We start from the raw sequence: 230,686 nt of genomic DNA, 5'->3' as shown, positions 1-230,686 counted from the left end.
GGCCGGAAAACATATTTTGATAGTAGAAGACGAGCCCGTTTTCCGATCGCTACTGGATTCGTGGTTATCCTCACTGGGTGCAACCACGTCCCTTGCCGAAGATGGCGTCGAGGCACTGGAAAAAATGGCCAGCATGGCGCCTGATCTGATGATCTGCGATCTCGAGATGCCGCGCATGGACGGATTAATGCTGGTGGAAAACCTGCGTAACGAAGGTTATCAGACACCGATACTGGTGATCTCGGCAACCGAAAATATGGCGGATATTGCTAAGGCGTTGCGTTTGGGTGTGCAGGATATCCTGCTCAAACCGGTTAAAGATTTAAACCGACTGCGTGAAACGGTGTTGGCCTGCCTGTATCCCAATATGTTTAATTCCCGGGTGGAAGAAGAAGAACGTCTTTTCCAGGACTGGGATGCTTTAGTCAGTAATCCGCTCGCGGCCGCGAAGCTGCTTCAGGAACTTCAGCCGCCGGTGCAGCAAAATATCTCTCATTGCAGAGTAAATTATCGCCAGCTGGTAGCGGCTGACCAGCCTGGACTGGTGCTGGATATTGCGCCGCTATCAGATTCCGACCTCGCTTTTTATTGCCTGGATGTTACCCGAGCGGGAGATAACGGCGTTCTGGCGGCCTTATTACTCCGTGCGCTGTTTAATGGATTGCTACAGGAACAATTATCCCATCAGGGGCAACGACTTCCTGAGTTAGGCAGTTTACTAAAACAGGTCAACCAACTTTTTCGCCAGGCCAATTTGCCGGGGCAGTTCCCGCTTCTGGTTGGCTATTATCACAGCGGGTTGAATAACCTTATTCTGGTCTCTGCTGGATTAAATGCCACGCTGAATACCGGCGAACACCATATACAGGTGAGTAACGGTGTGCCGTTGGGAACGTTGGGTAATACTTACCTTAATCAAATTAGCCATCGCTGCACCTCCTGGCAGTGCCAAATTTGGGGTGCCGGTGGGCGGTTACGCTTAATGTTGTCCACGGAGTAAGCAGTCAGATTTTATTTTTCAGATTGCTTTACCTGTGTTTTTGCTGGCAGTGCTACTATCGCTGCAAGTTTCATGCGTATTTGTCTTAATTGATCGGCAACGCGTTCTTTTCAGACCCGTATTAGTGGCTGAGACTGTATACTCAACGCGTTATTCAATGCATAAAAGTTCAAAACTTGAACAGTTCAGGAGAATTTCAATGGCTGCCCTAAATTCGAAAGTCAGAAAGGCCGTTATCCCGGTGGCGGGATTGGGTACCAGGATGTTGCCAGCGACGAAGGCAATCCCAAAAGAGATGCTGCCTCTGGTTGATAAGCCATTAATCCAGTATGTCGTGAATGAGTGTATTGCGGCAGGTATCACCGAAATTGTGCTGGTGACGCATTCATCTAAAAACTCTATCGAAAACCATTTCGATACCAGTTTCGAACTCGAAGCAATGCTGGAAAAACGCGTAAAGCGCCAGCTGCTGGAGGAAGTGCAGTCTATTTGCCCTCCACACGTTACCATTATGCAGGTTCGTCAGGGCCTGGCGAAGGGCCTGGGACACGCAGTATTGTGTGCACATCCGGTAGTGGGTGATGAGCCGGTCGCGGTTATTCTGCCCGACGTGATCCTTGATGAGTATGAGTCCGATCTTTCCCAGGAAAACCTGGCGGAAATGATTAAACGCTTCGACGAAACCGGCAGCAGCCAGATTATGGTTGAGCCAGTCGACGATGTGACTGCTTACGGTGTGGTTGACTGCAAAGGTGTTGCCCTGCAACCTGGTGAAAGCGTACCAATGGTTGGCGTTGTTGAAAAACCTAAAGCGGACGTCGCGCCGTCTAACCTTGCTGTCGTTGGCCGTTACGTACTGAGTGCTGAAATCTGGGCGCTGCTGGCCAAAACGCCTCCGGGTGCGGGCGATGAAATCCAGCTGACGGATGCTATCGATATGCTGATCGAGAAAGAGACCGTGGAAGCCTACCATATGAAAGGTAAGAGCCATGACTGCGGTAATAAGCTCGGTTATATGCAGGCATTCGTCGAATATGGCATTCGCCATAACAGCCTGGGTGAAGAATTTAAAGCCTGGCTCAAAGGTAGCGTGGGTATTAAGTAATAAACTCACGGACCAGTGAACAAGACCGGTGTGGCGATGCCCACCGGTTTTTTTATGCCTGTCGATCCGTAATTGGCTGGAGATTGTCAAGGACGTTAAATAGTGAGCCAGGCAATATGACAGAATGTAAGGAGATGTTTGGGGAATATTATGGGCATAAAAAATCCCGCATTAAACGGGATTTTTCAGAATCTTTCCAGATTAATCCTTGATCAGGAAGTCATCCAGTTGTTTACCTTGTTCGTCCATAGCTTTCTTGATTACAGCAGGAGTACGACCCTGGCCGGTCCAGGTTTTCTCTTCGCCGTTCTCGTCGATGTAGCTATATTTAGCAGGACGTGCTGCGCGTTTTGCTTTGGTACCGGTTTTAGCCGCAGCCATGCTGTTCAGCAATTCGTTTGGATCGATACCATCGGCAATCAGCATTTCGCGATACTGTTGCAGTTTACGTGTACGTTCTTCGATTTCAGCCGCTGCTGCGCTTTCTTCTTCACGACGTTCGTTAACGACAACTTCTAATTTTTCGAGCATCTCTTCAAGCGTTTCAAGGGTACATTCTCTTGCCTGCGCACGAAGAGTACGGATGTTGTTCAGAATTTTAAGTGCTTCGCTCATTGTAGTAATCTCAAACTTATAATGGGGGTGGGTTTGTTGTCCTAATAATAGAGCGTTAATTTCACTTGTGCAATAGGTTGGAATGTAAGGAATTCAAAAAATACAAAATTAATGACGCTATTATTAATTACGCTAACTTAAATTTCATTGTTTGCTGGGGCGATGAGATATCGTTTCAAACGGCAAAAGCGCGTCATTTGCATGTTTGTTTTGTGACTTTTACCTCAGGAATTATAGTTGCGGTTGATAAATATCAGCCTTTCGTATTACTCCGGCTAAGCGCAGCGAACAGAAGAATAGTTAATAAATAGTGAATTTTAAAGATTGCAGAAGCCACTATAAAAAGAAGTGTTATCTCCGGTGTCGAGCTCGCCTTATTGTCCGTGCTAAAAGCCTTTACTGTCTGTTTTAACGCATTATTTTGCGCTATCAACGAAGAGTTTATTGGTGCAGAACAGCCTGGAGCACGCAGCCCGCCGCTGATGACAATACAAAATATGGTACAATGATCCATCGGGAATATTACACATTGATTAGGGTTCTTCGGCCAATGGCACAACTTTATTTCTACTATTCGGCAATGAATGCAGGGAAATCGACGGCGTTACTGCAATCCTCATACAATTATCAGGAGCGGGGGATGCGTACCGTTGTTTATACCGCCGAAATCGACGATCGCTTTGGGGCAGGGAAGGTAAGCTCAAGAATAGGGCTCTCGTCGCCTGCAAGGCTGTTTAACCCTGAAACGGACCTGCTTGAGGACATTCGTGCCCAGCATGCCTCTAAGCCTGTCCATTGCGTGCTGGTAGATGAAAGCCAGTTCCTGACCCGCGAGCAGGTCCATGCGCTTTCAGAGGTCGTTGATGAGCTGGATATTCCCGTTCTTTGCTATGGATTACGCACTGACTTTCGCGGTGAGTTATTTGCCGGTAGCCAGTATCTGCTCGCCTGGTCGGATAAGCTGGTTGAGCTGAAAACTATCTGCTTTTGTGGCCGCAAGGCAAGTATGGTTCTTCGCCTGGACCAGTCGGGCAAGCCTTATGCTGATGGCGAGCAGGTGGTGATAGGGGGCAATGAACGTTATGTCTCGGTCTGCCGCAAGCATTATAAAGAGGCGCTGGCTGTAGGCTCGCTGACGGCGTTACAGGGCGACAATCGCAAATAAAAAAAATGTCTTACGGATCCTCAGATATAAAAAAACCCGCCAGCGGCGGGTTTTTTTTCACACTGTCAATCAAGCATTTTTCTTCGCTTTCTTGTCAGCCTTTACAACTGCGGGGATGTCAACTTTTACGGCAGCGACATCGCTTTCAGTGAAGTTACGACCGTAATAGGTATCCAGCAGGATCTGTTTCAGTTCGGAAATCAGTGGGTAGCGCGGGTTAGCACCAGTACACTGGTCATCGAATGCATCTTCAGACAGCTTATCTACGTGAGCGAGGAAGTCAGCTTCCTGAACGCCTGCTTCGCGGATAGATTTAGGAATACCCAGTTCAGCCTTCAGGCTTTCCAGCCATGCCAGCAGTTTCTCGATCTTCGCTGCAGTACGGTCGCCCGGTGCGCTCAGACCCAGGTGGTCTGCGATTTCAGCGTAGCGACGACGAGCTTGCGGACGGTCGTACTGGCTGAATGCAGTCTGCTTGGTTGGGTTGTCGTTGGCGTTATAGCGGATAACGTTGCTGATCAACAGGGCGTTCGCCAGACCGTGAGGAATGTGGAACTGTGAACCCAGCTTGTGCGCCATGGAGTGACAGACACCCAGGAAGGCGTTAGCAAATGCAATGCCCGCGATGGTTGCCGCACTGTGTACACGTTCACGAGCTACAGGGTTTTTCGAACCTTCGTTGTAAGAAGCTGGCAGGTTTTCTTTCAGCAGTTTCAGTGCCTGTAAAGCCTGACCGTCAGAGAACTCAGAAGCCAGTACGGAAACGTAAGCTTCCAGGGCGTGAGTTACCGCATCCAGACCACCGAACGCACACAGTGATTTCGGCATTTCCATGACCAGGTTGGCGTCAACGATAGCCATATCTGGAGTCAGTGCGTAGTCAGCCAGCGGATATTTCTGACCCGTTGCGTCATCAGTCACAACAGCAAATGGCGTCACTTCTGAACCGGTACCGGAAGTGGTGGTGACGGCGATCATTTTCGCTTTCACGCCCATTTTCGGGAACTTGTAGATACGTTTACGGATATCCATAAAGCGCAGCGCCAGTTCTTCGAAGTGGGTTTCCGGATGCTCGTACATGACCCACATAATTTTCGCGGCGTCCATTGGGGAACCGCCACCCAGTGCGATGATCACATCAGGTTTGAAGGAGTTAGCCAGTTCAGCGCCTTTACGTACAACGCTCAGGGTTGGGTCAGCTTCAACTTCAAAGAAGACTTCAGTTTCGACGCCAGAAGCTTTCAGAACAGAGGTGATCTGGTCTGCATAGCCATTGTTGAACAGGAAACGGTCAGTCACGATGAGCGCACGTTTGTGGCCATCAGTAATCACTTCGTCCAGCGCGATTGGCAGAGAGCCGCGGCGGAAGTAGATAGATTTCGGAAGTTTGTGCCACAACATGTTTTCAGCTCGCTTAGCAACGGTTTTCTTGTTGATCAGGTGTTTTGGACCAACGTTTTCAGAGATGGAGTTACCACCCCAGGAACCACAACCCAGAGTCAGGGAAGGTGCGAGTTTGAAGTTATACAGGTCACCGATACCACCCTGAGAAGCAGGGGTGTTGATCAGAATACGTGCCGTCTTCATCTTCTGACCGAAGTAAGCAACACGCTCTGGCTGGTTATCCTGGTCGGTGTACAGGCAAGAGGTGTGGCCGATACCGCCCATCGCCACCAGCTTCTCTGCTTTTTCTACCGCGTCATCGAAATCTTTCGCACGGTACATTGCCAGTGTCGGGGATAGTTTCTCGTGAGCAAACGGCTCACTTTCATCAACGACTTTCACTTCACCAATCAGAATCTTGGTGGTAGCAGGGACGCTAAAGCCGGCGAGTTCAGCGATTTTATACGCTGGCTGACCTACGATAGCTGCGTTCAGTGCACCATTTTTCAGAATCACGTCCTGAACGGCTTTCAGTTCTTTACCTTGCAACAGGTAGCCGCCGTGGCTGGCGAAACGTTCACGAACGGCGTCGTATACCGAATCAACCACGACAACAGACTGTTCAGATGCACAGATAACGCCGTTATCGAAGGTTTTTGACATCAGCACAGAGGCAACTGCACGCTTGATATCTGCCGTTTCGTCGATCACAACAGGAGTATTACCTGCGCCTACGCCGATGGCTGGTTTACCGGAGCTGTATGCTGCTTTAACCATACCAGGACCGCCGGTCGCCAGGATTAGGTTAATGTCCGGGTGATGCATCAGGGCATTGGACAGTTCAACAGAAGGTTGGTCGATCCAACCGATCAGATCTTTTGGCGCACCCGCAGCAATGGCAGCCTGAAGCACGATATCCGCTGCTTTGTTGGTGGCGTCTTTCGCACGTGGATGCGGGGAGAAAATGATTGCGTTACGTGTTTTCAGACTGATAAGAGATTTGAAGATGGCGGTAGAGGTTGGGTTAGTGGTTGGAACGATACCGCAAATAATGCCGATGGGTTCAGCGATAGTGATGGTGCCAAAAGTGTCGTCTTCTGACAGCACACCGCAGGTTTTCTCATCTTTATAGGCGTTGTAGATATACTCTGAAGCAAAGTGGTTTTTGATCACTTTATCTTCAACGATACCCATACCGGATTCGGCAACGGCCATTTTAGCGAGAGGGATTCGAGCATCTGCAGCAGCCAGAGCGGCCGCGCGGAAGATTTTATCAACCTGTTCTTGGGTGAAATTGGCATATTCACGCTGGGCTTTTTTCACGCGCTCGACGAGGGCGTTCAGTTCAGCGATATTGGTAACAGCCATAATGCTCTCCTGATAATGTTTAAACTCTTTTAGTAAACCAGCGCTCGATACGTCTGACAGTATAGTCAGAGCCGATCCCACTTGCGTAACACACAGTAAAACAAAGGATTACTCACTGCTTCCGCTCACTAATTTACTAAAAGAGCCTTACCTTAGCATCATACCTTTTTGATAGGTGATCTCACTGGCGGCGTAATCAAGATTACTCACTTCTGAGTACGAAAATTATGATCAAGATCAATTTTGTCCTAAGCTGATACCTTTCAGCAGGGTTATTTTGTGCTAATTATTCCAGTGTTAAATAATTAAGTAACTATTGGAAGTGGCGCTATCATTGAGTATACAAATGTTTAACATCATGAATTGATAACGTTTTAGAACAGATTTCTGGTGAAGTGTGCGGCTAAAAAGCGTATCTTCAGCGCGGATTTATCATTACACGCTGTCTCTCCCTGACCATGCTCAATTGCGGAGCTTAATGTGATTCAAACGCTCTTTGATTTCCCTACATATTTCAAGTTTTTTATTGGCTTGTTTGCCCTGGTCAACCCGGTAGGGATTATCCCTGTCTTCATCAGTATGACCAGTTATCAGACAGCCGCCGCGCGAAATAAAACCAACCTGACGGCAAACCTGTCGGTGGCGATTATCTTGCTTACGTCTCTTTATCTGGGGGACGCCATTCTTCAGGTCTTCGGCATCTCGATTGATTCGTTCCGAATAGCAGGCGGGATCCTGGTGGTGACGATTGCCATGTCGATGATCAGCGGCAAGCTGGGGGAGGATAAACAGAATAAGCAGGAAAAATCAGAGACAGCTATCCGCGAGAGCATCGGCGTGGTGCCACTGGCACTGCCGCTGATGGCGGGCCCGGGGGCAATCAGCTCTACCATTGTATGGGGAACACGCTATCACAGCCTGATGCACCTGATTGGCTTCTCTGTCGCCATTGCCCTGTTCGCACTTTGCTGCTGGGGCGTATTTCGTATGGCACCATGGCTGGTTCGCTTGCTGGGACAAACGGGCATCAACGTGATTACCCGTATCATGGGTCTGTTGTTAATGGCGTTAGGCATCGAATTTATCGTTACCGGTATAAAAAGTATATTCCCCGGATTAGTACACTGACTTTCGTTTGAAAGAGCGGAGCCAGCGGCTCCGTTTTTTTACGTGAATATCAGCAAATCATATCAATAAAGTTGAAATACGCACCAGCCATAATAAGTTCTACTAATAACCCTCTTTTGTTGATTTTCAAGAGGTTGTTTATTTTCAGTTTGCTTCTCTGCCCATAAATCCTTCAAACGCTCTGTTATTTTACTCACATGATACTCTGGGGCTTGCTGACAGATAACCGAAATGATATTAGTAATTTCGACGCTGACCCAGACGAATGTGCTAAATAATAACCAGATGTTAAATTTTCGTGAAAAATCGTTCGAATTTGTCATGTCATCGCACCAGTCACGAGAGAACTCTACAACTGAATGTATTGTAAGGGTTTTACTTGTTTTTGGCGTGAAAGGTGGTCGGCGGCATAGCTACGCCTGACTCCGTAAAAGAGAAATGCTTAACAAATTTGCAAAATGTATTGGCGAGAGTTGGCACCATTTGGTACTTTCCGGCCTTATATTTTGCGGCATTAAACAAGTTGATGAGAACTATTTTCATATAGACCTCACTTAAGCTTTCCAGCACACCTCACTGACAGGGGAGAGGTGTAAAGAATCGACGCAAGATCGCCGTACGAGCGGTCAGTAATAATGAAGTCGATGATAGCAAGAAGTAAAAAAAGAACCTGACAGCAGCAAAAAAAACTCCTGCGCTGTACAGGCCCCAACAGGGGATTACACAACTGGCGAAGGCCAGTCATAATAATGAGTGGAGTATCAACACAATGTCCATCATCACAAAAAAAAGTCTGGTAGCGGCGGGGATTTTAACTGCGCTAATCGCGGGCAACGCTGCAATGGCTGCGGACGTTCCTGCTGGTGTTCAGCTGGCTGAGAAGCAAACGCTGGTACGTAATAACGGTGCGGAAGTGCAGTCTCTTGATCCGCACAAAATTGAAGGTGTTCCAGAGTCTAACGTTAACCGCGATCTGTTTGAAGGTCTGCTGGTGACTGACGTAGACGGCCACCCGGCTCCGGGCGTGGCGGAAAAATGGGACAACAAAGATTTTAAAGTCTGGACCTTCCATCTGCGTAAAGATGCCAAATGGTCTGACGGTACGCCGGTTACCGCCGAAGATTTCGTCTATAGCTGGCAGCGTCTGGCGGATCCGAATACCGCCTCCCCGTACGCGAGTTACCTCCAGTATGGCCATATCGCCAATATTGATGACATCATCACGGGTAAAAAGCCAGTAACCGACCTGGGCGTAAAAGCCATCGATGCCAACACTTTTGAAGTGACGTTGAGCGAACCTGTTCCGTACTTCTATAAGTTGCTGGTTCACCCGTCCGTTTCTCCGGTACCAAAATCCGCGGTAGAAAAATTTGGTGAAAAATGGACGCAGCCTGCGAATATCGTGACCAACGGTGCATATAAGCTGAAGGACTGGGTCGTTAACGAGCGTATGGTGCTGGAGCGCAACCCGCAGTATTGGGATAATGCCAAGACGGTTATCAATCAGGTCACCTACCTGCCAATCTCTTCTGAGGTAACGGACGTAAACCGCTACCGCAGCGGCGAAATCGACATGACCTATAACAACATGCCGATTGAACTGTTCCAGAAGCTGAAAAAAGAGATCCCGAAAGAAGTTCACGTCGATCCGTATCTGTGCACCTACTATTATGAAATTAACAACCAGAAAGCACCGTTCACCGACGTACGTGTTCGTACCGCACTGAAGCTGGCTCTGGATCGCGACATTATCGTGAATAAAGTGAAGAATCAGGGCGACCTGCCGGCTTACAGCTACACCCCGCCTTACACCGACGGTATGAAGCTTGTTGAACCTGAATGGTTCAAATGGTCCCAGGAAAAACGTAACGAAGAAGCGAAAAAGCTGCTGGCTGAAGCGGGCTATACCGCCGACAAGCCGCTGACGTTTAGTCTGCTGTACAACACCTCCGATCTGCATAAAAAACTGGCTATTGCCGTCGCGTCAATCTGGAAGAAAAATCTCGGCGTGAACGTGAAGCTGGAAAATCAGGAATGGAAAACCTTCCTCGATACGCGCCATCAGGGAACCTTTGACGTGGCACGTGCAGGATGGTGTGCGGACTATAACGAACCGACCTCATTCCTGAACACCATGCTCAGCGACAGTTCGAACAATACCGCACACTATAAGAGCCCGGCGTTTGATAAGCTGATTGGCGATACCCTGAAAGTGGCAGATGACGCCCAGCGCGCCGATCTGTACGCGAAATCAGAACAACAGCTCGATAAAGACTCTGCGATCGTTCCGGTTTACTACTACGTTAACGCCCGCCTGGTGAAACCATGGGTAGGGGGTTATACCGGTAAAGACCCGTTGGATAATATTTCCGTTAAGAATCTTTATATTATCAAGCATTAATGGCAATACGTGGGGCGAGCGAGCTTGCCCCACTGTGTCTATTTTGTAACATTCATCAGGCACACGCCAGAAGGTACGGGCAATGTTGAAATTTATCCTGCGTCGCTGTCTTGAAGCGATTCCAACGTTATTTATTCTAATTACAATTTCCTTCTTTATGATGCGTCTTGCGCCGGGCAGTCCTTTTACCGGTGAACGCACGCTTCCGCCAGAAGTTATGGCCAACATCGAAGCGAAATATCATTTAAACGATCCTATCACCACGCAGTACTTCAACTATCTGAAGCAACTTGCACACGGTGATTTTGGTCCGTCATTCAAATATAAAGACTATTCCGTTAACGACCTGGTGGCGTCCAGCTTCCCGGTATCGGCTAAATTAGGGGCTGCTGCATTTATCCTGGCCGTTGTTCTCGGTGTCACTGCGGGCGTTATCGCCGCACTAAAACAAAATACCCGATGGGATTACGCCGTAATGGGGGTCGCAATGACCGGGGTGGTTATCCCCAGCTTCGTTGTCGCGCCGTTGCTGGTCATGATATTCGCGATAACCCTTAAATGGCTGCCCGGGGGCGGCTGGAATGGCGGGGCGCTGAAGTTCATGATATTGCCGATGGTGGCATTATCTCTGGCCTACATTGCCAGTATCGCCCGTATTACGCGTGGTTCAATGATTGAAGTCCTGCATTCGAACTTTATCCGTACCGCCCGAGCGAAAGGGTTGCCGATGCGCCGGATTATTTTCCGTCACGCTCTCAAGCCTGCACTGTTACCGGTGCTCTCCTATATGGGTCCTGCATTCGTCGGCATTATTACGGGTTCAATGGTGATTGAAACCATTTATGGCCTGCCGGGCATCGGGCAGTTGTTTGTTAACGGGGCGCTTAACCGAGACTATTCGCTGGTGCTGAGCCTGACGATCCTCGTGGGCGCGCTGACCATTCTCTTTAATGCCGTTGTCGATGTGCTGTATGCCGTTATCGATCCGAAAATCCGTTACTAACTGGAGCACGCCATGATGTTGAGTAAGAAAAACAGCGAGGCGCTGGAAAACTTCAGTGAAAAGCTGGAGGTCGAAGGTCGTAGCCTTTGGCAAGACGCCCGCCGTCGTTTTATGCATAACCGTGCCGCCGTTGCCAGCCTGGTCGTGCTGGTGCTTATCGCGCTGTTCGTAACCCTGGCACCAATGCTCTCTCAGTTCACCTATTTCGATACGGACTGGGGCATGATGTCCAGCGCGCCGGATATGGAATCCGGGCACTATTTCGGTACCGACTCCTCCGGGCGTGATTTGCTGGTGCGTGTGGCGATTGGCGGCCGTATCTCCCTGATGGTTGGCATCGCAGCGGCGCTGGTGGCGGTAATTGTCGGCACGCTTTACGGTTCGCTTTCCGGTTACCTCGGCGGGAAAGTGGACTCCGTGATGATGCGTATGCTTGAAATCCTGAACTCCTTCCCGTTCATGTTCTTCGTCATTCTGCTGGTGACCTTCTTTGGTCAAAATATCCTGCTGATCTTCGTGGCGATCGGGATGGTGTCCTGGCTGGATATGGCGCGTATTGTGCGCGGCCAGACGCTGAGCCTTAAACGTAAGGAGTTTATCGAAGCCGCACAGGTTGGTGGCGTTTCTACCGCCAATATTGTGGTGCGTCATATCGTTCCTAACGTGCTGGGCGTGGTGGTGGTATACGCCTCCCTGCTGGTGCCAAGTATGATCTTGTTTGAATCTTTCCTGAGCTTCCTGGGATTAGGTACGCAAGAGCCGTTGAGTAGCTGGGGCGCTCTGTTAAGTGACGGCGCAAACTCCATGGAAGTGTCACCGTGGTTACTGCTGTATCCGGCGGGCTTCCTGGTCGTCACCCTGTTCTGTTTCAACTTTATCGGCGATGGCCTGCGTGATGCCCTCGACCCGAAAGACCGTTAAGGAGCGCCGTCATGACCATTATTGAAACGGCAACCGCGCCACAGGCGCAACAGCGGACCAGCGCACTGCTGGACGTTAAAGACCTCCGCGTGAAGTTTAAAACCCCCGACGGTGATGTGACTGCCGTTAACGATCTCAACTTCGACTTGCGTGCCGGTGAAACGCTGGGCATTGTGGGCGAATCCGGTTCCGGTAAATCCCAGACCGCATTCGCGCTGATGGGCCTGCTGGCGTCAAACGGCGTGATAGGGGGTTCGGCGACGTTTAACGGGAAAGAGATCCTGAATTTGCCGGAACATGAGCTGAACAAACTGCGCGCCGAGCAGATTTCAATGATTTTCCAGGATCCGATGACCTCCCTGAACCCCTATATGCGGGTGGGTGAACAGCTGATGGAAGTGCTGATGCTCCACAAGGGGCTGGGCAAAGCCGAAGCGTTTGAAGAGTCCGTCAAAATGCTGGATGCGGTGAAAATGCCTGAAGCACGCAAGCGCATGCGCATGTATCCGCACGAGTTCTCCGGCGGTATGCGTCAGCGCGTCATGATCGCGATGGCATTGCTTTGCCGGCCAAAACTGCTGATCGCTGATGAACCAACCACCGCTCTCGACGTGACCGTCCAGGCGCAGATCATGACGTTGCTGAACGAGCTGAAGCGTGAGTTCAACACCGCCATCATCATGATCACCCACGATTTAGGCGTCGTTGCCGGGATCTGCGACAAAGTGTTAGTCATGTATGCAGGCCGCACGATGGAATACGGTAATGCCCGCGATGTGTTCTACCAGCCAGCCCACCCGTACTCTATCGGGCTGCTGAATGCCGTACCGCGCCTCGATGCGGAAGGGGAGTCGCTGCTGACTATCCCGGGCAACCCGCCAAACCTGCTGCGTTTGCCAAAAGGCTGCCCGTTCCAGCCACGCTGTCCGCATGCGATGGAAATCTGTAACAGCGCACCGCCGCTGGAAGCGTTTGCCCCAGGCCGTCTACGCGCCTGCTTTAAGCCGCTGGAGGAGCTGGTATGAACGCAATCGACGAAAAAAGAAATGTGCTGCTCGAAATCGCTGACCTGAAGGTCCATTTCGATATCAAAGACGGTAAACAGTGGTTCTGGCAGCCAGCCAAAACCCTGAAAGCGGTGGATGGCGTCACGCTACGCCTGTACGAAGGGGAGACCCTGGGCGTGGTGGGCGAATCCGGCTGCGGCAAGTCGACGTTTGCGCGTGCGATCATCGGCCTGGTGAAAGCCACCGACGGGAAAGTGGCCTGGCTTGGCAAAGATCTGCTGGGGATGAAGCCGGATGAATGGCGCAATGTGCGCAGTGATATCCAGATGATTTTCCAGGATCCTCTGGCGTCCCTGAACCCGCGTATGACCATTGGCGAAATCATTGCCGAGCCGCTGCGCACCTATCATCCGAAGATGCCGCGCCAGGAAGTTCGCGATCGGGTGAAAGCGATGATGCTGAAGGTGGGTCTGTTGCCTAACCTCATCAACCGCTACCCTCACGAGTTTTCCGGCGGTCAGTGCCAGCGTATCGGTATCGCACGCGCGTTGATCCTTGAACCGAAACTGATTATCTGTGATGAGCCGGTTTCGGCGCTGGACGTTTCCATCCAGGCCCAGGTGGTTAACCTGCTACAGAAACTGCAACGGGAAATGGGGCTGTCGCTGATCTTCATCGCCCACGATCTGGCGGTGGTAAAACACATTTCAGACCGTGTGCTGGTCATGTATCTGGGCCACGCCGTGGAACTGGGCACGTATGATGAGGTGTACCATAATCCGCTGCACCCTTATACCAAAGCGCTGATGTCTGCGGTTCCCGTTCCGGATCCCGATCTGGAAAAAAATAAAACCATTCAGCTTCTGGAAGGTGAACTGCCTTCGCCAATCAACCCGCCTTCAGGCTGCGTATTCCGTACGCGATGCCCAATAGCCGGGCCGGAATGTGCAAAAACACGGCCGGTTCTGGAGGGCAGTTTCCGACATGCGGTTTCCTGCCTGAAAGTAGACCCGTTATAATCGCAAGGGCTGACATGATGTCAGCCCTTATTTTTTAGAGGTTAATGTGTCGCGATTATTCACGTCGGCCCGTCAGCGGCTTTATCACCTTTTATTTGATCCAGAAACGGTTTCCGGTCGCCGTTTCGAGGGTCTGTGTGGCTTATTTGCGCTGATTAGCGTCATTATTATCTTTATCGAATCCGGTGCCGGAACGCAGTACCACATGACGTATGAGGAGTGGCACGTTTTTGTCTGGCTGGAATTGATCGTCACGCTGGTGTTTACCGCAGAGTATGTGCTGAGGGTCATTAGCTGGCCAAATCCGGCGAAATACGTTTTCAGCTTCTGGGGATTTATTGATTTAGCCACTATCCTGCCGCTGTATGTCATGTGGCTGTGGCCTGAGATCAGCCTGAATTATGTGTTTGCCTGGCGCGCAATGCGGGCGATTCGTGTGTTACGAATTCTGAAGCTGCTGCGCTTTATGCCGTCGCTGAGGGTTTTTTGGGTCGCCATTGTCAGCGCCCGCCACCAGCTTATTCTCTTCTATTCGTTTATTGCTATCGTGATGATCGTTTTTGGCTCCCTGATGTATTTAATCGAAGGGCCAAAATACGGGTTTACCACGCTTAATGCGTCGGTTTACTGGGCTATCGTCACGGTGACCACCGTGGGCTATGGCGATATTACACCGCATACGCCGCTCGGACGTATTGTGGCATCGGTTCTTATCCTGATCGGTTATTCGGTGATAGCGATACCGACGGGGCTAATTACCACCCATATGAGCAGCGCCTTCCAGAACAGCAAGCAGCAACGCAAATGTCCGAATTGTCAGCAGGGAAATCATGAACCCGGGGCGCGGTTTTGTCACCGCTGTGGAAATGCCTTGCCGGATTAAATAAAAAAGGCTGCGCGGGCAGCCTTTTTTATTATTCGCGCCAGAGAATATGGCACAGCTTATGGTCTTTCTCGCGGCACAGCAGGACGCGGGCAAAGATGTCGTTAATTTCTCCGCCGTCTTCATCTGCCAGGCCAATTACCACCTCAGCGAAGAAGTCCGGGTTGAGATCAAAATCGACGTGTTCGGCCCAGTCTTCAGACGGATCGAACAGCTCAGCACCGCCACGCTCTTCAAATTGCAGGTTGAAAAGAATGACGTCAGCAGGGTCGAGATTATCGACCGCCAGCTCGAGAAAAATATCGTAGGCCTGTTCGAGCGTTTCGTCTTCGGTCAGGCGATTGTTCAGATCCATTTCCATGATGACTACCTGTTAAACATCGTTGGGCACGTTTTACAGCAACGGACTAAAGAAGTAAAACAGTCGTTCGGCAATTCGCTGCCACAGCGGACGTTTCGCCCACAGTCTGGCGTCCAGCAGGCGTGAGCGGGAGATATAATCATCCTGAACCGCCGCCAGATCGCCGCCGAAACCGGCGTCATCAATGACCAGCGTAATTTCAAAATTTAGCCACAGACTGCGCATATCGAGGTTGACGGTACCCACCAGGCTCAGCTCTCCGTCTACCAGCACGCTCTTGGTGTGTAACAGACCGCCTTCGAACTGATAGATTTTAACGCCCGCGGCCAGCAGCTCACTAAAGAACGCGCGACTTGCCCACCCGACCAGCAGCGAATCGTTCTTGCGCGGCATAATAATGCTCACATCCACTCCGCGCTGTGCCGCTGTACAGATGGCGTGCAGAAGGTCGTCGCTGGGGACGAAATAGGGCGTGGTCATGATCAGATATTCCCGCGCGGAGTACGCGGCGGTAAGCAGTGCCTGATGGATCAGATCTTCCGGGAAGCCAGGACCGGAGGCGATAGTGTGGATAGTGTGCCCGCTGGCTTCCTCAAACGGCATGATATTGCCATCCGGCGGGGGGGGAAGAATGCGTTTACCGGTTTCAATTTCCCAGTCGCACGAATAGACGATGCCCATAGAGGTTGCCACCGGGCCTTCCATGCGAGCCATCAAATCGATCCATTGCCCCACGCCGGAATCCTGTTTAAAGAAGCGGGGGTCGACCATGTTCATGCTGCCGGTGTAAGCGATATAGTTATCGATCAGAACCATTTTCCGGTGCTGACGAAGATCCATGCGGCGCAGAAAGACGCGCATAAGATTCACTTTCAGCGCCTCGACCACCTCGATACCGGCGTTGCGCATCATGCCTGCCCACGGGCTACGGAAAAAGGCCACGCTGCCGGCAGAGTCCAGCATCAGGCGGCAGTGGATACCGCGACGTGCAGCGGCCATCAGCGATTCGGCGACCTGGTCCGCCATGCCGCCCGGCTGCCAGATATAAAACACCATCTCGATATTATGCCGGGCGAGCTGGATATCACGGATCAGCGCCTGCATCACGTCATCGGAAGAGGTCATCAGTTGCAGCTGATTGCCTTTTACCCCAGCAATGCCCTGGCGGCGTTCGCACAGCTTGAACAAAGATGCGGCCACGCTGCTGTTCTCTTCGGCGAATATATGCTTGCAGGCTTTAAGGTCGGCAAGCCATTTTGCCGTGGAGGGCCACATGGCACGGGCGCGTTCGGCCCGGCGTTTACCCAGATGAAGTTCACCGAAAGAGAGATAGGCGATGATGCCCACCAGCGGCAGAATGTAGATAATCAGAAGCCAGGCCATGGCGGAAGGTACCGCTCTGCGTTTCATCAGAATGCGCAACGTCACCCCGGCAATTAACAGCCAGTATCCTAAAATGACCAGCCAACTCACCACGGTGTAGAAGGTTGTCATAAATAAAAAATCCTTTTGAAAGCGTATTGTTATGAGTTTACGCATCAGGATTCATCTGGCAAATAAAAACGGCAGATAAAAGCGCTGGTTTGCCGCCTGCTTAGGCATATAATGGCATCTCTGTTAGAGAAAGAGTTGTAGACATGAAGCGCAGTAGAACTGAAGTAGGGCGCTGGCGCATGTTGCGACAGGTGAGTCGTCGTAAGGCTCGTTGGCTGGAAGCACAATCCCGCCGCAATATGCGTATCCACGCCATCAGAAAATGTGGCCTGAACAGACACCGTAACGCGCTGCTGTTCGCGGTCCAGGATATCTGAAAAGCATGAGGGGCACCGTAAAGGTGCCCATTAAACATCCAGACTATCAATCTTTGCAGTCTCCTCCCGTCTGCTTTCCACGATATACTACGTCCCCATAACGTCATGATATTAAAAGATGAATCCTTATCTCTGGATTTTCATTGCACTTTTGGCGCTGGATGCGCTCAGGGAAGGTTTAGGACTTTCGTCATTTTCCTCATTGGCAGATTATGTTTTTGCGTGGGGAATACATTGGCTTTATTAAAGGAAAAAAGGATGAACGTAAAAGTGATGGCAGCACTCTTCGGGATTGCAGTATTAAGCGGTTGTGCCAGTAGCAAAACCTCACCCGAACGGCACGCGTTTTATTTCGTGTCGCATCAGTCCAGCTTTACTGGCGGCAATTACACCTCCAGCGTGCAGAAAAATTATCACCTGAACGTAGCGCAGTTCCGCGAGCTTTATGCCCGGGGCAAAGCTGACCGTGCGGAAGGGTGGACTCAGGCTGAAGCCAGTGAATACGCGCAAAGCATTCGCGATCAGCTGAAAGAAAATGCGAAGTCGCAGGAATTGTACGCAGGCAACGCGAAGGATAAATGGTCTTCGGACATGGACAGTAAAGACGCCATATTATTTGGTAACGAACTGGCCGCGACTTATCTTGATGGCTATAACGGCGTACAATAGCGCAACTGATTCAGGGGATACCGTTATTACCGGTATCCCCGCTGTTTTTGAGCAAAAGGAGTGAGACGTGTTTGCGGAGTTTGGTGTACTGAATTTCTGGACCTATGTTGTCGGCGCATTTTTTATCGTGCTGGTTCCAGGACCGAACACCTTGTTTGTGCTGAAAACAGGGATTGGCCACGGCGTTAAGAAAGGCTATCTGGCAGCCACCGGTGTGTTTATTGGTGATGCCGTGCTGATGTTTCTGGCCTGGGCGGGCGTCGCCGCGTTGATCCAGACCACTCCGGTGTTATTTAATATTGTCCGCTATCTTGGGGCGTTTTATCTGCTGTGGCTCGGCGGAAAAATGCTCTGGTCCGTTATGACACGTCAAAAAAATGCGCACGAAAGTAGCGCCGAACCGGCAAGCGCGATCCTTAAGCGTTCGCTGGTGCTGAGCCTGACGAACCCGAAAGCGATTCTCTTTTACGTATCGTTCTTCGTGCAGTTCATTGATGTCAATGCGAAGAATACCGGCACGTCGTTCCTGATCCTCGCCACAACGCTTGAGCTGATCAGCTTCATGTACATGAGCTTCCTGATTTTCTCAGGCGCGTTTGTCACGCGTTATCTGAAAACCAAAAAGAAACTGGCGAAGCTGGGGAATGGGTTGATAGGCCTGCTGTTTGTTGGATTTGCGGCGAGGCTGGCGTCGCTGCACTGAATGAAGAAAAGGCTCCCGAGGGAGCCTTTTTAATATCTGGCGTAACTTGAAAGACGCGCCAGACAAGGCTTCACGTTTTACTACTAGCAGTCAAAAGCCATAAAAAGCGGCTCTGACGCGCCCGGAGTCCTGTCAATAACTGTGGAAAGCTCACAGGCGGTGGCGATCCAGTTATGACCCCCACACCGTCCGAGCAAGCCGCAGCGGTGTTAAATCTGATTGAGCGCGGGGTTATCGGTTGGAATGAGCCAGACGTTGTGTAGGTGCTTAACGAGGCGTTAAAAGCTCGCGCACCACGCAAACATCGGCATCAAAGAAGCAATGCGCCGCTCAAAACCAGCGAGCAAGCGCCATCAGCCCGGATGACAAAGTCCGAAAGGGATCGCGTCGCAAAAATTCGTTTCGATTTAGCTCAGGACGGCATTACCCCGGAACGGTGTGAGCTCGACGCGCTGGCGCGTGGGGCACGGTGATTTATGGCAAGAAAAGTTTCAAATATCCGGCTACTGACGAGTGGCCTGGAAATTCAACTGAAATGGAGTGGACTTTATGAAAGATTATTTATTCAGATGGCTAATTATCGCAAGAGAAAATAACCGCAAATATAGCGAGATCAGCGATACGAAAATTGAGGGGTTTACACCGGTGATAGGTTCGATAATTTCGCCGCCACGTCGACGATAGCAACGCCGCCGGTGCTGAAACTCGCTTTCAGTGTCGGTGGTGTTGAACAACGAGCCCTGAGAGGCGTTAACTTCTAAGCCGATAAAATCAGAATCAGGAAAAGTAGATTGAAGTAAAAACGTCCTTTATGATGACTCAAAGGTTAGCCCAAAAGGAAATCATGACAATGAGCGTTGGATTAATTACAGACGAGCCAGGACGTTTCTACACCTTCCAGTCTACATTGCCAGCCGGTGAATATTTCGAATTTCGCCCACGCAATCCTCCACTGAACTCAAAACCCATCGTTGATGACGAAAGCGGGATGTGTATTGGTTATTCCGTCGCTCAGGCTCCCGGTTTATGGCAGATTTATGATGCAGACGGCATGTTTGTTAGGCTGGAAGAAGCGCCATTAGAAGCCCCCCTGATTGACCCAACAGACCTCGCTCTAATTGCTTTTGGTGCATTTCGTCTTTTACGGGCAGGTCAGGCGTTACTGAAAAGTGGTGTCAAAGCCGGTGTAACTGTGAGGCTCAGTGAGGCTACCATCAGTCTCTTGCGTGGCCGCCTTAAAATGGGCTTATCCGCTCGCGCGCTCAGGATGAGCGAATCATTGGCAAAACACATGCTGACCCCAGGTCGTTATGTGCCTTTGCAGATTCAGGAAAAGGCCATTCGTTATGGCATAAGAACGCCGGATCCTCTCAAAAAGCCAGGGCTTTTCCGTTACGAGGCTCGTATGTATAAGCTGGTGGAAGACAGGCAAAATAAAGGCACTTATATTTATAAGTCTTACCGTCTTGAGGTTTTGGTCAGGGAAGCTGACTGGACTATCATGCATTTTCAGTACATGCCGTAAGGGGGGATCATGATAGATATCACAAGCGGTGACAGACACCTTAAATTAACACCTTATGAAAGGCTGGCTGAGCCCGAAGAGCCTGCCTATAGCCGTATTATGGTTTGGGTTGAATTCTCAATCCCAGCCTTAAAAACAGAATTTGCTGCAGAGTTTTTTGTCGGTCAGTTGGAGCAGTTCAGGAATGATACACATGATTTCCATCTGGCCTTAAAGACAGGGGCGAAATTTAAGGATATTAATTTAACCTCGGCATTCGAGCAGGTTGTGCTTAAGTTTCATCAGGCACATTTTGCCGGGGCTGTTGGCGTTAGCATGGTACTTAAGCCTGAAAACCATGCTGACAGTATTACCCTTGATGATTCCTTCGATATTGATGAAAGTTACTTTCCCGACCTGCTCTCTGGACTGGACGACATCATTTCATGGCAAAACTGATGCTTGCATCAAGCCACAAGACCGGCACTCAGAATGCCGGTCTTGTTATGCCATTTACTCGCGATTTTCTCGTATTTAAGCTCGACATGCATCAGGTGCATGAGTTTGCATCCGTTTTTTACTCCAGCATTTGCCAGTCAGCGCCAGCGCTGGCACAGCTTTCCGCAACCGCGTTGTCGTGGCAGTTACAGCGACGACTCATGCTGCCTTCCAGACCGTGTGATTTCAGGAACGACTGCCACTCATGGCTCGTGTACTGACTGCCCTGATCAGAGTGAACCGTACCTGCTTTTGAGGATTACGCCTCCACACCGCCATAAGTAATGCGTTCAGGACAATCTCTTTTGTCATGCGGGGTTGCATTGACCAGCCGATAACTTTGCGTGAGAACAGGTCAACCACCACGGCCAGATACAGCCAGCCTTCGTGGATTTCGGCCTGAGCATCTGACTGTTCATTTTGAGTGGAAGAATCCGGACCGTACTTCTTTATCCAGGCGTAAAGACTGTGAGTGGTGATATCGAGACGTGTTGCAACACTGGAAACAGAATGACCACGATCAACAACCTGTTTGACTGCTTCAATTTTAAACTCTTCAGGATAACGCTTACCGCTCATGGGCACCTCTCTTTAAGTCATCTTAAATGACTCTGAGGTGTCTGTTAAACCCGTGGCGATTCAGAGCTAACAGTGGCATGTTCCTCTCAAGTCAAAATCTGAAATTTAAGTATGGGAACGTAATGCGTGAGCTTGTTAAGTAATCTTGCCGAGAAATCTTTTAAATAGAAAATGATTTAAATGAAACTTCCCGCATGGGCGGGAAGTAATGTGTCAATGTGGTCAATATGTGGACTCGGCCTGTAATAAATCCTTTTATTTCATTGTGTTAAGGTGTTTAAAATGGCTCCCGAGGGAGCCTTTCGTTTCAGAACACTTTTTTATACGGGCGAACCGTGACTTTCTCGTACACGCCGGCTGCGACGTACGGGTCTGCTTCTGCCCAGGCCTGCGCGGCTTCCAGAGATTCAAACTCGGCAATCACCGTGGAGCCGGTAAAACCCGCTGCTCCCGGATCGTTGCTGTCAACGGCAGGCATCGGGCCTGCGGTCAGCAACCGACCTTCATCCTGTAGCAGCTGTAAACGCGCCAGATGGGCAGGGCGAACGGAAAGACGTTTTTCCAGAGAATCAGGTACATCTTCAGCGTAAATCACATAAAGCACGGCAAAGCTCCTTAACCGGTAAAAGTGACATTTACGTTATGTGAAAGCACAAATGACTGCAATGTAAAGATAATAACAATGTTAAAACCCTGATCTGGATGCCCCTTTTTTGCCCTCTTATACGCTTAAATTGCGTCAGGACAAAGTGTCTTATTGAATATGATTGCTATTTGCATTTAAAATCGAGGTTCGGTTTTTTAACGTTGATGATTATGACTTCGATGACCCTTGATTTACCTCGCCGCTTTCCATGGCCGACGCTGCTTTCCGTCGTTATTCACGGTGCTGTCGTGGCGGGTCTGCTCTATACCTCGGTTCATCAGGTTATTGAAATGCCAGCGCCAGCGCAGCCAATTTCTGTGACCATGGTATCGCCCGCGGATCTTGAACCGCCGCAGGTTGCGCCGCCGCCGCCACAGCCCGTTGTTGAACCCGAGCCGGAACCCGAGCCGATTCCTGAACCGCCAAAAGAAGCGCCGGTGGTGATCCATAAGCCAGAGCCGAAACCTAAGCCGAAGCCAAAACCCAAGCCGGTCAAAAAGGTGAAAGAGCGTCCGAAACGCGAAGTGCGTCCGGTTGAGCCACGCACCACGCAGCCGGTTGAAAATGCCGCCCCGTCACGTCCGCTGATGAGTAACACCACGACCGCGACAAAACCGACGGTAACGGCGCCAGCGGGCCCGCGCGCGCTGAGCCGTAACCAGCCGCAGTATCCGGCACGTGCTCAGGCGTTACGTATTGAAGGGCGTGTACGGGTGAAATTTGACGTTACGGCTGATGGACGTGTGGATAACGTGGAAATCCTGTCCGCACAGCCGGCGAATATGTTTGAACGCGAAGTTAAATCGGCCATGCGCAGGTGGCGTTATGAAGCCGGTAAACCCGGCAATGGGTTGATTGTAAATATTGTCTTCCGCCTGAACGGCGGGGCACAGATGGAATAAAAGAAGCCTCCGCAAGGAGGCTTTTTTTTACCTGAGGATCAGCTCCGTGGGAGCTGGCGGGGCTTACCGTCGCTATCCACTGCCACGTAGATGAACAGGGCCTCCGTCGCCTTATAGCGCTGACCAATCGGTTCAGAAGAGACTTTTTTCACCCATACTTCAATGTTAATGGAGATAGACGTATTGCCGCGTTTTACGCAGCGTGCGTAACAGCACACCACGTCCCCCACCGCGACAGGGCGCAGGAAGGTCATGCCATCGACCCGGACGGTTACCACGCGCCCGTGTGCAATCTCTTTTGCCAGGATTGCACCGCCCATATCCATCTGCGACATTAACCAGCCGCCAAAAATATCGCCATTGGCATTCGTATCCGCAGGCATTGCCAGTGTGCGTAAAACCAGTTCGCCCTGTGGGGCGTCATTTGTTGTCATTGTTTTTAAACTCGTAACTGAAGACTTCAGGCGGGATGCTACTATGATTTCTGGCTGGAGAGAATAGGGTTAGCGCCCGCAGCGCGGGCGCCTGAAGGTCAGAAGGACATGGTTACGCCAGCGTAATAGGCGCGGCCCGGTTCGTTATAGGTAGATGCACCGTCATTTTCACGGTAAATCTGCTTGTCAAAGAGGTTGCTGATGCCGGCATTCAGGCGCAGGTTTTTGGTCAGCTGATAGTTACTGCCGATACCCACGATGGAATACGCGCCGATCTCTCTGTTGGACATCGCATTTTCCTCTTTGCGGATTTCAGCGTTTTCTCTGGGCTTCTGGCGGCCGTACATCGTCCAGCTTACGTTGGCTGAAAGCTTGCTGTTAACCTCCCAGTCCAGCATGGTGTTGACGGTATATTTGGGGATAATCGACAGCGGATTACCGGTGTCTTTACTTTCAGACTGAATCATATACGTCGCATTAGTACGCCAGGTTAGCGTGTCGCGAATAACAGGGACGGTGAGGTTGCCTTCCAGCCCTTCAACAACGGCCTTACCGCCGTTCTCCCATTGCAGGATATTTGCGTCGCTGCTTGTCTGCCCCAGCACGTCCGTTCCTGAAACGATCTTGTTTTTGTAATCATTGCGGAACCAGGTAATTCCAGCCTCGTAGCCTTCCAGGGCAAAGGCCAGGCCGATCTCTTTGTTCACGCTGATTTCCGGATCCAGATCCGGGTTACCTAACAGATAACAGCTTCCTTCGGAAACGTTATTCGGGCAGCCATTGCCGCGGGTGGAAAGCAGATAGCCTTCGCTGGATTGATACAAGTTTGGCGCTTTAAATACCCGAGCGATACCCGCTTTAACCTTGAACATGTCACCCAAATCCTGAGAGAGGTTCAGGCTCGGACTCCAGTTGCTGCCAAATTGATTGTGATAATCAAAGCGGAGCCCTGGGATCAGGTTGGTGCCCTGACGCGCTTCAATATTGTCCTCAAGATAGATGCCGGTGAGGTCAGCGCTGTTTTTGCTGTTGCGCTCAGAAGCCGTGCCGGGAACGCCGTTAATCACTTCTCCCGACACATTTGTCGACTGCATTGAGGCCGGATCGTTCAGTTCATCACGGTTCCATTCTGCACCCACGGTTAGCGTCTGTTCGACCAGCCAGAAGAAAGGAATGTTCAGTTCACCCGTTGAACGGTATGACTCCAGCCGGCTGGTATCGTATTTATCGCTATTGATCATCCCTTCAACTTTGCCCGTAGAGCCTTCTTCCAGTCGGGTGTTGTTGGTCTTTTCATAATAAACCCCGAACTTTGACTGACCCCAGTCCCAGATGCCGTTGTGCGTAATGCCATAAGACTGGCGGTACATTCGGTTGGTTTCGTGTCCATACAGGGACGACACCAGACCGTCAGGGCTGACGTTGCTGTTGCTGTATTGAGTATCACCCGCGTAGATATTGCCCTGGCGGCTGTAGCTGTAGTCGAAATCGATAATCTGCTGTGGCGTGAGTTTCCAGGAGAGCAGGGCATTAATGTCCTTGTTACGTACGCCCTCTCGCCCGGCGGCGTAAGAGCCGTTTTGCGCGGTGTTGATGTCCTGAGCATCTGCGTCGGTTTTGTTGATGTTCCCGTACAGGCGCATCGTTAACGCATCGCCCGCGAGGGGGCCGCTCAGATCAAAATTAGCGCGTTTCGTCGCCCCCTCTTTATCATTTTCAGGCTGGTTAGTGTACAGGGAGAGGGAGCCGTGCCAGTCGTTGGACGGGCGTTTGGTAATGATGTTGACGACGCCGCCGGCAGCCCCCGAACCATAGCGGGCGGCAGCTGGTCCCCGGAGCACTTCAATACGCTCAACCATCTCTGGCGGAACCCAGTTGGTGTCCCCGCGGGTGTCGCGCTCCCCGCGCCAGCTGTAGCGCACCGAGTTACGTGACGTCACCGGCACACCGTCAATCAGAATCAGCGTGTTCTCTGGCCCCATACCGCGGATGTCGATCTGACGGTTGTTACCACGACTGCCTGTCGCGCTGTTTCCGGTGAGGTTAACCCCGGGCATTTTGCGAATAATTTCCGAAAGATCGTTAACCGGTGGATCCTTTTCTATGTCCTTTGCCGTGATGATGGAAACCCCCGGCTGTTGCTTTAGGGCCTCTTCAGCGGTTGCCTGAACGACCATTGTTTCACCATCGGCGAGAGGATCTTCCGCTGCATGCGCGCTCTGGTATAGCGTTGAAAGAATGGCGAGCGTAAGTGTAGCCGGGGCAAATCTTATTATGTTATTCATCAACTCATTTCCATTTGTTAAAAATGCGATGAAGAATATTAATGATAGTGATTCTCATTACAATAAAGCGACAGCAATCTCCATAAAATCTTCATGATTCAGACATTTTCGCAAGAAGATTGTGGAGAAAAGAGAAGGCGGGAAAAGAGGCCAGACCGCGTGACGATCTGGCCAGAAGGATCAGTGCTTGTCATCCTGCGGCATATGGCGATAAATATAAACGCCGCTGAGCAGGGTGAAGATAAGGGTCAGCGCCGTCAGGCCAAACACCTTGAAGTTGACCCAGATATTCTGCGGCAGCCAGAATGCGATATAGATATTCGCCAGACCACACAGAATAAAAAATAGCGCCCAGGCGATATTCAGACGCCCCCACACAGCCTGCGGCAGCGTCAGTTCTTTCCCCAGCATGCGCTGGATCAGCGGCTTCTTCATCACCCACTGGCTGATGAGCAGCGCGCCCGCAAACAGGCCGTAAATCACTGTGACCTTCCATTTGATAAATTCATCATTGTGGAAGAACAACGTCAGACCACCAAACACCGCCACCATCAGGAAAGTGATGAGCGCCATCTTTTCAACTTTGCGATAGCGAACCCAGCTGTAAATCAGCACCACAGCCGTTGCCACAATCAGCGCCAGCGTGCCGGCATAGATGTCGTACAGCTTATAAAAAGCGAAAAATACGATCAGCGGTAAAAAATCAAGAAACTGCTTCATTCTGCGATCCCGGTTACTGACGAATTAACATGTACAGGCGGAACAAATAGACCAGCAGTACAGCTGAAATCAGATTGCTCAGCGTATTGGCGACAACCGCGCCGACGTTTGGCGTTAATACCGCAAAATTCGGCGCAAACAGCAACAGTAGAGTCTTGGCCAGCAACCAGCTGATAACGGCCGGGGCGACCAGACGCATATTCGCCCACGCGAGCCTTATGCTGCTGCGCATGGCGGTGAAAATACCCATTTTGTCCTGCACAACCATTACTGGCGCAAATGAAAGCACGATAGCCAGCAGCACGCCCGGAACGACAACCAACATTATCCCCATCTGGACCAGCAGCGTGGTCAGGAAGATGAGGATAAACAGTTTCGGCAGCACCGGAGCACTGGCCCCGATGGCACGTAACGCGCTGACGCGTTGGCCGGCAGACACCAGCTGGATCATCAGCAACACGCCACCCGCCAGAATGGCGTTGCCGATCAGCCCCGAGAAGGTAGATGCCGCAGATGCACGCAGCAAGATTTGCTGTTGCTCTGGCGTCATATTCTGCACAAGGTCAAATAACCCTGCGCTGCCTGCAAGATGATCCCCCTGGCTCAGCGAGGCAATCTGTTCATCACTGGGTGAGAACGCATGACCCAGCACCACCGTAATAAAGGCGCACAACAACGCGATCAGTAAAAAAGTAACGAACTGATTGCGGAAAAAATTTCCCGTGTCACGGTAGACAGACTTCGCCGTGATAGACATGCACTCTCCTTGAGTATTGCAGGTGTTAATTAGCCGGCAATTGTACACCGGATAACACGCTGGTGGCAGCATCAAGGCTTGTATGGAAAAGCATATCTTTGTAAAGCGGCGGTAATCCATAGCGGGCGCGGGCGCGATTGCATGCCTCATTGACCTGCCCATCCTCTCCCGACATCGCGAAAGTGCGGCACGGGCTGGGGCGATCCGCGTAAATGGAACAGCGGGTGGATACCCCAGGTTCACCTTGCAGTGCCACACAGCGGCTCTGTTTTTGGTTGGTGCCGCGCATGCAACGCAGGAAAGGGGTCAAGGGTTCAGTGAGATCAACCGGAACGGTGCCGCCGCCATCGCTGGCTTCAGCCCAGTAGAAAGAGACTCGAAAATACGCACAACAGGCTCCGCACGTCATGCACGGGTTATGATCACTCATGGCACACCTGCAAAAGTAGAACGCATCAAATCAGATTGTGAGAGCGATAAATTATCCAGCCGCTACAGGAAGCGCAAGAGAGGAAAAACAGAAAATTTTTTAACTATGAAATGCCAAAAATTGACGCGGAAACAACTTATTGCTTTATGAGGCGTCACCAAAAATTAACCTAGATCAATGAATGTTAACTTACTGGTTTTAATGTGATCTGTGTTAGATCACTTATTACTCATTTGTGAGTATATTCTCCTCCGCAATTAAAACCACAACGATGGAGCGGATATGAAAAAATTAGCGGTGGCAGCCCTTATCTTAAGCAGTCTCTCTGGCGGCGCGTACGCGCATGAAGCAGGTGAATTCTTTATTCGTGCCGGTTCGGCAACGGTGCGTCCAACGGAAGGTTCCGACAATGTACTGGGTATGGGCGGGTTTAACGTTAGCAATAACACCCAGTTAGGCCTGACATTCACGTATATGGCTACGGATAACATTGGCGTTGAGCTTCTGGCCGCCACGCCATTCCGTCACCGCGTCGGTTTAGGGCCGACCGGGGACATTGCTACGGTGCACCATTTACCACCAACCCTGATGGCGCAGTGGTACTTCGGCGATTCCATCAGCAAGTTACGCCCTTATATTGGTGCAGGCGTTAACTACACCACCTTCTTTGATGAGAAATTTAACGATACCGGTAAAGAGGCTGGGCTATCCGATCTCAGCCTGAAAGACTCGTGGGGCATGGCGGGGCAGGTTGGTCTGGATTATCTGATTAACCGTGACTGGCTGATCAACGCCTCGGTCTGGTATATGGACATTGATACAGACGTGCGCTTTAAAGCTAGCGGTGAGCAGCAGAGTATCAGTACCCGTCTGGATCCGTGGGTATTTATGTTCTCAGCAGGTTATCGTTTCTGACAGAAGATATATCCCCGGTCAGCCGGGGATTGCTGTATGGTGGTTGTTCCACATACCTGGCTGGAGGGGATATCCCCAACATCAAATTTGAGTGTCCCGTTTGTGCAGGTAAACAGTTTCAGTTCACGACGTTCAGCCCAGCACATAGCCTACCTCACGGTGCTATCTGTTCCGTTTGCGGAACACGTCTCACCACTCATTCATGCCTGCCGAAACTCAGACGACGACGGTGGCCAAAGCCAGTAAACTAGATAAGGCCTCTGAGAGGCCTTTTTCGATCGTGAAATCACTTCTGAATTAAATAACGAATCGTTGGTCCGTCCTGCTGGATATCCAGCACGGTATAGCCGTGATTTTTGGCATCAAGCGGAATGTTATTGATCGACTGGGGGCAATCGCTCACCACTTCCAGAATTTCACCTTTCTTAAGCTGCGGTAACGCCTCAAGCGTGGCGACGGCCGGGTAAGGGCAGGGTTCACCCACCATATCGAGACGATAATCAGGCACGATCTCTTTCATGCGGCATTCTCCTGAGTTTCAGTTTTGACGGTGGCACGCCGGAAGAAGCGCTTTTCTTGCGCAATAACCAGTAAGAAGGCGATAAGCAGCAGGGCGTAGGTCACCATGAGCCCCCCGAGTGGACCAAAGGTATTCAGCAAATTGACCTTGTCCCAGTTGGTTGCCAGTACTGGAGAGACGTCATCCCAGTAGTACGCCAGGAGGGTTGAGCCAATCACGTTACCCAGACCAACCCACCAGTAATGCATCTGGCCTTCCACGGCGCGATACATCCAGCCAGTTTCGCACCCGCCCGCCAGCACGATGCCAAAACCAAACAGCAGCCCGCCAATGACCGCATTAGGACCGGCCCACATGATTTTCGGCTCAACGCCGAGCTGAACATAGCTAAAGATCCCGATCGCGCTCACGGCCATCCCGGCAATAATGGCTTTCGCCATCATGGTACGTCCGGTTATCCACATATCGCGAAACGCGGAGGTAAAGCAGATCTGCGCGCGTTCAATCAGCAGACCAAAGCCGACGCCGAACAGCATGGCCAGACCGAGTTTGGGCTGATTCATCGCCGTGCAAATCGCCCAGGCAACCATAGCAAAAAAGACCAGCATACCGAGGCGGAAGCGACGACGCGCCTGATCGGGTTTTTGCGTTAACGGAGATGCAGCGCTAACTTTCGTCATTTTCACCGGAATGCGGAACAGTGGCAGCAGGGTGAACTTTGCACCGAAATATGAGCCTATGGCGGTGGCGACGGCAAAGAACCAGGCATGCAGCGAGAACTGCGGAATACCGGTAAAGAACGCGGCCAGATTACAGCCCATCGCCAGGCGGGCGCCAAACCCGGCAATGATACCGCCGACCACGGCCTGCATAATGCGGATGCGGCTTTTCGGCATGCGCAACTTAACGTTGTTGGCCCACAGCGCGGCCGCAAAACATCCGCCAAACATGCCAATGATCATCATTCCGTCGATGCGGGTCAGCGGTGAGCCCTCAAGATGGATCAGTTTGAAGTAACCCCACTCTTCGGCATGAACGCCTGCCAGCTGTAATAGCTGCCCACCCCAGCGGGTAAACTCGCCCGTAACAGCCCAGAAGGTGCCGGTAATACCGAAATAATAGGTAGAGAGAATGCCTGCCGCGATAACGGCCGGAACAGGTGACCAGAACTTAACCAGGTAAGTCTGTTTGAAGGAATGCCAGGACATGAATAACCTCTGAACTCAGAAGGGTAACGCTAAAAAGAGCCCAGATCATACGCTTACGCGAAAGTTTGAAAAGTCATTCACACCGAAAATATCGACAGGATCAATTTTGACCTGCTTCTTTCAGGAAGAGAGAAGGGAAAACCGCCTGACGCCGGGGCCAGACGGTGTTAACGGTTACGCCTTGTGTGTGGCCGCTTTCATGGATGTGACGAATGCGTGTAACTCAGCCAGCATCTGCTCTGGCTTATCCACATTCTTCTCGATGATTTTCACGATAGCCGAACCGGAAATGGCCCCGGCGGCTTTCGCGTCAATCGCCGCAGTAACCTGATCCGGAGAGGAAATCCCAAAGCCCTGAAGCGGCGGCGCAGCATGGTATTCTGCCAGCTTCTCCACCAGATGATGCAACGGAAGCGCGGCTTTGTTTTCCGCACCGGTGACGCCCGCACGGGAGAGCAGGTAGGTGTAACCCCGTCCGTAAGAGGAAATCTGGCGCAACAGATCGTCATCGGCATTCGGTGGACAGATGAAAATCGGCGCGACGTTGTGGCGCATCGCCGCCTGACGGAACGGCGCAGACTCTTCAACGGGCACGTCAGCCACCAGCACGGAGTCAACGCCCACGCGGGCGCACTCTGCGTAAAACGCATCAATACCGCGGCTGAACACCAGGTTGGCGTACATCAGCAGGCCGATCGGAATGGTCGGGTGCTTCTGGCGAATCGCCGCCAGCATTTCGAAGCACTGGCCCGGCGTCACGCCCGCAGCAAACGCGCGAAGCGTCGCGTTCTGGATGGTCGGGCCATCCGCCAGCGGATCGGAGAACGGAATCCCCAACTCCAGCGCGTCGGCACCAGCGTCAATCAGGGTATCGATAATCTTCAGCGACAGCTCCGGACCGGGGTCGCCCAGCGTCACGAAGGGAACGAAAGCGCCTTCCTGGCGGGCTTTCAGTTGTGCAAATGCGTTGTCGTAGCGTTCCATCAGATTTCCCCTCGTGCTTTCAGAATATCGTGAACGGTGAAAATATCTTTGTCACCGCGACCGGAAAGGTTTACCACCAGCAGCTGCTCTTTTTCCGGGTTTTCCTTCATCATTTTCAGCGCGTGTGCCAGCGCGTGGGAAGACTCCAGCGCCGGGATGATCCCTTCATTGCGGCACAGCGTTTTGAAGGCCTCCAGCGCTTCGTCATCAGTGATGGAGACATAATCCGCGCGGCCGGTGCTGTTGAGGAACGCGTGCTGCGGCCCTACGGACGGGAAATCCAGCCCGGCTGAAATTGAGTAAGACTCCTCAATCTGCCCTTCATCGGTCTGCATCATCGGGGCCTTCATGCCGAAATAGATCCCCACGCGGCCATGCTTCAGCGGCGCACCGTGCTCGCCCGTTTCAATGCCGTGGCCGGCAGGCTCAACGCCAATCAGCCCAACGCTGGTTTCGTCAATAAAATCGGCAAACATGCCGATGGCGTTAGATCCGCCGCCAACGCAGGCGATCACCGCATCCGGCAGGCGACCCTCTTTTTCGAGGATCTGCGCTTTAGTCTCTTCACCGATCATGCGCTGGAATTCACGCACGATGGTCGGGAACGGGTGCGGGCCTGCCGCGGTACCGAGCATATAGTGGGCGGTTTCGTAGCTGCCAGACCAGTCGCGCAGCGCTTCATTACAGGCATCTTTCAGCGTGGCAGAACCGCTGTGCACAGGGATCACTTCCGCCCCCATCAGACGCATACGGAACACGTTCGGCGACTGGCGTTCCACGTCTTTCGCCCCCATATAGATGCGGCACTTCAGGCCGAGCAGGGCGCTGGCGAGGGCAGAGGCCACGCCGTGCTGGCCCGCGCCGGTTTCGGCGATAATTTCGGTTTTACCCATACGTTTGGCGAGCAGAGCCTGGCCAAGCACCTGATTAGTTTTATGCGCGCCGCCGTGCAGCAGATCTTCACGTTTAAGGTATAGCGTGGTTCTGGTGCCTTCGGTCAGGTTGCGGCATTTGGTCAGTGCCGTCGGACGACCGGCGTAGTTTTTCAGCAGGTCAGTAAACTCCGCCTGAAACGCCGGATCTTTCTGCGCACTCACGAACGCTTCTTCCAGCTGGCGCAGCGCGGGCATCAGGATTTGTGGGACGTACATCCCACCAAACTCACCAAAATACGGGTTAAGTAATGTCGTCATCTTCTCTTCCTTAATATGCACGCAGAGTTTTAAATACCGATGCCAGCTTGCTGGCGTCTTTTATGCCCGGTTGGGACTCTACGCCTGAATTGAAATCGAGGCCGGCGCAGCCGGTTTTGGCTGCTTCCACACAGTTATCGGGGCTTAATCCCCCCGCCAGCAGGACATTGTCCAGCACTTCGCCACGCAGCAGTGACCAGTCGAAACGCTGCCCCGTGCCGCCCTGGCCGTTGTCGAGCACGTATTTATCAACATGCGTAAGGTTACGCGCGGGCAGGATGGCGCCAACGCTTTGCGCTTTCCAGATCTGAACCTGAGGTGCCAGAACATGTCGCAGAGCATTGATGTATGTCTGATCTTCATCGCCATGTAGCTGAACCGCGCTCAGGGATAACGCGTCCGCTTTCGCCGCAACGTCGTTAATATCCGCATTGCGGAACACGCCCACGTAGCTCAGTGGCGCAGCCGCAATCACCTTGCGCGCCTGTTCTTCATTAACGGCGCGAGGAGAGGACTCAACAAAGATCAGACCACCATAGATCGCGCCCGCCTCATACGCGGCCTGCGCATCCTGCTCACGGGTCAGGCCGCAAACTTTGTTCTCACCCAGCAGCACGCGGCGCACGGCCGCATTAAGATCGTCGTGTTCCATCATCGCGGAACCGATCAGGAAACCGTTGGCAAAGTGGCTGAGTTCGCGCACCTGAGCGTAGCTGTTGATTCCGGATTCGCTGATCACCGTGACGCCCGCACCCAGACGCGGCGCAAGCTGGCGCGTACGGTTGAGGTCAATCGACAGGTCGCGCAGGTCGCGGTTGTTAATGCCGACCACTTTGGCTTCCAGCGCGATGGCGCGCTCCAGCTCCTCTTCGTTGCTCACTTCGGTAAGCACGCCCATATTCAGGCTGTGCGCGACGGCGGAGAGCTGGCGATACTGTTCGTCATCCAGCACGGAGAGCATCAGCAGGCAGGCATCGGCCTGGTAAAAGCGCGCCAGCCAGATCTGATACGGGTCGATAATAAAGTCTTTGCACAGAATCGGCTGCGGCGCGATGCCGCTGACTACGGGCAGAAAATCGAAGCTGCCCTGGAAATATTTCTCATCCGTCAGCACAGAAATGGCAGACGCATGATGCTTGTAGATACCGGCAATACGCGCCGGGTCGAAATCGTCACGGATCACGCCTTTGGACGGAGACGCTTTTTTACACTCCAGAATAAACGCGGTACGCGCGCCCTGGAGGGCATCATAGAAACGACGGCTGCTCGGAACGACGTCATTCTGAAAACTGGCGAGCGGCTGCTGTTGCTTACGGGCTTCCACCCAGATGGCCTTATCGGCGACGATTTTCGCTAAAACGGTCTGCATTATTTACCCTCTTGCCGCAAGTGCGGTAACGCGGTCGTAAGCTGCACCGGAGCGCAGTACGTCCAGAACTTTTTGGGCGTTGGCTTTCAGATCTTCCTCGCCATGTAAACGCATCAGCATGGCTACGTTGGCCGCCACGGCGGCCTCATGGGCGGCCTCACCTTTACCTTGTAATAAGCGCGTGAGAATGTCACGGTTTTCTTCCGGCGTGCCGCCCGCCAGGGCGTCCTGATGGTACGGGGTCAACCCGAAATCAGCGGCCTCAAGCTGATAGTTCAGCACTTCGCCGTTATTCAGTTCGGCCACCAGCGTGGGCGCATGCAGGGAAACTTCATCCATCCCGCCGCTGTGTACCACGGCGGCGCGTTGGTAACCGAGGACGCGCAGCGTCTCCGCAATCGGCAGGACCAGCTCCGGACTGTAAACGCCAATCAGCGCCAGCGGCGGGTGCGCCGGGTTAATGAGTGGACCGAGCACATTAAACAGCGTCCGGGTTTTAAGCTGCTGGCGAACGGGCATCGCGTGGCGGAAACCGGTGTGATACTTCGGCGCAAACAGGAAACAGACGCCCAGGTCATCCAGCGCTTCACGGGAACGCTCGGCGTTCATGTCCAGGTTGATACCGAAAGCCGCCAGCAGGTCGGACGATCCGGAACGGCTGGACACGCTGCGGTTGCCGTGCTTCGCCACTTTCAGTCCGCATGCCGCCGCCACAAAGGCGCTGGCGGTCGAAATATTGATGCTGTTGCTGCCGTCGCCACCGGTCCCAACGATATCGGCAAACGGATAGTCCGGGCGCGGGAACGGGGCGGCATTTTCCAGCAGCGCGGTTGCCGCACCGGCGATCTCCTGCGGGCTTTCGCCGCGCACTTTCATGCTCACCAGCGCAGCGGCCAGCTGCTCAGGCTTCAGCTCGCCGCGCACGACGGCGGAGAAAAGCTGGTGGCTCTCCTGCTGGCTCAGGGTCTGGGCCTGATACAGTTTTTCCAGAATCGGTTGCAGGGTGTTGGTCTGCTCCAGCTTTTGCAACGCCCAGTTGAGCGTTTGCTCCAGCAGGCGCGCGCCGTTAGACGTCAGGATAGATTCCGGGTGGAACTGCATCCCGCAGACGCGATCCGCATCGTGACGCACCGCCATCACCATCCCTTCAAACGAGGCGTTAATCGTCAGCCCGGCCGGAATATTGCTGCCGACCAGTGAGTGGTAACGCGCCACCGGAAGCGGGTTCGGCAGACCGGCAAACATCGCCTGACCGTCATGTTCAATGCTTGACGCTTTACCATGCAGGATCTCCCCCGCCTGACCCACGTAACCACCGTAGGCTTCGACAATCGCCTGGTGGCCGAGGCAGATGCCGATAATCGGCAGCTTGCCGCGCATACGGGTCAACAGCTCAGGCATACAGCCCGCTTCGCTCGGTGCGCCTGGCCCCGGGGAGAGCATCAGCACCGGGTTTTGCATGGTCGCCAGACGGTCAATCAGCGTCTGGGCCGGAACGTGGTTGCGATAGATAACGACGTTGTGTCCATTCGCACGCAGCTGATCTGCCAGGTTGTAGGTAAAGGAGTCGATATTATCGAGCAGCAGAATGTCAGCCATCAGAAAATCTCCTGTGCATGGTGTGCGGTAGCAATGGCGCGCAGTACCGCGCGCGCTTTACTGCGGGTTTCGTCGGCTTCCGACTGCGGAACAGAATCCAGCACAATCCCGGCCCCGGCCTGGACGGTAGCAATGCCGTCCTCAACGTAGGCGGAGCGAATCACGATGCAGGTATCGAGGTCACCGTGAGCGGTGAAATAGCCCACCGCGCCACCGTAGCTGCCGCGACGGCGGCCTTCAGCTTCGGCAATCAGCTGCATGGCGCGGACTTTCGGCGCGCCGCTCAACGTGCCCATGTTCATGCAGGCGCGGTAGGCGTGCAGGACGTCGAGGTCATGGCGCAGCTCACCCACCACGCGGGATACCAGATGCATGACGAAGGAGTAGCGGTCGACTTTGGTCAGGTCTGCCACATAGCGGCTGCCCGGCGTACAAATACGCGCCAGGTCGTTACGTGCCAGGTCAACCAGCATCAGGTGTTCGGAGAGCTCTTTGTGGTCGGTACGCATTTCCAGTTCGATGCGGCTGTCGAGATCGCGGTCCAGGGAGCCATCGGCACGACGGCCGCGTGGACGGGTTCCCGCTATCGGGTAGATCTCAATCTGGCGGCTGGTGGCGTCGTACTTGAGGGAGCTTTCCGGTGACGCGCCGAACAGAGTGAAATCATTGTCCTGCATAAAGAACATGTACGGGCTTGGGTTGCTCTTTTTCAGCACATCGTAAGCCGCCAGCGGCGACGGGCAGGGCAGTGAAAAGCGACGGGACGGCACTACCTGGAAAATCTCCCCGGCACGAATCGCTTTTTGCATCTGACGCACCACCGCGCCGTACTGATCGTCGGTCTGACTCACCTCGCAGGTCATCTTTTCAACACGCTGCACCGGGAGCGCGGGCGGTGCTTCTGACATCTGCTGTTGCAGTTGGGCGATGCGCTGCGCGAGGCGATTTTTCTCAGACACAGATGGCGTGAACAGGCTTGCCTGAATGCGGGTGTATTTTTTCTGATGGTCGATCACCAGCAGGGTTTCGGCCAGGTAGAAGCAGTAGTCCGGGCAGCGGTTACCCTGCTCGGTTTCCGGTAAATCTTCAAAGCCAGCAACCAGGTCGTAAGCAAACAGCCCGCCAAAGAACATTGCTTCGCGCTCATCTTCCGGCACAATGACCAGATTTTGCAGCAGGCGGAAGGCGTCGAAAACGGAGAGTGAGCAGAGGCGGGCATCTTCATCCAGCAACTGGCTTACCGGCGGGAAATACAGAATTCGCAGGTCCGGATGACGCTCATTTTCAATGCCTGAAGGCAGAGCCGCATCCAGCAGCGGCAGCAGCGACGCGCCATTCTCGGATAACGCCTTAATAGTGACAGTGTCACCCGATGCGGTAATGCGCAGCGCGCTGTCAACCAGCAGCAGGCTTTTGAGATCGTCCTTACTGTCGATATCAGCAGATTCCAGCAGCAGCGTCGCAGGACGTGCACCGCACACCTGATGAAAGAGCGCGGTAGGGTTATGGCGATAGGCCGCCTCGCAGGTCAGCAGTTCGAGGTGGGGTTTGGCTGTTTGCATGTTGTTATTCTCATATTCTGTTCAAAAAAAAGCCCGCTTGGGAGCGGGCCGGGTATCTGTTTGCTTTTCGCAGACGCGTGACACTGCCCGAAGATCAGGAAGTACGCCACCAACCGTGCAGAGCGAAATGTGCTGTCATTTTCAGATACCTTTCTCGTGTGAACTTGCGTACTAGTTAACTAGTTCGATGGCGTGTTGTCAACCCCTGATTTCAGTATTTCGCGGTAAGTCGGTATCATAGGTGCTTCGGATGTCTCCAGACTGTTATGGGAAGTGCTTTGAGCGATACCACCTACGCCGTAATTTATGATTTACACAGCCATACGCAGGCTTCAGATGGCCTGCTGACGCCCGAAGCCCTGGTCCATCGCGCCGTTGAAATGCGTGTCGGCACGCTGGCAATAACCGATCACGACACAACAGACGCCATCCCCGCCGCGCGCGCCGAGATTGCCCGAAGCGGGCTGGCGCTAAATCTGGTGCCCGGGGTCGAGATCTCCACGCTCTGGGAAAACCACGAAATTCATATCGTTGGCCTGAATATTGATACAGAACATCCGGCAATGTGCGCATTTTTGCAAGAACAAAAAGCACGACGCAATCAACGCGCGGAGTTGATAGGCGAACGTCTTGAGAAGGCGCATATCCCCGGTGCGCTGGAAGGCGCGCGCAAGCTGGCGAACGGTGGGGCGGTCACGCGCGGCCATTTCGCCCGTTTTCTGGTTGACGCCGGTAAAGCGACGACCATGGCGAATGTGTTTAAAAAGTATCTGGCGCGCGGGAAAACCGGATACGTTCCTCCCCAGTGGTGTACAATAAAACAAGCTATTGATGTGATTCATCATTCTGGTGGTAAGGCCGTATTGGCCCATCCGGGGCGGTATAATCTTTCTGCTAAATGGCTGAAAAGGTTGCTGGCCCACTTTGCCGAATCCGGCGGTGAGGCGATGGAAGTTGCCCAGTGTCAGCAGGCACCCAATGAGCGTTCGCAGCTCGCGACCTACGCCCGTCAGTTTGGCCTGCTTGGGTCACAGGGTTCAGATTTCCATCAACCCTGCGCGTGGATTGAACTGGGGCGCAAGCTCTGGTTACCCGCTGGCGTTGAGCCCGTCTGGCAGCTCTGGGAACAGCCACAGCAAATTGAAGAGAGGGAAGTATGAGTCAGTTTTTCTATATCCATCCGGATAACCCACAGCCACGTCTGATTAATCAGGCTGTGGAAATCGTCCGTAAAGGCGGCGTTATTGTCTACCCAACCGATTCTGGCTACGCGCTGGGCTGTAAAATCGAGGATAAAGGGGCGATGGAGCGCATCTGTCGCATCCGCCAGCTGCCGGACGGCCACAACTTCACCCTAATGTGTCGCGATCTATCTGAGCTGTCGACCTATGCGTATGTCGACAACGTGGCCTTTCGCCTGATCAAAAACAACACGCCGGGAAACTACACCTTCATTCTGAAAGGGACAAAAGAGGTGCCGCGTCGTCTGTTGCAGGAAAAACGTAAAACCATCGGCATGCGCGTGCCGTCGAACCCGATTGCCCAGGCGCTGCTGGAAACCCTCGGCGAGCCGATGCTGTCTACCTCGCTGATGCTGCCGGGCAGTGAGTTTACCGAGTCCGACCCGGAAGAGATCAAAGATCGTCTGGAGAAAGTGGTGGAGCTGATTATTCATGGCGGCTATCTAGGCCAGCAACCGACCACCGTGGTGGATCTCACCGAAGACGCGCCAGAAGTGATTCGTGAAGGCGTGGGCGATGTTAAGCCTTTCTTGTAAGGGTGTAAGCAGATATACTACGCGGCCATCAAAGCAGGGCGTTGCCCTGTTTTTGACCTGATTCGACGCCTGTGAAGGCGACACCTGAGGAAGCTCAATGAGCGAGAAGTTACAGAAAGTGCTGGCGCGTGCCGGCCACGGTTCGCGCCGTGAAATCGAAGCCATTATTGAAGCAGGTCGCGTGAGTGTGGACGGTAAAATCGCCACACTCGGTGACCGCGTTGAAATCGTACCGGGGCTGAAGATCCGCATTGACGGCCATCTTATCTCCGTGAAAGAGTCCGCTGAACAGATCTGCCGCGTGCTGGCTTACTACAAGCCGGAAGGCGAACTGTGTACCCGCAACGACCCGGAAGGCCGCCCGACGGTGTTCGACCGTCTGCCAAAACTGCGTGGCGCCCGCTGGATTGCCGTAGGGCGTCTGGACGTGAATACCTGTGGCCTGCTGCTGTTCACCACCGATGGTGAACTGGCAAACCGCCTGATGCACCCGAGTCGTGAAGTGGAGCGTGAATACGCCGTGCGCGTCTTCGGTCAGGTTGATGAGAACAAATTGCGCGATCTGTCGCGTGGCGTTCAGCTAGAAGACGGCCCAGCGGCGTTCAAAACCATCAAGTTTACCGGTGGTGAAGGCATTAACCAGTGGTACAACGTTACCCTGACAGAGGGACGTAACCGCGAGGTGCGTCGTCTGTGGGAAGCGGTCGGTGTCCAGGTAAGCCGTTTGATTCGTGTCCGCTATGGCGACATCCTGCTGCCGAAAGGCCTGCCACGTGGCGGCTATACCGAGCTGGATCTGACGCAAACCAACTACCTGCGCGATCTGGTTGGCCTGACGCCAGAAACCACATCGAAAGTGGCGGTAGAGAAAGATCGTCGTCGTATGAAGGCGAATCAGATCCGCCGTGCGGTTAAACGTCACAGCCAGGTTAGCAGCAATCGCCGCTCTGGCAGCCGTAATAACAACGGTTAATCTAAAAGCCCGGTGAATATACCGGGCTTTTTTCTTCAGTAATCAATCCCTATTTGCGCTTTGATACCCGCATCGAACGCATGCTTAACCGGACGCAGTTCGCTGACGGTATCGGCCAGCTCCAGAATGTCCCGATGACACCCGCGCCCCGTGACGATCGCCGTCTGGTGTGCAGGGCGGTTCCTGAGGGCCTCCAGCACGGCTTCCAGCGGCAGGTAGTCATAGGCCACCATATAGGTGATCTCATCCAGCAACACCATGTTCAGCGACGGGTCAGAGAGCATTCTTTTGGCATGCTCCCAGACGGCGAGGCAGGCTGCGGTATCTGTTTCCCGGTTCTGGGTATCCCAGGTAAAACCGGTCGCCATCACCTGAAACTCAACACCTTGCGGTTCGAGCAGATTACGCTCGCCGTTGGGCCATTCACCCTTGATAAACTGGATCACGCCCACTTTCTGACCGTGCCCGACTGCGCGGGTGGCGGTACCGAATGCGGCGGTGGTTTTGCCTTTGCCGTTGCCGGTGAACACGATGAGGATCCCGCGCTCGTCCTGAGCGGCCGCCACGCGTGCATCAACCTGTTCTTTCAGACGCTGCTGGCGCTGTTGATGACGGTCTTCACTCATTGCGATATCCCCGGTTTGCGGCCTGGCTGAGCATCGAATGTTATTCCGGTTTTACGACGGCTGTCGTCACCCATTAGCCACAGGTAAAGAGGCATAATATCGGCCGGGGTTTTAAGCTTTTGCGGATCTTCTGTCGGGAACGCGCTGGCACGCATTTTAGTGCGCGTACCGCCAGGGTTAATACAGTTAACCCGCAGATGGCGGTTTTGATACTCTTCGGCCAGCACCTGCATCATTCCTTCCGTGGCAAATTTTGAGGCGGCGTAAGCCCCCCAGTTCGCACGACCCTGACGCCCCACGCTGGAGGAGGTAAACACCAGCGAACCGGAATCTGAGTTAAGTAATAAAGGAAGCAAGGCCTGGGTCAGGAAAAACGTCCCATTGACGTTAACCTGCATCACCTGCTGCCAAATCTCCGGATCCTGTTCATCCATCGGGCGCACTTCGCCCAGTAACCCCGCGTTGTGTAGTACGCCGTCCAGACGCGAATAATGCGTACTAATGCGCTGGGCAAGGGCCTGACATGACGCTGACGTACAGGTCAGCAGATCGAGCGTATACCAGGGCGTGGGGGTACCGCCGGCGTTTTCGATTTCACGGGCAACGGCTTTGAGCTTTTCTTCATTACGTCCCAGCAGAATAAGGCTCGCACCGTATTCAGAATAAGTCAGCGCCGCTTCGCGACCAATCCCGTCGCTGGCACCGGTAACCAGAATGATGCGGTTCTGTAGAAGGTTTTTTTGTGGCTGATAATGCACGGTGGCTCCTCAGGCGCATTGGGCGTGACTTGCACCTTTATTTATGACTTTTCGGCTTTATGCCCGAAACCGCGTCAGAATTCAATCAGTCTACAGGACAGAACGCTGGGAAATTAACAATTTGCAAAGATTTAAACCAGAAACGGGGGATTCCTGAAGCCGCCTCGCAGAGCTAATGTCCAGAGCGAGACGCCTGCGCAGGGCTGTTGTACACTGGCGTGTAAGATTCGTGGTTAAATCAAGGTGGAACGCGTGGAATTACTTTCTCAGTATGGGTTGTTTTTGGCCAAAATCGCTACGGTGGTTATTGCTGTCGCGGTGATTGCCGTCCTGATTGTCAACCTGACGCAGCGTAAGCGTCAGCGTGGTGAGTTACGCATTACCCGCCTGAGCGAGCAGTATAAAGAGATGCGGGAAGAGATGTCTCTGGCGCTGCTTGACGATCATCAACAGAAGCTGTGGCTAAAAGCCCAGAAGAAAAAACATAAGCAGGACGCCAAAGCCGCGAAGGCGAAAGCTAAGCTCGCCACGCCACAGGCTGACGCAAAACCGCGCGTCTATGTGCTCGATTTTAAAGGTAGCATGGATGCGCATGAAGTCTCCTCTCTGCGTGAGGAAGTGACCGCGGTGCTGGCCGTGGCGACAGCCCAGGATCAGGTGGTGGTACGCCTTGAAAGCCCGGGCGGCGTAGTGCATGGGTATGGACTGGCGGCTTCGCAGTTACAACGTCTGCGGGATAAACAGATCCCGCTCACCGTGGCGGTAGATAAGGTCGCGGCGAGTGGCGGCTATATGATGGCGTGCGTGGCGGATAAAATCGTCGCAGCACCGTTCTCCATTATCGGCTCGATTGGGGTGGTTGCGCAGATCCCTAACTTCAATCGTTTCCTGAAAAATAAAGAGATCGACATCGAATTGCATACGGCGGGTCAGTACAAACGTACGCTGACGCTGCTCGGCGAAAATACCGAAGAGGGACGGCAGAAGTTCCGGGAAGATCTGAACGAAACTCACCATCTGTTCAAGGATTTCGTGCACCGCATGCGCCCAACGCTGGACATTGAGCAGGTGGCTACGGGCGAACACTGGTACGGCACGCAGGCGCAGGAGAAAGGGCTGGTGGATGAAGTGGGTACCAGCGACGACCTCCTGCTCAACCTGATGGAAGGTCGTGAGCTGGTGGGGGTGCGCTTCACCCGACGTAAGCGCCTGCTCGACCGTTTAACCAATAGTGCGGCAGAAAGCGCGGATCGCCTGCTGATACGCTGGTTGCAGCGCGGACAAAAGCCGCTGCTGTAAAGAAAAACGCGAGGCAGATGCCTCGCGTTTTCGTTTTAATCGACCAGGTGGTACTTCTCTGAGAGGGTATGCGCCAGGTATTTAAACATGTTAAACACGGCGGTGCTTTTCGGGGTTGGTAACCCTTGTTCATCAAGGAAGTATTCACCGCTGAACACCAGCACGCCATTACGTTGTTCCACGCCAGTCGCTTCAATACCCGCCAGGGTGTCTTCATGGTCGCGAATGAGTTTGTTTGCTTCGATAAGCAGTGAAGCTCGGTCAATGGGTTGGGTCGTATTCTGCATATTCCACTCCTTAAACAGTGACAATAGTCTACGCCTGGGTCGCTTCGGGGGCAAATTTTCCCTGCTATTCGCGGGTATAAGGAACAGGGGCTGGCTGGCGGGATTTGCTTTTGCATGCTAATAAAGTTGCGTAACGAATTTTATCAGGTACAGTGTGCGCTTTCGTCATTCTGGCAACAGAATTGCTTGACATTCGACCGGGAATTCGTCACGAATGAACTTTGATGTGAGAAAAATACCCGAAAACTCAATGACCTGGATGTCGCCATACTGACGTTCGGTAAGACAAAGGGGTTGATATCCCCTGACGACGTCGCAATATCAATGGCTCGTCGTCAGCGGAAGGGAAATCAACGTGCGGCGTATTCCTGGAAGAATTAAATTAGGTAAAGGTGAATATGGGTAAAGCTCTCGTCATCGTTGAGTCCCCGGCAAAAGCCAAAACGATCAATAAATATCTGGGCAATGACTACGTGGTTAAGTCCAGCGTTGGTCACATTCGCGATTTGCCGACAAGTGGCTCAGCCAGCAAAAAGAGCGCAGACTCTACCTCCACCAAAGGGGCTAAAAAGCCTAAAAAGGATGAACGTAGCGCGCTTGTCAACCGCATGGGTGTTAACCCATGGCACAACTGGGATGCACAGTACGAAGTGCTGCCAGGCAAAGAAAAAGTCGTTAACGAGCTGAAACAGCTTGCTGAAAAAGCAGACCACATTTATCTCGCAACCGACCTTGACCGCGAAGGGGAGGCCATCGCATGGCACCTGCGGGAAGTGATTGGGGGTGATGACAAACGCTACAGCCGTGTAGTGTTTAACGAAATTACAAAGAATGCGATTCGTCAGGCGTTTGAAAAGCCGGGTGAACTGAATATCGACCGTGTTAACGCTCAGCAGGCGCGTCGCTTTATGGACCGCGTTGTAGGCTACATGGTTTCGCCGTTGCTATGGAAAAAAGTCGCTCGCGGCCTGTCTGCGGGGCGTGTGCAGTCTGTGGCTGTTCGTCTTGTTGTCGAACGTGAACGCGAGATCAAAGCGTTTGTCCCGGAAGAGTTCTGGGAAGTGGATGCGAATGTCACCACGCCGGGCGGCGATGCGCTGCCGTTGCAGGTGAGCCACCACAACGACAAACCGTTCCGTCCTGAAAATCGCGATCAGACCATGGCCGCCGTAGCGCTGCTGGAAAAAGCGCGTTATCAGGTGCTGGATCGTGAAGACAAACCGACCAGCAGCAAGCCTGGCGCACCGTTTATCACGTCAACGCTTCAGCAGGCGGCAAGTACGCGTCTGGGTTACGGCGTGAAGAAAACCATGATGATGGCCCAGCGTTTGTATGAAGCGGGTTACATCACCTACATGCGTACTGACTCCACCAACCTGAGCCAGGACGCTGTCAGCATGGTGCGTGGCTATATCGAGGACAACTTCGGTAAGAAATACCTGCCGGACAGCCCTAATCAGTACGCCAGCAAAGAGAATTCTCAGGAAGCGCACGAAGCGATCCGTCCTTCTGACGTTTCCGTTCTGGCGGAATCTCTTAAAGATATGGAAGCGGACGCCCAGAAGCTGTATCAGCTGATCTGGCGCCAGTTCGTGGCCTGCCAGATGACGCCAGCGAAATACGACTCCACTACGCTGACCGTTGGCGCGGGTGATTTCCGCCTGAAAGCGCGCGGCCGCATTCTGCGTTTCGACGGCTGGACAAAAGTGATGCCTGCGCTGCGTAAAGGTGATGAAGACAGAACTCTGCCTTCCGTCAACAAAGGCGACGAGCTGTCGCTGGTTGATCTGGTACCGGCCCAGCACTTCACCAAGCCGCCTGCGCGTTTCAGCGAAGCGTCGCTGGTAAAAGAGCTGGAAAAACGCGGCATCGGTCGCCCGTCTACCTATGCGTCGATCATTTCGACCATTCAGGATCGTGGATACGTTCGCGTTGAGAACCGTCGTTTCTATGCTGAAAAAATGGGTGAGATTGTTACCGACCGTCTGGAAGCTAACTTCCGTGAGTTGATGAACTATGACTTCACCGCGCAGATGGAGGACAGTCTCGATGAGGTTGCCAGCCATAAGGCCGAGTGGAAGAAAGTTCTCGACAGCTTCTTCAGCGATTTTACCAACCAGCTTGAGAAAGCTGAGAAAGATCCTGAAGAAGGCGGCATGCTGCCTAACCAGATGGTACTGACCAGCATCGACTGCCCAACCTGTGGCCGTAAAATGGGGATCCGTACCGCAACCACGGGCGTGTTCCTCGGCTGTTCTGGTTATGCGCTTTCGCCGAAAGAGCGTTGCAAAACCACTATCAACCTCGTGCCGGAGAACGAAGTTCTCAACGTGCTGGAAGGTGACGATGCGGAGACCAACGCACTGCGCGCCAAGCGCCGCTGTAAGAAATGCGGCACGGCGATGGACAGCTACCTGATCGATCCAAAACGTAAACTGCACGTTTGCGGTAATAACCCAACCTGCGACGGTTATGAGATCGAAGAAGGTGAGTTCCGCATTAAGGGCTATGACGGTCCGATCGTTGAGTGTGAGAAATGTGGTTCCGAAATGCACCTGAAAATGGGACGCTTCGGTAAGTACATGGCATGTACCAACGACGACTGTAAAAACACGCGTAAGATCCTGCGTAACGGTGAAGTTGCGCCGCCGAAGGAAGATCCGGTTCCGCTTCCTGAGCTGCCGTGCGAGAAGTCAGATGCGTATTTCGTGCTGCGTGACGGCGCTGCCGGGGTATTCCTGGCGGCCAACACCTTCCCGAAATCGCGCGAAACCCGTGCGCCGCTGGTAGAAGAGCTGTACCGCTTCCGCGACCGTCTGCCGGAGAAACTGCGTTACCTGGCCGATGCGCCACAGCAGGATCCGGAAGGCAACAAAACCGTGGTGCGCTTTAGCCGTAAAACGAAGCAGCAGTACGTGGCGGCAGAGAAAGAGGGTAAAGCGACCGGTTGGTCAGCCTTCTTTGTCGACGGGAAATGGGTTGAAGGTAAAAAATAATCTTCACTTACCGTAACTTACCTTTGAAAGGGCCGGACTTCCGGCCCTTTTTTATTACGTTGTTATTATTTTTTGTTCCGTACTATACAGCCTGGCTATAAATGATATAGTGGTTATAGTTAACCCGTTTCTTATTATCAAATCGTATTAAGCGATTGACGCATGCGCTAAATCGGATGGTCTGGCATGAAATTACAGCAGCTTCGCTATATCGTTGAGGTCGTCAATCATAACCTCAATGTCTCTTCCACCGCAGAAGGTCTTTATACCTCGCAGCCTGGCATCAGTAAGCAGGTGCGTATGCTGGAGGATGAATTAGGTATTCAGATATTTGCCCGCAGCGGTAAGCACCTGACTCAGGTCACGCCGGCAGGGCAGGAAATCATTCGCATCGCACGAGAAGTGCTTTCCAAAGTCGACGCCATTAAATCCGTCGCCGGGGAACATACCTGGCCGGATAAAGGCTCCCTTTATATTGCCACCACGCACACACAGGCGCGTTATGCGCTTCCCGGGGTGATCAAAGGTTTCATCGAACGCTATCCCCGCGTTTCCCTGCATATGCATCAGGGCTCACCGACGCAAATCGCAGAGGCCGTGTCTAAAGGCAATGCCGATTTTGCCATCGCGACGGAAGCTCTTCATCTGTACGATGATCTGGTCATGCTCCCGTGCTACCACTGGAACCGCTCTATTGTCGTGACCCCCGATCATCCGCTGGCGGGGAAGGGCGAAGTGACAATCGAAGAGCTGGCGCAATACCCGCTGGTTACCTATACGTTCGGATTTACGGGCCGTTCTGAGCTAGACACCGCCTTTAACCGCGCCGGCTTAACGCCACGGATCGTCTTCACTGCAACGGATGCGGACGTCATTAAAACGTACGTGCGTCTGGGTCTGGGCGTAGGCGTTATTGCCAGCATGGCGGTGGATCCTGTATCAGACCCGGATCTGGTGCGTCTGGACGCGCATGATATCTTCAGCCACAGCACCACCAAGATAGGTTTTCGTCGCAGCACGTTCCTTCGCAGCTATATGTATGATTTTATTCAGCGCTTCGCACCGCATTTAACGCGTGACGTGGTCGACACGGCCGTGGCGTTACGCTCCAATGAAGACATCGAAGAGATGTTTAAAGACATCAAACTTCCTGCCAAATAATTACACCCGGTATCTTTCTCTTCTGGAAAGATACCGGTTTCCCCCTTTAAATCTAAATTAGAATTAACCTCATCTGCGCCTACTGTCATATATCGTCATAACCCATTTGATGAATAGGGTTTTACTGTCGCAAATTTGCGACAAAAGTAGAAACTAATTTACAGGTGTGCAAATTATTCTTTTCAATTATTTATTTCTGGTCAAAAGATTGAATTTTCCCAGGCTCAGATTCGTAAATTCACTGGCTTTTCGGCTAAAGTTTCTTTAGGATTTATCTCATCAGATGATTACTTGTGCCAATTGTTTGGTCTCTAAATGATAAGCGATATCGATTGTATGAGGTTAGCAATGCCGTCAGGAAGTGAAGAACCGCAAAGGGATCCCGCGCTTAAGCGTAAAGCCTGGCTGGCGGTCTTTCTCGGCTCTGCCCTGTTCTGGGTGGTTGTTGCTCTTCTCGTCTGGAAATATTGGGGTTGAATATGGTCATGACGGTGCGTACTGACGCGAGAAAAGAGATGTGTCAGCTTCGTGACAATGCTCACAAAGCGCGTAAGGCGCCAGCAACCAGCGTGCCAGCCTCCTGGCAACTGACGCCACAGCAGCAGGCCTTTATTGATGTGTTCGCAGAAGACGAACCCAAAAAACAATAATTTTGATTTTTGCGTAATGATGCAAATAGTCTGAATAAAGACTGTGCACTTTTGTACTCCTTAATAAATACACATCAGCAATATAGAACGAGGGCAGACCTCGCATCCTTAAATAATTAAAGTCTGGTGTCCCTATGATGAATAACATGACAACCGTAAAATACTGGTCATGGCTCGGCGTATTCTCAGCGTCGATCCTCTTCTGGTGTCAGCTCCTCTGGCTGGCCTTACACTAAATCGTAAAACCTCGCCACGGCGGGGTTTTTTGTTTAATCCCTCGCGTTGGACCATTCCTAAATTTATCAATTCGGGTTGTTATCAAAACGTTACGACATCTTTGTGTTATCTTTAATTACAGCCCTGATGATTGTCAGGACATCCCTGTTTTTAAGGAGGAGCTTATGTCGTTAACCCTACGCGAAGCCAGTAAGGACACATTACAGGCGGAAAATAAAACCTGGCGCTACTACAGCTTACCGCTGGCTGCCAGGACGCTTGGGGACATTTCGCGGTTACCCAAGTCGTTGAAAGTACTACTGGAAAACCTCTTGCGCTGGCAAGATGGCGACTCGGTTACCGAGGAGGATATCCAGGCTCTGGCAGGGTGGCTGAAAAATGCTCACGCAGACAAAGAAATTGCCTACCGCCCGGCCAGGGTATTGATGCAGGATTTCACCGGCGTGCCGGCGGTTGTGGACTTGGCCGCCATGCGTGAAGCTGTTAAGCGTCTCGGGGGCGATACGGCTAAGGTGAACCCGCTCTCACCGGTAGACCTCGTCATCGACCACTCCGTCACCGTCGATCACTTTGGTGACGACGATGCTTTCGGTGAAAACGTCCGTCTGGAGATGGAACGTAACCATGAACGCTACGTATTTCTGAAATGGGGTCAGCAGGCGTTCAGCCGCTTCAGCGTTGTTCCACCGGGCACCGGCATTTGTCACCAGGTCAACCTGGAATATCTTGGCAAAGCCGTCTGGAGTGAATTGCAGGATAAAGAGTGGGTGGCTTACCCTGATACGCTGGTGGGCACCGATTCACACACCACCATGATTAACGGCCTTGGCGTTCTGGGCTGGGGCGTCGGTGGTATTGAAGCGGAAGCGGCCATGCTCGGCCAGCCGGTATCAATGCTCATTCCCGATGTGGTGGGCTTTAAGCTGACCGGTAAGTTGTCCGAAGGCATTACCGCCACGGATCTGGTTCTGACGGTCACCCAGATGCTGCGTAAGCATGGCGTGGTGGGTAAATTCGTTGAATTTTATGGTGATGGTCTGGATTCACTGCCGCTGGCGGACCGGGCCACCATCGCCAACATGGCGCCGGAATATGGTGCGACCTGCGGCTTTTTCCCGATTGATAGCGTTACGCTTGAGTATATGCGCCTCAGTGGTCGCAGCGAGGAGCAGGTGGCGCTCGTAGAGGCCTACACCAAAGCGCAGGGCATGTGGCGTAACCCGGGTGACGAGCCGGTATTTACCAGCACGCTGGAACTGGATATGGGCACCGTTGAGGCAAGCCTCGCAGGGCCGAAACGACCGCAGGACCGCGTCGCCCTGAGCAACGTTCCGAAAGCCTTTGCCGCCAGCAATGAGCTGGAGGTTAACGCCGCGCAAAAAGATCACCGTCCGGTGGACTATGTTCTGAACGGGCATCAGTATCAGCTCCCTGACGGCGCCGTGGTGATCGCCGCTATCACCTCCTGTACCAACACGTCCAACCCGAGTGTGCTGATGGCAGCCGGGCTGCTGGCAAAAAAAGCGGTAGAACTGGGACTCAAGCCACAGCCGTGGGTTAAGGCGTCCCTGGCGCCTGGTTCGAAAGTGGTTTCCGATTACCTGGCGCAGGCCAGACTCACGCCGTACCTCGACGAGTTGGGCTTTAACCTGGTGGGCTACGGCTGTACGACCTGCATCGGTAACTCTGGTCCACTGCCTGAGCCTATTGAAGTGGCGATCAAGCAGGGTGATTTGACCGTTGGCGCGGTACTTTCCGGTAACCGAAACTTTGAGGGGCGTATTCATCCGCTGGTGAAAACCAACTGGCTGGCCTCGCCGCCGCTGGTTGTAGCCTATGCTCTGGCCGGAAACATGAACATTAACCTGGCGACCGATCCGATTGGTCACGATCGCAAAAATGAACCTGTCTATCTGAAAGACATCTGGCCATCATCGCGTGAAATTGCGCGCGCGGTAGAGAAAGTTTCCACCGAGATGTTCCGCAAAGAGTATGCGGAAGTGTTCGAAGGTACAGCGGAATGGAAAGCGATTGACGTGGTGGGTTCCGATACCTATGACTGGCAGGATGATTCCACCTATATTCGTCTGTCGCCCTTCTTCGATGAGATGCTGGCGGAGCCTGCACCGCTGAAAGATATTCACGGCGCGCGCATTCTGGCGATGCTGGGCGATTCCGTCACCACTGACCATATCTCACCAGCGGGGAGCATCAAAGCGGACAGTCCGGCAGGTCGGTATCTGCAAAGCCGTGGCGTGGAACGTCGCGATTTTAACTCCTACGGTTCGCGCCGCGGTAACCACGAAGTGATGATGCGCGGGACATTTGCCAACATCCGCATTCGTAATGAAATGGTCCCGGGCGTGGAAGGGGGCATGACGCGCCACCTGCCAGATACAGAGGTCATTTCAATTTATGACGCAGCCATGAAGTATCAGCAGGAGGGTACGCCGCTGGCCGTTATTGCCGGTAAAGAGTACGGCTCTGGTTCCAGTCGCGACTGGGCGGCTAAAGGTCCACGTCTGCTCGGGGTTCGCGTGGTGATTGCCGAATCCTTTGAACGTATCCACCGCTCAAACCTGATCGGGATGGGGATCCTGCCGCTGGAGTTCCCGCAGGGCATAACGCGTAAAACGCTGGGTCTGACCGGGGAAGAGCAGATTGATATCAGCGGTCTGCAAAATCTGCAACCGGGTAAAACCGTTCCGGTGAAGTTAACGCGGGCAGATGGTACAACAGAAGTGCTGGATTGTCGGTGTCGTATTGATACGGCAACAGAGCTAACCTATTACCAGAATGACGGCATTTTACATTATGTGATTCGAAAGATGCTGGACTGATAAAACTCGCCCGGCAGAAGTGCCGGGCGTTTTGCGTTTACTCGCTCAGCAGGTGCCCCATCTTTGCAGCTTTGGTATCGAGGTAGTGCGCGTTTTTCGGATTGCGGCCAACAATCAGCGGCACGCGTTCAACGATATTGATGCCCGCTTCAGTGAGGATCTCCACTTTTTTCGGGTTATTGGTCAACAGACGCACTTCGTCCACGCCCAGCAGCTTGAACATATCTGCGCAGAGGGTGAAATCGCGCTCGTCAGCAGCAAAGCCGAGCTGATGGTTTGCTTCGACGGTATCATAGCCCTGATCCTGCAACGCGTAGGCGCGGATTTTATTCAGCAGACCGATATTGCGTCCTTCCTGGCGGTGATACAGCAGCACGCCACGTCCTTCCTCTGCGATATGAGAAAGAGCGGCTTCGAGCTGGAAACCGCAGTCACAGCGCAGGCTGAAGAGCGCGTCACCGGTCAGACACTCAGAATGAACGCGGGACAGTACCGGCGTCTGCCCCGAAATGTCACCGTATACCAGGGCGACGTGATCTTGTCCGGTTGCCAGTTCTTCAAAACCCACCATCAGGAAATCGCCCCATGGGGTTGGCAGTTTGGCTTCTGCCACACGTTTAAGCTGCATGTGATTCTCCATACCAGGCTGACACGTTTCGTGCCTTTGCCCCATTTTGCTTTCTGTATTGGACTATTTTGCCACAAGCCCGGCTACTTCACCTAATCACCACCACGCTATACGGACGTTAAACGCACGATCCGACATATCCACCAGAAGGTGGAAATTCAGTTATGATTGTGGTGCTTAGTGAAAAAGGAGAGGACATGCTTTCAATTGCCAGACGCACGGCCGCAGGCGCCGCCGTATTGCTTGTTATACCCCTGATCGTTTGGTTCTCCGGCTGGATGTGGAAGCCCGGACAAAACGAGACGTGGCTGAAAGCCTTATACTGGATAACTGAGACGGTCACCCAGCCCTGGGGGATTATTACGCACGTGCTGCTCTGTGCCTGGTTCCTGTGGTGCCTGCGCTTTCGTCTTCGCGCGGCGCTGGTATTATTTGCCATTCTCGGAGGTGCCATTCTTGTCGGGCAGGGGGTGAAGTCGTGGGTGAAAGATCGCGTGCAGGAACCCCGTCCCTTTGTTATCTGGCTGGAAAAAACGCACCATATTCCGGTAGATGAGTTCTACACTTTAAAGCGTAAGGATCGCGGGGCGTTGGTGAAAGAACAGCTTGCGGAACAGCAGGATATCCCGACATTTTTACGCAAACACTGGCAAAAAGAGACCGGCTTTGCGTTTCCTTCCGGACATACGATGTTTGCTGCCAGCTGGGCGCTACTCGGCGTGGGGCTGCTTTGGCCACGTCGACGTACCCTCACGATTGCGATTTTGCTGGTCTGGGCGACAGGCGTAATGGGCAGCCGGATGCTGCTGGGGATGCACTGGCCGCGTGATTTGGTGGTGGCTACGCTGATTTCGTGGGTACTGGTGACGTTGGCGACCTGGCTTGCACAACGTTTCTGTGGGCCTCTGACGCCACCGCAGGAAGAGAAGGAAGAAATAGCCGAAAGGGAGTCAGGCGGAACCTGAAGCTTGATATTCCGCATTTTGACCATAAATCCATGAAGGGCGCATTACTTTTTCCGTTTCGCGCCCGCCACTAAAATGGTAGCTTATAAGGCTGATTGCAGTGAGTTGAACACGCTTTATACGCTCGAACCACATAACGGGAAGTCATGTGAAATATTTACTCATTTTCTTACTGGTGTTGGCGATTTTTGTCATTTCAGTCACATTGGGCGCGCAAAACGATCAACAGGTAAGTTTCAACTATCTGCTGGCGCAGGGCGAGTACCGGGTGTCGAGCCTGCTGGCTGTGTTATTCGCAGCGGGTTTTGTCATCGGCTGGCTTGTATGTGGCCTGTTCTGGCTTAAGGTTCGTGTTTCCCTTGTTCGCGCTGAACGTAAAATTAAACGACTTGAACATCAACTTACGCCTGCGACTGACATTCCGGCGAGCTCTGGTGTGCCGGTAGTCAAGGAATAATCGAATATGCTGGAGTTGTTGTTTCTGCTTTTGCCTGTCGCCGCAGCCTATGGCTGGTATATGGGCCGCAGAAGCGCGCAACAAACAAAACAGGATGAAGCAAACCGACTCTCCCGTGACTACGTTGCGGGGGTGAACTTCCTGCTGAGCAATCAGCAGGATAAAGCGGTCGATCTGTTCCTCGACATGCTCAAAGAGGATACCGGCACCGTAGAGGCGCATCTCACCCTGGGAAACCTGTTCCGCTCGCGCGGAGAGGTTGACCGTGCCATCCGTATCCACCAGACCCTGATGGAAAGCGCATCGTTGACCTATGAGCAACGGTTGCTGGCCGTGCAGCAGTTGGGCAGAGATTACATGGCGGCGGGCCTGTACGATCGCGCAGAAGATATGTTCTCTCAGCTGGTGGATGAGACCGATTTCCGTATCGGTGCGCTTCAGCAACTTCTGCAAATCTACCAGGCAACCAGCGACTGGCAAAAAGCGATTGATACCGCCGAACGGCTGGTCAAACTCGGCAAAGATAAACAGCGCGTCGAAATTGCCCATTTTTACTGCGAGCTGGCCCTTCAGCAAATGGGTAGCGATGACATGGATAAGGCCATGGCATTGCTAAAAAAAGGCGCCGCGGCCGATCGCAACAGCGCCCGCATCTCGATAATGATGGGGCGGGTCTTTATGGCTAATGGTGATTACGCCAAAGCCGTGGAAAGCCTGCTTCGCGTTATCGATCAGGACAAAGAGCTGGTCAGCGAAACGCTGGAAATGCTGCAAACCTGCTATCAGCAGTTAGGTAAGCAGGATGAGTGGGTTGCATTCCTGCGCCGCTGTGTTGAAGAAAACACCGGTGCCACAGCCGAGCTGATGCTGTCGGATGTCGTCGAAGAGCACGAAGGGAGTGATACCGCCCAGGTATACATTACCCGTCAGTTGCAGCGCCATCCGACGATGCGCGTCTTCCACAAGCTGATGGATTATCATCTTAACGATGCAGAAGAAGGGCGCGCTAAAGAGAGCCTGATGGTGCTGCGAGACATGGTCGGTGAACAGGTGCGGAGCAAGCCGCGCTATCGCTGCCAGAAATGCGGCTTCACCGCCTATTCGCTCTACTGGCATTGCCCTTCCTGCCGGGCCTGGTCTACCATCAAGCCAATTCGTGGTCTGGACGGGCAGTGATTTTTTAAAACACCCTATTTTAGTTACAACATACTAAAGAATGCATTATTTCTTTCAGCACCGTGCGGTCTGTGGTTCAGCAGGAAAAGCATTCGATTCTGTTCATTTACCCCGAGGGCAGGTAGAATGCACGCCGTTTATCTGTTCCGCGCCGCTGCGCGCCCATAGACGAAAAGGGCTGGTCATGACGTCTGTTACTTCCTCCACTTCCCGCGTAGTTACCGATTCTCCTGTAGTTGTTGCTCTGGATTACAATAACCGTGACGCCGCACTGGCCTTTGTTGATGGTATTGATCCCCGGGATTGCCGTCTTAAAGTAGGCAAAGAGATGTTTACGCTGTTCGGTCCGCAAATCGTCCGCGATCTGCACCAGCGTGGTTTCGACGTTTTCCTCGACCTGAAATTCCACGATATTCCGAATACCACTGCCCACGCCGTTGCTGCGGCGGCTGAACTGGGTGTGTGGATGGTTAACGTTCATGCCTCCGGTGGGGCACGTATGATGACGGCTGCGCGCGAAGCGCTGGTGCCGTTTGGCAATGACGCTCCGCTTCTTATCGCCGTCACCGTGCTGACCAGTATGGATGAATCTGACCTTCGTGACCTGGGTGTGACGTTGTCACCTGCCGAACATGCGGAGCGTCTGGCGCGCCTCACGCAACAGTGTGGGCTTGATGGCGTGGTCTGTTCAGCTCAGGAGGCGGTTCGCTTCAAATCTGAGTTAGGCCGCGAATTTAAACTGGTGACGCCAGGTATCCGTCCGGCAGGCAGCGAATCAGGGGATCAGCGACGCATCATGACGCCAGAGCAGGCGCTGAGCGCGGGGGTAGACTATATGGTAATTGGTCGCCCGGTGACGAAATCCGCTTATCCGGCAGAGACTCTGAAAGCGATTAATGCATCACTGAAAAAGGGGGCATAATGCGTGATGCCAACACTCGTCTGGTCTATTCAACAGATACCGGGCGCATTGAAGAGCCAAAAGAGAAAGTTGAACGTCCGAAAGGCGATGGAATCGTGCGTATTCAGCGCCAGACCAGTGGCAGAAAAGGGAAAGGCGTTTGCCTTGTCACCGGCATTGATCTGGATGATGCAGAGCTGGTAAAGCTCGCCGCTGAGCTTAAAAAGAAGTGCGGATGCGGTGGGGCAGTAAAAGACGGCATAATTGAGATTCAGGGCGATAAGCGGGATTTAATTAAAACGCTGCTGGAAGCCAAAGGTATGAAAGTCAAACTGGCGGGCGGTTAAAATAAATGAGCCACGGACATTGCCGTGGCTCTTTTTTCTACGTGCGTAAGTCAGACCTGAAAATACAAAATATATTATTATACCGGTGAGAGCCGTTATGGTGATTATTTGCCCACCTGGTGACCGATAATACCACCTACGGCAGCACCACCTAATGTACCCAGCGTACTACCATCCGTTAATACTGCACCACCAAGCGCACCAGCACCGGCACCAATCGCGGTGTTACGGTCACGTTTAGACCAGTTAGAGCAAGCGCTCAGAGACATTGCTACAGTGATTGCCAGAACAGCGGCGGCTAATTTTTTGCTGGTAAAGGTCATAATACTTTCTCCTGAATTATCGATTCACGGAAAGGAATGCACTTTAAGTATAGACAATATCCATACTTAAATTCTGTTCCCGTGAAAGCTGGTCGCGCAGGCGTTACATCATCACGCAGGTGATAGTCACTTCCTGTTATATCGCTAATATTAATTTTACGTGTTTAGAACAGTTTCAACAGGTAAAAACTCTTAAAGGAAGGGTCGGAATACTCTCAGAGAAAGGTTTAAGTGCGCCCATTATTCGGGCGCAGCAGGATAATCAGGCCGTTTTTTTCACAATATCGACAGTCAGGCCGTCTTGTTCTAATTGCTGGCGATATTCATCGCGTAAACGCTCATCCGTGATCACACGGCTGAAGCGCGAAGCCGGACCCATCGTATAAGGGTGTACGGCGCCAAACTTAGAGCTATCGGTCAGCACAATCGCTTCACACTCTTTGGCGAGTACGGCGTTCACCACGTCTGAACGCATCATGTCGCGACCGGTAAAGCCGGTGTCGGGCTGCCAGCCGTCAATGCCAATGAATGCCTTACTGAAGTGAACCTGCTGAACATATTGACGCGTTAATGGCCCCACCATGCTTTCGCTTTTCTTCTGGTAAATGCCGCCCAGCAGAATGACCTCGCAGCGAGTTTCCTTCAACAGATGGGCGATATAGCTGCTTACGGTAATGATGGTAACGTCTTTTTGATCGGCAAGCGTGCGCGCCAGAAGGGCGTTACTGCTGCCATTTTCAATAAAGACGGTCTCACCGTTATTCACTAAGGATGCAGCAAACTCCGCCAGTTCCCGCTTGAGCGCAAAATTGTTCATCATGCGGGTTTCAACGTCGTCGCTGTCCAGTGGAACGGCATATCCGTGCGCACGCCGCAGGTAGCTCTGTTTTTCCAGAAGATTCAGATCCTGACGAATGGTGACTTCAGAAACGCCGGTAGCTTTAGCGAGATCGACTACGCTTACGCGTCCCTGATCGATCACCATCTGCAAAATGATTTGTTGTCGGGAATTCATAGCATCCATTTAAAAGGCAAGGGCGAAAACGACGTGGTTACACTTCCCACGGGGCTTTTGGTTGAGTGGATTCTGATGCGTTATCAGTGCCGTTCTCAGCCAGCAGTTCAGACTTGAGGATCTCAAGATTACGGATAGCAGAGTGATAATCGCCCGCGACAAGAATATCCAGCACAGTATCAATACGCTGTGCCACGGCTGTTGCATCAATGTTAGACATAAGCTCACCCTGAAGCGAAAAGTTAATATTATCAATGATGCAGAAAATTGATTCAAAAGAGAAGGTAAAAAATGCAATAACCAAAGTTCATAAATGAAAGTGACAAATTTAACCCCCGTATGCTGCGGGTTGTAGGGGTGGATTAGTCTAAAACTGCGCGCAACGCGCTTTTTTATAAGAGGAATTCGACTATGACAGTTATCAACCAGACAACCTGCACATTGTTTACTGATGCTGAACGATTCACTCAACTGGCGGCTTATTATGAGGCCGAACGGCGCACGGTGTGGATGATGTTACGTGCCACGCCACGGCCTTGCTTCAATCATGCGCTGATCGAGGAGATCATGAATCTCTCCTGGCTGGTTCGCCAGTCCGGATATGTCGTTGATTTTTGGGTCACCGGATCGCTGGTCCCTGACATCTACAATACTGGCGGTGATTTACAATTCTTCGTTGAGTGCATCAAAAACAACCGACGCGAAGCGTTACGCGCCTATGCCCGGGCCTGTGTGGACTGCGTTCATGCCGCCTCACGAGGGTTCGATACCGGTGCTGTCACGCTGGCGATGGTGGAAGGAAGCGCGTTAGGGGGCGGGTTTGAAGCCGCGCTCGCGCATCATTTCATTCTGGCCCAGCGCGATGCCCGATTAGGCTTTCCGGAAATCGCGTTCAATCTGTTCCCGGGCATGGGCGGTTATTCACTGGTGGCGCGTCGTGCCGGCATGAAAATGGCAGAGGCGCTGATTTATAAAGGTGAGTCGCATACGGCGGAATGGTATGAACAGCACGGTCTTGTGGATCTCTTATTCGAGCCGTTACAGAGCTATGTTTCGGTACGGACGTTTATCGACACGCTACAGCCGAAGCTGAACGGCGTAAGGGCCATGCTGCGCGCGCGTACGCGTGTTCTGCCACTTCCGCGAAGCGAGTTGATGGACATTACAGAGGATTGGGTGGATGCCGCCTTCTGCCTTGAACCGAAGGATATCGCCTACATGGAGCGGCTGGTTATGCTGCAAAATCGCCATCAGGCGACGGGCTTACGCAAAGCCAGCTAACGGACATTCCTGGCCTGATAGCGCTTTAGCCATCGCTCGAATGCGGCTGCGGGCATGGGCTTAGCAAAAAGATAACCCTGCCGTTCGTTGACGCCATTCTTCGTCAGAAAGGCGTCTTCTTTTGCACTCTCCACCCCTTCAGCAATGACCTGCAGATTCAACGCCTGTGCCACGGCGACTATCGCGCGCACGAGCGACTGTGAAATGGACTGCTTATGGATATCCCGGACGAAGGACTGGTCAAGCTTGATGGCGTCGATAGGGAAGCGCGCCAGCTGCGACAGGGAAGAGTACCCCGTACCAAAGTCATCAAGGTGAATTTGCGCCCCCAGGCGGCTAAATTGCTGGATCACTGACAGGGCCAGCTCTTCATTTTCGATGAGACAGCTTTCGGTCAATTCCACGTCAATCGGGCAGTATTCAAAATTCAGGTCTTTCAGCGCCTGCTTCAGGTCACTGAAGATGGTCTGGTCCGCCAGCTGACGGGCGGAGACGTTGACCGCGACGCGCAGGTTGATCCCTTTGTCGCGCCATTTTGCCACCTGGCGCACCACATCGAGCATAACCCAGCGGCCAAGGGGCACTATCAGCCCTGACTCTTCTGCATAGGAGATAAATTCCATCGGCGGGATCAGGCCACGCTCTGGTGACTGCCAGCGCACCAGCGCCTCCAGACTTCTGACTTCGCCGCGCCAGGTCATTTTTGGCTGGTAGTGAATTAACAGCTGATCGTTATCCAGCGCTTTACGCAGGTTGGTATCCAGCCACAGATATTCAAATACGCGCTGGTTCATCTCTGGCGAGAAGACGCAGAATTTACCCCGGCCATTTTCCTTGGCGGTGTACATGGCGGTGTCGGCATTGCGAATGACGCTTTCCCGATCGTTACCGTGCTGGGGCGCAAGCGCGATACCAAGCGAGCAGCCAGTGTAAACCTCTATCAGCCCGATGCGGAAAGGCTGCCGCAGTCGGGTCAGAATGCGCGACGCCATAGCTTCCAGCGCGCCCTGCGAGGTATCGGTGGCCATCACGATAAACTCATCCCCACCCAGGCGCGCCAGGGTTTGTCCGTCGTCCAGGCAACTCAGGATCGCCAGCGCAACGGCCTGTAGCAGCTGGTCGCCAAACATATGCCCATAGGCATCGTTCACTTTTTTAAAGTTATCCAGATCGAGATAAACCACGCCCACCTGCGTTTCACCCCGGGAGGTGATGGCGTCGGAGATCAGCTCATGGATGGCATTTCGGTTAGGCAAACCGGTAATCGTATCCGTATTGGCGAGAACGCGCAGGCGCTCCTGGGCCCGACGCTCTTCCGTGATGTCGGTACCCGAACAGATGAGGAAAATTTCATTTTTCCCGCTGCCGCTGTGAACGAATTTATTTCTGAAGAGAAACAGGCGTTGCCCCTTGCGGGTCTTGATCCAGCGTTCGACTTCGTAGGAGCTGCCGTTACGAAAAAAACCGGTGATGTTGCGTTTTGAGGCCGCGGCTTCGCTGCGGCTCATGAACAGTTTAAACACGTTTTGCCCGATGACTTCCTGTTCCTTCAGGCCCGTATATTCTTCACTTAAACGGTTGAAGCGCTGAATATTCCCGTTCTGGTCGAGGATGACAATTACGGAGTTAGCTTCGGACACCACCTGTTCGGCGAAGGAGAGTCCCTGCGCCAGATCGCGCGCCACGGAAGGCGTGTCGTTCCATGCTGATGCCGTTCCCGCCCACTCATTTTTGTTAATTTTACGACCGACAAGATGGACGGGAACGTCCAAACCATACAAGGGAAGGGTCATGGCAATGCTGGCGGTGATAACGGTGAGCTGGCGAATCAGAGCAGCCTGCTCATCGTCCAGCGCAACCACCTGAACGATGTCAGCGCTTTCACTGGCAGCAAGATGCAGAGCATTGCTGTCTGCTGTTAGTCGCCACCAGGGGCTATGCGTACCCATGTAACGAAACAGCAAATTCTGCTCCAGATCGTCCATCCCGTTTTCTCCCGCGGCTGCTGAGTAGCGCACAAATTATTCATTTGCAGTCGACTATGACGGCTCTTTTTACTGTAGATAATTCTGGCGAAATGTGGCGGTAGGAAACAGAAAAGTGTGAGAAAAAACGATGATTTTGCGAGAGATAATACTGGGGAGAACTCCCGGCCATCCCTGAACGGAACGGCCGGGAGTCTACGCGGTTATCAGGCGACAGGGCGCGCGATAATGCTGCGGGTTTCCATGCGGACTTCAGCGATGTTTACATCAATCACGTCAGTGACTTTGTAAACCGTTTCGCCTTTAATTTGCACGGTCCCGTTTTCCTGGCTACAAACCAGTTCGTCGCGAACGGCATGCAGGAACGGGGCAGGAATAAAGGCAACGGCGCCATTATCCACCAGACGCACGCGCATACCGCCGCGGCTGATGTCAATGATTTCAGCCGGGAAACGGGTGTCAGTCCCTGCCTTATCATTCAGGAAACGCGCGTACAACCAGTCGCCGACATCACGCTCCGCCATACGGTTCAGACGGCGACGCTCTGCCATCTGCAACGTAGTCTCATCCTGTGGGCGGGCAACAGATTCCCCTTTGATGATCGCTTTCAGCAGACGATGGTTAACCATGTCGCCGTACTTACGGATCGGGGAGGTCCAGGTGGCATATGCCTCAAGACCGAGACCGAAGTGCGGGCCTGGCTCGGTGCTGATTTCCGCAAAGGACTGGAAGCGGCGAATGCGGCTGTCAAGGAAACCTGACGGCTGTGCGTCCAGCTCGCGGCGCAGCTTGCAGAAGCCTGGCAGGGTCAGCACCTCTTCCGGATCGACGTGGACGTCATGGGTTTTGAGCAGGGCGGCCAGCGCTTCGGTGTTAGCCGGGTCAAAGCCGGTGTGCACGTTGTAAATGCCAAAGCCTAACTTGTCGCGCAGCACGCGTGCGGCGCAAATGTTGGCGGAGATCATCGCTTCTTCAACGATACGGTTGGCAATACGGCGTGGCTCGGCGACGATGTTGAGCACTTCGCCTTTTTCCCCCAGCACAAAGCGGTAGTCCGGGCGGTCCTTAAATACCAGGGCGTGGGTCTGGCGCCACTCACTGCGGCTCTGGCAGACGCGATGCAGCAGACGAATTTGCGCAGCGATATTATCGGATTCAGGCTTCCAGCTGCCGGTATTTTCCAGCCAGTCGGACACGTTGTCATAAGCCAGTTTAGCTTTGGATTCGATGGTGGCGGCGAAGAATTCGATATCTTCTTCAATGGTACCGTCAGCCGCGATGGTCATGCGGCAGGCCAGTACCGGACGCACTTCATGGGGACGCAGGGAGCAGAGATCGTCGGAAAGCTCGCGCGGCAGCATCGGGATGTTGAAGCCCGGCAGGTAGTTGGTGAACGAACGCACTTTGGCCATTTCGTCCAGCTTGCTGCCTTCGACAATCCATGCGGTAGGGTCGGCGATGGCAACGGTCAGATGCATTTTGCCATCCGCTGCCTCTTCGGCATACAGCGCATCGTCCATATCCTCGGTGCTGGCGCTGTCGATGGTGACAAAGTCCAGCGCTGTCAGATCGCGACGCTCAAGACCTTCGTCCTGCATTTTGGTCGCTACGCCATCCGGCGCTTCTTTTTCGAGGTTGTGGCGCGCCAGCGTCACCCACCATGGGACGAAATGGTCTTCGCCAAAGGTGATGAACTGGGTCAGCTCGGCGTAGAAACCGCGATCGCCTTTTAAAGGATGACGGCGCATTTCGGCAACCGCCCAGTCACCCTCGACAAAGTCATGCTCAACGCCACGCGCGGCGCGGCAAGGGATGGCATCTTTCAGGAGAGGATGATCCGGTACGATAGAAAGACGATCGTCTTTTTTATGCACTTTCCCGACAAAGCGGGTCAGGAAAGGTTCGATCAGTGCTTCCGGCTCGGCAGACTCTCGTTCCTTTTCGGTATGAATAACGGCCGAAATGCGGTCGCCATGCATCACTTTCTTCATCTGAGGAGGCGGAATGAAGTAGCTCTTCTGTCCGTCAACTTCAAGAAAGCCAAAGCCCTTTTCCGTGGCTTTTACGACCCCTTCTGCACGGGGCGTCTGGGAATGTAGTTGCTGTTTAAGCTGCGCTAGCAGCGGGTTGTCCTGAAACATAATGTTCTATTTTCGTAGCCATTGAGCGGCTGACAGTTTTACGCGATTCTCACTGCTACAGCAAGCGCTCTTTAGGTAAAGCGTGTGGTTATTCCTCTTTGCCAAGCGCCACGCGAAGACGGTCCAGCCAGCCATTAAAAGCGCCGTGGGTTAACAGGTTAATTGCCTTGCCCGGTGGGATACCGGCCTCCGTGAGAGGCGTTAACTGGGCGGCGCTAAAACGATCGGGAGACGTAAGCAGCAGCGTATGGGCGGCTGAGAGCGATGCAGATGGCTGGGCTTCGCTTTGTGGGTGGTTAACCAGTATCTCGCCCGTCAGATTCAGCAGCATCGGCTCATGGCAGAGAACCGGCGTGAGCGCTGAAAGCGCAGGTTCGGCCTGCCAGCGTGAGAGCGCCTCAAGTTGAACCGCACTGGCATATTTTAGTTCGACTACGGGCTGGGTGGCTGTCCATCGGGTAAAGCTCAGCGGTAGTGTATGGGGCTGAATGTGGTGTCCCGGTAGCCAGCGTACCGGATGGCCAAGCAGCGCCTGAAACACTGCAACCGCCCGCGCCTGAAAACCAGTAAAGCCGATGATCTGGTTGATAAGCACAATGTCATACGTTGTCAGTCCCACCTCATCAAGCTGGGTTTGCGCTTTATCGTCAATGACGTCCGGGGAGCTCGCCAGCTGGCGGGCATACTGAGTGATTTCTGCAAGGCGTCGATTGCTTTCCCGGGAAGAGTCGGGGCCCGGAAGGGGGGCGAGGAGCGCCGCGTAGTGGTTACAGAGCCGCTGGACGCCACACGCCTGGGAAACCGTCAACGCCGTGCTCAGTCTGTCGTAGGCGCTAAGCGTGTGCAGACGGTTTACGGGAGTATCGAGCGGGAATAAGAGGCGGCACAAGGTTCGGGCTGGCGTAAGCCACCCACAACAGCTTGCGGCAATGTCGTCAGGCAGGGCTAAATCGAGCAAAAAACGATCGTCGACGTTAGCGGCTTCAGGCACCAGCGGCAGAACGTCCGTCTGCGAATTATTCGACTGGGTTTCGTGATACCAGTGGCCTTTGCCGGAAAAACGGCGTTGTTCCATGGGCGTTCCTTGATCTCAAAATGGCGATCAATATCCTGGCGTAAGGCGGATGAGGGGAAAAATATTGTTAGGTGATAACAAATAGCAGAACGGAATAACGAAGTGCGGGGAGGGGAGAAAACTCTCTTCCCAGTCGGGAAGAGAGTAACAGACTTATTTGATTTCCAGCTCGTTCATGGCAGCGATGTTGAAGCCGCCGTCCACGTGAACCACTTCGCCGGAGATACCCGCGGAAAGGTCAGAGCACAGGAATGCCGCAGAGTTACCCACATCTTCGATGGTAACGGTACGACGAATCGGGGTAACCGCTTCGCAATGTGCCAGCATTTTACGGAAATCTTTGATCCCGGAAGCGGCCAGAGTACGGATTGGACCCGCAGAAATTGCGTTAACACGCACGCCTTCAGGACCCATTGCGTTCGCCATATAGCGCACGTTGGCTTCCAGAGACGCTTTCGCCAGACCCATAACGTTGTAGTTAGGGATAGCGCGTTCTGCGCCCAGGTAGGACAGGGTCAGCAGGGCTGCGCCCGGGTTCAGCATCGCGCGGCAGGATTTTGCCATCGCAACGAAGCTGTAGGAGCTGATGTCATGAGCGATTTTGAAGCCATCACGGGTAACCGCGTTCACGTAGTCGCCGTCCAGTTGATCGCCCGGAGCGAAGCCGATGGAGTGAACGAAACCGTCGAATTTCGGCCATGCTTTAGCCAGTTCAGCAAACATGCCATCAATGCTTTCGTCTTGTGCAACGTCACATTCCAGAACAATGCTGGAACCCAGCTGCGCGGCAAATTCTTCAACACGGCCTTTCAGCTTGTCGTTCTGGTAGGTGAACGCCAGCTCAGCGCCTTCGCGATGCATAGCCTGTGCGATGCCGTATGCGATGGACAGTTTGCTGGCAACGCCAGTTACCAGAATGCGCTTACCGGAAAGAAAACCCATAGCTTTAATCCTTATATTCATTGCTTATTTTGCCTTGTAATTCATAGCGTTACAGGCAGTATTTCAAAATCATTCGAAATTAGCTCGAAATTATAGCCCACTCACAGCCCCTTGTGTCACGATATTTCTCGCTCACGTGCCGTGACTGGGCGCACGAAAGACGTTGAACTGACTCTTTATCAGGCTATTTCGTGTGTATTCCAGCAGTATATCACCAGGTGCTGGGTTCGCCTCATCCAACCAGAGGTTGGCCAGAAGCTTCACGCTAAGACGGCCGGATATTAATTCGCTGGCGAGGGGATTCGGGCAATAACCTTAATTTCAAAATCAAATCCGGCCAGCCAGTTAACGCCGATAGCCGTCCAGTTTGGGTAAGGTGGCTGTGGAAACACCAGTTTTTTCACCTCCATGATGACGGGGAACTGGTTTTCTGGATCGGTATGAAACGTCGTGACATCAATTAGATCGTCAAAAGTGCATCCTGCGGCGGTCAGAGTCGCCTGTAAATTATCGAATGCCAACTGCACCTGAGCGGCGAAATCAGGTTCAGGCGTGCCATCGCTGCGGCTGCCGACCTGACCGGAAACAAATAACAGATCGCCAGAGCGAATAGCAGCCGAATAGCCATGCTCCTCATAAAGGGCATGTCGATTGGCAGGGAAGACAGGATTACGTGGATGCATGGCATTTCCTTTTCTGTCAGAGACGTTGTTGTGGTTACTTAAGAGAAGTAACATACGCAATGTATGTGAAAAAAAATGTAATTCACATACGCCGCGTATGTCAAATTAAAAATATCGCTTTTATAGGAAGTTCTATGGCTACAAAACGTCGTGCTGAAACAGCTCAGGAAAATCGCGAAAAATTGATTCATGCGGCGCGAAAGGCGTTTGCTGAGAAAGGCTTTGCTGCAGCGTCGATGGATGAACTGACGGCAAGCGTGGGGTTAACGCGCGGTGCGCTGTATCATAATTTCAGAGATAAGAAAGGGTTACTGGCGGCGGTGGTCGCGCAGATAGACAGCGAAATGGCGGGCAACGCGAAAGCCGTTGCCGCGGCCACAGACGATGATTGGGAGCGGCTGCTGGCGGAAGGCATCGCCTACATCAACATGGCGCTCGTTCCGGAAGTTCAGCGTATCGTGCTTCTTGACGGTCCGGCCGTTCTGGGCGATCCGGCGCAATGGCCCAGCCAGAACAGCTGTCTTGAGTCGACCCGCCAGACCATCGAAAAATTAATCGAACGCAACGTGCTTAAAAAAATGGATGCGAAAGTCGCAGCCCATCTGTTGAACGGCGTTGCGCTGAATGCTGCCTTGATGATTGCCGCGAGTGACGAGCCGCAGAAGACGCTGCCGCATGCCATCGAGGTGTTTACTCTGCTGGCAAGCGGGTTACGCAACGGCTAACGATCTTTCCGCCACGCATCGGCCGTCAATGCTTCACCAAAGTGTCCGGCAATCAGGCGTTTTGTCAGGTCGTGGAGCGGGGAGGCCAGCACGTCAGCGGTACTGCCGCGCTCAACGACTTCACCCTGGTGCATCACCAGCACCTGATCGCTGATGTGCTTCATCATGCCCAGGTGCTGAGTCACGTAGATATACGATATCCCCTGCTTTTCCTGTAGCTCCAGCATCAGGTTGATGAGTTGCGAACGCATCGACATGTCCAGCGACGCCAGCGCTTCGTCGGCGATAATGACCTTCGGGCGCAGGATCAGCGCGCGGGCCAGTCCGAGACGCTGTTTTTGGCCCGGAGCCAGCATGTGGGGGTAATAGCTGACATGGTCGGGCAGGAGACCTACCAGACGCAGGGTTTCGACAATCCGTTTGCGACGCGCTTCCGGCTCCAGGTCGGTATTCAACCGCAGCGGGAAATCCAGGATCTGCGAAATACGCTGGCGCGGGTTGAGGGACGTTGACGGATCCTGAAAAATCATCCGAATGCGCTGGCTGCGGAAAGAGTAGTCACCAAATTCCAGAGGATGATCGTCAATCAGTATTTCACCGCCGCTTGGCTCAACCATACCCGCGAGCATTTTTGCCAGGGTCGATTTGCCCGAGCCGTTTTCACCGATAATCGCCAGCGTCTGCTTTTCGCGCAGCGTAAAGCTCAGCGGTTTAACCGCCTCGACGGTCTGACGGTGAAACAGGCCGGTGCGATAGCGAAAGGTCTTACTCAGGTTACGCACTTCCAGTAAGGTTTCGACCATTTCACTCTCTCTCCATGTTCAGCGGGAAATGACAGGCAAACAGATGATTTTTCGGCCCTGTCAGGCGCGGTGTTTCAATGCATTTACGCTGAGCATACGGGCAACGCGGACCCAGACGGCAGCCAATGGGCAGCGATTCCAGCAGCGGAATCGCGCCAGGCAGAGTATTCAGACGGCTCTTGTGTGGCATTGCGCTGCCGAAATCAGGGATCGCCCTGATCAGCGCCTGCGTGTAGGGATGATGCGGCGTCGTCACCAGGTCTTCACTTGGCGCGGTTTCTACCGTTTGTCCGCAATACATCACGTCAATTTTATCCGCCCACTTGCTCAACATTTGCAGGTCGTGGCTGATCAGCAAAATGGTGGTGTTGTTATTCTGGTTCAGACGCGTGAGCAGGCGGAAAATCTGCGCCTGAGTCGTTGGCTCCATCGCGTTCGTCGGTTCGTCCGCAATCAGCAGACGCGGCTGATTGGCCAGGGCGATAGCAATCATCACTTTCTGGCATTCACCGTCGGTCAGTTCGTAGGGGAAACTGCGCATCGCGTCTTTATGGTCTTTGATCCCCACACGGTGCAATAGCTCAATGGCACGGCGTTTACGCCAGCCGAAACGCTGCCACCAGCGGCCTTTATAGGTCCAGCCGGGGATATTCTGCATCAGCTGTTTCCCGACGCGCTCGGACGGATCGAGACAGGATTGCGGCTCCTGAAAAATCATCGAGACGTTATGGCCCACCAGTTTACGGCGTTCGCGCGGGGAGAGACGCAACAGATCGATGTCGTCGAAACGCATACGGTCGGCGGTCACCCGCCAGTTGTCCTTCGCCACGCCGCAAATGGCTTTGGCGATTAGACTCTTACCGGAACCCGATTCGCCCACCAGCCCGCGTATTTCGCCCTCTGCGAGCGTAATACTGATGCGATCCACCGCTTTAACCCAGCCTTCGCCCGTTTTAATTTCGATCGTGAGGTTGCGGATATCAAGTAACGGCATTATTGCACCCCCGCATTGATTGCGCGGCGGATCCCGTCGCCAAGCAGGTTAACGAGCAGAACGCTCACCATGATGGCCGCGCCCGGCAGCATGACCGTCCACGGCGCGACGTAAATCAGCTCCAGAGCATCGCCGAGCATTGCGCCCCATTCCGGGGAGGGGAGCTGCGCGCCCAGGTCCAGGAAGCCCAGCGCTGCGATATCAAGAATCGCCATCGACAGGGCGCGGGTGATCTCCGTCACCAGCCCGGCGGCAATGTTAGGCAGCACGGCAAACCACAAAATATTAAACGTGGTGGCACCGTCCAGACGGGCGGCGACGACATACTCTTTCTCCAGTTCGTCGTGAACCAGGCTGTAAACCGATCGCACCATGCGGGGCAGAATGGCCAGCCAGACGGCGAACATCGCATGTGTGAGGTGCGGCCCCGCGAAGGCCACGACGATAATCGCCAGCAACAGCGAAGGAATCGAGAGCAAGGTATCAAGAATATGATTAAGCACGGCAGACCGCAGCCCGTGGGTTGAGCCGGCAAAAATGCCCAGCGCAAGGCCGCATATCGCGGCGGCCAGGGTGACCACGAACGCGCCGCCTACCGTAGGTGCGGCGCCGCTCAGTAAACGACTTAGCACGTCGCGTCCGAGATCATCAGTCCCCAGGAAGAACGAAACCTCCCCGTAACGCGACCACGATGGCGGTAAAAGCTGATAACCAAGGAACTGCTGATCGATGCCATACGGCGCAAACCACGAACCCAAAACACACAGCAACACGAGGCCAATGCAGCCGTAAAAGCCGATCATCGCCGTGGTGTCGCCGTAGAAATTACGCCACACGGTGCGTAGCGCACCAGGCGTGCGCTTTTCGCTGTAGACGTTATCGTAAGGCATACCATTCCTTATGCTTCAACGGGTTGGCCATGGCACCCAAAATATCGGAAACAACGTTAACAATAATAACCAGCGAGCCAATCACCATCACTCCGGCGGAGATCGCAGCGTAATCCTGCTGGCGAATGGCGTTGATCATCCAGCGTCCAAGGCCCGGCCAGCTGAAAACCATCTCGGTGATCATCGCCAGCGTCAGCATGGTTGAGAATTGCAGCCCAAGCCGTGGGATTACCGGCGGCAACGCATTGTGCAGCACATGGCGACGTAGAATCGTCAGGCGAGACAGTCCGCGTGTGGCGGCGGCTTTCACATAGTTTTGATCGAAGACTTCGATAGTGCTGATGCGCATCAGGCGGATCACTTCGGTCGTCGGTGCGACGGCCAGCGTGAGCACTGGCAGCACCATATGGCGCAGGGCGCTCACGATCATTTCGTCGCGCCAGACTGAATCGGAAAGCCAGGCGTCAACGATGGCGAAGCCGCTCACCGTTTGCACGTTATACAGCAGGTCGAAACGGCCAGACACCGGAAGCCAGCCTAACGTCAGTGAGAAGAAGAGGGTAAGCAGCAGCGCCAGCCAGAAAACAGGGATGGAAAAGCCAATTAAGGCAAGCGCGCTGATGAATTTATCCTGCCATTTATTGCGATAAATTCCCGCCAGCATCCCCACCGGGATCCCCACCATGAGGGCAAAGCCAAAGGCGAGTATACACAGCTCCATGGTGGCCGGGAAAACCATCTTCAGCTGCTCAGAGATGAGCTGTCCGTTGATGCTGGACACGCCAAAATCCCAGTGCAACAGGCCGTTAAACCAGAACAGCCAGGCGTCCCAGAGGGATGAGCCCTGAAGCGGGGCGTGCGGCGTAAAGTAGCTAAGGCTAAAGCCGACAAAGGTCAGGAAGAACAGGGTGACCAGCAGTAACAGCAGCCGCCGCAAGGTAAATATAATCATGGTTTTTTCACCTCTTGTTCTTTCTCACGAGTCACGCCCGCGAAGGAGGCGTTACCAAACGGGCTGAGTACCAGCCCTTTTATATCGTAACGGTAGGCCTGAAGGCGCAGGGAAGAGGCAAGCGGCAACACGGGAAGCTCTCTGGCCAGAATATTTTGCGCTTCATCGTAGGCCTCAATGCGTGAAGCAAGCTGTTGAGATGAGAGGGCTTTTTGCAGCACAGCATCAAATTCCCGGTTACACCAGTGCGCGTAGTTGGTCTGGGAGTTGATCGCCGCACAGCTCAGCAGCGGACGGAAGAAGCTGTCCGGGTCGTTACTGTCGGTAGACCAGCCAGCCAGCGTTAAGTCGTGATTCATGTCCATCAGACGCGCCTCCTGGAAACGGCCTTCGACAGGAACGATGATCACCTTCACGCCCACCTGGGCCATATCTGCCTGCAACAGTTCGGCGGTTTTCAGCGGGCTAGGGTTCCACGCCTGAGAGCTGGTGGGTACCCACAGCTGAAGCGTCAGGTTTTCTGCCCCCAGTGCTTTAAGCTGTTCGCGCGCTTTCGCCGGATTATATTCCGTGATCTTCGCCTCGCCGTCATAGGCCCAGGAGGCGCGGGGCAGAATTGAGGCGGCGGTTTCCGCGGTGCCGTAATAAATCGACTGCATCAGACGCTGATTGTTGATCGCTAACGCCAGCGCATGGCGCACGGCCGGATTATTCAGCGGTGGCTTATCGGTGTTAAACGCCAGATAGGCGATGTTCATTCCCGGGCGTAGGGTCAGGCGCAGGCGGGGGTCGTCGCGCAAAATAGTCAACTGGCTGGCCGCAGGCCACGCAAGGACGTCGCACTCACCGGTCAGCAGTTTGGAGAGGCGGCCTGTTCCACCTGAACCCAGATCAACAATAACCTGCGGCATCAGCGGTTTGCCGCGCCAGAAATGATCGTGTCGTTGCAGGCGAATGTATTGTCCGGCGCGGTACTCAGCTAACTGGAAGGGTCCTGTGCCCACAGGCTCACGATCGAGACGTTCCTGACGATCCTTTTTCGTCAGCTGATCCGCGTATTCGGCTGACATGACGGACGCGTAGTGCGTCGCCAGGTGCCAGAGGAAGGAGGCGTCCGGGCGCGTCAGGCGAAACTCAACCGTGCGGTTATCCAGCTTACGAACGCTTTTGACCGTGTCCGCGAATTGCAGACTGTCGAAGTAGGGGAAGTTTCCGCCGTTGACGTTATGCCACGGATGGTTGCGGTTAAAGATGCGCTGGAAGGTGAAAACCACGTCATCCGCGTTGAGCTTGCGGGTTGGGGTAAACCACGGGGTGTGCTGAAAAGCCACATCATCGCGTAGACGGAAGCGGTACGTGGCGCCGTTATCAAGCACTTCCCAACTTTCAGCAAGCTCCGGAACCAGCCGATAGGTATAAGGATCGACGTCGAGCAGGCGATCGTAAATCTGTGCGGCCAGCGTATCAACAATCACGCCGCTCCCCGCCTTTTGCGGGTTAAAGGTATCAACTTGCCCGCTGACGCAATAGACGAAACCACTATCACGAATATCAGGAGGCGCAGTACGATCGGGCGCAGCAAAGGCCAGATTGCTGAACAGACCGAGTGCAAACAGGGATGATAAAACCAGGCGCATAGTTTTTAAGGTTTTTAGATTCGATCTGCAAAGTGTATCGCACTTACGCCTGCTTCGTAAAAATGTCTGGGGGTAAGTGCTGATAATGTCAGCGCATTTGATGTTTTTTGAGCAATGCCCTTAACTGATGGTAGGTCAGACCCAGCAGTTCAGCTGCCCGTTTCTGGTTATATTTCGCCTCTTTCAGGCTCCGTTCCAGCAGTTGCTGCTCCTGCTGATGCTGGAACTGGCGTAAATCGAGCGGCAACGCCGGATCATGCTGGCGCGCCGCCGGAGCAAGGGGCTGTTTAACCTCGCGCCGAAACGGATCGAGAATAATGTTGTCCAGTTCGGTCTCGCTGCTGCCATGACGGTAAACAGACCGTTCCACCACGTTTTTCAGTTCACGGATATTCCCCGGCCAGTGGTAACCGAGCAGGGTCTCGGTGGCCTGTTCGCTGAAGCCCGGAAAGAGCGGCAGGCCCAGTTCCCGGCACATCTGAATGGCAAATTGATCGGCCAGCAGCATGATATCGCTGCGCCGCTCACGCAGCGGCGGCAACTGGACGACATCGAAAGCCAGCCGGTCCAGCAGGTCGGCGCGGAATTTATCTTCTGCCACCATCGCGGGCAGATCGGCGTTAGTGGCGCACACCAGGCGAACGTTAACCTGAAGCGGCTGACTTCCGCCAACGCGTTCCAGTTCGCCATACTCAATGACGCGCAGCAGCTTTTCCTGCACCAGCATTGGCGCGGTCGCCAGCTCGTCGAGAAAGAGCGTTCCGCCGTCGGCACGTTCAAAACGACCGGGGTGCCGTTTTTGTGCGCCAGTAAACGCGCCGGCTTCATGACCGAAAAGCTCCGTGTCGAGCAGATTTTCATTCAGCGCCGCGCAGTTGAGCGAAATAAAAGGCCCGTCCCAGCGGCCAGACAGAAAGTGCAGACGGTTAGCGATAAGTTCTTTACCCGTACCGCGCTCACCGATAATGAGCACCGGTTTATTCAGCGGCGCCAGGCGCGATACCTGCTCAAGCACTTCCAGGAAGCTGTTTGCCTCGCCAAGCAAATTGTCTTTATATTCAGCCATGATGAAATTAACCACTCCTTAGTGATATTCACCAGGTGATAATAGCCGCTGGATGGATAAATATCAATCACACCCAGTAAAATCAATAAGATAAAAAGTTGGCATGGGATTTGTATTAACTACTCAGCAGGGCATCGCCCGATAACAGAACTATGAGGATTGAATTATGGGTATTTTTTCTCGTTTTGCCGACATCGTGAACGCCAACATCAACTCGCTGCTGGAGAAAGCAGAAGATCCGCAGAAGCTGGTGCGCCTGATGATTCAGGAGATGGAAGACACGCTGGTTGAAGTACGCTCCACCTCCGCCCGCGCGCTGGCAGAGAAGAAGCAGTTAACGCGTCGTATTGAGCAGGCGACTGCCCAGCTTAACGAGTGGCAGGAAAAAGCTGAACTGGCGCTGCGCAAAGATAAAGAAGATCTGGCCCGCGCTGCGCTGATTGAGAAGCAGAAGCTGACCGACATGGTGGCCACGCTGGAACATGAAGTGACGCTGGTGGATGATACTCTGACGCGTATGAAGAAAGAGATTGGTGAGCTTGAAAACAAACTCAGCGAAACCCGTGCACGTCAACAGGCGCTGGCGCTGCGCCACCAGGCTGCAAGTTCGTCCCGCGACGTGCGTCGCCAGCTGGACAGCGGCAAACTGGATGAAGCGATGGCGCGTTTCGAATCGTTCGAACGTCGTATCGACCACATGGAAGCGGAAGCCGAAAGCCACAGCATCGGTAAGCAGAAAACCCTGGATCAGCAGTTTGCTGACCTGAAAGCCGATGATGAAATTAGCGAGCAGCTGGCGGCGCTGAAAGCCAAAATGAAGCAAGACAACCAATAATAAATCCTGCGGCACCTGAGCGTGCCGCATCGCAAGACAAGGAGTACACATGAGCGCGCTTTTTCTGGCAATACCCCTGACAATTTTCGTGCTGTTTGTTCTGCCCATCTGGTTATGGCTGCACTACAGCAACCGCTCTTCTCGCGGGGAGCTGTCGCAAAGCGAGCAACAGCGGCTGGCGCAGCTCTCTTCTGAGGCAAACAAAATGCGCGAACGTATTCAGGCGCTGGAAGCCATCCTGGATGCGGAACACCCGAACTGGAGGGAGCGTTAATGGCTGGACTAAATCTGAATAAAAAACTGTGGCGCATCCCGCAGCAGGGCATGGTTCGGGGCGTTTGCGCCGGGCTGGCACACTATCTGGATGTCCCGGTAAAACTGGTACGTGTGGTCACTGTATTGTCGATTTTCTTTGGCCTGGCCTTTATTACACTGGTGGCTTACATCATTCTGTCGTTTGTACTTGATCCGATGCCGGAGGGTGAGCTGGATGCGGAAAACACGCCAACCAGCAGCGATCTTCTTAACGCGGTGGATGAACAGCTGAGCGCAGGGGAGAAGCGATTGCGCGAGATGGAACGTTATGTCACCTCCGATACCTTTACGCTGAGAAGTCGTTTCCGTCAGCTTTAAGAGAGAACTTACATGAAACAAAACTGGCAACAGGCCGGTCAGAAGGTAAAACCCGGCCTGAAAATCGCAGGTAAACTGGTTCTGATGACGGCGTTACGTTATGGTCCGGCTGGTGTGGCGGGCTGGGCGATCAAGTCTGTTGCCCGTAAGCCGGTCAGAATGTTGCTGGCGGTCGCCCTGGAGCCGTTGTTACAAAAACTGGCAAAACGCGTTTCACGTCGCTACTTTTCACGCTAATCCCGCTCATATAAGCCCTTTCTCGCGCTGAGAGAGGGCATGAATTCCCCCTCTGCTTTTTCTCTTTCTTTGCGGCAGCTCACATTACTGCGTTGCGCTGCTTTGAGAATGCCTTTTTCAGCCCCCAGGTCCGTTGACAGATATTTTTCATGGGAGTAGATTGCCACTCCGTGGGACCGCTACCATGGAAAATAATGTGAACGCAAAAATTAAATACCTTATCAATCATATTTACGGTGAATCATTTTCAGATGCACACCTTGACGTGTTATTAACTAAGCTTCAACAGGCGGCGGTTAATATTACGGAGAAGCGTAAGTCAGGCTGGGATGAAAAAGATGTTGTTCTGATTACCTATGCCGATCAGATCTCCGCGAAAGGGGAGAAAGCATTGCCGGTATTTACCCGGTTCTATAATGAGTGGCTTTCTCGTACTTTTTCTCATGTCCATCTTTTACCTTTCTATCCTTGGTCATCAGATGATGGTTTTTCCGTTATTGATTATCATACCGTTGCACCTGAAACGGGAAACTGGCGCGATGTCGCGGAATTAAAACAGTCAGCCAGCTTAATGTTTGATTTCGTTTGCAATCATATGTCAGCGAAAAGCGAATGGTTTGCTAATTATCTGGCGCAGAAGCCTGGTTATGAAGATTTCTTTATTTCTGTCGACCCGGAAACCGATTTATCCGCGGTGACGCGCCCACGCGCTCTACCGCTGTTGACGCCGTTTACGCTTAATGATGGCAGCGTTCGTCATTTATGGACTACATTCAGCGATGACCAGATCGATCTCAATTTCGCCTCGCCGCAGGTGCTGATTGCAATGGTTGACGTTCTGCTCCATTACCTCATGGAAGGGGCGCGTTATATCCGTCTGGATGCGGTCGGGTTTATGTGGAAAATCCCGGGAACAACCTGCATCCATCTGGAACAAACCCATTGCCTTATTCAGCTGTTCCGCGCCATTACGGACGCCGTGGCACCTGGAACGGTGATCATTACTGAGACAAATGTTCCGCACAAAGACAACATCTCTTACTTCGGTGATGGTGAAAACGAAGCCCAGATGGTCTATCAGTTTTCCTTACCTCCGCTGGTGCTGCATGCCGTTCATCGTCAGGATGTGAAAGCACTTTGCCAATGGGCGGGGTCGCTGGCACTGCCTTCTTCACACACTACATGGTTTAATTTCCTGGCCTCGCATGATGGTATCGGTTTGAATCCGCTGCGCGGCATTCTTCCGGAATCAGAGATCCTCTCGTTGGTCGAAAATCTTCAGCAGGAAGGCGCGCTGGTCAACTGGAAAAATAATCCTGACGGAACGCGAAGCCCTTATGAAATTAATGTCACCTATCTTGATGCGTTAAGTTTACAAGACAGTTCAGATGAGGAACGTATTGCACGGTTCCTCCTCGCGCATGCTGTGTTGTTAAGTTTCCCAGGCGTCCCGGCTGTTTATATTCAGAGCATTCTTGGTTCGCGGAACGATTATGAAGGCGTCGAACGCCTCGGATATAACCGCGCGATTAACCGGAAAAAATATACGGCGGGGCAGCTTGATAGCGAACTGAATAATAAGAAGAGTATTCGTTATCAAATTTATTCTCGTTTGAGTAAGTTTATCGCTATTCGTCGCGGCGAGAGGGCGTTCCATCCGGATAGTCAGGCTGTTTTCGACGCAGTGGGTAAACAAATTCTTAAAATTATTCGTGTTGCTGAAAATGGCGAGCGAATTACAGCATTATTTAATTTTAGCAATAAAATGCAGATCGTTTATGAACAAACGCTTTCTGGTAAGGAATTATTATCAGGACAGGATATTAGCGGTACGGAGCTGATCCTCAATCCATGGCAGGTAATGTGGATTAAAGAAAACTAAAAAGGACCCTAAAATGAAAATGCCAAAAATTGTGCTGTTATCAGCACTGGTTTCGTGCGCCCTGTTATCAGGCTGTAAGGACGATAAAGCATCTCAGGTCACCATTGAGTTTATGCACTCGTCGGTAGAACAGGAGCGTCAGGCCGTTATCACGAAATTGATTGAAAAATTCGAGAAAGAGAACCCGTCGATTACGGTGAAGCAGGTACCCGTTGAAGAAGATGCCTACAACACCAAGGTAATTACCCTGGCTCGTACCGGTGCGCTGCCGGAGGTGATTGAGATCAGCCATGACTACGCCAAAGTCATGGATAAAGAGCAGCTACTGGATCGTGACGCCATCGGCCGCGCCATCAAGGCGGTGGGCGAGGAGACATTTTACGACGGTATTTTACGCGTTGTTCGCACGGAAGATAGCAGGGCATGGACGGGGGTGCCGGTTAGCGCCTGGCTGTCCGGCGTCTGGTATCACAAAGATGCGCTCGCGGCAGCGGGGATCGAGGAACCGCACAACTGGGAACAACTGCTGAAAGCCAGTCAGGCGCTCAACGATCCGGCTAAAAAACATTACGGTATCGCGCTTCCAACCGCAGAAAGCGTCATGACGGAGCAGGCTTTCTCGCAGTTTGCTTTGTCAGGAGGGGCCAACGTCTTTGATGCAAACGGCAGCGTGAAAATCGATACCCCTGAGATGTCGAAAGCGCTGGAGTTTTATAGGGCACTGGCCGCGAACACCATGCCGGGCTCGAATGATGTCATGGAGATCAAAGACGCCTTCATGAACGGTTCTGCGCCTATGGCCGTTTACTCTACCTATATCCTGCCCGCGGTCTTCAAAGATGGCAATCCGGCCAACCTGGGGTTCGTTGTCCCGACGGAAAAATCATCAGCCGTGTACGGCATGATCACTTCGTTGACGATCACTACCGGCCAGACCGAAGAGGAAACGCAGGCCGCCGAGAAATTTGTCACCTGGATGGAGCAGGCTCAGAACGCCTCTGATTGGGTCATGATGTCTCCGGGCGCCGCGCTACCGGTCAATAAACTCGTGGTGGGCACAGATTCCTGGAAAAACAACGACGTTATCAAGGCCTTTGGTCAACTGCCTTACGAGCTGATTGCGCAGTTCCCGAACGTCCAGGTGTTTGGTGCCGTGGGCGACAAGAACTTTACCCGCATGGGAGATGTTACCGGGTCCGGCATTATCAGTTCCATGGTGCATAACGTGACGGTGGGACAAAAAGATCTCAGTGCGACGTTAAGCAACAGCCAGAAGAAACTGACTGACCTGATATCACAACGATAGGAGCGCTTTGCGAAGGGAATTATGAAGACGTTGTTTTCTGGTCGTTCAGATATGCCTTTCGCCATGCTGCTGTTGGCCCCCAGCCTGATTTTGCTGGGGGGCCTGGTGGCCTGGCCAATGATTTCTAACATTGAAATCAGTTTTTTACGTTTACCGCTGAATCCGCGTATTGATGCGGTGTTCGTCGGTCTGGATAACTACATTCGCATCCTGGGCGATGCTGCGTTCTGGCACTCCCTGTGGATGACGTTCTGGTATACGGCGCTGGTGGTGATCGGCAGCACCGGACTGGGGCTGGCCGTAGCGCTCTTCTTTAACCGTGAATTCCGCATGCGGAAAACGGCACGTTCACTGGTGATACTGTCCTATGTGACGCCGTCTATTTCACTGGTATTTGCCTGGAAATACATGTTCAACAACGGCTACGGAATTGTGAACTATCTTGGCGTTGATCTGCTGCATCTCTACGATCAGGCGCCGCTGTGGTTCGATAACCCTGGCAGCAGTTTTGTCCTGGTCGTGCTGTTCGCCATCTGGCGTTACTTCCCGTATGCCTTTATCTCGTTCCTCGCGATTCTACAGACCATTGATAAATCCTTGTACGAAGCGGCAGAGATGGACGGGGCGAATGCCTGGCAGCGTTTTCGTATCGTGACGTTGCCCGCCATCATGCCGGTGCTGGCCACGGTGGTCACGCTGCGCACCATCTGGATGTTCTACATGTTTGCGGATGTTTATCTGCTCACCACCAAGGTCGACATTCTGGGCGTATATCTCTACAAAACCGCCTTTGCGTTCAATGACCTGGGTAAAGCAGCCGCCATTTCCGTTGTGCTGTTTGTGATCATCTTCGCTGTCATTCTGCTGACCAGAAAAAGGGTAAACCTCAATGGCAACAAATAAACGCGTTCTGGGCCGTATCGGTTTTTATCTGGGACTGGCGGTATTCCTGATTATCACGCTGTTTCCGTTTTTTGTGATGCTGATGACATCGTTCAAAAGCGCGAAAGAGGCGATCTCACTGCACCCGACTATCCTGCCGCAGGAGTGGACGTTACAGCACTACATCGACATCTTTAACCCGCTGATTTTCCCGTTTGTGGATTATTTCCGTAACAGCATGGTGGTGTCGCTGACCTCCTCGGTCATTGCGGTGTTTCTCGGTACGCTGGGCGCTTATGCGTTATCCAAACTGCGCTTTAAAGGGCGCACGACGATCAATGCGAGCTTCTACACCGTCTATATGTTCTCCGGGATCCTGCTGGTAGTGCCGCTGTTCAAAATCATCACCGCGCTCGGCATTTATGACACCGAGCTGGCGCTGATCATCACCATGGTGACGCAGACGTTGCCGACTGCGGTCTTTATGCTGCGCAGCTATTTCGACACTATCCCGGATGAGATAGAAGAAGCCGCGATGATGGACGGCCTGAACCGCCTGCAAATCATCTTCCGCATCACCGTGCCGCTGGCGATCTCGGGTCTGGTGTCGGTCTTTGTCTACTGCTTCATGGTGGCGTGGAATGACTACTTGTTCGCCTCCATTTTCCTGTCCAGCGCCAGCAACTTCACGTTGCCGGTGGGGCTGAACACGCTCTTCAGTACGCCAGATTACATCTGGGGTCGCATGATGGCGGCATCGCTGGTGACCGCACTGCCCGTTGTCATTATGTATGCCCTGTCTGAACGTTTTATTAAAAGTGGTTTGACCGCCGGCGGCGTAAAGGGCTGAGGCGGCCGATTTTAACAAGGAGTGAGTCATGAAAAAATTAGTTGCGACAGCGCCTCGTGTAGCGGCGCTGGTGGAATACGAAGATCGTCCTGTTGCAGCACATGAAGTGAAGATTCGTGCCCGTTATGGCGCCCCGAAACACGGCACCGAAGTTGTGGATTTCCGCGCGGCAAGCCCGTTCATTGATGAAGAGTTTAACGCCGAGTGGCAGATGTTTACCCCACGTGAAGAGGGGGCAGCACGCGGCATCGAATTTGGTAAATTCCAGCTGGGAAACATGATCGTCGGCGACATCATCGAATGTGGTGCGGACGTAACGGAATACCAGATCGGCGACAGCGTTTGCTGCTACGGTCCAATGCAGGAAACGGTCATCGTCAACGCGGTGAACAACTATAAGCTGCGCAAAATGCCGCAGGGCGCATCCTGGAAAAACGCCGTTTGTTACGATCCGGCTCAGTTCGCCATGAGCGGCGTGCGTGATGCTAACGTCCGCGTAGGGGATTTCGTTGTAGTTGTCGGGCTGGGCGCTATTGGCCAGATTGCGATTCAGCTGGCGAAAAAAGCTGGCGCGTCAGTGGTTATTGGTGTCGATCCTATTGAACATCGCTGTGAGATCGCCCGCCGTCACGGTGCAGACCACTGCCTGAACCCAATCGGTACCGATGTCGGTCTTGAAATTAAGAAACTGACCGGCAAGCAGGGCGCGGATGTGATCATCGAAACCAGCGGCTTTGCAGATGCGCTGCAATCTGCGCTGCGCGGACTCGCCTACGGCGGCACGATCTCTTACGTGGCTTTCGCCAAACCTTTTGCGGCAGGCTTCAACCTGGGCCGCGAAGCACACTTCAACAACGCGAAGATTGTCTTCTCCCGCGCATGCAGTGAACCCAACCCGGATTATCCACGCTGGAGTCGCAAGCGTATTGAAGAGACCTGCTGGGAATTGCTGATGAACGGTTATCTCAATTGTGAAGATCTGATCGACCCGGTCGTCACCTTCACCACCAGCCCGGAAAGCTACATGAAGTATGTCGATCAGCACCCGGAACTCAGTATCAAAATGGGCGTTACTTTTTAAGCTAAGGACAGCAAATCATGAAAATCGCAACACAAAACCAGGCCTTTTTCCCGACCACTATCATGGAAAAATTCAAATACATAAAAGCGATGGGATTTGATGGCTACGAAATAGATGGCCGACTGCTGGTTGAACATCTCGACGAAGTGAAAGCCGCTATCAAAGCCACCGGTCTGCCGGTCACGACGGCGTGTGGCGGATACGATGGCTGGATCGGGGATTTCATCGAAGAACGCCGCCTGAACGGTCTCCAGCAGATTGAACGCATTCTGGAAGCGCTGGCAGAAGTGGGCGGCAAGGGGATTATTGTTCCGGCTGCCTGGGGGATGTTTACCTTCCGTCTGCCGCCAATGACTTCGCCACGTAGCCTGGACGGCGATCGCAAAGCGGTCAGCGCTTCCCTGCGCTGGCTGGATGAGGTAGCAGCGCGCACCGGTACTACCGTCTACCTGGAGCCGCTGAACCGCTATCAGGATCATATGATCAACACCCTGGCCGACGCGCGTCGTTACATCGAAGAGAACGGCCTGAAGCACGTGCAGATCATCGGTGATTTCTACCACATGAACATTGAAGAAGACTCACTGACGGAAGCGCTGCATCACAACCGCGACCTGCTGGGTCATGTGCACATTGCTGATAACCACCGCTATCAGCCGGGCAGCGGCAGCCTCGATTTCGCCAGCCTGTTCGGTCAGCTGCGTGCTGATAACTATCAGGGTTATGTGGTGTACGAGTGCCGGGTTCGTGCCGACGATCCGGCTCAAGCCTATCAGGACTCACTCAATTACCTGCGTGAATGCTAAGGATGACGAGCGTGATGAGTGCTTCTACACCTTTGCCTCTGCGCGTCGCCATCATTGGCGCCGGGCAGGTTGCAGACAAAGTGCATGCCTCGTATTACGCCACGCGCAGTGATGTTCAAATGGTGGCTGTCATGGACAGCCGCCTTGAGCAGGCACAGGCGTTCGCGGAACGTTATGCCATTCCATCGGCATGGCAGGACGCTCACGAGATGTTGCAGAAAGTAAAACCGGATGTGGTGAGCGTCTGTTCGCCTAACCGGTTCCATTTTGAACATGTGATGGCGGCTCTCGAAGCGGGTTGCCATGTGATGTGTGAAAAGCCGCCGGCAATGACGCCGGAACAGGCCGACCAGATGCGCATCGCGGCGCGCAAGGCAGGAAAAGTCCTTGCGTATGATTTTCATCATCGCTTTGCCCTGGACACCCAGCTCCTGCGCGATGCGGTAATGAACGGCACACTCGGTGAAATTTACTTCACTTCCGCGCAGGCGCTGCGTCGCTGCGGTGTGCCGGGGTGGGGCGTTTTCACCAATAAATCGCTCCAGGGTGGCGGGCCGCTTATCGATATCGGCATTCATATGCTGGATGCTGCGATGTACGTGTTGGGCTTCCCGGCTGTGAAGCGGGTAACCGCACACAGCTTCCAGAGACTGGGGAACCGGAAACACACCGGTCAGTTTGGCGAATGGGATCCTACGCAGTTTACCGTGGAAGATGCCCTGTTTGGCACGATTGAATTCTGCAACGGCGGCGTTCTGCGTCTGGACACCTCCTTTGCGCTTAACATCCGCGAGCAGTCCATCATGAACGTCTCTTTCTGCGGTGATAAGGCAGGCGCAACGCTGTTCCCGGCGCATATCTATAACGACGAAGCCGGTGTTTTAGAAACCCTTATCCATCGTGAAGAGGCGGACGATCAGCGCCATCTGCGCAGTATGGATGCCTTCGTGCGTCATGTGCTGGGAGAGCACGTTATGATCGCTGACGCAGAACAGGGTCTGGTTATACAACAGCTTGTTGCCGCGCTTTATGAATCAGCAGAAACAGGGGAAAGCGTGACATTATGCTGAACGTGTCTGTATTAAACGATCCGGGCTTTTGTCCTCACAGCCTGAACAAATATGCCTCTGTCATGACATGCGGGAATGGCTACATAGGCATTCGCGCTACGCATGAAGAAGATTACACCCAGCAGACCAGAGGCATGTATCTCGCGGGGCTTTATCATTGCGCGGGTCGCAACGAGACTACTGAGCTGGTCAATCTGCCGGATATCACCGGTATTGATGTTGAGCTTGATGGCGTCAATTTCACGCTCCTGTCAGGCGAAATTCTTGAATGGCAGCGCGAGCTGGCCTTTGCTAACGGCGAACTGCATCGCAACGTTGTCTGGCGTGCACCCGACGGGAAACGTTATCGGCTGGAGAGCCGTCGTTTTGTTTCGCTGGACCAGTTGCCCTTAGTGGCAATGCAGTTCTCGATCACACCGCTTGATGGCGACGCTCAGGCCGTGCTGAAAACCGGCATAGATGCGACACAAACGAACAGCGGCAGACAGCATCTGGATGAAATCTCGGTCAGGGTCTTTGACCAGCATTACATGCAGGGCGTGTATGAAACGCAGGACCGGGCGTCTGAGATTGTGGTTTCGGCGTTTTGCCAGCTCTCGACGAAGAGCGACAGCTGTTTCACCGCCAAAAACCGCCGTCTCAGCGTGCATCATTCGCTGACGATTGCTCGAGGTGACACTGTCACGCTTGAAAAGATCGTCTGGGTGGCTCATCGTAGCGAGAAAGCGCTGTCGCAGGAGTCATTCGCGCGCAACGCGCTGGCCGATCTTAAAGTCTGTGCGGCAAGAGGTTATGAGGCGTTGCTTGAAAGCTCAGCGTATGCCTGGAAAGATGTCTGGCGCGACGCACGTGTGGAAGTGACTTCCACAGAGCAACAGGATCAGCTGGCGCTGGATTACGCCGTCTGGCATCTGACGACAATGACGCCTGCTCATGATGAGCGAAGCAGTATTGCGGCGAAAGGGCTGACGGGTGAGGGGTACAAGGGGCACGTCTTCTGGGATACCGAAATTTTCCTGCTGCCGTTCCATCTGTTTACCCGCCCGCAGATTGCCCGCAGCCTGCTACGCTATCGCTGGCTTAATCTGGCAGGCGCACGGGAAAAAGCGCGCCGTAACGGTTGGCCGGGTGCATTGTTCCCGTGGGAAAGTGCGGCCAGCGGACAGGAAGAGACGCCAGAATTCGCGGCAATCAACATCCGCACCGGGGTTCGCCAGAAGGTGGCTTCCGCACTCGCTGAACATCACATCGTGGCTGATATCGCCTGGGCCGTGGTCGCTTACTGGCAGGCAACACACGACGATGCCTTTATGCGGAATGAGGGGCTGACGCTACTGATGGAAACCGCTTCGTTCTGGATGGGACGCGCGACGGAAATCAATGGTCGTCTTGAGATCCATGACGTGATCGGACCGGATGAATACACCGAGCATGTCAACAACAACGCCTACACCAACTATCTGGCCTGGCACAACGTTGCCTGCGCGCGTCAGTTTATGGCGATGTTTGGCCGTGAAGATGCGCGTTTTACGGAGAATGCCGGGAAGTTCCTGGCGCGCCTGTGGCTGCCAGAGGCCGACGCAGACGGTGTGATCCCGCAGGATGATACCTTCATGGCAAAACCTGCCATCGATCTGAGCCGCTATAAAGCCAAAGCGGGTAAGCAAACCATTCTGCTTGATTACTCTCGCGCGGAAGTGAACGAGATGCAGATCCTGAAGCAGGCCGATGTGGTGATGCTTAACTACCTGCTGCCGGAACGGTTTACGCCGCAGCAATGTGCCGCCAATCTTGCGTTCTACGAGCCACGCACGATTCATGATTCATCCCTGAGTAAAGCCATTCACGGCATTGTGCTCGCACGCTGCGGTGACACCGAGGGGGCGTATGCCTTCTGGCGTGACGGTATCGCCATCGACCTGGGGGACGACCCACACAGCAGTGATGACGGTATTCATGCCGCCGCCACCGGTGCGATCTGGTTGGGCGCTATTCAGGGGTTTGCTGGCCTGCACATTAGCGAAGGGGAGCTGCATCTTGCACCGAAACTGCCTGTTCACTGGCAGAAACTCGCCTTCCCGCTGCGGTGGCGGGACGCAACAATGCACATTACCTGTGAAAATGACCAGTTAACCATTGAGACTACCGCACCTGTCACGTTGACGCTGTGGGGTAAAACGCTGCACGTATCAGGGCGAAAAGTCTGCGCGCATAAGGACTTTCTTGCACCTGTTAATGGGACCGCTACCACGGAGGGGCGCCATGACGCTTAACGCTGTTGTATTCGATCTGGACGGGGTGATCACCGATACCGCGCATCTTCACTTTCTGGCCTGGCGCGCCGTGGCGGAGGAGATTGGTATTACCTTCGATGAAGTATTTAACGAACAGCTGAAGGGAATTAGCCGTATGGACTCCCTCCAGCGCATTCTGAAACATGGCGGGAAAGAGGGGATGTTCAGTGACGAGCAGCGCCTGGCGCTGGCGACGAAAAAAAACGCGCTTTACGTCCAGTCGCTGGCATCACTGACGCAGGATTCGCTGCTCCCGGGTATTCGCGACGTGCTGGCGGATATTCGCGCCGCGAAGGTCAAAATTGGGCTGGCATCCGTATCGCTTAATGCCCCTGGGATTTTGCACGCGTTGGGCATTCATCAGGCTTTCGATTTTTGCGCCGATGCTTCGCGCATTTGCCGCTCAAAGCCGGACCCGGAGATCTTCCTTGCAGCCTGTAAAGGACTGAACGTGCGTCCTGAAGAGGCCATTGGTATCGAAGATGCCGCCGCAGGGGTAGATGCGATCAACGCTGCAGGAATGCTGTCGGTCGGGATTGGGCCTGGCCTGAACCATGCGGGATTACAACTTCATTCAACGCAGGAACTGACCTGGGAACGCCTGACGGCGTTCTGGGCATCCCGGGCGTATTGATAAGGAATTAATAATGGCTCAACTGTCTCTGAAACACATTCAGAAAATCTATGATAACCAGGTCCACGTGGTTAAGGATTTCAATCTCGAGATTGAAGATAAAGAATTTATCGTCTTCGTCGGTCCATCGGGCTGTGGGAAATCCACGACGTTGCGAATGATCGCCGGCCTTGAGGAGATCAGCGCAGGTGAACTGATTATTGACGGGGTTTGCATGAATGATGTTCCCGCCAAGTCCCGTGATATCGCAATGGTCTTCCAGAACTATGCGCTCTATCCGCATATGACGGTCTACGACAACATGGCGTTTGGTCTGAAGATGCAAAAAATAGCACCTTCCATCATCGAAGAACGTGTTAGCTGGGCGGCCCAGATCCTGGGTTTACGCGACTATCTCCAGCGTAAACCTGGCGCATTGTCAGGTGGTCAGCGTCAGCGCGTGGCGTTAGGCAGGGCGATAGTGCGTGAAGCAGGGGTCTTCCTGATGGATGAACCGCTGTCAAACCTCGATGCCAAGCTTCGTGTACAGATGCGCGCTGAAATCAGCAAGCTGCACCAGAAGCTCAACACCACCATGATTTACGTGACGCACGATCAGACGGAAGCCATGACGATGGCGACCCGTATTGTGATTTTAAAAGACGGCATCATTCAGCAGGTGGGCGCGCCGAAGCAGGTTTACAACGAGCCGGCGAATATGTTCGTTGCAGGCTTTATTGGTTCACCTGCGATGAACTTCATTCGTGGCGCGATCGACGACCGATACTTCGTGACGGAAACGCTGCGTCTGGAGATCCCGGAGGAGAAGCTGGCCGTACTGAATGCGCAAGGTTACCAGCGCAAAGCGGTCGTCTTTGGGATCCGTCCGGAAGACATTCTCACGCTACAGCGCAGCGGTGAAAACATCGCGGCGAAGATCAGCGTCGCTGAGCTGACTGGGGCAGAATTTATGCTTTATGCCAACGTGGGCGGGCATGAACTGGTTGTCCGTGCGGGAGCGGCGGATGATTACGTTGCAGGAGATAATATCGGCATCCAGTTCGATATGAGTAAGTGCCATTTCTTCGATGCTGATACTGAAGCAGCTATTAGATAAGAAAGGTATTCGCCGGAAATGAAAGTTTCCGGTTTTTTTGTATGTTAATTATAAAGGAATATTTTAATGAGTACTCTACTAAGAAGTGCTGCGCTCGTTCTGTGCGCAGGGGTAAGCTGCGCGCAAGCAACAGAGTCAACCAAACAGTGGGAATTTAATATTGGTGCCATGTATGAAATTGAAAACGTCGAAGGTCAGGGCGACGATAAAGATGGATTATATGAACCTTCCGTGTGGTTTAACGCCACATATGATGCGTGGACAATTTCACTGGCGATGTATCAGGAAGGCCCGGTTGATTACAGCAGCATGACGCGCGGCACCTATTTCGATCGTCCTGAGTTTGAATTACGGTATCGCTTCATTGGCACAGAGGATTTTACGCTGGGTCTTACGGGCGGTTTCCGTAATTATGGATATCATTTTAAAGATGAGCACGGTGCGAAAGACGGTAGTGCTAATATGCAGCGCTATAAAATTCAGCCTGACTGGGATGTGAAATTAACAGATGACTGGCGTTTTGGCGGTTGGTTTGCCATGTACCAGTTTGCGAATGACCTGGGAAAAACCGGTTATTCTGACAGCCGCGTCGAAACGGAAACCGGATTTACCTGGACAATAAACGAAACCGTCTCTGCAAAAGTTAACTACTATTTAGAGCGTGGCTTCAATATGGATAGTTCACGTAATAACGGTGAATTCTCCACCCAGGAGATTCGTGCCTACCTGCCTGTTTCATTAGGCCAGACAACGCTTACACCTTACACCCGTCTGGGGCTCGATCGCTGGTCAAACTGGGACTGGCAGGACGATCCAACTCGTGAAGGGCATGACTTCAATCGACTGGGTCTGCTCTATGCTTATGACTTTGCGAATGGCCTTTCCATGACGCTCGAGTATGCCTACGAATGGGAAAATCATGACGAAGGCGAAAGCGACCGCTTCCACTATGCGGGTGTCGGCGTCAATTACGCGTTCTGATGACGTTATACCAGGGGCGTTTGCCCCTGGTTTTTAGCGTAACGAAGCTGCATCTGAAAAATGTGTTTCAACCAATACCTTATGCGGCGCAGGTTTATCCGCAATACACCTGAACAACAAATCGCAGCTCTCTTCGCCCAGCTTTTTCGTGGGGATATCAAAGCCGCCTGGTGCAGGGGTTAAAATGAGAGATAGCATCGGGTCGCTGTATCCTGCCATTGCGACCTGTTCCGGGATCGCCAGATTTAGCGCATCCGCGGCACGATAAAGACTCAGCAATTTCATGCTGTCAGTCGCAAAAACCGCATCGGGCGGGTTGTCTGAGGAGAGTAGCTGGCAGGCCGCCTGAAGCGCGCTTTCATGGGTATAGCCGCCATCGATAACCCAGGTCGGGTTAATTTCGATACCGTGTTTCTCAAGGCTGAATTTATAACCCGCCAGGCGATCGATAGAGACGTGATAATCGAGCGGGGCATGCAGACAGGCAATTTTGGTGCGGCCATGCGTGATAAACGAGTCTGTTAATATGGCGCTGTCGCGGAAATTATCCGTGTCGACAGAGTAGATATTCTGGTAATTTCCTTCCACTTTACCAATGACGACCACGGGCACACCGTATTCATCCAGCGTCGAGAAAAACGACTCGTTCGCCGGCGAGCTTAGCATGATGATGCCTTTGATCATCTTCTGCTTTATTTTACCCACGCATTTTTGCAGATCATCTTCACTGCTTTTGGACGTTTGTAAAATAACATCAAAACCTTCTTCTTCTGCTTTTGCCGTAATGGCATGCAGTACATCTGAGAAAAAGGGATTTCCTGCAGTGGTCTTGGTTGAGCGGGTCGAAATAACCATAATGGCGTCGAAGCCAGAAGAGGTGAGTGCGCGGGCAAGTTTATTAGGTTGGTAATTTAACTCATCTATCGCCTTCAACACCTTTTCACGCGCTTCAGGAGAAATATTCGTTTGTTTATTCAGAACGCGTGACACGGTTGATTTCGAAACGCCAGCAACGCGGGCAATATCATAGATGGTGGGTGACATACACCTTACTCACTCCAGACGGACAGCAATTGCGTCCATCTTACTGGAGAGAAAACGGCAATAGCAATAATTAAGAATTGATAATCAACGATCTGCCCCAATTTACTGTATTCTGAAGTGACTTTGTTCAGGGTTCCAGACAATGAAGGACGGCGATGAAGCGACTTAAAAACGAATTCAATTCTCTGGTGAACCGTGGCGTTGATCGCCATCTGCGTCTTGCCGTTACCGGGCTGAGCCGCAGCGGTAAGACGGCATTCATTACGGCGATGGTCAATCAGCTGTTGAACCTGCATGCTGGGGCGCGCCTGCCACTGCTTAGCGCGGTGCGCGAGGAGCGATTGTTAGGCGTAAAACGCGTACCGCAACGTGATTTTGGCATCCCCCGTTTCACCTATGATGAAGGTCTGGCACAGTTATACGGGGAGCCTCCCGCCTGGCCCACCCCGACGCGTGGCGTGAGCGAAATTCGCCTTGCGCTTCGTTTTCGCTCGAATGAATCCCTGATGCGTCACTTCAAAGAAACGTCCACGCTGTATCTCGAAATTGTGGATTATCCGGGAGAATGGCTGCTCGATTTACCGATGCTGGCGCAGGATTACCTGAGCTGGTCCCGGCAGATGACCGGTCTGTTGCAGGGGCAGCGGGCAGAGTGGTCGACCAAATGGCGCCAGCTTTGCGAAGGGCTGGATCCGCTGGCACCGGCGGATGAAAACCGTCTGGCTGTCATAGCCCAGGCCTGGACGGATTACCTGCATCAGTGCAAGCAGGAAGGGCTGCATTTTATTCAGCCTGGCCGTTTTGTTCTGCCGGGAGATCTAGCCGGTGCTCCCGCGCTACAGTTTTTCCCGTGGCCGGACGTTGACCGCATCGGCGAATCGAAGCTGGCACAGGCAGACAAGACCACCAACGCCGGTATGCTCCGCGAGCGATACAATTATTACTGTGAGAAGGTGGTTAAGGGTTTTTATAAAAATCATTTTTTACGCTTTGACCGCCAGATCGTGCTGGTGGACTGCCTGCAACCCCTCAACAGCGGGCCGCAGGCGTTCAATGATATGCGGCTGGCGCTGACGCAGCTGATGCAAAGTTTTCATTATGGCCAGCGTACGCTGTTTCGCCGTTTATTCTCGCCGGTCATCGACAAGCTGCTGTTTGCCGCCACAAAAGCTGATCATGTGACGGTCGATCAGCACGCCAACATGGTATCCCTACTGCAACAGCTGGTACAGGATGCCTGGCAGAACGCGGCGTTCGAAGGGATTAGTATGGATTGTCTGGGTCTGGCGTCCGTACAGGCTACGCAGAGTGGGTTGATTGACGTGAATGGCGAGAAAATTCCGGCCCTGCGGGGCAACCGACTCAGCGACGGTGAGCCGCTCACGGTCTATCCGGGCGAAGTTCCCCCACGTCTGCCGGGCCAGGCTTTCTGGCAAAGCCAGGGTTTTCAGTTCGAAGACTTCCGTCCGCAGAGCATGAACGTTGACCAGCCATTGCCGCATATCCGTCTGGATGCCGCGCTGGAGTTTTTAATTGGAGATAAATTGCGATGACGGAACCGTTAAAACCCCGCATTGATTTTACCGGCCAGCTTGAGCAGTCCCCGCATGAGGCGTTTAAAACAGCGCAAACCTTCAGCGGTCCGCAGGCCGACAACTTTGCTCCCGTGCTGGCAGAGGAGCCGTTGGTTGAAGAGGGGCAGGCGGAAGCGGTCGTTGATGCGGCACTGCGCCCGAAACGCAGCCTGTGGCGTAAGATGGTGACCGCCGGGTTAGCCCTTTTTGGTGTGAGCGTAATTGGTCAGGGCGTGCAGTGGGGCGTCAATGCCTGGCAAACCCAGGACTGGGTAGCGCTGGGGGGATGCGCCGCCGGGGCGTTGATCGTTGGTGCGGGCGTCGGCTCGGTCGTGACCGAGTGGCGTCGCCTCTGGCGTCTGCGTCAGCGTGCGCACGAACGCGATGAAGCGCGGGATCTGCTGCACAGTCACGGCACCGGAAAAGGGCGTGCTTTTTGTGAAAAGCTTGCGGCTCAGGCCGGGATAGATCACTCTCACCCGGCGCTTCAGCGCTGGTATGCGGCGATCCACGAAACCCAGAATGACCAGGAAGTGGTCACGCTCTATGCGCACATTGTTCAGCCGGTACTGGATGCGCAGGCTCGTCGTGAGATCAGCCGCTCGGCGGCGGAATCCACCCTGATGATTGCCGTCAGTCCGCTGGCGATGGTGGACATGGCCTTTATCGCCTGGCGCAACCTGCGCCTCATCAACCGCATCGCCAGGCTGTATGGCATTGAGCTTGGCTATTACAGCCGACTGCGCCTGTTCAAACTGGTGTTGCTGAATATCGCCTTCGCCGGGGCAAGCGAACTGGTGCGGGAGGTCGGGATGGACTGGATGTCGCAGGATCTTGCGGCGCGTCTCTCTGCCCGGGCGGCGCAGGGGATTGGTGCCGGTCTGCTGACGGCACGCTTAGGAATAAAAGCGATGGAGGTTTGTCGTCCACTCCCCTGGATCGATGGCGATAAGCCGCGGCTGGGGGATTTCCGTCGCGAATTGATTGGTCAGCTTAAAGAGACGCTCAATAAAAAACCTGCTCAGTGAGGTTTCGTTTACTAATCGTGCGGGCTGTCAATATTTGTTGACAGCCACCTTCCCGAATACCGTGATCTGACATATCATTTTACTGTTATTGGCTTAAACGGTGAATTTCCCATGCGTCTGGAAGTCTTTTGTGAGGACCGTCTCGGTCTGACCCGCGAGTTACTCGATCTTCTTGTTTTACGTAGCATTGATTTACGTGGCATAGAGATCGACCCTGTCGGGCGAATTTACCTCAATTTTGCCGAAATTGAATTTAATACCTTCAGTAGCCTGATGGCCGAAATCCGCCGTATCGCTGGCGTTACGGATGTACGCACCATCCCCTGGATGCCATCCGAGCGGGAACACCTTGCGCTGAGCGCACTGCTGGAAGCAATGCCGGAGCCGTTTCTCTCTCTCGATCTGAAAAACAAAGTCGAGCGCGTTAACCAGGCCAGTTGCCAGCTGTTTGCGCAGACTCAGGAAAAGCTAATCGGTCATCACGCCACGCAATTGATCCCAGGTTTTAATTTCCAGCGCTGGCTGGACAGCAACCCGCAAAATACCCATAGCGAGCACGTCGTCATCAATGGACAGAATTTCCTGATGGAGATCACGCCGGTCTACCTGAAAGGGGAAAATGCCGCGCGGGTGCTCACCGGCGCGGTAATCATGCTGCGCTCTACGGTGCGCATGGGACGCCAGTTACAGAACCTTTCCAGCCAGGACGTAGGCGCATTCAGCCAGATTATTGCGGTGAGCCCGAAGATGCGTCACGTGCTCGACCAGGCGCGCAAGCTGGCAAATCTTACGGCACCGCTGCTGATTACCGGGGATACCGGTACGGGGAAAGATCTGCTGGCGCATGCTGTGCACATGGCCAGCCCGCGTGCGGCAAAACCGTATCTGGCGCTGAACTGCGCGTCTATTCCTGAAGATGCGGTGGAAAGTGAACTGTTCGGGCATGCGCCGGAAGGCAAAAAAGGCTTCTTTGAACAGGCGAATGGCGGCTCGGTGTTGCTGGACGAGATTGGTGAAATGTCGCCACGCATGCAGGCGAAACTGCTGCGTTTTCTCAATGACGGCACGTTCCGCCGCGTGGGGGAAGATCATGAAGTGCACGTGGATGTACGCGTCATCTGTGCCACCCAGAAAAACCTGGTGGAGCTGGTGCAGAAAGGGGTATTCCGCGAAGATCTCTACTATCGTCTCAACGTTCTGACGCTTAATATTCCGCCGCTGCGCGATTGCCCGCAGGACATCATGCCGTTGACGGAACTCTTCGTCGCCCGTTTTGCCGACGAGCAGGGCGTGCCGCGTCCGAAGCTCTCTGCCGACCTGGGTACCGTGCTGACGCGTTACGGCTGGCCGGGCAATATTCGTCAGCTAAAAAATGCGGTCTATCGCGCATTAACTCAGCTTGAAGGGTATGAACTGCGTCCTCAGGATATTCTGTTGCCGGATTACGATGCCGGGACGGTCTCGGTAGGCGAAGAGGCAATGGAAGGCTCGCTGGATGACATCACCAGCCGTTTCGAGCGTTCGGTGTTAACGCAGCTTTATCGCAGCTATCCGAGCACGCGCAAGCTGGCTAAACGTCTTGGGGTGTCACATACCGCGATTGCGAATAAGCTGCGCGAGTATGGGTTAAATCAGAAGAAGGGTGACGAATAAATAAAAAAGCCTCTTTGCAGAGGCTTTTTTACGTTTAGGCTTTAAGTGCCTCAAGTGCAGCGGTGTAATCCGGTTCGGTAGTGATTTCGTTAACCAGCTCACTGAAAACAACGTTGTCGTTTTCGTCGATCACCAGCACCGCACGAGCAGCCAGACCTTTCAGCGCGCCTTCGGAAATGGCAACACCGTATTTTTCCAGGAAATCGGGGCTACGCAGAGTGGAAAGGGTGATGACGTTGCTCAGGCCTTCAGCGCCGCAGAAACGAGACTGGGCAAACGGCAGGTCAGCAGAAATGCACAGCACCACGGTGTTGTCCATTTCGGTCGCCAGCTGGTTGAATTTACGCACTGATGCAGCACAAACGCCAGTATCGATGCTTGGGAAAATGTTCAGGACTTTACGTTTGCCAGCAAACTGGCTCAGCGTGACGTCAGACAGATCTTTAGCCACCAGAGTAAAAGGCTGTGCTTTGCTGCCAGACTGTGGGATGGAACCTGCAACAGCAACCGGGTTGCCCTGGAAATGAACGAGTTGTGACATAGATATCTTCCTGTTTACAAATAGTTAACGTCGTGGCTAGTGTATGTCATCCGCAGTTAGCACGGCAAACCAATTTTCTGCCTTTCCGGCCTGCAAGGAGTCAGTGATGAGAAGCGTTAAGGTCTATGAAGAAGCCTGGCCATTGCACACCCCGTTTGTGATCTCGCGTGGCAGCCGTAATGAGGCCTGTGTGGTCGTGGTTGAATGTGAAGAGGACGGCGTAAAAGGCGTCGGGGAATGTACCCCTTATCCTCGCTACGGAGAAAGCCTGGCGTCAGTCATGGCGCAAATTATGACGGTGGTGCCCGAGTTGCAGGCGGGCCTGACGCGTGAGGCTCTTCAGCAGAGGTTGCCGGCCGGCGCGGCACGTAACGCGATTGACTGCACACTCTGGAGTCTGGAAGCGGCGAAACAACAAAAACCGCTACCTTCGCTGCTGGACGTTACGCTGCCGCAATCGATCGTCACCGCGCAAACGGTGGTCATCGGTGAACCAGAGCAAATGGCGGCCAGCGCCCAGGCGCTATATGCAACCGGTGCAACCTTATTAAAGGTGAAGCTCGACGATCGTCTGATTAGCGAACGCATGGTCGCCATTCGTGCGGCGGTACCTGATGCCACCCTTATCGTCGATGCAAACGAATCATGGCACAGCGAAGGGCTGGCAGCCCGTTGTCAGCTGCTTGCCGATCTGGGCATTGCCATGCTGGAGCAGCCCCTCCCGGCAGAAGACGATGCCGCGCTGGCGAATTTTATTCATCCGCTTCCCGTCTGTGCAGACGAAAGCTGTCATACCCGTGAGAGCCTGTCAGCCCTCAAGGGCCGCTACGAGATGGTGAACATCAAGCTGGATAAAACGGGTGGGTTAACCGAGGCCCTGGCACTGGCACAAGATGCCCAGGCGCAAGGCTTTTCCCTGATGCTGGGCTGTATGTTGTGCACGTCCAGAGCGATCGGTGCTGCACTCCCGCTGGTGAACAGCGTGCGTTTTGCCGATCTGGATGGCCCAACCTGGCTGGCGGTTGACGTTTCACCCGCCCTGAGTTTTACCTCCGGCGTACTTCATCTTTGAGGCTGCCAGCGCAGAAGATCTGTCATCGCTCTGAGGTATTTTTCACTCGCTTCATCCGAGGAAATAGGCGGAAACTCTGCGGTGATACAGTGAAGACTGAGGTCCGCGCACCAGCTGCCAAACGACCCGGGCGTTTCATACCCGACGCTGGTTACCAGAGGTAGAGCAAACGCATCCGCCAGCCACTGCCCGAGCGCTGTATGACGAGGATCTTCAATACAGGCGAGGGGATCGTGGAAAGAGACAACCCAGGCCGGGTGGATCTTATGAATAAGCTGACACAGCGCCTGGGTTTCGGGCTCGGAACCCGGTTTTTCTCCCGTAAGCAGGACCACATCTCGTTCCTGCGCCGAACTGTTCCAGCGATACACCGTTTCACCGGCACGCCAGTTTGCTGCCGGAAAGTTCCTGTTAAGGTCAACGCCTCGTGCATTCGCCCGTAATCCAAGCTGGCATCCGTCCGGGTTGACGGTCAAAATCACATGATGTCGTCGTAAATCGGGGGCCAGCGTACGTAGCGCGCACGAAAGCGTCACGATGGACGAGTTTTCATCGCCATGTGTGCCCGCAATGATTAAGCCGCTTGTGCGATCGGGCTCGGGAGCCGGAAACCAGATCAGTGGGGCGCCTAAAAATGAGCGGCCATAATGTTCAGTCCCGGGCGGGAAGGCGCCGCGTTCCGTTCTTGGTCGGGTGGTTGCCATAATAAACCCTGATGATGAAGTCGCTTCTGGCAGTGTTGTGCAAAACCCGCGCTTAATCAAATAGTTTCCGTCTGTGTGTAAAATTGCCTGACATCAACTTTCCTGAGGAAGCATTTGCATTTCTCCGTTTCGAAACAAATAATTACGCATCTGCCTGTTACCTGACATCATTAAGGGGATCGTATGAAGCATCCTGTTTCGCTTCTTTGTACTGCGCTGTGGCTGTGCGGGTTTTCTTCACTTTCATATGCCGCGGAGGTTCCCAGGGGAACGGAGCTGGCGCAAAAGCAGGAGCTGGTTCGACACATTAAAGATGAACCCGCCTCGCTCGATCCGGCAAAAGCGGTGGGTTTACCCGAGATACAGGTGATCCGCGACCTTTATGAAGGGCTGGTGAATCAGAACGAAAAAGGGGAGCTGGTTCCCGGCGTGGCGACGCGCTGGCAGAGCAACGATAACCGTGTCTGGACGTTTACGTTGCGGGATAACGCGAAGTGGTCTGACGGTACCCCTGTGACGGCACAAGATTTTGTCTACAGCTGGCGTCGTCTGGTTGATCCTAAAACTACGTCACCTTTCGCCTGGTTTGCAGCGCTGGCGGGTATTAATAATGCGCAGGCCATTATCGATGGTAAAGCTGCACCGGAAACGCTCGGCGTGACGGCAGTCGATGCTAAAACGCTGCGCGTGCAGCTGGATAAACCGCTGCCATGGTTCAGCAACCTCACGGCTAGCTTTGCGTTCTATCCTGTTCAAAAGGCAAACGTGGAAAGCGGTAAAGAATGGACGCGCCCTGGCGCGCTCATCGGCAACGGTGCGTATGTGCTGAAAGATCGCGTGGTGAATGAAAAACTGGTGGTTGAGCCGAATACTCACTACTGGGATAACGCCAACACGGTGCTTAAAAAAGTCACCTTTGTGCCAATCAACCAGGAGTCCTCAGCGACCAAACGCTATCTGGCGGGCGATATCGATATTACAGAATCGTTTCCGAAAAACATGTACCAGAAGCTGCTTAAAGATATTCCGGGACAGGTTTATACACCGCCACAGCTTGGGACCTATTACTACGCGTTTAACACACAAAAAGGCCCAACTGCGGATGCCCGCGTACGTCTGGCGCTCAGCATGACTATCGACAGACGTATTATGGCTGAAAAAGTCCTGGGAACCGGTGAGAAACCGGCCTGGCATTTCACTCCCGATGTCACTGCCGGTTTTACACCGGAAATCTCGCCATTTGAGCAGATGTCGCAGCAGGAGCTAAATGCTCAGGCGAAAACGTTATTACAGGCGGCAGGCTATGGTCCCCAGCGCCCGCTGAAATTAACGCTGCTGTACAACACGTCTGAAAACCACCAGAAAATCGCCATTGCCGTCGCATCTATGTGGAAGAAAAATCTGGGTGTTGACGTTAAGTTGCAGAATCAGGAATGGAAGACCTACATCGACAGCCGCAATACCGGGAATTTCGACGTGATCCGTGCGTCGTGGGTAGGGGATTATAATGAGCCGTCGACATTCCTGTCGCTGCTGACGTCCTCTCACACCGGCAACATCTCACGGTTCAACGACCCTGCTTACGATAAGATTATTCATCAGGCGACGCTCGAAACCACTGAAAAAGCGCGTAATGCAGACTACAACATGGCCGAGAAGATCCTCGCCGAGAAAGCGCCGATAGCCCCTATTTATCAATACACCAATGGCCGCCTCATTAAGCCCTGGGTTAAAGGGTATCCGATAAATAACCCAGAGGATGTTGCGTACAGTCGTACAATGTATATTGAAAAGCATTAAAAAAACAGGAAAGGCGCTTAAGTGGTTTTGGCAAATAGCCGTACATCGCTTAAGCGCCTGAACTCACGGTTCATGGTACCTACAGGCTAGTTATTATCAAAATTCCTTTCATAAAAAATCATTTATTCTTTTGATGAATGCTTCGAACGACATCTCTTTTCCAGTTTATTGAAAAGCGTGCAAGCATTTATACATCCTCCATGTAATAGCTTAATTCCTGCTATTTAAAACCTGACTTTTGTCCGATTTAGGATTTTTCCATATTCAGGAGGTTTATTGAATAAGATGATATGTCTCTGCGATTTTGCAGCTGATGCTTAAATCAGCATTGATATAAATCAATTATTCAACGACAGGTGGCAATGAATTCAATATTCTCTATCAAGGCAGACGTTCCTGCTAATCTATTGTGAATAAATGGTTAATACTTTCTGCGTGCCACTTATATCTGGAATTTATAAATACTACTGATTAGTGGAAAATTCTTAAGAAAAATCCATATACAGATCTTTGATCTGAAAAGTTGATCATGAATGGGCTTTTGCTCTAATATGGTTTTGTAAAGACCCGTCACTCACTTAACTCGTATTTCTTGCAAAGAAAGGGACTGCTATGGCCGATTCATTTCAGAATGAGGTGCCCAAGGCACGCATAAATTTAAAACTGGCGCTGCATACAGGCGGCGCGCAGAAGAAAGTCGAACTGCCGCTTAAACTTCTCACTGTCGGTGATTTCAGTAATGGAAAAGAGAATCGTCCATTGTCCGAAAGGAAGAAAATCAACGTCAACAAAAATAACTTTAATAGCGTACTTTCGGAATTTAACCCGGAGGTTAATCTGACGGTGCCTAACACCATGGCTGTCGATGGTTCGGAGGAAAGTATAAAACTGAATTTCTCCGATATTAAGGATTTCGAACCTGAACAGGTTGCCCGCCAGATCCCCCAGCTCCGCGCCATGCTGGCCATGCGTAATTTATTACGCGACCTCAAATCCAATCTTCTTGATAACGCCACTTTCAGAAAAGAACTCGAGAAAATTCTTAAGGACCCGGCGCTGTCTCAGGAATTACGCGACGAAATGAGTGCACTGGCCCCGAAATAAGCGGCATGTGTAATTTAATGGATTAACCGGGAATATGCTGATGTCTGTGAATAGTGAAACCGCCTCCGCGCAGGGGCAGACCATCGTACTGGAAAAAGAGGGCGTTTACGCCTCCCTGTTTGAAAAAATCAACCTGACTCCGGCCTCGAGCCTGGGTGATATCAATGCGTTTCTGGATGATGCCGCGCTTTCTGACGCGCCGGCGGGTGAACGCCTGACGGCGGCGATGCAGGTGTTTATGGACTGCATCCGTAAATCCGGTCAGCCCGTGGAGAAGCTCGACAAAACGCTGATTGACCACCATATCGCCGAACTGGATTTCCAGATCAGCCGTCAGCTGGATGCCGTAATGCATCACCAGGCGTTCCAGAAGGTGGAGTCCCTGTGGCGCGGCCTGAAGCAGCTGGTGGACAACACCGACTACCGCCAGAATGTGAAAACCGAAATTCTGGACGTCTCCAAGGACGACCTGCGCCAGGATTTTGAGGATGCACCGGAACTGATCCAGAGCGGCCTCTACTGGCACACCTATACCGCCGAATACGACACCCCGGGCGGCGAGCCGATTGGCTCAGTGATTTCATCCTATGAATTTGACGCCAGTCCGCAGGATGTGGCGCTGCTGCGCAACATCTCGAAAGTGTCTGCCGCCGCACATATGCCGTTTATTGGCTCTGTCGGGCCGAAATTCTTCCTGAAAGTCTCTATGGAAGAGGTTGCTGCGATTAAGGATATCGGCAACTACTTCGACCGCGCTGAATACATCAAGTGGAAATCCTTCCGCGATACTGACGACGCCCGCTACATCGGCCTCGTGATGCCGCGCGTGCTGGGGCGTCTGCCGTATGGCCCGGACACCGTACCGGTGCGCAGCTTTAACTACGTTGAGCAGGTGAAAGGCCCGGATCACGAGAAATACCTGTGGACCAGCGCGTCGTTCTCCTTCGCGTCAAACATGGTGAAGAGCTTCATCAATAACGGCTGGTGCGTGCAAATCCGTGGCCCGCAGGCGGGCGGGGCGGTGAAAGATCTGCCTATTCATCTGTACGATTTGGGTACCGGCAACCAGGTGAAAATCCCGTCTGAGGTGATGATCCCGGAGACCCGCGAGTTTGAGTTTGCCAACCTCGGCTTTATTCCGCTCTCGTATTACAAAAACCGCGACTATGCCTGCTTCTTCTCGGCGAACTCCGCGCAGAAACCGGCGCTGTACGACACCGCAGATGCCACGGCCAACAGCCGCATCAACGCCCGTCTGCCGTACATCTTCCTGCTGTCGCGTATTGCGCACTATCTGAAGCTCATCCAGCGCGAGAACATCGGCACCACCAAGGACCGCCGCCTGCTGGAGCTGGAGCTGAATACCTGGGTGCGTAGTCTGGTGACGGAAATGACCGATCCGGGCGATGAGTTGCAGGCATCTCATCCGCTGCGTGACGCGAAGGTGGTGGTGGAAGATATCGAAGACAACCCGGGCTTCTTCCGCGTGAAGCTGTTTGCGGTGCCGCACTTCCAGGTGGAAGGCATGGATGTGAATCTGTCTCTGGTGAGCCAGATGCCGAAAGCGAAAGCGTAAGGCGGTAGCAGGGATGAAAATTTATCGTCCGCTGTGGAACGAGGGGGCGTTGCTGTCCCCTCAACAGTTCCAGCAACAGTCCGAATGGGAAACGTTTCGCAGCACAGGCGTGGCAGCGCTCTCCTCGCCGTTTGCGTGGGGCGTTGAGCAGGTGGAATTTGATGAAAGGCTGCTGGGTACGGGTCTGATTCAGATTACACAACTGCGGGTCTGGCTGCCGGATGGCACGCTGGTGGATACGTCAGTCAGCGATCTGCCTCCGGAGCCGCGCGAGCTGGATTTATCGCAGCATTCAGACGCGGTTACGGTGGTGATTGCCCTGCCGTTGATGCAGTCCGGGTTAAATAACGTGCTCCAGGAAACGGCAGTGGCCGATCGGCCGCTCCGTTACCGTGAAGAGTGGGTTCATGTTCAGGATGCGTTTGGCAGCGAAGAGGAATCTGTCGCCGTTGCCCGCTTTAATCTGGCGATCCGTTTTGAGCATGAGGATAACGCGTCGTGGCAGTGCTGTCCGGTTGCACGGCTGATCCGGGACGGGCAGGGGAGCTGGCGTCATGATCCGGCATTCATTCCGCCTATGGCCCTGTTTTCTGCCAGCCCGACGATGCGGGAAAGGCTGGTGTTACTGAACCGCCAGCTTCGCTCCCGCCGCCAACGGTTGATGTCCATGCGTCGGGAAAGTAATGAGCGCCTGGCGGATTTTGCTGTGGCGGATGTTTCTCTTTTTTGGCTTCTCAATGCGCTTAACTCTCATGCCAGGGTGCTGGTGGAGTTTGAACGTTTTCCGGCTCGCCATCCGGAACAGGTGTGGGCGGAGCTTGCGCGGCTTGCGGGCAGTATGCTGACGTTTTCTCTGGACAGCGATCTGGACGCAATCCCTGGCTATGACCACGCCCGGCCTGAAATGACGTTTCCGCCGCTGTTTGAACTGATCGCCGGTTTACTGGAAGCCAGCCTGCCGTCCCGTGTGATAGCGCTGGAGATGTCCCGTCCTGACGCCCAGACCTGGAAAGCCTCGCTGCACGACATCCGGCTGCGTGAAGAAGCCGATCTCTGGCTCTCTGTCCGGTCTGACGTTCCGGCCTGGCAGGTGGCGGAGAAATTCCCGGCATTATGCAAGGCGGGTTCCCCGGATGATGTGAATGCGATTTCCACCGTTGCGCTGCAGGGGATCCCACTCATTGCCGTGAATCGCGTGCCTGCTGCGTTACCGGTGCGGATGGAGAACCAGTACTTCGCGCTGGACATGGAAAGTGCTGCGGCACGGGACATGCTGGAGCAGGGGATCTGTATGTTCTATGTGCCTGCCCTGCTGGGACAGCTTGAACTTGAACTGTTTGCGGTACTGCGATCATGAGAAAAGAAACCGATATCGATGCCCTGATGGCGGAGACTTGGCTCACCGTCGCCCTGCTTAAGCAGGGGGCAACAACGCCTGACGGGAATGTGCTGTACGACACCTGCTGCAAACATGTGGAAAGCGTGCGCGAGGCGCTGGATCGTGCAGGATATGATGAAAGCAGCATCGATCATATCTCTTATGCACAGTGTGCGCTGCTTGACGAAGTGGTGATGAGCAGAAAACTGCATGACGGGGCAGATGCTGATGCGGGCCAGGTGGCCTGGCGAAAAGCGCCGCTACAGGCGCGCTATTTCGGGTCGCTGCACGCCGGTGAAGCCCTGTGGGATCGTATTGCGGAAGTATTGCGCCAGCCAGCGCCAAACATGGCCGTTCTGACCTGCTATCACCGAGTGCTCGCGCTGGGATTCCAGGGGTTGTACAGCATGGGGTCTGTCAGCCAGACCCAGCGTGAAGAGGCAATGAAAGCGCTTGCTGAGCGGGTTCCGCCACTTGATGCTGGCCTTTCCCTGGTGGTTCGCAGGACCGGAAAACAGCGTTACAGCCTGCTGCGCTCTGTCTGGTTCTGGATCGCGGCGGCGGGGGTAATTACCGGTGCCGTATGGTGGGGCGGTCATCTCTGGCTCCAGGCTCTGCTGTTCGCGCAGTTACCGGAGTTGCCCCAGTAATGCGTAAATCGGTCATGGTTTCACTGATATTCCACGTACTGGCGGGTGCCGCGACGCTTTTATGGCTTCTGTGGGGCTTCATTCCGGCAGGCACGCTGTTTAAAGGCGTGATGACGCTGTGCATTGTTGCGCTGGCCGTCTGGCAGATCCGGCAAAAAAGCCGTTTCAGCCAGGCTCAGGGCAATGGCGGGTCTGGTTTTGATCTGCCGGTACTTGCTGATGCGGGTCCGGTTGTTCTTGTCTGCGGAGACAGACTGGATGCCCTGTTCGGGGAGCATGCTCTGCGTAAAACAGCGCAGGGCTGGTGGCTGCGGGTGAATGACGTCAGCTGGCTCACTGATATCGTGCGCGATATTCAGGAGCGGCAGCCGCGCCAGGCCGGACAGATCGCCGTTATGTATGCTTCCCACCCCGACGGGCACCAGGATGAAGCGGTGCTGCGCGCGACCCTGAAAGCGTTGCGCCAGCAGATGAAACAGCTGAGCCTGATCGCCGGATTCACACCGCCGGTGATCCTGAGCGGTGAGTTTTCCGGCCCTGAAACCCCGTGGGTTATTGTCTATGGTGACAAACCGGTTGTTTACCCTGTTGATGAGACGCCACAGGCTACGGACGACTGGCAACAGGCAAATCGTCTGGCGCTGATGCCTGTACTGCGGGAAGGCTTTGCTTTTATGCGCACCCTTCTTATGGATGAACTGGCGAAAGAGGATCGGTTATTTCCGCCGGTCCACCCGTTTGCTGTGGCTCTGAAAAGCGGCGGCGCTTCAGCCAGCAATACGTCTTTATGGGCACTCTGGCTTTGTCGCCTGACACACCTGCTTCTGCCGCAGACAGACGAAATGGCGGAGGCATCCGGTCGTTTTCCTGATGCGGTACTACCGTTGCTCAAGCCTTACTGTGCACCTGTTCAGGGCGGGAAGCGCACCCGCCGTCTCATTGTGTGGGTCCTGGCCTGCGTTCTTGCTGCCCTTGGTTTTTCTGCCATGAATAACGCGGCGCTGATCCGCCAGGTGGGAATGAATCTGCAGCGCTGGTATGCCATCCCCATGAACCATTATGAGCCTAAGGCGCAGTCACTTGCCGCACTGAAACAGGACGCCCTTCTGCTGGAGCGCTGGCAGCGGCAGGGGGAACCGCTCAGGTATGCACTGGGCTATTACCCTGGTCAGCGTCTGTGGCTGGCGTTACAGAAGGCGATTGACACGTATGTGCCGCCACCGGCTCCCGCCATGGAACCGGTACCGAAAATCATCCGCCTCGACAGCATGTCGCTGTTCGATACCGGAAAGTGGGCGCTTAAACCCGCCTCAACAAAGCTGCTGGTGAACTCACTGGTGGGGATCAAGGCGAAGCCCGGCTGGCTGATTGTGGTCGCGGGCCATACCGACAGCACCGGAGATGACCAGTCCAACCAGGTGCTGTCCCTGAAGCGTGCGGAGTCGGTGCGCGACTGGATGCGGGACACCGGCGATGTGCCGGAGAGCTGTTTTGCGGTGCAGGGCTATGGCGAAAGCCGTCCTGTCGCCACCAACGACACGGCTGAAGGCCGGGCGCTGAACCGCCGTGTCGAAATCAGTCTGGTGCCGCAGGCGAATGCCTGTCAGGCGCCGGGCACGACCCATGCGTCATCGCAGGATGATGGCGCTGATAACAATGTAACGGAGTAATTAACATGGCAATTCCAGTCTATCTGTGGCTGAAGGACGACGGTGGCGCGGACATCAAAGGTTCCGTGGACGTGAAAGACCGTGAAGGCAGTATCGAAGTGGTGGCCCAGGAGCACAACCTGTACATCCCGACCGATAACAATACCGGCAAGCTGACCGGTACCCGTATCCACACCCCGTTCCTGTTCACCAAGGAAATCGATTCGTCCAGCCCGTACCTGTACAAGGCGGTGACCACCGGCCAGACCCTGAAGTCTGCGGAATTTAAGTGGTACAGAATCAATGACGCGGGCCAGGAAGTGGAGTATTTCAACACGAAGCTTGAGAACGTGAAGCTGGTGAAAGTGAATCCGAAGATGCACGACATCAAGGACCCGGCGTTCGAGAAGCACAACCACCTCGAGCAGATTGAACTGCGCTACGAAAAAATCACCTGGACCTACAAGGACGGCAACATCATTCATTCCGATTCCTGGAACGAACGCGCCACCGCGTAAGTGCCCTGAGCAGACGGTCGGCCGTCTGCTTTTTTGCTGAGCGCCTGCGCTGACGGGCGTTCAGCAAAGAAAAACACAATCTGCCTGCCCGACCTGATGCGCTTTGGGTTCCTGAATAACAGGGAACAGCGACGGGCGGTAGCGTGTCCGGAACTGATAAAGAGAGAGTCTCATGGAAAATCCCGCCATCCTGTTACGCCGTCTTAACCCTTACTGTGCCCGCGCGATGGAAGGGGCCGCGTCCCTGTGCCAGACCCGCGCCCATGCGGAAATCCTGCCCGAGCACTGGTTGCTGAAGCTGCTGGAGCAGGGTGAGGGCGACCTGACGGTGCTGGCGCGGCGCTACGAATGGGATATGGATACGATATGGCAGGATATGCTGGGTTTTCTGGACAGCCTGCCACGTTCGGTGCGCAGCCGTCCGCAGCTGTCGGACAGTGTCCGGGCTCTGATGCAGGAGGCCTGGCTGCACGCCTCGCTGTCGGGGGAAGAGCACATCCGCAGCATTCACCTCCTGATGGCCCTGGTGGACAAACCGAAACTGGTGCGCTGCGACGGCCTGTGGCCGCTGCTGACGCTGGCGCAGAGCCAGCTTGAGCGCCTGCGGGGGCTTCTGGATGCGCAGTCGGATGAACGCCCGGAGGTGCAGCAGGAAGCGGAGCTTACGCAGGGCGATGAGGTGGAGTTTGTCGGCCGTCCGGTGAATGCGGATATAAAAGGAGAGCTGAACCCGGCGTGGCAGAATGCGCTGGACAGGTTCACCCTCGACGTCACCGCCCGCGCCCGTGAGGGCAGAATCGACCCGGTCTATGGCCGCGACAATGAAATCCGCCAGATGGTGGACATTCTTTCCCGGCGCCGCAAGAACAACCCGATTCTGGTCGGCGAACCGGGAGTCGGCAAGACCGCCCTGGTTGAAGGACTGGCGCTGCGCATCGCCGAAGGGAATGTGCCGGACGTGCTGAAGCCGGTCTCCGTGCGCACCCTTGACCTCGGCCTGTTACAGGCGGGTGCAGGCGTGAAGGGTGAGTTTGAACAGCGCCTGAAAAACATCATCGACGCGGTGCAGCAGTCACCCCTACCGGTTCTGCTCTTCATTGACGAGGCGCACACCATTATCGGCGCCGGCAACCAGGCGGGCGGCGCCGATGCGGCCAACCTGCTGAAACCGGCGCTCGCCCGCGGTGAGCTCAGAACCATCGCCGCCACCACCTGGAGCGAGTACAAACAGTACTTTGAGCGCGACGCCGCGCTGGAGCGTCGTTTCCAGATGGTTAAAGTTGACGAGCCGGACGACGACACCGCGTGCCTGATGCTGCGGGGACTCAAGCCACGTTACGCGCAGCACCACGGTGTGCATATTACCGATGAGGCGGTCAGGGCGGCCGTCACGCTCTCCAGACGCTATCTGACCGGACGCCAGCTGCCGGACAAGGCGGTTGACCTTCTGGACACCGCTTCGGCCCGTGTCCGCATGAGCCTCGATACGGTGCCGGAGCCACTGACCAGGATGAAGGCGCAGCTCACGGCACTTGCCATGGAGAAGCAGGCGCTGCTGGAGGATATCGCGGTGGGCAATACCGCCCATGGCGAACGTCTGGCCGCCATCGGAGAGGAAGAAGTCGGCATCATTTTGCAGCTCGACGAACGGGAAACCCGGTACGGCCAGGAGCTGAAACTCACGGAAGAACTGCTTGCCTGCCGCACGGATATCTCGCGTCAGGGGGAAATTGCGGACCTTCAGATGCAGCTTACTGCCGTGCAGCAGAATACCCCGCTGCTGGGGCTGGATGTGGATGCGCGTACCGTCGCCACCGTTATCGCCGACTGGACGGGCGTACCGCTCTCTTCCCTGATGAAGGACGAGCAGACGGAACTGCTGAGCCTTGAGCACAGCCTGGCGAAACGCGTTGTCGGTCAGGACAGCGCGCTGAACGCCATTGCGCAGCGCCTGCGCGCCAGCAAAACCGGTCTGGCGCCGGAGAACGGCCCGCAGGGCGTGTTCCTGCTTGTGGGCCCGAGCGGCACCGGCAAGACCGAAACCGCCCTGGCGCTGGCCGATGAACTGTTCGGCGGCGAGAAGTCCCTTATCACCATCAACCTCTCGGAATACCAGGAGCCACACACCGTATCGCAGCTCAAGGGCTCACCGCCGGGCTACGTGGGTTACGGTCAGGGCGGCATTCTGACCGAAGCCGTCCGCAAGCGCCCGTACAGCGTGGTGCTGCTGGATGAAGTGGAAAAGGCGCACCGGGACGTGATGAACCTGTTTTATCAGGTGTTTGACCGGGGCTTCATGCGCGACGGCGAGGGGCGGGAAATTGACTTCCGTAACACGGTGATACTGATGACCTCGAACCTTGGCAGCGACCTCATCATGCAGATGCTGGATGAAAATCCGGACGCCACCGAAGGCGACCTGCACGAACTGCTCCGCCCGATGCTGCGTGACCACTTCCAGCCCGCGCTGCTGGCGCGCTTCCAGACGGTGATTTACCGTCCGCTGGCACAGGAAGCGATGCGCACGATTGTCGGCATGAAGCTCGGCCAGGTAAGTCAGCGCCTGGCACGGCATTACGGTATGAAGACCGATATCCACGAAAGCCTGTACGACGCGCTGACCGCCGCCTGCCTGCTGCCGGACACCGGGGCTCGCAATGTTGACAGCCTGCTGAACCAGCAGATTCTGCCGGTCCTGAGCCAGCAACTGCTGAGCCATATGGCGGCGGGGCAGAAGCCGCAGCATCTTACATTGGGCTGGGATGAGGAGGAGGGGATTGTGCAGGCATTTGACGAACAAGCAGAAGGAGAAGCCCCATGAACAGTTCCCTGATCAACCAGGCAACCGATGCGGTACAGCAGCTGCTGGGCCTGTCACGTTACCGGGTTGATGTGCATGGATGCGGCGATTTCCTGGATGTTCTGCGTTACAATGCGGTTGAGTCACTTAGCCAGCCATGGCGGTATGATGTGACAGTCACCTGTTCTTCTGCGGATATTGCCTGCGACACGTTACTGCTGAAACCGGCGTCATTTACCTTCCAGACCCCGATGTTTGACGGGGCACCGGCGCTGCCGGTCCGGACGGTTTATGGGGTGGTGGAGTCATTTCGCCGGATTTCCACGTCAAATGACGAGACCCGTTACGCACTGAAGATCGTTCCCCGCATCGCGCTTTTGGGTTTTACAAAGGGCAGTCAGATTTTCCTCAACCAGTCGGTCACGGAAGTGGTTGAACAGGTACTGCGTAAACACGGCCTGGAAGGTCCTGACTTTGCGTTCCGGCTCTCAAGGGAGTACCCGGCCCGGGAGCTCATCACCCAGTGGCGGGAAACTGACCTTGAATTTATTCAGCGCCTGCTGGCTGAAGTCGGTATTTACTGGCGTTATGAAATGGACAGCCGTCTTGAGCAGGATGTGGTGATTTTTCAGGACAGCCAGCAGCAGTATGAATTTGGCGTCACGCTGCCATTGCGCAGCCAGGCCGGGATGAGTGACAGTGGCCAGGAGAGCATCTGGGGTGTTCAGACCGCATACAATGTGGTGAGCGGGAGTGTGGTCACCCGTGACTACAACTACCGCGAAGCGCTGACGCCTCAGGACAGCGCCGAAAGTATTTTCAGCAAGGAAGGGATCACCACCGGGGAAACATACCATTACGCGGAACCCTTCCTGTCAGCAGGTGATACTGAAAGTACAGAGACCGGGACATACTTCGCTCGTCTACGTCACGAACGCATTCTGAACGCGCAATATCGCGTCAGCGGGCATTCTTCCAGTCCGCTTCTGGCCCCGGGTCAGGTACTGGAAACGGACGGCACGTTACCCGATGCCGTCAAGGAAGGCATCGTCATCACCACGGTGCGCACTCGCGGTTCACGCAAAAGTAGCTTTACGCTGAGGTTTGAGGGTATCCCCTACAGCGAAACTGTCTGCTGGCGTCCGGCACTGCTCAGTCGTCCGGTGATATCCGGCTCGTTGCCTGCCCGGGTGGAAAGCACACAGAAAGGTGACACCTATTCCTGGCTCGATCCGGACGGGCGATACCGGGTAAAACTGGACTTTGACCGCAACAGTGCTGAGCAGGGCTATGCGTATCTGTGGCTGCGGCTGGCTAAGCCTTATGCCGGTGATACGTACGGATTCCACTCACCGCTTATCGACGGAACGGAAGTGGCCGTTGTTTTTGACGGCGGAGACCCGGATCGTCCCTACATCGCTTATGCCCTGCATGATTCAGAACACCCGGACCATGTCACCAGTGATAATCATACGCGGAACGTGTGGCGCACGCCGGCGAACAATAAGTTGCGGATGGAGGATAAGCGCCAGGAAGAGCATATCAAGCTCGCAACGGAATATGGCAAAACGCAGCTGAACATGGGACACCTGGTCAACAGTCAGCGTGAAAAGCGCGGTGCCGGTTTTGAACTTCGAACGGATGAGCATGGCGCTGTACGTGCTGCAAAAGGGCTGTTCCTGACGGCGGATGCCCAGGCCAAAGCCCAGGGGCCAGTGCTGGAAATGGCACCTGCGATTAACCAGATTAACCAGGCCAACAGCCAGATGCAGGCGCTGAACAGTGCCGCTGAAGCCGCCGGAGCCCTGGTCTCTGACATCAATACCCAGATTAGTTTTGTGACCGACAAAATCAAAGACCTCCAGTCTGCGGTCCTGCTGGGTAGCGCTCCACAGGGGGTGGCACTGACCTCAGGTGAACACCTTCAGCTCAGCAGCACCCGCAACACCATGATCAATACCGGTCAGCATCTTGATATCGGTGCTATGAAGAATCTGTCCGTGACGGCAGAAAAAGCCCTCGGACTGTTTGTGCATAAAGAAGGGGCGAAGCTGGTTGCGAATCAGGGAGATATTGAAATTCAGGCTCAGCACAACACGATGGCCCTGTTTTCTGAAAAGCAGCTGACCGTGACGAGCAGCGAAGATGAAATCATTATCAGCACCCCGGAAACGCTGACGCTGAACGGCGGCGGGTCGTATCTGAGGCTGAACCAGAACGGGATAGAGCATGGCTCAGAAGGGATGATGATAATGAAAGTGGCAATGTATCTGGTTCCCGGTACTCCTGCGAGTCTTCCCTACGACACTCCCGATTTTCCTTTAACCTCTTTGAATCCAGACAGTAATAACGAGCCAGGAACGGATAATTCGGACTCATCGAAAAATGATGATCAATATCGACAGAATCAGCCTGAAAACGATTCTGCCAAAGGTTCTGCAAAACGGGCATGTGATTAACACGGAGGTTTTTTATGGCAGCAGTTATACCTAAACAGAGTTTTCCCGTCCCTTCAGAGGCTAAAGGTCAGGAGTTTACTTCTGCTGAAGAGCTATTATTGAAGCTTGAACGCGAAAGGTCGGGACTATATCTGGTGGGAAGCCAGGGAATGTGGCATGGCGGTATCCATATTACTGATGCCACCATTCCCTGGTGTGCCCTGAGTACAGATAGTGAGCCCGAAAAAGAATATTGCCGTGAAACTTATAAAGGGGAGCAATTTATTCGTTGTATGGCTGATGGTGAGATAGTTGCCTGGCGTGTCTGTAAGGATTATGAGGGGGCCGCGATTGAATGGCGCGGTGAAAAACTGTTTCTTTCAACATCCTTTGTGTTGGTGAAACACTATATCCAGCCGGGTGATACAGAAGAAAGTGGACTGACATTTTTCACTCTGTATATGAATCTGGCGCCCTTTGTTGCTTATAAACAGCAGGGAAGCCAGTCAGACAGAAAAGTGGCAGGAGTCCAGCGTTACTACACCAGCGCGGAAGATTTGCAGGCGGGGAGCGCAGCCGGAAAACTGGCTAAAGACACGCCCGTCACGCTGAGTGATGCCATAGTGACCCGCAGCAGCGACGGGCGTCAGTTTACTGAAGTGACCATTACCAGTGAGACGAAAAATGCCGCAGGAGAAACGCTTGCAGCAGGAACGAAAGTCTGGACGGTGTCTGACCGGGGTTCTCTGAAAGCGGCGGCGTCAGCGCCCGTTCCGTCCTGGTGGGCAAAATGTACCCCGGCTTACACTAATGAGTCAGAAGGTGTTGTGAACTGCACTTCGCGTACAAACTGGGCGTACTATCTGAGCAGTGACGATGTTCTGCAATATAAAAATGCAGGCAGTCTGGTAGCCGATTTCCCGCTTTCATACGAGCCCGGTAATACCGCACAGCAGGTCATCCGCCCCGGCAAGAACTCCGGTGATGCAGAAAGAACATTCAGTCTGGTCACTCTGGGCCGGGATAAGGATAAGTTGAAAAAGGGCGACCGGGTATGGGTAGTATCAGACGGTGACAGTCTGACGTCGGTTGCACCGGCAGCATCCGGTAGTGAACCCGTTTTTGATGATGTGTATGTACCTTCAGCGCCTGTACCGGTCAATGCCGGAGACAGTCTCGGGCATATGGGTTTTTATCAGCTACCGGAAGAAAATGGCAAACGCTCGCGCTACCAGGTGCATATAGAGTGCCTGAGCATGGATGACATGGAAAAGTTCATCACCAATCCTGGAAAGGCGGGAGAGGATGCGCCGGTTTATCTGACCTGGAAAGCTGATGCACCGTTGTTTGACAAGAGCGATACCGGAATAACAGCAGGCGGTCGAAAAACAAAGGGGCCGGGTATTCTGACACTGGCAAAAGTACCAGGCGTTGATGCTGAGGGGAACACGCTGTCCAGTAACCAGGATGCGGCATACTATCAGATACGACCTGAAGGTGGCTGGCTGGCCGCAGCCAGTGTTCAGAAAGTATCGCAATATGCGCTTGGTGAGCTCGGATTTGTTACGCTGAATAAGGCTTCGGAAAGTTTTGACCTGATTGATGGGATAAAACAACCAAATAACGTGGTGAAGGGTATTCTGGAGCAGTTGTATAAAGCAGCAGAGGAGGAAACCCGCACCACTCACGCGCTGAACAAGTATAACTATAAACGGCTGCTGGAATTGATAGACAGTAACCAGGACGGGCATTACTCGGAGCAGGAGTATCTTCAGGCGGTTCATAATGTGTCGTATCGCGACCATCTGTACCGTGTGATAGCGAAGCATGCCAGTGAATGGTATAACGGCAAGGATGACCCGCTCTGGAAGACATACCTGGATACGTTAACCACGGACGCACCGTTATGGAAAACGTACCTGGAAGCCTTTCTGGATAAGATGACATGGATGAAAGCAGTATCCGAAAAGGGCGTAGTGCTGGGGCCCGACCCCTGGCATATGCATCCGGTGGTGTTTTTGAGTTCAATGATGGACGAAAATGAGATGGCTCTTAAATGGTTAAAAGTACCGAAAGGGCAACTTACTTTCGATGCTGAGGGAAATGATATTAATACTAGCCCATGGTTTAGTCGTAAAATTCATTGGCCAGGCGGAGTATCAGGTGTGACAATTGGGCGTGGGTATGATCTTGGACAACAAACTACGGCAAATGCTGACCTTACTCAGATAGGTTTTGCCGAACTATTAAAATCTTGGCTTGTCGGTTCTCAGGGTTTATCTGGGCTAGATGCCCAATCAAGGTTTAACTCAGCATCTGAAGATATACGGAACTCTACGATAACCAGAAAACAGCAATATGATATGTTTATGATTAGTTATCAAAGGCTAGAGGACGATGTTAAAAGAATATGCCAGAAACCAAATACGATTCGTGTCTATCACCCAAATCCTCAAGTAACACCAGAGCAAGCATGGAACGATATACCAGAGAAAATAAAAGAAGTGCTTATTGATCTCCGCTATAGAGGTGATTATACACCCCATGCCAGATCTCTTATGCAACGGTATGCATATTCAGGGGATTTAAACTCGTTCGGTAATGTTTTATCTACCCGAAGCAATTGGCAAAATGTACCAGAAGAAAGATTTAATCAAAGGATTTCTTTTTATGAAAACTAAAGTGTTGTTGATTGGCATTTTTACTTTTTATTCATTAAATGTTTTTGCCGCTTTTAATGATGCTGAAAATAAACAATTATTGGAAATTAACTCCAAGTCCGAGAGATTGAAGAAGGATGCTATATCGTTATTAACGCAAGCCCAACAAAATCAAGCGAACGATAACCCAGAGAAAAAACATTTAATTGATTCCCTTAGGGCGTCATGGGATATTACCATTGAAAAAAGATGTTCACTGGAGACATCAGAATCACATGGTACTGATGCGGAAATTTCTGAAGTCAATAATTGTTTAACTAAAGGTTACAAGGAAGAAACGGAATATTTTAATAATATGCAACCTTAACGGATGTATTATCTAGTGGTAGTGGCCAACGTCCAGGCGATGCAGCAAGAACATTCAGTCTGGTCACTCTGGGCCGGGATAAGGATAAGTTGAAAAAGGGCGACCGGGTATGGGTAGTATCAGACGGTGACAGTCTGACGTCGGTTGCACCGGCAGCATCCGGTAGTGAACCCGTTTTTGATGATGTGTATGTACCTTCAGCGCCTGTACCGGTCAATGCCGGAGACAGTCTCGGGCATATGGGTTTTTATCAGCTACCGGAAGAAAATGGCAAACGCTCGCGCTACCAGGTGCATATAGAGTGCCTGAGCATGGATGATATGGAAAAGTTCATCACCAATCCTGGAAAGGCGGGAGAGGATGCGCCGGTTTATCTGACCTGGAAAGCTGATGCACCGTTGTTTGACAAGAGCGATACCGGAATAACAGCAGGCGGTCGAAAAACAAAGGGGCCGGGTATTCTGACACTGGCAAAAGTACCAGGCGTTGATGCTGAGGGGAACACGCTGTCCAGTAACCAGGATGCGGCATACTATCAGATACGACCTGAAGGTGGCTGGCTGGCCGCAGCCAGTGTTCAGAAAGTATCGCAATATGCGCTTGGTGAGCTCGGATTTGTTACGCTGAATAAGGCTTCGGAAAGTTTTGACCTGATTGATGGGATAAAACAACCAAATAACGTGGTGAAGGGTATTCTGGAGCAGTTGTATAAAGCAGCAGAGGAGGAAACCCGCACCACTCACGCGCTGAACAAGTATAACTATAAACGGCTGCTGGAATTGATAGACAGTAACCAGGATGGGCATTACTCGGAGCAGGAGTATCTTCAGGCGGTTCATAATGTGTCGTATCGCGACCATCTGTACCGTGTGATAGCGAAGCACGCCAGTGAATGGTATTACGGCAAGGATGACCCGCTCTGGAAGACATACCTGGATACGTTAACCACGGACGCACCGTTATGGAAAACGTACCTGGAAGCGTTTCTGGATAAGATGACATGGATGAAGGCAGTGTCCGAAAAGGATGTGGCACTGGGGCCGGAACCGTGGCATATGCATCCTATAGTATTTTTGGAGGCGATGAACAGTTCATCTAAATGGTTTGATATTGAAAAATTTATTCAAAAGTATAAAGAAAAACATTCTGTAGTTTTTGGGTTCTATGATCGAGGAAACAAAATAACCATCCCAGCATTGACTCAGGACTCTGAAGAGTCATTGCAAAAGCTTCTAAATGAAATGAAGAAACAGTATTATAATTATTTTGACGATTTTAATGAAAAATTTGTCTCGTATATGCTTGCTACAATAAGAATAGAGTCTTATGACTATAGGCAAAGGTTGTTCTTTAAACCAATTAGTGAAAATATTTCATATGACAAGGCGGAAGTCGATTATGGTTCAGGTCCAACGGCATCTAACCGACAAAGAGCTATGTTGAACCACAATACAAATATTGGTGATGGGTATAAATATCGCGGACGTGGTTTAGTTCAGTTAACATGGAAAATTTCCTATGAGAAATTTAAATCCATAACAGGTATAGACATTGTTACTAGTCCAGATCTCTGTCTTGAGCTCAGCACGGCTGTTTCAATTATGATGAAAGGTATGAAAGATGGTGGTTTCAGGGCCGGGCATACATTAGATATTTATTTGGGATCAGGTAAAAACGATTACTTTAATGCAAGGTTAATCATCAATGGCTATCGACATGGTATTCCTGATAAGGCTGATGAGTTTAAGGAATATGCTGAATTATTTGAGGTGATAATAAATGAAACAATTTAGTAATGTGTGGTGTTTTCTTTTATCAGTATGTTCCTTTTATGTACATGCAAACGCTGACTTAGATGTTACGAACTGTTCTCTAAAGGAAAGTATTTCTTGCGATGTTTTCTTGAATATGGAACGAAATGTTGATGATATATCTTACAAAGTTGAATTGGCAGATGCTGAAAATGGGAAAAACATCTTCCCTTATTTTGATATGAATGAAACAACAGAAAGTGTCTCTTTGCAAAAGTATGGAGAAAGATATGTTTTTTCAAAAGTGTATCTTGATAGCACCAAAGCTATAGAGTTTATTTCGTTTAAGTATGACAATAAACACCTTTCACCTGTAAACTATTATTACATTGAGAGTTCTATTGATTTTAATAACAACGTGAAGAAATGGTCTGGCAAGGAATGTGATACATCAGCAGGGAAAATGCCTGAAAAAAAGATGGCTTACTATTACAAGTAGCTTCAGAATTATGTGTCAATCAAAATAAGCTATCATACGGCCCAAATAAATATACCGGAAATGACATCTTATTTTATCTGTCACAAATTACTGATGGTGTTGAAAAAAAACAGCTTTCTGTGATTGCTCTTGATAGTAAAGATATTGATGCTATAAATTTGAATGATATTGGCTGTTTAAGTAGTTGTGATATAGACTTTGATTCAGTTAATTATATCGGGAAGTTGAACGATAAATTTAGAATGGGTTTGCACCTCGAATATAATGATAATAATGCTTCTGGTTTTTATTTTTATGAAAAAATGAAGAAAAAAATAAATGTAACTGGTCGTCGGGACGGTGATAGGTTGACGCTGTCAGCCTCTGTCCCTGAGGGAATGGAGACGTTTGATGGTCTGTTGGAGAAAGGGCAGTTTAAAGGAATATGGTCAAATGCAGCAGGGAATAAAAAATATCCTTTCACCTTTTATAGGAAGCTAATTCAGTAAACAGGCATAACAACCCTCTGGCTGCATTGGTCAAGATTCTGAAACTACCTGAGTAATAAATATTAATTTATTCTGCCCTGTATACAATAAATTGATGGAGATATAAATGTTGCAGATTATTCGAAAAGGCGACAAAACCACTCACGGTGGTTCAGTCATGACCTGTTCTGGCACCATGATATTTGGTGGGATTGGCGTGGCGCGTAAAGGTGACATGGTTTCCTGTCCGATACCTGGACATGGTCCGACAACCATTATTGAAGGTAACCCTGATTATCTTGATAACGGGATCCCGGTTGCCTTTCACGGCCATAAATGTGGTTGTGGCTGCACATTGATCAGTTCTTTTGCTCCAGCAAAGGTTGCCTGAGTATGCCAGTCTTGCTGGATACCATCCCTGAAAAGGCGGCGAAGGTTCCACGACCTGATACCCGCCGCTGGCTGCTGTTCCTGGCATTTGTCATGTCAGGAGGGGTTGCGTTAACGCTCTGGAACTGGACGACAGAACGCACTGGCTTTATTTTCTGGTTTACTGCGCTGGGATTGCCTTTCTGTCTTTGGGGACTGCTTTTCTCCCTGCGCCGGTTTGCATACAAAGCAGAGCAGGTGGGGGCCGAGTCCCGGAATGTGGAGCGCGAAACGCTTATTGATCGCGAAATTTGTCGGGGTCAGCGCTGTGCTTGGATACTCGATACATGCGTTCAACATTTTTCAGGAAATAGCCCTGGTGCACTAGTGAGAGCACTTAATTATACCGTTCCAGCTTCAGAGGCCTCAACGCCACGTGGTTCCAAAACCGCTGTCAGGTATGCAGCCTTAGCCAGTTTTCAGACAGATCTGAATACAGAACTCATCGCCGCCACGTCAACTCTTGTCGCCCATGTACAAAAAATTACCGACACCCTGTCGAAGGATATTCCTTGCTGCCTGATGCTGGACTGTGACGACGATATCCGACCCAGACTGGAGGAGCACTTCAGAAATGAACTCATCGCCAGAACCGGGCGGGTCTTCCGACTCCTTGCGGGCAAAGGTCTTGCGGGGTTTGATGCCTGGCTGGACCAGCGCTGGGACACTCCAGGCATTCTTGCAGGAGTGACGTTTTCATTGCCTGCTCAGCCTGATGAAGGTGACGCCGATGCTATTACCCTTGTGGTGCTCAGCAACCGTAAAGCTGTTGGTTATCCTGATGCAGTATGTCTCCATCGCCCTGAAAGGGGCCAGGAAACACGGCTTGTAAAAACACTGGGCAGGGCACTTTTATGGGCCGCAACAGCGCCTGAAGCACTAAAAACGGCCTGGTATACAGGACCAATCCTTTCAAGCGGAAGTGGCTGGAATATGGCTTGTGAAGATAACGGGGTGACATTCAGCTTGTCAAAAGACAATCATGGTATTGATCCCGCTCTGGGATATGCCAGACGCGCCGCCCCCTGGCTTGCTATTATTCTTGCCTCTTCTGCTTGTAGCGGTAATGGCCCGCAGGTTATCGCCGCACAACCCGCCGCTGCCAAAGACGACATCTGGGTCGCCGTCATCACCAAAGAAGAAGTTCGCAAGGAATCGCCTAAGAATGTCTAAGGTAAAAGTCAAAACACTCATCGGCTCCGTTGTGACTGTCGCGTTTTTTCTGACGGTCATTGTGGCATTTCTGTTTTATGCCTTTCCGGAAAACGTGGCTTCGGCCACTGGATTCGGGCCGTATGACGGCCAGCGTATACTCACATTCTGCACCATACTGGTTGCCGCAATGTTTTTACTCGGCTGGCTGACAGAGAAGGCTTTCGACTTCGCCGGTAAATCCGGGTTGTATTTCCACTGGGGGCAGAAAAAGGCTCAGATTGTCGCTCCGGTGACGAACACTATTGCCAGTGAAGAAGATGACGATGAACCCGTCTTCAACGAGGACTCCATTTCCGAACACCTGCGCTTTCGCTATGGACGCCGCTGGCACTGTAAGGTGCGACTCCTGCTGGTAACGGGCAACACGGACGATGTCCAGAAAGCAGCACCGGGCCTGTGTCATGACCTCTGGCAGGAAGGCGACGGTAACGTGCTGATTTATGGCGGTGACGCCCAGTCACTCCCGGATGAGATCTTTCTTTTAAAACTGAAACGTCTGCGTCCCGGTCAGCCGGTTGATGGCATCGTTCAGGTGATGAGTACCTCAGCCCTCCCGACGGATACCGAACGGGATGCCTTTTTGCGTTGTCGCCAGAAAGCCGACCACCTGCTGGGCTGGCAGGCACCTGTCTGGCTGTGGCTGACTGACAAAGCCACGAGTGCTCAGCAGGACGCAGAAACGACTGCTGCAGGGGTGATATTCGGACCGGAAGGCACTGTAAAAGAGGCGGGCGAGGCATTTTCTACATTGATGCAACGTCTGCAAAAAGCCGGTATGGCACAGGTACTGAATAATCCGGCTGATTTCGGTCTGCTCCGGTTGTCTTCCCTTCTGCGGCAGGAACTGAAAGCCAGTCTGACCGTTTTGCTCAGCGGGTTGATGCAGGGATCTGCGGCCTGGCGTTTACGCGGCGTTATGTTCAGCCCTGAACTGGCCGTTGCCGGAACAGTGCCGAACACGCACCTCGACACACCGACATGGAAAGCCGTTATTGATGACTGTGAAGCTGTCAGCGCCAGGAAACTGGGCTTCGGCTGGCTGAAGATGCTGCGGTTAATCCTGCTTTCCCTGATGGTCTTATGGGGGGCCGGTACACTGTTGTCTCTCATCGTTAACCGTACCCAGATTTATCAGGCGCAGGAGACGGCCAGGCAGGCAGCGGATACGGCATTCCCCCTGGTTGAACGCCTGCACAACCAGCTCGTATTACAGCAATCCATTGCCCGCCTGCAACATCGTGAGGCGACCGGCGCTCCGTGGTACACCCGTTTTGGTCTTAACCAGGATAGCGACATGCTGACGGCGCTCTGGCCGCTGTATGCGAAGAATAATGCGCAACTGATGAGGGATGCCACCGCAGACCATCTCAGGCAGCAACTGAATGCCTTTGTGCAACTTCCTCCGGCCAGTGATGCCCGAGCACAGGGCACACAGCGTACCTACGATGTGCTGAAAAGTTACCTGATGCTGGTCAGACCGGCCAAAGCGGACGCGGGCTGGCTGGCAAAAAGCGTGCTGGCAGCCTGGCCGAAACGCCGGAATGTGCCGGATGGTGCGTGGCAGGAAATGGCACCCAAACTGCTGGGCTTTTACGCCCAGAATCTTCCTTCACATCCGGAATGGAAAATTAAGCCCGATGCTGAATTAATCGGCACGGTACGTCAGATCCTGCTCAAACAGATTGGCCAGCGTAATGCTGAATCCGGGCTGTATCAGGACATGCTGAAGCGCGTTGCCAGCAACTGGCCGGATCTCACGCTTGCCGATATGACCGGCGACACGGATGCCTCCACCGTCTTCAGTACAGAAGAAGTGGTGCCGGGCATGTTTACCCGGCAGGCCTGGGAAGAACAGGTGCAGGATGAAATTGATGAGGTGGTTAAAACCCGCCGCGATGAAATCGACTGGGTGTTGACGGATAAAACTCATCAGCCCGGAAGCGATATTTCGCCGGAAGCGCTGAAGTCCAGACTGACCGAACGTTACTTTACCGATTTCGGCAATGCCTGGCTGAATATGGTCAACAGCATCCAGTGGCACGAAGCGGCCTCGCTCTCTGACGCGATCGCCCAGCTCAATCTGATCGGTGACGTGCGTCAGTCGCCACTTGTGGCGCTGATGAACACCCTGGCATGGCAGGGAAAAACCGGCGAGAAGGGGGAAGCGCTGGCGGATTCGATAGTGGATTCGGCGAAAAAGCTGGTTGGCCGGAAAAAGAACGTGAAGCAGTTTATCGAACAGGCGCAGGGGCCGCGCGGTCCGCTGGACGATGTGTTTGGTCCGCTGACGGGATTCATGGAGGGAAAAGAGGGGACCGGACGTAACGGTAACCTGAGTTTTCAGTCCTGGCTTGCCCGTGTTACCCAGGTACGGCTGAAACTCCAGCAGGTCACCAGTGCGCCGGATCCACAGGCGATGTCTCAAATGCTGGCTCAGACCGTGTTCCAGGGCAAGGCTATTGACCTGACCGACACGCGTGACTACAGCAGTCTGGTGGCGGCGAGTCTGGGCCAGGAGTGGAGCGGGTTCGGCCAGTCACTGTTTGTTCAGCCGCTGGATCTGGCCTGGCAGCAGGTGCTGACCCCGGCAGCAGAAAGCCTCAATACCCGCTGGCAGACGACCATTGTCGAACAGTGGAATAAAGCGTTTGCCGGCCGCTATCCGTTTAAAGCTACCGGCAGTGATGCCTCCTTACCGCTGCTGGCTCAGTTCCTGCGCGGCGATTCAGGTCGCATCGCCACGTTCCTGAAAACCAGCCTTGGCGGCATTCTCCACCAGGAGGGGAATCGCTGGGTGGTGGATCCTTCTGCAAGCCAGGGAATGGAAGTGAACCCGGATTTCCTGCGGGCAATTAACCAACTGGCCGAACTGTCGGATATCGTTTTTGCCCAGGGCGATGCGGGCGTTCACTTCGAATTAATGGCGCGTCCTTCCCGCGATGTGGCCCGTATGCAGCTGACGCTTGATGAGCAGAATCTGGACTTCTTTAACCAGATGGAAAGCTGGCAGAGTTTTACCTGGCCGGGAAACACGTATTACCCGGGTGTCAGCTTTCGCTGGCGCAGCGTGAACAGCGGGATGCAGCTCTACACCAGCAACCAGGGGAACTGGGGATTCATCCGGCTGCTGGATGAGGCATTAATTACACCTCTTGATGCAAGCCGCACACAGCTGGTCTGGATCACCCCCGACGGTAATCCGCTGAAGTTTGTTATGCGCAGTGAGCTGGGTGACGGTCCGCTTGCCCTGCTGAAGCTCCAGGGATTTAAGCTGCCTGAAACCATCTTTACGGTTGTGGCCAGCGCTGAAGATGTCGAATAAAGACAAGACAAGGAAAAACATGAGTTCACCGGAAGCCCTGTTATCGGCATGCACCACTAACCACGAAGCGCAGTTGCGCCTTACTGAAAGCGCCTCCGGCACCCTGTCCCTCTGGGAGAACTGGTTAAAACCGATCCGCCCTGGGGAGGAAACGGGTGACGATCCGGCCTGTGACGATGATTTCCAACTGATGCGTGAAGAAATCAACAAACTTTCGGGCACCGATCCGGAGTTGCTCTGCACGCTGGCGGAAAAAATACTGTGTGAATACGCCAAAGATATCCGTGTTGTTACCTGGTATACCCAGGCCCGGCTGAGCCGTGACGGCGAGAAAGGCCTGGCGGAAGGGATACTGCTGCTGGTCGCGATGTTGTCCCGCTACGGCAGACACTGCCATCCGCTACGCCCGAATGCCCGGAAAGCCGCGCTGGAGTGGCTCAACAGTTCAAAAGTACTTGATACGTTCTCGCGCTGGCCGGAAGTCGATCGGGAAGATGCCGGCCTGACGGCCGGAGCGGTCACTCTGCTGAGTAAGGTGGTCTCAGACTGGCCTGAAAATGAAAAACCCGCATTCGCTGGCCTTTGTAGCGCGCTGGAAAACCGTCTGGCGCGTTCTGGCGGGGTGACAGCGCTAATCCCCCAGAACAGCAGCTCTCAGGATACCGGGCATGACGCTGCCTTTTCTCCGTCGCCACTGCTGACGGACGTGAAGTCGGGGCGCGATTTGCTGGATCAGGCAAAGGTACTCTCCCGCTGGCTCGGAGAACAACCCCAGGGGTGGCTGGCCTCTCACCGGCTGATGAAAACCGTTCGCTGGGATACCGTCGATCAAATTCCACCGCTGGACAGCAGTGGTCGTACCCGGCTGATTCCGCCTAAACCAGAGTACCGGGCGCAGCTGAAGCGTTTGTACCTGCAAAAAAGCTGGGCTGAGCTGGTGGAGCAGGCCAGCCAGATGTACTGCGAAGGGGTGAATCATTTCTGGCTCGATCTCCAGTGGTACCTCTGGCAGGGACTCAGCCATGCGGGACAGCCTTGGGAGAACCTGGCGGAGTCAGTCCTGCTGGATCTTCGGTTCCTCCTCAGGCGTCTGCCCGGGCTTGAAAGCCTGGCCTGGAATGACGGTACCCCGTTTGCCGATGAGGTGACAACTGGATGGATTGCGGAAAAGGTGAATGAGGAAGGGCTGTCATTCGGTAGCGAGCCGGTCGTGTCCGCGGCGGTAAACGGGGATGAGGTGCTGTCACTTGAGGCCGAGGCGATGGAGAAGGGTGACAGTGAGGGGCCCGAAGCGGCTCTGACGTGGCTCCAGACCCGCCCCGGACTGGACTCTCCGCGAAATCGCTGGCTGATACGTCTGCTGATGGCTCGTGTTGCGGAACAATACGGGCGTAACGACATGGCGCTTCATCTGCTGGCTGAACTGACATCCGGTGCGGCGCAGTTGACGATGGGGGACTGGGAGCCGGGCCTGATGTTCGAAGTTCAGGCCCGCCGTCTGAAACTGTTGCGCATGAAAGCCGGTCGCAGCGAGTCCGATAAAATCCGGCTGATGCCTGAGATGGATGCCCTGCTGGCGGGGCTGATTACCATCGATCCTGCCCGTGCCATGGTGCTGTGTGGCTGAATTTTGTCTGTTAACTATCAGGAATACCGAGCATGGATGATTTAACCCTGCGCTATTTTGAAGCCGAAATGCGCTATCTGCGCGAGGCAGGAAAAGAATTTGCCCGGGCACATCCGGACCGGGCGGCAATGCTCAATCTCGATAAGCCCGGAGCCCGGGACCCGTATGTGGAACGCCTGTTTGAAGGCTTTGCCTTCCTGATGGGCCGTCTGCGAGAAAAGCTGGATGATGATCTGCCGGAACTGACTGAAGGACTGGTGAGTCTGCTGTGGCCGCACTATATGCGGACTATCCCGTCTCTGGGCATCGTTGAGTTTTCGCCTGACTGGCGTGGTCTGCGTCAGGCCGAAATGCTGGCTGAAGGCTTTTCCGTTTTGTCACGTCCTGTCGGGCCGCATAAAACCGCCTGTCAGTATCGGACGACTCGCGATGTTCCGCTACAACCGCTGCACCTTGCAGATGCCCACCTGCATACTGAAACCGATGGCCGCTCTGCTATCCGTCTGCGCTTCGAATGCCCTGAAAAAGTGGACTGGAGTAAAGCCGGGATCGACAAGGTCGCCATATTCCTTAACGCAGAGAGTCCTGTGAGTTCTGCACTGCATCTGGCAATGACCCGGCGTGTACATGCCATGTATGCGCGTCATGCCGGGACGCATACTGAACGACATCAGTTTGATGGCTGGTGCAAACCCATGGGCTTCGATGACAATGACGGCCTGTGGAAAAAAGCCGATACGGCCTTCAGTGGTTACCAGCTGCTGCTGGAGTATTTCAGCTTCCGTCCAAAGTTTATGTTTGTGGAGCTGCGCGGTCTCGACATTATCGGGCTCACTGCGGCCAGCACCTGGTTTGAAATCGACATTGTACTCAGTGAAGCCTGGTCATCCGATCTGCCCTTTGAGACGGAAGACTTCCGGCTGCACTGTGCGCCGGTTATCAACCTTTTTACCCTGGAAGCCGACCCGCTGACGCTTAACCCGCTGGAGAACGAATACCTGCTCAGGCCATTGCGTCTTCAGGATGGTCACACCGAGATTTACAGCGTCGATAATATTCACGGCGCGGTGAAGAATGGCAAGCATCCTTATGTACCGTTCACCAGCTTCCGACACCGGGGCGGTATGATGCGCCACGATGCCCCTGAACGTTATTACCACACCCGCGTGAAACGCGGTCCCTCTGGCCTGTATGACACCTGGTTAATTCTCGGTGGCCGCTCGTTTGAACTGGAGCAGTTGTCCGAAAAACCGGAGTCACTCTCGATGCGAATAACCGGGACCAACGGTCAGCTTCCGCGTAAGGCACTGGAAAGTACCTTGCTGGACAGGGTGGTCAAATCCGGCAAGGTGCCCGTCAGGGTCCTCAACCTCACAGCACCGACGATGCCGCTGTATCCCCCTGCAAACGACCGCTTTCACTGGCGAGTGATGAGCCACCTCGGCTCAAACTTCCTCAGCATGATGGACAATCCTGAGGTCCTGCGGGGCACGCTGGCGCTGTACGACTGGACCGACGATGAAATGAACCGCCGTCGGCTTGAAGCAATCGTCGCCGTGAAACACACTCTGATCCGCCGTTTTGAGAAGGGCTTTATGCTCCGGGGTGTGGATATTGAGGTCACGCTGAACATGGACAATTTTGCAGGCGAGGGCGATGTGAATCTCTTCGGCGAGATGCTGCACCGATTCTTCGCGCTCTATGCCGATATTCACCTCTTTAACCAGCTCACGCTGGTACTGCAACCGACAGGGAAACGACTGAGATGGCGCGAGAATCACAGCCAGCACGTACCGGGCTGACGTTAGCTCTTGATAAAGACATCTGGCGGGTCAATTTCTATCGTTTCTGCCAGTTGCTGGAGCAGGAAAATCCGGACGCGCCAAAACTGGGCACCACCAGCCATCCGGGCAACGACCCAGTACGTTTCAGACCCTGGCCGGGAATGGGTTTCCCGGTCAGCACCCTGAAAGCGGTTGAGACCGACGAAGACCACCCGACATTGCCCCCAACGGTCCGCACGACATTTCTGGGGATGTATGGCGTGGACTCCCCTCTGCCGACGTCTTATCTGGATGACATTGCGCAGCGCCGGGAAGGCTATGAGGCGGTCACCTCGTTTCTGGATATCTTCAGCCACCGGATCACCACGCAGTATTACCGCATCTGGCGAAAATACGCGTATCCGGCCACCTTTGAGGCGGGTGGTCGCGATGCCACCTCGCAGTGTCTGCTGGGACTGGTGGGGCTCGGTATACCGGGCACGGCTGATCGGGTGGCAACGCCGGTTTCCCGCTTCCTGGCCCTGCTGGGGACCATGCGATTGCCCACCCGCAATGCTGAAGGCATCCGTGCTCTGGTGAGCCTGCTGGCACCGAATACCTGGGTATTTATCACCGAACCGGATCCGGTAAAGCTCCATATTGATAACCGCAGTGGGCTGGGTACCGGAAACTGCGTCCGTCTTTCACAGCGGGCCACGCTGGGTAAAACGGGCAGGGAAGCCTGTAGCAGAGTGCTGGTGACACTGGTCACGGAAGATCCCGGCGAAGCCGAAGGCTGGTTACCCGGTGGCATCCTCCATACCGATTTGCTGGTCCTGATGGGCGTCTATCTTGGTTACCGCAGCAATGCCCGACTGCGCCTCACTGTACCCGTGTGGTTGTTGCCTGAGCCGCGCCTGGGCAAAGGCAAGCGTATTCAGCTCGGGCGCACCGGCTTGCTCGGACTGAAGGACGGCAGACTCAGCGATAACCGGGAAACACTGACTGTCAGTCTGGGCTGCTATGAAGGGCTCCGGTGTTCTGCGTTCCCTCCCGCTGAAGACGGACATTACCGCTTCGACTAAATACATATTCACATTCTCAATAAAGGAACTTTTGAATGGCAACAGTAACCCGCTGGTGGGCGCTGACGCTTATTGCCTGTGGTCTGCTCACAGGCTGCGGTCTGACACAGACCGTCACGGACGGTACGGTCAGCATCACGAAATCCATCTTCTACAAGAAAATTAAAGCGCTGCATCTGGATTTTACCCCGCGCACGGCCATAAACGCCGATGGCGCACAGACGCCGCTGGCGACGATGGTGCGGGTCTACCAGCTTAAAGACCGTAAGAATATTGATGCAGCAGACTACCAGACGCTGCTGCGTAAGGCCGATACGGTCATGAAAGAGGACGAGCTGGCGTCAAAAGAGCTGCTGGTGATGCCCGGGGGCAGCGTGACGCTTAATATGCCCATGGATGAAGACGCTGAGTTCGTGGCGGTGGTGGGGCTGTTTAACCGCCCGGATCAGCAGGACAACCGCTGGCGCCTGGTGCTGACCCGTGACGACCTCGACCCGGACAAACCCCGTACGATTGAACTGGGTGATGGCTGGCTCAGCCTCGTGCCGGTAAAGGAGTGACGTAATGGATAACTGGCTGGCGCTTTTTGACGGACAGACGCGTTATTTTCTGGATATTAATGACAGTACCGTGACGGCGGATGTTTTACGCTTTCGCGGCAGGGAAGCCCTGAGCGAGCCGTTCAACTGGGACATCGAGTTCACCTCCGGGCAGGCGAACATCCCCCCGGAACAGGTGCTGATGAAATATGCCTCTTTCCGGATGCGGAGCGGTAAAAGTGTTCACGGCATGGTGACCCGACTGGAATGGCTTTCAACCTCAAATGACCAGTCCCACTACCGGCTCACGCTCAGTTCCCGCCTGGCGCTCCTGGGATACACCCGCCAGTGCGCCGTATTTCAGAACCAGTCCGTCCCGGAGGTGGTGGAGCAGGTGCTGCGCAAACACGGGCTGGAGGGAGCTGATTTTGAATTCAGACTGGAGCGCACCTACCCGCCGCGTGAAATTATCACCCAGTGGCGGGAAACGGATTTACAGTTCATCCGGCGCATTCTGTCTGAGGTGGGGATTTACTGGCGTACGGAGATGGACGACGTGCGCGGTCTGGATACGTACATTTTTGCCGACAGCCAGCTTAACTACCGGTTTGATGTGCAGTTGCCTTACAGCGAGCCATCGGGGTTGTTTGACGGCGCGGCAGAGTCGGTCTGGGATGTGCGAACCTGGCACAACATTGCCACCGGCACCGTCGCCACGCGGGATTACAACTACCGGACAGCCACCACGCCGATGGATGCCACGGTCAGCGTGCGTAATGAGGCGATCACTACCGGGGAACATTACCGCTACGCCGCACCTTATCGTGACGCGGGTGATGACGCCAGCCCTGAGCCGGAAACCGAATCCGGCGCGTTCTACGCCCGGCTTCATCACGAGCAGGAACTCAATAAATCAGCCCGTATCCACCTGTTCAGCAATGCCGCCCACCTTACGCCGGGGCAGGTGCTGGAGCCGCAGGGGGATGTCATTACGGCCCTGAAAGAAGGCGTCGTCCTCACGCTGGTGACCTTCCGGGGCGCCCGGGATTCCCGTCTGCATGTGTCGGTCTGGGGCCTGCCTTACAGCGAACGCTACTGTTACCGCCCGGTGGAAATCCCGCGTCCGGAAATTCACGGCACACTTCCGGCCCGAATTGAGAGCCGGGAGAAGAACGATATCTACGCTCACCTGGACGGGCAGGGGCGCTACCGGGTGAAGCCGGACTTCGACAGGGAGGGGACAGAGCCGGGCTATGGCTACCTGTGGCTGCGGATGGCGAAGCCATATGCCGGTGAAACGCTGGGCTGGCATACGCCGCTCATCGATGGCACCGAAGTGGCGATTGCCTACAGCAACGGTGATATCGACCTGCCGTACATCGCGTATGCGCTGCACGACTCTGAGCATCCGGACCACGTTAACCGGGACAATCACACCCGCAATATCCTGCGTACACCCGCGAACAATAAGCTGCGGATGGAAGACAAGCGCGGTGAGGAGCATATCAAACTCGCCACGGAATACGGCAAAACGCAGCTCAACAGCGGGCATCTGGTGGACAGCCAGGGGCAGCGTCGCGGGCAGGGCACCGAGCTGCGCACCGATGAGTGGGGAACAATCCGTGCTGGAAAGGGACTCTTTGTCGCTGCGGATGCACAGGCGAAAGCGCAGGGTGAGGCGCTGGATATGGATGCCGCGCTGAAGGAAATCGACCGGCTTAACCAGCATCTGCAAAAACTGGAAATGGCTGCAGAAAAGGCGCAGGCGCTGAAAGCGGATGTCGACAGCCAGATAAGGATGTTTGAGCAACGGCTGAAACCGCTCAACGAAGCCGTGCTTTTCTCGGCGCCGGAAGGGATAGCGCTGACCAGCGGCGAGCACCTGCAAATGGCGGCCACGAAAAACGTCGCCATTAACGCCGGGGGCGATATCAGCTCTGGAACAATGGGCAACCTGACCGCGCTGGCCGGGGAAAAACTGGGGCTCTTTGCCCGCACCGGTCAACTGAGCCTGAAATCCGGAGAAGGGCCAATAGATGTCCAGGCGCAGAATGCCAGTATGCGGTTGTTCGCTGAGAAGAAACTGACGCTGAGCTCGGCGGGTGATATTTCGTTTGCCGGGAAGAAGCGTATTACGTTAATTGGTGGCGGCAGTTACCTGCGGCTTGAGGCGGGGAAGGTGGAGTACGGCACGACAGCGACGTATCTGCGCAAAGTGAAGCGGACGATGGCGGCGGGTGCTGCATCAATACCGGTTAAGGCGACAACTGGTGGCGGTATCTGCCTCAGTTGTCTGATGAAGGCCGCGATGAACGGTGACACTTTTGTTGTAAGAGGTGAATCATGAGCAGTATCAGCTTTTGCCTCGCAATGCAGTTCCTGGTTCATTCATCAGACGTTTCAGTGTTTGCTTTAGTTGATGGCCTGCAATATGAGCGCTTCACCGGTTATGAACTGAAAATAAAGCAGGACGTTTGTTTGCCCTTACTTGATACCTGGCCGGATTCGCGTATTGCCTTTGCCGGACCGTGGCTAATCAGGATGAATGAAACAATGGCAATGAGGGAGCAACTGGAAGCCCTGGACATTGCATTACCCGGCGTGTCCTGGATAGTGTCAGGCTCCACGCCGGAGGAACTGGTTGCGCATTTACAGAGATATATGAACACAGGACTTCCGGACGGACGGGTTGCTTTACTGCGTTTTCAGGACCCGCGTGTTCAGGTTCGTTTGGGGACGATGCTGAACAGTCAGCAGCACCGGGAAATGACAGGTTTAATGCGTGAATGGCTGACAACGGTGGACGGGAAAGCCTGGTCATTTAAACAAAGGGAATTCATATGCTGAAGCTGTCTGAAGAGCAGTGTGCCGGTGTGGACAAAATGGAAGTTAATGATTTTGTTCGCGATACCGCGCAAAGACTGAAGAGGAAATTTCCGGGGATTAACGAACCGGATGAAACGTTCCATGTTCGCCTGAGAAATGCACTGGATTATGCCAATACCCTGCCGCTGAAAGAAAAGAATGTGAAGCGAGATTTTTTGTTCCTGGAAGCGTTCTGGCCTGGTTTTTATCTGAAGCCCGAAGTGGATAAATGGCTGAGAACCCCAAACGGCTATTCAACTGATCAACGGGTGGAAGACTATATGCATGTGATGATAAACAGGGAAAGGAGAGGACTCTGATGGTTATGATCCCACCAGTAATTAACGGGGGAATGGGAGGCGCAGCTGCCGGAAGTGCCGGTGCGGCTGGTGGTGCGACCGGAACATCAACCTTTCCCGGAGCAGGAGGCAGCCATGGAGGCTGGGAAGATGAGGATATGTCTTATCCTGGTTCAGGAAGTGCGCAGTCCCGGAGCCAGGGGGGATTTGATTACCAGGGAAAACCCTATGATCCGATGCTGAATGAACCGATGGTGGTCAGCGCGGAGACGCACGGAGATTTCTGGGAAGACGATATGGATTATTTAGAAACGGTGAACTATGAAGGTATTGATACCAGAGCCGGAGCACAGTCGAAGACGGATGAAAAGACCTGTGAGAACTGTCCACCGGAAGGGAAGGTGATGCCGATGGTGAGGCGCTGTTCGCGCTGGAGTATGGTTACAATCAGCTACCAGACGCGTATCTGCGGCACATTTTATAATCCGGAAACCAAGCAGATACAGGAATTTAAATACTGCGGCGTATCATTTGACGGCTGGAAAGATAAGCTGTGTCAGTTCTGGGAGGCAAAGGCGCGATATGACCAGTTTTTTGATGCGTTTGGAGACCCCAAGGGGTGGTGGAAAGGTTATAAAAGTGGTTTAAGCCAGGCAGCGCGTCATCAGGCTGTTGCGACAGTGAATCAACCATTAAAAGTTGTCTGGTTTTTTATGCAACCAGTGAGTTATCGATACTTCTCGAAAATGTTTAAAGATTTTAAAGATATAATTACAAGGTGGGTGCCATGATAAGAATATCAGCAAATGTTTACTATGATGATACTCGTTCTCCAGATGTTGAATTGTGTCTCGATGAGTTATTTCATATTTCAATGGCGATAGATTTATTATTAAACACAAAAAAAAGATGGTATGAAAAGGGATATTCAAGAAAGCAAGCACTTGAACATGTAGTATTTAACCATGGCAAAGCCGGGCCTGGGGTGATTGAGAAATGGCGTAACCAAATAAAAAAAGAATATCCGCTAATTATTGAAGGTGTATGGGATGGTGAGATTGATAGTAAAATATGTTCAATAAATTACATAAAGAAGCACATCGATAATATTAAAAAAACCAATTTGGATGTTAGTGTTACATGTAATCAAGATGAAATAAATACAAATAGAATCATTGAATTTATGATTTCTTTAGTTTCTAATAAAGAACATGTATATGCTGCTATAAATACAAATGGCTACTGGAATTATGGCAATAATGTTTTTCCTGATCGGATTTGTGTCGGATGGATGATTTTTATTCCGGCAATAATCTTACCAGAACTAATTCCTGAGGCTGCCAGAGTTATCCCTGTTATGGATGATACAAAACAAAAAGGAACAATGGTTGTTTCTACCGAAGAGATATTTGATGGAAATAATAAAGAGCACATAGGCAAAGCTAACGATATTGAAATTAAGCTTCTGGATCTTGGCTTGTTGCCACTGATGACAGAGCTTTAATTCTGACAGTCGCGAAGTAGGGATTTACTGGCGCACGGAGATGGACGACGTGCGCGGTCTGGATACGTACATTTTTGCCGACAGCCAGCTGAACTACCGGTTTGATGTGCGCCTGCCCTACAGCGAGCTATCGGGTCTGTTCGACGGCGCGGCAGAATCGGTCTGGGATGTGCGGACCTGGCACAGGATTGTCACCGGCACCGTCGCCACGCGGGATTACAACTACCGGACAGCCACCACGCCGATGGATGCGACGGTCAGCGTACGCAGTGATGCGGTGACGACGGGTGAGCACTACCGCTACAAAGCGCCGTACCGGGAAGCAGGCGACGACAGCGACCCGGAGCCGGAAACCGAATCCGGCGCGTTCTACGCCCGGCTTCATCACGAGCAGGAACTCAATAAATCAGCCCGTATCCACCTGTTCAGCAATGCCGCCAACCTTACGCCGGGGCAGGTGCTGGAGCCGCAGGGGGATGTCATTACGGCCCTGAAAGAAGGCGTCGTCCTCACGCTGGTGACCTTCCGGGGAGCGCGGGAGTCCCGCCTGCTCGTATCGGTGTGGGGCATGCCTTACACCGAACGGTACTGTTTCCGCCCGACGGAAGTTTCGCGTCCGGAAATCCACGGTACCCTGCCCGCCCACATTGAGAGCCGGGAGAAGAACGATATCTACGCTCACCTGGACGGGCAGGGGCGCTACCGGGTGAAGCCGGACTTCGACAGGGAGGGGACAGAGCCGGGCTATGGCTACCTGTGGCTGCGGATGGCGAAGCCATATGCCGGTGAAACGCTGGGCTGGCATACGCCGCTCACCGACGGGACCGAAGTGGCGATTGCGTACAGCAACGGTGATATTGACCTGCCGTACATCGCGTATGCGCTGCACGACTCTGAACATCCTGACCTCGTGAACCGGGACAACCACACCCGGAACATCCTCCGGACGCCTGCCAACTCAAAATTGCGGATGGAAGACAAGCGCGGTGAGGAGCACATCAGACTCGCCACGGAGTACGGCAAAACGCAGCTCAACAGCGGGCATCTGGTGGACAGCCAGGGGCAGCGTCGCGGGCAGGGCACTGAACTGCGCACCGATGAGTGGGGAACCCTGCGTGCCGGGAAAGGGCTGTTTGTCAGTGCGGATGCGCAGGCGAAGGCGCAGGGTGACGCACTGGACATGGACACCGCGCTGAAGGAAATCGACCGGCTTAACCAGCATCTGCAACAGCTGGAAATGGCGACAGAGCAGGCGCAGGCGCTGAAAGCGGATGTCGACAGCCAGATACGGATGTTCGAACAGCGGCTGAAACCGCTCAATGAGGCGCTGCTGATGTCCGCCCCGGAAGGGATGGCGCTGACCAGCGGTGAGCATCTGCAAATTGCCGCCAGCAAAAACGTCGCCATTAATGCTGGCGGAGATATCAGCACAGGCGCTATGGGCAATCTGACCCTGCTTACCGGAGAGAAGCTGGGGCTCTTTGCCCGTACCGGTCAGCTGAGCGTCAAGTCAGGGGAAGGGCCGGTGGAGGTCCAGGCGCAGAACGCCAACATGCGGCTGTTTGCGGAGAAAAAGTTGACGTTGAGTTCGGCGAGTGACATCGGCGGCTGGTACTAAGCCGGGATGACCTGGACCCGGACAAACCCCGCACGATTGAACTGGGTGATGGCTGGCTCAGCCTCGTGCCGGTGAAGGAGTGACGTGATGGATAACTGGTTAGCGCTTTTTGACGGACAGACCCGATATTTTCTGGATATCAATGACAGTTCAGTGAAGCCGGATGTTCTGCGCTTTTACGGCAGGGAAGCACTGAGCGAACCATTCCGCTGGGACATTGAGTTCACAACGTTTCAGGCGAACATTACCCCGGAACAGGTGCTGATGAAATATGCCTCCTTCCGGATGCGGAGCGGCAAAAGTGTGCACGGCATGGTGACCCGCCTGGAATGGCTTTCCACCTCAAAGGACCAGTCTTCTACCTTATCATTCATTTGAATAAGGTAGATTTGGAGGAATATGTTTACTGGAAAGAGGTGAATATAAATGCATAGCTTTATAAAAAAACGTGCTGCTTCATGTTGATATCAGTTTTCTTCTTTTGTGTTTTGCTAATGGTGATTAAGATCATGGCTTATCAAAACGCAATCAAGAATGATTCTATATGGAGTCGAGATAATAAATGCGAACTGACTACTTATATTCCTGACTATCGACCATATGGTGGTATCGGGAGAGTATTACGGTTGTTTTCCAACCAATCTTTTTTTGTTATATATGATTCCAATGGGAATAAAATAAAAAGCTCTGCATGGCACTTTTGGCAAGCTCAGTTCTCTGATTCGGTTGCACCAGAATGGCACGGGCAATATGCAATGTATCCAACAAGTGAAGGGTGGGCTGGATGGAAAATTCCAGAATGTGGTTAACGTTTAAAATGCCAATTCCCTCCGCCCTCTTGGTCAGAATTGACCTGGGAACGCGATTAAGGCAATGAAATAGTATGGGCTATAGCGACTTATTACCGCAAGTACGGTAAGGATCATATCAGTATCCGGTCATACTAATCGCTGATACGGATGAATATAAAATCTTAACAAATGGGTGAATACTGAAAGGTTGCTCTGGCGGCCAGTGTAATGACAAAGACAGGTAAGACCAGGACTCGCTACACCTGAATCAGTCACTGGGCTTAAAGCCGCGAAGGAAATAAGGCGTGAGTCAGCGAATTACATTGCGGCTGGCAGCGTTATAGCAGCTGCAAATAAGCAGGAATAATGCTGAACCCTACCCGTCAATGTCTAAACAATGGATGCTTTGCAAACGGAATGTGTTTATATAATGACTTATGCCAAAGGGACATAATACGCCATCGCTGTATGAAATGCTGAGCGGCAATTTCTCAGGTGGCCTGAACCTCAACCAGGTCAGCGAACAGAATCAGGTGATTTTATCCGTACTCGATAACATGCAGCGCATCCTCAACTGCCGCGCTGGTACGCTGGCTCACCTGCCAGACTACGGCATGCCGGATATGACAAAAATCCTCCAGGGGATGCCCGGAACCGCCCATCAGCTGATCACCACACTGTCGGCCGTGTTGCTGAAATATGAGCCGCGCCTGAATCGAATTAACGTGGTGATGCAGGAACAGATTCAGGCCGGTGAGCTTCGCTACGCCATTGACGCGGAGCTGAAGGGGGTCGGGTTAGTTCGATATGGTACGGAATTTATGCCGGAGGGCAGGGTATTAATCCGTCATCTGAAACAACAGCAATACCTCGATGCACGTGCCGCCATCTAGTTATTACTCAGGTTAAAACAGTTATGACAATAAATTCTGAACGCCAACTTAAAACCGGCGGGGATCCGCGCACGCTTGCGGATTACGCTGCCTTGCGCGAAGAAATGAACAAGCTCACCCATCCGGCACGCCCGGATGTGAACTGGCAACACGCGGAAACGCTCTGTCTGTCACTGTTCGGGCATAACGGTGTGGAGCTACAAACGGCTGCCTGGTATACGCTCGCCCGTACGCATCTGGCCGGATTGTACGGTATGAATGAGGGGCTTGCGGTACTTGCTGCACTGGTAGCCCGCCAGTGGGGAAACCTCTGGCCACAGCCTGTCCATGCGCGAATCGAAATCCTCAGTGCACTCAGCAAGCGCCTGCAACAGGTAGTACGAACGCTATCGCTGACGTACGCTGACTTAGGGCAGCTGTATCAGTCTGAAGAGCATCTGAGCGCTTTGGGGGACGTCTTGCAGCGTATGGAACTCAAGCATGCTACTCAGCTTGATGCTCTGCGCACGATGATGCAGAACGCAGCAGTGCGTCTGGAAAACAGCGAAAATACGGACATGAGTCTGCACGGTGACGCATTGGGTGCTACGGAAATTCACCTCGTCGAACCGACTGAGCGTAGTAAATGGGTTTATGTGGTTGAGCCCGAGCCGGTGCTGAACGTTGGGGTGGTTAAAGAACCTCCGGTGTCGATGAAACCCTGGAAGCCATTTGCTGCAGGTATGTTGACCATGCTGGTGGCAGCCAGTGTCGTCGCAGGAGGATGGCAGATGTTGCATGCGCCAGATTCGGCACAAGCGCAGCTAGCCGCGGCTCTGGCTCCTCTACCTCAAGGGCTATCTACAGGGCAATTAGAGGCGCTGCAACAAACGTCACCGTCACCGGAACCGGGGATTGGCAGGACACAACAGCTGTTAGCGCAGCTTTTACAGTTGAAACCAGACTGGGCAGTGAGCTTCGGCGACCGTCTGGTGCAGCAGGCGCTGACGCTGTGGCCGGAAGAAGCCAAACCCCTGGCGCAACATTGGCAGAAACAGATGAGTATCGCTGCGCTAGCAGATTTAGATCTGAATGGCTGGCATCAGGGTATGGCGCAGTTGCAGCAATTGACGAACAAGCTGAACGCACTGGATGAACAGAAGGGGAAGTACATGACGGTGAGTGAACTGAAATCAGACGTGTTTGCCATGTCGCAGTCATTTAGCCAAACCATACCGCTTGAGGAGCAGCTTCGTCTGCTTTCCACTCTACCTGCCGGGCAACCCCGGTCAGCAGCGCAGCAAAACAAGGTCGAACAACATCTTCAGCAGTTGATTGTTAGCTACGCCCTGCTGAAGCACAAAAAAGAACAATAAGACTGGCGAAAAACACGGAGTTAACATGTCAGTAAGAGAGCGTTTTTTTAAGAAAGTGCAGCAGAATAACGTAAATAAACCGATTCATATTAATTCGGCTGAAGCCGAAGTCAGGGTTTTTTGTCAGCGGATGGATGATCTTGCACAGCAAATTATTGTTTGGTTTGAGGGTTCTGGTATTGAAGTCCTGTTATCCCAAAAGCATATCACCGATTTGAGTACGGTCGGCTACAGCCTCAGTAGCAGTATATGTCGTTATGTCATCACGACTGTCATTCTGCGAAATGGAGATCGCAGCGTCAGCATTATGCCAGAACAGATCATCAGGGGATCAGAGAAGGGGTGTATGACAATGTGCATTAATGCCCCCGGCAGTATATCGGGGGAGAGGATATACCATTTAAGCATGGCGCCTGAAACAGGCTGGTATATTCGTCGCGGACATCAAAGTGTGAAAGAGAATGTCCTCATGACTGAGGACTATTTTTTCCAGTCAGTCGGCTGTCTGGCCTGAACGTAAGCCAGCCTGGTGGGAGGTCACGGTAACGTAGTTGATATATATTAACTACGTTAACTTATTAAGCATGACTAAACAATGTTGCCCTACGGTACTCCTTCTTAAATAGGTAAGCGCTAATATTTAAGGGGGGGCGGTAACCAAACTACAAGCTGGATATTTACCGTATATCATGCTTTTTATCTGCCTTAAGCGAAACTGCTCAAATCAAACTGCAAAAGAACAAACCAACGACGAACGTGAGGACAAAATACTGTGGCAATGCTATAAACCTTAGTGCCCACAAAAATATAAAGCCGTAGGAAAAACTATGCTTAGAAATATTAGTGTCAGAACCTTCATTGTCTATTTCCTTTTATGTGTGTTTTTGGTAAGTGATGGAGTTATAGCGCTATTTTCAGGGAGTTTTTCGCTTTTTATTGCAGTCATTATCGTACAATGTATCGCCTTAATTTTACTCTGGGCGTATATGACAAAATATCTTGTGACGCCGATCAATACTGTGAAAAAAAGTATTGAAGAGGTGACGTCAGGCAATCTCGGCGTGTCGATCCCTGAATTCGGCAACAACTGTGCGGGACGACTGATCCCGGGCATTAATAGTCTCTCCAGCAACATTGCAACGCTGGTCCGTGAGATCCGCGCCTCCTCGCAAACAGCGATGACCCTGTCAGATCAGCTTTCTTCACGCAGCGCGCAGCTTTCCGTTAAAACAGAACAGCAGTCAGCTTCGCTGGTGCAAACGGCAGCCAGCATGGAAGAGATGGCTGCAAGTACAAAAAATAATGCCGACAATACCCGTTTAGCCAGCGAACAGGCGAATATCGCGACGTTGCAGGCGCGTAAAGGCGGAGAGTTAATGGGGCAGGTCGCGAACAATATGCAATCAATTACCGACTGCGCCCAGCAAATGACAGAGATTATCTCGCTGATTGACGGTATCGCTTTTCAGACCAATATTCTGGCGCTTAACGCCGCCGTTGAAGCGGCAAGAGCGGGCGACCATGGAAAAGGATTTTCAGTGGTCGCTGGTGAGGTCAGAAGCCTGGCGCATCGTAGCGCCGAAGCGGCAAAAAATATTAAGTCATTGATTGAAGTCACCAGCCATAACGTGACGCAGGGCGTTAACGTAGTCTCTGAAGCTGAAAAAAACATGCACGACATCGTTACCGGCTCGGGCAACGTGAGCCGACTGATGGATGAAATTTCCGCCTCAACATCGGAACAAGAAAAAGGGATTTCACAAATCACGCTGGCATTGTCAGAGCTGGAACGCGTAACACAGAGCAATGTGTCGATGGTTGAAGAACTCAACGGTTCGTCAGATGTGCTGCGCAATCAGGTGATTGAACTTCAGACACGAACACGTAATTTCCGTCTGAAGAACGAGTACCAGGCTGATAATGCGTTAATAAGCCGCGAATGGGTGGTGAATTCCTGAGCATATTCAGGGTGATGCCTCACATAATTATTGCTTAACCCTCGACGAAAGCTAGACTGACACCGAAAGAGATAAATCGGTGGAGGCGCTGTGGAGAGCATTAAAGGGTCTGAAGTTAACGTACCTGACGCGGTTTTTGCATGGGTACTTGATGGGCGCGGGGGCGCAAGGCCGCTTGAAGATCAGGATCACATCGACAACGAACACCCATGCTGGCTGCACCTCAACTACACGCACCCGGACAGCGCCGAGTGGCTCGCGTCCACGCCGCTATTGCCCAACAACGTTCGGGATGCGCTGGCGGGAGAAAGTCTCAGACCTCGCGTCAGCCGGATGGGTGAGGGGACGTTAATAACACTGCGTTGCATAAACGGCAGTACGGATGAGCGTCCGGATCAGCTGGTGGCAATGCGTGTCTATATGAATGAACGATTGATTGTTTCCACCCGTCAGCGAAAAGTGCTGGCGCTGGATGACGTCATTAACGATCTGAAAGAGGGCTCGGGGCCTACGGATTGCGGAAGCTGGCTGGTGGATGTATGTGATGCGCTGACCGATCATGCCAGCGAGTTTATTGAAGAACTCCACGATAAAATCATCGATCTGGAAGACAACCTGCTCGATCAGCAAATTCCCCCACGTGGTTTTCTGGCGTTGTTGCGAAAACAGCTTATTGTTATGCGCCGCTATATGACCCCGCAGCGCGACGTCTATGCGAGACTGGCCAGCGAACGCATGAGCTGGATGAATGACGATCAGCGTCGCAGAATGCAGGATATTGCTGACCGGCTGGGACGTGGTCTGGACGAAATTGATTCGTGTATCGCCAGAACGGCGGTCATGGCGGATGAGATAGCACAGGTAATGCAGGAGTCATTAGCCAGGAGAACCTATACCATGTCGCTGATGGCGATGGTCTTTTTACCAAGTACGTTCTTAACCGGGTTGTTTGGCGTCAATCTTGGGGGGATCCCCGGCGGTGAATATCACTATGGCTTCACCACGTTTTGCATCATGTTAGTGGTTTTGATTGGGGGTGTTGCATGGTGGTTGCATCGTAGTAAATGGCTGTAAATTTACGCATTTTCTAATGCAGCGACTGCTTCAAAACGACATTTTAATTGAGCGAAGTCAATAAACTTAGACCATGTTAGGTGCAATATTACTCCCGCAGGTGAATGCAACGTCAAGCGATGGGCGTTGCGCTCCATATTGTCTTACTTCCTTTTTTTGAATTACTGCATAGCACAATTGATTCGTACGACGCCGACTTCATAGTCGGCTTTTTTTTGCCTCCTGTTTATCTGCGTCTACCCTTTAGGGGTAAGCACCCTAATCTGGAGGGAAAGATGAGTATGCTACTTGCCTTGCAACGCCTGAACACATGGCAGTCCGATCCGGTGCCCACCGATCCGACCCCAATTCCCGATCCCATCCCGCGTCCGCAGCCGATGCCGGATCCGCCACCGGACGAAGAACCGATTAAATTGTCGCATCGTTAGCGGAGATCTGCGAGGATACGCGCCATCTGACTGCAATCATTACCATGAGAGTATATTGTGACCGCTTTTTCCACGCTGAACGTTCTGCCTGAAGCCCAACTGACAAACCTGAATGAGTTGGGTTACCTCACTATGACCCCTGTCCAGGCCGCCGCGCTGCCAGCTATCCTTGAAGGCCGGGACGTGCGCGTGCAGGCGAAAACCGGTAGTGGAAAAACGGCTGCATTTGGACTCGGCCTATTGCAGCATATTGATGCAACTCTGTTTCAGACCCAGTCCCTGATACTCTGCCCGACGCGCGAGCTGGCCGACCAGGTCGCGGGTGAGCTGCGTCGTCTGGCGCGTTTTTTGCCTAACACTAAAATTTTAACGCTCTGCGGCGGGCAACCGTTCGGTGCGCAGCGCGATTCCCTTCAGCACGCCCCGCATATCATTGTGGCAACGCCGGGCCGTCTGCTCGATCACCTGCAAAAAGGCACCGTTTCACTCGATGCACTGCAAACGCTGGTGATGGATGAAGCTGACCGCATGCTGGATATGGGCTTCAGCGATGCGATTGACGAAGTGATTCGCTTTGCGCCAGCCACGCGTCAGACGCTGCTTTTTTCTGCCACCTGGCCAGAGGCGATTGCGGCGATCAGCGGGCGCGTGCAGAAGAACCCGCTGACCATTGAAATCGATACTGTCGATGCATTGCCAGCGATTGAGCAGCAGTTCTTCGAGACGTCGCAGCAGGGCAAAATTCCACTGCTGCAAAAATTGCTTAGCCAACACCAGCCAGCGTCCTGCGTGGTGTTCTGTAATACCAAAAAAGATTGTCAGGCGGTGTGCGATGCCCTGAATGATGCCGGACAGAGCGCATTATCGCTGCATGGCGATCTGGAGCAGCGCGATCGCGATCAGACGCTGGTGCGTTTCGCTAACGGCAGCACTCGCGTGCTGGTTGCAACGGATGTGGCAGCCCGTGGCCTGGATATCAAATCGCTTGAGCTGGTGGTGAATTTCGAACTGGCATGGGATCCTGAAGTGCATGTCCACCGCATCGGACGTACCGCGCGTGCGGGTAACAGTGGTCTCGCCATCAGCTTATGCGCGCCTGAAGAGGCGCAGCGCGCTAATATTCTTGCGGAAATGCTGCAACTGAAACTCAACTGGGTGAATGCCCCCGGTAATATCAGCATCGCTCCGCTGGCGGCGGAAATGGCCACCCTGTGCATTGACGGCGGAAAAAAAGCCAAAATGCGTCCCGGTGACGTTCTGGGGGCGTTAACAGGGGATATCGGTCTCGACGGGGCAGATATTGGCAAGATCACGGTCCATCCTGCACATGTCTATGTAGCGGTTCGCCAGTCGGTTGCGCATAAGGCCTGGAAACAGTTGCAGGGCGGGAAGATTAAAGGGAAAACCTGCCGCGTTCGGCTGCTGAAGTAAGGGAAAAAAGCGTCTCAGAAGCACTGTCTGAGACGCAGTCAGGTTATTTCACTTCCACCACGTTCAGGCGCAGTTCATCGAATTGCGCATCCTCTTCCTCTGGCTGCCAGCCAGCAGGCTGCATCGGGATCTCTTCGCGGTCAAACGCCAGATCCCCGCCGTTCACCACCTCTGAACCGTGGTTAATCCCTTTGAAATCGAACAGTTCAACATCGGCGAGGTGCGAAGGCACCACGTTCTGCATGGCGCTGAACATGGTTTCGATGCGGCCCGGATAGCGTTTATCCCAGTCACGCAGCATGTCGCCAATGACCTGACGTTGCAGGTTCGGCTGTGAGCCGCACAGATTGCACGGAATGATAGGGAAGGCTTTGGCCTGAGAGAAACGCTCAATGTCTTTCTCGCGACAGTAGGCGAGTGGGCGGATCACGATGTGTTTGCCGTCGTCACTCATCAGCTTCGGTGGCATTCCCTTCATTTTGCCGCCGTAAAACATATTCAAAAACAGCGTTTGCAGAATGTCGTCCCGGTGATGACCCAGCGCAATCTTGGTGGCGCCCAGTTCGGTTGCGGTGCGGTACAGAATGCCGCGACGCAAACGTGAGCAAAGCGAGCAGGTCGTTTTGCCCTCAGGGATCTTCTCTTTTACAATGCCGTAGGTATTCTCTTCTACGATTTTGTACTCAACGCCCAGGTTCTCAAGGTACTCCGGCAGGATATGCTCCGGGAATCCTGGCTGTTTCTGATCGAGGTTAACTGCGACCAGGGAAAAGTTCACCGGTGCGCTTTGCTGTAGATTGCGCAGGATCTCCAGCATGGTGTAGCTGTCTTTACCGCCCGACAGGCAGACCATGATGCGATCGCCTTCTTCAATCATGTTGAAGTCTGCAATGGCTTCGCCCACGTTACGGCGCAGTCGCTTTTGCAGTTTATTCAGGTTGTACTGATCTTTCTTGTTAATCTCTTGATTTTGTTGCATCTATTCGTTACTCAGATCTCAAATGGGGCACAGGGTGAGAAAACGATTTCAAAGCGTCAGCTTCGTGTTCATCTCTTCTATCCATGTAGCATAGATTTCATACACCATCTGCGCATTTACGTGCCCCATCTGGTTAGCGATAAAAGACGGGTTTGCGGCTACCGGTAAAAACCAGCATGCGAAAGTGTGTCGTGTATGGTACGGATTGCAGCGCCGAATGCCAGCACGATTTACAAATGAGCCCCTCAAAGAAGTTTGGTTAAGACTAACGGGTTGTCTACACTTACAGCTTACGCAGTAAAAACGGAGGTGAAAATGTCTGACCGTCCCGTTAATGGTGACCATCCTGATTATAATCCCAGCCCGGATAACCCGGAAAAGGATGGAAGAAAACCGAAAGATGATCCTGGCTCAGCGCCTGAATCAGGCGATAAAGATCCAGAGTATTGACCAGCCGCCTTTACGAAGGCGGTTTTAAAACCCATTACGGCCTCGCTATGCGCAACGCTATTCACGATATTCCGATACCCGCTCAGAACCCCCTGTTTTGCCGGACGAGAAGGTGAGATAAAGCACCGATCTCATCCCCGCGTTCCAGCACGTTTTACAGTTCTCCTGCTACGCTTTTGAGGGGGACAAGGGAGCGCTTCTATGAAAAATAAAGACGAACAGACAGGATTAGTTGGGCTGGCGATTGGTGCCGCCGTTATCGGGCTGGTTTCAGCGCAGAAGATCATCAACCGTGAAAGTATTGTCGATGAGCTGGTGAGGCTCGGCAGGCAGAAGGGGGATGGTGTCGAAGATGAGGTCTTTTTAAAAGCGGCTGAGTTAGTGAGAAAAGGGGTATAAGCGATGGCTGAAATTCGTCATGCACAGTGTCATTGTGGGGCGGTGAAATTTACTGTTGAGCTGACGGACGGCCTGAATACCGCACGGCGATGTAGCTGCTCGTTTTGCAGGATGCGCGGGGCAGTAGTGGTTTCCGCGCCGTTGACGGGTATTAAGGTGACGCAGGGCGCGGACACGCTCACAGAGTACCGTTTCAACACCGGCACGGCGCGCCATTTCTTCTGCTCGGTTTGCGGTATTTACACGTTCCATCAACGACGTTCCAATCCCAATGAATATGGTGTGAATGTCGCCTGTCTGGAAAATGTTACGCCATTCGACTTCCCGGAAGTGGCGGTAATGGATGGGATAAATCACCCTATGGATGGCGACAGCGGGGTAATTGGCTATCTCTCTTTTCGCAAAGAACAGGCGAAACAGAGATAAAATTAGCCCGCAGATCGCTGCGGGCTAACGGGATTAGAACTGGTAAACCAGACCTAACGCTACGATGTCATCCGTACCGATGCCATTGTTTTTGTAGAATGAATCATCTTCATCCAGCAGGTTGATTTTATAATCAACATAGGTGGACATGTTTTTGTTGAAATAGTAGGTAGCACCGACGTCAGCGTATTTCACCAGGTCTTTATCGTCCTGTCCATTGCCCAGATCTTTACCTTTGGACTGTAAATAGGAAACAGCCGGACGAAGGCCGAAGTCAAACTGATATTGTGCGGTCACTTCAAAGTTCTGGGTTTTATTTGCAACCGCATCTGCATTGTCGCCGTACGGCGTCATATTACGGGTTTCGGAATACATTGCAGCCAGGTAAATGTTGTTGGCATCGTATTTGAGGCCTGCGGTCCATGCATCCGCAGTATCACCGCCCGCAGTAGTGTAATTTACCTGATCGTTAGTACGGTCAGATGAAGCATATGCCGCGCCTGCGCTGAAGCCCATGCCGAAATCGTAGGTTGCGGAGATACCGTAACCGTCACCATTTTCATGACGTGTATCACGACCGTTGTTGGTCCCTTCATTGGTAGAGCAGAAATTCTCATCGCAGTTATTACCTTCATTATTACCCTGATACTGCACCGCGAAGTTCAGACCCTGCACCAGACCAAAGAAGTCGGTGTTACGGTAGGTCGCCACGCCGTTTGCACGACCGGTCATAAAGTTATCGGCATAAGTATAAGAGTCGCCACCAAATTCTGGCAGCATATCGGTCCAGCCTTCTACGTCGTACAGGACGCCATAGTTACGGCCGTAATCGAAGGATCCGTAGTCGCCTACCTTCACACCCGCGAAGGCCAGACGCGTCCAGGACTGATTGTCAGAGCCTTCGGTGTTGTTTGCCTGAATGTTGTATTCCCACTGCGCGTAACCGGTCATCATGTCGTTGATTTGAGTTTCACCTTTGAAACCCAGACGCATATAGGTTTGGTCGCCATCTTTTGACGCATCGTCAGAGAAATAATGCAGACCATCTACTTTGCCATACAGATCCAGTTTATTGCCGTCTTTATTATAAATTTCAGCTGCGTGAGCGGCTCCAGCCATTAACAAAGCGGGGATCATCAGTGCCAGTACTTTTCTTTGCATTTTGATTATTCCTTTGCAGTTATTTTTTTATTGCTTAGTGAACTTTCCGGGCTGGAAAGCTGTCCCATGCTAAATCACACAGAGGGCTGATGAATAAAATATAATTGTTACGGGTTGAGTAAAATCTAAAGCAAATGATGCGTTTGAAATAACAATTGATGCCGTGAATTAATCGTTATAATCGATACAAAATAAAAATTATTAATTAAGTGGTAAAGAAGGTATTCTCCATGGCGTTATATGCCTTTAAGATTTTTTCATCCATAATTCACGTGAATATTGTTCAGAACGTTGAGGCAATTTTCACCGAACATCTGGATTAGCCCGGTGCACGTGCATCGGGCTTTTTTATGGCAAAAAAATGCCCGGACAAGCCGGGCATAACGGTTATTCGCTGGTTGATTTTTCCGCTTTCCCCGCCAGCTGTGCAAGGAAGTCATAACGCTTCTGAAGATCCGCTGCCGCGTCCCTCCATAGCTGCTCTGCTACTTCTGGTTGTTGAGCGTTCAGCCTGCGGAAACGCTGCTCCTGAAGTAAGGTTTCGGCAAGGGCGTCTGAAGGCGGACGGGAATCCAGCGCCAGCGGTAATTTTCCTTCATCGGCACGGCGCGGGTCAAAGCGGTACAGCGGCCAGAAGCCGGTTGCGGTAAGCTGACGCATCTGGTCGTGGCTAAGCGCCAGATCATAGCCATGCTCCTCACACGGGCTATAGGCGATGATCAGCGACGGGCCAGGATACGCTTCCGCTTCCTGAATGGCTTTCACCGTCTGGTTAAGCTGCGCGCCCAGCGAAATCTGCGCGACGTAGACGTGTCCATACATCATCATGCTGACGCCCAAATCTTTACGCGCCTTTCGTTTGCCATGCTCACCAAATTTCGTGACCGCACCCAGTGGCGTTGCTTTCGAGGCCTGTCCGCCGGTGTTGGAATAACACTGAGTATCAAGCACCAGAATGTTAACGTTTTCGGTGAGGCTCAGGACGTGATCAAGACCACCGAAACCAATATCGTAGGCCCACCCGTCGCCACCGATCAGCCAGATAGATTTTTCAACCAGCGCGTCAGCATCGGTCAGCAGTTGTTCAGCCCCTTCAACACCCTGAAGCGCGTGGCGCAGTTCAGCAACCTGTGCGCGACGAACGTCAGGCTTGGCCTCCGCATGCAGGGCGTCATTCAGCTCTGCCGGGATTTTATCGGCAAACTGTTCCAGCAGACGCATTACGCGGGCGCGGTGCTGATCGACCGTCAGGCGGAATCCCAGACCAAATTCTGCGTTATCCTCAAATAGCGAGTTTGCCCAAGCCGGGCCGCGGCCATACGCGTCGGTGGTATAAGGCGTGGACGGCAGGTTCCCCCCATAGATTGACGAGCAGCCCGTCGCGTTGGCAATCAGCATCCGGTCGCCGTAAAGCTGGGTAAGCAGTTTGATGTACGGCGTTTCACCGCATCCGGAACACGCCCCGGAGTACTCGAAGAGGGGGGTGATGAGCTGCGAGGTACGAATGTCAATGCGTTCCAGCTTGTTGCGATCGATTTCGGGCAGGTCGAGGAAGAAGTCATAATTCACTTTCTCTTCTTCAACATGTTCCAGACGCGACATCATATTAATGGCTTTGATTGAGGGATCCTGACGATCTTTCGCCGGGCACACCTCGACGCACAGGTTACAGCCGGTACAGTCCTCTGGTGCCACCTGAAGAACATATTTCTGGCCACGCATATCACGGGATTTTACATCCAGCGAGTGCAGACTTTCCGGTGCGTCCGCCATCGCTTCTGGCGACACCACTTTGGCGCGAATGGCCGAGTGCGGGCAGGCCGCCACGCAGTGGTTGCACTGGGTGCACAGCTCTTCTTTCCAGATAGGGATCGCTTCGGCAATGTTGCGTTTTTCCCAGCGGGTCGTGCCCATCGGCCAGGTGCCATCAGGCGGAAGCGCAGAGACGGGAAGGGTGTCGCCCAACCCGGCAAGCATCGCCGCCGTAACGGTTTTGACGAAATCCGGGGCAGCGTCCGACACCACTGGCGGCCGGTTCGGGCTGCTGGTATTGACCGGCTGCAACGGCACCTCGAACAGCGACTCGCGGGCCAGCGCCAGCGCCTGCCAGTTGCGCTCAACCAGCTCCTGACCTTTGCTGCTGTAGCTTTTGGCTATCGCCCCCTGGAGCTCCATCAGCGCGCTGTCGCCCGGCAGAATATTGGTCAGATGGAAGAACGCCATCTGCATAACCGTATTGATACGCGCGGCCAGGCCGCACTCGCGGGCGATCTTCGCGGCGTTAATGACATACAGGCGCGCCTGTTTCTGGTTTAGCACCGCCTGGACTTCCTGGGGCAGTCGTGCCCAGACCTCATCGGCGCTATACGGGGTGTTGATCAGGAAAATACCACCGGGCTTCAGGCGCTCGGCCATCTGGTATTTATCGATAAACTGGAGCTGATGACAGCCAACAAAATCCGCCTGAGAAATCAGGTATGCCGAGCGGATTGGATGTTCGCTGACGCGCAGGTGCGAGACGGTCAACCCGCCCGCTTTTTTGGAATCGTAAACGAAATACCCTTGCGCATACCACGGCGTGGAGTTACCGATAATTTTGATGTTGTTCTTGGTCGCCGAGACGCTGCCGTCGCTGCCCAGACCGTAGAACAGCGCTTCCAGTTTCGCATTCGAGGGCAGGGTGTTTTCCGGCAAAGGGAGAGAAAGGTTAGTCACGTCATCATAAATGCCGACCGTAAAGCGCGGCTTCGGTTTTGCCTCGCGCAGTTCAGCAAATACGGCCAGGACGCACTCCGGCCCGAACTCTTTGGAAGACAAACCATAACGCCCGCCAATGACGCGCGGCAGCGTTTCGCGTTCACTGTGATTAAACGCCTCAGCCAGAGCGGTCATTACATCAAGGTAAAGGGGTTCAGCCTGCGCGCCAGGCTCTTTGGTGCGGTCAAGTACCGCCACGGCACGCGCGCTTTCCGGCAGGGCTGCGAGCAGATGTTTCGCAGAGAATGGACGGTAGAGGCGAACTTTTAGTACGCCAACTTTTTCACCACGCGTAAGAAGCTCATCGACCACCTCTTCGCAGGTGCCGATGGCGGAGCCCATCAGGACGATCACGCGCTCGGCCTGCGGATGACCGTAATATTCAAATGGCTTATATGCGCGACCCGTCGCAGCGGAAAAATCGTCCATCGCCTGTTCGACGTGCTCATATACCGCGTTGTACCACGGGTTTGTCGCCTCGCGGGACTGGAAATAGGTATCCGGGTTGGCAGAGGTACCCCGGATCACCGGATGTTCCGGATTGAGGGCCCGAGCGCGATGGGCATCAATGTCAGCCTGCGGCAGCAGGTTCAGTATGGTGTCATCCGGCAGCGGAACGATTTTATTGATCTCGTGAGAGGTGCGAAAACCATCGAAGAAATGAATAAATGGCACTCGGCTTTTCAGCGTGGCGATATGCGAAAACAGCGCGAAGTCCTGTGCTTCCTGCACGCTGCTGGCGCAGAGCATAGCGCAGCCGGTCTGACGCACGGCCATCACGTCTGAGTGGTCGCCAAAAATAGAGAGCGCGTGTGTGGCTACAGTACGTGCGGCGACGTGCAGGACAAACGGCGTTAATTGTCCTGCCAGCTTGTAAAGCGTGGGGATCATCAACAGCAGCCCCTGAGACGAGGTGAACGAGGTCGACAGGGCACCGGTCTGCAACGCACCATGCACGGTGGCAATGGCGCCGGCTTCGGACTGCATCTCAACAACCCGCGGGACATCGCCCCAGACGTTTTTTACCCCATTACCAGCCCAGGCGTCAGCCTGTTCAGCCATCGTGGAGCTTGGGGTGATGGGGTAGATGGCGATAACTTCGCTGGTGCGAAACGCAACAGACGCGACTGCACCATTGCCGTCAATAGTTTGCATAGGACAACACCCTTACATTGCGCAAAAATGAAGGGCCTGTAAAACGACGACAGACCCTGAATATTATCTGTGTATTTTAGCAAAGCTCAGGTTTTACGATTTTCGCTTTTGTGTCCTTGGTATGCGCTGTATCAATGACTGGATGGCTATTCGCGATAAAAAATTGCGAGAAATTGTTACCAGAGCGCATAAATACGCACATCCGCTCTCGACGATGCGGCGCGTGATGCCTATTATGCATAGGTTTCGCTTTAACTATGGGGAGGAAGGTATGCGTTCTGCATTTTGGGTCGGATGTGCCGCGTTACTGTTGTCGGCATGCAGCAATGAACCTGTACAGCAGGCGACTGCGGCACACGTTACGCCAGGTATGCGAGCGGCTATGTCCAGTTCAGGCCAGGCCAACTGCGCAATGATCGGAGGGTCACTCTCCGTTGCCCGTCAGCTCGACGGCTCCGCTATCGGCATGTGCGCGTTGCCAAACGGCAAACGCTGTAGTGAGCAGTCGCTTGCCGTAGGATCGTGCGGAAGTTACTGAGTTATTCAACTCGCTTAAACATTAAAGACTTATTGGCTGTCGCCAGCGTTAACTGGTCTTCGGTCAGGTCTACCTGAGCGCCTGTGCGTAGCATATCGGCGAGGGTCTGATCCAGTTCATTAAGCTGCGGCTCGGTGCAGAGTTTCCGCGTCATTGCCAGCGTTTTGACCGTCAACTCTCCTTCGGACAATTTTCCCTGGCCGTTGAAGCCGTTGCACATTGTGCCGGAGACGGCAATGTTGTTAATCAGGCTGATACTGGGCTGCGCGCTGAACCGAATTTCAGGCTGCGTTTTCAGGCCCTTAACCGCTTTTCCATCAACGTTTTCCAGCACGAAACGGTGATTCTCTAACTGATCGGTCTGAACGGAGGCTTTACCGGGATTAACGCATCCAGCCAGTGCGAGGCTGATTAAACTTACTGCCGCGAGCTTTTTCATTTTTCTTCTCAAACTATCAATGCTGTAAATATTTTTTCAGTGTAACCATACCCTCCAGGGTGTTAATGGGGTTTATCTGAAAGTGCGAGATAAGGACCGGGCGGCAACGCACCCGGTGAGTGAATTAGTGCGATTTAAATCCGGCTGCGGCCATCAGCATTTTAAAGAGCATACTTACGCAGGCCAGTGCCAGGACGCTGCCGCCCCAGATGATGGCAAGCCACATCAAACGTTTCCATACAGGTTGTTGCATCAGTGATAACCCTCCCCATGCTGTACTTTTCCGCGAAAAACGTAATAACTCCAAAAGGTGTAGACCAGAATCACAGGAATGATCAACAGTGCGCCCACCAGCATGAAGCCCTGGCTTTGGGCTGGCGCAGCGGCCTGCCAGAGGGTAATGTCCAGCGGGATGATATGCGGCCAGATGCTGATCCCAAGCCCGCTAAAGCCAAGAAAAACCAGCCCTAACGTCATGATAAACGGCAGTGTATGGCTCGCAGGATCGTTCAGGCAGCGCCACTGGCACAGACTCAGGATCGCAACCAGCGCAGGAACGGGCAGCAGATAAAACAGATTTGGCAGCGTAAACCAGCGCGCAGCAATGGCTGCTTGGGCGAGAGGGGTCCATATACTGATTACCGCAATGAATACCAGAAGCAGGAGCAGAAGCACTTTCGATACCTGACGCATCCGCTGTTGCAGGGCATTTTCACTTTTCATTACCAGCCACGTTGATCCTAACAGCGCGTAAGCCACCACAAGACCCGCACCGCAGAAAAGATTGAACGCGGTAAACCAGTCAAACGGACCACCGCTGTAAGCACGACCGGTGACGTTGAACCCATGGATGACCGCGCCGACGGTGATGCCCTGGCTGAAGGTCGCCACAATTGACCCGCCAATAAAGGCCTTATCCCAGAACGGACGGTGCGCCGGAGTCGCTTTGAAGCGAAATTCGAAGGCGACGCCACGAAATATAAGCCCGATCAGCATTATTGTCAGTGGAATGGTTAGCGCGTCGATGATCACCGCATAGGCGAGAGGAAAGGCGCCAAACAGGGCCGCACCGCCCAGCACCAGCCAGGTTTCGTTGCCGTCCCAGACGGGAGCCACGCTGTTGACCATTACGTCGCGTTCGTCCGCATTCGGCGTTACCGGAAACAGTATGCCTATCCCCAGATCAAAACCGTCCATCACGATATACATCAACGTGGCGAAAACGATAATCACGAACCAGATAATGGAAAGATCGATACCCATTACGGTTACTCCTTAAATTCAGTGGTGACGGCAGAAAGCGGACGAGCAGGGCGGCCATCGGATTCAGTCGCGAAGGATTCATAAGGCTGCGGCCCTTTTTTAATCAGACGCACCATATAGCTGTAACCCACGCCGAACACCGCGGTATAAACCACGAAGAAGGCCAGCAAGCTGATGCTCATGTGCAGATCGCCATGTGCGGAAACCGCATCCTTCGTACGCTGTAGCCCATAGACGACCCAGGGCTGGCGGCCGACCTCCGTTGTTACCCATCCGGCGAGGATCGCGATCAGCCCGGACGGCCCCATCAGCAGGGCAAACCACAGGAAGGAACGTGAGGTGTAGAGGCGCTGTTTGTAACGCAGCCAGACCGCCATCATGCCCAGGAAGAGCATCAACATCCCTAAACCGGCCATGATGCGGAAAGACCAAAAGACAATGGTGGCGTTCGGGCGATCGTCTTTTGGGAACTCCTTCAATGCCGGAACCTGTTTATCGAAACTGTGGGTCAGGATAAGGCTGCCGAGAGCGGGAATTTCAAGGCTAAAACGGGTCCGTTCCTGCTCCATATCCGGCAAGCCAAACAGCAGCAGTGGAGTAGGCTCACCCGGGGGATTCTCCCAGTGGCCTTCAATGGCGGCTATTTTCGCGGGCTGGTGTTTTAAGGTATTAAGCCCGTGCATATCACCCACCAGTGCCTGAACAGGGGCTACGATCAACGTCATCCACAACGCCATGGAGAACATGGTGCGAATGGCAGGGGTGTTGTTTCCGCGCAGCAAATGCCAGGCCGCGGAGGCTCCGACAAACAGTGCACTGCTGAGAAATGCCGCTATCGACATGTGCAGCAGGCGGTAAGGGAAGGAGGGGTTAAACACCACGGCAAACCAGTCCACCGGAACGACCTGACCGTTGATGATTTCATACCCTTGCGGTGTATGCATCCAGCTGTTTGACGAGAGGATCCAGAACGTAGACATGAGGGTCCCCAGTGCCACCATGCAGGTCGAAAAGAAGTGCAGCCCCGGCCCGACCTTATTCCAGCCAAACAACATTACCCCGAGGAACCCCGCCTCAAGGAAGAACGCGGTGAGCACTTCATAGGTCAGCAGAGGGCCGGTAATGCTGCCCGCAAACTGCGAAAACCCGCTCCAGTTGGTGCCAAACTGATAAGCCATCACCAGGCCGGAGACCACGCCCATCCCAAAGTTGACGGCGAAGATCTTCGACCAGAAATGGTACAGCGAACGCCAGACGGGGTTTTTTGTTTTCAGCCACAGCCCTTCCAGCACGGCGAGATAGCTCGCCAGGCCAATGGTTATCGCCGGAAAAATAATATGAAAGGATACGGTAAAGGCGAACTGTATTCGCGCAAGATGAAACGCATCTGGACCAAACATGCACTGCCTCAATGTTAAACGGTGTGCTGTTATGATAAAGAGGGGGAAAATGAGTTATCAGAAGCAGAAATTGATAATTTATCTATAACAGTTGTGGGAAAAGGTGAACTTTATCTGGTTGATATAGCTAACAAGGAAGAATAAAAAATTTCTTTTTATGATTTTTACGCATTAAACAGCTTGCTTTGTCGCCAGCAACATGCGTTAATGGATTTCTGGTTTTGAATCCAAATAAATATCTGACGTAGTTTTATAAAGCAGTTCTCATCACGTTGTGCCTCTCCGCAGCCTCTCTTGGGTCTTTATCTACATTCCGATTAGTTTTGTATCGAACCAACTTTTGCCTGATCGGCTCATGAGTAATTTACGTTTTTACGTTTACAGGAGAATCCTATGACTTCTTATATCCATTTCCGCTGCCCATGCTGTCATGGCTCGCAGTACCGCACTTCAGCTTTTGATGTGTCTGACAAAAATCCGTTCGGCGCAAAATGCATTTTCTGCAAATCGTCGATGATCACGCTCGACCACCTGGCCGCAGCGCGTTCTGCTCAGAATCACATTACTGAGTACCGCAAGTAATCTACCGCGTTTCCCATAACAGTTAGCAAATTCTTCTCTTTTTCTCCTGCTGATATACACTGTCAGCAATAAGGAGAATCTGATGAAAAAATACCAGCGTCTGGCGCAACAAATTATCTCGCAGATTGAGCTTGGCGTATGGTTGCCGGGCGATAAGCTGCCTTCTCTGCGAGAGCAGGTGGCAAGCAGCGGCATGAGTTTCATGACCGTGGGCCACGCGTATCAGATGCTGGAAAGTCAGGGGCGCATTGTTGCCAGACCGCAGTCAGGCTATTACGTTGCCGCCCGTCCGACCACACACCAGCCAGTACCGCCCGCGCAGGTGATGCGCGATGAAGTAGTTGACATCAACACCTATATCTTCGACGTGCTACAGGCCAGCCGCGACCCATCCGTTGTCCCTTTTGCCTCGGCATTTCCCGATCCGCGCCTATTCCCGCTTCAGCAACTCAACCGCTCGCTGGCTAATGTCAGTAAAACGGCCACGGCCATGAGCGTGATTGAAAACCTGCCGCCGGGTAACGTCGACTTACGTCATGCCATTGCCCGTCGCTACGCTCAGCAGGGGATGAATATCTCCCCGGACGAAATTGTGATCACCGCGGGCGCGCTCGAAGCACTCAACCTTAGTTTGCAGGCTGTCACTGAACCAGGTGACTGGGTTATCGTTGAAAACCCCTGTTTTTATGGTGCACTCCAGGCACTTGAACGTCTGAAACTGAAAGCGCTGTCGGTTGCTACTGACGTGCGTGAGGGCATCGATCTCAGTGCCCTTGAGCAGGCGTTAAATGATTATCCGGTGAAAGCCTGCTGGCTGATGACCAACAGTCAGAACCCGCTCGGCTTCACGCTGAGTGCAGAGAAGAAAGCTCAGCTGGTGGCCTTATTAACCCGGCATAACGTCACGCTGATTGAAGACGATGTTTACAGCGAACTCTACTTTGGCCGCGAAAAGCCGCTTCCGGCAAAGGCCTGGGATAAGCAGGATATGACGTTGCACTGCTCCTCATTCTCCAAGTGTCTGGTGGCCGGTTTCCGTATTGGCTGGGTGGCGGCGGGAAAACATGCGCGCCGTATTCAGCAGTTACAGCTGATGAGTACGTTATCCACCAGCTCCCCCATGCAGCTGGCGCTGGTGGATTACCTGGCGACCAAACGTTACGACGCCCACCTTCGTCGCCTGCGGCGCACGCTTGCTGAACGCAAACAGCAGGCCTGGCAATCGCTTTTGCGCCATATGCCTGCTGGCGTCAAAATCCATCATAACGACAGCGGCTACTTTTTATGGCTGGAACTGCCTGAACAGCTGGATGCGGGGCAGTTGAGTGAAAAGGCATTAATTCATCAAATCAGCATTGCGCCCGGCAAAATGTTTTCCACCTCCAATATCTGGACACCGTTTTTCCGTTTCAATACCTCATGGGGATGGGGCGAGCGGGAGGAGCAGGCGGTCGTCCAACTGGCGGCGTTAATTCGCGAAATGATGCTGCCCCCAGTCACACCTTGATGAAAATTCCTGAAGCGACATGATGCGCGGTCTACCTTTAGTAAGGGAGTGCGGATTGGTGACGTGACGTTGTCACGCATCGACCCGCCAGAACGTGTGCTGACAGCGAAAACTATGTCGATTTCAACAGGACGATGCTATGCAAAATCAACTGCTGATTAATGGTGAACTGGTGACCGGCGAGGGTGAGAAGCAGGCGGTTTACAATCCTGCCACGGGTGAAGTATTGCTGGAGATTGCTGAAGCGTCGGCAGCACAGGTGGACGCTGCCGTCCAGGCTGCCGATCGCGCGTTCACTGAGTGGGGGCAAACGACGCCCAAAACGCGCGCCGAAAGTTTGTTGAAACTGGCTGATGTGATAGAAGCCAACGCTGACGCGTTCGCACAACTGGAGTCGCTAAATTGCGGGAAACCGCTGCACTGTGTCCAGGGAGATGAGATCCCGGCCGTGGTCGATGTGTTTCGCTTCTTTGCCGGGGCCGCCCGCTGCCTGAATGGGCTGGCTGCCGGAGAATATCTCGAAGGACATACCTCAATGATCCGCCGCGACCCGGTTGGCGTTGTCGCCTCTATCGCGCCCTGGAACTATCCTCTGATGATGGCGGCGTGGAAGCTGGCGCCCGCGCTGGCGGCGGGAAACTGTGTCGTCATCAAGCCGTCTGAAATCACCCCGTTGACGGCGCTGAAGCTGGCGGAACTGGCGAAAGATATCTTCCCGCCAGGCGTGCTTAACGTGCTGTTTGGTCGCGGCAAAACCGTAGGAGATCCGCTGACCGGGCACGAAAAAGTCCGTATGGTTTCTCTCACCGGCTCTATTGCTACCGGAGAACATATTATCGGGCATACCGCATCTTCAGTTAAACGTACCCATATGGAATTGGGTGGAAAAGCCCCGGTCATTGTCTTTGACGATGCAGATTTGGATGCCGTGGTTGAAGGCGTGCGTACGTTTGGTTTCTACAATGCTGGTCAGGATTGTACCGCAGCCTGTCGTATCTATGCCCAGAAGGGGATTTACTCCGCGCTGGTCGAAAAGCTGGGCGCAGCTGTTGCCAGCCTGAAAATGGGCGCGCCGGACGATACATCAACGGAGCTGGGCCCGCTCAGCTCCGCCGCGCATCTTTCCCGCGTTTGCGCTGCCGTGGATGAAGCCAAAGCCCTTGGACATATCCGCGTCGTCACCGGTGGCAGTAAAAGAGAGGGGGCAGGATATTACTTCCAGCCAACGCTGCTGGCCGGGGCGAAGCAGGAAGATGCGATCGTCCAGCGAGAAGTGTTTGGCCCGGTGGTCAGCGTGACGGAATTTGAGGATGAAGCGCAGGTGCTGAGCTGGGCTAACGATTCGCAATACGGCCTGGCCTCGTCCGTCTGGACAAAAGACGTCGGACGCGCCCATCGACTCAGCGCACGGTTGCAGTATGGCTGCACCTGGGTCAATACCCATTTTATGCTGGTGAGCGAAATGCCGCACGGCGGAATGAAATTATCCGGTTACGGCAAAGATATGTCGGTCTACGGACTTGAGGATTACACGATAGTCCGACATGTGATGATCAAACACTAAACCCTCATGCCCGGCGCAGTGCCGGGCGATTCAGCTTACCAGCCACATACCTCGTGTTCATTTTCCGTATCGTAGGCGCGAACGGTGTTCACCAGATCCTTCACGACATCTGCCGCGACGTCCGGGATCAACAGCTCCATTGGCGCTTCTGTTTCATAATCCACTGACACGCCATTGCTGTTGTTGGTGACGGTCACGGTATAGGTAGCCTTACCCATTATTTACTCCTTATGCGTGTTGACCACTTTACCGATGCCCGCACCGCTGAGCGTGACGGCAGGATCCGCGAAAAAGTCGATATTAAAATAGGTGTCGTCGGTCAGAAGCTCAATGCGGTGCCATTTTTGCGGTGGGGAGATGCCAAAAGAACCGGCCTCAATAACCACTTCCAGATCGGGCTCGGTGGCGTCGCCATCGGCAAAGCCAAAGTAACGCACCGCACCCTGCATGACGGATAGCCGACCGTACACGCCGGCTTTGGTGTTGTGATGGGTAAAAAGCGCTTTTGGGGCGGTCTCTTTATTCCAGAACGGCGTCGAGCGGGTATGAACAAAGTTTTCAGGAATACGTAACATCATAGTTTCCTTCATGTTGGCGGGTGCTTAAAGGGATTTAAGCACCTCAGGTTCAACAAAGAATTCAATATTGAACAGGGTGTCGTCGGTCATCACCTCAATGTGGTGCCATCTCTCTGGCGGGAAAACGCCGAAACGACCCGCTTCAATGACGAGCTCGCTGTCAGGCTCAGGTATAAATTCATCAGCATAGCCCAGATAACGCACTGCGCCACGCATCACCGACAGGCGAGGGTAAACGCCCGGCTGTGTGCCCGTATCAAGGTGACGTTTAAAAATGCCGGCGGGGGCCGTTTCTTTGTTCCAGAAAGGCGTGGAACGGGTGTGAATGCAACTCTGCGGAATGCGTAGCATGTTTCCTCCCTTAAAAGCCTGCTTTTATTAGACTGCTTTCTGAGGGGATGGATTTATCAAAAAGTGCATTTAATTTGCATGTTATCAATAATAACCGTTTTGCTTTACCCGGCGTTGTTACACAAGGTACTCAGTTGTTATTATCATTAATAATTAAGTGGTTATTGTGTAACGAAAAAACTTGATCTGTGTCAACATATGACGCATATTGCGTGCGGTTATTTTTCGGCTCAGGTAAACAGAATGACGTTGTATCAAAAGATGTTGGTTTTCTACGCAATCATGGCCTCCATCTGCGCATTAATTACCTGGTTCCTGTCTAAAGATCGTAAACGTATTCGCCTGTTGAGCGCATTCCTGGTGGGTTCCACCTGGCCGATGAGCTTTCCTGTTGCCCTGTTAATTTCTCTTTTCTGAAGCACGCTTCAAGAATCGGCATCCAGACATAGCATTCCATACATTGAGGCTGTATAAATATACAGTCCGTCATACATGGAGTGCTTATGAACAGTTTCTATTCACAGCAAGCAGGCTGCACGGTGCGCTGGCAGGATCTTCCCGGTTTCGGTGACCCGGTTGTGTTTATCCACGGGTTGGGCTGTGCATCGTCGTATGAATATCCTCGTATTGTCTGTGATACCCGTTTCGGGGGGCGCAGAGCCATTCTGATCGATCTCCCCGGTAGCGGTTACAGTGACAAACCTGACAACTACCGTTATCGCACAAGTGAACAGGCGCAGGTGGTGGTTGAACTGTTAGACCATCTCGGCCTGGATAGTCTATGGCTCTATGGTCATAGCATGGGGGGGAGTATCGCTATCGAAACGGCAACGCTGCTAAAGTCACGCGTTAAAGGCCTGATAGTGTCTGAACCCAATTTTCATGCGGGTGGCGGGATGTTCAGCCGGGCAATTGCGGCCCAAACGGAACAACATTTTCTGGAACAGGGCTATGATGACATGCTGCGGGCGGAAACGACGGCGTGGTCTGGAAGCCTTCAAAGCAATGCCCCCTGGGCCGTCTGGCGCGGCGCAACGAGCCTGGTCAAGGGCGTTAAACCCGACTGGGAACACCTGTTTTTGTCATTGAGCTGCCCGGTCATGTTAGTTTTTGGTGAGTGGTCCCTGCCTGATGAAGATTTTAATCGCCTGCAACAAAAAGGCGTTGCTGTAAAAATTATCCCTGATGCGGGCCATTCAATGTCCTGGGAAAACCCGTCAGCGTTGGCTCAGGCTTTGTCTGGCTTCATAAACGGATCATGAAGGGGTAGCCCGCATTGCTGCGGGCTGCAATGATTAAGACAGCAAGGCAGACAAGGCTTTCCGCGCAGCAGGCTTAATGTCATACGGGCACTGATAATCCACATTCTCAATCGCGCGGGTGTAGAGCGCAACCAGCCAGTCATAAACATAGGCTGTCGCCGCATGAACAGGCTGCTCGCCAAGTCGGGTAAGCCGGGGTGAAGCGCAGCTCACAACTGGCGTCACAAAAATTGGCTGACCTTTGCGGATCCGGCTTGCAGGCCGTTCAGAAACGGGCGTCAGTTCATAGCCAAGCCAGCTAACGAAATTGCCTGTCGCGGCATGCAGCTGTGCAGCACTGCTTTTATCTGTTTCTGCAATGCGTTGCAGTTGCAGCGGCAGATCCAGCCGGTAGCTGGTAACGATCAGCACATCCGCAATCTGCTGTAATACCTCTGGGTCCAGGCCCAGACGGGCGGCGGCCGCGTCGTTGCGACTCCACTGACGAAGATGGTTAACCCATATGTTATGGGCCAGTCGCGCCTTGTCTTTGGTCTGCAACGTGCCTGGATATTCCGGCGTCTCTTCCGCAAACAGATCGATAACGTCGTTAAACAGGCCGTTGACCTGTTCCTCACGGGGCTGGTGAACCGTCAGCAGCGTCTCAAACGCGTTTAACGGCGGCAGAAGCCCCTCAAGCAGTTCACCATGACGAGCGGCGCTGCCTTGCAGCGTTCGGACCATTTTTTCGGCCTCTGCCCGCCCTGCGCCTGGCTCCTGAGTGAGTGGGGCGACGTATGCGCGCATCAGCGTCGAAAGAGACTGTTGCAACAGCCTTTTCAGCGCGTGGAGACGCTTCTGGCGCTGTGCTGGAAGGGTAGCCTGCGACAGCCATTCAATTACCCGCTGCATGCTGTGGGTATCGAGCGCCTGGAGCGTGCCCCAGCGCAGACCCGGCTGGCCCAGCAACTGTTGCACCGCTTCGTCCAGATTCTGCTTTGTGGTAAACCGCGCATCGTGAGGGGTAATGGCCCAGACCAGGCCCGGCAACGCGGACTCTTCCACCGGCTGCGTCTCTTTGACCCAGTTTTGCAGGAGCCTGGCCGTTTTTGCCGTCTGCTGGTGGTGGGCCGTCGCATTGCAGATAACCAGGACATCCGGCTGTATGTGCTGACGATAATGCTCCAGCAACCACAGGCATTTTGCCTGCGTCATCAGCGGCGTGTTTTCCTCAGAAATGGCCGGAATATCAATAATATCTACGTTATCCAGAACGCAGTTTTCAACGGGCAGCACCACTTCGCGGGTCAGACAGGCCAGCACATCGACGGGCAGGCTAATGGCATTAAGTAACTCGCCGTTATTTACCGGATGAAGCAATGTTTCCTGCGCTTCCGGCACGGTAAAGGCCCCGTGAGTAAGGAAACCTTCACACGGCAGACCAAAACTGTCCACCAGCAGACTCAACGGCGCCGCAAGCGCGCTGGCATGGCTGGTTTGATGCAGCACCTGGGCGAGTTTAAGCCACTGCTGGGTTAACTCCTGCTGCTCACCCCACAGCAGAGACCAGACGCTGGCGCGAGTGCTGAGATCAAGCGACGGAACCAGCAGGGCAAACTGATGCCACAGGGCATCATCAATATGCTGCTTAGCGCCGGGTACTACGGTTTGCCAGAACCGGGCAACGGTCGCGACTTCCTGCGCCGTTATTCCCGGCACGCTGTGCGGCTGACGCAGCGTACGCCACTTCTCAAGCCGGGCTTCAATCACCGATTTATCCACCGCACGGATCTGCGGATCCAACGTGGTGCGGGCGATAAACAGCTGTACCAGCTCGGCCTCCGTTACCAGGCTCAGGCGCAGGGGAAACGCGTCGTCTGCGACCTCGCTGGTCGCTCTGGTGAAACGCACGGCCATGTTGGTCGGCGCATGCCCGGGGTTAATATGCGAGAAGTAATCAAACGTGCGTTGACCCGGCGTAACGTTCAGCCGTTCGTCGCCGCTGCCGCACAGGGAGGCCAGCAGATGCGCTTTCGCGGCCTGCGAGTGGCCGTATAAGCCGATGCTGCCCTGGCAGACAAGGGCACGTTCGAGGGCCTCTTCACGCGCGCGCGCGGCGTTAAGGCGGGCAAGCAGGGCGTCAGCTTCGTTATCCAGCATCGGGGCGTGCTGTCGCGTCTCGTTGATCCACCCGATTAAAGCCTGAGTGGTGGCAGTCGTCGCAGTCATTTGAGGTATACGCTCCCGCTGTCGATCCAGTAGTGGCTGCCGCTGTGTCGGCGATCGGCCAGAGTATTCAGTTTAAAGGTCAGGGCGTCCGGCGGCACTGGCGTGCCGTCCTGTAGCCAGGCATCACTCAGCTCGAAAGATTCCGGCCCCTCCTGCTTATTGCCGCCACGCAGCTTCAGGCGCACGTTCAGTACGCCGTCGCCCGCAATGGCTTTCGCCAGCTCGGCAGAGTTGATGCTCAGGGTATAGAGCGGCGTCGCGGGCCAGCGGGCATTGGCCAGTTGCCGGAAGCCGAGCGTAACGTTGCCGCGCAGCGGGAAGTGCAGACGGGCGTCCAGTTTCGCGCCGGGTTTATCGAGGTCGATATCGTGATACCAGACGTTCTCGTCCCGCAGGGTATTGATGGTGTTATCCAGCACGCCCAGATAGCGCACCGTAGAGTACGCGCCAATATCTGCTGCTTTAAAGTTAAAGCGCGGCAGACGAAGATCCAGCGCCAGACTACAGAGCATCGCACCCACGGCGGCGGTGGATTTCGGGTTGCCGATCCGTCCCTGCTGGCTGAACGGATACCATTCATGAACCTGGTATTTATCCAGCCAGACGATGCGGTTGACGGGTACCGGTTGCAGGTGGCGAATCAAGGCCTGAACGCCTGGCAGACAGCCTGGCCGTCCCGTGATCAGCAGAATATCGCAGCTGTAGTGAGAGATCGCCTCACATACCGCATGCAGCGGGGCGGCAAGCGTGAACTGACCCGCCAGCATCGCGTCCTGCATCTCGCGGAAACTGACGTGCAGCGGGACGCTGAACAGATCAAAGTGTTCTGAGCCGGCAGGCAACGCATGGTCGATCGCCTGCCCGAGATAGTTCATCACGTTGCGGGTCGGTTTTTGCGCAAGCAGATCGCCAAAGGTGGCATGCAGCCCGGCCAGCGGATCGTCAACATCGCTCGATTCCCACGCCGCCAGGATCGCGTGGCCGATCGGCATAAAGAGCTGAAGTGCCGTCTGCTGGCGCAGGACCGCCTGGGTATCGATCCGCCCGGAGTCGCCGAACAGGGATGCCATCAGCTGGGAGGCATCGGCAATGCCGGATTTCTGAAGCTGGGTTTGCAGGGCGGGCAGAACGTAGCGCTGGATCACGTCCAGCAGCGTGTCGTCGCCAGCGACCTTGAACCCTTCGCGGAACAGCAGTTGCGGGGTGATTTTGACGTTATTACCGGTACCATCGTCTAGCTGATAGTGCGTGATGGCCATATCCGTCGTGCCGCCGCCGATATCAATCGAGGCCACGCGCAGAGCGCGCCCCGGCTGGACGCCAGGCTCAGGCGCGCGATCCGGACGGGCAAGGGAGGCGAAAAAGGCCTCGGTCTGGCCACCGAAGTGGGAAATGGCTTCGTTATACAGCCACACCAGCTGGCCGCAGCTGGCCTCGTCCCACTCCATCTGGATCTCAGGGACCGGCACCACGCTTTTTTCCTGCTGTTTACGGCTGGCAAAATCTTCATCCTGCGGGTGCCAGCCCATCGCTTTCCAGACGATGGCGATGGCTTCGAACATGCGGCGCCGGAAAATCTCGCGCTCCTGTTTCGGCATCGCCGAAGGCAGGGTGAGGATCAGCGTCCGCAGCTGGCGGGGAGAGGCCGGGAAGCCGAGCCGCAAGCGGGTGGCTACGCTGTTAATCTGGCCAAGCGCCTGAGCCAGCAGCTCGCAGAGCATGTGCGTCATCAGGGTGCTGCGGCTGTACTGCGGAGAGAACACCGGCAGGCGCTCATCCTGCGGCAGCGTAAAGAGCGGTTCCCCGTCGTCGTTCATCAGGTTCATCAGCGGAAACGCGGTTGCCAGCGGTTCGCGCTGAGTTTTGCTGTTCATCTGGCTAAAGCGCCAGTCCTGCACCACCGGCGTCTCGTCCCACAGATAGCGACGCGGGCTGGAGATACCGCTGTTGCCCTCCGTGCCCAGACGCTGCATCGCCAGCTTACGCGCTTCATCACCCACGCGGACTATCGACGGCCAGACGAACGCATCCTCCCGGCCGCTTTCCACCGAGAAGTGCTGCTTGCCAAAACGCGCTTCGGAAAATTCAAGACGGCTGGTAAAAAGCGGCTCATTCAGGAACTGCGGCTCACTCAGGGAACGCACCTGGAGCTCAGCCGTCTGGCGCAGGCCGTCGTTGGCATCACCATGATCTTCAATAATCACGCCGCAAGTGTGGGTGTTGCCTACGTCAAGGATCAGATCGACAGGAATAGCAGGGGTGCTCAGGGTATGGGTGACAAACTTCACTTCCGGCACGGTGAGTTGTTCACCGAGCATGGAGAGCAGGTTGAGCCAGTGCGCCTGATATTCAAAGCTGCGCATGGCCTGATGCAGCTCGCGCTCGGCGCGTTTTTCAACCCCGTCAGCATATTGTGTGAAGGCTTCACGCAGCCAGCCGTCAATCCAGGTCTGGTCGAGGAAACTCTCAACCTCACTGTCGCGCCAGGCGAGGGCGAAACGCGTGCCGTTAAGAATGTCGTTTTCAACCGGCGACAGGGCAGACGTCGCATGCTCCGCAATCTGGCTGTCGAGCGCGACGGTGACCCGGTGCGTATTGCCAGCCGCGTCGGGCGTGGAAAGCTTCCGTACCTGGACGCGCGCCCAGTTATCCGGGCCATCAACAAACGTCCGCGGCGGGTTAAAGCGCAGGAAAGGGAGCGGCAGCCAGACACCGTCCAGCACGGTCAGGGAGTCATGCAGTGGAATGGTGCTTTCAGGCTTGACCACTTCCGGCTTCCCGCCATCGGTGGCAGGCAGCGTGTACCGGCCGTTGACCAGGTCAAAATCCAGGCGCAGCAGCGGGCCATTTGCCGTTTTACGCACGAAACGCCCGTTGCTGGCGGTGTCCTGCGGAGTCAGGCCAAAATCGAGAAACTGTACGCCGCTGTTAGCAATCAGCGTCACGCTCTGTTTATAGTCGCAAAGATTAACCAGCATAGGATCAGACACCTGCTTTCTTGAACGTCAGAGGAACGACGGTGTTGGCATCGTAACGTGCGGTGCATTCCGCCACGTCGCTGGCACCTGCCTTACAGGTCACTACCGGCATCGGATAGCGTGAACCGTCGGTGCAACGAGCGTTTCCGCGCGTTTTGATCAACAGCTCGCCGTTGCTGTGTAATCCGGAAAAGACGTCTACCCGGCAGACAATGTTGTCGCCATGCACGACCCGGGCGAAACCTTTGTTGTTCTGGATCTGATAGCGCAGAGACGGCGGTTTGCCGGTGAGCGGATCCTGCACATCGAGAAACGCGCGCCAGGTGCCGTTCAGGAAGCGCGTTAACCCCGCTTTGACCTGGTTTGCCTCCATCACCATCGCATCTTTCGGTATCGCGGTAATGACCACCGGTTCGGCTGCCGGGGCAGGCGTCTTCACCTTGGGCTCTACCACTTCTGCCTGGTGCAGCGGGAGTTTCAGCTCAAGCGGCTCAACCGTCTTCACGGGGGCCGGAGCAATGGCGACAGGTGCTGGCGCTGATGAGGTAACTGGCGCTGCGGTCGGGGCCTGTTTTGGCCAGAGCAGCGGCGTGGCAATGGCTGCAATAATGACGGCGGCAACCGGCAGCAACCACAGGGGGGAGCGACGTTTTTTCTGCACCACCGATGGTGCGGGCTCTGACGGCACGGTGTTCATGCGAACCGGCTCTGGCGTATACAGCTCATCTTCGGTGATACGGACGGTAGCCACAGGCGTGATAAGCGGCGCGTCGGCCTGCTCGAAGGTCACCACCGGGGCCGGTTCTGGCTCAGGTTCAGGTTCAGGTTCGTTAATCATCACGGGTTCAGGTTCAGGGACCAACGATTCGCGCAGGCAGTCCAGCACGTCGTCGCGCGCGTTTTCGTTAAGACTGACGAAACCCCAGAAGCAGATCACCGGTTTGCCATCCACCAGGAAAACAAAGTTTTCACCGGGAAACTGGAAAGCTTTAGAGAGCAGAGATCCAAACAGTTGCTGCGCCGTTTTCGGTGACTGAAGGCATTTTTTACTCAGCGACTCCATGCTGGCGAGCGTGTTTTCCAGATAGCGCAGGGCGCGAAAACGATCGTCTTCATCCGCCGCCTTCCAGCTGGAGACAGTTCCCTCAACCGGGGAGTACCAGTCAACGCGATCGCCGCCGTCATTGACCTGTGGAATGGCCAGGCAATCGACGATAGCCTGCTGTTTGCGCAACCGAAGCGCTTCGCGGATTTGCAGCGCTGATTCAAAAACGGCCTGTCCGCCGCCGCCAACGGCCTGAAAATCATCCAGATTACCGCTGCGTAAAAGTGTTTTTGCCACGATTTGGTCCTGTAGACTTCTTCACGCCATTACTTTAGCGAATCAGGTAAGCAAGCAAACGGCGGAGGAGACGACAAAAGGGACGATTTCTTGCGGCATTGATCGTAACGGTTGTGCTTGACGAATAATGGACCTTAAGGCAAATCGGTTTCTGCGGGCTGATGCTAAAACCAGCGAAATGTACGGCTTTAGAATAACCTGATAGTGATTCGTTATTTGTCAGGCCAAAACGTCTGTGCTGTTATTACTGTTCACTATAATAAAACCGAAAGGGTAATAACCATGTTTACAGGGAAAACCGTGCTCGCCCTCGCGCTGAGCGCGCTGCTACCGGCAAGCGCCGCATGGGCGGCAAACAAAGACACCATTATCTACTGCTCCGAGGCGTCGCCGGAGTCGTTTAACCCGCAGATCGCCAGCTCTGGCCCCTCGTTTGTCGCCAGCTCGCAAACGCTGTATAACCGTCTGATTAACTTCGACCCGGTAAAAAACACGCCGGTGCCTTCTCTTGCGGAGTCGTGGACCATTTCGCCAGACGGCAAAACATACACGTTTACCCTGCGTAAAGGGGTGAAATTCAACAGCAATAAATACTTCAAACCGACCCGTGATTTTAACGCTGATGACGTTATTTTCTCCGTTATGCGTCAGAAAGACCCTAAGCATCCCTATCACAATGTTTCCCAGGGTAATTACGAATACTTTAATGACGTGGGCCTCGACAAGCTCATTCAGGATGTGAAAAAGATCGACGATTATCACGTTCAGTTCACGCTGAGCGAACCCAACGCGGCTTTCCTGGCCGACTGGGGAATGGACTTCGCCTCGATCCTCTCTGCCGAGTACGCGGACGCGATGCTGAAAAAGGGCACGCCTGAAAATGTGGACACCTGGCCAATCGGCACCGGGCCGTATGTGCTTCAGCAGTACAAGGTGGATTCGCTTATCCGCTACGTCGCCAACCCGAACTACTGGGAGGGAGAGGTGCCGACCAAACACCTGATCTTCTCCATCACGCCAAACGTTGAGACGCGTCTGGCGAAGCTGCAAACGAACGAGTGTCAGATCATTCCTGCGCCGTCGCCGGTGCAGTTTGAAGCGATCAAGAAAAACAAAGACCTGACGCTGCACTCGGTGGATGCGCTGAATGTGGGGTACCTGGCGTTCAACACAGAGAAAAAACCGTTTGATCACGTGCTGGTGCGCCAGGCTCTGAATTACGCGACGGACAAAAAGGCCATTGTGAACGCGGTCTTTATGGGGTCTGGTACGATCGCTAAATCGCCGATCCCGGCGAACATGCTCGGCTTTAACAAAGATCTGAAGGATTACGGCTACGATCCGCAAAAAGCGAAAGCGCTGCTGAAGCAGGCGGGTCTGGAGAAAGGCGCGGAAGTGACCCTCTGGTCCATGCCGGTTCAGCGTCCGTACAACCCGAACTCCCGACGCATTGCAGAGATGATCCAGGCTGACTGGGCGAAAGTGGGCGTGAAGGCGAAAATCGTCTCATATGAGTGGGGGGAATATCTCTCCGGCATGCGCAAAGGCGAGCATGATTCCGCGCTGTTCGGCTGGATGTCTGATAACGGCGATCCGGACAACTTCGCCGATGTGCTGCTGGGTTGTAACAGCATCAAAACCGGATCTAACGCCGCGCGCTGGTGTGATAAGGGGTATGATGAGCTGGTGCAAAAGGCCAAACTGACCAGCAACCCGGACGAACGTGCGAAGCTGTATGGTCAGGCACAGGAGATTTTCTACCAGCAGGCACCGTGGATTGCGTTAGCTAACGGCAAAACGTTCTACGCGACCCGCAGCAATGTGACCGGGTACAGCGTAAGCCTGATGGGCAGCGATTTCTCGAAAGCGAAGCTGAACTGATCGTATTTTGCCGGGTGGCGGCTATGCCTTACCCGACCTACGGGTGTCAAATGTAGGCCCGGTAAGCGTAGCGCCACCGGGCATGTGAAAAGGAGTGACAATGTCACATTTAAATGATGTTATCGCCCGCGTCGATGCCACCATCGAAGAGAGCGTAATTACTCACATGAACGAACTGCTGATCGAATTAAGCGATGATGCAGAGCTCAGCCGTGAAGATCGCTATACCCAGCAGCAGCGCCTGCGTACCGCGATTGCGCATCATGGCAAGCAGCATAAAGAAGAGGCGGAGGCACGCCATGCCCACCTTACGCAGGGCGGGACTATTCTGTAAGGGTTAAAACTGGCGCCGTGCCACCAGCCAGGCGCCGACCACCAGCATCACTGCGCCGCAGACCGGGCCAACCAGCGCGCGCAGGGGAACGCCGTTGCTCTTGAGGATGTCCATCACCAGGCCGCCAATCAGCTGGCTTGCCACCAGGACGGCAATGGTCGTTGCCGCGCCCACATTCTGATAGCCGCTAATACTGGCAAAGACAAAAAAAGACCCCAGCAGGCCGGGGATCAACGTCCACCAGCGCACCGTTGACGCCAGTTCGTTAAACCCCGCCAGGCCATTTTTCACCAGCAAAATGCTGACAAACAGCACAATCCCCACCAGCGAGTTCAACAGCATGGCGATAAGAATGGTGGAGGAAGATTGCGTAATGCGCACCATCAGGGTGTTTTGCACCACCAGCCCAATCCCGGCGGCTACCAGAAACGCTAACGTCAACGATTGATTCATGGCAGAGCATCCGGATCGCTGCGCTCATCAAGCTGGAGCTGCATAAAGGTTAAATCCAGCCAGCGACCGAATTTGGTTCCCACCTGCGGCATATTGCCGGTGGTAATAAAGCCCAGGGTTTCGTGCAGATGAATTGACGCCTGGTTCTGCGCCTCAATACCGGCAACCATCACGTGTTTACCGATCTGGCGGGCTTCCTTGATTAACTCCGTCATCAGCAGCCGGCCAATGCCTTTGCCCTGATGTTCGGGATGAACGTACACCGAGTGCTCCACAGTGTGGCGAAATCCGTCGAACGCTCTCCAGTCGCCAAATGAGGCGTATCCCGTCACCACTCCGTCTTCTTCACTGACCAGCACTGGATAACCCGACAGAGTACGCGCCTCAAACCATGCGATACGGTTATCGGTGTCGACAGTTTTATCATTCCAGATGGCGGCGGTGTGCAGCACCGCATGGTTATAAATTTCACCGATAGCGGCACAATCTTCTTTGCAGGCATGACGAACAATCATGGGTAACCTCTGGCTGTGTTGTTCACTATAGTAGTACGATTTACTCACAATATTACACAGTTCTTGTATTGCATCGCTACGACAAAATCCCTATTTTTTTGTCACAAAACTGCCCCGAAAAACCATCCGTACACTATAGTATGACGTCATGAATACAATGACAGACAATATGAATCAACGCATTAGCGCCCGCATACGCCTTGAACGCGAGTCGCGGGGCTGGTCATTAAGCGAACTGGCCGAACGGGCAGGTATCTCACGCGCCATGATCCATAAGATTGAACGGGGTGACAGTAGCCCAACGGCGACGCTGCTTGCGCGGTTATCCGGTGCCTTCGGTATTAGCATGTCTACGCTTATTGCGCGCGCGGAAATGCAGGAGGGCAAACTGTTACGTCTGGCGAACCAGCCCGTCTGGCGCGATCCGCAAACCCACTATTTGCGTCGCCATGTGTCGCCGCGCAGCGATATGCCTATCGACCTCGTCCAGGTGGAGCTACCCGCAGGTAGCGATGTGCCGATGCCCGCCTCCTCTTATGCGCTGGCACGACAGCTGATTTGGTTGCAGGCAGGTGAACTGGTCTTTCTGGAGGGGGATACTCGCCATGAAATGAAGGCCGGAGATTGTCTGGAACTCGGGCCGCCGAACGACTGCCGGTTTATCAACGAAACGGATGAATCGTGCCTTTATCTGGTCGTGCGGCTTAATCAGTCCGGCTCATAATGCACAGGCGATCCGCAGGATAACGTGCCAGACTTGAATGACATTTTCAGCAGTAAGGAGCGATGAATGAGTCAATCTACTACGCAAAACCGACGCTGGGTACTGGCTTCCCGTCCACACGGCGCGCCGGTTGCCGATAATTTCCGCCTGGAAGAGCAGCCGATCCCCGCGCCCGCAGAGGGGCAGGTGTTATTACGCACCGTATGGCTCTCGCTTGATCCGTACATGCGAGGCCGTATGAGCGATGCGCCATCCTATTCACCTCCGGTCGAGATTGGCGCGGTGATGGTGGGCGGCACGGTAAGCCGCGTCGAGACCTCCCGTCATCCGGATTATAAAGAGGGTGAATGGGTTCTGGGTTACAGCGGCTGGCAGGAGTATGAACTATCCGACGGGCAGGGGCTGGTGAAGTTGGGTGAAAACCCGTCGCATCCTTCATGGGCACTCGGCGTGCTGGGAATGCCGGGCTTCACCGCGTATATGGGGCTGCTCGATATCGGCCAGCCTCAGGCAGGGGAAACCCTTGTCGTGGCGGCGGCCACGGGGCCGGTCGGCGCAACGGTGGGGCAGATCGGTAAAATCAAAGGATGCCGGGTCATCGGCGTGGCTGGCGGGGAGGAGAAATGCCGTCATGCGGTCGACGTGCTCGGTTTCGATACCTGTCTGGATCACCATGCGGATGATTTTGACGAACAACTGGCTAAAGCCTGCCCGCAGGGCATTGATGTGTATTACGAAAACGTCGGCGGTAAAGTCTTTGACGCCGTGCTGCCGCTCTTGAATACCTCCGCGCGCGTGCCGGTTTGCGGACTGGTCAGCGGCTACAATGCGACCAACCTGCCGGAGGGTCCGGACCGCTTACCGCTACTGATGGGGACCATCCTGAAAAAACGCATCCGTATGCAGGGTTTTATTATCGCGCAGGACTATGGTCATCGTATTGACGAGTTCCAGCAGGAAATGGGCCGCTGGGTGCAGGAAGGCAAAATTCACTATCGCGAGCAGGTTACGGAAGGGCTGGACGCGGCGCCGGACGCCCTGATTGGCCTGCTTGAGGGGAAAAACTTCGGCAAGGTTGTGATCCGCGTGGCGGCCGACTAAACAGAGCATCGGTTATGGCGGGCAGTGTCCGCCATAATTATTTGTGAAGATACGATATATTGTCTTTAATTAATCCATAAGCTTTGCGCGCCTCGGCCCAGCTGAGCCAGAAGTGAAAAATGCAATATTATTTGAACGATTTTAATATTACGCGCGCCCCTCATACCAGGCATGACGATACAGGATATATCTAACCGGCGATGTTTTTTTAAACAGACGCTGAAAATGGCATTTTGTTTGGCTACGGGAATTAAACATGCTTGATTTGGAACATATGGAAAAAGCACAAAGAATCAGTCTGACTTTGCAAGTAGAGAACAGTTTAAAGGGAGCATTAATTACGGGCTCATTAAAACCTGGGGCTCGACTCGTTACAAAAGAGATTGCGGATAAATTGGGCACCAGTATCACACCGGTGCGCGAAGCCCTGCTGCGCCTGGTGTCGGCGGGGGCATTACAGGCCACGCCAGCGCAGGCGTTTTTGGTGCCAGAAGTGACGCTGGAACGCTATAACGAAATTAACGCCATCAGAAAGCAGCTTGAACCGATGGCCGTTGCGGCGGCGTGCCAGAATATGACCGAGACCAAACTGGATGCGTTACGCGCGCTGTCAGATAACTTCAGTGCCGCCATGCATCAGGGCGATGTACAGAAAGCGATCCATGCCAACCGCGTGTTCCGGTTCACGCTCTATCAGTATGCCGAGATGCCGACCCTTCACTCGCTGATTGAGCAGCTCTGGGTACGGATTGGTCCGTGCATTCACTATCTGCAAGAAGAGTTAAGCGAGGTTCCCGCAGCGACCTATCATTATGACGATCTGCTTTCTGCGCTTGAGCAAAGGGATGTGACGGCCAGCCGGGAAGCGATCGACAAAGCCATTGATGAAGCCAATATTCTTCTGCAACGGCAATACTACAGTTAAGGATCCCTCTGGCGCACTTATTTGTTTATTTGTATCAAACGTCCTTGATTATATTCCCGGCGCATCAGGCAACCGGGAATGATGTTATTTTGCTTATTTTTTATCGGCAACGTGCGCTGCCGGAGAATGGTTTACTCAAAACGATAAGAGACCGACAGGCTCACGCCATAGTTACGACCAGGGGCAGGTTCGTAATAGCGGTTGTAGCCAGCGTTAACAATCTCTGAACCGGCGTACTCTTTATCGAACAGGTTATCGACGCGACCAAAGACGTCCATTCCCCATTTGCCGTAGTTGAGTTTATACCCGGTATTCAGGCCCACTACGGTATAAGAGGGCGCTTTAGCGGTGTTGGTATCGTTGGCCATGACATCGCTCATGTAGCGGGCATCTGCCCCCGCGTACCAGCCTTCCTCAGGCTCCCAGCCAAACGACGCATAACCCATGTTACGGGCGATCCCCGGCATCCGGTTGCCGCTACAGTCTGCATTGCTACAGACGTTGGTGCGGTAGGTGGCATCAAGATAGGTCCACGCCATCTTCAGCTTCCAGTTCTCGGCAAACTGCTGGTCGAGCGCGATTTCCACACCCTGACGGCGCGTTTTTCCCGCGTTTTTATAAGTCGTGCGACCATCCTTGCTTTCGTCCACCACGATCTCGTTGTCGGTATCCGTGCGGAACAGCGCCGCCGTCAGGATGCCATTGCCGATGCGGGTTTTGCTGCCAATCTCATAGGTGTTGTTGGTGGACGGTTGCAGGTTCATATTGAGGCCACCTTTGCCATCAGAACGGTAGGAAAGTTCGTTGATGGTCGGCGTCTCAAATCCCCGTCCTGCCGCAGCATACAGGTTCCATGCGTCGGTCACGGCGTATTTCACCGCACCTGCCGGGAGCCATTTGTGGTAGCTGGCGTCGCCGCTGTCATCACCGTTTTGCGGGGTAATGTAACGATCGTTGGAGTCAAACCAGACGGAGCTATAACGTACGCCCGCCTCTAAGGACAGTTTTTGCGTTAGCTGCCACTGGGTTTGCAGGTAGGGATCCAGGTTCCACATCAGATTGCGTTCGTCACGGCGTTTATTACCCTTCACGCCATAATCCGGCACGCCGTTGCCCATCACGAAGTTCTCATACCCGCGACGATTTTCGCTCATGTTTTCGTAGTTCAACCCGGTGGTAAATGTCACCGGAACCAGCAGTTCGCCGCGGTGGGTCCAGCGCGTATCAATACCCTGATAGTGACGCTGCATATCAATCACACCGCCCGAATGCGCAGGATTCTCGCGCTGAGTGGACGCCGGAATGGACTGGTACTGAGTCATTTCACGCTCACCGGCATACATCATCACGCTGAGGTCGTCCTGTTCGCTCAGCTGACGGTCGTAGCGGATCCCGGCCTGGGTCTGCTTAATGGTCTTACGCGTGTTGTACTGATCGCCACGTGGTGACTGGCGCGGGTTATTCTGCCACTCCTCATAGCTCAGTCCGCCTGGATCGTTGGCTTTCATGTCCACGCTGTTAAAAATCAGCGTCAGCTTGCTGACATCATTAATGCGCACGCCCAGTTTCGCGTTGGCGAGGTTTTTGCGCGCGCCGCTGTGGTCGCGATAGCCATGGGTGGTAAAACGGGTAGTGGATACGGCGTAATCCACATCGCCCGCCTGAGTACCATCACCCACCGCCCCGGTGGCCTTCATACCGTAACGCCAGGTGCCGTAGCTGCCGTAATAGCTGCTGGCTTCAATGGTGGCTGGCTGTTGTCCGGTCTGGGTGTTGATGTTGATCACGCCGCCGGAGGCATTACCGTACAGGGCAGAGAAGGGGCCGCGCAGCACGTCGACGCTCTCTATGCTGTTGAGGTCAATGTTTGATGTCTGCCCCTGGCCGTCGGGCATGGTTGCCGGAATGCCGTCCACGTACATACGGATCCCGCGTACGCCGAAGGTTGAGCGCGCGCCGAATCCGCGAACGGAAAGTTGCAGATCCTGAGCATAGTTCTGGCGGTTCTGGATTTGCAGGCCAGGTACGCTCCCAAGGGATTCAGAAAGGTTGATGCGCGGTGTGGCATGTCGCATATCCTCGCCGCTCACCACGCTGACTGCGGCCGGGGTGTCCAGTTCTGAGACGGTTTGCGGCGTGGCGCTGACGATCATGGTCTGTTCATCCGCGGCCATCGCACTCAGCGGGCCAAAAATGACGGGAACGAACAACAGGGGTAGTGATGCCTTATGGGCAGTAATAATTTTCATGGAGTAAGCCGGTTAAGAAAAATTTCGAACCAAATCAACTGGAACCTGTGTATATATGTTAAATCCTTTGTAAATGTTATGAAAACTATAACCGCACATTTCGTGAATGTAAGGTTTTGCAGGAAAGAAATACTCCACATTCAACTCATTAATGATTACTATTCTCATTAAAATAACGGCAAAGCGATGACTTTGCCCGCCGGAAGCGATGTCAGCGGTAAATCTCCTCATTTAAAAAGGAATTGTTATGTCTTTACGTCATCTGTGCTCGCCGCGCCTGCGTGGGTCTCTGCTGTTGGGCTCTTTACTGTTTGCCGGTACGTTCCAGGTTCATGCCGCTGAAGAGATGCTGCGCAAAGCGGTCGGCAAGGGCGCGTATGAAATGGCCGTCAGCCAGCAGGAAAACGCGCTGTGGGTTGCGACGTCACAAAGCCGCAAAACCGATAAGGGCGGCGTGGTCTATCGTCTGGATCCGGTCACGCTGGAAGTGACGCAGGCGATTCATAACGATCTCAAGCCGTTTGGCGCCACGATCGATAACGCCACCCAGACGCTGTGGTTCGGTAACACCGTCAACAGTGCCGTGACGGCGATTGACGCCAAAACGAGCGAGGTGAAAGGGCGCCTGGTGCTGGACGATCGCAAACGTAGCGACACGGTGAAGCCGCTTCAGCCGCGCCAGCTGGTGGCCGATGACACGACCAATACGGTATACATTACCGGCATCGGCAAGGAGAGCGTGATCTGGGTTGTTGATGGCGCAACGCTGAAGCTGAAGGACACCATCACGAACACCGGCACGTTCAGCACCGGACTGGCGCTGGATGCGAAGGCAAAACGCCTGTATACCACCAATGCGGACGGTGAGCTGGTGACCATTGATACCGCGACCAACAAAATCCTCAGCCGTAAGAAAGTACAGGAAGACGGAAAAGAGCACTTCTACCTGAACCTGAGCCTGGACACTGCCGGCCAGCGTGCGTTTGTGACGGATTCAAAACAGCCTGAAGTGCTGGTGGTGAATTTGAAAGATGGCAGCGTAATGCAGAAAATCGCCGCGCCAGAATCGCTGGCCGTACTGTTTAACCCGGCGCGTAACGAAGCCTATGTGACGCACCGCGAGGCGGGCAAGGTGAGCGTGATTGACGCCAAAACTTACAAAGTGACCAAAACCTTCGATACGCCGGTTTACCCGAACAGCCTGGCGCTGTCTGCGGACGGTAAAACGCTGTACGTGACGGTGAAACAGAAGTCTACCCGTCAGCAGGAAGCCACTCAGCCTGACGATGTGATTCGTATCGCGCTTTAAGGTGAGAATTGCCCGGTGGCGCTGCGCTTACCGGGCCTGGAAAACAATGAAATGCAGGCCGGGTAAGGCGTAGCCGCCACCCGGCTTTTTTATTAACGCGACGTCTCTTCCACCAGCGGACCATCCTGTTTGTCATCTCCAGGATGAACCGGGGCGGTACTGTGGATTTCATTCACGCGTTTACGCACGCCAAACCAGCCGGCAATCAACAGCACCGCCAGCAGCGGGATTGTAGCGATGGTGTAGGTGCCGTTAGGGTAGTCGAAGGCCATCAGCACCAGCACGCTCAACAGGAATAGCAGGGTAAGCCAGGATGTTACCGGCGCGCCCGGCAGCTTGAAGCTGACGTCAGCCGCTTTCCCTTCTTTAATTGCTTTGCGCAGACGCATCTGACACACCACGATAAAGGCCCAGGAGGCGATGATGCCCAGCGCAGCGACGTTCAGCACGATCTCAAACACCTGAGACGGCACGAGATAGTTCAGGAACACGCCAAAGATATACACCACCAGCGTAGCCAGAATACCCGCGTAAGGCACCTGCTGCTTGCTCATCTTCGACATAAACTTCGGCGCAGAGCCCCCCATCGACATGGAGCGCAGGATACGGCCCGTCGAATAGAGCCCGGAGTTCAGGCTGGAAAGCGCGGCAGTCAGTACCACGATGTTCATGATGCTGCCCACGTACGGCACGCCCAGCTTAGAGAAGAAGGTCACAAACGGACTTTGCCCCGCCTGGTATGCATTCCACGGCAGCAGCAGTACCAGCAATACCACGGAGCCCACATAGAACAGACCGATACGCCAGATCACGCTGTTGATGGCTTTTGGCACCATCGTCTGCGGATCTTTACATTCACCTGCCGCCGTACCGACCAGTTCGATGGAGGCAAAGGCGAACACCACACCCTGCACCAGAACCAGCGCTGGCAGCAGGCCGTGCGGGAAGAAACCACCGTTATCGGTAATCAGGTGGAAGCCGGTGGCGTTGCCGTCCAGCGGTTTACCGGTGCCGAGGAATACGGTCCCGACCACCAGGAAGATCACAATGGCCAGCACCTTCACCAGCGCGAACCAGAACTCCATCTCGGCGAACCATTTCACGCCGATCATGTTCATGGTCCCGACGATTGCCAGCGCCCCGAGGGCGAACACCCACTGCGGCACATCGCCAAACGCGCCCCAGTAGTGCATGTACAGCGCAACGGCGGTGATATCGACGATACCGGTCATTGCCCAGTTAACGAAGTACATCCAGCCCGCGACATACGCGGCCTTTTCACCGAGAAATTCACGGGCGTAAGAGACAAAGCTACCGCTGGAAGGGCGGTGGAGCACCAGCTCGCCGAGGGCGCGAAGAATGAAGAAAGAGAAGATCCCGCACACCAGATAGACCAGGGCGAGCGCGGGGCCAGCCATTTGCAGACGTGCGCCTGCACCTAAAAAAAGACCTGTACCGATAGCGCCGCCGATGGCGATCATCTGCACCTGACGGTTGCCCATCGCCTTGTGATAGCCCTCTTCATGAGAGTTCAACCAGCGACGTTTAGCAGCATGATGATCGGCTGCGCTTTTATTGCTTGTTTTCATTGAGTTACCTGTTTGCCTGTCTGAACCATTAACGTGATAGTCCTGCCTGGCAGAAGCCGAAACAAACGATTGCTTCTGCGCAGACACATGCTGCCTTTCCAGTCATTCTGTGTATGGATAAGGCAAAACATGGCGAGGCATCCTACCCGCAATTGATAAGCGACGCAAAATATAACCGTGCCGAAAGTGATGCTCGTCGAAGGAAATCGTGTGGTCAGAGCAGACTGCGATCACAACGCGCTGAATCGTGACGTTTTTTTAGGCAAAAAGGTCTGTGAATGCTGATTTAATCATCAGGTTTACTTAATAGTTACCTATAGGTAGAGCTTATGGATGCCGCAGAGCTGCGATAAGTAATGAAAACGCGGAAGTGTGCTGGCGGCGGCTCGGATAATAGAGATGATAACCGGCAAAAGCCGGACACCAGGCTTCAAGCACACGCACTAACCGGCCCTCAGCAAGGGCGTCCTGAACCGCATCTTCCGGGACGTACGCCAGCCCCAGACCGTTTTCGGCGGCATCAATGCGTTGCGGCAGGCTGTTGAGGATCAATTGGCCGTCAACCCGCACGCGCAGCTCACGTCCGTCCCGTTCAAATTCCCAGGCATATAATCCGCCGCGTGTGGGCAGGCGCATATTAATGCAGCGGTGCTGATCAAGCTGCTCCGGCGTTTCCGGTACCCCGAAACGATGCAAATAGTCTGCCGACCCGACGACCGCCATGCGCATGTCCGGGGCAATACGTATCGCAATCATATCTTTCGCCACCTGCTCACCCAGACGCACCCCCGCGTCAAAGCGGCCATCGACAATATTTGTCAGCCCATCGTCCACCGTGACTTCAACGTTGATGTCAGGATACTGCGCCATAAAGGGTTTAAGCACAGGCCACAGCACGGCAAACATGGCGTGCTCCCCGGCGGTTAGGCGAATATTCCCGGCAGGTCTGTCGCGGGTATCACGCAGCGCGGTAAGTTCCTGCTCGATCTCCAGCAGATGGGGGCTTAAGCGCATGAAGAGTTGCTCGCCGGCCTCGGTAGGGGCCACGCTGCGGGTGGTGCGGGTTAACAGACGGACTTCCAGCCTCGCTTCCAGATTGCGCATTGCGTGACTGAGCGCCGACTGAGATACCCCAAGCTGCGCCGCGGCGCGGGTAAAACTGCGCTCCCGGGCGACAACCATAAAGGAGAGCAGATCGTTGAAGTTGTCTTTTAACATGGCGGCTTATCCTATTTATGAATTGAACTCATAGTTCCTTTCTGATTATGCACTCTAATGCTCCCCATGGCTTTACGCTACTGTTAACGCAATAGCAAACGAGGAGTAGATCATGAAAATTATCCGTAGCGGTTCGCTACCTTCCGTTCATGGGCCAGAGGCCTGGTTTACCGGCAGCGTGCGCATTGACGCACCTTTCCAGGCGACTGAACCGGCAAAAGTCGGCGGCGCGACCGTCACCTTTGAACCCGGCGCACGTACCGCCTGGCATACGCATCCTCTTGGACAAACGCTGATCGTGACGCAGGGGCGCGGCTGGTTACAGGAGTGGGGGAAAGAGGCGGAACCGCTGAATCAGGGTGATATCGCCTGGATCCCACCCGGCGTGAAGCACTGGCACGGCGCAAGCGCGCAGACGGCCATGACCCATATCGCCATCGCAGAAGCTGTCGACGGGAGCCCGGTGGCATGGCTGGAGAAGGTCACCGACGAGCAGTATCCGAACGAGTAGCGGTAAGCTATAGCTGATTTCCGGCAATCCAAATGTAAATTAATTGTTTCTCAGAGGTGAAATCCGCCTTTAATAATGACGACATGTTAAGTCAAACGAGAACGCAACATGTCATGGCGAATCAGCATTCTGGATAAAAGCCCCGTCGCAGAACACGAAACAGCCGCCGATGCGCTGGCGCGAACCTTAGCACTGGCGCAACAGGCAGAAACGCTGGGTTATCACCGCTTCTGGATTGCCGAACACCACAATACCCCGCAGCTTGCCAGCCCCTCGCCGGAGCTGCTGATTGCCTGGATCCTGGGGCAAACAAAACGTATTCGCGTGGGCTCAGGCGGCGTCATGCTGCAACATTACAGCCCCTATAAAGTCGCCGAAAATTTTAACGTACTGGCCGCCATTGCGCCGGGCCGGGTTGATCTGGGCGTTGGCAAAGCGCCCGGCGGTCTGCCGCTCTCTACCCGCGCCTTGCAGTACGGCCTAAATCCGCAGGAAAAAGGCAGCTTTACTGAACAACTGACGCAGCTTGATCGCTGGATCCGCCCTGAAAATCAGTCAGCGGAGGAGGACGTTCGCGCCACGCCGCTGCCGCCGGTGCCTGCCCGGGGATTTCTGCTGGGCGCCAGTACCGAAAGCGCGCTACTGGCGGCCTCCCTCGACTGGCATTTTGTCTTTGCCGCCCATCTGAACGGTGATTCTGAGCTGCTGCGCGAGGTCGTCACAGCGTGGCGTCAACACAGCGTCCGGGAGGTGATTGTGGCCGTGCAGGTCATTGTTGCCCCAACCCAGGCTGAGGCCGATGCGCTGGCGCAGAAGGTTGAAGTGTGGGGCGTGGAGCTGGTAAACGGACAGCGCGTCACCGTGGCCAGCGAAGAACAGGCCTACGCCTTTGCGCGGCAGGCGGGGAGTGACCCGGTGCGCATCGCGCGTCGGGCGCAGTCTCTGCTGGCCGGAACGGCGGATTCGGTGCTTGAACAGCTCAACGCGCTGCATCAGCAGTGGGGAATTGACGAATTTATCATCGACACGCCGGTCGCTGATGGCGCAACGCGCGTGCAGTCACTGCGACTGCTGGCCGAGGCGCGATTTAACAGGGAGGTGACCGTATGAGCTTTAGCGAACAACTGATTGCCTGGCGCCGTGAGCTGCACCAGAACCCTGAACTCTCCGGTCAGGAGGTCGAAACAACGGCGCGCCTGCGCGAGTGGCTGACGGCGGCCGGGATTGCACCGCTGCCTTACGATCTCCAGACCGGACTGGTTGCGGAGATCGGCACGGGCAACGCACTGGTTGCGCTGCGTGCCGATATCGACGCGTTACCCATCGACGAGCGCAGTGGGGTGCCGTTTAGCTCCCGGCGTGCGGGGGTGATGCATGCCTGTGGCCACGACATCCACACCAGCGTGATCCTCGGCGCTGCGTTAAAGCTAAAGGAGCGGGAAGCCTCGCTCAACGGTCGCGTGCGGATCCTGTTCCAGCCTGCGGAAGAGAATTTCGGCGGAGCAAAAAGTATGGTGCGGGCCGGGGCGTTACGTGACGTACGCGCGATTTTCGGAATGCATAACGAGCCTTCACTGCCGGTCGGCGAGTTTGCTACGCGCGGCGGCCCATTCTATGCGAACGTCGATCGCTTCGTTATTCATGTTACCGGCAAAGGCGCGCATGCCGCACGTCCCCATGAAGGCAACGACGCCATCGTGCTGGCAAGCCAGCTGGTGACCGCGCTGCAAAGCGTTGCCAGCCGTAACGTCAATACGCTGGATTCGGTTGTTCTGAGCGTGACGCGCATCGCCGGGGGGAATACCTGGAACGTGCTGCCGGAAAGCGTTGAGCTGGAGGGCACGCTGCGCACGCTGCGCACGGAAGTGCAGCAGAACGTGAAAGCGCGCGTCGGTGAAATCGCCGCCGGATTTGCCAGCGCCTTTAGCGCGCAGATCAACATCACCTGGTACGCCGGACCCACCGCGCTGGTGAACGATGAGCACTGGGCCGGGTTTGCCACCTCGGTTGCGCGCGAAGCGGGATATGAAACCCGGCATGCGGAACTGCACATGGGCGGGGAGGATTTCGCGGTCTATCTGCAAAACATACCCGGCGCGTTTGTCAGCATTGGCAGCAACAGTCCGTTTGGGTTACATCACCCGGCATTTAACCCGGACGAAGCATTAATCGAACCCGCTGCCCGCTATTTTGCTCAGCTCGCGGAAAAAGCCCTGCAACACGTTTAATTAATTTGAGGTGAATATGTCTGCACATCGTCAATTGCGGCTGGGGACCATTTTGCATGGTGCATCCGGAAATATGTCTGCCTGGCGCCATCCCGCGGCGGTCGCGGATGCCAGCATTAATTTTGATTTCGTCAAAGAAACGGCTTTAAAAGCAGAAGAGGGCAAGCTCGACTTTATATTTGTGGCCGACGGTCTTTATATTAACGAGAAATCCATTCCGCATTTTTTAAACCGCTTTGAGCCGCTGACGCTGTTGTCCGCGCTGGCGAGTATCACCTCGCGCCTGGGGCTGGTCGGCACGTTATCCACCTCGTACAGCGAGCCTTTCACCGCTGCACGCCAGTTCGCCAGCCTCGATCACCTGAGCAACGGACGCGCGGGCTGGAACGTGGTGACGTCGCCGCTGGAAGGGTCAGCGAAGAACTTCTCCCGCGAAAAACACCCGGAGCATGCGCTGCGCTACCGCATTGCCGATGAGTATCTCGACGTGGTGAAAGGGCTGTGGGACTCCTGGGAAGGGGATGCCTTTATCCGCAATAAAGAGAGCGGACAGTTCTTTGATGCGTCGAAACTGCATACTCTGGATCACCACGGTGATTTCTTCCGGGTTTCTGGCCCGCTGAATATTGGCCGCACCCCGCAGGGACGTCCGATTGTCTTTCAGGCTGGTGCGTCCGACGACGGTAAAAAGCTGGCGGCAAAACATGCTGACGCGATTTTTACCCACCATGACACGCTGGAAGAAGCCCAGGCTTTTTACCGCGATGTTAAACAGCAGCTGGAAAGTCACGGCCGCCGCGCAGGGGATTTACATATATTCCAGGGCGTCAGCGTGATTGTTGGAAACGACGCCGATGACGTAGAAAACCAGTATCAAACCACGGCGGCACTGGTCTCCATTAATGATGCGCTGAATTACCTTGGACGTTATTTCGAGCATCACGACTTCAGCCAGTATTCCCTCGACGCGCCGTTCCCGGACATTGGCGATTTGGGCAAAAACAGCTTCCGCAGCACCACCGATGAAATCAAGCGTAACGCCCGTGAGCGCAACTTAACTCTGCGTCAGGTCGCGCTGGAAGCCGCATCGCCGCGCCCGCGTTTTTCCGGCACACCGGAGCAGGTGGCCGATGGTTTACAGGCCTGGTTCGAGGAGAAGGCGGCGGATGGCTTCATCATTCAGGGCGGTACGCCGGACACCTTCCCGCGCTTTGTCGACCAGGTGGTCCCCCTTTTACAGGCGCGCGGCCTGTTCCGCACCGACTATCCCGGCACCACGCTGCGCGAAAGTCTGGGCTTAGACGAGCCCAAAAATCAGTTCACACAACAATAAAAGAGAAAAACGCTATGCAGAAATCATCGCTTATTCTGGCGCTTGCGCTGGCTTTTACCCCTGCCGTCTGGGCAGAGAACGTCAATATTAACGGCACCGGCGTGAGCATTGAGGCCAATAAAACGCCGATCAATACCGCCAAAAACAGCGATGCGATCGCGCAACTGCCGAAAGACTATCGCTTTGCCGTGCCGGGGAAATTTACCGTGGCGGTGGCGGGACTGAATCAACCGCCGCTGACGGTCTTTTCCGACGACAACAAGACCCTGCTGGGAAGTGAGGTCGACATTGCGCGTCTGGTGGCGGACAGCCTTGGGCTGGAGCTGAACGTGGTTCCCACCTCCTGGGAGGACTGGCCGCTGGGGGTGGCCTCCGGGAAATACGATGCGGCTATCAGCAACATCACCGTCACCAAAGCGCGCAAAGAGAAGTTCGACTTCGCCACCTATCGCAAGGATTCACTTGGCTTCTACGTGAAATCCACCAGTCCCATCAACTCGCTTGTGAAGGCAGAGGATATCGCCGGGCTGCGCATCATCGTGGGTTCCGGCACCAACCAGGAAGCCATTCTGCTGGCATGGAACGAAGAGAACCTCAAAAAAGGGCTTAAACCCTTTACGCCGATCTACACCAAAGACGACGCGGCCCAAACGCTGGCGCTTCAGTCCGGACGCGCGGACGCCTACTTTGGCCCGAACGTGATCGGCGCCTGGAAAGCGGCGCTTAACGGTAAAACCAAACTGGTCGGCAGCGTCGACGGCGGCTGGCCGAAGGCGGCGCATATCGCGGTGACGCTGAAAAAAGGCAGCGGCCTGGTCGAACCGGTACAAACCGCGCTGAACGGCGCAATCAAGAACGGAGATTACGACAAGGTGCTAAACCGCTGGGGGGAAGGCGTGGAGCGTATCTCCAGTTCCGAAGTTAACCCGGCGGGTCTGGGCGATTAAGGAGGCGCTATGCATGAACAATTTCGTGACGTTTCGCCGGAAGATGCCGATCTTCAGCCCATTATCGAGGGGCTTTTCGGTGAGTACGCCGCTCGTTACGGCGACTACTTTTCAAAGGATGCGGAAGTCGAGCTGACAGAGTGGTACCTGGCGCCGCAGGGGCTGTTTATCGTCCTGGAGCGCGAGGGTGAGATCATCGCCACCGGGGCGTACAAGCCCTTCGACGAACATACCGCAGAGATCAAACGTATCTGGACGAATAAAACGCTGCGCCAGCAGGGACTGGCCGCGCGCGTGGTACAGGAGCTGGAGCGCCGGGCGGTGCTGGCGGGTTACAGCCACATCTACCTGACTACGGGGTTTCGTCAGCCGGAGGCGGTGCGGCTCTATCTCAGTCAGGGGTATCAGCCGCAGTTCGATCTCAACCGCGACCCGGAAGAGTATAGCCAGCCGCCGTTCGACGGTCGGCTGCGTTTCACCAAGACGCTGATCCGCGAAGCGCTCAGCAAAACCGCATAAGGAGCGACGATGAGCAACGTTGAAACCATAAAAGTGGTCCCGGCACGTTATCCGCTGCGCGCTGCTGGCGCCGTGGTGGCGCTGTTTGTGCTGGCGGTCGTGATCCAGTCCGTGGCCTTTAATCCGCGCTGGGAATGGGCGGTATTTGCCCGCTGGTTCTTTGACCCGGTGATTCTCGAAGGCGTCGGACAGACGCTGCTGCTGACGTTGATAAGCACCGTACTGAGCGTGGTGATTGGCGGCATGCTGGCGCTGGCTCGGCTCTCGTCATCATGGCTGTTGGGTAGCCTGGCGTGGGGTTACATCTGGCTGTTCCGATCGCTGCCGCTGATCGTGGTACTGATTATCCTCTATAACTTCTCCTATCTCTACGACACGCTCTCTCTCGGCGTGCCTTTTACCGGCATTACCTGGGGCAGCTTTGAAACCATCAACGTTCTCGGGCAGTTTTCTACCGCCATCGTGGGGCTGACGCTGGTGCAGAGCGCCTATACTGCGGAGATCATTCGCGGGGGCTTCCTTGGGGTCGACCACGGTCAGTATGAGGCGGCCGCTGCGCTGGGTCTGCCGGCGTGGCGTCGCACCGTGCGCATAATTCTCCCCCAGGCGCTGCGCACCATCCTGCCGTCCGGGTTTAACGAAATCATCAGCCTCGCCAAAGGGACGGCGATGGTTTACGTGCTGGCGATGCCGGAACTGTTCTACACGATCCAGATGATCTACAACCGCACCCAGGAGGTGATCCCGCTGTTGATGGTGGGGGCCGTCTGGTATCTGGTGATCACCACCGTACTGTCTGCCATCCAGCATGTTATTGAGCGTGGACTCGCCCGCAGCGAGCGCCGCTCCGCCGTAAACCAGAGCCGGGCGACCAGCCGCGCGCGTTCCGTCACCACTTCGTCAGCACAGGAGCCCGTTCATGCAAGCCTCTCCTGAAGGACACATTTCCATAACCGGCGTCAGTAAGTTTTTTGGCCGACATAAAGCGCTCGATAACGTCACGCTTGAGATCCCACCGGGCTCCGTGACGGTGATCCTCGGACCCTCTGGATCGGGAAAATCGACGCTGCTGCGCACTATTAACCATCTGGAGCGCGTAGACGAAGGCTTTATCCAGATTGACGGGGATTACATCGGCTATCGCCGTCAGGGTGACAAACTCTACGAGCTCAAAGAGAAAGAGATCCTCAAACAGCGCGTCAACGTTGGGTACGTGTTTCAGAACTTCAATCTTTTTCCGCATCTTACGGTGCTGGAAAACCTGGTTGAAGCACCCATCGCGCATAAAAAGTTCAGTAAAAAAGAGGCTATTGAAAACGCCTACAGCCTTCTGGATGTGGTAGGTCTGCGCGATAAAGCCGATGCCTGGTCGCGTCACCTCTCCGGCGGCCAACAGCAGCGCATTGCCATTGCCCGCGCGCTGGCGCTGCGCCCGCGCGTGATGCTGTTTGATGAACCAACCTCGGCGCTGGATCCGGAACTGGTTGGCGAAGTGCTGGACGTGATTAAAAAGCTCGCCCGCTCCGGCACTACGCTGGTGGTGGTCACCCATGAGATCGGCTTTGCACGGGAAGTGGCGGACCAGGTGGTATTTATGGTCGACGGTAAAATTGTGGAGCAGGGCAGCAGCGACGACGTGTTAAACCGACCGTCGCATCCGCGAACGCGCCAGTTCCTCTCAAAAGTGCTGTAAGGAGCGCAGATGAAATATGGACTCCTGGCGGGGCTGGTCTTCACGACAGCGAGCCACGCCAGCATTGATTTAAAGGCCAACGAACAGCCGCTGCCAGTGACGGTTGATCAACAGGCAGTGGCGAAAATCCCGGCGAACTATAAATTTGTTGAGCCGGGTACCCTCACGGTGGCGATTTCAGCCCTGAATTCTCCGCCGCTGGCGCTGCTGGCCAGTGATAACCGCACCCGTATTGGCAGCGACCCGGATATCGCCCGGTTGCTGGCGGGCAGTCTGGGGCTGAAGCTGAAGCTGGTGCCAACGGCGTGGGAAGACTGGCCGCTGGGGATCACTTCCGGGCGCTATGACGTGGCGTTGGTGAATATCGCCGTCACCGAGCAACGTAAGGAGAAGTTCGATTTTGCAACCTATCGCGTCGATTCCCTGGCCTTCTCGGTGAAATCCACCAGCAACGTACAGTCGATCACCAGTGCGAAAGATCTGGCCGGTAAAAAGGTGATTGTCGGGTCAGGCACCAATCAGGAACGTATTCTGCTGGGCTGGAACGAAGAGAATAAAAAGGCCGGACGCGAGCCTGCGTTGCCGGTTTATCTGACCGACGACGCCTCAGGCAATCTCTATATTCAGTCCGGCAGGGCGGATGTCTTCTTTGGACCGCAGTCCGTTTCGGCCTACAAAGCCGCGTTAACCGGCAAAACCCGCGTCGTGGGATTAGGCCCGAAGAAAGCCTATGTCGCCACCACAACCAAAAAAGGCAATGGGCTGGTGTATGCGTTGCAGGCTGCGCTGGACGGTGCGATTAAGCGCGGGGATTATCAAAAGGTGCTGGCGCGCTGGGGGGAAGCGGGCGAAGCAGTGACGTCTTCAGACGTTAATCCACCCGGGATAACCTACTAATGGTGCTCTATACCCTAAATAATTCGAGTTGCAGGAAGGCGGCAAGGGAACGAATCCCCGGGAGCGTACATAAGTACGTGACTGGGGTGAGTGAATGCAGCCAACGCACCTGCAACTTGAGTATGACGGGTATACACTTAGGGTTTTCATCCCTGAGGAGGCAACATGATCAAACTCTATGGCGTACCCGGCTGGGGATCGGCAATCAGTGAGGTGATGCTGACTCTGGCAGACATCCCGTATCAGTTCGTCAACGTGGACGGGTTTGACCAGCCCGGCCCGCAGCGCGAATTGCTGTTGAAACTGAACCCGCTGTGCCAGGTGCCGACGCTGGAGCTGGAGAACGGGGCGATCGTGACGGAAACCGCGGCGATCGCCCTGATGGTGCTCGACAGACGACCCGACCTCGCGCCGCCCGTTGGGCAGGCCGAGCGCCAGCAGTTTCAGCGCCTGCTCATCTGGTTTGTGGCGAACGTCTATCCCACCTTTACGTATGCAGATTACCCGGAACGCTGGGTGCCTGATGCCCCGGAACAGCTGAAGAAAAACTGTATTGAGTACCGGAAATCCCTCTATCTGTGGTTTGACAGCCAGCTCAGCGCCTCGCCTTATGCCTTTGGCCAACAGCTAACGCTGCTTGACGTCTATATTGCCGTCGTGCGTACCTGGGGGCCAGGTCATGAGTGGTTTACCACCAACGCACCTAATATCACCGCCATCGCGAATGCCGTCTGCGCGTTGCCAGAACTGCACAAGGTGCTAAAAGCTAACGACATAATCTGATAACGTGGAACGCTAACCTATAAAAGGAGCCCTGCCCATGCCTCACGTTGATATCAAATGTTTTCCACGCGATCTGACTGACGAACAAAAAACGGCCCTGGCGGCGGATATCGCCGAAACGATAGTCCGTCATCTGAACAGCAAAGATCGCTCAATCTCCGTGGCGCTTCACGAAGTCCAGGAAGCTGACTGGAAGGCGCAGGTCTGGGATACCGAGATTGGACCTAAACTGGATGAACTGATTAAGAAGCCCGGCTATTCGATGTAACTCGCCTGCCGGGTGGTGCAGTATCACCCGGCGATCCCCGCCTTTCATTCCTTTCGCAAAAATCGATAATAAACAGCACAACATTTCCGCTACAATTCACTCCTCCGAACAATATTCGTTAAATCAGCAGGTATGCACTACAACTGCACCAGATTAAGTACAGATAGTAAAAGGATAATTTTTTCATGACAAAATTACCTCGGTTTTCACTCGCCTTTATTCATCCTCGTTACTGGTTCAGTTGGGCAGGCATCGCCGCACTCTGGTGTACGGTCCAGCTCCCATATTCGCTTCTGTTAAAAGCAGGGCACGGACTCGGGCGTCTGGCTATGCGCATGCTTCCACGCCGCGTGGAAATCGCCAGACGAAATCTTGAGCTTTGCTTTCCGGAGATGAAAGAGGGTGAGCGCGAGCGTTTGCTTGAGCGTAATTTTGAATCGGTTGGAATGGGCGTCATCGAAACGGGCATCGCGTGGTTCTGGCCTGACTGGCGCGTGCGCAAACACTTCAGCGTGACCGGCTACGAACATATGGAACAGGCACGGGCGCAAGGAAGGGGCGTGGTGCTCATTGGCATGCATTTTCTCACGCTGGAATTAGGCGCACGCATCTTTGGCATGCTCAACGCGGGTATTGGCGTCTATCGTCCCAACAACAATGCGTTGCTCGACTGGCTACAGACGCGCGGTCGTCTGCGTTCCAATAAAACCATGCTCGACCGCTACGATTTGAAGGGCATGATCCGCGCGCTTAAGCAAAATGAGATCCTTTGGTATGCCCCGGATCACGACTATGGAAAAACGAATAGCGTGTTTGTGCCGTTTTTTGCCGTCCCGGACGCCGCGACAACTGCCGGGAGCTATATGCTGGTGAAAAGTGCCAGACCGGCCGTGATCCCGTTTGTACCACGCAGAAAAGCAGACGGCACAGGGTATGAGCTGATTATCCTGGACGATATTAGCGATACCTTGCAGGGAGGCGATAAAGTGGCCGTGGCTACGCAGATGAACAGGGCGATTGAGCGTGCGGTGATGATGGCACCCGAGCAATATATGTGGCTGCACCGTCGCTTCAAAACGCGTCCTGAAGGGCAACCGGACCGGTATGCGCGAAAAAAACAGGTCCAGTCCTCAGTCAGAACTTTCTCTGCCAGCGATATGTCGGATCGGTCGAGTATCCAGCAGTAACACAGGGGGCGGATGCCGTTGCGCTCCGCCCTTTATAAAATCTGCGCCGCTGGATAGAATTACCGCATCCACCTTGTCGGGATGCAAAATATGACCGGAAGAGTCGACTATCACCTTGAAAAATATCTCCTCACCGAAGTCGCCGAGCCAGAACGTCTGACCCGCCAGTGGGCAGAAGTGATGCGCGAGTGTCGCGAGCAAAAATCCGGTGCGGAAGAGCGTTTGCGTCTCGCGCTGCTGAATGTGGATTATGTGACCAGCTTTGAGCTTCCCTTCCGGTTACTCCTCACCCGCGCCCCGCAGTTGATTGATGGGATCAGAAATGAGTTCCAGCTCAGTCAAAAAAATGTCCTGTTCAACGGCAAGCGGTTTGGCTGCGTTTACAGCCTTAAACAGGACCTGGAAAGCGTTCCTGACGAATTTACCTATCACCTGAAAACGCGGATCCAGCGAAGCGACAGCACTGGCGGAAGTGAAGTACCTTACCGGCAAATTGCACAGCAGGTGAAAGCGCCCAGGGAACGACTCAAACTGGCACTCGAAAATGGACTATCTGTAACGGCGCTCGACGGGCTTTTCTGGTTTGGCATTCAGCGCATCGCGGCCGATGTGCAGAGGCTAAGAAAAACGGGCACGAGGATTGTGACGTCAGAGACTGAGGTGTTTGATACGCTAACGATGACAACCCGGCGGATCCCCGTCTACAGCCTGACGCAGCCGGAATGAGCCTCGGTCGCTGAATCGTCGAACGTCTCAGAGAAGACAAAAAAGGCGGTAATCTCTTTCTCAGATATACCGTGCTTCAGCAACGCTTTCATTGACATTATGCCCCTTAGAAAGAGGGGCGTTTCACGCGATGGCATTGCTACTCAGCAAATGCCCGCAATGCCTCGCCATCAAGACGATAGCGTACCCATTCGGACTGCGGTACCGCGCCGATGCTCAGATAAAAATCAATTGCAGACTGGTTCCAGTCAAGCACGCTCCATTCCAGCCGGCCGCAGTGACGTTCCACTGCGCATTGCGCGATATTTTTAAGCAGTGCTTTTCCCGCACCCTTGCTGCGGTATTCCGGGGAGACATACAAATCTTCCATATAGATGCCGTTGCGGCCAAGCCAGGTGGAATAGCTGGTGAAAAAAACGGCATACCCCACAGCATGGCCTGCATATTCGGCAACCAGCGCTTCGGTTTTACTGTCTGCACCAAACAGCGTTTTACGGATTTCGTCCGGCGTGGTGACCACTTCTTCTGGCGCTTTTTCATAGACTGCGAGTTCGTAAATCATATCGTATATTGCCGCTGCATCTTCAGGTCGCGCCTGACGAATCGTAATGCTCATTCCGTTCCCTTTATCTTTGTTTGTAGTTGATGGGGATAAGCATAAAGGCTAATGTCAGAAGAATTAAGTGCAATGAAATCAATAAATGATGAATATTATGCATCCAGCCTTAAGGCGCCTTGATTTAAACCTTCTGCCGGTTTTTGACGCGATTTATCGCCACAGTTCCGTTCGACTTGCGGCAGATGAGCTGGCGATGAGCACCTCGGCGCTCAGCCATGCCCTGTCACGGCTGCGTGTTTCGCTCAACGACCCGCTGTTCTACCGGGAAGGACATCGAATGTGTCCCAGCGTCTATGCCACCCAGCTTGCGCCAGTTATTGCATCGGCCCTGAAATATCTCGACCAGGAGCTGTCGCCGCAGCCGGAATTTGATCCTGCTATCAGTACAGCGTGTTTGCAGATCGCGATAACGGACTTTACCGCGTTCTGCATATTCCCTGCGCTCATGAATACGCTTCAACATGCGGCGCCTGGCTTGCGTCTGGAATTACGATATTTGCCGCACAGCCCGGCGTTGACGGAATTACTGGCAGGAGAGGTGGATTTGGCCCTGGGATTCAGCACCATTGAGGATCGCCGGTACCCGGAGCTGGAAGAGATCAGCTGGTTCGAAGATGAATATGTGGTGATTAGCAATGCGAGCCGGAGCGCGCTCACGCTGGAGGATTATCTCGCCGCCCGGCATCTTGTGGTTACGCCGTGGAATGAGAAGCAGGGGGTGCTGGATTTGCAGCTGGGACGCATGGGTTATACCCGACACATTGCGATCAAAACCCCGTCTATGCTCAGCGCCCCGTTTGTTATTGCAGAAAGCGATCTGCTGATGGCGTTACCTCGATTCGCCGCTGAAAAGCTGCTGCCAGCTACCCGTATTAAAATTTTTGATTTACCGTTCCACATCAGTCCGTTTGAAGTAAAAATTTATTCGCACAAGCGCAGCGGGAAACGAGGCGTCACGAACTGGCTCAAAGCTACGCTGCGCGCGCTGGCCGAAGGGCAACAGTCAGAGCGCTTATGATTTCGACTGTAACAGGATTGCCATCAGCCCCGGAAAGCGGGCGTCCAGATCTTCTCTTCTCAGTGAAATCATATTCTCGCGCCCCTGCGGGCGCTGCCAGATCACGCCGCTGTCGCGCAGTACACGCCAGTGGTGAGTCATGGTTGATTTCACCACCTCGTCCGGGCGCAGCGCGTTGCAGCTCAGCTCACTGCCGTCGGCCAGCCGTCGAATAATCGCCAGCCGCAGCGGATTGCCGAGGGCGAACAGCACATTTTCCAGCAGTATTTGTTCTGGTTCCGGGTGGTTTGGGATCATCGTTTTCCTGCGTCTCGCGTGAGATTGAGCTATATCAACAATAGGTCAACCGTTAAAAAATAGTTCGATAATACTCGTACAATAGGACTATTATAACAAACGAACAAACACGCGACTATCCTGGTCGTCACAAACCCGTCATGAAGACGTAAGGAAATATCATGCCCCGACCCATTCCCCTCGAACGTTATCGCAACATCGGTATCTCCGCGCATATCGATGCGGGCAAAACAACCACCACTGAGCGCATCCTGTTTTACACCGGGATGAGCCACAAGCTGGGTGAAGTACACGATGGCGCGGCAACCACCGACTGGATGGCGCAGGAGCAGGAGCGCGGGATCACCATTACGTCGGCGGCGGTGAGCTGTTTTTGGCCCGGCATGGACAGAGGCTTTGAACCGCACCGCATCAATATTATCGACACCCCCGGGCATGTGGATTTCACCATTGAGGTGGAACGTTCCATGCGTGTGCTCGACGGCGCGGTGATGGTTTATGACTCCGTCGGCGGCGTGCAGCCGCAGTCGGAAACCGTCTGGCGTCAGGCGAATAAATATCACGTCCCGCGTCTGGCATTCGTCAACAAAATGGACCGCCCGGGTGCGGATTTCTTCCGCGTGGTGCGGATGATGCAGGAGCGGCTGAAAGCTAATCCGGTCCCGATTGTGATCCCCGTGGGCGCAGAGGAACACTTCACCGGCGTGGTTGATCTCATCAAGATGCGCACCATTCTTTGGGATGATGCGACCCAGGGCATGGCGTTCACCTACGCGCCGGTGCCCGACGATCTGCTGAGCACCGCCCAGACGTGGCGAGAAAAAATGGTCTCGTCTGCGGCAGAAGCCAGCGATGAGCTTATGGATAAGTACCTTGAGACGGGTGAACTGGATGAAGCGGAAATCATCAAAGGGTTACGGATCCGGACGATCTCCGGTGAAATACAGCCCATGCTGTGCGGCAGCGCTTTCAAGAACAAGGGTGTGCAGCGCATGCTCGACGCGGTGATTGAATTGATGCCGTCTCCACTGGACGTGCCCGCTATTGATGGGGTAGACGAAGATGGACAGCACGCCGAGCGCCACCCAAGCGATGATGAACCATTCTCTGCGCTGGCCTTCAAGCTGATGAGCGATCCGTACGTCGGACAGTTGACCTTTATTCGCGTCTATTCCGGCATACTGCGCAAAGGCGACGCGGTTTATAACCCGGTGAAGGGCAAAAAAGAGCGAATCGGGCGCATCGTGCTGATGCATGCCAACGACCGCCATGAGGTGGACGAGCTGCGCACAGGGGATATCGCAGCCTGTGTCGGGCTGAAAGACGTCACCACCGGTGACACGCTGACCGACCCGAATGCGGTGATCACCCTTGAACGGATGGAGTTCCCGGACCCGGTTATTTCGCTGGCGATTGAGCCGAAAACCAAGGCCGATCAGGAGAAAATGGGGATCGCCCTACAGCGCCTGGCGGCGGAGGATCCGTCTTTCCGCCTGCACACGGACGAAGAGTCCGGTCAGACCATTATCTCCGGGATGGGCGAACTGCATCTCGAAATCATCGTTGACCGCATGAAGCGTGAGTTTGGCGTTGAGGCAAACATTGGTCGTCCGCAGGTCACCTATCGTGAAACCCTGCGTAAAGCGGTGAAGGATATTGAAGGTAAATTTGTCCGACAGTCCGGCGGGAAAGGGCAGTACGGTCATGTGGTCCTGAGTCTGGAGCCGTTAGCAGCCGGAAGTGGTTTTGTGTTTGAAGATGCCACCAAAGGCGGGGTAGTGCCGCGGGAGTACATCCCGTCGGTGGAAAAAGGCTTGCGAGAAGCCATGAATACGGGTGTGCTGGCGGGCTATCCGGTTGTCGATGTGAAAGCGACCCTGACGTTTGGTTCCTACCATGACGTTGACTCCTCGGAGATGGCCTTCCGCATGGCGGCGATCCTCGGCTTCAAAGAGGGCGCGCGGCGGGCGGATCCGGTTATTCTTGAGCCGGTGATGCACGTTGAGGTGGAAACGCCGGAAGAGTATGCCGGGAACATTATGGGCGATCTCTCCTCCCGCCGCGGCATGGTGCAGGGGATGGCAGAGCAGTACGGCAGCCAGATTATTCGCGCTGACGTCCCGCTGGCTGAAATGTTTGGCTACGCCACCACGCTGCGCTCGATGTCCCAGGGGCGCGCGACGTATACGATGGAGTTCCATCATTTTGCGGAAGCTCCGCGGAATGTGGCGGATGAGATTATTGCGAAGCGCGTGAAGAGTTAATTAATAGCACATGGTAGTCATTTGGCTACCATGTGCCTTTATTATTACGACAGGGAGTTTATGCCTGTTACTTAATTAGCGTCGCCGAGCGCACTTTCCATTTTCCTTGCTCTTCAACGAGACAATCTGCAATAACATGATCTTGCTTCTTACCAAATGCGACATAGACGTTTGTGCAAACGGCGTCAAAATCAGAATGTAAGACGGTTATCTGATTCCAGTCATCATCCCAGTCCTGCGCTTTGATAAACATATCCGCATCGGGCATATCTTTGTCGTTACTGTCGCCAGAGTACATTTCTTTAATTGCTGCAATGGTCCCTGAGGCTACGTACTCGTTCATAATGTCTGGATTGAGTACGGGCGGTTTGTTCTGATCTAACTGCGCTATATACCATTGATTGAATTTAAGCGCCGCCTGACCCGGTGCATAAATGTTTTCTGCGGCCGCGAGCGGAGAAAGGGCGAAAAGTAAAAAGTAGAGTGGTTTCATTAATCATGCCTGAACAGTTCGTAATGAGGTTGTATGTTGCGGTAAGCCTGCATTGACTAATGTGCGCCCCATATCTTTTGCCAGACGCGTGTTGGGGATTTTTAATCGACCACCCGCTCTGATCGCTTCTGTTACGTAACGAGCACAATAACCCGTGCTGCTGGGTTGCGCGTGTGATTTCGCATATGATATTGCGCCATCTTTGTTCCATGACATGGATAGTTCCTTTACGAAAGATTGTTTATGCAACAGCTTCTGAAATATCCTCCGTTTAACATCGTTATGATAAACATAAAATGCCATAGAAATTTTATATAATTCAGATGGGTATAATTAAAAAATCAATCCAGCGCCTTCACCATCTTCCCACTCGTCACAAACGTCCCGGCCCCCAGATGATGCAGCGTATTCAGCTTATCCCCGTCAAACTGCCAGCGTCCGGCGACAAATGCGCGTTCATCTGCCGCGGCGGAAACCACTTCGCCAAACAGGGTGTCATATTTCTCGGCCGCAGAAGTGACAGGTAATAACCGACACTCCATCCACGCCAGACATTTCTCTTCTATAACCGGCAGACCAAGCTCAGGGCCATGAATAACCGGGATCCCGTAGCAGTTAAATTTATCCTCGTCGCGCCCGCTGACGCTGCCGACCACCCAGGTCCAGTTGGCTGCCGCCACGCCGGGGATCACAATACCGAATTTCCCGCTGCGTTCGATCAACTCCCGTGACCACGCGCTTTTGTCTACCACAATCGCGATACGCGGGGGTTCAAATTCCACCGGCATAGACCATGCGGCGGCCATGACGTTGCGACGATCGATGGTCTCATCCCGGCTGGTGATGAGCACGGTTGGACCGTGATTCAGAAGACGGCTGGCATGACGTAATTCAACAGGACGAAAGTGGCTCATAGGATCTCCTCATGTACACGATGAGTATGCCGAAAAAGCACTTTTGCGCATATGCATAAGGGAAAATAGTTTATAAACAGGGGATATCACATCATGGAGCAAATCATGTCCCCATTTCTGAGTGCTTATTTTGCCCGCACGGGCTGGCAGCAGCCCGTACAGGTTAATATCGATACCCTGCGGGGGCTCCATTTACACCATAACTGCGCGATCCCTTTTGAAAATATTGACGTCGTTTTGCCGCGGGAAATCCATCTGGACGACGGGTGTCTGGTGGATAAACTGGTCACCGCGCGTCGGGGGGGATATTGCTTCGAGCAAAATGGCCTGTTTGAACGGGTGTTGCGCGAAGTTGGGTTTACGGTACGCAGCGTGCTGGGGCGGGTTGTGCTGGCGAATCCGTCGCAGATGCCGCCGCGCACGCACCGGTTGCTGCTGGTTGAGCTGAACGGCGAGCGCTGGATCGCTGATGTAGGATTTGGCGGACAAACGCTGACGGCGCCGATTCGTTTGATCGCCAACGAGGAGCAGGAAACCCCGCACGGGTGCTATCGTTTGCTGAGCGAGGGTAACGACTGGGTACTGCAATTCCGCCATCACGAGCACTGGCAGTCAATGTACCAATTTGACCTGGGGACGCAGTACTTCAACGATTACGTGATGGGTAACTTCTGGTCGGCGCACTGGCCTCAGTCCCATTTTCGTCATCACCTGCTGATGTGTCGCCACCTGCCGGACGGGGGCAAGCTGACGCTGACCAACTTTAATTTTACCCACTGGCAGAACGGTCATGTGGAGGAGCAGATCCATTTGCCGGATGCGGAGGCGCTATATAAGCTGATGCAGGACCGGTTTGGCCTGGGCGTTGATGACCCGAAGCACGGCTTTACACTGGCAGAGCTGACGGCAGTAATGGCAGGGTTTGATACGCATCCGCAGGCGGGGAAATAGCCCGGTGGCGACTACGCCTTACCGGGCCTACGGGCGTGTGAACATAGGTCGGGTAAGGCGTAGCCGCCACCCGACAAATCAACGGCGCGATCTCACCACCTGATACCGACGCGTGAAGTACTCAAACGGCGCGCTCCACACGTGCACCAGGCGGGTGAACGGGAAGATGAGGAAGATCGTCATCCCCAGCACCAGATGCACGCGGAAGATCGGCGCGACGCCGCTCAGCATTTCCGACGAGCCGCCCTTAAACGTGACGATACCCTGCGCCCAGCCGACCAGCTTCATCATCTCGCTTCCGTCAGGGTACTGAGCGGAGAAAGGAATGGTCGACAGCCCAAGGATGCACTGAAGCAGCAGGATACTCATGATGATAATATCCGGCGTGGTGGACGTGGCGCGCACCCGCTGGTTGAACAGGCGTCGGATCAAAAGCATCGACCCACCGATCAGCGTCAGCACCCCGCAAATACCTCCCGCAATCATGGCTAACTGCTGTTTAACCGCGACGGGTAAAAACCAGGCGTACATCCAGTGCGGGGTTAACATGCCGAACAGGTGCCCGAAGAAGATCCCCAGAATCCCAATATGAAACAGGTTCGAAGCCCAGTTCATCCCGCGCTTGCTGAGCATCTGGCTTGATGACGCCCGCCAGGTGTACTGCCCATAGTCGTAGCGCAACCAACTGCCGAGGAAGAAGACGGTGGCGCAGATGTACGGATAAATGTCATAGAAAAACACGTTCAGGTAATGAGTCATTTTGGGCCTCCGGCGCTGACGTCCACGTACTGCGGCGCGACGTCCTGGCTAAAGCGTCGTTGATATTGCTGCATCGGCGAACTGTCGCACGATGTGGCGTTGTCTTCGATAAACTTGACCTGTTCCTCTTCCCACACGGCGTCCAGCGCCTGACGGGTATCATCACGTTTTTCACCGGATACCTGTTTCGCCACGCTGTCGCTGGAAAGCCGTGTTTCCGCCAGCGACAGCAGGGCGTCAAACAGCTGGTAATGCGCTACCTCGCGCTGTTTCAGGCGGCCTCCAATCAGCGCCAGTATAGGCGCGACGTTTTGCAGCCCTTCACGCGCCTCGTCGTCGCTGACGATACTGAGATATTCCAGATAGAGCGGCAGATAGTCCGGCAGCTCGCGGCAATCCAGCTCCAGCCCGGCTTTCTCATACTGGCTCATCAGGTCGACCATCGCCTGACCGCGATCGCGGGACTCGGCGTGAACGTGCTCGAACAGCAGTAGTGAAGTCGCGCGCCCCCGCTCGAAAACTTCACACCATTCGGCCTGCTTATCCAGCAGCGGGGCGCTCAGGTGCTGCTGCGCAAACGGCAGTAGCATGGGCGCATCCTGTTCCACCAGGGAAAGCGCTTCTTCACGGTTATCCCAAAGCAGCTCATCGGGATACTCAATCAGTAGCGCGATGATTTTAAGGATCTGCATTATTCTCCCTCCCCGTGATCGCGCACCTCGGTAATGTTGATCGCGTCGATGCGGCTGCTGTTGAAGAGGTTGAACCTGGTGTCGGAGCCGTGACAGCCGTCACCGAAGGTGAAGCCGCAGCCGTTTTTCTCCGGGAAGGCGTCGCGCGCCATTTCGCGGTGGCTGGTCGGGATCACGAAGCGGTCTTCGTAGTTAGCGATGGCCAGATAGCGGTACATCTCCTCAACCTGCGCTTCGGTCAGGCCCACTTCATCAATGGCGCGGGTATCGGTCACGCCTTCCACGGTCTGGGAGCGTTTGTAGTGGCGCATCGCCATCATGCGCTTCAGAGCGCGCAGCACCGGGCCGGTATCGCCCGCGCTGAGCATATTTGCCAGGTATTGCACCGGGATGCGCAGGCTTTCGACCGCAGGCAGTACACCGTCGCTCTGCGGCAGACCACCCGCGTCCGCGTAGGACTGAATCGGTGACAGCGGCGGCACATACCAGACCATCGGCAGGGTGCGGTATTCCGGATGCAGCGGCAGGGCGAGCTTCCAGTCCATCGCCATTTTGTAAACCGGGGAACGCTGCGCTGCGTCGATGACGTTCTGCGGGATGCCCTGCTTCAGGGCTTCTTCAATCACCGCCGGATCGTTCGGGTTAAGGAACACGTCGCACTGGCGCTCATACAGATCGGTTTCATGCTCGGTGCTGGCCGCCTCTTCAATACGGTCCGCGTCATACAACAGCACGCCAAGGTAGCGGATGCGTCCAACGCAGGTTTCTGAGCAGACGGTCGGCTGGCCGGACTCGATGCGCGGATAGCAGAAGATGCACTTCTCTGACTTGCCGCTTTTCCAGTTGAAGTAGATTTTCTTGTACGGACAGCCGCTGATGCACAGTCGCCAGCCGCGGCATTTGTCCTGGTCGATCAGCACAATGCCGTCCTCTTCGCGTTTGTAAATCGCACCGCTCGGGCAGGTGGCAACGCAACTCGGGTTGAGGCAATGCTCGCACAGGCGCGGCAGGTACATCATGAAGGTGTTTTCGAACTGACCGTACATCTCTTTCTGGATCTTCTGAAAGTTTCGGTCGCGGGCGCGTTTTTCGAACTCGCCGCCCAGCAGCTCCTCCCAGTTCGGTCCCCAGACGATCTTATCCATCCGCTTACCGTCAATCAGCGAGCGGGGGCGGGCGGTAGGGAGGTGTTCCCCCTCCGGGGCGCGGTGCAGATCCTGGTAATCGAAGGTGAAAGGTTCATAGTAATCGTCAATCTGCGGCAACACGGGGTTGGCGAAAATTTTCGACAGGACGCCCATTTTTCCGCCGAGGCGCGGGGTCAGCTTGCCGTGAATACTGCGGATCCATCCGCCTTGCCACTCATCCTGATCTTCCCAGTTTTTCGGATAGCCGATACCCGGTTTGGTTTCGACGTTATTAAACCACGCATACTCCATCCCTTCGCGCCCGGTCCAGACGTTCTTACAGGTGACCGAGCAGGTGTGGCAGCCAATGCATTTATCGAGATTCAGTACCATGCCAACCTGTGAGCGTATTTTCATTTTTTCACCTCCTGAACCTGATCCCGACCTTCGCCGTCCAGCCAGTTAATGTTTTTCATTTTGCGGATCATAATGAACTCGTCGCGATTCGAGCCGACGGTGCCGTAATAGTTAAAGCTGTACGCCAGCTGCGCGTAGCCGCCAATCATGTGGGTCGGTTTCGGACAGACGCGGGTGACCGAGTTGTGGATCCCGCCGCGCCGTCCGGTCACTTCTGACCCCGGAATGTTCAGAATGCGCTCCTGAGCGTGGTACATCATGGTCATGCCCGGCGGCACGCGCTGGCTAACCACCGCGCGGGCGGTGAGGGCGCCGTTGGCGTTGAAGGCTTCGATCCAGTCGTTGTCCTCAATCCCCAGCTCGCGCGCGTCGGTTTCGCTGATCCAGACGATTGGCCCCCCGCGTGACAGGGTCTGCATCAGCAGGTTTTCGCTGTAGGTGGAGTGAATGCCCCATTTCTGGTGCGGCGTCAGGAAGTTAAGCGCTTTTTCCGGGAAGCCGTTCGGCGGGATCTCGCGCATATGGGTGACGCTGCGGGTATCAATCGGTGGACGATAGGCCACCAGACTTTCACCGAAGGCGCGCATCCAGGCGTGATCCTGATACAGCTGCTGGCGGCCGGAAATCGTGCGCCACGGGATCAGCTCGTGAACGTTGGTATAGCCTGCGTTATACGACACGTGCTCGCTCTCAAGGCCGGACCACGTTGGGCTGGAGATAATTTTGCGCGGCTGCGCCTGAATATCGCGGAAGCGGATTTTCTCGTCTTCTTTGTTCAGCGCCAGATGGGTGTGATCGCGCCCGGTCAGTTCGCCGAGGGCCTCCCAGGCTTTGACCGCGACCTGACCGTTGGTTTCCGGCGCAAGGGCGAGGATCACCTCTGAAGCGTCAATGGCGGTTTCAATGCGCGGTCGGCCTTTGGCCGGGCCGTCGAGCTTGACGTAATTGAGCTTGCCGAGGAAATCGACTTCGTTTTGCGTGTTCCACGATATGCCTTTTCCGCCGTTGCCGAGCTTGTCCAGTAGCGGACCGAGAGAAGTGAAGCGCTCGTAGGTTTCCGGATAGTTGCGCTCGACGACCGCAATGTTTGGCGCGGTTTTACCGGGGATGAGATCGCACTCGCCTTTGCGCCAGTCCAGAATATCAAAAGGCTGCGACAGTTCCCCCGGGGAGTCATGCTGTAGCGGCTGTAGCACCACGTCAGTTTCGGTGCCGAGATGCCCGACGCACACTTCAGAGAAGACTTTGGCGATGCCTTTGTAGATCTCCCAGTCGCTGCGGGACTCCCACGCCGGGTCAACGGCGGCAGAGAGCGGGTGAATAAACGGATGCATGTCCGAGGTATTCATATCGTCTTTTTCATACCAGGTGGCGGTCGGCAGGACGATATCGGAGAACAGGCAGGTGCTGGACATACGGAAATCGAGCGTCACCAGCAGATCCAGCTTGCCCTCAATGGCGGCGGTTTGCCATTCCACCTCTTCAGGTTTGACATCATCCGTTGAGCCTAAATCCTCGCCCTGAATCCCGCTCTCGGTGCCAAGCAGGTATTTGAGCATGTACTCATGGCCTTTTCCGGACGAGCCAAGCAGGTTAGAACGCCAGACAAACAGGTTGCGCGGGTGGTTCTTGCCGTTGTCCGGCTGTTCGCAGGCAAAGCGAATATCGCCCGATTTTAACGCCTGCACGGTGTAATCCTGCGGCGACATCCCGGCGGCGTCGGCGCGGGCCTTAACGTGCAGCGGGTTGAGGTTGAGCTGCGGCGCGGAAGGGAGCCAGCCCATGCGCTCGGCGCGGACGTTGAAATCAATCAGGTGACCGGTGAATTTCGACGCGTCTGCAAGAGGAGAAAGCAGCTCCTGTGCGGTGAGCTTCTCATAGCGCCACTGGCTGGCGTGGTTGTAGAAGTAAGAGGTGCTGTTCATCTGGCGCGGCGGACGGTTCCAGTCCAGTGCGAAGGCCAGCGGCAGCCAGCCGGTTTGCGGGCGCAGCTTCTCCTGGCCGACATAGTGCGACCAGCCGCCGCCGCTTTGCCCGACGCAGCCGCAGAAGACCAGCATGTTGATCATCCCGCGGTAGTTCATGTCCATGTGGTACCAGTGGTTCACACCGGCCCCGAGGATGATCATCGAACGACCATGGGTTTTGTGCGCCGTGTCGGCAAATTCACGGGCGATTTTTTCTATCAGGTAAGCGGGGACGCCGGTAATTTGTTCGCCCCAGGCCGGGGTGTAGGCTTTGATCTCGGCGTAGTTTGCCGCCGCGTTACTGTCTTCCAGACCGCGATCGAGGCCGTAGTTTGCGAGCACCAGATCGTACACGCTGACCACGCGTCTCTGGCTGCCGTCGGCCAGCGTCAGGGTTTTACTCGGTACGCGGCGCGTCAGCACCGGCTCCTGCTTCACGCTGCGGAAATGCGGGTTCTCGTTGCCCCCGAAGTAAGGGAAGGCCACGTCTGCCACACTGTCGTGGGTGATGAGCAGGGAAAGCGTCAGCTCGGTCTCGTGTCCCGCGGCCAGCGACTCCAGGTTCCATTTGCCTTTTTCGCCCCAGCGGAAACCGATAGAGCCGTTCGGCGCCACCAGATTTCCGGCGACGTCAAAGGCGATGGTTTTCCACTCCGGATTATTGGTTTCACCCAGCCCGTCGGCCAGATCCGACGCGCGCAGCATGCGGCCCGGCACCACGCGACCGTCAGCCTGTTCATCCAGCAGGACCAGCATCGGCATGTCGGTGTAGCGGCGGCAATAGTTGAGGAAGTAATCGCTCGGGTTATCAAGGTGGAACTCTTTGAGGATCACATGCCCCATCGCCATGGCGAGGGCGCTGTCGGTACCCTGTTTGGGGGCCAGCCACTGGTCGCTGAGCTTCGCCACCTCCGAGAAGTCCGGCGTAATGGCGACGGTCTTGGTGCCTTTGTAACGCACTTCGGTAAAGAAGTGGGCGTCCGGGGTACGCGTCTGCGGCACGTTCGAGCCCCAGGCAATGATATAGCTGGAGTTGTACCAGTCCGCCGATTCCGGCACGTCGGTCTGCTCGCCCCAGGTCATCGGCGATGCCGGAGGCAAATCGCAGTACCAGTCATAGAAGCTCAGGCAGGTGCCGCCGAGCAGGGAGAGATAGCGCGTACCGGCGGCATAAGAGACCATCGACATGGCCGGGATAGGGGAAAAACCGGCTACCCGATCCGGGCCGTAATTTTTGATGGTCCAGACGTTGGCGGCAGCAATCAGCTGGTTAAGCTCTTTCCAGTTTGAGCGGATAAACCCGCCTTTACCCCTCGCCTTTCTGTAGCTTTGCGCTTTCTGTGGATCGTTCTGAATGGCATCCCAGGCCAGTACTGGATCGGTATGCTGCGCCAGCGCCTCGCGCCAGAGTTCGATCAGCCTGCGGCGTACCAGCGGGTACTTGAGACGGTTGGCGCTGTAGAGATACCAGGAGTAGCTTGCGCCACGCGGGCAGCCGCGCGGTTCGTGGTTAGGCAGGTCGGGGCGGGTACGCGGGTAGTCGGTCTGCTGGGTTTCCCATGTCACCAGGCCATTTTTGACATAAATCTTCCAGCTACAGGAGCCGGTGCAGTTAACGCCGTGGGTGGATCGCACAATCTTGTCGAACTGCCAGCGCTGACGGTAGCTGTCCTCCCAGTCTCGGTTGGTGTGGTACACCTGGCCGTGCCCATCGGCGAAACTGTCGCCTTTTGTTTTGAAGTAACGGAAGCGGTCCAACAGTTTGCTCATGACATTTCTCCTGCTTCGATAACATGGCCGGAGGGTGAGGCATCACGCTCCGGCGAAGAGGTAGTTATTATTTTTGTGAGGATTTGCGGCCGTACACCAGCCAGGTGACGAGCACGCAGACGATGTAAAACACGAGGAAGACTTTCATGGCGCCCACCGGGGAACCGGTCATCGCCAGGGAGGTGCCAAAGGCTTTGGGAATAAAGAACCCGCCCACCGCACCGATGGCAGAGATAAAGCCCAGCGCCGCAGCCGTTTCGGTCACCGCTTCATGCTGTGCCTGTTCATCGCTCCCGCCCTGTTTTTTCACGCGGTCGAGGGTGATTTGGCGAAAGATAATCGCGATCATCTGGAAGGTCGAGCCGCTACCCAGGCCTGCGGTCAGAAACAGGCCCATAAAGACCAGATAGAAGGCGATAAAGCTGCCTGAACCAGACCCGGGGAGCGTCAGGAAAATCAGGGCGCTAAAGATGGCCATAAAGACGAAGTTGATCAGCGTCACCCTTACGCCGCCCAGCCTGTCTGAAATCATCCCGCCAGCCGAACGCGCCAGGGCGCCGATCAGTGGGCCAAAGAAGGCGAGGTGGAGGATATTAACGTCCGGAAACTGGGTTTTCGACAGCATGGCAAAGCCTGCCGAGAAACCGATAAACGAGCCGAAGGTTGCCAGATAAAGCAGGCTCAGCAGCCAGAGATGAAAGCGCTTAAGCACCGGAAGCTGGCTGGCAATGGACGCTTTCGAGCTGGCGATGTCATTCATGCCAAAAAACGCCGCAATGGTGGCCAGAATCAGCAGCGGCGCCCAGATCCACGCCGCGTTCGCCAGCCACATCGTCGAGCCATCCTCCTGCGGTACGCCGTGCACGCCGAGGAAGGTAAACATCGGCAGGAAAATCACCAGCGGCGCAACCAGCTGCATCACACTCACGCCCAGGTTACCCAGCCCGCCGTTAATGCCCAGTGCGCTGCCCTGTCTGGCTTTCGGGAAGAAGAAGCTGATGTTTCCCATGCTGGAAGCGAAGTTGGCACCGGCAAAACCGCACAGCAGTGCGATGATGATGAAGATCCAATAGGGCGTGGCGGTATTCTGGATGGCGATCCCAAGCCAGACACAGGGTACGACCAGGATAACGGTGCTTAACACGGTCCAGTAACGCCCGCCAAATATCGGCACCATAAAAGAGTAGGGGACACGCAATATCGCGCCGGAGAGAGAAGGTAATGCCGTTAGCATAAAAAGCTGATCGGTGCTGAAATTAAATCCGACCTTATTAAGATTTACCGCAATAGCGCTAAACAACATCCAGACGCAAAACGCCAGAAGCAAACACGCCACGGAAATCCACAGGTTTCTTCGTGCGATATGTTTCCCTTTATTCTCCCAAAATTGCGCGTTTTCCGGTTTCCAGTTACTCAACAGATGCTGATTACTCTTCTCGCTTTGATGTGACATATCACCCTCTTGCTTACCGAAGTGGAGAGAAAAAAGAAGGAAAAACAGAAAGATACCTGTCAGTGGTTTATGAAATTTATAGGATGTTATGGGATACATCTGAAAGGATAGATAAAAAAGCGAATCCCTGAGTTTGGAATGGGAATCAGGGTTCGCTTTATGTGTTACTAATTGTAACTATTTGCAGAAATTAATACTCCGATGGGAGTATTAAAACAATTCGAGGGAGATAAGTTTATCCAGATGCTTATTAAATGCCGCGTCGTCCATTTCAGGCATATTTAAGACATATATGCCATCCAGGCCACATACCAGACCAATTAAACGCCAGGCGATATTTTCCGGCTGATCAGCAAGCGTAAAGGCGTTGGCCTCCGCCCCGGCGCGGATAATTGCGACCGTTTCCTGGTGCCACATCTCCATGGTCAAAACGTAAGCGCCTTTGATATCGCTATCCCGGCTGGCGAGAATTTGCGCCTCCCGCCACAGTCGAATGTAGGGCTCAAACCCACCGTCATCGCTGCCGAGTATGGCATGCAGGCGCTCGCGCCAGCCTGCGTTTTCGCCAACGATTTCAGCATCCAGCAAATCGCGGATCAGCCTGACAAACGCCAGCGATTTAAGCTCGCCGGCCGACGCAAAGTGGTGATGCACCTGCCCGGTGGCGACGCCCGCTTCGGTAGCGATTCGGCGCACGGTCATCGCAGCGAATCCTTCGGTCAGCGCCACGCGCATTGCGGCCTGTAGGATCTCTTCCCGCCGCTCGTCCTTGCTCAGATAACGCATAATTTCTCACTCTCAATGGCAACGAAACGAGTGTAACAAAGAGCTGGACAAGTGTTCAACTTTACGTAGGATCGCAATCTGGACATGTGTCCAGTTTTTAAATGAAAAGGAAATTTATGTTTCGTCAGTGGTTAGCGTTAGTGATTATCGTGCTGGTGTATATCCCGGTGGCGATTGACGCGACGGTGCTGCACGTGGCGGCGCCAACATTGAGCATGACGCTGGGTGCCAGCGGCAACGAATTGCTGTGGATTATTGATATTTACTCGCTGGTGATGGCGGGGATGGTGCTGCCGATGGGCGCACTGGGCGATCGCATAGGTTTTAAGCGCCTGCTGATGATCGGCAGCGTGCTGTTTGGCCTGTCATCGTTAGCGGCGGCTTTTGCGCCGTCCGCGGGCTGGCTGATTGCCGCCCGCGCGTCGCTGGCGATTGGCGCGGCGATGATCATTCCGGCTACGCTTGCAGGGATCCGCACGCTGTTTATTGACGTGCGGCACCGTAACATCGCCCTTGGCGTCTGGGCTGCCGTTGGGTCGGGCGGCGCGGCGTTTGGCCCGCTGATTGGCGGCATGCTGCTGGAGCACTTTTACTGGGGTTCGGTCTTCCTGATTAACGTGCCGATCGTGCTGATCGTGGTTTCGCTTGCTGCGCACTTTGTGCCTGCTCAGCAGGGTCGGCCCGAGCAGCCGCTCAATATCAGCCATGCCATTATGCTGATTGTCGCCATTTTACTGCTGGTCTACAGCGCCAAAACCGCCCTGAAAGGGGTGCTGTCGCCGTGGATGGTGGCCTCTACGCTGCTTACCGGGGCGGTGATGCTGTTTATTTTCGTCCGTATCCAGCTGCGCGCGCGCGTGCCAATGATCGACATGCGTCTGTTTTGCCATCGCATTATTTTAAGCGGCGTGGTCATGGCGATGACCGCCATGATTGCGCTGGTGGGCTTTGAACTGCTGATGGCGCAGGAGTTGCAGTTCGTGCATGGTTTTACGCCGTTTGAAGCAGGGATATTTATGCTGCCGGTGATGGTGGCGAGCGGATTTAGCGGGCCGATCGCGGGTGTGCTGGTCGGGCGTCTGGGGCTGCGCATTGTCGCGGCCGGAGGCATGGGGCTAAGCGCGATCAGTTTTATCGGCCTGTCGACGCTCGATTTCAGCACCCAACAGTGGCAGGCGTGGAGCCTGATGGTGCTGCTGGGCTTCAGTGCCGCCAGCGCACTGCTGGCATCGACGTCAGCGATCATGGCTGCCGCGCCGAAAGAGAAAGCGGCCGCGGCAGGCGCGATCGAAACCATGTCCTACGAGCTGGGCGCTGGTCTCGGGATCGCCATTTTCGGTCTGCTGTTAACCCGCAGCTTTTCGGCGTCAATTGTACTGCCGCAGGGGCTGAGCGCATCGCTGACCGATAAAGCCTCGTCGTCCATCGGTGAAGCGATGAAGGTCGCGCAGGAGCTGACGCCGTCACTGGCCGAGCCGGTGATGACGGCGGCGAAAACCGCGTTCATCACCTCGCACAGCGTGGCCCTGGGCAGTGCGGGAGCCATGCTGATGATTCTGGCGATCGGGATCTGGTTTAGTCTGGCGAAGGTCGGAGGGCAGCAGTAAAAAAAAGGCCAGCCGCGAGGGCTGGCCTTTTGAACTAACACCTCTTAGAACTGGTAGGTCAGACCTACAGCCACGATGTTGTCGGTAGCCACTTTGGCATCTTTGGTGAACTGGCTGTCATCCACGAGGTTGATTTTGTAATCAACGTAGGTGGACATGTTTTTGTTGAAGTAGTAGCTCGCGCCAACGTCAACGTATTCAACCAGGTCCTGGTCGCCATAAGAACCGATGTCTTTACCTTTGGATTTCAGGTAAGCGATGGATGGACGCAGACCGAAGTCAAACTGGTACTGAGCCACAACTTCGAAGTTCTGTGCTTTGTTGGCAACGTGACCGCTACCGAACGCCGTCATGTTGCGGGTTTCAGAGTAGGTGGTTGCCAGGTAGATGTTGTTCGCATCGTACTTCAGGCCAGCAGCCCAGACTTCTGCGTTTTCGCCACCGGCGTTCAGGTTGCTTGCAGCACGAACCTGACGGTCAGTACGGTCAGATTTCGCGTAGGTCGCACCCACACCGAAGCCGTCGAATTCATAGGTAGAAGACAGACCCCAGCCGTCACCGTTGGATTCGGTGATCTCTGAACGGTCGTTTTTACCCTGGTACTGGGCAGCCACGTTCAGGCCGTCAACCAGACCAAAGAAGTCGGTGTTACGGTAGGTGGCAACGCCAGTGGTACGACCGGTCATGAAGCCGTCAGTCTGCGTCCAGGTATCGCCACCGAACTCTGGCAGAACGTCAGTCCATGCGCCGATGTCATAAGCAACACCGTAGTTACGACCGTAGTCGAAGGAACCGAATTCATCGAATTTCAGACCAGCGAAGGCCAGACGGGTTTTGTTGCCGTCGGAACCCTGAGCTTCAGAGCGGTTGCCCTTGAACTCATATTCCCACTGGCCGTATCCGGTCAGTTGATCGTTGATCTGAGTTTCACCTTTGAAGCCCAGACGAACGTACGTTTTGTCGCCGTCGCTACCAGCATCATCAGAAAAATAGTGCAGACCAGTAACTTTGCCGTACAGATCCAGTTTGTTACCGTCTTTGTTAAAAACTTCAGCCGCGTTAACAACGCCAGCCGCCAACATGGAAGTCACTGCCACTGCAACTAATTTAAGTTTCATCTTAACTAACCCTTATAATTTTATTTAGGTATTTCCTAAGCCACCTGAGCGATTTTTAAACGAGGCTTATCGTCAATGGCAGACTATTTTTAAAATTCCGTAGACTGCTTTCAATAATAAGTTTCAAAATATTAAAGATAATTTCAATTAGTGTGATCCTGATCCGATAAATTTCCCTTAAATCGCTCAATAAGGTTAATTTATATACATAAATTGATTATTAACAAAACACGATAATAAGGCTGGAAATAGTTGCCATGCGTTTTTGTTTTTAGAGAGAGATAAAAGGGCTTGGCAGGTAATGTCAAGGAATTGGCCGCGTTATTGACTTTTAAAACAGTGGCTTGTGGATTTATCCTAGAGCCTGCAACTGTTTTTTAAAAGAAACATCCAGAAATAAACTATTGCACTATGTGCTATATAGTGCGGGAATATTGGGGTTGAATTAATTACCTGCGTTGTCAGTTTATGTCAATTTCCACAACGGATCTGACTTTTTATGAGTACTCTATACAGAAATAGAAATACATACGAATGTTATAAATAATATTCTTTACTGTGATCACATATTAAAATAATGTTAATTTTTACCGGGCATAATTCGTGCCCGGTAAAAATAAAAATGCTATTTGCGGGTGGCATACCAGCAAAGTAATGATCCGGCGCAAACCATTAATGCACCTTGCCAGAATGAGAATGAAAGCGGAGAGCTCAGCATAATAGCCGCCAGCGCGGCAGAGAGTACCGGGGTGAAGTAGGAGACGGCCGCAAGCACCGTGACGTTACCGTGGAGGATCCCAATGTTCCAGGCGGCGTAGCCAAAGCCAAGGGCAACACCACACATCAACAGCTTCACGACTACCGGCACGCTAAATACCATTTCGGGCTGGTCGCTGACGGCATATTTGACCCACAGGCTCAGGGCGGTCAGCAGGACGAAAAGAGTAATGCCATTTTGCCCTCTGGCATACCTGCTGGTGACGGTGCAGTAGGCGGCCCAGATAAAGGCACCGGCAAATGCCAGCCCGTAGCTCAGCGGGCTGGAAACGATGTTCTGCATGATGTCGTGAACGTGCAGCCCGTTTTCGCCGCCTAAGACCCAGCCCACGCCCAACAGGGAGATCGCTAAGCCGGGGATCACCCACAGGGTGGATTTTTGTCCGTTGAACAAAATGGCGAACAAAATCGTCAGGCTTGGCCAGAGATAATTGACCATGCCCACCTCAATTGCCTGCGAGCGCGTCGCGGCAAAGCCAAGCGACAGGGCAAGGCACATTTCATAGCTGACAAACAGGACGCTGCCCGCAATGAGATAGCCTTTCGAAAACCGTTTAATATCAGGGAAACCTACCGTCGCCAGACACAATAATCCGCTGACGGTGTAGATCATCGCTGCGCCCCCCACCGGGCCAAGTCCCTCACTGACGCTGCGGATGAGACCCACCATGGTGCTCCACAGCAGTATGGCCACCAGGCCAATCAGCGTTGCTCTTTTTCTGTCCATTACCCTGCCAGTCTCATAAAAATCAAAGGGTAAACTTATAGCATCTAACCCATTCACCAGGCGAATTTTCTGTTTCGCGGTTAACCCGAAAGGAGTAATAAATCATACCGGCGGTGACTATTAAGGGGGCGAAGTTCGGCGACCTTGATTTGACGCAAAAAAAACAGGGGCTTTGCTGTTAGTTTGCGGCGCGAAGTCTTATCAGATAACGAGGACAGCAATGGACGTCAGCCGCAGACAATTTTTTAAAATCTGCGCGGGCGGTATGGCCGGAACAACAGCCGCAATGCTGGGATTCGCTCCCAAAATGGCGCTGGCTCAGGCACGCAACTATAAACTGCTGCGCGCGAAAGAGATCCGTAACACCTGCACATACTGCTCCGTGGGTTGTGGGCTATTAATGTATAGCCTGGGTGATGGCGCGAAGAACGCCAAAGAAGCGATTTATCATATTGAAGGGGACCCGGACCATCCGGTGAGCCGCGGGGCGCTTTGCCCGAAAGGGGCGGGGCTGCTGGACTACGTCCACAGTGAAAACCGTCTGCGCTATCCGGAATATCGTGCGCCGGGCTCTGATAAATGGCAGCGCATCTCCTGGGACGAGGCCTTCTCACGTATTGCAAAACTGATGAAAGCGGATCGCGACGCCAACTTTATTGAAAAGAACGAGCAGGGCGTTACGGTAAACCGCTGGACCTCCACCGGGATGCTGTGTGCGTCTGCGGCAAGTAATGAGACCGGCATGCTGACGCAAAAATTTGTGCGCTCCCTCGGCATGCTGGCGGTTGATAACCAGGCGCGCGTCTGACACGGACCAACGGTAGCAAGTCTTGCTCCAACATTTGGTCGCGGTGCGATGACCAACCACTGGGTTGATATCAAAAACGCAAACGTCGTGGTGGTGATGGGCGGTAACGCCGCTGAAGCCCATCCGGTGGGATTCCGCTGGGCGATGGAAGCGAAAAACAACAACGATGCGACGCTGATTGTCGTCGATCCACGCTTTACGCGTACGGCATCGGTGGCTGATATTTATGCGCCGATCCGCTCCGGTACGGATATTACGTTCCTTTCCGGCGTGCTGTTGTACCTGATCGAAAACAATAAGATTAACGCGGAATACGTTAAGCATTACACCAATGCCGGCCTGCTGGTACGGGAAGATTTCGCCTTCGAAGATGGCCTGTTCAGCGGCTATGACGCAGAGAAACGTCAGTACGATAAATCGTCCTGGAACTATCAGTTCGACGAAAACGGCTACGCGAAACGCGATGAGACCCTGACCGATCCGCGCTGCGTGTGGAACTTGCTGAAACAGCATGTTTCCCGTTATACGCCAGACGTGGTGGAAAACATCTGCGGTACGCCGAAAGCAGACTTCCTGAAAGTATGTGAAGTGCTGGCCTCCACCAGTGCCGCTGACAGAACAACCACCTTCCTGTACGCGCTGGGCTGGACGCAGCATACCGTGGGCGCGCAGAACATCCGTACCATGGCGATGATCCAGCTGCTGCTCGGCAACATGGGGATGGCCGGTGGTGGCGTGAACGCCCTGCGCGGACACTCCAACATTCAGGGCTTAACCGATCTCGGCCTGCTGTCGACCAGCCTGCCGGGTTACCTGACCCTGCCGTCGGAGAAGCAGACCGACTGGCAAAGCTGGCTTGACGCCAACACGCCAAAAGCGACGCGTCCGGACCAGGTGAACTACTGGAGTAACTATCCGAAGTTTGCCGTCAGTCTGATGAAATCGTTCTACGGCGATGCGGCGCAGAAAGAGAATGACTGGGGCTTTGAGTGGTTGCCAAAATGGGATCAGGCTTACGATGTCATCAAGTATTTCAACATGATGGATAAGGGCGACGTCACGGGGTATATCTGCCAGGGCTTTAACCCGGTGGCGTCATTCCCGGATAAAAACAAAGTCGTTCGCAGCCTGAGCAAGCTGAAGTACATGGTGGTTATCGATCCGCTGGTCACCGAAACGTCTACGTTCTGGCAGAACCACGGCGAGTCTAACGATGTCGATCCGGCATCCATTCAGACCGAGGTGTTCCGACTGCCATCGACCTGCTTTGCGGAAGAGGACGGTTCTATTGCCAACTCTGGCCGCTGGCTACAGTGGCACTGGAAAGGTCAGGATGCGCCGGGTGAAGCGCGTAATGACGGCGAAATTCTGGCCGGGATTTACCATCGTCTGCGCGAAATGTACCGCACCGAAGGCGGCAAAGGCGCAGAGCCGCTGCTGAAGATGAGCTGGAACTACAAGCAGCCGGATCATCCTGAGTCCGAAGAGGTGGCAAAAGAGAACAACGGCGTGGCGCTGGCCGACCTGTACGATGCCAACGGCAATCTGGTGGCGAAGAAAGGCCAGTTGCTCAATAGCTTCGCGCTGTTGCGTGACGACGGCACCACGGCCTCGTCCTGCTGGATCTACACCGGCAGCTGGACGGAGCAGGGTAACCAGATGGCCAACCGCGATAACGCCGATCCGTCAGGCCTGGGTAATACCCTGGGCTGGGCATGGGCGTGGCCGTTAAACCGCCGCGTACTGTACAACCGTGCCTCCGCAGACGTGAACGGTAAGCCGTGGGATCCGAAACGCATGCTGATCGAGTGGAACGGCACGAAGTGGACGGGGAACGATATCCCGGACTTCAGCACCGCCGCGCCGGGCAGCAACACCGGGCCGTTTATCATGCAGCCGGAAGGGTTGGGACGTCTGTTTGCCATCGACAAGCTGGCGGAAGGGCCGTTCCCGGAACATTACGAGCCGATGGAAACGCCGCTCGGCACTAATCCGCTGCACCCGAACGTGGTCTCCAGCCCGGTAGTGCGTATCTATGAAGATGACGTGCTGCGTTTAGGTAAAAAGGACAAGTTCCCGTATGTCGGAACTACCTACCGCCTGACCGAGCATTTCCATACCTGGACCAAACATGCGCGGCTTAACGCCATCGCGCAGCCGGAACAGTTTGTGGAGATAAGCGAAACGCTGGCGAAGGCGAAAGGCATTGCCAATGGCGATCGCGTGACGGTGAGCAGCAAGCGCGGCTTTATTCGCGCGGTAGCGGTGGTCACCCGTCGTCTGCAAAGTCTGAACGTACACGGCCAGCAGGTAGAAACCGTCGGTATCCCGCTGCACTGGGGCTTTGAAGGGGTGGCGCAGAAAGGCTACATCGCCAATACCCTGACGCCAAACGTCGGCGATTCCAACTCGCAAACGCCGGAGTATAAAGCGTTTTTGGTCAACATCGAGAAAGCGTAAGGAGCGATTAAATGGCGATGGAAACACAAGACATTATTAAACGCTCCGCGACCAACCCGATAACGCCCGCGCCTCGCGCGCGGGACTACAAGGCAGAAGTCGCCAAGCTGATCGATGTCTCCTCCTGCGTGGGCTGTAAGGCCTGCCAGGTGGCCTGCTCGGAGTGGAACGATATCCGCGACGAGGTGGGGCACTGCGTTGGCGTTTACGATAACCCGGCTGATCTGAGCGCCAAGTCCTGGACGGTGATGCGCTTTAGCGAAACCGACCAGAACGGCAAGCTTGAGTGGCTAATCCGTAAAGACGGCTGTATGCACTGTGAAGATCCGGGCTGCCTGAAGGCATGCCCGTCTGCGGGTGCAATTATTCAGTACGCCAACGGGATCGTCGACTTCCAGCAGGATAACTGTATCGGCTGCGGCTACTGCATCGCAGGCTGTCCGTTTAATATCCCGCGCCTCAATAAAGAAGATAACCGGGTCTATAAATGCACGCTGTGTGTCGATCGCGTCAGCGTCGGACAGGAGCCTGCCTGCGTGAAGACCTGTCCTACCGGGGCTATCCACTTCGGCACCAAAAAAGAGATGCTGGAAGTGGCACAGCAGCGGGTGGATAAGCTCAAAGCGCGCGGCTATGACAAGGCCGGAATTTATAACCCGCAGGGCGTGGGCGGTACGCACGTCATGTATGTTCTGCACCACAATGACCAGCCGGAGCTGTATCACAATCTGCCGAAGGATCCGGCGATCGATACCTCAATCAACCTCTGGAAAGGGGCGCTTAAGCCGCTCTCAGCGGCGGGCTTTATCGCCACCTTTGCCGGGCTGATTTATCACTACATCGGTATCGGGCCGAATAAAGAGGTGGATGACGACGAGGAGGAGCATCATGAGTAAGTCGAAAATGATAGTGCGCACAAAATTTGTCGATCGCGCCTGTCACTGGACGGTGGTCATCTGCTTCTTCCTGGTGGCGGTATCCGGCATTTCGTTCTTCTTCCCGACGCTACAGTGGCTAACGGAAACCTTCGGGACACCGCAGATGGGGCGCATTCTGCATCCGTTCTTCGGCGTACTGATTTTCGTGGTGCTGATGTTTATGTTTGTACGTTTCGTTCATCACAACATCCCTGACAAGCAGGATATTCCGTGGCTAAAAGGGATTGTTGAGGTTCTGAAAGGCAACGAGCATAAAGTCGCGAAGGTGGGCAAATATAACGCCGGGCAGAAGATGATGTTCTGGACCATCATGAGCATGATTTTTGTGCTGCTGGTGACCGGGGTGATCATCTGGCGTCCGTATTTTGCGCACTATTTCCCGATTCAGGTGGTGCGTTATGCGCTGCTGATCCACGCGACCTCGGCCATTATTCTGATCCACGCCATTCTGATCCATATGTATATGGCATTCTGGGTGAAAGGATCGATTAAAGGCATGATTGAAGGGAAGGTGAGCCGCCGCTGGGCGCAGAAGCACCATCCTCGCTGGTACCGCGACGTTGAGCGTCTTGAAGCGCAAAAAGAGAGTTCGGAAGGGTTGAAGTAAACCTTGCGCCGTCGGCATTGTCCGGCGGCGCTGCGCTTGTGCTGGTCTGCTTCCCTGTATCAAAACCGCTCTGCAATATACCGGAAGGGATATTTTGTTGGCTTCACTTTGCCGATCTTGCGTTTCGGTAAATCCACCTTGTCAACGTGAATTTCTTTATAGGGAATCTGTGAAAGCAGATGCGAAATAATATTCAACCGAACCCGTTTTTTATCTTCTGAGCGCGCCACAAACCACGGCGCCCAGGCGGTGTCGGTTGCTTTAAACATCGCATCACGGGCGAGGGTATATTCATCCCACAGATTGAAAGATTTTATGTCCATTGGAGACAGCTTCCAGATCTTGCGACCATCATTAATGCGATCGCGCAGGCGGCGTTCCTGCTCTTTTGGCGTTACTTCAAGCCAGTATTTCAACAATATGATACCGGCATCGACCATCGCTTTTTCCATTACCGGCGTTCCATCAAGAAATTTTTCGGCCTGCTCTTCGGTACAGAAACCCATTACTCTTTCCACGCCTGCGCGGTTGTACCAGCTCCGGTCAAAAATGACGATTTCACCGGCAGAGGGCAGATGGGGAACGTAACGCTGAAAATAGAGCTGACTTTTCTCTTTATCGGTGGGGGCCGGTAACGCAACAACGCGAAACACCCGGGGGCTGACGCGTTCGGTGATGGCTTTGATGGCGCCGCCTTTACCCGCGCCGTCTCGCCCTTCAAAAACAATACAGACCTTTAACCCTTTGGCGACCACCCATTGCTGGAGCTTAACCAGTTCAACATGGAGGCGGCGAAGCTCTTGCTCGTACGCTTTGGTTTTGAGCGGCGCGTTTTTAACGACATCATCAACAACACGGGTTTTCTTCTTACTGACCATGGCGGGTCTCCCTATGGGTCCGGTCGCGGGATCGAGGCCGTACTAAGCGTGTAATCGGCCTGAATGAATGGATTAATGTGTCAGAAAGCTGATTTGAACTGGTTCACCATACAAGTTTAATCAATAATGCACGCTGCGTATTTTTTAACAGTGGTCGCGGTATGAAAAAAACAATTTTTTCGTTAGCACTGGCTACCTTTGGCCTGGGGATGGCTGAATTTGGCATCATGGGCGTGCTGACAGAACTGGCTCATGATACGGGCATTTCGATTCCCTCCGCCGGAAATATGATTTCGTTTTACGCTTTTGGCGTAGTGATCGGCGCGCCGATTGTGGCGCTGTTCTCCAGTAAATTTTCGCTGAAAACAACGCTGCTGTTTCTGGTGGCGATGTGCGTCGTCGGTAACGCGCTCTTTACCTTCTCTGACACCTACATGGGGCTGGCGGCGGGGCGCTTAATCTCTGGTTTCCCGCATGGCGCGATTTTCGGTGTGGGGGCGATAATCCTGTCAAAAATTGCGCCACCGGGTAAGGTGACGGTTGCTGTAGCAGGGATGATTGCCGGGATGACCGTTGCCAATTTGCTTGGCGTCCCGCTCGGGACCTGGCTGGGACATGAATTTAACTGGCGTTACACCTTCTTTTTGATTGCCGTCTTTGATGCGCTGGTGATCCTCTCTGTTCTGCTGTGGGTGCCAGACATTCACGACACGACAACCACCCGGCTGACAGAACAATTCCACTTCCTGAAAAATCCGGAACCGTGGCTAATTTTTGCCGCAACGATGTTTGGCAATGCCGGGGTGTTTGCCTGGTTTAGCTTCGTGAAGCCGTTTATGGTCAACGTGTCAGGCTTTTCCGAGGGCGTCATGACCGCGATCATGATGCTGATGGGGCTGGGCATGGTGCTGGGTAATGTCTTCAGCGGCAAGCTGTCGTCGCGCTTTAGCCCGCTGCGCATTGCTGCCACCACCGACATGGTGATTGTGGCTTCGCTGCTGTTACTGTTCGCGTTTGGCGAGCTTAAAACAGCTTCACTGGTAATGGGGTTCGTCTGCTGCGCCGGGCTGTTTGCGCTCTCTGCGCCGCTGCAAATACTGCTGCTGCAAAATGCGAAAGGCGGCGAGATGCTGGGCGCCGCAGGCGGGCAAATGGCGTTTAACCTCGGCAGCGCAATAGGCGCGTATTTCGGTGGAATGATGATTACGCTCGGCTTTAGCTGGAGCTATGTCACGCTTCCGGCAGCGATCTTATCCTTCTCAGCAATGACCTCTCTGTTGATGTACGGTTTTTTATGTGCCAAAAAGCGTCAGGCCAACGCAGGAGCGCTGGCTTGATTGCACGCTTTGCCCGCTGGTCGCGGGCACAGGAGGGGACTACACGAATTTCGCCAGTGGGTCAGCGGCGGCAAATGCGACTGCTTTGTCTGCTGCTGGCGGGTAAATCAGTTCGTTGGTGATGGCGACTTTGATCTTTTTGCCTTCCTCGCGCACGGATTTAACACGCTGTTCCCAGCCCTCGGTGTACACCGCGCCCCAGCCACCCAGATCCAGACAGGTGACGTAATTCACCTGACGGTAAGGGTACGGCTCCAGATTTAACAGGCTGGCAGCTGCGTTATGTCCGGCGAATTTCCCCAGCTGGATCGCGTGCTGGCAGGTCATCAGTGCCGTGTTGCCCGCATCGTCCGTTTTGGCGTGAGCCATATCACCCGTCGCGTAAACCTCCGAATGCGCAGGGACCTGCAACGTGTCGGTGACGATAAGGCGTCCCTGAGTGTCGCGTTCCCCGTCAATTTGCAGGCTGAGGGGGTTAGCTTCTACCCCTGCCGTCCACACTACAGTCGCGCTGGCAATGCGCTCTCCGTTTTTCAGCGTCACGCCGCTGGCATCAATAGCTTCAATTTCACTGTTTAAACGCCATTCAACGTCCAGAGCGTTGCTTGCTTCTTCAATGGTGTTACGCAGCGCCTCGCTGTAACGCCCGCCAATGGTTGCACCTCTTTCAACTACGATCACTTTAGTCTTTGTATCGGCGCCGAAGCGGGTGCGAAGACGATCAGGGAGTTCCGTTGCCAGCTCAATGCCGGTAAAACCGCCGCCACACACGACCACGGTATTGCGTTCTGGGGTGGAGGGGCGCGAAACCAGCGAATCAAGATGTTGCTCGAACAGCCTGGCGGAGTCGAGTTGGTCGATATCAAATGCGTATTCAGTCAGACCGGCAATCGGCGGACGTTTAGTCTGGCTACCGGTTGCGAGGATCAGACGTTCCCAGTTGACTTCGGCAATGGCGCCGTTTGAATCGCGATACAAAACGGTTTTAGATGAGGTATCAATACGTTGTGCTTCGCCCGAAATAAAGGCAATACCCAGCTCAGCAAACAGTTCGGTCAGTGGCGCGACCATCGTCGACACGTTCTCTTCATAAAAACGTGGACGAACGCGCAGTTCCGGCACCGGGGCCAGCACGGCAATGCTGAGGCTATTATTACCTTCCAGAGCAGAAAGACGCGCGGCGCTGACCGCAGCCCACATACCGGAAAACCCACTACCCACAATTAAAATCTGCTTTTTCATACTCGATCCTTTTGTTCGTCAGGCTGTGTGTCTGACATAACTGCCACTATACTTGTCGGAGTTAACTGCGACAACTTCTTTCTGAGTTAAAATTCGTTATAATGCAGCGAACAATGACCCGGAGTGAGCCATGGCGTTTTACAGTTCTGGTGTGGAATATGGCATTCATAGCCTGATGTGTATGGTGGATGCAAAAGGCAATGAGCGTGAGATGAGCGTCCGGGAGATGGCGGCCTTGCAGGGCGTACCGTACGACTATCTTGGGAAGATTTTCACTCGTTTGTCACGCGCGGGGCTGGTTATCAGCACCGAAGGCAAGGGGGGAGGATTCCGGCTGGCGCGTCCGGCAGAGCTGATCAGCGTGCTGGACGTGGCGCACGCCATCGACGGCGATAAGAATATGTTCGAATGTCGGGAAGTGCGTCAGCGCCTGGCGGTATTTGATGAAACGCCACCGGCCTGGGTCTGTGACGGACCGTGCGGGGTGCGATCGGTTATGGACAGCGCGCAGCAGCGGATGGAAGAGGAGTTAGGACGCCATACCATCCTGGATCTGGCGCGGAAGATGTATCGAAAAGCGCCGGACACGTTCCAGATCGAGGTTCAGGAGTGGATTTCCGATCGCCGTTCGTCTACGTGACAGGCCGGGCAGGGCAAACCCGCTACCCGGCCACCGCGGTTAAGAACGTAAATCAATCACCATACGGCCACGGATCTGGCCCTGTTCCATCTCTTTAAAGATGGCGTTGATATCTTCCAGTGGGCGCATCGTGACTTTCGGAACCACCTTACCTTCAGCCGCAAACTGGAAGGCTTCGAGCAGATCCTGACGAGTACCCACCAGAGAGCCCACCACCTGAATCCCATCCAGGACCAGACGTGGAATATCCAGGCTCATCGCTTCCGGCGGCAGGCCAACAGCCACCACGCGGCCTCCGGCGCGAACCGCGTCAACAGCAGAGTTGAAGGCCGCTTTCGCTACCGCCGTCACCACTGCCGCATGTGCGCCGCCGGTTTTCTCCTGAATCACTTTTGCCGCATCTTCACTGCGGGAGTTCACGGTTAAGTCTGCGCCCATGCTGGCAGCGAGCTTCAACTGCTCGTCATTCACGTCAATGGCGATAACTTTCGCATTAAAGACATTTTTGGCGTATTGCAGTGCGAGGTTGCCCAGACCGCCAAGGCCATAGATCGCAATCCACTGGCCGGGTTTGATCTCAGAGACTTTTACCGCTTTGTAGGTGGTGACCCCAGCGCAGGTGATGCTGCTGGCCGCCGCAGAGTCCAGCCCCTCCGGGACTTTAACCGCGTAATCCGCGGTCACGATGCACTCTTCTGCCATGCCGCCGTCGACGGAGTAACCCGCGTTTTTTACGTCACGGCACAGAGTTTCGTTGCCGGTATTACAATATTCACAGTGGCCACAGCCTTCGAAGAACCATGCCACGCTTGCACGATCGCCAACTTTCAGTGACGTGACGCCCGGACCAATCTCTTTGACAATACCAATCCCTTCATGGCCGAGGATCACCCCGGTCTTGTCGCCAAAATCGCCATTTTTAACATGGAGATCGGTATGGCAAACGCCACAGCACTCCATCTTCAGCAGCGCTTCACCATGTTTGAGCGCGCGTAAGGTTTTCTCTGTAACGTTAACCTGATGATCCTGAGTGACAACAGCAGCCTTCATGTGTTTCTCCTTTTACTAATGAGTATCTGCATAGCAGGTGTAATACCCATTAAGGATTAATACTTTGGCGCTGTAATGCAAGGCAACCGCAACATAATGTCATCAATTAATTCAGTTTCAGATTAAGAATACGGTGATCCTCTAATAATCAGTAGGGGAAAACGCTAACGTAAAAAACCCGGCGTAACGACCGCCGGGTACAGATTTATAGTTGGGCTTCTATCTCCTCAATCTCTCTTCGCCATTGCGCCTGCAACTGCGGTTTTTGGTGTTTTGGCTTGCGCGCCAAATCCTCTTCCAGCAGCATTTCCAGGGCAACCAGGCGTCCGAGCAGATCGTCAGACGCTGAAGGTGGTGCCTTCGATGCAGTCTTCGACGCCTCAGGCACCACCGGACCGGTGCTCGCACGCAGGCGCTCAAACACCGCCTCCGCATCGTGCCATTCGCTAAGCCTGCCGTCCTCAATCAGCCAGTAGCGGTTACAACTCTGGCTAATTAACTGACGATCGTGGCTCACCAGCAGCACTCCGCCTTCAAACTGTTGCAGTGTTTCCGCCAGCGCCTCTTTGCCTTCCATGTCCAGGTGGTTGGTTGGCTCATCCAGCATCAGAAGGCTATAGCGAGCAAGCGTCAGGCCGATGAACAGCAGGCGCGAACGTTCCCCACCGCTCAGCGTACTGACTTTTTGTCCGTGACGCGCCCACGGGAACCCGGCACTGATGAGGGCCATTTTACGGGTCTGCGGATCTGGCGCGAAAGGCTCCAGTGCGTCAAAGATTGTTGCCTCCTCCGAAAGCTGATTCAGCGTCTGATCGTAATAGCCTGGCGACACGCGAGGATGAAGTTTCAGGCCAGCCTCTGAAGGTTCACCTGAGAAATGCCGCCAGATAAGCTTCATCAGTGATGATTTGCCGCAGCCATTACGCCCGACGATAGCCACGCGATCGCCACTTCTAAGCCGCGCAATGTCGACGTGAAACAGCTCAGACAGGCCAGGCTCAGGCGCTACGCTTAGGTTTTCCATCTCCAGTAGCCGGTCTGCCCGCAGGGCGTCACCGCGCAGGGTTAATGTCCACGGACTGCCTGCGGTGAGCTCTGTCTGACTCTCCTTAAGCCGTTCGACCTGCTTTTCCATCTGTTTGGCTTTGCGGGCCAGATCTTCGTTATCGTAGACCTTGCCCCAGGTGGCCAGCCGTCTGGCACTGGCGGTTACGCGATCAATCTCCTTTTGCTCCGCCTTATGCCGCAGCGCATCACTTTCGTCTTTGGCTACCAGCGCCTGACGCGCGGCGGTGCAGGGAAGGGCGAAGTAGTGCAACATCTTATCGCGCAGGATCCAGCTGCCGTTGGTGACGGCATCCAATAGTTGCCTGTCGTGTGAGACCAGCACAAAGCTGCCGGACCAGTTCTGTAAAAACTGTTCCAGCCAGAGCAGGGTCGGCAAATCGAGGTGGTTACTCGGTTCGTCCAGCAGTAACAGATCTGGATCGCCGATCAGCGCCCGCGCCAGCAGGAGACGCGTGTGCTGCCCGCCGCTCAGCGTTGCCGACGTTAAGGCCATGTCCTGCGGTGTAAAGCCCATACCCGCCAGCAGCGTTTCAGCTTTCCAGTGCAGACTCTCGCGTTCAGTCGCGGGCAGTTGCGCCAGCACGGCATCCAGCATGGTCAGGGGATAAATGGCTTCTGGCAGGTGTTGCTCAACGCGCGCCATCAGACAGTATCCGGCCAATGCGACGGTTCCGGCAGCAGGGGAGTCTGTGCCGTCCAACACCTTCAGCAACGTACTTTTGCCGCAGCCGTTGTCGCCCAGCAGGCCAATGCGGTCGCCTTTTTTCAGCGTAAAGGAGAGGGAGTCGAATAGCGTGCCAAACGCCGTATCAACACGTAAAGATTGTGCAGTGAGTAAAGTGCTCATTGTTGCTTACCCAAGAGTTACAGGCATGTTTATGCCTCGTCAAACATCGCTGACGATAACTCAGTAAGCCCGAGAGAAGGGATTTCAGGGGTTGGTGTCTTCGCTCAAGCGGAAGTTATCGCAGCACGATACCGATAACGCTTGAGCTGGTGCGATCACCAAATGTATGTGAAACATTGAAAATTTCACAGTACAGCATAATTGGCCTCCTTATAAGTTAAGTGATTATTAGTAACCATCACTATACAACATTTTCATAGAATGAACATACTACTGCGGCAAAAAGCGATATCTTCGGTTGCGGATACAGAACTAAGCGCGTGATGTGATAAAAGGAAGGGCAGCGTCGCTGCCCAGAATCATCTTTTTCGTATAAGCATATACAGGGATAGCGTGATTACAGACGCAATGAATATGGCCATGCCGAAGAAAACATACAAAACAAAATCCATTATCCTTTCGTCGCCATATATTCCAAAAAGCTCCACAAAATCGTACTGCGTTTCTGGTGGAACAATCTTGTAGAGTGTGAACATTGATAGAAACACGGCTATACACCACAACAACACAAGGAATGCCGCCTTCATTAATAGACCTGCACAACGCCATGTGCAATCATGTAGTTTCCCAATTGCTGCCCTCCAGTTCGAAGTAAGGCTGATGCCAGAATCTTAAAATCGCTCTGACTATAAAGTGTAATACAACCCTTACTTATGCCAGATGGCCCGATAGGGTGTAACCGGAATTCACCTCGCCTTACGCCTTTCACAAAAGTCTCATCATTTATCAATCCGTCATCGCGATATAATGCAAACCATTCGTTCCGATTCGAACCGGTGAAAAATGCGTTAACACTATCCTTAGTTTGAGTATACCAACCCCCTAATCCACGTAAAAGTATGTAATAGCGACCAGGTGGGAGTGGGCCGATATCAGGTATATTTGCGCTTTCTGCACGGTTCGTCGCGTCACCATTCCCTGAAAATGCAGGAAAAAAGCCAACTCCGGGCACAGACAAAGTAGCGTACGTACCTCCGTTGAGGTGGAAAAAGCACTGTAGGAGATTCATGATCTGTCATTCCAGGAATCAGCAAAGATGATATTACCGTCACAGTGTCGCCATGTGATCTTCTCGTAACGGAGGGAAATATTTTCTAAATGATTATGTTTTTCCATTGCTGGATTTTTTACGTCATGCATCACCGGGCATATTGAGACCACTTTAACGTTCTCAAGGAACATGTTGAAGTATTCGACCTCTTGACCAGCATCATTGATTTTGTACCACTTAAACTCGGCACTTTTTAGCGTTTGGCCTTTTGCTACAGCCTTGTATAAGTAAGGGCTGGAACTGTCGAACTCCTTTTCAAAAACCAGAGCGCTATGCATGCGCGTACCCGTGATTTTTCCTGTCATATTATCTGTCGGTAGATGCAGTCCATGACCGAATCCTAATACTTCAATACTGCCCTCGCGATATTGCACATCAACCGCGCCTTTGATATCTGCGCCGCCGTCATCTTTCAGCCATAGATATGCTGGGATTGCCATTTCAAAACTCCTTTTTCAATAAATGAATTTAGTGATGCAAAACGTTACTAAACTCTTAAGAAAAACTATTTGTTAGGCAAGAAGTGTTATGTAAAATTTATATATTTTAAAAGGATATAGATTTTTGATTAGGAATGCATTTTTCAAATGATCGATCCTGCTGCATTTTTAAAGCCAAATTATCATGAGTGACTTTCAACAAAGCATTTATAGGCAGGATTAAGGGAATTAGAGGAAAAAGGGAGAAGGGACTTCACGTTCCCTCTCCCTTGTGAAGAGAGGGAACGTTCAAAACTCCGATTTAAATCGAAGTACGACGATAGCTACGGTATTCCGGCATCCAGAAGTTATCATCAATCGCCTGCTGCAACGCATCGGCAGAGGTTTTCACCGCGACGCCTTGCTGCTGCGCCATTTTGCCTACCGCGAAGGCAATTGCGCGGGACACTTTGTGAATGTCTTTCAGCTCCGGCAGTACCAGGCCTTCACCGTTATTCACCAGCGGAGAGTGACCTGCCAGCGTTTCGCTCGCGGACATCAGCATTTCGTCGGTGATGCGGGACGCGCCGGAGGCGATAACTCCCAGACCAATACCCGGGAAGATATAGGAGTTATTGCACTGCGCGATGGGGTAGAGTTTGTCCTTCCACACCACCGGATCAAACGGACTGCCGGTTGCGACCAGTGCCTTACCTTCGGTCCAGGCGATGATGTCCTGCGGCGTTGCCTCCACGCGTGAAGTCGGGTTAGACAGCGGCATCACGATAGGGCGTTCGCAGTGCTTGTGCATCTCGCGAATAATCTCTTCCGTGAAGAGGCCGGTCTGCCCGGACACGCCGATCAGAATGTCCGGCTTCACGTTGCGCACCACGTCAAGAAGCGAGAGCACTTCGTTATCCGTATCCCAGTTTTTCAGGTTTTCGCGCTTCTGCACCAGTTTGGTCTGGAACGGGAGCAGGTTTGGCATGCCGTCGGTCAGCAGGCCAAAACGGTCCACCATAAAGACGCGGGAGCGGGCCAGCTCTTCGCTTAAGCCTTCGCGCTGGGTCTGGGCAATAATTTGCTCGGCGATGCCGCAGCCCGCGGAGCCTGCACCCAGGAAGACAATTTTCTGATAGCTGAGCTGACTGCCTGCCGCACGGCTCGCAGCAATCAGCGTACCGACGGTCACTGCCGCAGTGCCCTGAATGTCATCGTTGAACGAGCAGATCTCATCGCGGTAGCGGTTCAGCAGCGGCATGGCGTTTTTCTGTGCGAAGTCTTCGAACTGCAACAGCACGTCAGGCCAGCGGTGCTTCACGGCCTGGATGAAATCATCCACAAACTGATAGTACTCGTCGTCGGTAATGCGCGGGTGACGCCAGCCCATGTACAGCGGATCGTTCAACAGTTGCTGGTTATTGGTCCCCACGTCAAGTACCACCGGCAGGGTGTAGGCCGGGCTGATCCCGCCGCAGGCGGTATACAGCGAGAGCTTACCGATGGGGATCCCCATCCCGCCAATGCCCTGGTCACCGAGGCCCAGAATACGTTCGCCATCGGTCACCACGATCACCTTGATGTTGTGGTTAGGCACGTTTTGCAGAATGTCATCCATGTTGTGACGGTTCTGATAAGAGATGAACACACCGCGGGAACGACGGTAGATCTCTGAGAAGCGTTCACACGCCGCGCCGACGGTGGGGGTGTAAATGACGGGCATCATCTCTTCAAGATGGTTCTGCACGAGGCGGTAGAAGAGGGTTTCGTTGGTGTCCTGAATATTACGCAGGTAGATGTGTTTATCGATTTCGGTTTTAAAGCCCTGATACTGGATCCAGGCACGTTCTGCCTGTTCTTCAATGGTTTCAACCACTTCAGGCAGCAGGCCCAGCAGGTTAAAGCTGCTGCGCTCTTCCATGCTAAAGGCGCTGCCTTTGTTCAGAAGGGGGAACTCCAGTAAAACCGGACCGGCGTAAGGAATATAAAGGGAACGATGTTTTTTCAGTTTGTTGTCCATGTCACTCACTCTTTTTAAGAAGATCCGTCCCTGACACTGCTGTTTGTCATCTTTCTGGCCTGTGCTACGGGGTGCGGTCGGTTGGTATTATAAAGGAGCTGAATATTAATTACCGCAACACATAAACAAAAACACCATCGGGATTACCGATGGTGTTGTGAATTTCGTGCCGGAACTTACTTGCCGGAAGGGCGTTTCCTGCCGGTGGCGTGGGTAACTTGCGTTTCGCTACCCTCCTCAATAACCACTTTACGCTGGTTAGAAAGCTTGTAGTTCAGTCCCAGAATATGGCGTGCCTGACGGTTCGATTTCATGTTAACTCCTCAATCCTGTTGATAGTTTTAAGGACAAGCTTGCTTACGCAAACGAAATGTAACCCCTTAGGTTGCAGATCCAGCTTAGCAGGTTTTTACAGAGGTGCGTTTCGCCCACTAACCACATAGTTGATGGTTTGCTGGTAGATGTCACTGAGGATGTCATTGTCCGTGGCTTCCACCCACTTGGTCAGTTCCATCAAAATGTCATCTTCAGTAACAACACCGTGCTCGGCGTGAAGACCTTGTGCGATCGCGTTAACAAGTTCCGGTTGTGCTGCTGTGGTATGTGCCGGGTAATAAGTAAACATGCTGCCTCCGTGTCGTTGTCTGTTTAATGTTACGGCGTGCAAAATCGTAATTCACATTCAGATTGGCAAATATTTTTGCCGTTGTGGTTCAGATTCGTCCTGGAATTAAAAATAACATCTCCCGTAGCACAGAAATAAAACTCAGGGTTTCCAGCGGCGTAAATTCGTGGTTTTTTCATAAGGCATGGGCGTCGGCCAGGAGATCAATTCCACAATGCTGCCCCAGGGGGTTTGACCATAGCAGAAAGCATTGCCTTCACCTTGCTCATCCGGAAAGCTAAGCGGCTTCGGCGCGGTGAACATCTCGCCGCCGGCGGCGGTGAAAGCCGCGATGGCACTATCAAAATCATCAACATAAACAGCAAAATGCTGAAGTCCAAAGTCGCTGGCGCGAGCGGGCATTCCCTGTTCAGGGCCATGCATTTCGAAAAGTTCTATGCCGGGTCCGTGCGGCATAACAAGCATGCGAATGGCATGAATTTTAGTGCCGGGAAATAATTTTAAGGTGTGCTGCTGGGCGGGCTGATCGATATTATCGGTTTCTGCATCGACAGAATGATATAAAACCTGTGCGCCGAAAGCGCGTTCAAAAAATAGGGTGGCTTTTTCAATGTCGGGCACCGTAATACCGATATGGTCAATACCCCTTACTGACGATGTCATAGTAAACTCCTGCTATAAAAAATTTAAATATAGCAGGAGATAATCAGCTTATTACCACTTCATTTCGCCGGTATTCACTTTGGCACTCAGTTCCAGCGAACTGGCTTCCGCCAGGTTCGGCCACTGTTTTTTCATCGCGTTGATGACGCCAGTTGATTCTTTATGCGTCGTGAGGGCCTGTTCAAACTGCTGTAGATAGCGACGGGTAAAGTCGATAGCGCCGGTACCCGCTGGCGGTGTCCCAAGGTAGTGGCCCGGAATAACGCGTTCGGGCTTAAGGGCAGCCATGCTATCCAGCGTCTGCTGCCACTGTTTACGGCTTTCCGGCGTTTGGGTATCCGCCGTCCAGACGTGAATGCCCCATGAGACGCCCGTGCCGCCGAGGATGGTTTTGGCGGATGGGATCCAGACGTACGCCGCATAGCTTTCAGGCTCTTCAATGCTTACTCTCTCACCGTCAATCATAAAGGTGGTTGAGGCAAGCACTTGCGGCACATAGAGCTGCGTCGGCGCGCCATCTTTCATCTGTGGCCCCCAGAAGGCGAGCTTCGCGTCTTTTGTGGCCCTGATATGGTCCACCACCTGTTGCGTGGCGACAACTTTGGCATTAGGGAAGGCTTTCATCAGCGGTTGCAGGCCGAAATAGAAATCCGGATCGCCGGAAGTGATCACGATTTTGTTCAGCGTTTTACCGCTGTGGCGAATTTTTTCTACCAGCGCTTCGCAATCTTTCACGCTGAATTGGGCGTCAAACAGTACCGCCTCTTTCGGGCCAGATACCAGCGTGGAAGAAACGGCAAAAATGCCTTTTTCCTGCGGGTTATACGTATCAACGGTCAACGGAGCGGCAAAGACGGCCGGAGTGAAAAGGGTTGTCAGCAAAGCAAGGCGGGCGATAGTCATGGTCATGTCTCTGTTCTTCAGGAAAGTCTCTATTGTACGGATCTCTTCATTTGCCAGAATTCCTGAAACAGGAGATGCTTAGTTTCATAGATCGAGCAAATGGAGGTCAAAATGGATCGCGTTATTGCCGCCCAGGTGTACAACCGCATCTGTGAGCTGGGGAGTTTAAGCGCGGCGGCGCGGGCGCTGGGGATCTCCCGTCCGATGGTGAGCCGTTATCTGGAGCAGATGGAGAAGTGGGCTGGGGCGCGGTTGGTTAACCGCTCCACCCGTAAGCTGACGCTGACGGCGGCGGGGGAGAAAGTCCTGCAAAAGACGCGCACGCTATCGCAAATTTCTCAGGAAATTGAAGATCAGTCAGTGAAGGATTTACCCTCAGGCACGCTTCGTGTCGCCTGCGCGCATTTTACCGCGATGCAGATTATCGCTCCGGTGCTGCCCGAACTGTTGCAGCGTTACCCTCAACTGCGCATTGAGCTGGATGTTAACAACCATCCGGTGAGCCTGGTGGGCGAGCGAATTGACGTGGCGATCCGCATCACCGATAACCCCGAACCGGGTATGATCGCTCGCCGATTGGGAGAGTGTCGGTCCGTGCTTTGCGCCTCGCCGCACTACCTTGTAAGCCGGGGCGTTCCAGAGGAGCTGGAAGACTTAGCCCGGCACAACTGCCTGCATTACAGCTTTTTTGCCGGTCAGTCGTGGCGTTTTTTTACGCCGGCAGGGGAGCCGGTCACGACGGCGGTCAGCGGCAATCTCAGCGCCAGCATCTCATCTCTGCTGATGGAGGCGGCGATAAATCACTGTGGTATTGCCATGCTGCCCGAGCGCGAGGCCGACGCGGCGCTACGGCAGGGAAGCCTGGTGCCGGTGCTCAGCGCCTATACGCCAAAACCGATCGGCATTTTTGGTATTTATCAGTCGCGAGACTATCAGCCTGCGGCGCAGCGTGTGTTCCTCGACGCGCTGGCAAACCACCTTGCCACGCGATCGGACTAGTCTGTCTTCCCTGCAAAATAGATTATGCGTCCTATACTTATCCCTTTGTAAGCCAAAAGGAGAGCAAGAATGACGATTCATAAGCACGGTTCAGCACACTGGTCTGGCGACATCAAACGCGGCAAAGGGACGGTATCGACCGAAAGTGGCGTCCTTAACCAGCAACCTTACGGCTTTAACACCCGCTTCGAGGGCGAGAAAGGGACTAACCCGGAAGAGCTGATTGGCGCAGCGCACGCGGCATGTTTCTCTATGGCCCTGTCGCTAATGCTGGGCGAAGCGGGTTATACCGCCGATTCCATCGATACCACGGCGGATGTCTCGCTGGATAAAACCGACAGCGGTTTTGCCATCAGCAAAGTCGCGCTGCAAAGCAAGGTGACGGTACCGGGTATCGATCCGCAGCAGTTCGACGGCATTATCCAGAAAGCCAAGGCCGGTTGCCCGGTCTCGCAGCTGTTGAAAGCGGAAATCACGCTGGATTACAAACTGAACTGATATCGGGCCGGGCGCATGCCCGGCTCATTTTTAACGGTTACGCCAGCAGCGCACGCTTCGGCTTGCGGAAGAGGGCTGGAGCTGTTGCGGCTGTTCACATCCCTGCGTCGCCAGCGAACAGCGGTCGCGGAAATAGCACCCAACGGGCAGGTGGCGATTACCCGGAAGATCGGTTTTTCGCAACGCCAGATCCTCATCCAGCGGTTCTCCGGTCCGGGGAACGGAGTCAAGTAGCAGCTGCGTATAAGGATGGCGCGGCTGACCCAGCACCTGGTTCGCCGGACCCAGTTCCACGATTTGCCCCAGATACATTACCGCCACCCGGTCGCTCATGTGCCGGACCACCGAGACGTTGTGCGAGATCAGCACGTAGGTCAGATTTCGCTGCTGTTGCAGGGCAACCAGCAAATTGAGGATCTGTGCCTGGACGGAAATATCCAGCGCGCTGGTGGGTTCATCCAGCACGATGATGTCCGGATCCGAAGAGAGCGCCCGGGCAATAGCGATGCGCTGGCGCTGTCCGCCCGAAAACGCATGCGGCAGGCGGTCAAGATATTCCGCTCGAATCCCAACCTGCTGCGCCAGCGTTTCAGCCAACTGACGACGCTCCCGTTCGCCGCGACGTTGCTGTATCCACACCGGCTCGGTGATGGTGCGCCAGACGGGTAAACGCGGATCGAGGGACGAGAGCGGGTCCTGAAATACCATCTGCATACCACCCGCTGCATTCGCGCGCTGACAGGCCCCGGTACTCGGTTTGAGCATGCCCATCAGCAGCTGCGCCAGCGTGCTCTTTCCACAGCCGGATTCCCCCACAACGCCCAGCGTTTCGCCGCGATGGATCCGGAGATCCATGCCGTTAAGGGCGTGTACCTGTTCCGTCACGCGCCCCAGCCAGTTTTTGCGCGCAGGAAAATTCACATGCACGCTATCCAGTTCCAGCAGTACCTCAGACATGGCGTCTCTCCTGTTGTGGGTACCAGCAGGCAGCCTGCTGGCCTTCTGCGCCCGTGGAAATTAAGCGCGGCGTTTCGCTGCATTTCGCCCCGGCAGCAAAACAGCGTTCGCGAAAAGCACATCCGCGCGGGAGGTGGCTGAGGTTAGGTACCGTGCCGGGAATGGCCGGGAGGATCTCGCGCGGTTCACCATTTTCCGGGGCACACCGCAGCAGGCCAATCGAATAGGGGTGCACAGGATGGTGGATCAAGGTCTGCGTGCTGCCGCTTTCGATCACGCTGCCCGCGTACATAACGTACATCCGGTCACAAAGCTGCGACACCACCGCCATATCGTGACTGATAAACAGCACCGACGTTCCGCTGGCGCGCGCTTTATGTTTCAGCAGACGCAGCACCTGAAGCTGGACGGTCACATCCAGCGCGGTAGTGGGTTCATCAGCGATGATCAGCTCCGGCTCGCAGGAGAAGGCAAGGGCGATCATTACCCGCTGGCGCATACCGCCGGAAAGCTCAAACGGATAGCGATCCATTACCTGCGCCGCATCCGGGATTTGCATCTCGCCCAGCAGGGAGATCGCCTTCTGCTGCGCGTCGCGGCGGGAAAGCGACTGATGCTGGCGGATCACCTCCACCATCTGCCTGCCGATCCGGCGCGTGGGGTTAAGCGCCGTCATCGGCTCCTGAAAAATCATCGCCACCCTGGCGCCGCGCCACTGACGAAGCTGTTTTTCCGACGCGTTCAGCACATCTTCCCCGAGCAGCGTGACCCGGCCATGGTGAACATGGTAACTGCCTTCCGGCAGCAGGCGCATCGCCAGCATCGCGGTGACCGATTTTCCCGAGCCGGATTCGCCCACCACGCCGACAATTTCACCCCGGCCAATCTCCAGCGAGACGTGGTTGAGCGCGTGGACGTCACCGCGAAAAATGGGGAAGCTCAGGTGCAAATCTTCAATCGATAATACGGAATCACTCATGACTGCTTCCCTCCTGATTTGGGATCCAGCAGGTCGCGAAGACCATCGCCAAACAGATTAAAGCCAACCGCCGTGATCAGAATTGCCGCCCCCGGAAACGCGCAGTACCACCACTGGTCAAGCACGTAGTTACGCCCCACGGCCACCATTGCCCCCCATTCGGCGGTCGGCTGCTGCGCGCCTAATCCAATAAAGCCCAGCGTGGCGGCCATCAGAATGGCGCTGCCGATATCCAGCGACGCTTGTACGATCAGCGGCGGCAGGGCGTTACGCAGGATATGCCAGCTGATCAGGTGCCAGCGCGATGCGCCAAAGGTGCGAGCGGCCAGCACGTAGGTGAACTGGCGCACCACCAGCGTTTGCCCGCGTGCCAGCCGCACGTAAAACGGAATGCGTACAATCGCAATCGCCAGCATCGCGTTAAACAGGCTTGGACCGAGCGCGGCGGCCAGCGCCATCGTCAGCACCAGCGAGGGGATGGAGAGCATAATGTCCATGATGCGCATAATGATGGCGTCGCCGCGCCCGCCAAGTACGCCGGACAAACAGCCGAGCAGCGAACCGATGCCACCCGCAATCACCACCACCGCCAGCCCCGCTGTGATGGACTGCTGGCTGCCCACCAGCACGCGGCTGAACAGATCCCGGCCCACCTCATCGGTGCCAAACCAGTGCTGGGCTGACGGTGCCTGCAAGCGCGCGGTCAGATCCAGCGCGTTCGGATCGTGCGGGACTATCCATGGCGAGACCACCATCATCAGCAGCATCACGATCATAATGACCCCGCCGATCAGCGTGAGCGGGCTTTTGCGTAACATCCAGAACAGCTTTGCCCAGTTGATGCGCTGTTTAGCGGTGCTGACAGGGACGGGCGTTTCCTGAGTTAACATCATTCGGCACCTCCGCGCCCGATTCGCGGGTCGATCCACAGGTACAGCAGATCCACCACCAGATTAACGAAGACATAGGCCAGCGATACCACGACCGCGAAGCCCATGACGGCGGGGAAGTCCAGCGCCTGAATGGAGGTCACCACCCAGGCTCCCATTCCCGGCCAGGCAAACACGGTTTCGGTAAGGACGGCCCCGTACAGCAGATCGCCCAGCGCCAGCCCGAGCACGGTAATGGAGGGGATCATGGCGTTGGGTAAGGCGTAGCGCAGGACGATGTACCAGCCCGGCAACCCGCTCGCGCGGGCGGTACGAATATAATCCTCGCTCAGTTGCTCCAGCATCGCGGAACGTACCTGACGCGCCACAATACCCAGATGCACAAAGGCCAGGGTCAGGGAGGGTAAAATCAGGTGCTGCAGGGCGTTGAAAAACACCTCGCCGTTGCCTTCCAGCAGAGCGTCCAGCAGATAAAAACCGGTAACGTGGGCGGGCGGATCGAGCCAGTCGTCCAGCCTGCCGCCGCCGGGCAGAATTTGCAGTTGCCCGTAGAACAGAACGATAACTCCCAGTCCCAGCCAGAAGGCAGGCGTCGAGATGCCCGTCATCGCCATCAGTCGCACCAGGTGATCCAGCCAGCGGTTACGGTACACCGCCGATAAAATGCCCAGCGGCACGCCAATCACCAGCGCCAGCAGCAGGGAGCAAAAGGCAAGCTCCAGCGTGGCGGGGAAAAAAGCTTTCAAATCTTCCGCAACGGGGCGACCGGTGCGAATAGAGGTGCCCAGATCGCCATGTGCCAGCGCCTCAACGTAGCGGCCAAACTGAATATAGAGTGGTTGATCCAGCCCCAGTTGCTGGCGGATGCCCTGCACGATTTCATCGCTGGCGCGATCACCGGCCAGCAGGCGGGCCGGATCGCCGGGGATCAGGTGTGAAATAATAAAAGTAATAATACAGACACCGGCCACCACCAGGATTAACCCCCAGCAGCGCTGGCGCACAATGCTCCAGAACGTCATACACTTCCCCCCGGCGTGGGCCGTTACTTACTCATGGTGGCGATGTTAAAGACCTGCTCAAGCATCGGATTAAAGGTGAAGCCTTTGACCTCTTTGTTCATCGCCAGCTGGTAGTTCTTCTGGAACAGATAAACGTAAGCCGCCTCGTCAATCACCACTTTCTGCGCCTGCTGGTAATCTTTGGTGCGTTCCGCCTGATCGGTGGTTTTCAGTGCCGCCTGCAACAGCGCATCGACCTCTTTGTTCTCATAGAATGAGCGGTTCCCCGGCAGCCCTTTTTTGTCCGATTCGAACCAGTAGTTCATGAACATGTACGGGTCAGCGAAGTCCGGGCTCCAGTTACCAATCGCAATGTCATAATCACCTTTGCCGACGCGGTCGCGCATGGTGGCGTTCGCCAGTTTCTCGAGCTTGACGTTAATCCCCAGCTTGCCCAGGCTCGCCTGCGTGGAGAGGGCGATAGGCTCCCAGTTCGGGTCGTTATCGGAGTAGAGGAACGTCAGGCTGGCAGGTTTATCTTTGACTTTCTCCAGCGCCGCTTTGGCTTTGGCCTCGTCAAAGCTGTACTGCATGGCGTTCGCATCGAAGCCCCACATGCCCTCCGGGATCGGGCCGCGCATCTGCTTGCCGTTCCCGCTGAGAATGCCTTCCACCATCCCCTGGTAATCGGTCGCCCAGGAGACCACGCGGCGCAAATCCACCTGATTCATCGGAGGCTTACTGTTGTTCAGATAGAGGTAGGTCACCCGCAGGGACGGGTATTCCGCCACGGCCACTTTGCCTTCCTGCTTCAGAGCAGCAAGCTGATCCACCGGCAGGGCGTCGGCGATATCCAGATCGCCACGGGAAAGTTGCAGGCGACGCGAGGCGCTTTCACCGATAATCTTCACCGAGACGCGCTTAAAGTGCGGCTTTTCACCTGGCCAGTGTGGGTTGGGCACCACCACCAGCTGTTGACCTTTCCGCCAGCTTTTCAGCATAAACGGTCCGGAACCCGCGGTGTTTTGCGCCAGGAAACCGCGTGCGTCGTCGGCGGCATTGGCCTTCAGCACCGCCGGGTTGACAATCGACGCGCCGTCATTGGCCAGCGTGTAGAGGAACGGGGCAAACGGCTGGCTGAGGGTGAATTTCACCGTATGCTCATCCACCACGTCCACTTTCAAATCTTTCGGGAACGCTTCGGAAGGTCCCTGGTTGATTTTAAGCAGACGTTCAAACGACAGCTTGACCGCTTCGGCGGTCACCGGCGTGCCGTCGGAGAATTTTGCATTATCCGCCAGGGTGAACGTCCACACTTTCTGGTCGTCTGACGCCTTCCAGCCCGTCGACAGATCGCCTTCCACCTCCGTGGTGCCAGGCTTGTATTTCACCAGACGCTGGTACGAGGGGTAGGTCACCGTCCAGTCGTTGTTATCGATAGTGACCGCCGGATCCAGCGTTTGCGGATCGGCAGCTTTCCCTATCACCAGCATATCTTTTGGCACCGCCGCCAGAGCGGGAAGGGCGCTCAGGGCGAGCGTAGCGGCAATCAGGGATGTAAGCAGCGTAGTTTTCATGGCCGGGCTCCAGAATTAGAGTGAGTGTGTGGTCGGATAACAGGCGAACTGGTCATCTAACAGCGGGTAGCTGGCGGCGTTCGGCAGTTCGAAATGCCACCACTCGCTGCTGATGCCCACAAAACCGCCGCCGTACATAACGGCGTTCAGGAGCAGACGATTTCGCTGCGCCTCGGGCGGAACGGAAGGGTGCCAGGCATGAGAACGGTCGTGCATTTCGTCAAACCCGGCGCCCATATCCAGCACGTTGTCGTGTTCATCCATCAGCGTGACGTCAATGGCGGTGCCCCGGCTGTGGTTAGAGCCAATTGCGACATCCACCACGTATTCCGGATTGGGGCAGGCATCCCAGAGTTGCGACTGCGCCTGCTGGGGGCGGTAGGCGTCGTAAACCACCAGCTTCAGACCGGCCAGCGCGGCGATGCTGATCGCTTTCGCCAGCGCTGTGGCGGCATCCGTATGCAACAGGCACGCGGCGTGCTGGTAGATCGGGCGGCCAGTGATGTTATCGGCGGTCGCGTATTTCAGATCGATATGCAGCGTGGGAAAGGTTTTCGCCACATCAATCAGTTGACTCTCTTCAGGCATAGCTCCGCTCCTTTAGCGTTCAAATTGACCAAATTCTTGTTGTAGTTGTCGGTTGATTGCCAGACGTTCCGGCAGCGCTTCCCCCAGCGCCTCCACGACGCCCGACAGCAGCAGGTTGAACAGACAGCTCACCGGCGCCAGCGAGTCCCAGAAATGGCCGGTATCGGTTTTCACCTGGAGTAAATCAATCGGGTAATCCCGCGCCCACGGGCACCAGATATCGGTGATCAGTGCCATCGCCAGGCCTTTTTCGCTCGCCACGCGGCAGTACTGGCGGGCAATGGCGGAGTAGGCGCGGGTATCGGTGAGCACGATATACGGGTTAGCAAAGCCGGAGTTAAGCGACTCCACCCAGCTACCGGAGAGCCCTTCGGAATAGCTTACCCGCGGGCGCAGATACTCCAGATGGCTGAAGAACGCATTGGCGATCCCGCGCGTGGACTGGATCCCCAGCACAAAGACGGCGTCGGCATGGGAAAGTTGCTGGACCACCTGCCTGAACGTTTCGCTTTGCGCCAGCTGGTAGACATGGGCAATGGCGTCCACCTCCAGTGACAGGGAGTGCTGAAGGCGATCCGACAGCGGCTGTTGCTGTTTCCAGGAATCCAGACGCTCGTTTATGCCCCAGGGCTGATGGGGATCGCGCAGGCTTTTTTTGGCGTCATCAAGGTTGCGATAGCCCAGCTTGCGCAGAAAGCGTCCGACGGTGATCCCGCTGGTGGCCGTGGCCAGCGCCACGCTCTCAGCCGTTTCAAAGGGGATCTGCCCGACGTGCGCCAGCATCCAGCTTGCCACCCGCTTTTCGCTCGGGGTGAGCTGGCTGAAGGTCGCTTCGATACGGCTCAACACCTCTGGTTTGGTCGTCATACCGCCTCGCTGTTAACTGGCTGTCAAAGGCCGGGTTTCTGTTATCAGATTAACAATGCAGGACGCGTGCCATGTTCACATTGCGGCGAAAACGCGCTGTGCAGCAAAGTTAATGCAATATTTGTTTAACAGATGCTCAACATTTGTGCAGCGTAGTTCACTTTTGGTGCAGTGTCCGGCCTGAGCGGTATCTATTTGGTGAATACGACAGCCTCTTCACATTTTTTGGTAAGATGAAAGCTCTGTGGATAAGAGAGGGAGCCTTACATGGCGAATTTGCCCTGGCGGGTCAGCGTGCGCCTGATGGCTCTCGCAAAAAAAATAGCGATGGTCATCGGGATCATTGTGCTCGTTCTGCTGGCGGTGCGGGTTTATCTTTCGCAGCAGGGGCCGGCCCTGCATCACTGGCATACATGGCGGGCTGACGAAATGTCCGTGCAGGAGATGGATAACGCGACCTTCGCAGCTTATGTCGCGCGGGAAAACGCCATCTTCACCGCTCTTGATGCTGAGGTGACGGCGAAAGTCACCCCCGCAGAGCGCACGCCGCTGAACCGCTATTACCGTCAGAGCCTGGTGTGGCCAGGACACTTTACTCCGGATGCAAACCGGTCGTTTGTGCTGATGCCTGCCGGAAAGCCGCGCGGGGCGGTAGTGTTGTTGCACGGTCTGACGGATTCGCCCTACAGCGTCAGGCGTCTGGCCGTGAATTATCAAAAGCACGGCTTTGTGGCCGTAGTGCCTCGTTTGCCCGGACACGGCACGGCGCCGGGCGCGTTGACAGACGTTGACTGGGAGGCGTGGCTGGCAGCTACGCGCCTTGCGGTTCGTGAAGCAACACGCCTGACAGGGAACGATCTCCCCCTGCACCTGGTGGGCTATTCCAACGGCGGTGCGCTGGCGATGAAATACGCCCTCGACGCCCTTGATGCGCCT

The 230,686-nt window shown here is 54.2% G+C and carries 212 protein-coding genes, 10 pseudogenes and 1 other annotated feature (2 of these 223 only partly in view); of the genes and pseudogenes, 131 read left to right on the top strand and 91 right to left on the bottom strand.

Going from position 1 to position 230,686, the window contains the following annotated elements:
- Positions 1–1,000, top strand: the 3' portion of a protein-coding gene (gene rssB / locus IM282_RS01340; RefSeq protein WP_003856721.1) for a two-component system response regulator RssB. The gene continues 14 nt to the left of window position 1, outside the view; the window shows 1,000 of its 1,014 coding nt (coding positions 15–1,014); its start codon lies beyond the left edge, outside the window; it ends in the stop codon at positions 998–1,000.
- 199 nt (positions 1,001–1,199) lie between these two features.
- The gene (galU, locus tag IM282_RS01335; RefSeq protein ID WP_022648355.1) at positions 1,200–2,105 is read left to right on the top strand and encodes a UTP--glucose-1-phosphate uridylyltransferase GalU; all 906 of its coding nucleotides are present in this window, start codon (positions 1,200–1,202) and stop codon (positions 2,103–2,105) included.
- Positions 2,106–2,306: 201 nt separating this feature from the next.
- Here galU and hns read toward each other — a convergent pair whose 3' ends face one another.
- A complete protein-coding gene (gene hns / locus IM282_RS01330; RefSeq protein ID WP_003856724.1) occupies positions 2,307–2,720 on the bottom strand; it encodes a histone-like nucleoid-structuring protein H-NS in 414 nt (137 codons plus the stop codon).
- Between the two features lie 550 nt (positions 2,721–3,270).
- On the opposite strand from hns, the gene tdk reads away from it, so the two are divergent.
- Positions 3,271–3,885: a thymidine kinase gene (gene tdk / locus IM282_RS01325; protein ID WP_032622434.1), complete on the top strand. Its 615-nt coding sequence runs from the start codon at positions 3,271–3,273 to the stop codon at positions 3,883–3,885.
- 69 nt (positions 3,886–3,954) lie between these two features.
- Here the strand turns inward: tdk and adhE are convergent, their stop codons facing one another.
- Positions 3,955–6,636, bottom strand: coding sequence for a bifunctional acetaldehyde-CoA/alcohol dehydrogenase (adhE, locus tag IM282_RS01320; RefSeq protein WP_032624107.1), 2,682 nt, complete (start codon positions 6,634–6,636; stop codon positions 3,955–3,957).
- Positions 6,637–7,116: 480 nt separating this feature from the next.
- On the opposite strand from adhE, the gene IM282_RS01315 reads away from it, so the two are divergent.
- From IM282_RS01315 to IM282_RS01285, 7 genes and pseudogenes are all read left to right on the top strand, one after another.
- Positions 7,117–7,764 (top strand): YchE family NAAT transporter, encoded by a 648-nt coding sequence (locus IM282_RS01315; protein WP_017384236.1) that lies wholly within the window; start codon positions 7,117–7,119, stop codon positions 7,762–7,764.
- A 769-nt stretch (positions 7,765–8,533) separates the two neighbouring features.
- Positions 8,534–10,165 carry an oligopeptide ABC transporter substrate-binding protein OppA gene (gene oppA, locus IM282_RS01310; RefSeq protein ID WP_023300277.1) on the top strand — a complete coding sequence of 544 codons (1,632 nt, stop codon included), beginning with the start codon at positions 8,534–8,536 and terminating at the stop codon, positions 10,163–10,165.
- 82 nt (positions 10,166–10,247) lie between these two features.
- Positions 10,248–11,168, top strand: coding sequence for an oligopeptide ABC transporter permease OppB (gene oppB, locus IM282_RS01305; RefSeq protein WP_003856738.1), 921 nt, complete (start codon positions 10,248–10,250; stop codon positions 11,166–11,168).
- A 12-nt stretch (positions 11,169–11,180) separates the two neighbouring features.
- Positions 11,181–12,089: an oligopeptide ABC transporter permease OppC gene (gene oppC, locus IM282_RS01300; protein ID WP_015570372.1), complete on the top strand. Its 909-nt coding sequence runs from the start codon at positions 11,181–11,183 to the stop codon at positions 12,087–12,089.
- 11 nt (positions 12,090–12,100) lie between these two features.
- Entirely contained in the window at positions 12,101–13,114 is a 1,014-nt protein-coding gene (locus IM282_RS01295) for an ABC transporter ATP-binding protein (RefSeq protein ID WP_192970028.1), read from the top strand.
- A complete protein-coding gene (gene oppF, locus IM282_RS01290) occupies positions 13,111–14,115 on the top strand; it encodes a murein tripeptide/oligopeptide ABC transporter ATP-binding protein OppF (RefSeq protein WP_022648351.1) in 1,005 nt (334 codons plus the stop codon). Before IM282_RS01295 ends, oppF begins: the two co-directional genes overlap by 4 nt.
- A 14-nt stretch (positions 14,116–14,129) precedes the next feature.
- Positions 14,130–14,998 (top strand): annotated as a pseudogene (locus IM282_RS01285) (ion transporter).
- A gap of 31 nt (positions 14,999–15,029) precedes the next feature.
- On the opposite strand, the gene IM282_RS01280 reads toward IM282_RS01285, so the two are convergent.
- Together IM282_RS01280 and cls are read right to left on the bottom strand one after the other, a co-directional pair.
- Positions 15,030–15,359: an HI1450 family dsDNA-mimic protein gene (locus tag IM282_RS01280; RefSeq protein ID WP_006810881.1), complete on the bottom strand. Its 330-nt coding sequence runs from the start codon at positions 15,357–15,359 to the stop codon at positions 15,030–15,032.
- A 33-nt stretch (positions 15,360–15,392) separates the two neighbouring features.
- Positions 15,393–16,853 (bottom strand): cardiolipin synthase, encoded by a 1,461-nt coding sequence (gene cls, locus IM282_RS01275; RefSeq protein ID WP_022648349.1) that lies wholly within the window; start codon positions 16,851–16,853, stop codon positions 15,393–15,395.
- Between the two features lie 143 nt (positions 16,854–16,996).
- On the opposite strand from cls, the gene IM282_RS01270 reads away from it, so the two are divergent.
- The 7 genes and pseudogenes from IM282_RS01270 to IM282_RS01250 all read left to right on the top strand — a co-directional run bounded on the left by IM282_RS01270 (position 16,997) and on the right by IM282_RS01250 (position 20,505).
- Positions 16,997–17,170, top strand: coding sequence for a YciY family protein (locus tag IM282_RS01270; RefSeq protein ID WP_017384232.1), 174 nt, complete (start codon positions 16,997–16,999; stop codon positions 17,168–17,170).
- 118 nt (positions 17,171–17,288) lie between these two features.
- Positions 17,289–17,417, top strand: coding sequence for a KPN_01571 family protein (locus tag IM282_RS21975; protein WP_209662595.1), 129 nt, complete (start codon positions 17,289–17,291; stop codon positions 17,415–17,417).
- An 11-nt stretch (positions 17,418–17,428) separates the two neighbouring features.
- The gene (locus IM282_RS01265; RefSeq protein WP_192970027.1) at positions 17,429–17,839 is read left to right on the top strand and encodes an Exc2 family lipoprotein; all 411 of its coding nucleotides are present in this window, start codon (positions 17,429–17,431) and stop codon (positions 17,837–17,839) included.
- 67 nt (positions 17,840–17,906) lie between these two features.
- Positions 17,907–18,542: a leucine efflux protein LeuE gene (gene leuE / locus IM282_RS01260; protein WP_006810877.1), complete on the top strand. Its 636-nt coding sequence runs from the start codon at positions 17,907–17,909 to the stop codon at positions 18,540–18,542.
- A gap of 122 nt (positions 18,543–18,664) precedes the next feature.
- Positions 18,665–19,095 (top strand): annotated as a pseudogene (locus tag IM282_RS21820) (replication endonuclease); the annotation flags it as partial.
- Positions 19,096–19,386: 291 nt separating this feature from the next.
- The gene (locus IM282_RS01255) at positions 19,387–20,067 is read left to right on the top strand and encodes a hypothetical protein (RefSeq protein WP_226839799.1); all 681 of its coding nucleotides are present in this window, start codon (positions 19,387–19,389) and stop codon (positions 20,065–20,067) included.
- 9 nt (positions 20,068–20,076) lie between these two features.
- Positions 20,077–20,505 (top strand): hypothetical protein, encoded by a 429-nt coding sequence (locus tag IM282_RS01250; RefSeq protein ID WP_022648346.1) that lies wholly within the window; start codon positions 20,077–20,079, stop codon positions 20,503–20,505.
- A 157-nt stretch (positions 20,506–20,662) separates the two neighbouring features.
- On the opposite strand, the pseudogene IM282_RS21970 reads toward IM282_RS01250, so the two are convergent.
- From IM282_RS21970 to IM282_RS01240, 3 genes and pseudogenes are all read right to left on the bottom strand, one after another.
- Positions 20,663–20,934: pseudogene (locus IM282_RS21970) on the bottom strand (DDE-type integrase/transposase/recombinase); the annotation flags it as partial.
- 57 nt (positions 20,935–20,991) lie between these two features.
- Positions 20,992–21,123 (bottom strand): annotated as a pseudogene (locus tag IM282_RS21965) (transposase); the annotation flags it as partial.
- A 307-nt stretch (positions 21,124–21,430) separates the two neighbouring features.
- Positions 21,431–21,727 (bottom strand): YciI family protein, encoded by a 297-nt coding sequence (locus IM282_RS01240; protein ID WP_003856755.1) that lies wholly within the window; start codon positions 21,725–21,727, stop codon positions 21,431–21,433.
- Between the two features lie 221 nt (positions 21,728–21,948).
- Between IM282_RS01240 and tonB the strand changes: the two genes are divergently transcribed.
- Entirely contained in the window at positions 21,949–22,671 is a 723-nt protein-coding gene (gene tonB, locus IM282_RS01235; RefSeq protein ID WP_192970037.1) for a TonB system transport protein TonB, read from the top strand.
- Positions 22,672–22,709: 38 nt separating this feature from the next.
- Here tonB and yciA read toward each other — a convergent pair whose 3' ends face one another.
- From yciA to IM282_RS01210, 5 genes are all read right to left on the bottom strand, one after another.
- Positions 22,710–23,105, bottom strand: a complete 396-nt coding sequence (yciA, locus tag IM282_RS01230; RefSeq protein ID WP_022648341.1) for an acyl-CoA thioester hydrolase YciA — start codon at positions 23,103–23,105, stop codon at positions 22,710–22,712.
- A gap of 98 nt (positions 23,106–23,203) precedes the next feature.
- The gene (locus IM282_RS01225; RefSeq protein ID WP_023300271.1) at positions 23,204–25,390 is read right to left on the bottom strand and encodes a TonB-dependent siderophore receptor; all 2,187 of its coding nucleotides are present in this window, start codon (positions 25,388–25,390) and stop codon (positions 23,204–23,206) included.
- Positions 25,391–25,570: 180 nt separating this feature from the next.
- Positions 25,571–26,110 carry a septation protein A gene (locus IM282_RS01220; protein ID WP_003856762.1) on the bottom strand — a complete coding sequence of 180 codons (540 nt, stop codon included), beginning with the start codon at positions 26,108–26,110 and terminating at the stop codon, positions 25,571–25,573.
- A 13-nt stretch (positions 26,111–26,123) separates the two neighbouring features.
- Positions 26,124–26,867 (bottom strand): YciC family protein, encoded by a 744-nt coding sequence (locus IM282_RS01215; RefSeq protein ID WP_023300270.1) that lies wholly within the window; start codon positions 26,865–26,867, stop codon positions 26,124–26,126.
- A 25-nt stretch (positions 26,868–26,892) separates the two neighbouring features.
- Positions 26,893–27,297 (bottom strand): YkgJ family cysteine cluster protein, encoded by a 405-nt coding sequence (locus IM282_RS01210; RefSeq protein WP_017384228.1) that lies wholly within the window; start codon positions 27,295–27,297, stop codon positions 26,893–26,895.
- Positions 27,298–27,579: 282 nt separating this feature from the next.
- Here IM282_RS01210 and ompW point away from each other — a divergent pair, with 282 nt between their 5' ends.
- Positions 27,580–28,212, top strand: coding sequence for an outer membrane protein OmpW (gene ompW, locus IM282_RS01205; RefSeq protein WP_192970026.1), 633 nt, complete (start codon positions 27,580–27,582; stop codon positions 28,210–28,212).
- Between the two features lie 286 nt (positions 28,213–28,498).
- Here ompW and yedF read toward each other — a convergent pair whose 3' ends face one another.
- The 8 genes from yedF to trpL form a co-directional block, all read right to left on the bottom strand.
- Positions 28,499–28,732: a sulfurtransferase-like selenium metabolism protein YedF gene (yedF, locus tag IM282_RS01200; RefSeq protein WP_003856774.1), complete on the bottom strand. Its 234-nt coding sequence runs from the start codon at positions 28,730–28,732 to the stop codon at positions 28,499–28,501.
- Positions 28,729–29,940, bottom strand: coding sequence for a selenium metabolism membrane protein YedE/FdhT (gene yedE / locus IM282_RS01195; RefSeq protein ID WP_192970025.1), 1,212 nt, complete (start codon positions 29,938–29,940; stop codon positions 28,729–28,731). The genes yedF and yedE overlap by 4 nt, the downstream gene beginning before the upstream one ends.
- A 174-nt stretch (positions 29,941–30,114) precedes the next feature.
- Complete coding sequence (trpA, locus tag IM282_RS01190; protein WP_192970024.1) at positions 30,115–30,924, bottom strand: tryptophan synthase subunit alpha; 810 nt, start codon at positions 30,922–30,924, stop codon at positions 30,115–30,117.
- Complete coding sequence (gene trpB, locus IM282_RS01185) at positions 30,924–32,117, bottom strand: tryptophan synthase subunit beta (RefSeq protein ID WP_022648334.1); 1,194 nt, start codon at positions 32,115–32,117, stop codon at positions 30,924–30,926. The genes trpA and trpB overlap by 1 nt, the downstream gene beginning before the upstream one ends.
- A gap of 10 nt (positions 32,118–32,127) precedes the next feature.
- Entirely contained in the window at positions 32,128–33,486 is a 1,359-nt protein-coding gene (trpCF, locus tag IM282_RS01180; RefSeq protein WP_063849111.1) for a bifunctional indole-3-glycerol-phosphate synthase TrpC/phosphoribosylanthranilate isomerase TrpF, read from the bottom strand.
- A 3-nt stretch (positions 33,487–33,489) separates the two neighbouring features.
- Positions 33,490–35,085: a bifunctional anthranilate synthase glutamate amidotransferase component TrpG/anthranilate phosphoribosyltransferase TrpD gene (trpD, locus tag IM282_RS01175; protein WP_022648332.1), complete on the bottom strand. Its 1,596-nt coding sequence runs from the start codon at positions 35,083–35,085 to the stop codon at positions 33,490–33,492.
- A complete protein-coding gene (locus IM282_RS01170; protein WP_192970023.1) occupies positions 35,085–36,647 on the bottom strand; it encodes an anthranilate synthase component 1 in 1,563 nt (520 codons plus the stop codon). Before IM282_RS01170 ends, trpD begins: the two co-directional genes overlap by 1 nt.
- 23 nt (positions 36,648–36,670) lie before the next feature.
- Positions 36,671–36,765 (bottom strand) — a sequence feature (Trp leader region).
- Entirely contained in the window at positions 36,742–36,786 is a 45-nt protein-coding gene (trpL, locus tag IM282_RS01165) for a trp operon leader peptide (protein WP_071524153.1), read from the bottom strand. (Overlaps the previous feature by 24 nt.)
- A gap of 139 nt (positions 36,787–36,925) precedes the next feature.
- Between trpL and rnm the strand changes: the two genes are divergently transcribed.
- The 3 genes from rnm (at position 36,926) to rluB (ending at position 39,397) form a co-directional block, all read left to right on the top strand.
- The gene (gene rnm / locus IM282_RS01160; RefSeq protein WP_032622438.1) at positions 36,926–37,807 is read left to right on the top strand and encodes an RNase AM; all 882 of its coding nucleotides are present in this window, start codon (positions 36,926–36,928) and stop codon (positions 37,805–37,807) included.
- The gene (locus IM282_RS01155; protein WP_003856793.1) at positions 37,804–38,424 is read left to right on the top strand and encodes an L-threonylcarbamoyladenylate synthase; all 621 of its coding nucleotides are present in this window, start codon (positions 37,804–37,806) and stop codon (positions 38,422–38,424) included. Before rnm ends, IM282_RS01155 begins: the two co-directional genes overlap by 4 nt.
- A 97-nt stretch (positions 38,425–38,521) precedes the next feature.
- Entirely contained in the window at positions 38,522–39,397 is an 876-nt protein-coding gene (gene rluB / locus IM282_RS01150) for a 23S rRNA pseudouridine(2605) synthase RluB (RefSeq protein ID WP_003856794.1), read from the top strand.
- Between the two features lie 35 nt (positions 39,398–39,432).
- On the opposite strand, the gene cobO is transcribed toward rluB, so the two are convergent.
- Positions 39,433–40,023 carry a cob(I)yrinic acid a,c-diamide adenosyltransferase gene (cobO, locus tag IM282_RS01145; RefSeq protein WP_045308895.1) on the bottom strand — a complete coding sequence of 197 codons (591 nt, stop codon included), beginning with the start codon at positions 40,021–40,023 and terminating at the stop codon, positions 39,433–39,435.
- Positions 40,020–40,781, bottom strand: a complete 762-nt coding sequence (locus tag IM282_RS01140) for a YciK family oxidoreductase (RefSeq protein WP_045308896.1) — start codon at positions 40,779–40,781, stop codon at positions 40,020–40,022. Before IM282_RS01140 ends, cobO begins: the two co-directional genes overlap by 4 nt.
- 252 nt (positions 40,782–41,033) lie before the next feature.
- Between IM282_RS01140 and sohB the strand changes: the two genes are divergently transcribed.
- Entirely contained in the window at positions 41,034–42,080 is a 1,047-nt protein-coding gene (gene sohB / locus IM282_RS01135; protein WP_045621558.1) for a protease SohB, read from the top strand.
- Between the two features lie 35 nt (positions 42,081–42,115).
- On the opposite strand, the gene IM282_RS01130 is transcribed toward sohB, so the two are convergent.
- Entirely contained in the window at positions 42,116–42,367 is a 252-nt protein-coding gene (locus tag IM282_RS01130; protein ID WP_003856804.1) for a YciN family protein, read from the bottom strand.
- A 398-nt stretch (positions 42,368–42,765) separates the two neighbouring features.
- Here IM282_RS01130 and topA point away from each other — a divergent pair, with 398 nt between their 5' ends.
- The 6 genes from topA (at position 42,766) to acnA (ending at position 50,251) form a co-directional block, all read left to right on the top strand.
- A complete protein-coding gene (gene topA / locus IM282_RS01125; protein ID WP_022648322.1) occupies positions 42,766–45,363 on the top strand; it encodes a type I DNA topoisomerase in 2,598 nt (865 codons plus the stop codon).
- Positions 45,364–45,549: 186 nt separating this feature from the next.
- Positions 45,550–46,524: an HTH-type transcriptional regulator CysB gene (gene cysB / locus IM282_RS01120; protein ID WP_006810844.1), complete on the top strand. Its 975-nt coding sequence runs from the start codon at positions 45,550–45,552 to the stop codon at positions 46,522–46,524.
- Positions 46,525–46,860: 336 nt separating this feature from the next.
- Entirely contained in the window at positions 46,861–47,001 is a 141-nt protein-coding gene (locus IM282_RS01115) for a YmiA family putative membrane protein (protein ID WP_096168876.1), read from the top strand.
- 8 nt (positions 47,002–47,009) lie between these two features.
- Positions 47,010–47,174: a hypothetical protein gene (locus IM282_RS01110; RefSeq protein WP_162181317.1), complete on the top strand. Its 165-nt coding sequence runs from the start codon at positions 47,010–47,012 to the stop codon at positions 47,172–47,174.
- Between the two features lie 137 nt (positions 47,175–47,311).
- The gene (gene ymiC / locus IM282_RS21815) at positions 47,312–47,410 is read left to right on the top strand and encodes a small membrane protein YmiC (protein ID WP_032103392.1); all 99 of its coding nucleotides are present in this window, start codon (positions 47,312–47,314) and stop codon (positions 47,408–47,410) included.
- 165 nt (positions 47,411–47,575) lie between these two features.
- The gene (gene acnA, locus IM282_RS01105) at positions 47,576–50,251 is read left to right on the top strand and encodes an aconitate hydratase AcnA (RefSeq protein WP_023306390.1); all 2,676 of its coding nucleotides are present in this window, start codon (positions 47,576–47,578) and stop codon (positions 50,249–50,251) included.
- Between the two features lie 37 nt (positions 50,252–50,288).
- Here the strand turns inward: acnA and ribA are convergent, their stop codons facing one another.
- Positions 50,289–50,879 carry a GTP cyclohydrolase II gene (gene ribA / locus IM282_RS01100; RefSeq protein ID WP_013096372.1) on the bottom strand — a complete coding sequence of 197 codons (591 nt, stop codon included), beginning with the start codon at positions 50,877–50,879 and terminating at the stop codon, positions 50,289–50,291.
- A gap of 197 nt (positions 50,880–51,076) precedes the next feature.
- Here ribA and pgpB point away from each other — a divergent pair, with 197 nt between their 5' ends.
- The 5 genes from pgpB (at position 51,077) to yciH (ending at position 54,725) form a co-directional block, all read left to right on the top strand.
- Positions 51,077–51,844, top strand: coding sequence for a phosphatidylglycerophosphatase B (gene pgpB / locus IM282_RS01095; protein WP_032622464.1), 768 nt, complete (start codon positions 51,077–51,079; stop codon positions 51,842–51,844).
- A 148-nt stretch (positions 51,845–51,992) separates the two neighbouring features.
- On the top strand, positions 51,993–52,301 hold the full coding sequence (locus IM282_RS01090) for a LapA family protein (protein ID WP_006810839.1): 309 nt from the start codon (positions 51,993–51,995) through the stop codon (positions 52,299–52,301).
- Positions 52,302–52,307: 6 nt separating this feature from the next.
- A complete protein-coding gene (lapB, locus tag IM282_RS01085; protein WP_003856819.1) occupies positions 52,308–53,477 on the top strand; it encodes a lipopolysaccharide assembly protein LapB in 1,170 nt (389 codons plus the stop codon).
- Between the two features lie 184 nt (positions 53,478–53,661).
- Positions 53,662–54,399: an orotidine-5'-phosphate decarboxylase gene (gene pyrF, locus IM282_RS01080; protein WP_023306389.1), complete on the top strand. Its 738-nt coding sequence runs from the start codon at positions 53,662–53,664 to the stop codon at positions 54,397–54,399.
- Positions 54,399–54,725, top strand: a complete 327-nt coding sequence (gene yciH / locus IM282_RS01075; RefSeq protein WP_023306388.1) for a stress response translation initiation inhibitor YciH — start codon at positions 54,399–54,401, stop codon at positions 54,723–54,725. Before pyrF ends, yciH begins: the two co-directional genes overlap by 1 nt.
- Positions 54,726–54,829: 104 nt before the next feature.
- Here the strand turns inward: yciH and osmB are convergent, their stop codons facing one another.
- From osmB to IM282_RS01060, 3 genes are all read right to left on the bottom strand, one after another.
- On the bottom strand, positions 54,830–55,048 hold the full coding sequence (gene osmB / locus IM282_RS01070) for an osmotically-inducible lipoprotein OsmB (protein WP_003856823.1): 219 nt from the start codon (positions 55,046–55,048) through the stop codon (positions 54,830–54,832).
- Positions 55,049–55,310: 262 nt separating this feature from the next.
- The gene (locus tag IM282_RS01065; RefSeq protein ID WP_022648316.1) at positions 55,311–56,063 is read right to left on the bottom strand and encodes a DNA-binding transcriptional regulator YciT; all 753 of its coding nucleotides are present in this window, start codon (positions 56,061–56,063) and stop codon (positions 55,311–55,313) included.
- A gap of 37 nt (positions 56,064–56,100) precedes the next feature.
- Positions 56,101–56,283 (bottom strand): hypothetical protein, encoded by a 183-nt coding sequence (locus IM282_RS01060; RefSeq protein ID WP_022648315.1) that lies wholly within the window; start codon positions 56,281–56,283, stop codon positions 56,101–56,103.
- Positions 56,284–56,474: 191 nt separating this feature from the next.
- Between IM282_RS01060 and IM282_RS01055 the strand changes: the two genes are divergently transcribed.
- Complete coding sequence (locus IM282_RS01055; RefSeq protein ID WP_022648314.1) at positions 56,475–57,344, top strand: crotonase/enoyl-CoA hydratase family protein; 870 nt, start codon at positions 56,475–56,477, stop codon at positions 57,342–57,344.
- On the opposite strand, the gene pdeR is transcribed toward IM282_RS01055, so the two are convergent.
- The 5 genes from pdeR to IM282_RS01030 all read right to left on the bottom strand — a co-directional run bounded on the left by pdeR (position 57,341) and on the right by IM282_RS01030 (position 64,170).
- Positions 57,341–59,329, bottom strand: coding sequence for a cyclic di-GMP phosphodiesterase (pdeR, locus tag IM282_RS01050; RefSeq protein WP_032624132.1), 1,989 nt, complete (start codon positions 59,327–59,329; stop codon positions 57,341–57,343). The genes IM282_RS01055 and pdeR overlap by 4 nt on opposite strands.
- A gap of 206 nt (positions 59,330–59,535) precedes the next feature.
- The gene (locus IM282_RS01045; protein ID WP_192970022.1) at positions 59,536–61,470 is read right to left on the bottom strand and encodes an exoribonuclease II; all 1,935 of its coding nucleotides are present in this window, start codon (positions 61,468–61,470) and stop codon (positions 59,536–59,538) included.
- An 88-nt stretch (positions 61,471–61,558) separates the two neighbouring features.
- The gene (locus IM282_RS01040; RefSeq protein ID WP_192970021.1) at positions 61,559–62,545 is read right to left on the bottom strand and encodes a CMD domain-containing protein; all 987 of its coding nucleotides are present in this window, start codon (positions 62,543–62,545) and stop codon (positions 61,559–61,561) included.
- A gap of 153 nt (positions 62,546–62,698) precedes the next feature.
- Positions 62,699–63,487, bottom strand: coding sequence for an enoyl-ACP reductase FabI (fabI, locus tag IM282_RS01035; RefSeq protein ID WP_003856831.1), 789 nt, complete (start codon positions 63,485–63,487; stop codon positions 62,699–62,701).
- Positions 63,488–63,768: 281 nt separating this feature from the next.
- Positions 63,769–64,170 carry a RidA family protein gene (locus IM282_RS01030; RefSeq protein ID WP_048966771.1) on the bottom strand — a complete coding sequence of 134 codons (402 nt, stop codon included), beginning with the start codon at positions 64,168–64,170 and terminating at the stop codon, positions 63,769–63,771.
- 134 nt (positions 64,171–64,304) lie between these two features.
- Between IM282_RS01030 and IM282_RS01025 the strand changes: the two genes are divergently transcribed.
- Entirely contained in the window at positions 64,305–64,895 is a 591-nt protein-coding gene (locus tag IM282_RS01025) for a TetR/AcrR family transcriptional regulator (RefSeq protein WP_022648309.1), read from the top strand.
- Here IM282_RS01025 and sapF read toward each other — a convergent pair.
- From sapF to pspF, 6 genes are all read right to left on the bottom strand, one after another.
- A complete protein-coding gene (sapF, locus tag IM282_RS01020) occupies positions 64,892–65,698 on the bottom strand; it encodes a putrescine export ABC transporter ATP-binding protein SapF (RefSeq protein WP_003856838.1) in 807 nt (268 codons plus the stop codon). The genes IM282_RS01025 and sapF overlap by 4 nt on opposite strands.
- 1 nt (position 65,699) lies before the next feature.
- Positions 65,700–66,692, bottom strand: a complete 993-nt coding sequence (sapD, locus tag IM282_RS01015; RefSeq protein ID WP_003856840.1) for a putrescine export ABC transporter ATP-binding protein SapD — start codon at positions 66,690–66,692, stop codon at positions 65,700–65,702.
- Positions 66,692–67,582 (bottom strand): putrescine export ABC transporter permease SapC, encoded by an 891-nt coding sequence (sapC, locus tag IM282_RS01010; RefSeq protein WP_003856843.1) that lies wholly within the window; start codon positions 67,580–67,582, stop codon positions 66,692–66,694. The genes sapD and sapC overlap by 1 nt, the downstream gene beginning before the upstream one ends.
- A complete protein-coding gene (sapB, locus tag IM282_RS01005; protein WP_022648308.1) occupies positions 67,569–68,534 on the bottom strand; it encodes a putrescine export ABC transporter permease SapB in 966 nt (321 codons plus the stop codon). Before sapB ends, sapC begins: the two co-directional genes overlap by 14 nt.
- Positions 68,531–70,171: an ABC transporter substrate-binding protein SapA gene (sapA, locus tag IM282_RS01000; protein ID WP_022648307.1), complete on the bottom strand. Its 1,641-nt coding sequence runs from the start codon at positions 70,169–70,171 to the stop codon at positions 68,531–68,533. The genes sapB and sapA overlap by 4 nt, the downstream gene beginning before the upstream one ends.
- 88 nt (positions 70,172–70,259) lie before the next feature.
- Entirely contained in the window at positions 70,260–71,252 is a 993-nt protein-coding gene (pspF, locus tag IM282_RS00995; protein WP_162882544.1) for a phage shock protein operon transcriptional activator, read from the bottom strand.
- A 151-nt stretch (positions 71,253–71,403) separates the two neighbouring features.
- Here pspF and pspA point away from each other — a divergent pair, with 151 nt between their 5' ends.
- The 15 genes from pspA to IM282_RS00920 all read left to right on the top strand — a co-directional run bounded on the left by pspA (position 71,404) and on the right by IM282_RS00920 (position 85,824).
- Positions 71,404–72,072 carry a phage shock protein PspA gene (gene pspA, locus IM282_RS00990; RefSeq protein WP_022651342.1) on the top strand — a complete coding sequence of 223 codons (669 nt, stop codon included), beginning with the start codon at positions 71,404–71,406 and terminating at the stop codon, positions 72,070–72,072.
- 49 nt (positions 72,073–72,121) lie between these two features.
- Positions 72,122–72,346, top strand: a complete 225-nt coding sequence (gene pspB / locus IM282_RS00985) for an envelope stress response membrane protein PspB (protein ID WP_022648304.1) — start codon at positions 72,122–72,124, stop codon at positions 72,344–72,346.
- On the top strand, positions 72,346–72,705 hold the full coding sequence (gene pspC, locus IM282_RS00980) for an envelope stress response membrane protein PspC (RefSeq protein ID WP_006810819.1): 360 nt from the start codon (positions 72,346–72,348) through the stop codon (positions 72,703–72,705). The genes pspB and pspC overlap by 1 nt, the downstream gene beginning before the upstream one ends.
- 12 nt (positions 72,706–72,717) lie before the next feature.
- Positions 72,718–72,942: a phage shock protein PspD gene (pspD, locus tag IM282_RS00975; protein ID WP_006810818.1), complete on the top strand. Its 225-nt coding sequence runs from the start codon at positions 72,718–72,720 to the stop codon at positions 72,940–72,942.
- Positions 72,943–73,126: 184 nt separating this feature from the next.
- The gene (locus IM282_RS00970; protein WP_192970020.1) at positions 73,127–74,824 is read left to right on the top strand and encodes a sugar phosphorylase; all 1,698 of its coding nucleotides are present in this window, start codon (positions 73,127–73,129) and stop codon (positions 74,822–74,824) included.
- A gap of 13 nt (positions 74,825–74,837) precedes the next feature.
- Complete coding sequence (locus tag IM282_RS00965) at positions 74,838–76,130, top strand: ABC transporter substrate-binding protein (RefSeq protein WP_192970019.1); 1,293 nt, start codon at positions 74,838–74,840, stop codon at positions 76,128–76,130.
- Positions 76,131–76,151: 21 nt separating this feature from the next.
- Positions 76,152–77,033 carry a carbohydrate ABC transporter permease gene (locus IM282_RS00960; protein WP_154051333.1) on the top strand — a complete coding sequence of 294 codons (882 nt, stop codon included), beginning with the start codon at positions 76,152–76,154 and terminating at the stop codon, positions 77,031–77,033.
- Complete coding sequence (locus tag IM282_RS00955; RefSeq protein ID WP_003856865.1) at positions 77,020–77,862, top strand: carbohydrate ABC transporter permease; 843 nt, start codon at positions 77,020–77,022, stop codon at positions 77,860–77,862. Before IM282_RS00960 ends, IM282_RS00955 begins: the two co-directional genes overlap by 14 nt.
- A gap of 28 nt (positions 77,863–77,890) precedes the next feature.
- Entirely contained in the window at positions 77,891–78,943 is a 1,053-nt protein-coding gene (locus tag IM282_RS00950; RefSeq protein WP_192970018.1) for a zinc-binding alcohol dehydrogenase, read from the top strand.
- A gap of 17 nt (positions 78,944–78,960) precedes the next feature.
- A complete protein-coding gene (locus IM282_RS00945) occupies positions 78,961–79,749 on the top strand; it encodes a sugar phosphate isomerase/epimerase (protein WP_023300245.1) in 789 nt (262 codons plus the stop codon).
- Positions 79,750–79,760: 11 nt separating this feature from the next.
- Positions 79,761–80,819: a Gfo/Idh/MocA family protein gene (locus IM282_RS00940; RefSeq protein ID WP_088581801.1), complete on the top strand. Its 1,059-nt coding sequence runs from the start codon at positions 79,761–79,763 to the stop codon at positions 80,817–80,819.
- Positions 80,813–83,092, top strand: coding sequence for a glycoside hydrolase family 65 protein (locus tag IM282_RS00935; RefSeq protein ID WP_192970017.1), 2,280 nt, complete (start codon positions 80,813–80,815; stop codon positions 83,090–83,092). Before IM282_RS00940 ends, IM282_RS00935 begins: the two co-directional genes overlap by 7 nt.
- Positions 83,082–83,747: a beta-phosphoglucomutase gene (gene pgmB / locus IM282_RS00930; RefSeq protein ID WP_022648295.1), complete on the top strand. Its 666-nt coding sequence runs from the start codon at positions 83,082–83,084 to the stop codon at positions 83,745–83,747. The genes IM282_RS00935 and pgmB overlap by 11 nt, the downstream gene beginning before the upstream one ends.
- A gap of 13 nt (positions 83,748–83,760) precedes the next feature.
- Positions 83,761–84,843, top strand: a complete 1,083-nt coding sequence (locus tag IM282_RS00925; RefSeq protein WP_022648294.1) for an ABC transporter ATP-binding protein — start codon at positions 83,761–83,763, stop codon at positions 84,841–84,843.
- Positions 84,844–84,909: 66 nt separating this feature from the next.
- Entirely contained in the window at positions 84,910–85,824 is a 915-nt protein-coding gene (locus IM282_RS00920) for an OmpG family monomeric porin (RefSeq protein ID WP_023300241.1), read from the top strand.
- Positions 85,825–85,857: 33 nt separating this feature from the next.
- Here IM282_RS00920 and IM282_RS00915 read toward each other — a convergent pair whose 3' ends face one another.
- Positions 85,858–86,868 carry a LacI family DNA-binding transcriptional regulator gene (locus tag IM282_RS00915; RefSeq protein WP_022648292.1) on the bottom strand — a complete coding sequence of 337 codons (1,011 nt, stop codon included), beginning with the start codon at positions 86,866–86,868 and terminating at the stop codon, positions 85,858–85,860.
- Between the two features lie 155 nt (positions 86,869–87,023).
- On the opposite strand from IM282_RS00915, the gene IM282_RS00910 reads away from it, so the two are divergent.
- The 3 genes from IM282_RS00910 to tyrR all read left to right on the top strand — a co-directional run bounded on the left by IM282_RS00910 (position 87,024) and on the right by tyrR (position 91,123).
- A complete protein-coding gene (locus IM282_RS00910) occupies positions 87,024–88,421 on the top strand; it encodes a YcjX family protein (protein WP_022648291.1) in 1,398 nt (465 codons plus the stop codon).
- Complete coding sequence (locus IM282_RS00905; RefSeq protein WP_023306373.1) at positions 88,418–89,470, top strand: YcjF family protein; 1,053 nt, start codon at positions 88,418–88,420, stop codon at positions 89,468–89,470. The genes IM282_RS00910 and IM282_RS00905 overlap by 4 nt, the downstream gene beginning before the upstream one ends.
- Before the next feature lie 111 nt (positions 89,471–89,581).
- A complete protein-coding gene (gene tyrR / locus IM282_RS00900; RefSeq protein WP_023300239.1) occupies positions 89,582–91,123 on the top strand; it encodes a transcriptional regulator TyrR in 1,542 nt (513 codons plus the stop codon).
- A gap of 34 nt (positions 91,124–91,157) precedes the next feature.
- Here tyrR and tpx read toward each other — a convergent pair whose 3' ends face one another.
- On the bottom strand, positions 91,158–91,664 hold the full coding sequence (gene tpx, locus IM282_RS00895; RefSeq protein WP_003856889.1) for a thiol peroxidase: 507 nt from the start codon (positions 91,662–91,664) through the stop codon (positions 91,158–91,160).
- A 106-nt stretch (positions 91,665–91,770) separates the two neighbouring features.
- Here tpx and ycjG point away from each other — a divergent pair, with 106 nt between their 5' ends.
- On the top strand, positions 91,771–92,736 hold the full coding sequence (ycjG, locus tag IM282_RS00890) for an L-Ala-D/L-Glu epimerase (RefSeq protein ID WP_192970016.1): 966 nt from the start codon (positions 91,771–91,773) through the stop codon (positions 92,734–92,736).
- Here ycjG and mpaA read toward each other — a convergent pair.
- Entirely contained in the window at positions 92,727–93,440 is a 714-nt protein-coding gene (gene mpaA / locus IM282_RS00885) for a murein tripeptide amidase MpaA (protein ID WP_022648287.1), read from the bottom strand. The two genes, ycjG and mpaA, sit on opposite strands and share 10 nt — an antisense overlap.
- Before the next feature lie 183 nt (positions 93,441–93,623).
- Here mpaA and IM282_RS00880 point away from each other — a divergent pair, with 183 nt between their 5' ends.
- The 37 genes and pseudogenes from IM282_RS00880 to dbpA all read left to right on the top strand — a co-directional run bounded on the left by IM282_RS00880 (position 93,624) and on the right by dbpA (position 137,293).
- Positions 93,624–95,240, top strand: coding sequence for an ABC transporter substrate-binding protein (locus IM282_RS00880; protein ID WP_022648286.1), 1,617 nt, complete (start codon positions 93,624–93,626; stop codon positions 95,238–95,240).
- Between the two features lie 612 nt (positions 95,241–95,852).
- A complete protein-coding gene (gene tssB, locus IM282_RS00875) occupies positions 95,853–96,344 on the top strand; it encodes a type VI secretion system contractile sheath small subunit (protein WP_023300236.1) in 492 nt (163 codons plus the stop codon).
- Between the two features lie 34 nt (positions 96,345–96,378).
- A complete protein-coding gene (tssC, locus tag IM282_RS00870; protein ID WP_370553490.1) occupies positions 96,379–97,920 on the top strand; it encodes a type VI secretion system contractile sheath large subunit in 1,542 nt (513 codons plus the stop codon).
- Positions 97,921–97,933: 13 nt separating this feature from the next.
- The gene (gene tssK, locus IM282_RS00865; protein WP_058677130.1) at positions 97,934–99,277 is read left to right on the top strand and encodes a type VI secretion system baseplate subunit TssK; all 1,344 of its coding nucleotides are present in this window, start codon (positions 97,934–97,936) and stop codon (positions 99,275–99,277) included.
- Positions 99,274–99,948, top strand: coding sequence for a type VI secretion system protein TssL, short form (gene tssL, locus IM282_RS00860; RefSeq protein ID WP_058677129.1), 675 nt, complete (start codon positions 99,274–99,276; stop codon positions 99,946–99,948). The genes tssK and tssL overlap by 4 nt, the downstream gene beginning before the upstream one ends.
- A complete protein-coding gene (locus IM282_RS00855) occupies positions 99,948–101,618 on the top strand; it encodes an OmpA family protein (RefSeq protein ID WP_192970014.1) in 1,671 nt (556 codons plus the stop codon). Before tssL ends, IM282_RS00855 begins: the two co-directional genes overlap by 1 nt.
- A gap of 5 nt (positions 101,619–101,623) precedes the next feature.
- A complete protein-coding gene (gene hcp / locus IM282_RS00850; RefSeq protein ID WP_022651331.1) occupies positions 101,624–102,115 on the top strand; it encodes a type VI secretion system effector Hcp in 492 nt (163 codons plus the stop codon).
- 172 nt (positions 102,116–102,287) lie between these two features.
- The gene (gene tssH / locus IM282_RS00845; RefSeq protein WP_126314934.1) at positions 102,288–104,936 is read left to right on the top strand and encodes a type VI secretion system ATPase TssH; all 2,649 of its coding nucleotides are present in this window, start codon (positions 102,288–102,290) and stop codon (positions 104,934–104,936) included.
- Positions 104,933–107,374 (top strand): type VI secretion system Vgr family protein, encoded by a 2,442-nt coding sequence (locus tag IM282_RS00840; RefSeq protein WP_226839798.1) that lies wholly within the window; start codon positions 104,933–104,935, stop codon positions 107,372–107,374. Before tssH ends, IM282_RS00840 begins: the two co-directional genes overlap by 4 nt.
- 14 nt (positions 107,375–107,388) lie before the next feature.
- Positions 107,389–110,034 (top strand): hypothetical protein, encoded by a 2,646-nt coding sequence (locus IM282_RS00835; RefSeq protein WP_226839797.1) that lies wholly within the window; start codon positions 107,389–107,391, stop codon positions 110,032–110,034.
- A complete protein-coding gene (locus IM282_RS00830; protein WP_063149875.1) occupies positions 110,024–110,380 on the top strand; it encodes a hypothetical protein in 357 nt (118 codons plus the stop codon). Before IM282_RS00835 ends, IM282_RS00830 begins: the two co-directional genes overlap by 11 nt.
- A gap of 23 nt (positions 110,381–110,403) precedes the next feature.
- Positions 110,404–112,173: pseudogene (locus tag IM282_RS21810) on the top strand (hypothetical protein); the annotation flags it as partial.
- The gene (locus tag IM282_RS00820) at positions 112,160–112,630 is read left to right on the top strand and encodes a hypothetical protein (RefSeq protein ID WP_126314932.1); all 471 of its coding nucleotides are present in this window, start codon (positions 112,160–112,162) and stop codon (positions 112,628–112,630) included. The pseudogene IM282_RS21810 and the gene IM282_RS00820, both read left to right, overlap by 14 nt.
- A gap of 119 nt (positions 112,631–112,749) precedes the next feature.
- Complete coding sequence (locus tag IM282_RS00815; protein WP_192970013.1) at positions 112,750–113,118, top strand: hypothetical protein; 369 nt, start codon at positions 112,750–112,752, stop codon at positions 113,116–113,118.
- Between the two features lie 106 nt (positions 113,119–113,224).
- Positions 113,225–113,488 (top strand): PAAR domain-containing protein, encoded by a 264-nt coding sequence (locus tag IM282_RS00810; protein ID WP_058677123.1) that lies wholly within the window; start codon positions 113,225–113,227, stop codon positions 113,486–113,488.
- Positions 113,489–113,490: 2 nt separating this feature from the next.
- Positions 113,491–114,699 carry a hypothetical protein gene (locus IM282_RS00805; protein ID WP_126314930.1) on the top strand — a complete coding sequence of 403 codons (1,209 nt, stop codon included), beginning with the start codon at positions 113,491–113,493 and terminating at the stop codon, positions 114,697–114,699.
- The gene (locus IM282_RS00800; protein ID WP_126314929.1) at positions 114,692–118,063 is read left to right on the top strand and encodes an ImcF-related family protein; all 3,372 of its coding nucleotides are present in this window, start codon (positions 114,692–114,694) and stop codon (positions 118,061–118,063) included. The genes IM282_RS00805 and IM282_RS00800 overlap by 8 nt, the downstream gene beginning before the upstream one ends.
- Positions 118,064–118,082: 19 nt before the next feature.
- The gene (tssA, locus tag IM282_RS00795; RefSeq protein WP_126314928.1) at positions 118,083–119,690 is read left to right on the top strand and encodes a type VI secretion system protein TssA; all 1,608 of its coding nucleotides are present in this window, start codon (positions 118,083–118,085) and stop codon (positions 119,688–119,690) included.
- Positions 119,691–119,722: 32 nt separating this feature from the next.
- Positions 119,723–121,492, top strand: coding sequence for a type VI secretion system baseplate subunit TssF (gene tssF / locus IM282_RS00790; protein ID WP_058677119.1), 1,770 nt, complete (start codon positions 119,723–119,725; stop codon positions 121,490–121,492).
- Positions 121,456–122,538, top strand: a complete 1,083-nt coding sequence (tssG, locus tag IM282_RS00785; RefSeq protein ID WP_063149880.1) for a type VI secretion system baseplate subunit TssG — start codon at positions 121,456–121,458, stop codon at positions 122,536–122,538. The genes tssF and tssG overlap by 37 nt, the downstream gene beginning before the upstream one ends.
- A gap of 35 nt (positions 122,539–122,573) precedes the next feature.
- Positions 122,574–123,098 carry a type VI secretion system lipoprotein TssJ gene (gene tssJ, locus IM282_RS00780; protein ID WP_063149881.1) on the top strand — a complete coding sequence of 175 codons (525 nt, stop codon included), beginning with the start codon at positions 122,574–122,576 and terminating at the stop codon, positions 123,096–123,098.
- Between the two features lie 4 nt (positions 123,099–123,102).
- Complete coding sequence (locus IM282_RS00775) at positions 123,103–125,424, top strand: type VI secretion system Vgr family protein (protein WP_192970012.1); 2,322 nt, start codon at positions 123,103–123,105, stop codon at positions 125,422–125,424.
- The gene (locus tag IM282_RS00770; protein WP_126314925.1) at positions 125,421–125,924 is read left to right on the top strand and encodes a DUF4123 domain-containing protein; all 504 of its coding nucleotides are present in this window, start codon (positions 125,421–125,423) and stop codon (positions 125,922–125,924) included. Before IM282_RS00775 ends, IM282_RS00770 begins: the two co-directional genes overlap by 4 nt.
- A complete protein-coding gene (locus tag IM282_RS00765) occupies positions 125,918–126,262 on the top strand; it encodes a hypothetical protein (RefSeq protein WP_126314924.1) in 345 nt (114 codons plus the stop codon). The genes IM282_RS00770 and IM282_RS00765 overlap by 7 nt, the downstream gene beginning before the upstream one ends.
- On the top strand, positions 126,262–127,032 hold the full coding sequence (locus IM282_RS00760; RefSeq protein WP_226839796.1) for a Tox-REase-5 domain-containing protein: 771 nt from the start codon (positions 126,262–126,264) through the stop codon (positions 127,030–127,032). The genes IM282_RS00765 and IM282_RS00760 overlap by 1 nt, the downstream gene beginning before the upstream one ends.
- Entirely contained in the window at positions 127,029–127,745 is a 717-nt protein-coding gene (locus tag IM282_RS00755; RefSeq protein ID WP_192970011.1) for an Imm52 family immunity protein, read from the top strand. Before IM282_RS00760 ends, IM282_RS00755 begins: the two co-directional genes overlap by 4 nt.
- 13 nt (positions 127,746–127,758) lie before the next feature.
- Positions 127,759–129,348, top strand: a pseudogene (locus IM282_RS00750) (type VI secretion system Vgr family protein); the annotation flags it as partial.
- A gap of 2 nt (positions 129,349–129,350) precedes the next feature.
- Positions 129,351–129,446 (top strand): annotated as a pseudogene (locus tag IM282_RS00745) (type VI secretion system lipoprotein TssJ); the annotation flags it as partial.
- A 4-nt stretch (positions 129,447–129,450) separates the two neighbouring features.
- Positions 129,451–129,720, top strand: a pseudogene (locus IM282_RS00740) (type IV secretion protein Rhs); the annotation flags it as partial.
- A 152-nt stretch (positions 129,721–129,872) separates the two neighbouring features.
- Positions 129,873–130,172 (top strand): hypothetical protein, encoded by a 300-nt coding sequence (locus IM282_RS00735; protein ID WP_226839795.1) that lies wholly within the window; start codon positions 129,873–129,875, stop codon positions 130,170–130,172.
- A gap of 419 nt (positions 130,173–130,591) precedes the next feature.
- Positions 130,592–131,047 (top strand): type VI secretion system baseplate subunit TssE, encoded by a 456-nt coding sequence (gene tssE, locus IM282_RS00730; protein WP_023300218.1) that lies wholly within the window; start codon positions 130,592–130,594, stop codon positions 131,045–131,047.
- Between the two features lie 23 nt (positions 131,048–131,070).
- Complete coding sequence (locus IM282_RS00725) at positions 131,071–132,402, top strand: VasL domain-containing protein (RefSeq protein ID WP_192970010.1); 1,332 nt, start codon at positions 131,071–131,073, stop codon at positions 132,400–132,402.
- A 25-nt stretch (positions 132,403–132,427) separates the two neighbouring features.
- A complete protein-coding gene (locus IM282_RS00720; protein WP_126314920.1) occupies positions 132,428–132,916 on the top strand; it encodes a hypothetical protein in 489 nt (162 codons plus the stop codon).
- A gap of 313 nt (positions 132,917–133,229) precedes the next feature.
- Complete coding sequence (locus tag IM282_RS00715) at positions 133,230–134,360, top strand: methyl-accepting chemotaxis protein (RefSeq protein WP_022648264.1); 1,131 nt, start codon at positions 133,230–133,232, stop codon at positions 134,358–134,360.
- A gap of 90 nt (positions 134,361–134,450) precedes the next feature.
- Entirely contained in the window at positions 134,451–135,434 is a 984-nt protein-coding gene (gene zntB, locus IM282_RS00710; RefSeq protein ID WP_192970009.1) for a zinc transporter ZntB, read from the top strand.
- A 281-nt stretch (positions 135,435–135,715) separates the two neighbouring features.
- A complete protein-coding gene (locus IM282_RS00705; protein WP_369702450.1) occupies positions 135,716–135,862 on the top strand; it encodes a hypothetical protein in 147 nt (48 codons plus the stop codon).
- Positions 135,863–135,919: 57 nt separating this feature from the next.
- On the top strand, positions 135,920–137,293 hold the full coding sequence (gene dbpA, locus IM282_RS00700) for an ATP-dependent RNA helicase DbpA (protein WP_192970008.1): 1,374 nt from the start codon (positions 135,920–135,922) through the stop codon (positions 137,291–137,293).
- 43 nt (positions 137,294–137,336) lie between these two features.
- Here the strand turns inward: dbpA and ttcA are convergent, their stop codons facing one another.
- Together ttcA and IM282_RS21805 are read right to left on the bottom strand one after the other, a co-directional pair.
- The gene (gene ttcA / locus IM282_RS00695) at positions 137,337–138,272 is read right to left on the bottom strand and encodes a tRNA 2-thiocytidine(32) synthetase TtcA (RefSeq protein ID WP_126314918.1); all 936 of its coding nucleotides are present in this window, start codon (positions 138,270–138,272) and stop codon (positions 137,337–137,339) included.
- A gap of 48 nt (positions 138,273–138,320) precedes the next feature.
- Positions 138,321–138,506 (bottom strand): annotated as a pseudogene (locus IM282_RS21805) (tyrosine-type recombinase/integrase); the annotation flags it as partial.
- Positions 138,507–138,587: 81 nt separating this feature from the next.
- Between IM282_RS21805 and IM282_RS21925 the strand changes: the two are divergent.
- From IM282_RS21925 to IM282_RS00685, 3 genes are all read left to right on the top strand, one after another.
- Positions 138,588–138,722, top strand: a complete 135-nt coding sequence (locus IM282_RS21925; RefSeq protein WP_255516813.1) for a hypothetical protein — start codon at positions 138,588–138,590, stop codon at positions 138,720–138,722.
- Positions 138,723–138,923: 201 nt separating this feature from the next.
- Positions 138,924–139,121, top strand: a complete 198-nt coding sequence (locus IM282_RS00690) for a hypothetical protein (RefSeq protein WP_022648260.1) — start codon at positions 138,924–138,926, stop codon at positions 139,119–139,121.
- 3 nt (positions 139,122–139,124) lie between these two features.
- Positions 139,125–139,547, top strand: coding sequence for a GFA family protein (locus tag IM282_RS00685; protein ID WP_023300213.1), 423 nt, complete (start codon positions 139,125–139,127; stop codon positions 139,545–139,547).
- A gap of 33 nt (positions 139,548–139,580) precedes the next feature.
- On the opposite strand, the gene ompC (IM282_RS00680) is transcribed toward IM282_RS00685, so the two are convergent.
- Both ompC (IM282_RS00680) and nifJ read right to left on the bottom strand, forming a co-directional pair.
- The gene (ompC, locus tag IM282_RS00680; protein WP_022648258.1) at positions 139,581–140,708 is read right to left on the bottom strand and encodes a porin OmpC; all 1,128 of its coding nucleotides are present in this window, start codon (positions 140,706–140,708) and stop codon (positions 139,581–139,583) included.
- A gap of 387 nt (positions 140,709–141,095) precedes the next feature.
- Entirely contained in the window at positions 141,096–144,620 is a 3,525-nt protein-coding gene (gene nifJ / locus IM282_RS00675) for a pyruvate:ferredoxin (flavodoxin) oxidoreductase (RefSeq protein WP_192970007.1), read from the bottom strand.
- Between the two features lie 271 nt (positions 144,621–144,891).
- Here nifJ and IM282_RS00670 point away from each other — a divergent pair, with 271 nt between their 5' ends.
- On the top strand, positions 144,892–145,158 hold the full coding sequence (locus tag IM282_RS00670) for a DUF333 domain-containing protein (RefSeq protein WP_003856935.1): 267 nt from the start codon (positions 144,892–144,894) through the stop codon (positions 145,156–145,158).
- 1 nt (position 145,159) lies between these two features.
- Here IM282_RS00670 and hslJ read toward each other — a convergent pair whose 3' ends face one another.
- From hslJ to IM282_RS00650, 4 genes are all read right to left on the bottom strand, one after another.
- Positions 145,160–145,597, bottom strand: coding sequence for a heat shock protein HslJ (gene hslJ / locus IM282_RS00665; protein WP_023300211.1), 438 nt, complete (start codon positions 145,595–145,597; stop codon positions 145,160–145,162).
- A 124-nt stretch (positions 145,598–145,721) separates the two neighbouring features.
- The gene (locus IM282_RS00660) at positions 145,722–145,850 is read right to left on the bottom strand and encodes a DUF2474 domain-containing protein (RefSeq protein WP_017693358.1); all 129 of its coding nucleotides are present in this window, start codon (positions 145,848–145,850) and stop codon (positions 145,722–145,724) included.
- Positions 145,850–146,860 carry a cytochrome d ubiquinol oxidase subunit II gene (gene cydB / locus IM282_RS00655; RefSeq protein WP_192970006.1) on the bottom strand — a complete coding sequence of 337 codons (1,011 nt, stop codon included), beginning with the start codon at positions 146,858–146,860 and terminating at the stop codon, positions 145,850–145,852. Before cydB ends, IM282_RS00660 begins: the two co-directional genes overlap by 1 nt.
- A gap of 5 nt (positions 146,861–146,865) precedes the next feature.
- Positions 146,866–148,260 (bottom strand): cytochrome ubiquinol oxidase subunit I, encoded by a 1,395-nt coding sequence (locus IM282_RS00650; RefSeq protein ID WP_192970005.1) that lies wholly within the window; start codon positions 148,258–148,260, stop codon positions 146,866–146,868.
- A gap of 393 nt (positions 148,261–148,653) precedes the next feature.
- Here IM282_RS00650 and IM282_RS00645 point away from each other — a divergent pair, with 393 nt between their 5' ends.
- The 3 genes from IM282_RS00645 to patD all read left to right on the top strand — a co-directional run bounded on the left by IM282_RS00645 (position 148,654) and on the right by patD (position 151,913).
- Positions 148,654–148,842 (top strand): hypothetical protein, encoded by a 189-nt coding sequence (locus IM282_RS00645; RefSeq protein ID WP_017693360.1) that lies wholly within the window; start codon positions 148,654–148,656, stop codon positions 148,840–148,842.
- An 82-nt stretch (positions 148,843–148,924) separates the two neighbouring features.
- Positions 148,925–150,349, top strand: a complete 1,425-nt coding sequence (locus tag IM282_RS00640; RefSeq protein ID WP_192970004.1) for a PLP-dependent aminotransferase family protein — start codon at positions 148,925–148,927, stop codon at positions 150,347–150,349.
- Between the two features lie 139 nt (positions 150,350–150,488).
- Positions 150,489–151,913, top strand: coding sequence for an aminobutyraldehyde dehydrogenase (patD, locus tag IM282_RS00635; RefSeq protein ID WP_063200119.1), 1,425 nt, complete (start codon positions 150,489–150,491; stop codon positions 151,911–151,913).
- Between the two features lie 35 nt (positions 151,914–151,948).
- Here the strand turns inward: patD and IM282_RS00630 are convergent, their stop codons facing one another.
- The 3 genes from IM282_RS00630 to IM282_RS00620 are packed head-to-tail and all read right to left on the bottom strand — an operon-like array spanning position 151,949 to position 152,842.
- Positions 151,949–152,131 (bottom strand): DUF1869 domain-containing protein, encoded by a 183-nt coding sequence (locus IM282_RS00630; RefSeq protein ID WP_003856955.1) that lies wholly within the window; start codon positions 152,129–152,131, stop codon positions 151,949–151,951.
- A 3-nt stretch (positions 152,132–152,134) separates the two neighbouring features.
- Positions 152,135–152,488: a DUF1971 domain-containing protein gene (locus tag IM282_RS00625; RefSeq protein ID WP_003856958.1), complete on the bottom strand. Its 354-nt coding sequence runs from the start codon at positions 152,486–152,488 to the stop codon at positions 152,135–152,137.
- Between the two features lie 27 nt (positions 152,489–152,515).
- Positions 152,516–152,842: a DUF1971 domain-containing protein gene (locus IM282_RS00620; RefSeq protein WP_063200122.1), complete on the bottom strand. Its 327-nt coding sequence runs from the start codon at positions 152,840–152,842 to the stop codon at positions 152,516–152,518.
- Between the two features lie 243 nt (positions 152,843–153,085).
- Between IM282_RS00620 and IM282_RS00615 the strand changes: the two genes are divergently transcribed.
- Together IM282_RS00615 and IM282_RS00610 are read left to right on the top strand one after the other, a co-directional pair.
- Positions 153,086–153,259 (top strand): GhoT/OrtT family toxin, encoded by a 174-nt coding sequence (locus tag IM282_RS00615; protein WP_003856960.1) that lies wholly within the window; start codon positions 153,086–153,088, stop codon positions 153,257–153,259.
- A gap of 86 nt (positions 153,260–153,345) precedes the next feature.
- Complete coding sequence (locus IM282_RS00610; protein WP_023306286.1) at positions 153,346–154,104, top strand: alpha/beta fold hydrolase; 759 nt, start codon at positions 153,346–153,348, stop codon at positions 154,102–154,104.
- A 33-nt stretch (positions 154,105–154,137) separates the two neighbouring features.
- Here the strand turns inward: IM282_RS00610 and IM282_RS00605 are convergent, their stop codons facing one another.
- Genes IM282_RS00605 through IM282_RS00595 form a run of 3 tightly spaced genes read right to left on the bottom strand, consistent with a single transcriptional unit; the run spans position 154,138 to position 160,632 of the window.
- Positions 154,138–156,312 (bottom strand): virulence factor SrfC family protein, encoded by a 2,175-nt coding sequence (locus tag IM282_RS00605; RefSeq protein ID WP_192970003.1) that lies wholly within the window; start codon positions 156,310–156,312, stop codon positions 154,138–154,140.
- Positions 156,309–159,290, bottom strand: a complete 2,982-nt coding sequence (locus tag IM282_RS00600) for a virulence factor SrfB (RefSeq protein ID WP_150311745.1) — start codon at positions 159,288–159,290, stop codon at positions 156,309–156,311. Before IM282_RS00600 ends, IM282_RS00605 begins: the two co-directional genes overlap by 4 nt.
- Before the next feature lie 4 nt (positions 159,291–159,294).
- Complete coding sequence (locus IM282_RS00595; RefSeq protein ID WP_192970002.1) at positions 159,295–160,632, bottom strand: SrfA family protein; 1,338 nt, start codon at positions 160,630–160,632, stop codon at positions 159,295–159,297.
- A 282-nt stretch (positions 160,633–160,914) separates the two neighbouring features.
- Between IM282_RS00595 and IM282_RS00590 the strand changes: the two genes are divergently transcribed.
- Together IM282_RS00590 and IM282_RS00585 are read left to right on the top strand one after the other, a co-directional pair.
- Complete coding sequence (locus tag IM282_RS00590) at positions 160,915–162,513, top strand: ABC transporter substrate-binding protein (RefSeq protein ID WP_192970001.1); 1,599 nt, start codon at positions 160,915–160,917, stop codon at positions 162,511–162,513.
- A 100-nt stretch (positions 162,514–162,613) separates the two neighbouring features.
- Complete coding sequence (locus IM282_RS00585) at positions 162,614–162,847, top strand: YdcY family protein (protein ID WP_022648243.1); 234 nt, start codon at positions 162,614–162,616, stop codon at positions 162,845–162,847.
- A 3-nt stretch (positions 162,848–162,850) separates the two neighbouring features.
- Here IM282_RS00585 and IM282_RS00580 read toward each other — a convergent pair whose 3' ends face one another.
- Entirely contained in the window at positions 162,851–163,300 is a 450-nt protein-coding gene (locus IM282_RS00580) for a DMT family transporter (protein WP_022648242.1), read from the bottom strand.
- Positions 163,297–163,815 carry a GNAT family N-acetyltransferase gene (locus tag IM282_RS00575; protein ID WP_023306282.1) on the bottom strand — a complete coding sequence of 173 codons (519 nt, stop codon included), beginning with the start codon at positions 163,813–163,815 and terminating at the stop codon, positions 163,297–163,299. The genes IM282_RS00580 and IM282_RS00575 overlap by 4 nt, the downstream gene beginning before the upstream one ends.
- Positions 163,816–163,963: 148 nt before the next feature.
- Here IM282_RS00575 and IM282_RS00570 point away from each other — a divergent pair, with 148 nt between their 5' ends.
- From IM282_RS00570 to IM282_RS00560, 3 genes are all read left to right on the top strand, one after another.
- Positions 163,964–164,539: a helix-turn-helix domain-containing protein gene (locus tag IM282_RS00570; RefSeq protein ID WP_017382277.1), complete on the top strand. Its 576-nt coding sequence runs from the start codon at positions 163,964–163,966 to the stop codon at positions 164,537–164,539.
- 66 nt (positions 164,540–164,605) lie between these two features.
- Complete coding sequence (locus IM282_RS00565) at positions 164,606–165,640, top strand: NADP-dependent oxidoreductase (RefSeq protein WP_048966812.1); 1,035 nt, start codon at positions 164,606–164,608, stop codon at positions 165,638–165,640.
- A gap of 256 nt (positions 165,641–165,896) precedes the next feature.
- The gene (locus IM282_RS00560; protein ID WP_192970000.1) at positions 165,897–166,565 is read left to right on the top strand and encodes a GntR family transcriptional regulator; all 669 of its coding nucleotides are present in this window, start codon (positions 165,897–165,899) and stop codon (positions 166,563–166,565) included.
- A gap of 131 nt (positions 166,566–166,696) precedes the next feature.
- On the opposite strand, the gene pqqU is transcribed toward IM282_RS00560, so the two are convergent.
- Positions 166,697–168,814, bottom strand: a complete 2,118-nt coding sequence (gene pqqU / locus IM282_RS00555) for a TonB-dependent receptor PqqU (protein WP_192969999.1) — start codon at positions 168,812–168,814, stop codon at positions 166,697–166,699.
- A 247-nt stretch (positions 168,815–169,061) separates the two neighbouring features.
- On the opposite strand from pqqU, the gene IM282_RS00550 reads away from it, so the two are divergent.
- Positions 169,062–170,123, top strand: a complete 1,062-nt coding sequence (locus IM282_RS00550) for a YncE family protein (protein WP_022648236.1) — start codon at positions 169,062–169,064, stop codon at positions 170,121–170,123.
- Positions 170,124–170,215: 92 nt separating this feature from the next.
- Here the strand turns inward: IM282_RS00550 and ansP are convergent, their stop codons facing one another.
- Together ansP and IM282_RS00540 are read right to left on the bottom strand one after the other, a co-directional pair.
- Positions 170,216–171,712, bottom strand: coding sequence for an L-asparagine permease (gene ansP / locus IM282_RS00545; RefSeq protein WP_022648235.1), 1,497 nt, complete (start codon positions 171,710–171,712; stop codon positions 170,216–170,218).
- 327 nt (positions 171,713–172,039) lie between these two features.
- The gene (locus IM282_RS00540) at positions 172,040–172,930 is read right to left on the bottom strand and encodes a LysR family transcriptional regulator (protein WP_192969998.1); all 891 of its coding nucleotides are present in this window, start codon (positions 172,928–172,930) and stop codon (positions 172,040–172,042) included.
- Between the two features lie 112 nt (positions 172,931–173,042).
- Here IM282_RS00540 and IM282_RS00535 point away from each other — a divergent pair, with 112 nt between their 5' ends.
- From IM282_RS00535 to IM282_RS00475, 12 genes and pseudogenes are all read left to right on the top strand, one after another.
- Positions 173,043–173,441 (top strand): cupin domain-containing protein, encoded by a 399-nt coding sequence (locus tag IM282_RS00535; RefSeq protein ID WP_022648233.1) that lies wholly within the window; start codon positions 173,043–173,045, stop codon positions 173,439–173,441.
- A gap of 108 nt (positions 173,442–173,549) precedes the next feature.
- A complete protein-coding gene (locus IM282_RS00530) occupies positions 173,550–174,551 on the top strand; it encodes an MsnO8 family LLM class oxidoreductase (protein ID WP_192969997.1) in 1,002 nt (333 codons plus the stop codon).
- The gene (locus IM282_RS00525) at positions 174,548–175,669 is read left to right on the top strand and encodes an amidohydrolase (RefSeq protein WP_192969996.1); all 1,122 of its coding nucleotides are present in this window, start codon (positions 174,548–174,550) and stop codon (positions 175,667–175,669) included. The genes IM282_RS00530 and IM282_RS00525 overlap by 4 nt, the downstream gene beginning before the upstream one ends.
- 16 nt (positions 175,670–175,685) lie before the next feature.
- A pseudogene (locus IM282_RS21800) lies at positions 175,686–177,949 on the top strand (NtaA/DmoA family FMN-dependent monooxygenase).
- A gap of 9 nt (positions 177,950–177,958) precedes the next feature.
- Positions 177,959–178,468 (top strand): GNAT family N-acetyltransferase, encoded by a 510-nt coding sequence (locus IM282_RS00510; protein WP_192969995.1) that lies wholly within the window; start codon positions 177,959–177,961, stop codon positions 178,466–178,468.
- Positions 178,469–178,477: 9 nt separating this feature from the next.
- The gene (locus tag IM282_RS00505; RefSeq protein ID WP_192969994.1) at positions 178,478–179,404 is read left to right on the top strand and encodes an amino acid ABC transporter permease; all 927 of its coding nucleotides are present in this window, start codon (positions 178,478–178,480) and stop codon (positions 179,402–179,404) included.
- Complete coding sequence (locus IM282_RS00500; protein ID WP_022648226.1) at positions 179,388–180,161, top strand: amino acid ABC transporter ATP-binding protein; 774 nt, start codon at positions 179,388–179,390, stop codon at positions 180,159–180,161. Before IM282_RS00505 ends, IM282_RS00500 begins: the two co-directional genes overlap by 17 nt.
- Positions 180,162–180,170: 9 nt before the next feature.
- Entirely contained in the window at positions 180,171–181,058 is an 888-nt protein-coding gene (locus tag IM282_RS00495; RefSeq protein WP_022648225.1) for a transporter substrate-binding domain-containing protein, read from the top strand.
- Positions 181,059–181,223: 165 nt separating this feature from the next.
- The gene (locus IM282_RS00490) at positions 181,224–181,841 is read left to right on the top strand and encodes a glutathione S-transferase family protein (protein ID WP_063148927.1); all 618 of its coding nucleotides are present in this window, start codon (positions 181,224–181,226) and stop codon (positions 181,839–181,841) included.
- A gap of 37 nt (positions 181,842–181,878) precedes the next feature.
- Positions 181,879–182,109: a tautomerase PptA gene (pptA, locus tag IM282_RS00485; RefSeq protein ID WP_022648223.1), complete on the top strand. Its 231-nt coding sequence runs from the start codon at positions 181,879–181,881 to the stop codon at positions 182,107–182,109.
- 185 nt (positions 182,110–182,294) lie between these two features.
- Positions 182,295–183,296, top strand: a complete 1,002-nt coding sequence (locus IM282_RS00480; protein WP_022648222.1) for a Kdo(2)-lipid IV(A) acyltransferase — start codon at positions 182,295–182,297, stop codon at positions 183,294–183,296.
- Between the two features lie 90 nt (positions 183,297–183,386).
- Entirely contained in the window at positions 183,387–184,022 is a 636-nt protein-coding gene (locus IM282_RS00475; RefSeq protein ID WP_032624847.1) for a helix-turn-helix domain-containing protein, read from the top strand.
- Between the two features lie 139 nt (positions 184,023–184,161).
- Here the strand turns inward: IM282_RS00475 and IM282_RS00470 are convergent, their stop codons facing one another.
- Positions 184,162–184,638, bottom strand: coding sequence for a GNAT family N-acetyltransferase (locus IM282_RS00470; RefSeq protein ID WP_022648220.1), 477 nt, complete (start codon positions 184,636–184,638; stop codon positions 184,162–184,164).
- Between the two features lie 85 nt (positions 184,639–184,723).
- On the opposite strand from IM282_RS00470, the gene IM282_RS00465 reads away from it, so the two are divergent.
- Complete coding sequence (locus tag IM282_RS00465) at positions 184,724–185,659, top strand: LysR family transcriptional regulator (RefSeq protein WP_192969993.1); 936 nt, start codon at positions 184,724–184,726, stop codon at positions 185,657–185,659.
- On the opposite strand, the gene IM282_RS00460 is transcribed toward IM282_RS00465, so the two are convergent.
- On the bottom strand, positions 185,654–185,956 hold the full coding sequence (locus tag IM282_RS00460; protein WP_022648218.1) for a helix-turn-helix transcriptional regulator: 303 nt from the start codon (positions 185,954–185,956) through the stop codon (positions 185,654–185,656). The genes IM282_RS00465 and IM282_RS00460 overlap by 6 nt on opposite strands.
- Positions 185,957–186,117: 161 nt before the next feature.
- Here IM282_RS00460 and fusA point away from each other — a divergent pair, with 161 nt between their 5' ends.
- Entirely contained in the window at positions 186,118–188,220 is a 2,103-nt protein-coding gene (gene fusA / locus IM282_RS00455) for an elongation factor G (protein WP_023300184.1), read from the top strand.
- Between the two features lie 67 nt (positions 188,221–188,287).
- Here the strand turns inward: fusA and IM282_RS00450 are convergent, their stop codons facing one another.
- The 3 genes from IM282_RS00450 to IM282_RS00440 all read right to left on the bottom strand — a co-directional run bounded on the left by IM282_RS00450 (position 188,288) and on the right by IM282_RS00440 (position 189,627).
- Positions 188,288–188,713 (bottom strand): DUF3828 domain-containing protein, encoded by a 426-nt coding sequence (locus IM282_RS00450; RefSeq protein ID WP_003857021.1) that lies wholly within the window; start codon positions 188,711–188,713, stop codon positions 188,288–188,290.
- A 3-nt stretch (positions 188,714–188,716) separates the two neighbouring features.
- Positions 188,717–188,929, bottom strand: a complete 213-nt coding sequence (locus tag IM282_RS00445) for a hypothetical protein (RefSeq protein WP_223862043.1) — start codon at positions 188,927–188,929, stop codon at positions 188,717–188,719.
- A gap of 125 nt (positions 188,930–189,054) precedes the next feature.
- A complete protein-coding gene (locus tag IM282_RS00440) occupies positions 189,055–189,627 on the bottom strand; it encodes a flavin reductase family protein (RefSeq protein ID WP_192969992.1) in 573 nt (190 codons plus the stop codon).
- 105 nt (positions 189,628–189,732) lie between these two features.
- On the opposite strand from IM282_RS00440, the gene nhoA reads away from it, so the two are divergent.
- Positions 189,733–190,578 carry an N-hydroxyarylamine O-acetyltransferase gene (gene nhoA / locus IM282_RS00435; RefSeq protein WP_058677829.1) on the top strand — a complete coding sequence of 282 codons (846 nt, stop codon included), beginning with the start codon at positions 189,733–189,735 and terminating at the stop codon, positions 190,576–190,578.
- A gap of 78 nt (positions 190,579–190,656) precedes the next feature.
- Here nhoA and narI read toward each other — a convergent pair whose 3' ends face one another.
- The 6 genes from narI to IM282_RS00405 form a co-directional block, all read right to left on the bottom strand.
- Positions 190,657–191,337, bottom strand: a complete 681-nt coding sequence (narI, locus tag IM282_RS00430; protein ID WP_022648214.1) for a respiratory nitrate reductase subunit gamma — start codon at positions 191,335–191,337, stop codon at positions 190,657–190,659.
- Positions 191,334–192,029: a nitrate reductase molybdenum cofactor assembly chaperone gene (gene narW / locus IM282_RS00425; RefSeq protein WP_022648213.1), complete on the bottom strand. Its 696-nt coding sequence runs from the start codon at positions 192,027–192,029 to the stop codon at positions 191,334–191,336. The genes narI and narW overlap by 4 nt, the downstream gene beginning before the upstream one ends.
- A complete protein-coding gene (gene narH, locus IM282_RS00420) occupies positions 192,029–193,573 on the bottom strand; it encodes a nitrate reductase subunit beta (RefSeq protein WP_192969991.1) in 1,545 nt (514 codons plus the stop codon). The genes narW and narH overlap by 1 nt, the downstream gene beginning before the upstream one ends.
- Positions 193,570–197,310 (bottom strand): nitrate reductase subunit alpha, encoded by a 3,741-nt coding sequence (locus IM282_RS00415; protein WP_192969990.1) that lies wholly within the window; start codon positions 197,308–197,310, stop codon positions 193,570–193,572. The genes narH and IM282_RS00415 overlap by 4 nt, the downstream gene beginning before the upstream one ends.
- A 67-nt stretch (positions 197,311–197,377) precedes the next feature.
- The gene (locus tag IM282_RS00410) at positions 197,378–198,763 is read right to left on the bottom strand and encodes a NarK family nitrate/nitrite MFS transporter (protein WP_058646716.1); all 1,386 of its coding nucleotides are present in this window, start codon (positions 198,761–198,763) and stop codon (positions 197,378–197,380) included.
- 210 nt (positions 198,764–198,973) lie between these two features.
- Positions 198,974–199,549 (bottom strand): TetR family transcriptional regulator, encoded by a 576-nt coding sequence (locus IM282_RS00405; protein WP_192969989.1) that lies wholly within the window; start codon positions 199,547–199,549, stop codon positions 198,974–198,976.
- 116 nt (positions 199,550–199,665) lie between these two features.
- Between IM282_RS00405 and IM282_RS00400 the strand changes: the two genes are divergently transcribed.
- Positions 199,666–201,156 (top strand): MFS transporter, encoded by a 1,491-nt coding sequence (locus tag IM282_RS00400; RefSeq protein ID WP_038416102.1) that lies wholly within the window; start codon positions 199,666–199,668, stop codon positions 201,154–201,156.
- Between the two features lie 44 nt (positions 201,157–201,200).
- Here IM282_RS00400 and ompC (IM282_RS00395) read toward each other — a convergent pair whose 3' ends face one another.
- Together ompC (IM282_RS00395) and yddG are read right to left on the bottom strand one after the other, a co-directional pair.
- Positions 201,201–202,274, bottom strand: a complete 1,074-nt coding sequence (ompC, locus tag IM282_RS00395) for a porin OmpC (protein ID WP_022648207.1) — start codon at positions 202,272–202,274, stop codon at positions 201,201–201,203.
- A gap of 625 nt (positions 202,275–202,899) precedes the next feature.
- Positions 202,900–203,778 (bottom strand): aromatic amino acid DMT transporter YddG, encoded by an 879-nt coding sequence (gene yddG / locus IM282_RS00390; protein ID WP_023300177.1) that lies wholly within the window; start codon positions 203,776–203,778, stop codon positions 202,900–202,902.
- 220 nt (positions 203,779–203,998) lie between these two features.
- Here yddG and fdnG point away from each other — a divergent pair, with 220 nt between their 5' ends.
- From fdnG to fdnI, 3 genes are read left to right on the top strand one after another with little or no spacing between them, the layout of a single operon-like run.
- On the top strand, positions 203,999–207,046 hold the full coding sequence (gene fdnG, locus IM282_RS00385; protein ID WP_150311755.1) for a formate dehydrogenase-N subunit alpha: 3,048 nt from the start codon (positions 203,999–204,001) through the stop codon (positions 207,044–207,046).
- Between the two features lie 11 nt (positions 207,047–207,057).
- On the top strand, positions 207,058–207,942 hold the full coding sequence (gene fdxH, locus IM282_RS00380) for a formate dehydrogenase subunit beta (RefSeq protein WP_003857048.1): 885 nt from the start codon (positions 207,058–207,060) through the stop codon (positions 207,940–207,942).
- Positions 207,935–208,591 (top strand): formate dehydrogenase-N subunit gamma, encoded by a 657-nt coding sequence (fdnI, locus tag IM282_RS00375; RefSeq protein WP_003857050.1) that lies wholly within the window; start codon positions 207,935–207,937, stop codon positions 208,589–208,591. Before fdxH ends, fdnI begins: the two co-directional genes overlap by 8 nt.
- 59 nt (positions 208,592–208,650) lie before the next feature.
- Here fdnI and ppk2 read toward each other — a convergent pair whose 3' ends face one another.
- Positions 208,651–209,469, bottom strand: coding sequence for a polyphosphate kinase 2 (gene ppk2, locus IM282_RS00370; RefSeq protein ID WP_032671172.1), 819 nt, complete (start codon positions 209,467–209,469; stop codon positions 208,651–208,653).
- Between the two features lie 161 nt (positions 209,470–209,630).
- Here ppk2 and araJ point away from each other — a divergent pair, with 161 nt between their 5' ends.
- Positions 209,631–210,806 carry an MFS transporter AraJ gene (gene araJ, locus IM282_RS00365; protein ID WP_192969988.1) on the top strand — a complete coding sequence of 392 codons (1,176 nt, stop codon included), beginning with the start codon at positions 209,631–209,633 and terminating at the stop codon, positions 210,804–210,806.
- A gap of 39 nt (positions 210,807–210,845) precedes the next feature.
- Here araJ and IM282_RS00360 read toward each other — a convergent pair whose 3' ends face one another.
- Entirely contained in the window at positions 210,846–212,048 is a 1,203-nt protein-coding gene (locus IM282_RS00360; RefSeq protein WP_032624210.1) for an NAD(P)/FAD-dependent oxidoreductase, read from the bottom strand.
- Between the two features lie 130 nt (positions 212,049–212,178).
- Between IM282_RS00360 and IM282_RS00355 the strand changes: the two genes are divergently transcribed.
- Positions 212,179–212,688, top strand: a complete 510-nt coding sequence (locus IM282_RS00355) for an Rrf2 family transcriptional regulator (protein ID WP_022648200.1) — start codon at positions 212,179–212,181, stop codon at positions 212,686–212,688.
- A gap of 39 nt (positions 212,689–212,727) precedes the next feature.
- Here IM282_RS00355 and adhP read toward each other — a convergent pair whose 3' ends face one another.
- The 9 genes from adhP to IM282_RS00310 form a co-directional block, all read right to left on the bottom strand.
- Complete coding sequence (gene adhP, locus IM282_RS00350; RefSeq protein WP_023306254.1) at positions 212,728–213,738, bottom strand: alcohol dehydrogenase AdhP; 1,011 nt, start codon at positions 213,736–213,738, stop codon at positions 212,728–212,730.
- Between the two features lie 205 nt (positions 213,739–213,943).
- Complete coding sequence (locus tag IM282_RS00345) at positions 213,944–215,653, bottom strand: ABC-F family ATP-binding cassette domain-containing protein (RefSeq protein WP_192969987.1); 1,710 nt, start codon at positions 215,651–215,653, stop codon at positions 213,944–213,946.
- 586 nt (positions 215,654–216,239) lie between these two features.
- Positions 216,240–216,722: a DUF2778 domain-containing protein gene (locus tag IM282_RS00340; protein ID WP_022648196.1), complete on the bottom strand. Its 483-nt coding sequence runs from the start codon at positions 216,720–216,722 to the stop codon at positions 216,240–216,242.
- The gene (locus IM282_RS00335) at positions 216,719–217,204 is read right to left on the bottom strand and encodes an Hcp family type VI secretion system effector (RefSeq protein ID WP_032624212.1); all 486 of its coding nucleotides are present in this window, start codon (positions 217,202–217,204) and stop codon (positions 216,719–216,721) included. The genes IM282_RS00340 and IM282_RS00335 overlap by 4 nt, the downstream gene beginning before the upstream one ends.
- Before the next feature lie 301 nt (positions 217,205–217,505).
- Positions 217,506–219,203, bottom strand: a complete 1,698-nt coding sequence (locus IM282_RS00330; RefSeq protein ID WP_022648194.1) for an NAD-dependent malic enzyme — start codon at positions 219,201–219,203, stop codon at positions 217,506–217,508.
- A 176-nt stretch (positions 219,204–219,379) separates the two neighbouring features.
- A complete protein-coding gene (gene sra, locus IM282_RS00325) occupies positions 219,380–219,517 on the bottom strand; it encodes a stationary-phase-induced ribosome-associated protein (RefSeq protein ID WP_023300167.1) in 138 nt (45 codons plus the stop codon).
- 95 nt (positions 219,518–219,612) lie between these two features.
- The gene (gene bdm, locus IM282_RS00320; protein ID WP_022648192.1) at positions 219,613–219,828 is read right to left on the bottom strand and encodes a biofilm-dependent modulation protein; all 216 of its coding nucleotides are present in this window, start codon (positions 219,826–219,828) and stop codon (positions 219,613–219,615) included.
- Positions 219,829–219,969: 141 nt separating this feature from the next.
- A complete protein-coding gene (locus IM282_RS00315) occupies positions 219,970–220,491 on the bottom strand; it encodes a VOC family protein (protein ID WP_023306248.1) in 522 nt (173 codons plus the stop codon).
- A gap of 51 nt (positions 220,492–220,542) precedes the next feature.
- Positions 220,543–221,394, bottom strand: a complete 852-nt coding sequence (locus IM282_RS00310; protein ID WP_063150020.1) for a Vmh family MBL fold metallo-hydrolase — start codon at positions 221,392–221,394, stop codon at positions 220,543–220,545.
- Between the two features lie 111 nt (positions 221,395–221,505).
- Here IM282_RS00310 and IM282_RS00305 point away from each other — a divergent pair, with 111 nt between their 5' ends.
- Complete coding sequence (locus IM282_RS00305; protein ID WP_074133455.1) at positions 221,506–222,393, top strand: LysR family transcriptional regulator; 888 nt, start codon at positions 221,506–221,508, stop codon at positions 222,391–222,393.
- 69 nt (positions 222,394–222,462) lie between these two features.
- Complete coding sequence (locus tag IM282_RS00300; protein ID WP_003857069.1) at positions 222,463–222,891, top strand: OsmC family protein; 429 nt, start codon at positions 222,463–222,465, stop codon at positions 222,889–222,891.
- 30 nt (positions 222,892–222,921) lie between these two features.
- Here IM282_RS00300 and IM282_RS00295 read toward each other — a convergent pair whose 3' ends face one another.
- The 7 genes from IM282_RS00295 to IM282_RS00265 are packed head-to-tail and all read right to left on the bottom strand — an operon-like array spanning position 222,922 to position 229,750.
- Positions 222,922–223,848: an ABC transporter ATP-binding protein gene (locus IM282_RS00295; protein ID WP_108367587.1), complete on the bottom strand. Its 927-nt coding sequence runs from the start codon at positions 223,846–223,848 to the stop codon at positions 222,922–222,924.
- Positions 223,841–224,827 (bottom strand): ABC transporter ATP-binding protein, encoded by a 987-nt coding sequence (locus tag IM282_RS00290; protein ID WP_063137770.1) that lies wholly within the window; start codon positions 224,825–224,827, stop codon positions 223,841–223,843. Before IM282_RS00290 ends, IM282_RS00295 begins: the two co-directional genes overlap by 8 nt.
- Positions 224,824–225,720 carry a D,D-dipeptide ABC transporter permease gene (ddpC, locus tag IM282_RS00285; protein WP_022648185.1) on the bottom strand — a complete coding sequence of 299 codons (897 nt, stop codon included), beginning with the start codon at positions 225,718–225,720 and terminating at the stop codon, positions 224,824–224,826. The genes IM282_RS00290 and ddpC overlap by 4 nt, the downstream gene beginning before the upstream one ends.
- The gene (locus tag IM282_RS00280) at positions 225,717–226,739 is read right to left on the bottom strand and encodes an ABC transporter permease (RefSeq protein ID WP_003857077.1); all 1,023 of its coding nucleotides are present in this window, start codon (positions 226,737–226,739) and stop codon (positions 225,717–225,719) included. Before IM282_RS00280 ends, ddpC begins: the two co-directional genes overlap by 4 nt.
- A 23-nt stretch (positions 226,740–226,762) precedes the next feature.
- Complete coding sequence (locus tag IM282_RS00275; RefSeq protein ID WP_192969986.1) at positions 226,763–228,295, bottom strand: ABC transporter substrate-binding protein; 1,533 nt, start codon at positions 228,293–228,295, stop codon at positions 226,763–226,765.
- A gap of 15 nt (positions 228,296–228,310) precedes the next feature.
- The gene (gene ddpX, locus IM282_RS00270) at positions 228,311–228,883 is read right to left on the bottom strand and encodes a D-alanyl-D-alanine dipeptidase (protein ID WP_017382319.1); all 573 of its coding nucleotides are present in this window, start codon (positions 228,881–228,883) and stop codon (positions 228,311–228,313) included.
- A 12-nt stretch (positions 228,884–228,895) separates the two neighbouring features.
- Positions 228,896–229,750, bottom strand: coding sequence for a MurR/RpiR family transcriptional regulator (locus IM282_RS00265; protein ID WP_023300159.1), 855 nt, complete (start codon positions 229,748–229,750; stop codon positions 228,896–228,898).
- Positions 229,751–230,017: 267 nt separating this feature from the next.
- On the opposite strand from IM282_RS00265, the gene IM282_RS00260 reads away from it, so the two are divergent.
- Positions 230,018–230,686 carry the 5' end (the start) of a carboxylesterase gene (locus IM282_RS00260; RefSeq protein ID WP_192969985.1) on the top strand. 807 nt of this gene lie beyond the right edge of the window, so 669 of the gene's 1,476 nt are visible here — the first part of the coding sequence; it begins with the start codon at positions 230,018–230,020; the stop codon falls past the right edge of the window.

Origin of the sequence: Enterobacter cloacae complex sp. P29RS (assembly GCF_014893445.1) — a bacterium.
Lineage (GTDB): Bacteria > Pseudomonadota > Gammaproteobacteria > Enterobacterales > Enterobacteriaceae > Enterobacter > Enterobacter intestinihominis.
The sequence above is the reverse complement of the archived record's forward strand: the minus strand, read 5'-3'. Positions and strand labels throughout refer to the sequence as shown.

Coding starts and splice junctions, on each gene's coding strand:
- adhP (WP_023306254.1), bottom strand. CDS start 213,738: ATGAAGGCTGCTGTTGTCACTCAGGATCATCAGGTTAACGTTACAGAG.
- IM282_RS00735 (WP_226839795.1), top strand. CDS start 129,873: ATGGCTTATCAAAACGCAATCAAGAATGATTCTATATGGAGTCGAGAT.
- pspA (WP_022651342.1), top strand. CDS start 71,404: ATGGGTATTTTTTCTCGTTTTGCCGACATCGTGAACGCCAACATCAAC.
- IM282_RS00310 (WP_063150020.1), bottom strand. CDS start 221,394: ATGACTATCGCCCGCCTTGCTTTGCTGACAACCCTTTTCACTCCGGCC.
- topA (WP_022648322.1), top strand. CDS start 42,766: ATGGGTAAAGCTCTCGTCATCGTTGAGTCCCCGGCAAAAGCCAAAACG.
- IM282_RS01215 (WP_023300270.1), bottom strand. CDS start 26,867: ATGTCTATCACGGCGAAGTCTGTCTACCGTGACACGGGAAATTTTTTC.
- IM282_RS00690 (WP_022648260.1), top strand. CDS start 138,924: ATGAAAAATAAAGACGAACAGACAGGATTAGTTGGGCTGGCGATTGGT.
- hcp (WP_022651331.1), top strand. CDS start 101,624: ATGGCAATTCCAGTCTATCTGTGGCTGAAGGACGACGGTGGCGCGGAC.
- sapF (WP_003856838.1), bottom strand. CDS start 65,698: ATGGTCGAAACCTTACTGGAAGTGCGTAACCTGAGTAAGACCTTTCGC.
- pgmB (WP_022648295.1), top strand. CDS start 83,082: ATGACGCTTAACGCTGTTGTATTCGATCTGGACGGGGTGATCACCGAT.
- IM282_RS01110 (WP_162181317.1), top strand. CDS start 47,010: ATGACGGTGCGTACTGACGCGAGAAAAGAGATGTGTCAGCTTCGTGAC.
- IM282_RS00495 (WP_022648225.1), top strand. CDS start 180,171: ATGAAATATGGACTCCTGGCGGGGCTGGTCTTCACGACAGCGAGCCAC.
- IM282_RS00575 (WP_023306282.1), bottom strand. CDS start 163,815: ATGATTGTTCGTCATGCCTGCAAAGAAGATTGTGCCGCTATCGGTGAA.
- IM282_RS00265 (WP_023300159.1), bottom strand. CDS start 229,750: ATGACGACCAAACCAGAGGTGTTGAGCCGTATCGAAGCGACCTTCAGC.
- IM282_RS00965 (WP_192970019.1), top strand. CDS start 74,838: ATGAAAATGCCAAAAATTGTGCTGTTATCAGCACTGGTTTCGTGCGCC.
- IM282_RS00715 (WP_022648264.1), top strand. CDS start 133,230: ATGCTTAGAAATATTAGTGTCAGAACCTTCATTGTCTATTTCCTTTTA.
- IM282_RS00810 (WP_058677123.1), top strand. CDS start 113,225: ATGTTGCAGATTATTCGAAAAGGCGACAAAACCACTCACGGTGGTTCA.
- IM282_RS01170 (WP_192970023.1), bottom strand. CDS start 36,647: ATGCAAACAGCCAAACCCCACCTCGAACTGCTGACCTGCGAGGCGGCC.
- ompC (WP_022648207.1), bottom strand. CDS start 202,274: ATGAAACTTAAATTAGTTGCAGTGGCAGTGACTTCCATGTTGGCGGCT.
- sapC (WP_003856843.1), bottom strand. CDS start 67,582: ATGCCTTACGATAACGTCTACAGCGAAAAGCGCACGCCTGGTGCGCTA.
- hns (WP_003856724.1), bottom strand. CDS start 2,720: ATGAGCGAAGCACTTAAAATTCTGAACAACATCCGTACTCTTCGTGCG.
- IM282_RS01270 (WP_017384232.1), top strand. CDS start 16,997: ATGAAGCGCAGTAGAACTGAAGTAGGGCGCTGGCGCATGTTGCGACAG.
- IM282_RS00670 (WP_003856935.1), top strand. CDS start 144,892: ATGCGTTCTGCATTTTGGGTCGGATGTGCCGCGTTACTGTTGTCGGCA.
- IM282_RS01115 (WP_096168876.1), top strand. CDS start 46,861: ATGAGGTTAGCAATGCCGTCAGGAAGTGAAGAACCGCAAAGGGATCCC.
- IM282_RS00835 (WP_226839797.1), top strand. CDS start 107,389: ATGGCAGCAGTTATACCTAAACAGAGTTTTCCCGTCCCTTCAGAGGCT.
- IM282_RS00630 (WP_003856955.1), bottom strand. CDS start 152,131: ATGGGTAAGGCTACCTATACCGTGACCGTCACCAACAACAGCAATGGC.
- IM282_RS01220 (WP_003856762.1), bottom strand. CDS start 26,110: ATGAAGCAGTTTCTTGATTTTTTACCGCTGATCGTATTTTTCGCTTTT.
- IM282_RS00685 (WP_023300213.1), top strand. CDS start 139,125: ATGGCTGAAATTCGTCATGCACAGTGTCATTGTGGGGCGGTGAAATTT.
- IM282_RS01065 (WP_022648316.1), bottom strand. CDS start 56,063: ATGAATTCCCGACAACAAATCATTTTGCAGATGGTGATCGATCAGGGA.
- IM282_RS01255 (WP_226839799.1), top strand. CDS start 19,387: ATGACAATGAGCGTTGGATTAATTACAGACGAGCCAGGACGTTTCTAC.
- IM282_RS01030 (WP_048966771.1), bottom strand. CDS start 64,170: ATGCATCCACGTAATCCTGTCTTCCCTGCCAATCGACATGCCCTTTAT.
- tpx (WP_003856889.1), bottom strand. CDS start 91,664: ATGTCACAACTCGTTCATTTCCAGGGCAACCCGGTTGCTGTTGCAGGT.
- araJ (WP_192969988.1), top strand. CDS start 209,631: ATGAAAAAAACAATTTTTTCGTTAGCACTGGCTACCTTTGGCCTGGGG.
- IM282_RS00565 (WP_048966812.1), top strand. CDS start 164,606: ATGAGTCAATCTACTACGCAAAACCGACGCTGGGTACTGGCTTCCCGT.
- pgpB (WP_032622464.1), top strand. CDS start 51,077: ATGCTTTCAATTGCCAGACGCACGGCCGCAGGCGCCGCCGTATTGCTT.
- IM282_RS00615 (WP_003856960.1), top strand. CDS start 153,086: ATGACGTTGTATCAAAAGATGTTGGTTTTCTACGCAATCATGGCCTCC.
- IM282_RS00590 (WP_192970001.1), top strand. CDS start 160,915: ATGTTTACAGGGAAAACCGTGCTCGCCCTCGCGCTGAGCGCGCTGCTA.
- IM282_RS00540 (WP_192969998.1), bottom strand. CDS start 172,930: ATGTTAAAAGACAACTTCAACGATCTGCTCTCCTTTATGGTTGTCGCC.
- IM282_RS00805 (WP_126314930.1), top strand. CDS start 113,491: ATGCCAGTCTTGCTGGATACCATCCCTGAAAAGGCGGCGAAGGTTCCA.
- IM282_RS00275 (WP_192969986.1), bottom strand. CDS start 228,295: ATGAAAACTACGCTGCTTACATCCCTGATTGCCGCTACGCTCGCCCTG.
- IM282_RS00585 (WP_022648243.1), top strand. CDS start 162,614: ATGTCACATTTAAATGATGTTATCGCCCGCGTCGATGCCACCATCGAA.
- sapA (WP_022648307.1), bottom strand. CDS start 70,171: ATGCGCCTGGTTTTATCATCCCTGTTTGCACTCGGTCTGTTCAGCAAT.
- IM282_RS00305 (WP_074133455.1), top strand. CDS start 221,506: ATGGATCGCGTTATTGCCGCCCAGGTGTACAACCGCATCTGTGAGCTG.
- IM282_RS01265 (WP_192970027.1), top strand. CDS start 17,429: ATGAACGTAAAAGTGATGGCAGCACTCTTCGGGATTGCAGTATTAAGC.
- IM282_RS00910 (WP_022648291.1), top strand. CDS start 87,024: ATGAAGCGACTTAAAAACGAATTCAATTCTCTGGTGAACCGTGGCGTT.
- IM282_RS00530 (WP_192969997.1), top strand. CDS start 173,550: ATGTCATGGCGAATCAGCATTCTGGATAAAAGCCCCGTCGCAGAACAC.
- IM282_RS01280 (WP_006810881.1), bottom strand. CDS start 15,359: ATGGAAATGGATCTGAACAATCGCCTGACCGAAGACGAAACGCTCGAA.
- yciA (WP_022648341.1), bottom strand. CDS start 23,105: ATGACAACAAATGACGCCCCACAGGGCGAACTGGTTTTACGCACACTG.
- IM282_RS01250 (WP_022648346.1), top strand. CDS start 20,077: ATGATAGATATCACAAGCGGTGACAGACACCTTAAATTAACACCTTAT.
- IM282_RS00650 (WP_192970005.1), bottom strand. CDS start 148,260: ATGTTTGGTCCAGATGCGTTTCATCTTGCGCGAATACAGTTCGCCTTT.
- osmB (WP_003856823.1), bottom strand. CDS start 55,048: ATGACCTTTACCAGCAAAAAATTAGCCGCCGCTGTTCTGGCAATCACT.
- IM282_RS00330 (WP_022648194.1), bottom strand. CDS start 219,203: ATGGACAACAAACTGAAAAAACATCGTTCCCTTTATATTCCTTACGCC.
- IM282_RS00445 (WP_223862043.1), bottom strand. CDS start 188,929: ATGTCATGGAACAAAGATGGCGCAATATCATATGCGAAATCACACGCG.
- hslJ (WP_023300211.1), bottom strand. CDS start 145,597: ATGAAAAAGCTCGCGGCAGTAAGTTTAATCAGCCTCGCACTGGCTGGA.
- ribA (WP_013096372.1), bottom strand. CDS start 50,879: ATGCAGCTTAAACGTGTGGCAGAAGCCAAACTGCCAACCCCATGGGGC.
- IM282_RS00460 (WP_022648218.1), bottom strand. CDS start 185,956: ATGATCCCAAACCACCCGGAACCAGAACAAATACTGCTGGAAAATGTG.
- tyrR (WP_023300239.1), top strand. CDS start 89,582: ATGCGTCTGGAAGTCTTTTGTGAGGACCGTCTCGGTCTGACCCGCGAG.
- fusA (WP_023300184.1), top strand. CDS start 186,118: ATGCCCCGACCCATTCCCCTCGAACGTTATCGCAACATCGGTATCTCC.
- IM282_RS00640 (WP_192970004.1), top strand. CDS start 148,925: ATGAAAAAATACCAGCGTCTGGCGCAACAAATTATCTCGCAGATTGAG.
- ddpX (WP_017382319.1), bottom strand. CDS start 228,883: ATGCCTGAAGAGAGTCAACTGATTGATGTGGCGAAAACCTTTCCCACG.
- IM282_RS00610 (WP_023306286.1), top strand. CDS start 153,346: ATGAACAGTTTCTATTCACAGCAAGCAGGCTGCACGGTGCGCTGGCAG.
- pspD (WP_006810818.1), top strand. CDS start 72,718: ATGAAACAAAACTGGCAACAGGCCGGTCAGAAGGTAAAACCCGGCCTG.
- IM282_RS00440 (WP_192969992.1), bottom strand. CDS start 189,627: ATGAGCCACTTTCGTCCTGTTGAATTACGTCATGCCAGCCGTCTTCTG.
- tssG (WP_063149880.1), top strand. CDS start 121,456: ATGGCGCGAGAATCACAGCCAGCACGTACCGGGCTGACGTTAGCTCTT.
- tssE (WP_023300218.1), top strand. CDS start 130,592: ATGCCAAAGGGACATAATACGCCATCGCTGTATGAAATGCTGAGCGGC.
- IM282_RS00925 (WP_022648294.1), top strand. CDS start 83,761: ATGGCTCAACTGTCTCTGAAACACATTCAGAAAATCTATGATAACCAG.
- ompW (WP_192970026.1), top strand. CDS start 27,580: ATGAAAAAATTAGCGGTGGCAGCCCTTATCTTAAGCAGTCTCTCTGGC.
- fdxH (WP_003857048.1), top strand. CDS start 207,058: ATGGCGATGGAAACACAAGACATTATTAAACGCTCCGCGACCAACCCG.
- IM282_RS00450 (WP_003857021.1), bottom strand. CDS start 188,713: ATGAAACCACTCTACTTTTTACTTTTCGCCCTTTCTCCGCTCGCGGCC.
- IM282_RS00340 (WP_022648196.1), bottom strand. CDS start 216,722: ATGAATCTCCTACAGTGCTTTTTCCACCTCAACGGAGGTACGTACGCT.
- IM282_RS00605 (WP_192970003.1), bottom strand. CDS start 156,312: ATGACTGCGACGACTGCCACCACTCAGGCTTTAATCGGGTGGATCAAC.
- IM282_RS00760 (WP_226839796.1), top strand. CDS start 126,262: ATGGTTATGATCCCACCAGTAATTAACGGGGGAATGGGAGGCGCAGCT.
- IM282_RS01045 (WP_192970022.1), bottom strand. CDS start 61,470: ATGTTTCAGGACAACCCGCTGCTAGCGCAGCTTAAACAGCAACTACAT.
- sra (WP_023300167.1), bottom strand. CDS start 219,517: ATGAAATCGAACCGTCAGGCACGCCATATTCTGGGACTGAACTACAAG.
- ttcA (WP_126314918.1), bottom strand. CDS start 138,272: ATGCAACAAAATCAAGAGATTAACAAGAAAGATCAGTACAACCTGAAT.
- IM282_RS00855 (WP_192970014.1), top strand. CDS start 99,948: ATGCGTAAATCGGTCATGGTTTCACTGATATTCCACGTACTGGCGGGT.
- trpA (WP_192970024.1), bottom strand. CDS start 30,924: ATGGAACGCTACGACAACGCATTTGCACAACTGAAAGCCCGCCAGGAA.
- pqqU (WP_192969999.1), bottom strand. CDS start 168,814: ATGAAAATTATTACTGCCCATAAGGCATCACTACCCCTGTTGTTCGTT.
- IM282_RS00355 (WP_022648200.1), top strand. CDS start 212,179: ATGGCGTTTTACAGTTCTGGTGTGGAATATGGCATTCATAGCCTGATG.
- tssB (WP_023300236.1), top strand. CDS start 95,853: ATGGCCGATTCATTTCAGAATGAGGTGCCCAAGGCACGCATAAATTTA.
- IM282_RS00510 (WP_192969995.1), top strand. CDS start 177,959: ATGCATGAACAATTTCGTGACGTTTCGCCGGAAGATGCCGATCTTCAG.
- tdk (WP_032622434.1), top strand. CDS start 3,271: ATGGCACAACTTTATTTCTACTATTCGGCAATGAATGCAGGGAAATCG.
- IM282_RS00525 (WP_192969996.1), top strand. CDS start 174,548: ATGAGCTTTAGCGAACAACTGATTGCCTGGCGCCGTGAGCTGCACCAG.
- galU (WP_022648355.1), top strand. CDS start 1,200: ATGGCTGCCCTAAATTCGAAAGTCAGAAAGGCCGTTATCCCGGTGGCG.
- IM282_RS00315 (WP_023306248.1), bottom strand. CDS start 220,491: ATGACATCGTCAGTAAGGGGTATTGACCATATCGGTATTACGGTGCCC.
- IM282_RS01055 (WP_022648314.1), top strand. CDS start 56,475: ATGACAGTTATCAACCAGACAACCTGCACATTGTTTACTGATGCTGAA.
- IM282_RS00915 (WP_022648292.1), bottom strand. CDS start 86,868: ATGTCACCCACCATCTATGATATTGCCCGCGTTGCTGGCGTTTCGAAA.
- sapD (WP_003856840.1), bottom strand. CDS start 66,692: ATGCCGTTACTTGATATCCGCAACCTCACGATCGAAATTAAAACGGGC.
- IM282_RS00625 (WP_003856958.1), bottom strand. CDS start 152,488: ATGTTACGTATTCCTGAAAACTTTGTTCATACCCGCTCGACGCCGTTC.
- trpB (WP_022648334.1), bottom strand. CDS start 32,117: ATGACGACATTACTTAACCCGTATTTTGGTGAGTTTGGTGGGATGTAC.
- IM282_RS00705 (WP_369702450.1), top strand. CDS start 135,716: ATGCTACTTGCCTTGCAACGCCTGAACACATGGCAGTCCGATCCGGTG.
- nifJ (WP_192970007.1), bottom strand. CDS start 144,620: ATGCAAACTATTGACGGCAATGGTGCAGTCGCGTCTGTTGCGTTTCGC.
- IM282_RS00945 (WP_023300245.1), top strand. CDS start 78,961: ATGAAAATCGCAACACAAAACCAGGCCTTTTTCCCGACCACTATCATG.
- IM282_RS00415 (WP_192969990.1), bottom strand. CDS start 197,310: ATGAGCAAACTGTTGGACCGCTTCCGTTACTTCAAAACAAAAGGCGAC.
- IM282_RS01060 (WP_022648315.1), bottom strand. CDS start 56,283: ATGTCTAACATTGATGCAACAGCCGTGGCACAGCGTATTGATACTGTG.
- IM282_RS00620 (WP_063200122.1), bottom strand. CDS start 152,842: ATGCTACGCATTCCGCAGAGTTGCATTCACACCCGTTCCACGCCTTTC.
- IM282_RS01225 (WP_023300271.1), bottom strand. CDS start 25,390: ATGAATAACATAATAAGATTTGCCCCGGCTACACTTACGCTCGCCATT.
- ddpC (WP_022648185.1), bottom strand. CDS start 225,720: ATGATGTTAACTCAGGAAACGCCCGTCCCTGTCAGCACCGCTAAACAG.
- IM282_RS00280 (WP_003857077.1), bottom strand. CDS start 226,739: ATGACGTTCTGGAGCATTGTGCGCCAGCGCTGCTGGGGGTTAATCCTG.
- cysB (WP_006810844.1), top strand. CDS start 45,550: ATGAAATTACAGCAGCTTCGCTATATCGTTGAGGTCGTCAATCATAAC.
- IM282_RS00550 (WP_022648236.1), top strand. CDS start 169,062: ATGTCTTTACGTCATCTGTGCTCGCCGCGCCTGCGTGGGTCTCTGCTG.
- IM282_RS00660 (WP_017693358.1), bottom strand. CDS start 145,850: ATGCAACAACCTGTATGGAAACGTTTGATGTGGCTTGCCATCATCTGG.
- pptA (WP_022648223.1), top strand. CDS start 181,879: ATGCCTCACGTTGATATCAAATGTTTTCCACGCGATCTGACTGACGAA.
- tssA (WP_126314928.1), top strand. CDS start 118,083: ATGAGTTCACCGGAAGCCCTGTTATCGGCATGCACCACTAACCACGAA.
- IM282_RS00600 (WP_150311745.1), bottom strand. CDS start 159,290: ATGCTGGTTAATCTTTGCGACTATAAACAGAGCGTGACGCTGATTGCT.
- adhE (WP_032624107.1), bottom strand. CDS start 6,636: ATGGCTGTTACCAATATCGCTGAACTGAACGCCCTCGTCGAGCGCGTG.
- narW (WP_022648213.1), bottom strand. CDS start 192,029: ATGCAGATCCTTAAAATCATCGCGCTACTGATTGAGTATCCCGATGAG.
- tssL (WP_058677129.1), top strand. CDS start 99,274: ATGAGAAAAGAAACCGATATCGATGCCCTGATGGCGGAGACTTGGCTC.
- IM282_RS00345 (WP_192969987.1), bottom strand. CDS start 215,653: ATGAGCACTTTACTCACTGCACAATCTTTACGTGTTGATACGGCGTTT.
- IM282_RS00405 (WP_192969989.1), bottom strand. CDS start 199,549: ATGCGTTATCTGAGCAAGGACGAGCGGCGGGAAGAGATCCTACAGGCC.
- IM282_RS01130 (WP_003856804.1), bottom strand. CDS start 42,367: ATGCAGAATACGACCCAACCCATTGACCGAGCTTCACTGCTTATCGAA.
- acnA (WP_023306390.1), top strand. CDS start 47,576: ATGTCGTTAACCCTACGCGAAGCCAGTAAGGACACATTACAGGCGGAA.
- yciH (WP_023306388.1), top strand. CDS start 54,399: ATGCGTGATGCCAACACTCGTCTGGTCTATTCAACAGATACCGGGCGC.
- IM282_RS00765 (WP_126314924.1), top strand. CDS start 125,918: ATGCTGAAGCTGTCTGAAGAGCAGTGTGCCGGTGTGGACAAAATGGAA.
- ymiC (WP_032103392.1), top strand. CDS start 47,312: ATGAATAACATGACAACCGTAAAATACTGGTCATGGCTCGGCGTATTC.
- IM282_RS01210 (WP_017384228.1), bottom strand. CDS start 27,297: ATGAGTGATCATAACCCGTGCATGACGTGCGGAGCCTGTTGTGCGTAT.
- oppF (WP_022648351.1), top strand. CDS start 13,111: ATGAACGCAATCGACGAAAAAAGAAATGTGCTGCTCGAAATCGCTGAC.
- pspB (WP_022648304.1), top strand. CDS start 72,122: ATGAGCGCGCTTTTTCTGGCAATACCCCTGACAATTTTCGTGCTGTTT.
- IM282_RS00360 (WP_032624210.1), bottom strand. CDS start 212,048: ATGAAAAAGCAGATTTTAATTGTGGGTAGTGGGTTTTCCGGTATGTGG.
- IM282_RS00880 (WP_022648286.1), top strand. CDS start 93,624: ATGAAGCATCCTGTTTCGCTTCTTTGTACTGCGCTGTGGCTGTGCGGG.
- patD (WP_063200119.1), top strand. CDS start 150,489: ATGCAAAATCAACTGCTGATTAATGGTGAACTGGTGACCGGCGAGGGT.
- IM282_RS00935 (WP_192970017.1), top strand. CDS start 80,813: ATGCTGAACGTGTCTGTATTAAACGATCCGGGCTTTTGTCCTCACAGC.
- IM282_RS00905 (WP_023306373.1), top strand. CDS start 88,418: ATGACGGAACCGTTAAAACCCCGCATTGATTTTACCGGCCAGCTTGAG.
- IM282_RS00400 (WP_038416102.1), top strand. CDS start 199,666: ATGTTTCGTCAGTGGTTAGCGTTAGTGATTATCGTGCTGGTGTATATC.
- IM282_RS01295 (WP_192970028.1), top strand. CDS start 12,101: ATGACCATTATTGAAACGGCAACCGCGCCACAGGCGCAACAGCGGACC.
- IM282_RS00465 (WP_192969993.1), top strand. CDS start 184,724: ATGATGAATATTATGCATCCAGCCTTAAGGCGCCTTGATTTAAACCTT.
- IM282_RS00830 (WP_063149875.1), top strand. CDS start 110,024: ATGAAAACTAAAGTGTTGTTGATTGGCATTTTTACTTTTTATTCATTA.
- IM282_RS00335 (WP_032624212.1), bottom strand. CDS start 217,204: ATGGCAATCCCAGCATATCTATGGCTGAAAGATGACGGCGGCGCAGAT.
- IM282_RS00505 (WP_192969994.1), top strand. CDS start 178,478: ATGAGCAACGTTGAAACCATAAAAGTGGTCCCGGCACGTTATCCGCTG.
- IM282_RS01155 (WP_003856793.1), top strand. CDS start 37,804: ATGAGTCAGTTTTTCTATATCCATCCGGATAACCCACAGCCACGTCTG.
- IM282_RS00645 (WP_017693360.1), top strand. CDS start 148,654: ATGACTTCTTATATCCATTTCCGCTGCCCATGCTGTCATGGCTCGCAG.
- fabI (WP_003856831.1), bottom strand. CDS start 63,487: ATGGGTTTTCTTTCCGGTAAGCGCATTCTGGTAACTGGCGTTGCCAGC.
- IM282_RS00720 (WP_126314920.1), top strand. CDS start 132,428: ATGTCAGTAAGAGAGCGTTTTTTTAAGAAAGTGCAGCAGAATAACGTA.
- IM282_RS00920 (WP_023300241.1), top strand. CDS start 84,910: ATGAGTACTCTACTAAGAAGTGCTGCGCTCGTTCTGTGCGCAGGGGTA.
- narI (WP_022648214.1), bottom strand. CDS start 191,337: ATGACTCATTACCTGAACGTGTTTTTCTATGACATTTATCCGTACATC.
- IM282_RS00580 (WP_022648242.1), bottom strand. CDS start 163,300: ATGAATCAATCGTTGACGTTAGCGTTTCTGGTAGCCGCCGGGATTGGG.
- oppA (WP_023300277.1), top strand. CDS start 8,534: ATGTCCATCATCACAAAAAAAAGTCTGGTAGCGGCGGGGATTTTAACT.
- IM282_RS00820 (WP_126314932.1), top strand. CDS start 112,160: ATGAAACAATTTAGTAATGTGTGGTGTTTTCTTTTATCAGTATGTTCC.
- yedE (WP_192970025.1), bottom strand. CDS start 29,940: ATGTCCTGGCATTCCTTCAAACAGACTTACCTGGTTAAGTTCTGGTCA.
- cydB (WP_192970006.1), bottom strand. CDS start 146,860: ATGGGTATCGATCTTTCCATTATCTGGTTCGTGATTATCGTTTTCGCC.
- IM282_RS00950 (WP_192970018.1), top strand. CDS start 77,891: ATGAAAAAATTAGTTGCGACAGCGCCTCGTGTAGCGGCGCTGGTGGAA.
- sapB (WP_022648308.1), bottom strand. CDS start 68,534: ATGATTATATTTACCTTGCGGCGGCTGCTGTTACTGCTGGTCACCCTG.
- pyrF (WP_023306389.1), top strand. CDS start 53,662: ATGACGTCTGTTACTTCCTCCACTTCCCGCGTAGTTACCGATTCTCCT.
- tssF (WP_058677119.1), top strand. CDS start 119,723: ATGGATGATTTAACCCTGCGCTATTTTGAAGCCGAAATGCGCTATCTG.
- tssH (WP_126314934.1), top strand. CDS start 102,288: ATGGAAAATCCCGCCATCCTGTTACGCCGTCTTAACCCTTACTGTGCC.
- IM282_RS00490 (WP_063148927.1), top strand. CDS start 181,224: ATGATCAAACTCTATGGCGTACCCGGCTGGGGATCGGCAATCAGTGAG.
- cobO (WP_045308895.1), bottom strand. CDS start 40,023: ATGAGTGAAGACCGTCATCAACAGCGCCAGCAGCGTCTGAAAGAACAG.
- tssC (WP_370553490.1), top strand. CDS start 96,379: ATGCTGATGTCTGTGAATAGTGAAACCGCCTCCGCGCAGGGGCAGACC.
- trpD (WP_022648332.1), bottom strand. CDS start 35,085: ATGGCTGACATTCTGCTGCTCGATAATATCGACTCCTTTACCTACAAC.
- IM282_RS00295 (WP_108367587.1), bottom strand. CDS start 223,848: ATGTCTGAGGTACTGCTGGAACTGGATAGCGTGCATGTGAATTTTCCT.
- ansP (WP_022648235.1), bottom strand. CDS start 171,712: ATGAAAACAAGCAATAAAAGCGCAGCCGATCATCATGCTGCTAAACGT.
- mpaA (WP_022648287.1), bottom strand. CDS start 93,440: ATGGCAACCACCCGACCAAGAACGGAACGCGGCGCCTTCCCGCCCGGG.
- IM282_RS00770 (WP_126314925.1), top strand. CDS start 125,421: ATGAGCAGTATCAGCTTTTGCCTCGCAATGCAGTTCCTGGTTCATTCA.
- nhoA (WP_058677829.1), top strand. CDS start 189,733: ATGTCCCCATTTCTGAGTGCTTATTTTGCCCGCACGGGCTGGCAGCAG.
- ycjG (WP_192970016.1), top strand. CDS start 91,771: ATGAGAAGCGTTAAGGTCTATGAAGAAGCCTGGCCATTGCACACCCCG.
- IM282_RS01040 (WP_192970021.1), bottom strand. CDS start 62,545: ATGGAACAACGCCGTTTTTCCGGCAAAGGCCACTGGTATCACGAAACC.
- IM282_RS00500 (WP_022648226.1), top strand. CDS start 179,388: ATGCAAGCCTCTCCTGAAGGACACATTTCCATAACCGGCGTCAGTAAG.
- IM282_RS00290 (WP_063137770.1), bottom strand. CDS start 224,827: ATGAGTGATTCCGTATTATCGATTGAAGATTTGCACCTGAGCTTCCCC.
- IM282_RS00800 (WP_126314929.1), top strand. CDS start 114,692: ATGTCTAAGGTAAAAGTCAAAACACTCATCGGCTCCGTTGTGACTGTC.
- ompC (WP_022648258.1), bottom strand. CDS start 140,708: ATGCAAAGAAAAGTACTGGCACTGATGATCCCCGCTTTGTTAATGGCT.
- IM282_RS00775 (WP_192970012.1), top strand. CDS start 123,103: ATGGATAACTGGCTGGCGCTTTTTGACGGACAGACGCGTTATTTTCTG.
- IM282_RS00840 (WP_226839798.1), top strand. CDS start 104,933: ATGAACAGTTCCCTGATCAACCAGGCAACCGATGCGGTACAGCAGCTG.
- cls (WP_022648349.1), bottom strand. CDS start 16,853: ATGACAACCTTCTACACCGTGGTGAGTTGGCTGGTCATTTTAGGATAC.
- IM282_RS00955 (WP_003856865.1), top strand. CDS start 77,020: ATGGCAACAAATAAACGCGTTCTGGGCCGTATCGGTTTTTATCTGGGA.
- IM282_RS21975 (WP_209662595.1), top strand. CDS start 17,289: ATGAATCCTTATCTCTGGATTTTCATTGCACTTTTGGCGCTGGATGCG.
- rluB (WP_003856794.1), top strand. CDS start 38,522: ATGAGCGAGAAGTTACAGAAAGTGCTGGCGCGTGCCGGCCACGGTTCG.
- IM282_RS01025 (WP_022648309.1), top strand. CDS start 64,305: ATGGCTACAAAACGTCGTGCTGAAACAGCTCAGGAAAATCGCGAAAAA.
- IM282_RS21925 (WP_255516813.1), top strand. CDS start 138,588: ATGTCTGACCGTCCCGTTAATGGTGACCATCCTGATTATAATCCCAGC.
- IM282_RS00725 (WP_192970010.1), top strand. CDS start 131,071: ATGACAATAAATTCTGAACGCCAACTTAAAACCGGCGGGGATCCGCGC.
- tonB (WP_192970037.1), top strand. CDS start 21,949: ATGACCCTTGATTTACCTCGCCGCTTTCCATGGCCGACGCTGCTTTCC.
- IM282_RS00755 (WP_192970011.1), top strand. CDS start 127,029: ATGATAAGAATATCAGCAAATGTTTACTATGATGATACTCGTTCTCCA.
- tssJ (WP_063149881.1), top strand. CDS start 122,574: ATGGCAACAGTAACCCGCTGGTGGGCGCTGACGCTTATTGCCTGTGGT.
- oppB (WP_003856738.1), top strand. CDS start 10,248: ATGTTGAAATTTATCCTGCGTCGCTGTCTTGAAGCGATTCCAACGTTA.
- IM282_RS00560 (WP_192970000.1), top strand. CDS start 165,897: ATGCTTGATTTGGAACATATGGAAAAAGCACAAAGAATCAGTCTGACT.
- tssK (WP_058677130.1), top strand. CDS start 97,934: ATGAAAATTTATCGTCCGCTGTGGAACGAGGGGGCGTTGCTGTCCCCT.
- IM282_RS00410 (WP_058646716.1), bottom strand. CDS start 198,763: ATGTCACATCAAAGCGAGAAGAGTAATCAGCATCTGTTGAGTAACTGG.
- ppk2 (WP_032671172.1), bottom strand. CDS start 209,469: ATGGTCAGTAAGAAGAAAACCCGTGTTGTTGATGATGTCGTTAAAAAC.
- narH (WP_192969991.1), bottom strand. CDS start 193,573: ATGAAAATACGCTCACAGGTTGGCATGGTACTGAATCTCGATAAATGC.
- IM282_RS00475 (WP_032624847.1), top strand. CDS start 183,387: ATGACCGGAAGAGTCGACTATCACCTTGAAAAATATCTCCTCACCGAA.
- IM282_RS00480 (WP_022648222.1), top strand. CDS start 182,295: ATGACAAAATTACCTCGGTTTTCACTCGCCTTTATTCATCCTCGTTAC.
- yddG (WP_023300177.1), bottom strand. CDS start 203,778: ATGGACAGAAAAAGAGCAACGCTGATTGGCCTGGTGGCCATACTGCTG.
- bdm (WP_022648192.1), bottom strand. CDS start 219,828: ATGTTTACTTATTACCCGGCACATACCACAGCAGCACAACCGGAACTT.
- IM282_RS00535 (WP_022648233.1), top strand. CDS start 173,043: ATGAAAATTATCCGTAGCGGTTCGCTACCTTCCGTTCATGGGCCAGAG.
- IM282_RS00470 (WP_022648220.1), bottom strand. CDS start 184,638: ATGAGCATTACGATTCGTCAGGCGCGACCTGAAGATGCAGCGGCAATA.
- fdnI (WP_003857050.1), top strand. CDS start 207,935: ATGAGTAAGTCGAAAATGATAGTGCGCACAAAATTTGTCGATCGCGCC.
- oppC (WP_015570372.1), top strand. CDS start 11,181: ATGATGTTGAGTAAGAAAAACAGCGAGGCGCTGGAAAACTTCAGTGAA.
- IM282_RS00570 (WP_017382277.1), top strand. CDS start 163,964: ATGAATACAATGACAGACAATATGAATCAACGCATTAGCGCCCGCATA.
- IM282_RS00970 (WP_192970020.1), top strand. CDS start 73,127: ATGGAAAATAATGTGAACGCAAAAATTAAATACCTTATCAATCATATT.
- IM282_RS00300 (WP_003857069.1), top strand. CDS start 222,463: ATGACGATTCATAAGCACGGTTCAGCACACTGGTCTGGCGACATCAAA.
- yedF (WP_003856774.1), bottom strand. CDS start 28,732: ATGAAAGAGATCGTGCCTGATTATCGTCTCGATATGGTGGGTGAACCC.
- pdeR (WP_032624132.1), bottom strand. CDS start 59,329: ATGGACGATCTGGAGCAGAATTTGCTGTTTCGTTACATGGGTACGCAT.
- lapB (WP_003856819.1), top strand. CDS start 52,308: ATGCTGGAGTTGTTGTTTCTGCTTTTGCCTGTCGCCGCAGCCTATGGC.
- IM282_RS00960 (WP_154051333.1), top strand. CDS start 76,152: ATGAAGACGTTGTTTTCTGGTCGTTCAGATATGCCTTTCGCCATGCTG.
- pspC (WP_006810819.1), top strand. CDS start 72,346: ATGGCTGGACTAAATCTGAATAAAAAACTGTGGCGCATCCCGCAGCAG.
- trpCF (WP_063849111.1), bottom strand. CDS start 33,486: ATGCAGACCGTTTTAGCGAAAATCGTCGCCGATAAGGCCATCTGGGTG.